222 protein-coding genes, 3 tRNA genes, 5 pseudogenes and 1 riboswitch (1 of these 231 cut by a window edge) are annotated in these 222,031 nt (G+C 63.0%); of the genes and pseudogenes, 103 read left to right on the forward strand and 127 right to left on the reverse strand.

The window, feature by feature from the left end; all coding sequences use genetic code 11:
• Positions 1–349: 349 nt before the first annotated feature.
• Positions 350–856: a methyltransferase family protein gene (locus tag AC1DYO_RS14305; RefSeq protein WP_477264188.1), complete on the reverse strand. Its 507-nt coding sequence runs from the start codon at positions 854–856 to the stop codon at positions 350–352.
• Positions 853–1,848: a heparan-alpha-glucosaminide N-acetyltransferase gene (locus tag AC1DYO_RS14310; RefSeq protein WP_477264190.1), complete on the reverse strand. Its 996-nt coding sequence runs from the start codon at positions 1,846–1,848 to the stop codon at positions 853–855. Before AC1DYO_RS14310 ends, AC1DYO_RS14305 begins: the two co-directional genes overlap by 4 nt.
• 207 nt (positions 1,849–2,055) lie before the next feature.
• On the opposite strand from AC1DYO_RS14310, the pseudogene AC1DYO_RS14315 reads away from it, so the two are divergent.
• Positions 2,056–3,255, forward strand: a pseudogene (locus tag AC1DYO_RS14315) (MFS transporter).
• On the opposite strand, the gene AC1DYO_RS14320 reads toward AC1DYO_RS14315, so the two are convergent.
• A complete protein-coding gene (locus tag AC1DYO_RS14320) occupies positions 3,256–4,419 on the reverse strand; it encodes an aromatic ring-hydroxylating oxygenase subunit alpha (RefSeq protein WP_477264192.1) in 1,164 nt (387 codons plus the stop codon). It abuts the pseudogene before it with no gap.
• Positions 4,420–4,538: 119 nt separating this feature from the next.
• On the opposite strand from AC1DYO_RS14320, the gene AC1DYO_RS14325 reads away from it, so the two are divergent.
• From AC1DYO_RS14325 to cobO, 5 genes are all read left to right on the forward strand, one after another.
• Entirely contained in the window at positions 4,539–5,231 is a 693-nt protein-coding gene (locus tag AC1DYO_RS14325) for a gamma-glutamylcyclotransferase (protein WP_477264194.1), read from the forward strand.
• A gap of 68 nt (positions 5,232–5,299) precedes the next feature.
• A riboswitch (cobalamin riboswitch) is annotated at positions 5,300–5,495 on the forward strand.
• Positions 5,496–5,531: 36 nt separating this feature from the next.
• Positions 5,532–5,711, forward strand: a complete 180-nt coding sequence (locus AC1DYO_RS14330; protein ID WP_112565177.1) for a CbtB domain-containing protein — start codon at positions 5,532–5,534, stop codon at positions 5,709–5,711.
• Positions 5,712–5,726: 15 nt separating this feature from the next.
• Positions 5,727–6,536: a CbtA family protein gene (locus AC1DYO_RS14335; protein ID WP_477264196.1), complete on the forward strand. Its 810-nt coding sequence runs from the start codon at positions 5,727–5,729 to the stop codon at positions 6,534–6,536.
• Positions 6,529–7,041 (forward strand): bifunctional adenosylcobinamide kinase/adenosylcobinamide-phosphate guanylyltransferase, encoded by a 513-nt coding sequence (gene cobU / locus AC1DYO_RS14340; RefSeq protein WP_477264198.1) that lies wholly within the window; start codon positions 6,529–6,531, stop codon positions 7,039–7,041. The genes AC1DYO_RS14335 and cobU overlap by 8 nt, the downstream gene beginning before the upstream one ends.
• Positions 7,041–7,655, forward strand: a complete 615-nt coding sequence (gene cobO, locus AC1DYO_RS14345) for a cob(I)yrinic acid a,c-diamide adenosyltransferase (protein WP_023714330.1) — start codon at positions 7,041–7,043, stop codon at positions 7,653–7,655. The genes cobU and cobO overlap by 1 nt, the downstream gene beginning before the upstream one ends.
• Positions 7,656–7,792: 137 nt before the next feature.
• Here cobO and cbiB read toward each other — a convergent pair whose 3' ends face one another.
• Positions 7,793–8,770, reverse strand: a complete 978-nt coding sequence (gene cbiB, locus AC1DYO_RS14350; protein ID WP_477264200.1) for an adenosylcobinamide-phosphate synthase CbiB — start codon at positions 8,768–8,770, stop codon at positions 7,793–7,795.
• Here cbiB and cobD point away from each other — a divergent pair.
• Both cobD and AC1DYO_RS14360 read left to right on the forward strand, forming a co-directional pair.
• Entirely contained in the window at positions 8,769–9,824 is a 1,056-nt protein-coding gene (gene cobD / locus AC1DYO_RS14355) for a threonine-phosphate decarboxylase CobD (protein ID WP_477264794.1), read from the forward strand. The two genes, cbiB and cobD, sit on opposite strands and share 2 nt — an antisense overlap.
• Positions 9,821–10,330 carry a tyrosine phosphatase family protein gene (locus AC1DYO_RS14360; RefSeq protein WP_477264202.1) on the forward strand — a complete coding sequence of 170 codons (510 nt, stop codon included), beginning with the start codon at positions 9,821–9,823 and terminating at the stop codon, positions 10,328–10,330. The genes cobD and AC1DYO_RS14360 overlap by 4 nt, the downstream gene beginning before the upstream one ends.
• 9 nt (positions 10,331–10,339) lie before the next feature.
• Here the strand turns inward: AC1DYO_RS14360 and AC1DYO_RS14365 are convergent, their stop codons facing one another.
• Together AC1DYO_RS14365 and AC1DYO_RS14370 are read right to left on the reverse strand one after the other, a co-directional pair.
• A complete protein-coding gene (locus tag AC1DYO_RS14365; RefSeq protein WP_477264204.1) occupies positions 10,340–11,143 on the reverse strand; it encodes a creatininase family protein in 804 nt (267 codons plus the stop codon).
• A gap of 56 nt (positions 11,144–11,199) precedes the next feature.
• Positions 11,200–11,583, reverse strand: a complete 384-nt coding sequence (locus AC1DYO_RS14370) for a RidA family protein (RefSeq protein ID WP_477264206.1) — start codon at positions 11,581–11,583, stop codon at positions 11,200–11,202.
• A 254-nt stretch (positions 11,584–11,837) separates the two neighbouring features.
• On the opposite strand from AC1DYO_RS14370, the gene AC1DYO_RS14375 reads away from it, so the two are divergent.
• From AC1DYO_RS14375 to AC1DYO_RS14405, 7 genes are all read left to right on the forward strand, one after another.
• On the forward strand, positions 11,838–12,842 hold the full coding sequence (locus AC1DYO_RS14375; RefSeq protein ID WP_181055924.1) for an ABC transporter substrate-binding protein: 1,005 nt from the start codon (positions 11,838–11,840) through the stop codon (positions 12,840–12,842).
• Between the two features lie 17 nt (positions 12,843–12,859).
• Positions 12,860–13,669, forward strand: a complete 810-nt coding sequence (locus tag AC1DYO_RS14380) for an ABC transporter ATP-binding protein (protein ID WP_477264208.1) — start codon at positions 12,860–12,862, stop codon at positions 13,667–13,669.
• Positions 13,656–14,507 (forward strand): ABC transporter permease, encoded by an 852-nt coding sequence (locus AC1DYO_RS14385; protein ID WP_477264210.1) that lies wholly within the window; start codon positions 13,656–13,658, stop codon positions 14,505–14,507. Before AC1DYO_RS14380 ends, AC1DYO_RS14385 begins: the two co-directional genes overlap by 14 nt.
• Before the next feature lie 180 nt (positions 14,508–14,687).
• Positions 14,688–15,989 carry a cytosine deaminase gene (locus tag AC1DYO_RS14390; RefSeq protein ID WP_477264212.1) on the forward strand — a complete coding sequence of 434 codons (1,302 nt, stop codon included), beginning with the start codon at positions 14,688–14,690 and terminating at the stop codon, positions 15,987–15,989.
• The gene (locus tag AC1DYO_RS14395; protein ID WP_477264214.1) at positions 15,989–17,392 is read left to right on the forward strand and encodes an FAD-binding oxidoreductase; all 1,404 of its coding nucleotides are present in this window, start codon (positions 15,989–15,991) and stop codon (positions 17,390–17,392) included. Before AC1DYO_RS14390 ends, AC1DYO_RS14395 begins: the two co-directional genes overlap by 1 nt.
• A gap of 205 nt (positions 17,393–17,597) precedes the next feature.
• On the forward strand, positions 17,598–18,179 hold the full coding sequence (locus AC1DYO_RS14400) for an NAD(P)H-dependent oxidoreductase (RefSeq protein WP_477264216.1): 582 nt from the start codon (positions 17,598–17,600) through the stop codon (positions 18,177–18,179).
• Positions 18,179–18,766, forward strand: coding sequence for an NAD(P)H-dependent oxidoreductase (locus tag AC1DYO_RS14405; RefSeq protein ID WP_477264218.1), 588 nt, complete (start codon positions 18,179–18,181; stop codon positions 18,764–18,766). Before AC1DYO_RS14400 ends, AC1DYO_RS14405 begins: the two co-directional genes overlap by 1 nt.
• Positions 18,767–18,927: 161 nt before the next feature.
• Here AC1DYO_RS14405 and AC1DYO_RS14410 read toward each other — a convergent pair whose 3' ends face one another.
• The 5 genes from AC1DYO_RS14410 to AC1DYO_RS14430 are packed head-to-tail and all read right to left on the reverse strand — an operon-like array spanning position 18,928 to position 26,520.
• Complete coding sequence (locus AC1DYO_RS14410) at positions 18,928–21,390, reverse strand: GcvT family protein (RefSeq protein WP_477264220.1); 2,463 nt, start codon at positions 21,388–21,390, stop codon at positions 18,928–18,930.
• Positions 21,387–22,568, reverse strand: coding sequence for a pyridoxal phosphate-dependent aminotransferase (locus AC1DYO_RS14415; RefSeq protein ID WP_477264222.1), 1,182 nt, complete (start codon positions 22,566–22,568; stop codon positions 21,387–21,389). The genes AC1DYO_RS14410 and AC1DYO_RS14415 overlap by 4 nt, the downstream gene beginning before the upstream one ends.
• Entirely contained in the window at positions 22,568–23,467 is a 900-nt protein-coding gene (locus AC1DYO_RS14420) for a homocysteine S-methyltransferase family protein (RefSeq protein WP_477264224.1), read from the reverse strand. The genes AC1DYO_RS14415 and AC1DYO_RS14420 overlap by 1 nt, the downstream gene beginning before the upstream one ends.
• Positions 23,464–25,917 carry a GcvT family protein gene (locus AC1DYO_RS14425; RefSeq protein WP_477264226.1) on the reverse strand — a complete coding sequence of 818 codons (2,454 nt, stop codon included), beginning with the start codon at positions 25,915–25,917 and terminating at the stop codon, positions 23,464–23,466. Before AC1DYO_RS14425 ends, AC1DYO_RS14420 begins: the two co-directional genes overlap by 4 nt.
• Before the next feature lie 15 nt (positions 25,918–25,932).
• Positions 25,933–26,520, reverse strand: coding sequence for a helix-turn-helix domain-containing protein (locus AC1DYO_RS14430; protein WP_477264228.1), 588 nt, complete (start codon positions 26,518–26,520; stop codon positions 25,933–25,935).
• A 237-nt stretch (positions 26,521–26,757) separates the two neighbouring features.
• Here AC1DYO_RS14430 and AC1DYO_RS14435 point away from each other — a divergent pair, with 237 nt between their 5' ends.
• Complete coding sequence (locus tag AC1DYO_RS14435; RefSeq protein ID WP_477264230.1) at positions 26,758–27,462, forward strand: nitroreductase; 705 nt, start codon at positions 26,758–26,760, stop codon at positions 27,460–27,462.
• A gap of 18 nt (positions 27,463–27,480) precedes the next feature.
• Here AC1DYO_RS14435 and AC1DYO_RS14440 read toward each other — a convergent pair whose 3' ends face one another.
• The 5 genes from AC1DYO_RS14440 to AC1DYO_RS14460 all read right to left on the reverse strand — a co-directional run bounded on the left by AC1DYO_RS14440 (position 27,481) and on the right by AC1DYO_RS14460 (position 34,255).
• Positions 27,481–28,923 carry an MFS transporter gene (locus AC1DYO_RS14440; protein ID WP_477264231.1) on the reverse strand — a complete coding sequence of 481 codons (1,443 nt, stop codon included), beginning with the start codon at positions 28,921–28,923 and terminating at the stop codon, positions 27,481–27,483.
• A gap of 176 nt (positions 28,924–29,099) precedes the next feature.
• Positions 29,100–29,702 carry a sarcosine oxidase subunit gamma gene (locus AC1DYO_RS14445; RefSeq protein ID WP_477264233.1) on the reverse strand — a complete coding sequence of 201 codons (603 nt, stop codon included), beginning with the start codon at positions 29,700–29,702 and terminating at the stop codon, positions 29,100–29,102.
• Complete coding sequence (locus tag AC1DYO_RS14450) at positions 29,695–32,691, reverse strand: sarcosine oxidase subunit alpha (RefSeq protein ID WP_477264235.1); 2,997 nt, start codon at positions 32,689–32,691, stop codon at positions 29,695–29,697. Before AC1DYO_RS14450 ends, AC1DYO_RS14445 begins: the two co-directional genes overlap by 8 nt.
• Entirely contained in the window at positions 32,688–32,984 is a 297-nt protein-coding gene (locus tag AC1DYO_RS14455) for a sarcosine oxidase subunit delta (protein WP_477264237.1), read from the reverse strand. The genes AC1DYO_RS14450 and AC1DYO_RS14455 overlap by 4 nt, the downstream gene beginning before the upstream one ends.
• Before the next feature lie 11 nt (positions 32,985–32,995).
• On the reverse strand, positions 32,996–34,255 hold the full coding sequence (locus AC1DYO_RS14460) for a sarcosine oxidase subunit beta family protein (protein ID WP_477264239.1): 1,260 nt from the start codon (positions 34,253–34,255) through the stop codon (positions 32,996–32,998).
• 205 nt (positions 34,256–34,460) lie between these two features.
• On the opposite strand from AC1DYO_RS14460, the gene AC1DYO_RS14465 reads away from it, so the two are divergent.
• The 15 genes from AC1DYO_RS14465 (at position 34,461) to AC1DYO_RS14535 (ending at position 52,732) form a co-directional block, all read left to right on the forward strand.
• Positions 34,461–36,950: a mechanosensitive ion channel family protein gene (locus AC1DYO_RS14465; protein ID WP_477264241.1), complete on the forward strand. Its 2,490-nt coding sequence runs from the start codon at positions 34,461–34,463 to the stop codon at positions 36,948–36,950.
• A gap of 144 nt (positions 36,951–37,094) precedes the next feature.
• Positions 37,095–37,358, forward strand: a complete 264-nt coding sequence (locus tag AC1DYO_RS14470) for a hypothetical protein (protein ID WP_112565226.1) — start codon at positions 37,095–37,097, stop codon at positions 37,356–37,358.
• 207 nt (positions 37,359–37,565) lie between these two features.
• Complete coding sequence (locus AC1DYO_RS14475; protein WP_477264243.1) at positions 37,566–38,999, forward strand: UbiA family prenyltransferase; 1,434 nt, start codon at positions 37,566–37,568, stop codon at positions 38,997–38,999.
• Positions 39,000–39,002: 3 nt separating this feature from the next.
• On the forward strand, positions 39,003–40,355 hold the full coding sequence (locus AC1DYO_RS14480) for an FAD-binding oxidoreductase (RefSeq protein WP_477264245.1): 1,353 nt from the start codon (positions 39,003–39,005) through the stop codon (positions 40,353–40,355).
• A gap of 124 nt (positions 40,356–40,479) precedes the next feature.
• Positions 40,480–40,914 carry an EamA family transporter gene (locus AC1DYO_RS14485; protein ID WP_112565444.1) on the forward strand — a complete coding sequence of 145 codons (435 nt, stop codon included), beginning with the start codon at positions 40,480–40,482 and terminating at the stop codon, positions 40,912–40,914.
• Entirely contained in the window at positions 40,911–41,918 is a 1,008-nt protein-coding gene (locus tag AC1DYO_RS14490) for an NAD-dependent epimerase/dehydratase family protein (protein WP_477264247.1), read from the forward strand. The genes AC1DYO_RS14485 and AC1DYO_RS14490 overlap by 4 nt, the downstream gene beginning before the upstream one ends.
• 68 nt (positions 41,919–41,986) lie before the next feature.
• The gene (locus AC1DYO_RS14495) at positions 41,987–43,417 is read left to right on the forward strand and encodes an aspartate aminotransferase family protein (RefSeq protein WP_477264796.1); all 1,431 of its coding nucleotides are present in this window, start codon (positions 41,987–41,989) and stop codon (positions 43,415–43,417) included.
• Positions 43,418–43,436: 19 nt separating this feature from the next.
• Positions 43,437–44,672, forward strand: coding sequence for a hypothetical protein (locus AC1DYO_RS14500; protein ID WP_477264249.1), 1,236 nt, complete (start codon positions 43,437–43,439; stop codon positions 44,670–44,672).
• Complete coding sequence (locus AC1DYO_RS14505) at positions 44,669–45,427, forward strand: FkbM family methyltransferase (RefSeq protein ID WP_477264251.1); 759 nt, start codon at positions 44,669–44,671, stop codon at positions 45,425–45,427. The genes AC1DYO_RS14500 and AC1DYO_RS14505 overlap by 4 nt, the downstream gene beginning before the upstream one ends.
• A 154-nt stretch (positions 45,428–45,581) precedes the next feature.
• On the forward strand, positions 45,582–48,143 hold the full coding sequence (locus AC1DYO_RS14510) for a GcvT family protein (protein ID WP_477264253.1): 2,562 nt from the start codon (positions 45,582–45,584) through the stop codon (positions 48,141–48,143).
• Positions 48,144–48,274: 131 nt separating this feature from the next.
• Positions 48,275–49,084 (forward strand): M50 family metallopeptidase, encoded by an 810-nt coding sequence (locus AC1DYO_RS14515; protein WP_477264255.1) that lies wholly within the window; start codon positions 48,275–48,277, stop codon positions 49,082–49,084.
• Positions 49,085–49,189: 105 nt separating this feature from the next.
• Positions 49,190–50,038 carry a DUF1194 domain-containing protein gene (locus tag AC1DYO_RS14520; protein WP_477264257.1) on the forward strand — a complete coding sequence of 283 codons (849 nt, stop codon included), beginning with the start codon at positions 49,190–49,192 and terminating at the stop codon, positions 50,036–50,038.
• A gap of 95 nt (positions 50,039–50,133) precedes the next feature.
• On the forward strand, positions 50,134–51,084 hold the full coding sequence (locus AC1DYO_RS14525; protein WP_477264259.1) for an ABC transporter substrate-binding protein: 951 nt from the start codon (positions 50,134–50,136) through the stop codon (positions 51,082–51,084).
• Between the two features lie 83 nt (positions 51,085–51,167).
• The gene (locus AC1DYO_RS14530; protein ID WP_477264261.1) at positions 51,168–51,941 is read left to right on the forward strand and encodes an ABC transporter permease; all 774 of its coding nucleotides are present in this window, start codon (positions 51,168–51,170) and stop codon (positions 51,939–51,941) included.
• Positions 51,938–52,732, forward strand: a complete 795-nt coding sequence (locus AC1DYO_RS14535) for an ABC transporter ATP-binding protein (protein WP_477264263.1) — start codon at positions 51,938–51,940, stop codon at positions 52,730–52,732. The genes AC1DYO_RS14530 and AC1DYO_RS14535 overlap by 4 nt, the downstream gene beginning before the upstream one ends.
• A 4-nt stretch (positions 52,733–52,736) precedes the next feature.
• On the opposite strand, the gene AC1DYO_RS14540 is transcribed toward AC1DYO_RS14535, so the two are convergent.
• The 5 genes from AC1DYO_RS14540 to AC1DYO_RS14560 all read right to left on the reverse strand — a co-directional run bounded on the left by AC1DYO_RS14540 (position 52,737) and on the right by AC1DYO_RS14560 (position 55,559).
• On the reverse strand, positions 52,737–53,228 hold the full coding sequence (locus AC1DYO_RS14540; protein WP_477264265.1) for a GNAT family N-acetyltransferase: 492 nt from the start codon (positions 53,226–53,228) through the stop codon (positions 52,737–52,739).
• On the reverse strand, positions 53,225–53,515 hold the full coding sequence (locus AC1DYO_RS14545) for a type II toxin-antitoxin system TacA family antitoxin (protein ID WP_181055953.1): 291 nt from the start codon (positions 53,513–53,515) through the stop codon (positions 53,225–53,227). The genes AC1DYO_RS14540 and AC1DYO_RS14545 overlap by 4 nt, the downstream gene beginning before the upstream one ends.
• Positions 53,516–53,588: 73 nt before the next feature.
• On the reverse strand, positions 53,589–54,527 hold the full coding sequence (locus AC1DYO_RS14550) for a GlxA family transcriptional regulator (protein ID WP_407941710.1): 939 nt from the start codon (positions 54,525–54,527) through the stop codon (positions 53,589–53,591).
• 348 nt (positions 54,528–54,875) lie between these two features.
• Entirely contained in the window at positions 54,876–55,010 is a 135-nt protein-coding gene (locus AC1DYO_RS14555; protein WP_023681787.1) for a hypothetical protein, read from the reverse strand.
• Positions 55,011–55,373: 363 nt separating this feature from the next.
• Entirely contained in the window at positions 55,374–55,559 is a 186-nt protein-coding gene (locus tag AC1DYO_RS14560; protein ID WP_023700331.1) for a hypothetical protein, read from the reverse strand.
• Positions 55,560–55,762: 203 nt separating this feature from the next.
• On the opposite strand from AC1DYO_RS14560, the gene AC1DYO_RS14565 reads away from it, so the two are divergent.
• Positions 55,763–56,662 carry a LysR substrate-binding domain-containing protein gene (locus tag AC1DYO_RS14565; RefSeq protein WP_181055955.1) on the forward strand — a complete coding sequence of 300 codons (900 nt, stop codon included), beginning with the start codon at positions 55,763–55,765 and terminating at the stop codon, positions 56,660–56,662.
• A gap of 1 nt (position 56,663) precedes the next feature.
• Here the strand turns inward: AC1DYO_RS14565 and AC1DYO_RS14570 are convergent, their stop codons facing one another.
• The 10 genes from AC1DYO_RS14570 to AC1DYO_RS14615 form a co-directional block, all read right to left on the reverse strand.
• Entirely contained in the window at positions 56,664–57,629 is a 966-nt protein-coding gene (locus AC1DYO_RS14570) for an alpha/beta hydrolase fold domain-containing protein (RefSeq protein WP_477264268.1), read from the reverse strand.
• Positions 57,630–57,877: 248 nt separating this feature from the next.
• Positions 57,878–58,051, reverse strand: coding sequence for a hypothetical protein (locus AC1DYO_RS14575; protein WP_477264270.1), 174 nt, complete (start codon positions 58,049–58,051; stop codon positions 57,878–57,880).
• Between the two features lie 187 nt (positions 58,052–58,238).
• Entirely contained in the window at positions 58,239–60,365 is a 2,127-nt protein-coding gene (locus AC1DYO_RS14580; protein WP_477264798.1) for an ASKHA domain-containing protein, read from the reverse strand.
• Entirely contained in the window at positions 60,319–61,293 is a 975-nt protein-coding gene (locus AC1DYO_RS14585) for a methyltetrahydrofolate cobalamin methyltransferase (RefSeq protein ID WP_477264272.1), read from the reverse strand. The genes AC1DYO_RS14580 and AC1DYO_RS14585 overlap by 47 nt, the downstream gene beginning before the upstream one ends.
• 179 nt (positions 61,294–61,472) lie before the next feature.
• On the reverse strand, positions 61,473–62,564 hold the full coding sequence (locus AC1DYO_RS14590; RefSeq protein WP_477264274.1) for a methylenetetrahydrofolate reductase: 1,092 nt from the start codon (positions 62,562–62,564) through the stop codon (positions 61,473–61,475).
• The gene (locus tag AC1DYO_RS14595) at positions 62,561–63,172 is read right to left on the reverse strand and encodes a methylenetetrahydrofolate reductase C-terminal domain-containing protein (RefSeq protein ID WP_181055961.1); all 612 of its coding nucleotides are present in this window, start codon (positions 63,170–63,172) and stop codon (positions 62,561–62,563) included. Before AC1DYO_RS14595 ends, AC1DYO_RS14590 begins: the two co-directional genes overlap by 4 nt.
• Positions 63,165–63,467 (reverse strand): virulence factor, encoded by a 303-nt coding sequence (locus AC1DYO_RS14600; protein ID WP_181055962.1) that lies wholly within the window; start codon positions 63,465–63,467, stop codon positions 63,165–63,167. Before AC1DYO_RS14600 ends, AC1DYO_RS14595 begins: the two co-directional genes overlap by 8 nt.
• Before the next feature lie 192 nt (positions 63,468–63,659).
• The gene (locus AC1DYO_RS14605) at positions 63,660–64,442 is read right to left on the reverse strand and encodes a formyl transferase (protein ID WP_477264277.1); all 783 of its coding nucleotides are present in this window, start codon (positions 64,440–64,442) and stop codon (positions 63,660–63,662) included.
• Positions 64,443–64,561: 119 nt separating this feature from the next.
• Entirely contained in the window at positions 64,562–65,137 is a 576-nt protein-coding gene (locus AC1DYO_RS14610; protein ID WP_477264279.1) for a DUF4893 domain-containing protein, read from the reverse strand.
• Positions 65,138–65,252: 115 nt separating this feature from the next.
• On the reverse strand, positions 65,253–65,882 hold the full coding sequence (locus AC1DYO_RS14615; RefSeq protein WP_477264281.1) for a DUF1638 domain-containing protein: 630 nt from the start codon (positions 65,880–65,882) through the stop codon (positions 65,253–65,255).
• A gap of 65 nt (positions 65,883–65,947) precedes the next feature.
• Here AC1DYO_RS14615 and AC1DYO_RS14620 point away from each other — a divergent pair, with 65 nt between their 5' ends.
• Positions 65,948–66,088: an entericidin A/B family lipoprotein gene (locus AC1DYO_RS14620; protein ID WP_112565267.1), complete on the forward strand. Its 141-nt coding sequence runs from the start codon at positions 65,948–65,950 to the stop codon at positions 66,086–66,088.
• Between the two features lie 91 nt (positions 66,089–66,179).
• Here AC1DYO_RS14620 and AC1DYO_RS14625 read toward each other — a convergent pair whose 3' ends face one another.
• Complete coding sequence (locus AC1DYO_RS14625; protein ID WP_023688118.1) at positions 66,180–66,878, reverse strand: corrinoid protein; 699 nt, start codon at positions 66,876–66,878, stop codon at positions 66,180–66,182.
• Positions 66,879–67,139: 261 nt separating this feature from the next.
• Here AC1DYO_RS14625 and AC1DYO_RS14630 point away from each other — a divergent pair, with 261 nt between their 5' ends.
• From AC1DYO_RS14630 to AC1DYO_RS14665, 8 genes are all read left to right on the forward strand, one after another.
• Positions 67,140–68,714, forward strand: a complete 1,575-nt coding sequence (locus AC1DYO_RS14630; RefSeq protein ID WP_181055966.1) for a trimethylamine methyltransferase family protein — start codon at positions 67,140–67,142, stop codon at positions 68,712–68,714.
• Between the two features lie 89 nt (positions 68,715–68,803).
• A complete protein-coding gene (locus AC1DYO_RS14635) occupies positions 68,804–69,487 on the forward strand; it encodes a hypothetical protein (RefSeq protein ID WP_477264283.1) in 684 nt (227 codons plus the stop codon).
• A gap of 116 nt (positions 69,488–69,603) precedes the next feature.
• Positions 69,604–70,335 (forward strand): dienelactone hydrolase family protein, encoded by a 732-nt coding sequence (locus tag AC1DYO_RS14640; RefSeq protein ID WP_477264285.1) that lies wholly within the window; start codon positions 69,604–69,606, stop codon positions 70,333–70,335.
• 85 nt (positions 70,336–70,420) lie between these two features.
• Positions 70,421–70,744: a hypothetical protein gene (locus AC1DYO_RS14645; protein WP_477264287.1), complete on the forward strand. Its 324-nt coding sequence runs from the start codon at positions 70,421–70,423 to the stop codon at positions 70,742–70,744.
• Between the two features lie 269 nt (positions 70,745–71,013).
• Entirely contained in the window at positions 71,014–72,192 is a 1,179-nt protein-coding gene (locus AC1DYO_RS14650) for a BaiN/RdsA family NAD(P)/FAD-dependent oxidoreductase (protein WP_477264289.1), read from the forward strand.
• Positions 72,193–72,409: 217 nt separating this feature from the next.
• Positions 72,410–72,970 (forward strand): RNA polymerase sigma factor, encoded by a 561-nt coding sequence (locus AC1DYO_RS14655; RefSeq protein WP_112565450.1) that lies wholly within the window; start codon positions 72,410–72,412, stop codon positions 72,968–72,970.
• Between the two features lie 2 nt (positions 72,971–72,972).
• Positions 72,973–75,081: a vWA domain-containing protein gene (locus tag AC1DYO_RS14660; protein ID WP_477264291.1), complete on the forward strand. Its 2,109-nt coding sequence runs from the start codon at positions 72,973–72,975 to the stop codon at positions 75,079–75,081.
• Positions 75,082–75,506: 425 nt separating this feature from the next.
• On the forward strand, positions 75,507–75,788 hold the full coding sequence (locus AC1DYO_RS14665) for a hypothetical protein (protein WP_477264293.1): 282 nt from the start codon (positions 75,507–75,509) through the stop codon (positions 75,786–75,788).
• A 1-nt stretch (position 75,789) separates the two neighbouring features.
• Here AC1DYO_RS14665 and bmt read toward each other — a convergent pair whose 3' ends face one another.
• Both bmt and AC1DYO_RS14675 read right to left on the reverse strand, forming a co-directional pair.
• Positions 75,790–76,812 (reverse strand): betaine--homocysteine S-methyltransferase, encoded by a 1,023-nt coding sequence (gene bmt / locus AC1DYO_RS14670; RefSeq protein ID WP_477264295.1) that lies wholly within the window; start codon positions 76,810–76,812, stop codon positions 75,790–75,792.
• Between the two features lie 116 nt (positions 76,813–76,928).
• A complete protein-coding gene (locus tag AC1DYO_RS14675; protein ID WP_477264297.1) occupies positions 76,929–77,786 on the reverse strand; it encodes a helix-turn-helix domain-containing protein in 858 nt (285 codons plus the stop codon).
• A gap of 230 nt (positions 77,787–78,016) precedes the next feature.
• Between AC1DYO_RS14675 and AC1DYO_RS14680 the strand changes: the two genes are divergently transcribed.
• The gene (locus AC1DYO_RS14680; protein WP_477264299.1) at positions 78,017–79,027 is read left to right on the forward strand and encodes a fatty acid desaturase; all 1,011 of its coding nucleotides are present in this window, start codon (positions 78,017–78,019) and stop codon (positions 79,025–79,027) included.
• A gap of 91 nt (positions 79,028–79,118) precedes the next feature.
• Positions 79,119–79,946 (forward strand): phosphate/phosphite/phosphonate ABC transporter substrate-binding protein, encoded by an 828-nt coding sequence (locus AC1DYO_RS14685; protein ID WP_477264301.1) that lies wholly within the window; start codon positions 79,119–79,121, stop codon positions 79,944–79,946.
• Here AC1DYO_RS14685 and AC1DYO_RS14690 read toward each other — a convergent pair.
• The 11 genes from AC1DYO_RS14690 to minC all read right to left on the reverse strand — a co-directional run bounded on the left by AC1DYO_RS14690 (position 79,911) and on the right by minC (position 90,777).
• Positions 79,911–81,218 carry a M24 family metallopeptidase gene (locus AC1DYO_RS14690; protein WP_477264800.1) on the reverse strand — a complete coding sequence of 436 codons (1,308 nt, stop codon included), beginning with the start codon at positions 81,216–81,218 and terminating at the stop codon, positions 79,911–79,913. The two genes, AC1DYO_RS14685 and AC1DYO_RS14690, sit on opposite strands and share 36 nt — an antisense overlap.
• A gap of 55 nt (positions 81,219–81,273) precedes the next feature.
• Positions 81,274–82,809 carry an ArnT family glycosyltransferase gene (locus AC1DYO_RS14695; protein ID WP_477264303.1) on the reverse strand — a complete coding sequence of 512 codons (1,536 nt, stop codon included), beginning with the start codon at positions 82,807–82,809 and terminating at the stop codon, positions 81,274–81,276.
• A 71-nt stretch (positions 82,810–82,880) separates the two neighbouring features.
• A complete protein-coding gene (locus AC1DYO_RS14700; RefSeq protein WP_477264305.1) occupies positions 82,881–85,451 on the reverse strand; it encodes a GcvT family protein in 2,571 nt (856 codons plus the stop codon).
• An 18-nt stretch (positions 85,452–85,469) separates the two neighbouring features.
• Entirely contained in the window at positions 85,470–85,910 is a 441-nt protein-coding gene (locus AC1DYO_RS14705) for an endonuclease domain-containing protein (RefSeq protein WP_477264802.1), read from the reverse strand.
• A 56-nt stretch (positions 85,911–85,966) separates the two neighbouring features.
• Positions 85,967–86,548 carry a dihydrofolate reductase family protein gene (locus AC1DYO_RS14710; RefSeq protein ID WP_477264307.1) on the reverse strand — a complete coding sequence of 194 codons (582 nt, stop codon included), beginning with the start codon at positions 86,546–86,548 and terminating at the stop codon, positions 85,967–85,969.
• A gap of 163 nt (positions 86,549–86,711) precedes the next feature.
• A complete protein-coding gene (locus tag AC1DYO_RS14715) occupies positions 86,712–87,473 on the reverse strand; it encodes a hypothetical protein (protein WP_477264309.1) in 762 nt (253 codons plus the stop codon).
• 84 nt (positions 87,474–87,557) lie between these two features.
• The gene (locus AC1DYO_RS14720) at positions 87,558–88,094 is read right to left on the reverse strand and encodes an SRPBCC family protein (protein WP_477264311.1); all 537 of its coding nucleotides are present in this window, start codon (positions 88,092–88,094) and stop codon (positions 87,558–87,560) included.
• The gene (locus AC1DYO_RS14725) at positions 88,091–88,543 is read right to left on the reverse strand and encodes an ArsR/SmtB family transcription factor (RefSeq protein WP_477264313.1); all 453 of its coding nucleotides are present in this window, start codon (positions 88,541–88,543) and stop codon (positions 88,091–88,093) included. Before AC1DYO_RS14725 ends, AC1DYO_RS14720 begins: the two co-directional genes overlap by 4 nt.
• Positions 88,544–88,767: 224 nt before the next feature.
• A complete protein-coding gene (minE, locus tag AC1DYO_RS14730; protein WP_477264315.1) occupies positions 88,768–89,067 on the reverse strand; it encodes a cell division topological specificity factor MinE in 300 nt (99 codons plus the stop codon).
• Entirely contained in the window at positions 89,064–89,879 is an 816-nt protein-coding gene (gene minD, locus AC1DYO_RS14735; RefSeq protein WP_477264317.1) for a septum site-determining protein MinD, read from the reverse strand. Before minD ends, minE begins: the two co-directional genes overlap by 4 nt.
• 61 nt (positions 89,880–89,940) lie before the next feature.
• Positions 89,941–90,777 (reverse strand): septum site-determining protein MinC, encoded by an 837-nt coding sequence (minC, locus tag AC1DYO_RS14740; RefSeq protein WP_477264319.1) that lies wholly within the window; start codon positions 90,775–90,777, stop codon positions 89,941–89,943.
• Positions 90,778–91,159: 382 nt separating this feature from the next.
• Between minC and AC1DYO_RS14745 the strand changes: the two genes are divergently transcribed.
• Positions 91,160–91,690, forward strand: coding sequence for a FecR domain-containing protein (locus tag AC1DYO_RS14745; RefSeq protein ID WP_477264321.1), 531 nt, complete (start codon positions 91,160–91,162; stop codon positions 91,688–91,690).
• 34 nt (positions 91,691–91,724) lie between these two features.
• Entirely contained in the window at positions 91,725–93,593 is a 1,869-nt protein-coding gene (locus AC1DYO_RS14750) for a CHASE2 domain-containing protein (protein WP_477264323.1), read from the forward strand.
• 34 nt (positions 93,594–93,627) lie between these two features.
• Here AC1DYO_RS14750 and hydA read toward each other — a convergent pair whose 3' ends face one another.
• From hydA to AC1DYO_RS14765, 3 genes and pseudogenes are all read right to left on the reverse strand, one after another.
• Positions 93,628–94,980 carry a dihydropyrimidinase gene (gene hydA, locus AC1DYO_RS14755; RefSeq protein ID WP_477264325.1) on the reverse strand — a complete coding sequence of 451 codons (1,353 nt, stop codon included), beginning with the start codon at positions 94,978–94,980 and terminating at the stop codon, positions 93,628–93,630.
• A 232-nt stretch (positions 94,981–95,212) separates the two neighbouring features.
• Complete coding sequence (locus tag AC1DYO_RS14760; protein WP_477264327.1) at positions 95,213–95,530, reverse strand: DUF2934 domain-containing protein; 318 nt, start codon at positions 95,528–95,530, stop codon at positions 95,213–95,215.
• 303 nt (positions 95,531–95,833) lie between these two features.
• Positions 95,834–96,046 (reverse strand): annotated as a pseudogene (locus tag AC1DYO_RS14765) (DoxX family protein); the annotation flags it as partial.
• A 206-nt stretch (positions 96,047–96,252) separates the two neighbouring features.
• On the opposite strand from AC1DYO_RS14765, the gene AC1DYO_RS14770 reads away from it, so the two are divergent.
• Complete coding sequence (locus AC1DYO_RS14770; RefSeq protein ID WP_477264329.1) at positions 96,253–96,756, forward strand: porin; 504 nt, start codon at positions 96,253–96,255, stop codon at positions 96,754–96,756.
• Positions 96,757–96,841: 85 nt separating this feature from the next.
• Here the strand turns inward: AC1DYO_RS14770 and AC1DYO_RS14775 are convergent, their stop codons facing one another.
• From AC1DYO_RS14775 to AC1DYO_RS14805, 7 genes are all read right to left on the reverse strand, one after another.
• The gene (locus AC1DYO_RS14775) at positions 96,842–97,357 is read right to left on the reverse strand and encodes a DoxX family protein (RefSeq protein ID WP_477264331.1); all 516 of its coding nucleotides are present in this window, start codon (positions 97,355–97,357) and stop codon (positions 96,842–96,844) included.
• Between the two features lie 250 nt (positions 97,358–97,607).
• Positions 97,608–98,087 carry a tetratricopeptide repeat protein gene (locus tag AC1DYO_RS14780; protein ID WP_477264333.1) on the reverse strand — a complete coding sequence of 160 codons (480 nt, stop codon included), beginning with the start codon at positions 98,085–98,087 and terminating at the stop codon, positions 97,608–97,610.
• A gap of 31 nt (positions 98,088–98,118) precedes the next feature.
• A complete protein-coding gene (locus AC1DYO_RS14785) occupies positions 98,119–99,090 on the reverse strand; it encodes an MBL fold metallo-hydrolase (protein ID WP_477264335.1) in 972 nt (323 codons plus the stop codon).
• A 115-nt stretch (positions 99,091–99,205) separates the two neighbouring features.
• On the reverse strand, positions 99,206–99,445 hold the full coding sequence (locus AC1DYO_RS14790; protein ID WP_477264337.1) for a DUF680 domain-containing protein: 240 nt from the start codon (positions 99,443–99,445) through the stop codon (positions 99,206–99,208).
• A 149-nt stretch (positions 99,446–99,594) separates the two neighbouring features.
• On the reverse strand, positions 99,595–99,780 hold the full coding sequence (locus AC1DYO_RS14795; protein ID WP_477264339.1) for a transcriptional regulator: 186 nt from the start codon (positions 99,778–99,780) through the stop codon (positions 99,595–99,597).
• Positions 99,781–99,860: 80 nt separating this feature from the next.
• Positions 99,861–103,670 carry a methionine synthase gene (metH, locus tag AC1DYO_RS14800; protein WP_477264341.1) on the reverse strand — a complete coding sequence of 1,270 codons (3,810 nt, stop codon included), beginning with the start codon at positions 103,668–103,670 and terminating at the stop codon, positions 99,861–99,863.
• 114 nt (positions 103,671–103,784) lie between these two features.
• Positions 103,785–104,888, reverse strand: coding sequence for a KamA family radical SAM protein (locus AC1DYO_RS14805; RefSeq protein ID WP_477264343.1), 1,104 nt, complete (start codon positions 104,886–104,888; stop codon positions 103,785–103,787).
• A 201-nt stretch (positions 104,889–105,089) separates the two neighbouring features.
• Between AC1DYO_RS14805 and AC1DYO_RS14810 the strand changes: the two genes are divergently transcribed.
• The 3 genes from AC1DYO_RS14810 to AC1DYO_RS14820 all read left to right on the forward strand — a co-directional run bounded on the left by AC1DYO_RS14810 (position 105,090) and on the right by AC1DYO_RS14820 (position 110,790).
• Positions 105,090–106,748, forward strand: coding sequence for an acyl-CoA synthetase (locus AC1DYO_RS14810; RefSeq protein ID WP_477264345.1), 1,659 nt, complete (start codon positions 105,090–105,092; stop codon positions 106,746–106,748).
• A 244-nt stretch (positions 106,749–106,992) separates the two neighbouring features.
• Positions 106,993–107,886 (forward strand): hypothetical protein, encoded by an 894-nt coding sequence (locus AC1DYO_RS14815; RefSeq protein ID WP_477264347.1) that lies wholly within the window; start codon positions 106,993–106,995, stop codon positions 107,884–107,886.
• A 300-nt stretch (positions 107,887–108,186) separates the two neighbouring features.
• Complete coding sequence (locus AC1DYO_RS14820; protein WP_477264349.1) at positions 108,187–110,790, forward strand: bifunctional diguanylate cyclase/phosphodiesterase; 2,604 nt, start codon at positions 108,187–108,189, stop codon at positions 110,788–110,790.
• 150 nt (positions 110,791–110,940) lie between these two features.
• Here AC1DYO_RS14820 and AC1DYO_RS14825 read toward each other — a convergent pair whose 3' ends face one another.
• Positions 110,941–111,237 (reverse strand): hypothetical protein, encoded by a 297-nt coding sequence (locus AC1DYO_RS14825; RefSeq protein ID WP_477264351.1) that lies wholly within the window; start codon positions 111,235–111,237, stop codon positions 110,941–110,943.
• On the opposite strand from AC1DYO_RS14825, the gene AC1DYO_RS14830 reads away from it, so the two are divergent.
• Entirely contained in the window at positions 111,237–112,760 is a 1,524-nt protein-coding gene (locus AC1DYO_RS14830) for a winged helix-turn-helix domain-containing tetratricopeptide repeat protein (protein WP_477264353.1), read from the forward strand. The genes AC1DYO_RS14825 and AC1DYO_RS14830 overlap by 1 nt on opposite strands.
• Positions 112,761–112,947: 187 nt before the next feature.
• Here AC1DYO_RS14830 and AC1DYO_RS14835 read toward each other — a convergent pair whose 3' ends face one another.
• Positions 112,948–114,570, reverse strand: a complete 1,623-nt coding sequence (locus AC1DYO_RS14835; RefSeq protein WP_477264355.1) for an ABC-F family ATP-binding cassette domain-containing protein — start codon at positions 114,568–114,570, stop codon at positions 112,948–112,950.
• Between the two features lie 228 nt (positions 114,571–114,798).
• On the opposite strand from AC1DYO_RS14835, the gene AC1DYO_RS14840 reads away from it, so the two are divergent.
• Positions 114,799–115,113: an EthD family reductase gene (locus tag AC1DYO_RS14840; RefSeq protein ID WP_477264357.1), complete on the forward strand. Its 315-nt coding sequence runs from the start codon at positions 114,799–114,801 to the stop codon at positions 115,111–115,113.
• A gap of 58 nt (positions 115,114–115,171) precedes the next feature.
• Here AC1DYO_RS14840 and AC1DYO_RS14845 read toward each other — a convergent pair.
• The 3 genes and pseudogenes from AC1DYO_RS14845 to AC1DYO_RS14855 all read right to left on the reverse strand — a co-directional run bounded on the left by AC1DYO_RS14845 (position 115,172) and on the right by AC1DYO_RS14855 (position 117,160).
• A pseudogene (locus tag AC1DYO_RS14845) lies at positions 115,172–115,915 on the reverse strand (2OG-Fe(II) oxygenase).
• A gap of 251 nt (positions 115,916–116,166) precedes the next feature.
• Positions 116,167–116,694: a carboxymuconolactone decarboxylase family protein gene (locus AC1DYO_RS14850; protein WP_477264358.1), complete on the reverse strand. Its 528-nt coding sequence runs from the start codon at positions 116,692–116,694 to the stop codon at positions 116,167–116,169.
• Positions 116,695–116,737: 43 nt separating this feature from the next.
• Positions 116,738–117,160: an OsmC family protein gene (locus AC1DYO_RS14855; RefSeq protein ID WP_477264360.1), complete on the reverse strand. Its 423-nt coding sequence runs from the start codon at positions 117,158–117,160 to the stop codon at positions 116,738–116,740.
• Positions 117,161–117,306: 146 nt separating this feature from the next.
• On the opposite strand from AC1DYO_RS14855, the gene AC1DYO_RS14860 reads away from it, so the two are divergent.
• Positions 117,307–117,969 carry a phytochelatin synthase family protein gene (locus AC1DYO_RS14860; RefSeq protein ID WP_477264362.1) on the forward strand — a complete coding sequence of 221 codons (663 nt, stop codon included), beginning with the start codon at positions 117,307–117,309 and terminating at the stop codon, positions 117,967–117,969.
• 42 nt (positions 117,970–118,011) lie between these two features.
• Here the strand turns inward: AC1DYO_RS14860 and AC1DYO_RS14865 are convergent, their stop codons facing one another.
• Both AC1DYO_RS14865 and AC1DYO_RS14870 read right to left on the reverse strand, forming a co-directional pair.
• Positions 118,012–119,514, reverse strand: coding sequence for an AMP-binding protein (locus AC1DYO_RS14865; RefSeq protein ID WP_477264364.1), 1,503 nt, complete (start codon positions 119,512–119,514; stop codon positions 118,012–118,014).
• Between the two features lie 27 nt (positions 119,515–119,541).
• Positions 119,542–120,357 (reverse strand): p-hydroxycinnamoyl CoA hydratase/lyase, encoded by an 816-nt coding sequence (locus AC1DYO_RS14870; protein ID WP_477264366.1) that lies wholly within the window; start codon positions 120,355–120,357, stop codon positions 119,542–119,544.
• Positions 120,358–120,509: 152 nt separating this feature from the next.
• Here AC1DYO_RS14870 and AC1DYO_RS14875 point away from each other — a divergent pair, with 152 nt between their 5' ends.
• The 8 genes from AC1DYO_RS14875 (at position 120,510) to AC1DYO_RS14910 (ending at position 126,908) form a co-directional block, all read left to right on the forward strand.
• Positions 120,510–120,989 carry a MarR family winged helix-turn-helix transcriptional regulator gene (locus AC1DYO_RS14875; protein ID WP_477264368.1) on the forward strand — a complete coding sequence of 160 codons (480 nt, stop codon included), beginning with the start codon at positions 120,510–120,512 and terminating at the stop codon, positions 120,987–120,989.
• A 169-nt stretch (positions 120,990–121,158) separates the two neighbouring features.
• Positions 121,159–121,890, forward strand: a complete 732-nt coding sequence (locus AC1DYO_RS14880; RefSeq protein WP_477264370.1) for a 3-keto-5-aminohexanoate cleavage protein — start codon at positions 121,159–121,161, stop codon at positions 121,888–121,890.
• A gap of 182 nt (positions 121,891–122,072) precedes the next feature.
• Complete coding sequence (locus AC1DYO_RS14885; protein ID WP_477264372.1) at positions 122,073–122,582, forward strand: Lrp/AsnC family transcriptional regulator; 510 nt, start codon at positions 122,073–122,075, stop codon at positions 122,580–122,582.
• Positions 122,579–123,742: a saccharopine dehydrogenase family protein gene (locus tag AC1DYO_RS14890; RefSeq protein ID WP_477264374.1), complete on the forward strand. Its 1,164-nt coding sequence runs from the start codon at positions 122,579–122,581 to the stop codon at positions 123,740–123,742. Before AC1DYO_RS14885 ends, AC1DYO_RS14890 begins: the two co-directional genes overlap by 4 nt.
• Positions 123,743–123,847: 105 nt before the next feature.
• The gene (locus tag AC1DYO_RS14895) at positions 123,848–124,636 is read left to right on the forward strand and encodes an ABC transporter substrate-binding protein (RefSeq protein ID WP_477264376.1); all 789 of its coding nucleotides are present in this window, start codon (positions 123,848–123,850) and stop codon (positions 124,634–124,636) included.
• A gap of 139 nt (positions 124,637–124,775) precedes the next feature.
• Positions 124,776–125,453: an amino acid ABC transporter permease gene (locus AC1DYO_RS14900; RefSeq protein WP_477264378.1), complete on the forward strand. Its 678-nt coding sequence runs from the start codon at positions 124,776–124,778 to the stop codon at positions 125,451–125,453.
• Positions 125,450–126,124: an amino acid ABC transporter permease gene (locus tag AC1DYO_RS14905; protein WP_477264380.1), complete on the forward strand. Its 675-nt coding sequence runs from the start codon at positions 125,450–125,452 to the stop codon at positions 126,122–126,124. The genes AC1DYO_RS14900 and AC1DYO_RS14905 overlap by 4 nt, the downstream gene beginning before the upstream one ends.
• Before the next feature lie 55 nt (positions 126,125–126,179).
• Positions 126,180–126,908 carry an amino acid ABC transporter ATP-binding protein gene (locus AC1DYO_RS14910; RefSeq protein ID WP_477264804.1) on the forward strand — a complete coding sequence of 243 codons (729 nt, stop codon included), beginning with the start codon at positions 126,180–126,182 and terminating at the stop codon, positions 126,906–126,908.
• A gap of 198 nt (positions 126,909–127,106) precedes the next feature.
• Here AC1DYO_RS14910 and AC1DYO_RS14915 read toward each other — a convergent pair whose 3' ends face one another.
• The 4 genes from AC1DYO_RS14915 to AC1DYO_RS14930 all read right to left on the reverse strand — a co-directional run bounded on the left by AC1DYO_RS14915 (position 127,107) and on the right by AC1DYO_RS14930 (position 132,933).
• Complete coding sequence (locus AC1DYO_RS14915) at positions 127,107–128,876, reverse strand: adenylate/guanylate cyclase domain-containing protein (RefSeq protein ID WP_477264382.1); 1,770 nt, start codon at positions 128,874–128,876, stop codon at positions 127,107–127,109.
• A gap of 323 nt (positions 128,877–129,199) precedes the next feature.
• Complete coding sequence (locus tag AC1DYO_RS14920) at positions 129,200–130,246, reverse strand: glutathione synthetase (protein WP_477264384.1); 1,047 nt, start codon at positions 130,244–130,246, stop codon at positions 129,200–129,202.
• A 12-nt stretch (positions 130,247–130,258) separates the two neighbouring features.
• Complete coding sequence (locus AC1DYO_RS14925) at positions 130,259–132,121, reverse strand: flavohemoglobin expression-modulating QEGLA motif protein (protein WP_477264386.1); 1,863 nt, start codon at positions 132,119–132,121, stop codon at positions 130,259–130,261.
• The gene (locus AC1DYO_RS14930; protein WP_477264388.1) at positions 132,118–132,933 is read right to left on the reverse strand and encodes an N-formylglutamate amidohydrolase; all 816 of its coding nucleotides are present in this window, start codon (positions 132,931–132,933) and stop codon (positions 132,118–132,120) included. The genes AC1DYO_RS14925 and AC1DYO_RS14930 overlap by 4 nt, the downstream gene beginning before the upstream one ends.
• Between AC1DYO_RS14930 and AC1DYO_RS14935 the strand changes: the two genes are divergently transcribed.
• The gene (locus tag AC1DYO_RS14935; RefSeq protein ID WP_477264390.1) at positions 132,926–133,468 is read left to right on the forward strand and encodes a hypothetical protein; all 543 of its coding nucleotides are present in this window, start codon (positions 132,926–132,928) and stop codon (positions 133,466–133,468) included. The two genes, AC1DYO_RS14930 and AC1DYO_RS14935, sit on opposite strands and share 8 nt — an antisense overlap.
• Before the next feature lie 12 nt (positions 133,469–133,480).
• Here the strand turns inward: AC1DYO_RS14935 and AC1DYO_RS14940 are convergent, their stop codons facing one another.
• The 4 genes from AC1DYO_RS14940 to AC1DYO_RS14955 form a co-directional block, all read right to left on the reverse strand.
• The gene (locus AC1DYO_RS14940; protein ID WP_477264392.1) at positions 133,481–133,882 is read right to left on the reverse strand and encodes a GFA family protein; all 402 of its coding nucleotides are present in this window, start codon (positions 133,880–133,882) and stop codon (positions 133,481–133,483) included.
• 27 nt (positions 133,883–133,909) lie between these two features.
• The gene (locus AC1DYO_RS14945) at positions 133,910–134,968 is read right to left on the reverse strand and encodes a Gfo/Idh/MocA family protein (protein WP_477264394.1); all 1,059 of its coding nucleotides are present in this window, start codon (positions 134,966–134,968) and stop codon (positions 133,910–133,912) included.
• 103 nt (positions 134,969–135,071) lie between these two features.
• Positions 135,072–135,857 carry a ThuA domain-containing protein gene (locus tag AC1DYO_RS14950; protein WP_477264396.1) on the reverse strand — a complete coding sequence of 262 codons (786 nt, stop codon included), beginning with the start codon at positions 135,855–135,857 and terminating at the stop codon, positions 135,072–135,074.
• Positions 135,858–136,062: 205 nt separating this feature from the next.
• Positions 136,063–137,580: a DUF2778 domain-containing protein gene (locus tag AC1DYO_RS14955; protein ID WP_477264398.1), complete on the reverse strand. Its 1,518-nt coding sequence runs from the start codon at positions 137,578–137,580 to the stop codon at positions 136,063–136,065.
• A 528-nt stretch (positions 137,581–138,108) separates the two neighbouring features.
• On the opposite strand from AC1DYO_RS14955, the gene AC1DYO_RS14960 reads away from it, so the two are divergent.
• A complete protein-coding gene (locus tag AC1DYO_RS14960) occupies positions 138,109–138,663 on the forward strand; it encodes a cytochrome c (protein ID WP_477264400.1) in 555 nt (184 codons plus the stop codon).
• A 9-nt stretch (positions 138,664–138,672) separates the two neighbouring features.
• Here AC1DYO_RS14960 and AC1DYO_RS14965 read toward each other — a convergent pair whose 3' ends face one another.
• From AC1DYO_RS14965 to AC1DYO_RS14985, 5 genes are all read right to left on the reverse strand, one after another.
• Entirely contained in the window at positions 138,673–139,569 is an 897-nt protein-coding gene (locus AC1DYO_RS14965) for a dihydrodipicolinate synthase family protein (protein ID WP_477264402.1), read from the reverse strand.
• Positions 139,570–139,698: 129 nt separating this feature from the next.
• A complete protein-coding gene (locus AC1DYO_RS14970) occupies positions 139,699–141,768 on the reverse strand; it encodes a dipeptide ABC transporter ATP-binding protein (protein WP_477264404.1) in 2,070 nt (689 codons plus the stop codon).
• The gene (opp4C, locus tag AC1DYO_RS14975; protein WP_477264406.1) at positions 141,765–142,667 is read right to left on the reverse strand and encodes an oligopeptide ABC transporter permease; all 903 of its coding nucleotides are present in this window, start codon (positions 142,665–142,667) and stop codon (positions 141,765–141,767) included. Before opp4C ends, AC1DYO_RS14970 begins: the two co-directional genes overlap by 4 nt.
• Positions 142,660–143,616: an ABC transporter permease gene (locus AC1DYO_RS14980; protein WP_477264408.1), complete on the reverse strand. Its 957-nt coding sequence runs from the start codon at positions 143,614–143,616 to the stop codon at positions 142,660–142,662. Before AC1DYO_RS14980 ends, opp4C begins: the two co-directional genes overlap by 8 nt.
• An 89-nt stretch (positions 143,617–143,705) precedes the next feature.
• Entirely contained in the window at positions 143,706–145,307 is a 1,602-nt protein-coding gene (locus AC1DYO_RS14985; RefSeq protein ID WP_477264410.1) for an ABC transporter substrate-binding protein, read from the reverse strand.
• Positions 145,308–145,503: 196 nt separating this feature from the next.
• Here AC1DYO_RS14985 and nanR point away from each other — a divergent pair, with 196 nt between their 5' ends.
• Entirely contained in the window at positions 145,504–146,205 is a 702-nt protein-coding gene (nanR, locus tag AC1DYO_RS14990) for a transcriptional regulator NanR (RefSeq protein WP_477264806.1), read from the forward strand.
• A 320-nt stretch (positions 146,206–146,525) separates the two neighbouring features.
• On the opposite strand, the gene AC1DYO_RS14995 is transcribed toward nanR, so the two are convergent.
• Positions 146,526–147,458, reverse strand: coding sequence for a dimethylarginine dimethylaminohydrolase family protein (locus AC1DYO_RS14995; RefSeq protein ID WP_477264411.1), 933 nt, complete (start codon positions 147,456–147,458; stop codon positions 146,526–146,528).
• Between the two features lie 19 nt (positions 147,459–147,477).
• Positions 147,478–149,079, reverse strand: coding sequence for a zinc-binding metallopeptidase family protein (locus AC1DYO_RS15000; protein WP_477264413.1), 1,602 nt, complete (start codon positions 149,077–149,079; stop codon positions 147,478–147,480).
• Between the two features lie 83 nt (positions 149,080–149,162).
• On the opposite strand from AC1DYO_RS15000, the gene AC1DYO_RS15005 reads away from it, so the two are divergent.
• The 5 genes from AC1DYO_RS15005 (at position 149,163) to AC1DYO_RS15025 (ending at position 154,126) form a co-directional block, all read left to right on the forward strand.
• Entirely contained in the window at positions 149,163–150,047 is an 885-nt protein-coding gene (locus AC1DYO_RS15005; RefSeq protein ID WP_477264415.1) for a LysR substrate-binding domain-containing protein, read from the forward strand.
• Positions 150,048–150,172: 125 nt separating this feature from the next.
• A complete protein-coding gene (locus AC1DYO_RS15010; RefSeq protein ID WP_477264417.1) occupies positions 150,173–151,264 on the forward strand; it encodes an ABC transporter ATP-binding protein in 1,092 nt (363 codons plus the stop codon).
• Between the two features lie 84 nt (positions 151,265–151,348).
• Entirely contained in the window at positions 151,349–152,464 is a 1,116-nt protein-coding gene (locus AC1DYO_RS15015) for an ABC transporter substrate-binding protein (RefSeq protein ID WP_477264419.1), read from the forward strand.
• A 22-nt stretch (positions 152,465–152,486) separates the two neighbouring features.
• On the forward strand, positions 152,487–153,320 hold the full coding sequence (locus AC1DYO_RS15020) for an ABC transporter permease (protein WP_477264421.1): 834 nt from the start codon (positions 152,487–152,489) through the stop codon (positions 153,318–153,320).
• Entirely contained in the window at positions 153,320–154,126 is an 807-nt protein-coding gene (locus AC1DYO_RS15025) for an ABC transporter permease (RefSeq protein WP_477264423.1), read from the forward strand. The genes AC1DYO_RS15020 and AC1DYO_RS15025 overlap by 1 nt, the downstream gene beginning before the upstream one ends.
• Before the next feature lie 16 nt (positions 154,127–154,142).
• Here AC1DYO_RS15025 and AC1DYO_RS15030 read toward each other — a convergent pair whose 3' ends face one another.
• Together AC1DYO_RS15030 and AC1DYO_RS15035 are read right to left on the reverse strand one after the other, a co-directional pair.
• Complete coding sequence (locus AC1DYO_RS15030) at positions 154,143–154,424, reverse strand: hypothetical protein (protein ID WP_477264425.1); 282 nt, start codon at positions 154,422–154,424, stop codon at positions 154,143–154,145.
• A 224-nt stretch (positions 154,425–154,648) separates the two neighbouring features.
• The gene (locus AC1DYO_RS15035; RefSeq protein ID WP_477264427.1) at positions 154,649–155,011 is read right to left on the reverse strand and encodes an antibiotic biosynthesis monooxygenase family protein; all 363 of its coding nucleotides are present in this window, start codon (positions 155,009–155,011) and stop codon (positions 154,649–154,651) included.
• A gap of 128 nt (positions 155,012–155,139) precedes the next feature.
• Here AC1DYO_RS15035 and AC1DYO_RS15040 point away from each other — a divergent pair.
• Positions 155,140–155,213: transfer RNA gene (locus tag AC1DYO_RS15040), tRNA-Cys, on the forward strand.
• Positions 155,214–155,723: 510 nt separating this feature from the next.
• On the opposite strand, the gene AC1DYO_RS15045 is transcribed toward AC1DYO_RS15040, so the two are convergent.
• The 4 genes from AC1DYO_RS15045 to AC1DYO_RS15060 all read right to left on the reverse strand — a co-directional run bounded on the left by AC1DYO_RS15045 (position 155,724) and on the right by AC1DYO_RS15060 (position 158,648).
• The gene (locus tag AC1DYO_RS15045) at positions 155,724–157,163 is read right to left on the reverse strand and encodes an FAD-binding oxidoreductase (protein WP_477264429.1); all 1,440 of its coding nucleotides are present in this window, start codon (positions 157,161–157,163) and stop codon (positions 155,724–155,726) included.
• Positions 157,164–157,451: 288 nt separating this feature from the next.
• On the reverse strand, positions 157,452–157,811 hold the full coding sequence (locus AC1DYO_RS15050; RefSeq protein WP_477264431.1) for an ArsR/SmtB family transcription factor: 360 nt from the start codon (positions 157,809–157,811) through the stop codon (positions 157,452–157,454).
• 372 nt (positions 157,812–158,183) lie between these two features.
• Positions 158,184–158,260: transfer RNA gene (locus tag AC1DYO_RS15055), tRNA-Arg, on the reverse strand.
• A gap of 82 nt (positions 158,261–158,342) precedes the next feature.
• The gene (locus AC1DYO_RS15060) at positions 158,343–158,648 is read right to left on the reverse strand and encodes an ETC complex I subunit (protein WP_477264433.1); all 306 of its coding nucleotides are present in this window, start codon (positions 158,646–158,648) and stop codon (positions 158,343–158,345) included.
• Positions 158,649–158,821: 173 nt separating this feature from the next.
• Here AC1DYO_RS15060 and AC1DYO_RS15065 point away from each other — a divergent pair, with 173 nt between their 5' ends.
• From AC1DYO_RS15065 to AC1DYO_RS15100, 8 genes are all read left to right on the forward strand, one after another.
• The gene (locus AC1DYO_RS15065; protein ID WP_477264808.1) at positions 158,822–160,006 is read left to right on the forward strand and encodes a flavin-containing monooxygenase; all 1,185 of its coding nucleotides are present in this window, start codon (positions 158,822–158,824) and stop codon (positions 160,004–160,006) included.
• A 51-nt stretch (positions 160,007–160,057) separates the two neighbouring features.
• Positions 160,058–160,134 (forward strand) — tRNA-Pro (locus AC1DYO_RS15070).
• A gap of 520 nt (positions 160,135–160,654) precedes the next feature.
• Entirely contained in the window at positions 160,655–160,876 is a 222-nt protein-coding gene (locus tag AC1DYO_RS15075) for a hypothetical protein (protein ID WP_477264435.1), read from the forward strand.
• A gap of 331 nt (positions 160,877–161,207) precedes the next feature.
• Positions 161,208–161,516 carry a hypothetical protein gene (locus AC1DYO_RS15080; protein WP_477264437.1) on the forward strand — a complete coding sequence of 103 codons (309 nt, stop codon included), beginning with the start codon at positions 161,208–161,210 and terminating at the stop codon, positions 161,514–161,516.
• 286 nt (positions 161,517–161,802) lie between these two features.
• Complete coding sequence (locus tag AC1DYO_RS15085) at positions 161,803–162,381, forward strand: TetR/AcrR family transcriptional regulator (protein ID WP_477264439.1); 579 nt, start codon at positions 161,803–161,805, stop codon at positions 162,379–162,381.
• A gap of 82 nt (positions 162,382–162,463) precedes the next feature.
• Positions 162,464–162,910, forward strand: a complete 447-nt coding sequence (locus AC1DYO_RS15090) for a hypothetical protein (protein ID WP_477264441.1) — start codon at positions 162,464–162,466, stop codon at positions 162,908–162,910.
• 104 nt (positions 162,911–163,014) lie between these two features.
• Positions 163,015–163,980 (forward strand): quinone oxidoreductase family protein, encoded by a 966-nt coding sequence (locus AC1DYO_RS15095; RefSeq protein WP_477264443.1) that lies wholly within the window; start codon positions 163,015–163,017, stop codon positions 163,978–163,980.
• 82 nt (positions 163,981–164,062) lie between these two features.
• Positions 164,063–164,323, forward strand: a complete 261-nt coding sequence (locus AC1DYO_RS15100) for a hypothetical protein (RefSeq protein WP_477264445.1) — start codon at positions 164,063–164,065, stop codon at positions 164,321–164,323.
• Positions 164,324–164,532: 209 nt separating this feature from the next.
• Here the strand turns inward: AC1DYO_RS15100 and hdaA are convergent, their stop codons facing one another.
• The 4 genes from hdaA to AC1DYO_RS15120 all read right to left on the reverse strand — a co-directional run bounded on the left by hdaA (position 164,533) and on the right by AC1DYO_RS15120 (position 168,156).
• Positions 164,533–165,237 (reverse strand): DnaA regulatory inactivator HdaA, encoded by a 705-nt coding sequence (hdaA, locus tag AC1DYO_RS15105; RefSeq protein ID WP_477264447.1) that lies wholly within the window; start codon positions 165,235–165,237, stop codon positions 164,533–164,535.
• A gap of 2 nt (positions 165,238–165,239) precedes the next feature.
• Entirely contained in the window at positions 165,240–166,445 is a 1,206-nt protein-coding gene (locus AC1DYO_RS15110; RefSeq protein WP_477264449.1) for an AI-2E family transporter, read from the reverse strand.
• Positions 166,417–166,974, reverse strand: a complete 558-nt coding sequence (locus AC1DYO_RS15115) for a CDP-alcohol phosphatidyltransferase family protein (protein WP_477264451.1) — start codon at positions 166,972–166,974, stop codon at positions 166,417–166,419. Before AC1DYO_RS15115 ends, AC1DYO_RS15110 begins: the two co-directional genes overlap by 29 nt.
• Before the next feature lie 192 nt (positions 166,975–167,166).
• Entirely contained in the window at positions 167,167–168,156 is a 990-nt protein-coding gene (locus AC1DYO_RS15120; RefSeq protein ID WP_477264453.1) for a methyltransferase, read from the reverse strand.
• A 250-nt stretch (positions 168,157–168,406) separates the two neighbouring features.
• On the opposite strand from AC1DYO_RS15120, the gene purM reads away from it, so the two are divergent.
• From purM to AC1DYO_RS15145, 5 genes are all read left to right on the forward strand, one after another.
• Positions 168,407–169,471, forward strand: a complete 1,065-nt coding sequence (gene purM, locus AC1DYO_RS15125) for a phosphoribosylformylglycinamidine cyclo-ligase (RefSeq protein WP_477264455.1) — start codon at positions 168,407–168,409, stop codon at positions 169,469–169,471.
• Entirely contained in the window at positions 169,468–170,175 is a 708-nt protein-coding gene (gene purN, locus AC1DYO_RS15130) for a phosphoribosylglycinamide formyltransferase (protein WP_477264457.1), read from the forward strand. Before purM ends, purN begins: the two co-directional genes overlap by 4 nt.
• Before the next feature lie 51 nt (positions 170,176–170,226).
• Complete coding sequence (locus AC1DYO_RS15135) at positions 170,227–170,559, forward strand: hypothetical protein (RefSeq protein WP_477264459.1); 333 nt, start codon at positions 170,227–170,229, stop codon at positions 170,557–170,559.
• Between the two features lie 94 nt (positions 170,560–170,653).
• A complete protein-coding gene (locus AC1DYO_RS15140; protein WP_477264810.1) occupies positions 170,654–170,995 on the forward strand; it encodes a type II toxin-antitoxin system HicB family antitoxin in 342 nt (113 codons plus the stop codon).
• A gap of 10 nt (positions 170,996–171,005) precedes the next feature.
• A complete protein-coding gene (locus AC1DYO_RS15145; RefSeq protein WP_477264461.1) occupies positions 171,006–171,521 on the forward strand; it encodes a SixA phosphatase family protein in 516 nt (171 codons plus the stop codon).
• A gap of 114 nt (positions 171,522–171,635) precedes the next feature.
• Here the strand turns inward: AC1DYO_RS15145 and AC1DYO_RS15150 are convergent.
• From AC1DYO_RS15150 to AC1DYO_RS15160, 3 genes and pseudogenes are all read right to left on the reverse strand, one after another.
• Positions 171,636–171,773 (reverse strand): annotated as a pseudogene (locus AC1DYO_RS15150) (hypothetical protein); the annotation flags it as partial.
• A 161-nt stretch (positions 171,774–171,934) separates the two neighbouring features.
• A complete protein-coding gene (locus AC1DYO_RS15155; protein ID WP_477264463.1) occupies positions 171,935–172,171 on the reverse strand; it encodes a DUF680 domain-containing protein in 237 nt (78 codons plus the stop codon).
• Between the two features lie 306 nt (positions 172,172–172,477).
• Positions 172,478–172,711, reverse strand: coding sequence for a DUF680 domain-containing protein (locus AC1DYO_RS15160; RefSeq protein ID WP_477264465.1), 234 nt, complete (start codon positions 172,709–172,711; stop codon positions 172,478–172,480).
• Between the two features lie 502 nt (positions 172,712–173,213).
• Between AC1DYO_RS15160 and AC1DYO_RS15165 the strand changes: the two genes are divergently transcribed.
• Positions 173,214–173,882: a response regulator gene (locus AC1DYO_RS15165; protein WP_477264467.1), complete on the forward strand. Its 669-nt coding sequence runs from the start codon at positions 173,214–173,216 to the stop codon at positions 173,880–173,882.
• A 21-nt stretch (positions 173,883–173,903) separates the two neighbouring features.
• On the forward strand, positions 173,904–175,262 hold the full coding sequence (locus AC1DYO_RS15170; RefSeq protein ID WP_477264469.1) for a sensor histidine kinase: 1,359 nt from the start codon (positions 173,904–173,906) through the stop codon (positions 175,260–175,262).
• Between the two features lie 6 nt (positions 175,263–175,268).
• Here AC1DYO_RS15170 and AC1DYO_RS15175 read toward each other — a convergent pair whose 3' ends face one another.
• The 8 genes from AC1DYO_RS15175 to AC1DYO_RS15210 all read right to left on the reverse strand — a co-directional run bounded on the left by AC1DYO_RS15175 (position 175,269) and on the right by AC1DYO_RS15210 (position 183,609).
• The gene (locus AC1DYO_RS15175) at positions 175,269–176,147 is read right to left on the reverse strand and encodes an ABC transporter permease (protein WP_477264471.1); all 879 of its coding nucleotides are present in this window, start codon (positions 176,145–176,147) and stop codon (positions 175,269–175,271) included.
• A gap of 11 nt (positions 176,148–176,158) precedes the next feature.
• On the reverse strand, positions 176,159–176,968 hold the full coding sequence (locus AC1DYO_RS15180; RefSeq protein WP_477264473.1) for an ABC transporter ATP-binding protein: 810 nt from the start codon (positions 176,966–176,968) through the stop codon (positions 176,159–176,161).
• A gap of 104 nt (positions 176,969–177,072) precedes the next feature.
• Positions 177,073–178,029, reverse strand: coding sequence for an ABC transporter substrate-binding protein (locus AC1DYO_RS15185; protein ID WP_477264812.1), 957 nt, complete (start codon positions 178,027–178,029; stop codon positions 177,073–177,075).
• A gap of 226 nt (positions 178,030–178,255) precedes the next feature.
• Positions 178,256–179,029 carry a 4-hydroxy-tetrahydrodipicolinate reductase gene (dapB, locus tag AC1DYO_RS15190; protein WP_477264475.1) on the reverse strand — a complete coding sequence of 258 codons (774 nt, stop codon included), beginning with the start codon at positions 179,027–179,029 and terminating at the stop codon, positions 178,256–178,258.
• 62 nt (positions 179,030–179,091) lie between these two features.
• Positions 179,092–179,895, reverse strand: coding sequence for an agmatinase family protein (locus AC1DYO_RS15195; protein ID WP_477264477.1), 804 nt, complete (start codon positions 179,893–179,895; stop codon positions 179,092–179,094).
• Between the two features lie 96 nt (positions 179,896–179,991).
• Positions 179,992–181,164, reverse strand: coding sequence for an amidohydrolase (locus AC1DYO_RS15200; protein WP_477264479.1), 1,173 nt, complete (start codon positions 181,162–181,164; stop codon positions 179,992–179,994).
• A gap of 13 nt (positions 181,165–181,177) precedes the next feature.
• Positions 181,178–182,404, reverse strand: coding sequence for an allantoate amidohydrolase (locus AC1DYO_RS15205; RefSeq protein ID WP_477264481.1), 1,227 nt, complete (start codon positions 182,402–182,404; stop codon positions 181,178–181,180).
• Positions 182,401–183,609 carry a diaminopropionate ammonia-lyase gene (locus AC1DYO_RS15210; protein WP_477264483.1) on the reverse strand — a complete coding sequence of 403 codons (1,209 nt, stop codon included), beginning with the start codon at positions 183,607–183,609 and terminating at the stop codon, positions 182,401–182,403. Before AC1DYO_RS15210 ends, AC1DYO_RS15205 begins: the two co-directional genes overlap by 4 nt.
• A gap of 102 nt (positions 183,610–183,711) precedes the next feature.
• On the opposite strand from AC1DYO_RS15210, the gene AC1DYO_RS15215 reads away from it, so the two are divergent.
• On the forward strand, positions 183,712–184,188 hold the full coding sequence (locus tag AC1DYO_RS15215; RefSeq protein WP_477264485.1) for an Lrp/AsnC family transcriptional regulator: 477 nt from the start codon (positions 183,712–183,714) through the stop codon (positions 184,186–184,188).
• Position 184,189: 1 nt separating this feature from the next.
• Here AC1DYO_RS15215 and AC1DYO_RS15220 read toward each other — a convergent pair whose 3' ends face one another.
• Both AC1DYO_RS15220 and AC1DYO_RS15225 read right to left on the reverse strand, forming a co-directional pair.
• Entirely contained in the window at positions 184,190–186,298 is a 2,109-nt protein-coding gene (locus AC1DYO_RS15220) for a molybdopterin-containing oxidoreductase family protein (protein WP_477264487.1), read from the reverse strand.
• A 241-nt stretch (positions 186,299–186,539) separates the two neighbouring features.
• Positions 186,540–188,417, reverse strand: coding sequence for an ABC-F family ATP-binding cassette domain-containing protein (locus AC1DYO_RS15225; RefSeq protein WP_477264489.1), 1,878 nt, complete (start codon positions 188,415–188,417; stop codon positions 186,540–186,542).
• A gap of 321 nt (positions 188,418–188,738) precedes the next feature.
• On the opposite strand from AC1DYO_RS15225, the gene AC1DYO_RS15230 reads away from it, so the two are divergent.
• Both AC1DYO_RS15230 and AC1DYO_RS15235 read left to right on the forward strand, forming a co-directional pair.
• Positions 188,739–188,930 (forward strand): hypothetical protein, encoded by a 192-nt coding sequence (locus AC1DYO_RS15230; protein ID WP_477264491.1) that lies wholly within the window; start codon positions 188,739–188,741, stop codon positions 188,928–188,930.
• A gap of 5 nt (positions 188,931–188,935) precedes the next feature.
• Positions 188,936–189,106 (forward strand): hypothetical protein, encoded by a 171-nt coding sequence (locus AC1DYO_RS15235; RefSeq protein ID WP_477264493.1) that lies wholly within the window; start codon positions 188,936–188,938, stop codon positions 189,104–189,106.
• 254 nt (positions 189,107–189,360) lie between these two features.
• On the opposite strand, the gene AC1DYO_RS15240 is transcribed toward AC1DYO_RS15235, so the two are convergent.
• The 4 genes from AC1DYO_RS15240 to AC1DYO_RS15255 form a co-directional block, all read right to left on the reverse strand.
• The gene (locus AC1DYO_RS15240) at positions 189,361–189,807 is read right to left on the reverse strand and encodes a Ros/MucR family transcriptional regulator (protein ID WP_477264495.1); all 447 of its coding nucleotides are present in this window, start codon (positions 189,805–189,807) and stop codon (positions 189,361–189,363) included.
• 169 nt (positions 189,808–189,976) lie between these two features.
• Positions 189,977–190,195: a hypothetical protein gene (locus AC1DYO_RS15245; RefSeq protein ID WP_477264497.1), complete on the reverse strand. Its 219-nt coding sequence runs from the start codon at positions 190,193–190,195 to the stop codon at positions 189,977–189,979.
• On the reverse strand, positions 190,188–191,114 hold the full coding sequence (locus AC1DYO_RS15250) for a DMT family transporter (protein WP_477264814.1): 927 nt from the start codon (positions 191,112–191,114) through the stop codon (positions 190,188–190,190). Before AC1DYO_RS15250 ends, AC1DYO_RS15245 begins: the two co-directional genes overlap by 8 nt.
• A 49-nt stretch (positions 191,115–191,163) precedes the next feature.
• On the reverse strand, positions 191,164–191,997 hold the full coding sequence (locus AC1DYO_RS15255) for a hypothetical protein (protein WP_477264501.1): 834 nt from the start codon (positions 191,995–191,997) through the stop codon (positions 191,164–191,166).
• Between the two features lie 111 nt (positions 191,998–192,108).
• Here AC1DYO_RS15255 and AC1DYO_RS15260 point away from each other — a divergent pair, with 111 nt between their 5' ends.
• The 3 genes from AC1DYO_RS15260 to AC1DYO_RS15270 all read left to right on the forward strand — a co-directional run bounded on the left by AC1DYO_RS15260 (position 192,109) and on the right by AC1DYO_RS15270 (position 195,093).
• A complete protein-coding gene (locus AC1DYO_RS15260) occupies positions 192,109–193,077 on the forward strand; it encodes a LysR substrate-binding domain-containing protein (RefSeq protein ID WP_477264503.1) in 969 nt (322 codons plus the stop codon).
• 234 nt (positions 193,078–193,311) lie between these two features.
• A complete protein-coding gene (locus AC1DYO_RS15265) occupies positions 193,312–193,575 on the forward strand; it encodes a hypothetical protein (protein ID WP_477264505.1) in 264 nt (87 codons plus the stop codon).
• 3 nt (positions 193,576–193,578) lie between these two features.
• On the forward strand, positions 193,579–195,093 hold the full coding sequence (locus tag AC1DYO_RS15270; RefSeq protein WP_477264507.1) for a cupin domain-containing protein: 1,515 nt from the start codon (positions 193,579–193,581) through the stop codon (positions 195,091–195,093).
• A gap of 28 nt (positions 195,094–195,121) precedes the next feature.
• Here the strand turns inward: AC1DYO_RS15270 and AC1DYO_RS15275 are convergent, their stop codons facing one another.
• Positions 195,122–195,274, reverse strand: a complete 153-nt coding sequence (locus AC1DYO_RS15275; protein ID WP_181059101.1) for a hypothetical protein — start codon at positions 195,272–195,274, stop codon at positions 195,122–195,124.
• A gap of 155 nt (positions 195,275–195,429) precedes the next feature.
• Between AC1DYO_RS15275 and AC1DYO_RS15280 the strand changes: the two genes are divergently transcribed.
• On the forward strand, positions 195,430–195,594 hold the full coding sequence (locus AC1DYO_RS15280) for a hypothetical protein (protein ID WP_477264509.1): 165 nt from the start codon (positions 195,430–195,432) through the stop codon (positions 195,592–195,594).
• 89 nt (positions 195,595–195,683) lie between these two features.
• A complete protein-coding gene (locus AC1DYO_RS15285) occupies positions 195,684–197,765 on the forward strand; it encodes an ATP-dependent helicase (protein ID WP_477264511.1) in 2,082 nt (693 codons plus the stop codon).
• Positions 197,766–197,855: 90 nt separating this feature from the next.
• Here AC1DYO_RS15285 and AC1DYO_RS15290 read toward each other — a convergent pair whose 3' ends face one another.
• The 4 genes from AC1DYO_RS15290 to AC1DYO_RS15305 form a co-directional block, all read right to left on the reverse strand.
• On the reverse strand, positions 197,856–198,683 hold the full coding sequence (locus tag AC1DYO_RS15290) for a sterol desaturase family protein (RefSeq protein ID WP_477264513.1): 828 nt from the start codon (positions 198,681–198,683) through the stop codon (positions 197,856–197,858).
• 223 nt (positions 198,684–198,906) lie between these two features.
• The gene (locus tag AC1DYO_RS15295; RefSeq protein ID WP_477264515.1) at positions 198,907–199,695 is read right to left on the reverse strand and encodes a GGDEF domain-containing protein; all 789 of its coding nucleotides are present in this window, start codon (positions 199,693–199,695) and stop codon (positions 198,907–198,909) included.
• Positions 199,696–199,969: 274 nt separating this feature from the next.
• A complete protein-coding gene (locus AC1DYO_RS15300; protein ID WP_477264517.1) occupies positions 199,970–200,299 on the reverse strand; it encodes a hypothetical protein in 330 nt (109 codons plus the stop codon).
• Between the two features lie 335 nt (positions 200,300–200,634).
• On the reverse strand, positions 200,635–201,147 hold the full coding sequence (locus tag AC1DYO_RS15305; protein WP_477264519.1) for a DinB family protein: 513 nt from the start codon (positions 201,145–201,147) through the stop codon (positions 200,635–200,637).
• Positions 201,148–201,217: 70 nt separating this feature from the next.
• On the opposite strand from AC1DYO_RS15305, the gene AC1DYO_RS15310 reads away from it, so the two are divergent.
• Positions 201,218–201,937 carry a glutathione S-transferase family protein gene (locus AC1DYO_RS15310; protein ID WP_477264520.1) on the forward strand — a complete coding sequence of 240 codons (720 nt, stop codon included), beginning with the start codon at positions 201,218–201,220 and terminating at the stop codon, positions 201,935–201,937.
• 69 nt (positions 201,938–202,006) lie between these two features.
• Positions 202,007–202,642 carry a 5,6-dimethylbenzimidazole synthase gene (gene bluB / locus AC1DYO_RS15315; RefSeq protein ID WP_181059091.1) on the forward strand — a complete coding sequence of 212 codons (636 nt, stop codon included), beginning with the start codon at positions 202,007–202,009 and terminating at the stop codon, positions 202,640–202,642.
• 43 nt (positions 202,643–202,685) lie between these two features.
• On the opposite strand, the gene AC1DYO_RS15320 is transcribed toward bluB, so the two are convergent.
• Both AC1DYO_RS15320 and AC1DYO_RS15325 read right to left on the reverse strand, forming a co-directional pair.
• Positions 202,686–202,892: a hypothetical protein gene (locus AC1DYO_RS15320; protein ID WP_477264522.1), complete on the reverse strand. Its 207-nt coding sequence runs from the start codon at positions 202,890–202,892 to the stop codon at positions 202,686–202,688.
• A 131-nt stretch (positions 202,893–203,023) separates the two neighbouring features.
• On the reverse strand, positions 203,024–203,602 hold the full coding sequence (locus AC1DYO_RS15325; protein ID WP_477264524.1) for a DNA-3-methyladenine glycosylase I: 579 nt from the start codon (positions 203,600–203,602) through the stop codon (positions 203,024–203,026).
• Between the two features lie 90 nt (positions 203,603–203,692).
• Between AC1DYO_RS15325 and AC1DYO_RS15330 the strand changes: the two are divergent.
• The 3 genes and pseudogenes from AC1DYO_RS15330 to AC1DYO_RS15340 form a co-directional block, all read left to right on the forward strand.
• Positions 203,693–203,797 (forward strand): annotated as a pseudogene (locus AC1DYO_RS15330) (AraC family transcriptional regulator); the annotation flags it as partial.
• A gap of 111 nt (positions 203,798–203,908) precedes the next feature.
• Positions 203,909–204,331 carry a nucleoside-diphosphate kinase gene (gene ndk, locus AC1DYO_RS15335; RefSeq protein ID WP_477264526.1) on the forward strand — a complete coding sequence of 141 codons (423 nt, stop codon included), beginning with the start codon at positions 203,909–203,911 and terminating at the stop codon, positions 204,329–204,331.
• A gap of 136 nt (positions 204,332–204,467) precedes the next feature.
• Positions 204,468–205,079: a class I SAM-dependent methyltransferase gene (locus AC1DYO_RS15340; protein WP_477264528.1), complete on the forward strand. Its 612-nt coding sequence runs from the start codon at positions 204,468–204,470 to the stop codon at positions 205,077–205,079.
• A gap of 2 nt (positions 205,080–205,081) precedes the next feature.
• Here AC1DYO_RS15340 and AC1DYO_RS15345 read toward each other — a convergent pair whose 3' ends face one another.
• Positions 205,082–205,537 carry a MarR family winged helix-turn-helix transcriptional regulator gene (locus AC1DYO_RS15345; protein WP_477264530.1) on the reverse strand — a complete coding sequence of 152 codons (456 nt, stop codon included), beginning with the start codon at positions 205,535–205,537 and terminating at the stop codon, positions 205,082–205,084.
• A gap of 64 nt (positions 205,538–205,601) precedes the next feature.
• On the opposite strand from AC1DYO_RS15345, the gene AC1DYO_RS15350 reads away from it, so the two are divergent.
• On the forward strand, positions 205,602–206,078 hold the full coding sequence (locus AC1DYO_RS15350) for a cupin domain-containing protein (protein WP_477264532.1): 477 nt from the start codon (positions 205,602–205,604) through the stop codon (positions 206,076–206,078).
• 79 nt (positions 206,079–206,157) lie between these two features.
• Here the strand turns inward: AC1DYO_RS15350 and AC1DYO_RS15355 are convergent, their stop codons facing one another.
• The 7 genes from AC1DYO_RS15355 to AC1DYO_RS15385 form a co-directional block, all read right to left on the reverse strand.
• A complete protein-coding gene (locus AC1DYO_RS15355) occupies positions 206,158–206,427 on the reverse strand; it encodes a hypothetical protein (RefSeq protein ID WP_477264534.1) in 270 nt (89 codons plus the stop codon).
• Between the two features lie 199 nt (positions 206,428–206,626).
• Positions 206,627–207,394 (reverse strand): YbaY family lipoprotein, encoded by a 768-nt coding sequence (locus AC1DYO_RS15360; RefSeq protein WP_477264536.1) that lies wholly within the window; start codon positions 207,392–207,394, stop codon positions 206,627–206,629.
• Positions 207,395–207,479: 85 nt separating this feature from the next.
• Positions 207,480–207,956, reverse strand: a complete 477-nt coding sequence (locus AC1DYO_RS15365) for a molybdenum cofactor biosynthesis protein MoaE (RefSeq protein WP_477264538.1) — start codon at positions 207,954–207,956, stop codon at positions 207,480–207,482.
• Between the two features lie 4 nt (positions 207,957–207,960).
• The gene (moaD, locus tag AC1DYO_RS15370) at positions 207,961–208,215 is read right to left on the reverse strand and encodes a molybdopterin converting factor subunit 1 (protein ID WP_477264540.1); all 255 of its coding nucleotides are present in this window, start codon (positions 208,213–208,215) and stop codon (positions 207,961–207,963) included.
• Between the two features lies 1 nt (position 208,216).
• On the reverse strand, positions 208,217–208,813 hold the full coding sequence (gene pgsA, locus AC1DYO_RS15375; protein ID WP_023673449.1) for a CDP-diacylglycerol--glycerol-3-phosphate 3-phosphatidyltransferase: 597 nt from the start codon (positions 208,811–208,813) through the stop codon (positions 208,217–208,219).
• Between the two features lie 157 nt (positions 208,814–208,970).
• The gene (uvrC, locus tag AC1DYO_RS15380; RefSeq protein ID WP_477264542.1) at positions 208,971–211,034 is read right to left on the reverse strand and encodes an excinuclease ABC subunit UvrC; all 2,064 of its coding nucleotides are present in this window, start codon (positions 211,032–211,034) and stop codon (positions 208,971–208,973) included.
• Complete coding sequence (locus AC1DYO_RS15385) at positions 211,031–211,795, reverse strand: SDR family oxidoreductase (protein WP_477264544.1); 765 nt, start codon at positions 211,793–211,795, stop codon at positions 211,031–211,033. Before AC1DYO_RS15385 ends, uvrC begins: the two co-directional genes overlap by 4 nt.
• Positions 211,796–212,208: 413 nt before the next feature.
• On the opposite strand from AC1DYO_RS15385, the gene AC1DYO_RS15390 reads away from it, so the two are divergent.
• Entirely contained in the window at positions 212,209–212,859 is a 651-nt protein-coding gene (locus AC1DYO_RS15390) for an outer membrane protein (protein WP_181059072.1), read from the forward strand.
• 205 nt (positions 212,860–213,064) lie between these two features.
• On the opposite strand, the gene AC1DYO_RS15395 is transcribed toward AC1DYO_RS15390, so the two are convergent.
• The 3 genes from AC1DYO_RS15395 to AC1DYO_RS15405 form a co-directional block, all read right to left on the reverse strand.
• Positions 213,065–213,490 carry a GFA family protein gene (locus AC1DYO_RS15395; protein ID WP_477264546.1) on the reverse strand — a complete coding sequence of 142 codons (426 nt, stop codon included), beginning with the start codon at positions 213,488–213,490 and terminating at the stop codon, positions 213,065–213,067.
• A gap of 76 nt (positions 213,491–213,566) precedes the next feature.
• Positions 213,567–213,950, reverse strand: coding sequence for a TfoX/Sxy family protein (locus tag AC1DYO_RS15400; protein ID WP_477264548.1), 384 nt, complete (start codon positions 213,948–213,950; stop codon positions 213,567–213,569).
• 255 nt (positions 213,951–214,205) lie between these two features.
• On the reverse strand, positions 214,206–214,802 hold the full coding sequence (locus AC1DYO_RS15405) for a glutathione S-transferase family protein (RefSeq protein WP_477264550.1): 597 nt from the start codon (positions 214,800–214,802) through the stop codon (positions 214,206–214,208).
• Here AC1DYO_RS15405 and AC1DYO_RS15410 point away from each other — a divergent pair.
• Positions 214,801–215,076 carry a hypothetical protein gene (locus AC1DYO_RS15410; RefSeq protein WP_477264552.1) on the forward strand — a complete coding sequence of 92 codons (276 nt, stop codon included), beginning with the start codon at positions 214,801–214,803 and terminating at the stop codon, positions 215,074–215,076. The two genes, AC1DYO_RS15405 and AC1DYO_RS15410, sit on opposite strands and share 2 nt — an antisense overlap.
• 77 nt (positions 215,077–215,153) lie before the next feature.
• Here the strand turns inward: AC1DYO_RS15410 and AC1DYO_RS15415 are convergent, their stop codons facing one another.
• A complete protein-coding gene (locus tag AC1DYO_RS15415) occupies positions 215,154–215,540 on the reverse strand; it encodes a hypothetical protein (protein WP_181059068.1) in 387 nt (128 codons plus the stop codon).
• Positions 215,541–216,119: 579 nt separating this feature from the next.
• On the reverse strand, positions 216,120–216,647 hold the full coding sequence (locus AC1DYO_RS15420) for a DinB family protein (protein ID WP_477264554.1): 528 nt from the start codon (positions 216,645–216,647) through the stop codon (positions 216,120–216,122).
• A gap of 62 nt (positions 216,648–216,709) precedes the next feature.
• Between AC1DYO_RS15420 and AC1DYO_RS15425 the strand changes: the two genes are divergently transcribed.
• A complete protein-coding gene (locus AC1DYO_RS15425; protein ID WP_477264556.1) occupies positions 216,710–217,333 on the forward strand; it encodes a TetR/AcrR family transcriptional regulator in 624 nt (207 codons plus the stop codon).
• A gap of 113 nt (positions 217,334–217,446) precedes the next feature.
• On the opposite strand, the gene AC1DYO_RS15430 is transcribed toward AC1DYO_RS15425, so the two are convergent.
• The 3 genes from AC1DYO_RS15430 to AC1DYO_RS15440 form a co-directional block, all read right to left on the reverse strand.
• The gene (locus tag AC1DYO_RS15430) at positions 217,447–217,899 is read right to left on the reverse strand and encodes a hypothetical protein (protein ID WP_477264558.1); all 453 of its coding nucleotides are present in this window, start codon (positions 217,897–217,899) and stop codon (positions 217,447–217,449) included.
• A 187-nt stretch (positions 217,900–218,086) separates the two neighbouring features.
• Entirely contained in the window at positions 218,087–218,935 is an 849-nt protein-coding gene (locus tag AC1DYO_RS15435; RefSeq protein WP_477264560.1) for a 23S rRNA (adenine(2030)-N(6))-methyltransferase RlmJ, read from the reverse strand.
• A gap of 7 nt (positions 218,936–218,942) precedes the next feature.
• Positions 218,943–219,557 (reverse strand): hypothetical protein, encoded by a 615-nt coding sequence (locus AC1DYO_RS15440; protein ID WP_477264562.1) that lies wholly within the window; start codon positions 219,555–219,557, stop codon positions 218,943–218,945.
• A gap of 878 nt (positions 219,558–220,435) precedes the next feature.
• On the opposite strand from AC1DYO_RS15440, the gene AC1DYO_RS15445 reads away from it, so the two are divergent.
• Together AC1DYO_RS15445 and galE are read left to right on the forward strand one after the other, a co-directional pair.
• Positions 220,436–221,473, forward strand: coding sequence for a UDP-glucuronic acid decarboxylase family protein (locus AC1DYO_RS15445; RefSeq protein ID WP_477264564.1), 1,038 nt, complete (start codon positions 220,436–220,438; stop codon positions 221,471–221,473).
• A protein-coding gene (galE, locus tag AC1DYO_RS15450) for a UDP-glucose 4-epimerase GalE (RefSeq protein WP_477264566.1) crosses the window boundary here: on the forward strand, positions 221,474–222,031 show its 5' portion. The gene runs 522 nt beyond the window's last position; the window shows 558 of its 1,080 coding nt (coding positions 1–558); its start codon is at positions 221,474–221,476; its stop codon lies beyond the right edge, outside the window.

The following is a 222,031-nucleotide window of genomic DNA, read 5'->3' on the forward strand; positions in this document are numbered from 1 at the left end:
TCTCTTGACTATTTTGTATTCTCTTGACTATTTTGTATTGCTCGACGGATTGCCTCTGTCGTTGTGGCGCGGCCGTGTAGAACCTGTCCCATAGCGCATCCTTCCATTCGGAAGAAAATATCGCACCATTAAAGCTCGGGATCAAACACCTAGGATCCATGCCGTGACATCGGCCGCGGAGTGCAGCGGTGCAGAATTCTGGAGCGTAGCAGCGCTTAGAAGTCGCGGCATGGATCCTCGGGTCTGCGCCGCGTCGCTGCGCTCCTTGCTCCGCCCGTGGATGACGAAGAGACGGGCGTTTCCGCCAACCGCCAAAGCATGCGGCCCCTGCCAGCGACCACGCGCCGACTCAGATCCAGCGCCGCACGCGCTTGGCGTAGTCGCGATATTTCTTGCCGAATTTGGCGGCCAGCACCTTCTCCTCGCTTTCGATCGCGACCTTCTGGGTGGCGAAGGCGGCGATCAGCGCCAGCGGCAGGAACCATACGATCCCCGAGACCAAGGCGGCACCGATCAACAGCAGCGTGTTGGCGAGATACATCGGATTGCGCGTGACGCCGAACGGGCCTGACGTCACCAGATGCTCCGGCACGCCGTTGGGGTTCATTGTCGTCTTGGCGCGCGTCATGGCGCGGATGGCGGTGAACCAGAGTGCGGCGACGGCAAACAGCATCACAAAGCCGGCCGCGAACAACAGGTCGCCCAGCAGATCGCCGATCCAGGGCAGGGGATAGAGTAAGCCAAGCACGATGCTGATGGCGATGGCGGCGCAGTAGATCAGCGGCGGCCAAGGGATCAGCCCAGCTTTCGGCAGCCCGGGTTTTGCCGGCCCGGCTTTTGGCAGCTTGTCGGTCATTGTTGCCCTCCCTGCGTCATCGGGCTCTCGTCCGTTTTGGCGGTGCAGATGCCGGCGAGTTCACCGAGATGCGCTTTGAACTCCGGGGTCTGGTCGCCATTGTAGAGCCGGTCGAATGCCGCCTCGCTTTGCAGCGTGTCCAGCATGCACACACAATAGCTGGCGCAGAACTCCGTGTCGCGTTGCTGTTCGCAGGATACCTGGCATTCCTTCAGGAAAACCACTTCCCTTGTTTCGACCGGCGCCGGCGCGATCTGCGAAAACAGCCAGACACAGCCGAACAGCAGTGGCTGGTGGATCAGGTAAAAAGCCAGGCTGTGGCGGCCGATGAAGGTGAATGGCTTGGCCCAGCTTCCTGATGTCAGCGTCGCCAGCCGCGCCAGCAGGCCGGTGGTGGACGCCAGCTTTGCCGCGGCGATGCCGACAAGCACGGCGCCGAACCATGGAAACAGTGGAACATAGTCGTTGGAGCGCGGGTTGATCGCCGACAGGCCGACCCACCACAGCGCCGGGTGGTCGAAGGCTTCGGATCGGAGGTAGATGGGCGCTGCGATCACCACCGCCGCCACGACCAGCGTCAGCAAGGACGGCAGCCGCAGGAACAAAAGGCCAAGCAGGCTGGCCAGCGCGATCTCGTGCAGGATGCCGAAGAAGATGAAGCTGTCCGGCGTGATGAAATACGTGACCGCCGAAATGGCGGCCGCCGCGACAGTGACCATGGCAAAGCGCCTCCAGAAGCCGTTCCAGCGGATCTGCCTGCCATGGGCGAGAAACAGGCTGACGCCGACCAGGAACAGGAAGGTCGAGGCGATGCAGCGGGCATAGATCTTCCACCAGCCGAAGGCGGTGAGGCCGGGGTCGGTGTAGTGGAAATTCTCGAGATCCCAGGTGAGGTGGTAGCTGGCCATGGCGATCAGCGCGATGCCGCGCGCGATGTCGATGGCCGTGATGCGCTTCGGTTGATCCTGAGGGGGTGCGGTATGGATGCTCATGGTCTCGCGATCTGATTCAGCCCCAAAGACGACTATCACGGTTGCACCGGACAAAAGAAGGCCGTGCGGCTGCATCAGGCGGTGCTTTAGGCCAGAGCCGGAAAGCCTTTGACCGAATTCGCTTTTTGCCGGGAAGGCGTCGGTTTCCTGTTACTGGCCAAGGAATTGCCAGCCCAGATTGATGCGCGAATCTGCTTTGGGGAAGCAATGTCCACCCATGTGCGCCATCCGATCTGGCTTCCGGCCTTGCGTCCGGCGGATGCGCGCACCTTTGCCTCGCTCTATGCTGTGGAATCCTTCGCCCGCGCCACGGTATCGAGCGTCATCCCGATCCAGGCCTACGAGATCCTCCACAACGAGCAGATCGTCTCGATCCTCTACACCATCGTGGCGCTGCTCGGCCTGTCGGTGACGCTGTTCATGCCGATGCTGATCCGCCGCTTTGCCCGGCGCTGAGTCTATACCGCCGGCGCCTGCCTGCTTGCCATAGGCTCGCTGTTCTTCGTCACCCACACGCTTGCCGGGCAGCTAGCCGGCATGCTGTGCCGCGTCATGGGGGCGAGCGCGCTGTCGATCACGCTCAACCTCTACATCATGGACCACATCCGCAAGACCGACTTCATGCAGGCCGAATCGCTGCGCATGGCATGGTCGATGCTGGCCTGGACCGGCGGGCCGACGCTCGGCATTTTCCTCTACACACGCTACGGCATCTATGCCGCGCAAGGCGCGGTGGCGGTGTTCGCGCTGGCCTTGCTGGCGTTGTTCTGGACCTACAGGCTGGGCGACAACCAGTCGATCCGGCCAGGCAGGACACGGCCGGCCAATCCGCTCGCCAATGTCGGCCGCTTCGTCGCCCAGCCGAGGCTCAGGCTTGCCTGGCTGATCGCCTTCGGCCGCTCCTGCTTCTGGACGACGTTCTTCGTCTACGGGCCGCTGTTCATGGTCATCACCGGCGAGGGCGAGCTGGCCGGCGGCCTCTTGGTTTCGGCCGGCAATGCGCTGCTGTTCATGGCGATCTTCTGGGGCAAGGCGGGAAAACATTTCGGCGGCCGGCGCACCATGACATTCGCCTATTTCGCCATGTCGGCGACGCTGCTGGCGGCGGGCGCGGTCGGCGCAACCGCGCCGCTGCTCACCGGCTTCTTCCTGCTCTGCGGCGCCTTCTTCACCATCGCGCTCGATGCGCTCGGCTCGACCGCCTTCATGCGCTCGGTCAGGCATTATGAGCGGTCGCAGATGGCTGCGGTCTACCGCACCTATCTCGACTTTTCCGAGCTGACGCCGCCGCTGGTCTATTCCGTGGTGCTGGCGTTTTTCGGCCTGGGTTCGGTTTTTGTCACCCTGGGCTTGCTGGCGGCCGTCTGCGGATTCGTCACGTGGCGCTATCTGCCGAAATCGCTTTGATCAGGATGCCGCATGGTGCTCGCGCACCCAGTTGTGGAAACGGTGCAGGTCGTACTCCTCCGGCATCAGCACACCGGCCTGGTGGCGCATCGAGCGCAGGCCTTTCTGGTTGACCTCGCAGATCGCCGCATCTTCTTCCAGTACCTGGGTGCCGAAGGCGACGACATTGTCGATGTCGGTCTCAGCCAGCGCCTCCGGTGCGAACAGCCATTCGGCGGTGAGCTCGGTTTGTTCGGGGCCGAGCGGCGTCAGCCGCACGGTGCGGACATAGTCGACATGGCCGACGATGAACATTGACGGCAGGCTGGTGGAATAGGTCTGGCCTGCTGCGCGTTCGGCCGGTGTCAGGCCGGAGAAGACCGGGCCATGCGCCTCTCCATCGCGCGACCAGGTCTCGGCACCGGTACGCAGTCCGCCGGAAAACTCCGGCGCGTCATTGTCGGCATGGCGGACCCAGTCGGGGTCGTCGCGCCGACTCATAAGGCCGCGGCCGTAGATCGGCACCAGTCGCGACAGGTCCTTGTGGACGCCGGGGCAGTGCAGGCACTCGTTGAAGTTTTCCCAAAAGATCTTCCAGTTGCAGTTCATCACCTTGCGCAGCACATGGCCTGACACCAGCGTTTCCAGCGGCCAGTTGGCGAGGTCGCCGGATGCCGGATCGAAGGATGCCTGCGCCGAGCCGGCCGCATCCTCCTGCAGGTTGACGAAGACAAAGCCGCGCCACACCGACAGCGCAACGCGGTAGAGCGGATGATCGGCCTTATCGAAACCCTCGGGCAGCGATTTCGAGGGAACGCGCACGAGATCGCCGCGCAGCGAATAGGACCAGGCGTGGTAGGGGCACGTGATGAGCCGCGCCTTCAGCCGGCCTTCGCTTTCCTGGCAAAGCTGCGAGCCGCGATGCCGACAGGTGTTGTGGAAGGCGCGCAGTTCGCCGGTGTCGTCGCGCAGCACGACGATTTCCTGCGTGCCGACGCGGAACGTCCTGAATGCCAAAGGCTGGGCAAGGTCGGTCTCGCGGCAGACGAGCAGCCAGCTTTTGTACCAGATGGCGTCGAGATCGCGCTGGTAAGCCTCGGTATCCCAATAGGCCGAGGACGGCAGCGTCGGCTCGGCCTTCGTCAAGCCGTTATAGGGGTCGTGCTGGCCCGGATTGGGTTGCATGGCTGGCTTCCTCTAGGGATACGTCAGCCGACACCCCGGCAAATCGTTTGTCAATCACGGCTGACATTGCCGGTTGCCGGTGCTGCGCATAATCATGTCCGGACATGGGGATTCGGAAATTGGCCGCACGACAGATGTCGCTTACGCCGGAACTGGTCGCGCGCTGCTGGCGCGAGATCAGGGACCCCGGGCCGGATCCGGACGCGATGCACCTCGATGACAGCGACTACGATTCGCTGCTGGATGAATTGCAGGCTGAGCTCCCCGATAGCGAACCGCTGTGGCTGTTCGGCTACGGCTCGCTGATCTGGAAACCGGAAATCGAGTATATCGAGGACCGCGTTGCGCTGGCACGCGGCTGGCACCGTTCCTTTTGTATGAACATGACGCGCTGGCGGGGCACCAAGGAAAGCCCCGGCTTGATGATGGCGCTCGACAGTGGCGGACAGTGCAAAGGCGTGGCCTTCCGGCTGGCCGACGACAACCGACGACAGCAGCTGGGCCGGCTCTTCCGGCGCGAAGTCACGCTGAAACCGACAAGCTACCGGCCACGCATGCTGAAGCTTGCAAGCGAGGCCGGTCCGCTCAGGGCGCTGGCCTTCGTCATCAACCGCAACGGCCTGACCTATTCCGGCCCGCTCGACGAGGCGAAGGTCGTCGACAGGCTGGCCACATCCTGCGGGCACTGGGGGTCGGGCGCCGACTACCTCTACAACACGGTGAAGAATCTGGAGGAGCGCGGCATTCACGACCGCCATCTGTGGCGGCTGCAGCGACTGGTTGCGGAGCGGATCACCGCCTTGAACCCCTGAGGCCTGAGTGGCGCATTCGCGCTGTTGGCTGCCGGAATTTGGTTTGCCGGATGCGGCTGTTTCAGCCTATAGTCATGCATGTCGTCGGTTCCGTTAGGGACCAAGAGGGAATGCGGTGAGGGCTGACTTGTTGCCCAATGCCGTGGCTGCCCCCGCAACTGTGTGCGGTAGTCCTCTCCAAGCCACTGAGGATTTTTTCTTCGGGAAGGTGGGGAAGGGCGCTGATCCGCGAGCCAGGAGACCTGCCGGCGACAGGGAACTGACTTCGATGCCCTCGGGTGGAGGGCGAAAGGACAAGATATGAATACCGCTTCCGTCTCCCTCGGCGCTTCCGTCTCCTCGCAGTCGCGCTTCATGCAGCTCGTGCTTAGCGCGTTTCTGGGCATTTTCGTCATCGGCGTTGTCGGCTTCTCGCATATCGATGCGGTCCACAATGCCGCGCATGACTATCGCCATTCGATGGCGTTTCCCTGCCACTGACGAGGATCTGACATCATGAACCTGTTTCGCAACGTCGTGTTCGTCGCGGCGATCGCCGGGCTCGTGGCCGGCGTCGTTCTCGCCTGCATGCAGGCCTATGCCACCGTGCCGCTCATCCTGAAGGCGGAAGTCTACGAACAGGCCGGTGGCGGCCATAAGCATGAGCATGCCGCAGCGCCCGCCGCCAACGCTACGGACACCAATGCCATGAGCACCGCCGCGCCGGCGGGAAATGCCATGAGCAGCGCAGCACCCGCACCGGCTGAAACGGCCGCGCCAGCGGAGGACGAAGGCTGGGCGCCGGCCGACGGCTTCGAGCGCTTCGCCTTCAGCGTGCTGGCCAATATCGTCACCGGCATCGGTTTCGCGCTGGTCCTGGTGGCGGTTTCCGAATTCGCCGGCGGCATCGGCAACTGGCGCCAGGGCGTATTCTGGGGTCTGGCCGGCTTTGCCGTGTTCACGCTGGCGCCGGGCCTCGGCCTGCCGCCGGAACTGCCGGCAATGCCGGCGGCCGATCTCATGCCGCGCCAGATCTGGTGGGTGGCAACGGTTGTGGCGACTGCTATTGGCCTTGCCTTGATCGCCTTCCGCACGTCGGCGCCGTTGACTGTCCTAGCCGTCGTCCTGATTGTCGCCCCGCATATTGTCGGCGCGCCGCAGCCGGACAGTTTCGAGACGCCGATCCCGGAAGGCCTGCATCATCAGTTCGTGGTGGCGGTGACGGTGACCAATCTGGTGTTCTGGCTGGTTCTCGGTGCGGTTGTCGGCGTGGTGCGCGGACGTTTCACCGGTACGGCGACCAGCCTGCGCGACAGCTTTGCCTGATCGCAGTTTAACCTTCATCATCGGCGGTGCGCRCTCCGGCAAGAGCGCGCATGCCGAAACCCTGGCGACGGCGCTGCCGCCGCCATGGGCCTATATCGCCACCGCTGAAGCCTATGACGATGAGATGCGTGAGCGTATCGCGCAACACAGGTCGCGGCGCGGCGAGGGGTGGGCGACCATCGATGCGCCACTCGATCTTGTCGGTGCACTGGAAGCCTTGCCCGACGACCAGCCGGCGCTTGTCGATTGCCTGACGCTGTGGCTGACCAATCATATGCTTTCCGACCATGATCTCGAGATGGAATGCCGGCGGCTGGCCGACGTGCTGTCGCGGCCGCGCGGACCGTGGTTCGTGGTCTCCAACGAAGTCGGGCAAGGCATCGTGCCGGACAATGCGCTCGCGCGCCGGTTCCGAGACGCCGCCGGCCGGCTCAACCAGCAGGTCGCGGCAATTGCCGATACGGTGCTACTGATGGTGGCGGGGCTGCCGCTCAAGGTGAAATGATGACCGACATCGACGCAAAGGACGAGGAACGCCACCGCGCCAAGATGGCCAAGCGCAAGGCGGTACAGGATGCCGAGGTCGCGGAAAAGACGGTCGAGAAGGGCCTGTTGATCGTCAACACCGGACCCGGCAAGGGCAAGACCACGGCTGCCTTCGGGCTGGCGCTGCGCATGCTCGGCTACGGCAAGCGCGTCGGCGTCGTCCAGTTCATCAAGGGCAAATGGCACACCGGCGAAAAGGATGCTTTCGCGGCGTTCGGCGACCGCGTCGTCTGGCACACAATGGGCGAGGGGTTCACCTGGGAGACGCAGGATTTGAAGCGCGACATTGCGGCGGCCGAAGCGGCCTGGGCCAAGGCGCTGGAGCTGATTGCCGATCCCTCCATCAGCCTTGTTGTGCTCGACGAACTCAACATTGCGCTGCGCTACGACTACCTCGATCTCGATAAGGTGGTGGCAGCGCTCAAGGCACGGCGCGAAGGCCTGCATGTCGTCGTCACCGGCCGCAATGCCAAGCCGGCGCTGGTCGAGGCGGCCGACCTCGTCACCGAAATGGGCGTGACCAAGCACCATTTTTCCGCGGGCGTGAAGGCGCAGCAGGGGATCGAGTTCTGAGAGTTTTTACCCTCCCCCTTGTGGGGAGGGTCGATCCGCAAAGCGGATCGGGGTGGGGGTTCTCGTAGGGCGCAGTCCCCCACCCCGGCGCTTCGCGCCGACCCTCCCCACAAGGGGGAGGGTGAGGGTGAGGGGGCTCAGAACGTCACCGCGATAAGCACCGCCGACAGGATCCCGAACAGCGCGATCAGCAGATAGTCGGCGACCTGATACAGTTTCAGCGCCCGCCTGATGTCGAGGCTCTCGGCTTCGCGGCGACCGCCTTCGCCCATGAACGCATCCTCGACGACAACGCCGCCATAGGTACGCGGGCCGGCGAGCGCCAGGCCGAGGGCGCCCGCCATCGCCGCCTCCGGCCAGCCGGCATTGGGCGAACGGTGTTTTTTGGCGTCGCGCCGCACCGCTTCCCAGGCGTTGCGGGGATCGGCGCCGTCAACAAGAAACGCGGCGGCAACGATCAGCAGCGCGGTCAGCCGGGAGGCCGGCAGGTTGATCCAGTCGTCGAAAAGCGCCGCCGCGCGGCCGAAGGCCTCATGGCGCGGGGTCCGGTGGCCGATCATCGAATCGGCGGTGTTGGCGGCTTTGTAGGCGACGCCGCCGGCCAGCCCGCAGACCCCGGTCCAGAAGGCGGGGGCGACGATGCCGTCGGAAAAATTCTCGGCCAGGCTTTCGATCGCGGCGCGGCTGACGCCAGCATGGTCGAGCTTTTCGGGATCGCGGCCGACGATGCGGGCAACCGCAATGCGGCCGAGCGCCAGCCCGCCTGTGTCCAGCGCATCGGCCACCGCTTCGACATGCTCGGTAAGGCTCTTCTGCGACAACAGCGACGAGGCCAGAATTGCCGTGACGATCATCCCGGCAGGAAAGAGCTGCCAGAGCAGGAGTTGCACGACAAAGGCAATTGCTGCCGGCACCAGCACGATGACCAGAAGCGCCTGTACGCCCCGGCGGCGACGCGAGGCGTCGGAATCAGTGGCGCGGTTGAGCCTGAGGTCGAGAAAGGATATCAGCCTGCCGAACCAGGTGACAGGATGGCCAACGGCACGAAACAGCCAATCCGGGTAGCCCAGGATGCGTTCGATGACCAGCGACAGGAAAGCGATCAGGATCGACATGAAGCTTTCTGATGGAGCGATTGCTGCGGTGGATCATGGTGGATCCCTTGGCCGGGCGAGCGCGCTCTTCCCTCACGCGCCACAGCCTTTCGTCGATCTCTCGACAGGTATCAATCCGCACTCCTACCCGCTTTTCGAGCTGCCCGCCACCGCTCTGTCACGATTGCCGGAAGCTGGGCGCCTGCATGAGCTGGCCAGGATCGCGGCAGGCGCCTATGGCGCGCCTTCGGCCGAGAATGTGGCGGTGGCCCCAGGTACGCAGATCCTGTTGCCGCGCGTCGCCTCGCTGGTGAGCCCCGGCCGTGCGCTGGTGTTGGGACCGACCTATGCCGAGCACGCCAGGGCCGCTGCGATCGCCGGCCATGCCGTGGCGGAGGTCGACGATGTCGAGGCGCTCGTCGCGGCCGACCTCGCCATCGTCGTCAATCCCAACAACCCCGACGGGCGCGTCGTGTCGCGGGAAAGGCTGCTGCGGCTTGCCGAGACAATGCGCGCCAAGGGCGGGCTGCTGGTCGTCGACGAAGCCTTCATGGATGTCGGCCCGCACGCCGAAAGCCTTGCCGGCGATGTCGGGCAGGGCGGCATCGTCGTGCTGCGCTCGTTCGGCAAGTTCTTCGGCCTTGCCGGCCTGCGGCTCGGCTTCGCGCTTTCCGATGCGTTGACGGTCGAAAGGCTGGAGACCCAATTCGGACCGTGGGCCGTCGCCGGTCCGGCATTGGAGTATGGCATTCGCGCGCTTGCCGACAGCGGCTGGCAGGCTGACATGCGACGCCGGCTGGTTTCGGATGCCGTGCGGCTCGACGCGCTGTTTGCGCGATTCGGCGTTGCTGTCGCCGGCGGCACGACGCTGTTTCGTTATCTTCAGATTCCGAACGCGGCCGGGCTGTTTTCGGCGCTCGGCGAGCGCGGCATCCTGCTCCGGCATTTTTCCGGCCGGCCGCGGGTGCTGCGTGCCGGGCTGCCTGGAAGTCAGGAGGAATGGCGGCGGCTCGAATCGGCGCTTGCCGACTGGCACGCGCGGCGCGACGATGAGCCGAAGGAGATCGCGCTATGATCCATGTCTGTTCGTTGGCCAAGCTCGAGGAGACGGTGGCGAGAAGCGGCGCCGAGCGCGTGCTGTCACTGCTCGCCGCCGGCACCGAGGTGACGCGTCCGGCCTCGATCTCGCGGGAAAACCACCTGCATCTGGTCATGCACGACATTGCGGTGGCGCAAGACGGCATGACCATGCCGGGCGAGGATCACGTGCGCAATCTGCTCGATTTCGCCCGCAAATGGGACCGTGCCAATCCGATGGTCGTGCATTGCTATGCCGGCATCAGTCGCTCGACCGCCTCGGCCTACATCATCGCCGCGGCGCTGGCGCCAAAGCGCGATGAGGCAGAATTGGCGCAGACATTGCGGATGCTTTCGCCCTCGGCGACGCCCAATCCGCGGCTGATCGCCGTCGCTGACACTCTGCTCTCGCGACAAGGCCGCATGATCGAAGCGATTGAGGCGATCGGGCGTGGCGCCGACGCTTTTGAGGGCACGCCTTTCGTTTTGAAGATCGGCGGCTAAGGCGGCCCGCTACGCCAGCCAGTCGGCGAGCTTCGCCTTGCGCACGTCTTTCAGCAGGGTGATGAAACCGTCGGCCTGATGCTCCGCGGTCAGCCGGCCTTTTTCGGCCGTTGCGATCGAGGCGCCGCCGACGACGCCGTTGGGGTTGAGGTCGCTGGCGATCCAGGCGAAGGCGTGCGTTCCGGTTTGGCGCAGCAGCGCAAATTCGGTCTCGGCGCGGGCGACCTTGGAGACGAAATTGTCGGCCTTGCCCATGTCGACCAACTCCGGGCGGAAATGCAGCATCAGCGAGGTCTCGACGTCGCCGCCGTGAATGCCGTGGCGGTCCTCCAGCTCAGTGTACATGCCGGCCGGGCGGCCAAAACGCTGCCAGCTGGTCTTCACCGCCAGCATCCTTTCACGCACGCGCAGCTCACGCGTGACGATGCCCATGATCTCTTCATTGCCGCCGTGCGAGTTGACGACGATCAGCTTTCTTACCCCGGCGCGGGCGATGGACAGGCCAAGCTCGGTCCAGGCATCGACCAGGGTCGTCGCCGGCAAGGTCAGCGTGCCCGGCGCATGCAGATGCTCGTTCGATTTGCCGACCGCCTGGACCGGCAGAATGCGGATGTCGAGATCGCCGGGCAGGCGGGCAATGACCGTCTCCAGCATACCGTTCATGATCGATGTGTCGGTCGACACCGGCAGATGCGGGCCGTGCTGCTCGATCGCTGCCACCGGCAACACAGCGATCGTCGCCTCCGGATCGATCGTGGCGTATTCGGTGGTCCGGTAATCGCCCCACCACATGCGTCTGTTTGCAACCGTCATGTCATGCCTCTTCAAGCGGATGAACCAGACCTAGCGCGGCAATCATTGGCTGTCGATCACCCGGCAGCGATCGCCTCGACCTCGACCTTGAATTCCGGTCGCGCAAAGCCTGACACGATCATCAGTGTCGAGGCGGGCGCGGGGCTGGTAAACAGGCGGTCGCGGACGTCCATATAGGGCCGCAGATGCGCGCGGTCGGTGACGTAGGCGTTGATGCGAACGATGTCCCCTAGTCCCAGGCCGGCCTCGCCGAGGATCGCCGCTATGTTCTGGAAGCACAGTTCGGCCTGTGCGCCGGCATCCTCCGGTATTTGATCATCCGCAGTGATGGCGACCTGACCGGAGCACAGCACCAGACGCTTCCCCGCCGGCACTTCGACACCGTGGCTGTAGCGGGCGAAAGGCGGCTTGATCGACTTCGGGGTGAGGAATCTGAACATGGCAATCTCCGGTTTTGCAGCTAGCCTAGGGCTGGACGGTTGCCCCCTCAAGATGCAGTGCATGTCGCTCGGGCGATTGTGGACAGCCGTCCAAAAAATAGGCACGATGCCTCCCGCACAGCATGACCCGTCCGGTCTTGGCAATGACGTCCGCGTGAAGCAGGCGGTCCGGGCGGTGGCATGTGTCTTGCTTCTTGGACCAATGGTGTCGAGCCCGGCGCGTGACGCTCCGGAGCCAACAAAGGGTGGTGTCGATGTACGGAAGACAGAAGATTTTGGCTGGCGCGCTCGCGCTGCTTGGGGCCAGCACGCTGGGTGCGGCCGCGAACGAGAAAGTCACCTTCGGCACCAACTGGCTGGCCGAGCCCGAGCATGGCGGCTACTATCAGGCTGTCGCCGACGGAACCTATGCCGCATGCGGCCTCGACGTGACGATCTCGCAGGGTGGTCCGCAGGTCAGCGGGCGGCCGCTGCTGCTGGCCGGCAAGCTCGATTTCTACATGGGCGGCAATCTCTTATCGGCCTTCGACGCCGTCCAGCAAGGCATTCCGATGCGCGTCGTCGCGGCCGATTTCCAGAAGGACCCGCAGGTCATCATGTCCCAGCCGGGGCAGGGGCTGGACAAATGGGAAGACCTGAAGAACGCCGACCAGTACATACTCGGCGACGAAGGCGCGCAGACCTTCTTCCAGTGGATGGTCACGGAGCTCGGCTTCGATGCCGCCAAGCGCGTGCCCTACACCTTCAATCCGGCGCCCTTCATCGCCAACAAGAAGTCGATCCAGCAGGGCTATGTCACCTCGGAGCCATTCGCGGTGCAGAAAGCCGGCGGCTTCCTGCCCAACCAGTTCCTGCTCGCCGACTATGGCTGGGAGACCTATGCGACCACCGTCGAGGTCATGCAGGACACGATCGACAAGCGGCCGGAGGTCGTACAGTGCTTCGTCGATGGCTCGGCCAAGGGCTGGTACAACTATCTCTACGGCGACAACAAGGCCGCAAACGACATGATCAAGAAGGACAATCCTGACATGACGGATGAGCAGATCGCCTTCTCGATCGAACAGCTGAAAAAATTCGGCGTGGTCGATTCCGGCGATTCGGAAAAGCTCGGCATCGGCGCCATGACCGACGCACGCATCCAGAGTTTCTACGACAAGATGGTCAAGGCCAAGGTCGCGCAGCCCGGCATCGACATCAAGAAGGCCTATACGCTGGCCTTCATCAACAAGGGCGTCGGGCTCGAGCTGAAGAAGTAATTGTGAGACTGGAGACAATGGCGAAGACTGCCAAAGCGGCATCGGGTGAAGGCCCGATGCTTCTGGCGCTGCGCCATGTCGGCAAAGTCTTTTCCAACGGCGTCACGGCGTTGAGCGATGTCGACCTGACCATCCGCGAAGGCGATTTCCTCAGCCTGCTCGGGCCGTCCGGCTGCGGCAAGTCGACGGCGCTCAGGCTGATCGCCGGCCTGTCGACGCCGACCTCAGGTGTGCTCGACTGGCGCGGTTCGATCGACCGCGCCAACATCGGCTTCGTCTTCCAGGAGCCGACGCTGCTGCCCTGGGCCAATGTCTTCGACAATGTCTGGCTGCCGCTGCGGCTGAAAGGCATCTCGCGGGCAAAGGCCGCTCCGGCGGTGACGGAAATGCTGGCGCGGGTGCATCTGACCGGTTTCGAGAACGCTGTGCCGCGCGAGCTCTCCGGCGGCATGAAGATGCGCGTCTCGATCGCTCGCGCCATGGTGACCAAGCCGCGCATCCTGCTGATGGACGAGCCGTTTGCCGCACTCGACGAGATCACCCGCTTCAAGCTCAACAACGACCTTCTGGAGCTGTGGCAGGACGAGCGCTTCACCGTCGTCTTCGTCACCCACAGCGTCTTCGAAAGCGTGTTTTTGTCCAACCGCGTCGTCGTCATGGCGGCACGGCCAGGCCGCGTCCACGCCGAGTTGGCAATCGATGCCGCCTATCCGCGCGACGAGGTGTTTCGCACCTCGCCCGACTATGCCGCGCTCTGCCGCCAGGCCTCGGATATTCTGGTCAACGCCATCAACACATCAGCCGGACCACACCATGACGGCCATTGAGCAAGCGGCGTTGACCCTTGATCCCGAGGAGGCCGGCCGCGTGCGCCAGGAGCGGCTGGAGCGCATCGGCCGATGGGTCTTGCCACTGGCGATCATGATCCTGGCAATCTGGCTGTGGGATCGCGTCTGCGTCTGGAACGAGATCCCGAAATACATCCTGCCGCGCCCGGGCGTGGTGCTGCAGACGCTCTATGACGATGCCGGGCTGCTGTTCTCCTCGCTGCTGGTGACGCTCAGGATCACCTTCCTCAGCCTGGTGCTTGCCGTCATCGGCGGCGTCGGGCTGGCGGTGCTGTTTGCGCAATCGAAATGGGTGGAGATGTCGTTTTTCCCCTTCGCCATCGTGCTGCAGGTGACGCCGATCGTGGCGATCTTCCCGCTGATCAACATCTATGTGAACAATCAGACGGTGAAACTGCTGCTCTGCGCCTGGATCGTCGCCTTCTTCCCGATCCTGTCCAACACCACGCTTGGCCTCAATTCGGTCGACGGCAACCTGCGCGACATGTTCAAGCTCAACGGCGCGACGCGCTGGCAGCAATTGCGCTATCTCAGGCTGCCGGCGGCGATGCCGTATTTCCTCGGCGGCCTGAAGATTGCCGGAGGCCTGTCGCTGATCGGCGCCGTGGTGGCCGAGTTCGTCGCCGGCGCGCAGGGGCAGTCGTCGGGATTAGCGTCGCGCATCATCGAGGCCGGCTACCGGCTCAACGCGCCAAGGCTGTTTGCGGCGCTGATCCTGATCTCGCTCACCGGCATATTGATCTTCCTGGTGCTGTCGCTGGTGTCGCATCTCATCCTGCGCCGCTGGCACGAGAGCGCGCTGAAGCAGGAGCGGTAGGGAAATGTCGGCGCGAAACACCCCCCTCTGTCCTGCCGGACATCTCCCCCTCAAGGGGGGAGATCGGCTGTGTATTTTGTTTTCGCCAATCGCTGATGTTGCAGAAGAGGCAGCTTGGTTGAAGCTGCCAATCTCCCCCCTTGAGGGGGAGATGCCCGGTAGGGCAGAGGGGGGCAGTTCTTGATTCCAACCTCTGGCTCCTACCATCTCGCCAACGTCCGTGTTCATCGATCGCTGACGCCAAGCCTCATTGCTACCTTCGATACTGACGGTTTCGCGCTGGCCGACATCACCGTCGCCGATGGCAAGATCTCAGCCATCACGGCGCATAAGAAAACAAAGCCGCCGGCTGACGCCATCGACCTCGCCGGCCGCATCGTGCTGCCGTGTTTCGTCGATTGCCATACCCATATCGACAAGGGCCATATCTGGCCGCGAAAGCCCAATCCGGACGGCAGCTTCATGGGCGCGCTCAACGCCACAGGCGCCGACCGTGCGGCCCGATGGAGCGCCGAGGACGTCGCGCGGCGCATGGATTTCTCGCTGCGCTCGGCCTATGCGCACGGCACCAAGGCGCTGCGCACGCATCTCGACAGCGTGCCGCCGCAAGAGGAGATTTCCTGGCCGGTGTTCGAGGCGATGCGCGACAAATGGAACGGCCGCATCGGGTTGCAGGCGGCCTGCCTGCTCGGCATCGAGGGCGTGCGCGACAAGAAATGGTTCGAGAAATTGGCCAAGCGCGTGGCCGCGGCCAAGGGCGTGCTCGGCGTCGTCACCTATATGGTGCCGGACCTCGAGGAGCTTCTCGACAAGGTGTTCGCCGAGGCGATCAAGCATGGGCTCGACCTCGATTTCCACGCCGATGAGACCGACGATGTCGCGGCGATCTCGCTGAAGAAGATTGCGGAAGCTGCCCTCTGGAACGGCTTTGAGGGTAACATCCTGGTGGGACATTGCTGCTCGCTGGCGCGCCAGCCGGACCTCGATGTGCTCGATACGCTGGACAAGGTGGCCAAGGCCGGGCTTGCCGTGGTGTCGCTGCCCATGTGCAATCTCTATCTGCAGGACCGGCGTGCCGACCAGACCACGCCACGCTGGCGCGGGGTGACGCTGGTGCACGAGATGAAGGCGAGGGGCATTGCGGTGGCGGTTGCTTCCGACAACACGCGCGACCCGTTCTATGCCTATGGCGATCTCGACATGTTGGAGGTCTATCGCATGGCGACGCGCATCCTGCATTTCGACCATCCGGTCGGCGACTGGCCGCAGGCGGTGGCCTCGACACCGGCTCGGGTGATGCGGCTCGATGGGGTCGGAACGCTCGCCGCCGGCGGCAGCGCGGATTTCATCGTCTTCAAGGGCCGGAGCTGGACGGAATTGCTGTCGCGGCCCGAATCGGATCGCATCGTCGTACGCGACGGCAAGGCGATCGAGCGCCTGCTGCCCGACTATGCCGAACTCGACGAACTGATGGTGGACTAATGGATGTTTCGGCGCTCAAACGCGATCTCGACGGGATAAAACTCGACGACAATCCGGCCATCGTCCAGCAGAAGAGCCGCGACTTCTACTGGTACAGCCCGGTGCTGAAACAGCAGCTCGACCATGTCACCGGCGACCTGATCGTGACGCCGAAGAACGAGGCCGAACTGATCCGCGTGCTCGCCGCTTGCCACCGTCATGACGTGCCGGTCACGCCGCGCGGCAGCGGCACCGGCAATTACGGCCAGGCGATGCCGCTGTCTGGCGGCGTGGTGCTCAACTTGGCCGAGATGAATGAGATCAAGGCCATCGCGCCGGGGCGCGTGGTGACCGGACCGGGCGCGATCCTTGCCGACATCGACAGAGCGACGCGGGCGCATTCTGGGCAGGAGCTCAGGCTATCGCCCTCGACCTACAACACCGCCTCGATCGGCGGTTTCATCGCCGGCGGCTCCGGCGGCGTCGGCTCGATCAATTTCGGCGGCTTGCGCGATTTCGGCAATGTGCTGCGCCTGCGCGTCGTCACAATGGAAGCCGAACCGAAGGCGCTCGAACTCACCGGCGAGGACCTGCACAAGGTGACCCACGCCTATGGCACCAATGGCATCATCACGGAAGTCGAGATGCCGCTGACGGCAGCCTATGAATGGATCGACGTCATCGTCGGTTTCGACAGCTTCATGCCGGCAGCCCGCTACGGCAATGCGCTGGCCTGCCAGGACGGCATCCTGACCAAACTGATCACGCCGATCGCCGCCCCCGTGCCGCAGCTCTATTTCAAGCGGCACCACAAGTTCCTCAAGGAGGGGCAGAGCATCTGCGTCGTCATGGTCGCGCAGCATGGGCTAGACGCATTCCTCGCTTTCACCCGCCGCGCCGGCGGCGAGGTGATCTTTAATGCGGCGACGGCGGCGGATGCGGACAAGAAGGGCCTGCCGCCGGGTTTCGAGCTGGCGTGGAACCACACGACGCTAAGGGCGCTGCGCGTCGATCCCTCGATCACCTATCTGCAATCGCTCTATCCGTTTCCCAACCAGCTCGCGCTGGTCGAGAAGATGGACGCGATGTTTCCAGGCGAGGTCTTTTCGCATCTCGAATTCGTGCGGCTCGACGGCAACATCACCTGTTTCGGCCTGCCGCTGGTCAAGTTCACCACAGAGGCGCGGCTTAACGAGATCATCCGGCTGCATGAGGAGAATGGCTGCCCGATCTTCAACCCGCACCGCTACACACTGGAAGAAGGCGGCATGAAGCAGACCGACGAAATCCAGCTCGCCTTCAAGCGCGAGACCGATCCGCAAGGCCTGCTCAATCCCGGCAAGATGATTGCCTGGGAAAATCCGGACTACGACTATCGCTCGGGCCGGACGTTCCTGTTCAAGGGATTGCAGAAGGCAAGCTGATGACGAGCGTCTGGCGCCGCACCCCCCTCTGGCCTGCCGGCCATCTCCCCCTCAAGGGGGGAGATCAGACTGCCGCGCTGCTTTCGCCAATCATCAGCGCCGCAGGTTCGCCGCAACGTAGACGCTGCCAATCTCCCCCCTTGAGGGGGAGATGCCCGGCAGGGCAGAGGGGGGTGCCTCGCACTGACCTCAGGGGTATTCTCCCGTGAAAGTCCTCGCCCTCTACGCGCATCCGGTGGAGACCAGCTTCAATGCCGGCTTGCATCGGATGATCGTCGAGCGGCTGACGGCGGCGGGCCATGAGGTCGATAACTGCGATCTCTATGCCGAGGATTTCGATCCCAGGCTGACGCGCGGAGAGAGGCTGGATTATCATAACCAGCGCAGCCCGGCGGACCCGGCAGCACCCTATGTCGAGCGCCTGCTGCGGGCCGAGGCGCTGGTGCTGTCATACCCCGTCTGGAATTACGGCTTTCCGGCCATTCTGAAAGGCTTTTTCGACCGCGTGTTTCTGCCCGGCGTGTCGTTCAAGCTGGTCGACGGCAAGGCGCAGCCGTCGCTGCACAACATCCGCAAGCTGACCGCCGTCACCACCTATGGCGGCAGCCGGTTCCGTGCCATGCTGATGGGCGATCCACCGCGCCGGCTGGTCAAGCGGATGCTGCGCGCAACGATCAAGCCCGGCGCCTCGGTATCCTACCTCGCGCATTATTCGATGAACCTGTCGACCGACGAGACGCGGGCGGCCTTCATGGCCAAGGTTGCCGCCGGAATGGACACCTTCTGATGCGCGTGCTGGTGGTCTATTGCCATCCCGTGCCCGAAAGTTTTTGCGCTGCCATCCGCGATACAGCAGTCGACGTGCTGAAAGCACGAGGCTGGGAGGTGCAGCTGCTCGACCTCTATGCGGAAAAATTCGACCCGGTGATGGGAAGCGACGAGCGGCGTGCCTACAATGATCGCGCGCCGGAGGATCCGGCGCTGAAGCCGCATTTCGATCACCTCGCCTGGGCTGAGGCGATCCTCTTCATTTACCCGACCTGGTGGTACGGGCTGCCGGCGATGCTGAAGGGATGGCTCGACCGGGTGTGGGCGACCGATGTCGCCTTCAAACTGCCGGCGGGTAAGGGGCGGATCCAGTCGCTGATGACACATGTCACCAAGGTTGGCGTCATCACCACCTGCGGGGCGCCGACCTGGTGGAGTGTCGTCGTCGGTCAGCCCGGCCGCAAGACGCTTCTGCGCGGCATGCGCGCGCTGTGCGCAACGCGCTGCCGGACCTTCTTCCTCGCGCATTATCTGATGGATGCCTCGACGCCGAAGAGCCGGGCGGCATTTCTGGTCAAAGTGCGGGCGAAGCTGGAGCGGTTTTGAGTTTTTCACCCTCCCCCTTGTGGGGAGGGTCGGCATGCGAACGCCGCGAAGCGGCGATCGCGTGCCGGGGTGGGGGTGCGACGGAACGAGAGTCTTGGCAGACCCCCACCCCGATCCGCTACGCGGATCGACCCTCCCCACAAGGGGGAGGGTAAGGAGCGCTACATCTTCGTCCGTTCCGCCTTCGGGTCGTACATCGGCTTCAGCGAGGCCTCGGCGGCAAAACGCTCGCCGGCGATCTCGATCTCGTAGGACGAGGACAGCACATCCGCCTCGCTTTCGCCCCGGCACGGCACATAACCCAAGCCGATGGCGCCGCCAAGATGATGGCCGTAATTGCCGGAGGTGATCGGGCCGACGATCTTGCCGTCACGCAGGATCGCCTCATTGTGGAAGAGCAAGGGTTGCGGGTCTTTCAGCCGGAACTGGACCAGCCGGCGCGACAGGCCGGCTTCCTTTTTCTTCAAGACCGCATCGCGGCCGACGAAGTCGCCCTTGGCCGTTTTGACGGCAAAACCAAGGCCAGCCTCCAGCACATTGTCCTCGTCGGTGATGTCGTGGCCGAAATGCCGAAAAGCTTTTTCGATGCGGCACGAATCCAGCGTGTGCAGGCCGCAGAGTTTCAGGCTGACATCCGCACCGGCCTCGTCGATCGCCTCGAAGACGTGCGCCGCCTGGTCGGTCGAGATATAGAGCTCCCAGCCGAGTTCACCGACATAGGTGACGCGGTGCGCACGCGCGAGGCCCATGCCGATCTCGATCTCCTGGAAGGTGCCGAACGGATTGTTCTCGTTGGAGAAATCGTTGGGGCTGACTTTCTGGATCAGCTTTCGTGCATCCGGACCCATCAGGCACAGCACCGCCTCGGCAGCTGTCACGTCGGTGACGACGACGAATTCCTCGCCGACATGCCGGCGCAGCCAGGCCAGATCGCGCTGCAGCGTCGCGCCCGGCACAACGAGGAAGTAGGCGGTGTCCGAAAGCCGCGACACAGTGAGATCACTCTCGATGCCGCCGCGTTGGTTGAGCATCTGGGTGTAGACGATCTTGCCCGGCGCCACGTCCATGTCGTTGGCGCAGAGTTTTTGCAGGAAGGCGCAGGCGTCGCGGCCCTCGACGCGGATCTTGCCGAACGAGGTCATGTCGAACAGGCCGACCTTGTTGCGGACCTCCAAATGTTCCTCGCGCTGGTTGTCAAACCAGTTCTGCCGCTTCCAGGAGTAGCGGTATTCACGCTCCTGTCCCTCGCGGGCGAACCAGTTGGCGCGCTCCCAGCCGGCGACCTCGCCGAAGACCGCGCCGCGTGCCTTCAGATGTTCATGCAAAGGCGAGCGCCTGACATTCCGCGATGTCGCCATCTGCCGGTAGGGGAAATGGTCGGCATAGAGCAGGCCGAGCGTCTCGGAGACCCGCTCCTTGAGATATCTGCGGTTCTTCTGGAATGGCTGGGCGCGGCGGATATCGACTTCCCAGAGGTCGAAGGGCGCTTCGCCATCATTGATCCACTGCGCCAGCGCCATGCCGGCGCCGCCGGACGAGACAATGCCGATCGAGTTGTAGCCGGTCGCCATCCAATAACCACGCAGCTCCGGCGCCTCACCGAGATAATAGCGGTCGTCGGGGGTGAAACTTTCGGGGCCGTTGAAGAAGGTGTGAATGCCGGCGGTGGCCAGCATCGGCATGCGGTTGACACCCATTTCGAGGATCGGTTCGAAATGCTCCATGTCCTCGGGCAACTGGTCGAAGCAGAAGTCCTCGCGGATGCCGTCCATGCCCCAGGGCTTTGCAACCGGCTCGAAGGCGCCGAGCATCATCTTGCCGGCATCTTCCTTGTAGTAGGCGCATTCGTCGGGAACGCGCAGCACCGGCAAGCGGCCGAGGCCGGGGATCGGCTCGGTGACGAGGTAAAAATGCTCGCAGGCATGCAGCGGGATGGTGACGCCGTTCTGCGCGCCGAGCTCGCGCGCCCACATGCCCGCGCAATTGACGACGATGTCGGCCTCGATCGTGCCTTGGTCTTCGCCCTGCGCCCATGACACACCGGTAACGCGACCGGCCTTGGAATGCACCTTGGTGACCTTCACATTCTCGACGATGGTGGCGCCGCGCTGGCGTGCACCCTTGGCCAGCGCCATGGCGATGTTGGCGGGGTCGCACTGGCCGTCGAGCGGCAGATGCACGGCGCCAACCACGTCGGACACGTTGAGATGCGGATACATCTCTTTGACTTCCCTAGGCGAAATCTCACGCACGTCGACGTCAAAGGCGCGGGCGAGCGAGGCCTGCCGGTAGATTTCGTGCTTGCGTTCCTCGGTCAGCGCCACGGTGATCGAGCCGACCTGGCGCATGCCGGTGCCGACTTCGGTTTCGGCTTCCAGCTTGACGTAAAGGTCGGCTGAATATTTCGCCAGCCGCGTCATGTTCTGCGAGCCGCGCAACTGGCCGATCAGGCCGGCGGCATGCCAGGTCGTTCCCGAGGTCAGCTGCTTGCGTTCGAGCAGCACGATGTCGGTCCAGCCGAGCTTGGCCAGATGATAGGCGACCGAACAGCCGGAGACGCCGCCGCCGATGATCACGGCCCTCGCTTTATTAGGAATGGCTTTGGTGGGAATCGTCTTGGTCATGCGGCCTCGCGGCGATAGCTGGATGCAAAACGGCGCAGGCGTTTTGCGGCTTCCTGAAGCACCGGTTCAGGCTGGCAGAGGCTGATGCGGATATGGCCGGCGGCGGCATGGCCGAAGCTGGAACCCGGCATGACGCCGACCTTTTCGGCGTCGAGCAGGGCCCAGGCGAATTTCTCGTCGTCGGGCTCGACGGCCGAGATGTCGAGCATGACATACATGCCGCCTTCCGAGCCATGCACGGTGACATTGTTCATGCCGCGCACGGCATCGAGCAGGACGGTGCGCCGGGCCGCATAGCGTTCGGCGATCTCCTTGACGCCGTAACGGTTCTCCAGCGCCTCGGCGCAAGCGATCGAGATGAAGGCCGGCAGGCCGTAGGTCGTCACCAGATTGAGGTTGGTCAAAAGCGTGATCATCTCAGTCGGGCCGGTCAGCCAGCCCATGCGCCAGCCAGTCATGCCGTGGCTCTTGGACATCGAATTGATGACCAGCGTACGCTCGGCCATGCCGGGCAGGCCGCGCGGCGAGATGTGCTCGCCGCCGCCGAGTGTCCAGTAGACCTCGTCCGACAACAGCCAGAGATCGTGCTCTTTGCAGATGTCGGCCAGCTCCTCCAGCCGCTCACGCGAATAGACAGCGCCGGTCGGGTTGTTCGGCGTGTTGATCAGGATGGCGCGCGTGTTGGGCTTGAGCGCCGCGCGGATCCTGTCGGCGCGAGGCTGGAAGCCGTCCTCGGCCGGGGTCTCGACCACGGTGAAACTGGCGCCGGCGGCGCTGAACGTGTTGGGGTAGGTGGCGTAGTAGGGCGCCACCACGATGGCATGGTCGCCCTGGTCGAGCACGGCTTGCACGGCAGCATAAAGGGCCGCCTGGCCGCCGGGCGTGGCGATAACCTGCTCGGGACCCGTCTCGATACCGGTGCAGGCGGTCGATGCCGCCGCCATCGCCCTGCGCAGGCGCGGAACGCCGGGAAGCGGGGTGTAATGGTGATTGCTGCCGCGCACCGCCGTCACGCAGGCTTCGATCGTCTGGCTCGGCGTGTCGAAGTCATGGTCGCCGACCGACAGCATGATGATGTCCTGTCCGGCCTCCTTGCGGGCCCAGGCCTCGGTGTGGACCTCCCAGCCATCCTTGCCCGAAGGCACGATGCCGGAAATGCGCTTTGACGGTCTGGGCATCAATGAACTCCTAAAATCTGGTAACCGGCCTCTTCGAGCCGGTCGCGCAAGGCAGCGATGTGGGCAGGGCCGACTTCGCAGCATCCGCCGACGATGGTGGCGCCGGCCTCGACCCAGCCGAGCGCCTGGTCGGCATAGGCATCCGGACCAAGGTCGTGGCGGGCGTGTAGCACATCGACGGTGCCGCCGTGCTTGAGCGCTTCGGTAGAGGTGAAACCGTTGGCATAGGCGCCGACCGGGCCGCCGAGATCGATCAGCTCGGGCAGTGCTGTGGCGATCGCTTCTGGCCGACAGCAATTGACCAGCCGTGCAGCGAGCGGCAGGCCGTCGAGTGCACGAGAGGCTGCGGCGATCGCTTCGCCGCTGCGCAGGCGCGGGGTGCCGTGGTCGGCCAGCGTCCACGACACCCAGACCGGCTTGCCGCTTTCCGATGCCGCTGTGACGGCCGCGCGCGCTTCATCGGCGGACGCCATGGTTTCGCACAGAAAGAGATCGACGCCGTCCGCCTGCTCGGCAACGATGCGGCGATAGATGTCGAGTGTGTCCTGATAGGAAATGGTGAGCGCCGGCGCATAGCTGCCGAACAGCGGCGACAGGCAGCCGGCGATGGTTGCCTCTCCGGCTTGCTCGCAAGCTTGCCTTGCAAGCTCGATGCCGCGCCTCTGCAGCGGCTTGAACAGCTCCTCCGCGCCCTCTCGCGCGAGCCGCTCCGGCGTGGCCGAATAGGTGTTGATGGTGATGACGCGGGCGCCGGCACGGATGAACTCCGCATGCAGGTCGCGCACCAGATCCGGTTCGTCGATCAGCACCCTGGCCGACCACAGCGGCGTCGGCTCGGATTCGCTGCGGCGGACCAGCTCCTGACCCATACCGCCATCGGTGAGGATAACTGTTTTCACGCGCGCAGCCTCTCGTTCCTGGGATCCCACAGCGGCTCGTCCTTCTGCACGACCGCCCGAAAGCGGTCGCCGAAGATTTCGATCTCAATGGCGGTATCGGGTTCAGCCAGATCGGCACGCAGCATGCCGAGCGCGATCGACTTGTCGATGCGATGACCCCAGCCGCCGGACGTGGTCTCGCCGACGATCTTGCCGTCATGCCACAGGGTCGACACGGAGGGCGCGTCGCAATCGCCGGGGTTTTCGACGACCAAGGTGACGAAGCGCTTCTTCACGCCTTGCTGCTTTTCGTTCTGCAGGGCGACCTTGCCGCGGAATTCCGGCTTGTCCCATTTGACGAAGCGTTCGAGCCCGCCCTGCAGGATCGTGTAATCGGTCGACAGGTCGCCCTTCCAGGTGCGGTAGCCTTTTTCCAGCCGCAGCGAATCCAGCGCATACATGCCGAACGGCTTCAGGCCGTGCTTTTGTCCCGCCGCCCAGACGGCGTCGAAGATGGCGCCGGTGTCCTCCACCTTGGTGTGGATTTCCCAGCCGAGTTCGCCGGCGAAGGAGACGCGCACCAATTGACACCAGTGCCCGGCGATCTGCGCCGACTGATGCGAAAGCCAGGGCAGCGACAGGTCGGCGTCGGTCAGTTCAGAGAGAATGTCGCGGGATTTCGGCCCGGACAGGATCTGGCAGCTGAAGGCCTCGGTGAGGTTTTGCAGCGTGAGCTCATTGGGTTGCGGCAGATGGTGCTGCAGCCACTCGAAATCGTGCTGCTCCGCCACCGAAGCGGTGATCAGGAAGAACAGATCCTCCGCCAGCGCCATGATCGACATTTCGGTGACAATGCGGCCCTTGTCGTCGGAGAAGTAGCCGAGACCGATGCGGCCGGGTTTCGGCACCAGGCCGGTGATCATCGTCGCCAGCCAGTCGCGCGCGCCGGGGCCTTGCAAGCGGAAGCGCGAGAAGCCGGGCAGGTCGAGAATGCCGGCGGCGTCACGCACCGCCAGGCACTCTTCGCGCACGCGGTGCTGCCATGGTCCATCGCGGCGGAAGGTCAGCGTCGCTTCCTCGGACGTGTCATCGCCCGGTTGCGCATACCAGGTGGCGCGCTCCCAGCCATTATAGGCATCGAACTGGGCGCCGAGCGCCTTGATGCGGTCGTGGATCGGCGACAGCTTGCGGTCGCGGCCGGCCGGCCAGGCATGACGCGGGAATTGGATGGCGTATTCGTTGCCGTAGATCTCCATACCCTTGGCGACGCTGTAGTCCGGTGCAGCGGCAAAGGCGGTGAAGCGGCGCGGGTCGCAGGACCACATGTCCCATTCGGTCTGGCCTTGCGTCACCCATTCGGCCAGCACCTTGCCGGCGCCGCCGCCTTGCGCGATGCCGAAGGTGAACACGCAGGCTTCGAAGGCGTTAGGCACGCCGGGCATCGGCCCGATCAGCGGGTTGCCGTCCGGCGCATAGGGGATCGGCCCGTTGATCACCTTGGACAGGCCGGCGGTGCCGAGGATCGGCACGCGGGCGACGGCGTCGGCCAGATAATGCTCGAGACGGTCGAGATCGTCGGGGAACAGCTGGAAGGAAAAATCCTCCGGCATCGGATCGTTGTGGGTCGCCCAATGCGCGCGGCAATTGCGCTCATAGGGGCCGAGATTCATGCCGTTCTTTTCCTGGCGCAGATAGTAGGAGGTGTCGACGTCGCGCAGCAGCGGCAGTTTTTTGCCCTGTGCCTTCGACCAGGCCATCAGTTCGGGGATTTCCTCGAACAATATGTACTGATGGCTCATCACCATCATCGGGACGTCGCGGCCGAACATTTTGCCGACTTCGGCGGCACGGTAGCCGGCGGCGTTGACGACGATCTCGCAGCGGATTTCGCCTTGCAGCGTTTCGACCACCCATTCGTCGTTCTCGCGGCGCACGCCGGACACCGGGCAGAAGCGGATGATTTTCGCGCCCATGTCGCGGGCGCCCTTGGCCAGCGCCTGCGTCAGCTGCGCCGAGTCGATGTCGCCGTCGCTCGGGTCGTAGAGCGCCCCTTTCAGCTCATGCGTCTCGATGAAGGGGTAGCGGCGCTTGATCTCGTCGGGACCGACAATGTCGATGTCCATGCCCTGGTAGCGGCCCATGCCTTTGGCGCGCTGGAACTCCTGCATGCGCTCCTGGGTGTGGGCGAGGCGGAGCGAGCCGGTGACATGGTAGTTCATGGGATAGTCGACCGCGTCGGCGAGACCGCGATAAAGCTCGGTCGAATAGCGCTGCATGTTCATCAGCGACCAGGACGACGAGAAGGTCGGCACGTTGCCGGCGGCATGCCAGGTCGAGCCAGACGTCAGCTCATTCTTTTCGAGCAGCACGCAATCGGTCCAGCCCGCCTTGCAAAGGTGATAGAGCGAGGAGGTGCCAACGACACCGCCTCCGATGATTACCACGCGTGCCGTGGTCGGCAAACCGGCCATATTAAAACCCCTCGTTCAATAAACAGGCGGTGAAACCACCCAGATGACCACGGCCGGCTCGGTGCCGGGATTGCGCCAGCGGTACGGCTTGCGCTCGAAGCGGAAGGAATCGCCTTCGACAAGACGGTGCCAGACACCCGCGATCTCGATCTCGAAAATACCCGAGGCGATGTAACCGGCTTCCTCGGTCGGCCGCAGCTGTTCTGTCTTCAGCTCCGCGCCCGGCGCGAAGATCGAACGCACCATCTCGAAACTACCGCCGAGATCGGGCGACAGAAGCTCCTCCACCAGGCCGGATTCGCTTGTGCCAAGCGTGCGCCGGCTGCCGGCGCGCACGACGACGCCGCGCTCCTTCTCGATCGGCACGTCGTGGCTGAAGAACAGGCTGAGCGGCACGCCGAACAGGTCGGCGAAGGCCCTGAGGTCGCCCAGCGAAGGGATCGACAGGCCGCGCTCGACCTGGCTGACCCAGCCGACGGAGCGGTCGAGCTTGAGCGCGATCTCGGCCAGCGTCAGCCCGCGCGCCTTGCGCAACGCACGGATATCGCTGGCCAGCAGGCGCTCGTCAGGTCCCTGCAATGTTCTGGCGGTAGCTGGGGTCAAAACGCTCACTTGATGAAAATTTGGAAGTGGATTTCATGAGAGCCCACGCCCGTGAAAAAATCAAGGGGATTTTCATGAGGCCGCAAGATTTGCTTGCGCGATTTTGACGGTTCATGCAAAGGCTCGGCCACGAACGGCGTGTGTGGGGACGTCCGGGCGGCGACCAAGGATTGGAATCTGCGCAAGGTCTTCTCCGAAAGCCGTTTCGGTCTTCGGGCACGCGCAAAAGGACGGCCCATGCTGGAAAAAAACGCCCTGAGAGCGCAGGACACGGCTGCTGTCGACGAGGCAATCCTGTCGCGTCGTTCGGTGCGCGCCTTCCTGCCCGACATGGTCGACGACGAGACGATCCGCGCCATTCTTGGCGTCGCCGCGCGCGCGCCTTCGGGCACCAACATGCAGCCCTGGCGGGTCTATGTAACCAAGGGTGAGGTCAAGCAGCAGATCACCGATGCCATTCTCAATTCCGGCATCCGCGCTGAAAAGGCCGATTGGGACGAGTATCGCTATTACCCCACCCAGTTCTTCGAACCGTATCTGACCCGCCGGCGCGCCAATGGTTTCGGGCTCTACGGCGCACTCGGCATCGGCCGCCGCGAAGTCGACAAGATGCGCGCCCAGCACGACCGCAATTTCGTCTTCTTCGATGCGCCGATCGGCATGATATTCACCATCGACCGGCGGCTGAACCAGGGCTCGTGGATCGACTACGGCATGTTCCTGCAGAACATCATGGTGGCGGCGCGGGGCAGGGGCCTGCACACCTGCCCGCAGGCAGCTTTCGCGCCCTATCACCGGCAGATCCGGCCGGTGCTCAACATTCCCGACGAGGAGATCGTCGTCTGCGGCATGGCGCTCGGCCTCGAGGACACGTCCAAGCCCGAAAACGACTTCCGCACCGACCGCGTGCCGCTGGAAGAGTGGGTTACGTTCAGCGAATAAGGCTCGGTTAGCGGTGCTTTATTCCACGCTCAATTGCGCGCCGTGGCCGCTGACATGGGCGCCGTCCTGTGGCGTCAGCTTGAGATAGGCGATCAGCGCGCACAGCGTGATGACGCCCTCGACCACGAACAGGATGCGGAAATCGTTGGTCACCGCCGGCCCGCCGCCGGCCAGGAACGACAGCAATGCTGCCGCCAGGCCGACGCTGATCGCCACCGCCAGCTGCCAAAGTATGTAGTAGAGCGCGCTGAAGCGGGCGAGCTGGTCGGGCGCGATGTCGGAATAGGCGAGATTGCCGGTCGACGCCCACTGGGCTGAGCGCAGGACACCGAAGGCGAAGATATAGGCAAGCACGATCCAGACCGGCGTGGTCGCCTCTATCATGGCGAAGCCCGCAACCATGGCGGCTACGATCGGCGTGTTGACGACCAGCACGCGGCGAAAGCCAAAGCGGTTGAGCAGGCGCGGCATGAACACACGCATGATCAGCGATCCGATCGCCGCAACGAAGGTCAGCGACCCCGCCTGCACCGCGCTCATGCCGAAGCCGAGCTGGAACATCAGCGGCAAAAGGAAAACGACGGAGCTTAAGCCGATCGTGTCCAGCCCGCCGCCGGTGAGGAAGGAGATGCGGAAGGTGCGGATGCGCAGGAGTTTCAGGTCAAGCAAAGGGTTGCGGGCACGCAGGCAATAGAAGGAGGCAAGTGTCAGGATGGCGATCGCCAGCGCCAGCTCTGCCGCGATCATGCTGGCGGCTGCATCTTTCGCCGCAAGCGAATCCATGCCGAAGACCAGCAGGACCATGCCACTTCCGACCAGCAGGAAGCCTGGAAAATCGAACGGTGTGCGCACCGGTTTGGTGACCGTCGGAAACAGCGAGGCGGCAAGCACGGCTGCCGCCAGCGCGAACGGCACGTTGATGAAGAAGATCCAGCGCCAGGAGATATAGGTGGTCAGCGCGCCGCCGACGAGCGGCCCGACGAGGGGGCCGGATTGGCCGGCCAGCGAGATATACATGTTGATCTTCAGCGTGCGGCTGCGCGGGAAGGTCGACAGGATGACGACCTGGCCGAGCGTCCCCATCAAGGCGCCGCCGAACCCTTGCAGCGCACGGGCGCCGACCAGCGTCCAGATGTCGTTGGACAGCCCGCACAGCGCCGATGATGCCGCGAACACCAGCAAGGCAAAGCAGTAGACATTGCGCAGGCCGAAGCGGTCGGCGGCCCAGCCGCCGAGAGGCATCGAAATGATCAGGCTGGCGACATAGACGGTGATCAACAGGCCAAGCTGGCTCGGCGGGCGGGCGAGGCTTTCGCTGATGCCAGGCAGGGCGGTGACCACGACATTTTGGTCGAGGCTGGTCATGAACACGCCGCAGGCTACCGTCAGCGGCAGCAGGAGCAAGGCTCTGGCCGACACATCGGCGCGATCCGTGGCGCCGGCGGATAGTTCTGCAGTCATGGGGATATTCGAACCAAACGACGATGCCGACTCTGAGACGGGATTTTTCAACCCCTTGGACCGGTTGGGCGGCCACGTTTCCCACCATGGGCTTCCACTGCAGGATTCTCTAGCGGCAGAACCGGCTGGCCTTGATGCCAGAAGCCGGATGGAAGAGGCCTTGTTTGCCGCGCCCTCTACTGCACCTCGTAGCCGACTTCGTCGCTGGCGTGGCAGAGCGCCTTCCAGAACGAGCGGGCGAAGGAGCGGAACACATAGATGTCGAACTGGTCGGCGCCGGTGCGCTGGATCTGCGCGAAGACGTCGTGATGGGTGGTCGAGCGGCCGGCGCCGATGGGGAAGGCGGGCAGGGCGAAGTCGATGGCGAAGAATTTCGCCAGCACCCATTCGGCCTTCGGGCCGGCGATGCGGATGGCGGTGCGGCCATGCGACAGGTCGGTGACGGTGCCGATGGCCGGGGTTATGACCTTGGCAAAGGCCGCCGCCAGGCCCTCGGCCTCGTCGACGACCGTGAATTTTCCCGGCGCGAAGCCGAACACAGCCTTGCCATCCTTGGCAACGCCGCCGCCGGCGCCATCGGGCAGAGCAAGGCCGGTGACCTTGCGGATCGCTTCGATCAGCTGCTTTTCCGCGCCCGGCCATGCGGCGAGCTGCAGGATCGAACCCGGCCTGGTCTCGGTCAGGATGACATCGACGCCATGCTCGAAATTGCCGTGCGAGCCCGGATGGAACACCGGCTCGAGCGGCGAGAGGCGTTCAGGTGATTGGCGCTCAGCCATGCATGCGGCTCCCGTCCGGGTCGTAGAAATGGTTGGAGACGATCTCAACCGGCCCGAACCGCTTGCGCAGCGGATCGGAGACAAAGGCGCGGCTGCCATGCCTCGCCTTGCCGCCCTCGACCAGGGCCAGCGCGATGTGCTTGCCCAGCGCCGGCGAATAGCAGCAGGCCGTGATGTGGCCGATGGAATCGTGCGGATTGGCCTCGTCCAGTTCCTCGACGATATGCGCGCCGCCATTGAACGGGCGATTGTCGAGCGAGACCAGGCCGACCAGCTGCAGCCGGTCGGGCGCGATCAGGCCTTCACGGTCCATCATCGCCGAACCGATGAAGGGTTTTTTCTTCGACAGCATCCAGTCGAGATGCAGGTCGCGCGCGGTGGTGCGGCCGTCGATCTCGGCGCCGGTGACATGGCCCTTCTCGATGCGCATCGTGCCCAGCGCCTCCAGGCCGTAGGTGACCAGGCCGAACGGCTTGCCGGCCTCAACCAAGGCCTCCCAGACATGGGTGCCGTAGCCGGCGCCGGAATAGACCTCGAAGGCCATTTCGCCGGAGAAGGACAGCCGGCAAATCATCACCGGCACGCCGGCGATCTGCCCATGTACGATACCCATGAAGGGCAGGGCCGTGTTGTCGACCGCGGTACCGGAAACGCAGGCGGCAAGGATGGCCCGCGCCTTCGGCCCGCCGATGGCGGCGCCCGCCCATTCGTCGGTCACCGAGGTGACGTGCACCTTCAGCTCCGGCCAGATGACGTCGAGGAAATATTCGAGATGCTGCATCACCTTGCCGGCATTGGCCGTGGTGGTGGTCATCAGGAAATCCTGTTCGCCGAGCCGCCAGGTGGTGCCATCGTCGAAGGCCAGCCCATCCTCGCGCAGCATCAGCCCGTAGCGGGCCTTGCCGACGGCAAGGGTGGAGAACATGTTGGTGTAGACGCGGTCGAGGAATTCCGCCGCATCCGGCCCCTGCACGGCGATCTTGCCTAGCGTCGAGACGTCGACGATGCCGGCGCTTTCGCGCGTCGCCTTGGCTTCGCGGACATAGGCCTGCTCGATCGTCTCACCGGCAAGGCCATAGATCATCGGCCGGAACCAGAGGCCGGCCGAATACATCGTGGCGCCATTGGCGAGGTGCCAGTCGTGCATCGGCGTCAGCCGCTCGGGCTTCAAATCGCCGAACCGTTCGGCGGCGAGCGAGCCGATCGACACCGCCGAATAGGGCGGGCGAAAGCGCGTCGTGCCGACTTCGGGGATCGGCTTGCCCAGCGCCTCGGCCATGATGGCGAGGCCCGGCACGTTGGAGTTCTTGCCTTGGTCGGTCGCCATGCCGAGCGTGGTGTAGCGCTTCAAATGCTCGACAGAGACAAAACCTTCGCGATGCGCCAACCGCACGTCCTCGGCGGTGACGTCATGCTGGAAGTCGACGAAGCTTTTTCCTTTCGCCTTGATCTCGAACACCGGCGCCGGATCAGGACTTCCCGGGGCTGCTTCGACATCCGGCAAGGCTGCTGGCGTGCCCGTTGCACCGGCGGCCGAAAGTCCAGCGGCGCGGCCTTCGGCAATGGCTTCGACGGTCGAAAAACTGCCGTTGAAGGCGCCGGCACCGACCCACCGCTGTTGCGTTGGCTTCGGCGGCAGGAAGGCCTGGCGGGCGGCGTTCCATTCGGCTCTCGCGCCGGCCTGGCTGGCGAGATGGATGGTCGGCGACCAGCCGCCCGACATCAGCAGGCAATCGGCATGGATGCTGCGGGCGTCACCGCTCAGTACGCCGGAGTTCATGTCGAAGCGCTGTACCTTGAGGCCGGAGAGCGCCTTGCTGCCCTCGGTGGCGACCACGGCATGGCCGGAGAGGATTTCGGCTTCGGCCTCGGTGGCCAGGCTCCGCATCTCGGCCGAAAGCTCGGGGCGCACATCGACGATGGCGACAATGGCCGCGCCGGCCTTTTTCAGCGCCAGCGCCGAGCGATAGGCGCTGTCATTGTTGGTGAACAGGGCGATCCTGTCGCCGGGCAGCACGCCATAGTCATTGGCGTAGCGCTCTCCGGCATGCGCCAGCATGACGCCCGGCCGGTCATTGCCGGGGAACACCAGCGGCCGCTCAAAAGAGCCGGTGGCCAGCACCACGGTCTTGGCGCGGATCGCCCAGTAGCGATGGCGCGGCTCGCCCTTCCCGGGCGTTTCCTTGTGATCGGTGACGCGTTCGAGTGCGGCCAGCGTGTTGCCGTCATAATAGCCCCACACCGTGGTGCGCGGCAGCAAGCGGACCGTGTCATGGCCTTCGAGTTGGCTGACGGTTCGCGCGGCCCAGTCCGCGGCCGGCGTGCCGTCGATCGTCTCGCCGGACCAGTTGGCCGAGCCGCCGAAACGCGGCTCAAGCTCGGCCAGGATGACACGCGCACCCTGATCGGCTGCCGTCTTTGCAGCAGATAGTCCGGCCGGGCCGGAGCCGACCACCAGCACGTCGCAGAACGCGTTCATGCGCTCGTAGCGCGAGGTGTCGGCGGCAATGCCGGCGCGGCCTAGGCCGGCGGCGCGGCGGATGAAATGCTCGCAGAACATCCAGAAGCGCGTACCTTTCAAGGGACCGAAGACCGGTCCCATGAAGGTCTTGTAGTAGAAGCCGGCCGCCAGGATCTTGCCGCCGAGCTGGTTGACGGCGTTGACGTCCCAGGCCAGCGAGGGAAAGCGGTTCTGGCTGACGGCCACCAGCCCGTCATAGATCTCGACCATGGTCGCGGCGACGTTCGGCTCGCGCACTTCGCCGCGCAGCACCGTCACCAGCGCATTCGGCTCCTCGACACCGGCGGAGAGCAGGCCGCGCGGACGGTGGTATTTGAACGAACGGCCGAACAGCGTGACGCCGTTGGCGAGCAGCGCCGAGGCCAGCGTGTCGCCGGCATGGCCGGTGTAGGGCGTGCCGTCAAAGGTGAAGCGGATGGTGCGCAGCCGGTCGATGCGGCCGCCAGTCTCGGTGCGGCGCGGGCTCACGACTTGCCCCCCGCCTTGTGCCGAGCAGCGGCATTATGGTCGCCGCGGGCGAACCCTGTGCTGGAAATCTCATGTGTGACCGTGTTGCGCACCATCCTGAGGTGGGTGCGGCAGCCGCCGGAATGCTGCCAGATCTCATTGTGGTCGCCGGCCGGGTTCAGCCGGTCGTAGACATAGGCGTTCCAGGCGTCGAGGTCCTGCGAGCCAGGCTGCGGGCGCTCGCGGTTGCCATCGCCCTGATAGGTGAACTCGATGACGTCGCGCGGGCCGCAATAGGGACAGGTAATAAGCATTTGTTTGAACCCTAATGCAGCCGGGGCGTCGCGCCCTGACCTTTGTCGTCGATCACCAGGCCGCGATAAAAACGGTCGAGCGTGAAGGGCGCGTTGAACGCGTGCGGCTCGTCCTTGGCGATGGTGTATGCGAAGCACCAGCCCGACGCCGGCGTCGCCTTGAAGCCGCCATAGCACCAGCCGCAGTTGAGATACATGCCCGGCAACGGCCCGGCGGTGATGATCGGCGAACCGTCCATCGACATGTCGCAGACGCCGCCCCAGGAGCGCAGCATGCGCACGCGGGCAAGGCCGGGGAACAGCGCCAGCATTTCGCTCATCACCTCGTCGACGATGGGCAGGTTGCCGCGCTGGGCGTAGCTGTTGTAGCCGTCGATGTCGCCGCCATAGACGAGGCCGCCCTTGTCGGACTGCGACATGTAGAAATGGCCCATGCCGAAGGTCAGCACCGTGTCGATGAAAGGCTTTAGCGATTCGGTGACAAAGGCCTGCAGCACATGGCTCTCGATCGGCATTTTGTCGACGCCGGCAAGTTGCATCACCCGTCCGGTGCTGCCTGCAACCGCGACCGCAACCTTCTTGCCGCGGATCTCGCCGCGCGTCGTCTGCACGCCGGTGATGCGGTCGCCGTCGCGCAGGAATCCGGTGACCTCGCAATTCTCGATGATGTCGACGCCGCGACGGTCGGCGCCGCGCGCATAGCCCCAGGCCACCGCATCGTGGCGGGCGGTGCCGGCGCGCGGTTGCATCAGGCCCCCGACGATGGGAAAGCGCGCCGAGGCCGACATGTCCAGCGCCGGCACCAGACGCGCGATCTCGGCGGTGCTCATCAGCTCGGCGTCGACGCCGAGATGGCGCATGGCGTTGCCGCGCCGTGCATAGTCGTCGAACTGGGCCGGCGTATGGGCCAGGTTCAGACAGCCGCGCTGCGAGAACATGACGTTGTAGTTGAGGTCGTGTGAGAGGTTCTCCCACATCTTCATCGAATGTTCGTAGAAGCGGGTGTTGGAGGGCAGGAGGTAGTTGGAGCGGACCGCCGTGGTGTTGCGGCCGACATTGCCGGAGCCCAGCCAGCCCTTCTCCAGCACCGCGACATTGGTGATGCCGTGCTCCTTGGCCAGATAATAGGCCGTCGACAGGCCATGGCCGCCGCCGCCGATGATGATGACATCATAGGAAGCCTTGGGGTCGGGCTTGCGCCAGGCCGGCTTCCAGTCCTGGTTTCCCTTGAGCGCGTTCGTAAGAAGCGAAAGGGCTGAATATTCCGCCATTCTTCATGCCATCCTTGGTGCGATGCGGCAGACTATAGAGCAGGCCGTCGCCGCAAAGCCAAGATTGCGCCATGGCTTTTCGACTGGCCGACTCCCGCAAGGCCGCCAACCGCCATGACTTGGCCACGACTTGCCCCTTGGGATGAGCGTCTTTATCAAGGACCGCTTTAGAAGCGGCCTTTGCCGCGATTGAGTCGTTAGCATTATGTTTTTTCGTTTCCTCCGCCTGCTCCTCGTCCTAGCGCTGGTTGTCTCGGCGCCGCATTCGTTCGGCGCGATGGCGCAGGGATTGGGCCAGGCGCCTGCCGGGCTGGTCGCCGACCAGCAGAAAATCCTCCAGGGCCTGATGACGAAAACCGACGCTCTGGAGAAGAAGGCCCAGGCCGACGGGGTCGACGACACCACGCTTGTCGATATCCGCCTGCAGCTTGAGGAGCTGTCGCGTGAGGCGCTGAACAGCGCGCTGGCGTTCCGTTCCCGGCTCTCGGAGATCAACCCAAGGCTGGAGCAGCTTGGCACGCCGCCGGCAGCCGGACAGCCCCCGGAACCGGATATCGTGACCGGCGAGCGCCAGGCGTTGGCATCCGAAAAGGCGGAGATCAATGCCGTCATCTCTAGCGCCCAGACCTTGGCTATCCGCATCAATGCGCTGATCGCGAAGATCGGCAACATGCGCAGCGAGCTGTTCCGCAACCTGCTCACCAAGCGCTACGTGCTGTCCGATGCGCTGAGCCCGCAGGTGTTCTCCGACGCCCAGGCGGAGTACACAAACTTCTACAGGGCTGTATCGTCGTGGCTGAGCTTTGCCTTCAAATTCAAGTTCCAGGCGATGCTTGCGGCGACCTTGATGTCGCTGGCGCTGGCAGCGGTGCTTCTGGTGGGCGGGCGCCGCCTGTTTGGGCGCATCTTCGAAGCCGATCCGTCGGTCGAGGATCCCACCTATCTCAGCCGCCTCTCGGTGGCGTTCTGGTCGACATTGCTGCCGTCGCTGGCGTTCAGCGCCTTCCTCGCTTCGACGGTCTTCCTGTTCAACTATTACAATGTGCTGCGCGGCGACATCGGCGTTTTCCTTAATACACTGGCCGCGGTCATCGCCGTGGTGTTCTGCGTCAACCGGCTGACCAATGCGGCGCTGGAACCACGGCAGCCGAACTGGCGCCTGATCCAGGTCGAGACCGGCCCGGCGCGCTGGCTGGTGCGGCTGACGACAGCGATGGCGGTTGTCATCGGCGTCAACAGTTTCCTGTCGGTGGTCAACGACAAGATGGGCTCGCCGCTGTCGCTGACCATCGCCAGAAGTTTTGTCTCGACCATCATCGTTGGCGTCATCCTGGTCCTGATGGCGCTGCTGAAGCCGTACAAAGGCTCCGACGGAAGCTGGCGCCCGTGGCCGGCATGGCTGCGCTACACCGCCATCGTGCTCGGCCTAGCCACTATTGTGGCAGCGCTGTTCGGCTACATCGGCCTGGCCATCTTCGTTTCGGTCCAGGTCGTGGTCACCGGCACCATCCTGGTCACCGCCTATATCGGCTTCCTGTCAGCGCGCGAGATCGGCGAGGAGGGCGGTTTCGCCGGCACCTCGGTCGGGCGCTGGCTGTCGGTAAATGCCAGCTACGAGGACACCGCGCTGGACCAGCTCGGCCTGGTGGTCAGCGTCGCCATCAACGTGATGATCGTGCTGGTGTTCCTGCCGCTGATCCTGTTCATGTGGGGGTTCCAGCCCGGCGACATCCAGGCCTGGGCCTACAAGCTGGCGACGGGCATCACGATCGGCTCGGTGACGATTTCGGTCACCGGCATCCTCAGCGGCATCGTCGTCTTCATCATCGGCTATTTCCTGACGCGCTGGTTCCAGGGTTGGCTCGACGGCTCGGTGATGGCGCGCGGCAAGGTCGATACCGGCGTGCGCAATTCGATCCGGCTGGCGGTCGGCTATGCCGGCGTCGCTGTTGCCGGCCTCGTCGGCATCTCGGCGGCGGGTATCGATCTCTCCAATCTGGCGCTTGTTGCCGGCGCACTTTCCCTCGGTATCGGCTTCGGCTTGCAGAATGTCGTGTCGAACTTCGTGTCCGGCCTGATCCTGCTCGCCGAGCGGCCGTTCAAGGTCGGCGACTGGATCGTCGCCGGCGACACCTCAGGCACGGTCAAGAAGATCAGCGTGCGCGCCACCGAGATCGAGACCTTCCAGCGGCAGTCGGTGATCCTGCCCAACTCGAACCTGATCAACAACGCGGTCGGCAACTGGACGCACCGCAACAAGCTCGGGCGTGTGGAGATCAAGGTCGGCGTCGCCTATGGCAGCGACGTCAAGCGGGTGCACGCCATCCTCTTGGAGATTGCGCGCGGCCATCCGCTGGTGCTGAAGAACCCGGAACCGTTCGTGCTGTTCACCAATTTCGGGCCGGCGGCACTCGAGTTCGAGATCCGCGTGTTCCTGGCCGACGTGCTGAACGGCGCCATCGTGCAGAACGATATCCGCTTTGCCGTGCTCGATGCGTTTGAGAGCGAGCATATCGAGATACCCTCGACACCCCGCGCCGAGGTCAAGGTCAAGCAGACCGAGGCATGGCCGCTCGACGACGACAAGATCGAAGTCGAGTTCGCCGAGAAGCAGCAGGCGGAAGCCACAGCCGCCGCGGAGAAAGCGCGCCTGGCCAAGTCAAGCCGCAAGGCGCGCAAACCCGATCCCAGCTAGGGGCTGGGCTCCTCCCAAACCAATTGCGGCATGAATGCGGCATTCAGTTGCGGTTCAGCTTGCATCTCATATAAGCTCACATGCAAAGGCGAGAATGCCTTGCGAAATGCAACAGAGGCGGTGTGGAAACACCGATATTGCAAAATGTGGAAGTCGCTCGTCGTCGCCATCGCTCTTACCGCAGCGAATGGCTCGGCCTTTGCCGCCAGCGCGGTCAACAAGGACGCGGAGACCCGTACGCTGATCGTGACGGAAGGCGGCGGCAAGACGGAGCTGGCGCTGGCCGCCGGTGAGACTGTGGAATTCTGCCCCAACGGCTGTTTCGTCACATTGCCCAATGGTGACCTCGAGGCGCTGACCGGCTCGGAAACGGTCGAAATCTCGGGCGGTGTTGCCCGCATCAAGTAAAGTCGGCAGGCAGCTCTTGCAAAGGCCGGGCAATGCCCGGCCTTTTATTGTTCGTGGTAGTGATTGCTTAACAATGACGCAGGAAATATCGTCGAGCCTACCGGCTGCAACCAGGCGTTTTAACGTTCACTACGCCGTTCCGCCGCTATACCCATACGAAGACGCCGAAACACGGCGCGATGGGTTTATGAGTAGGGCAGGACAGACATGGATGCGCGGTCGGACAAGAACGCAATCCCGCTTGCGGTCGACCTCGACGGCACGCTGATTGCGACCGACCTTCTTTGGGAAGGGCTGTTCATCCTTCTCAAGAAGAATCCGCTCTATGTTTTCCTGGTTCCGTTCTGGCTGGCCGGCGGGCCGGCGCGGCTGAAGCAAGCCATCGCCGACCGCATCGACATCGATCCGGCTTCGCTGCCCTATCGCGAAGTGCTGCTGCAGCGCCTGCGGGCTGACCATATGGACGGCCGCAAGATCGTGCTGGCGACAGGCACGCCACGCAAGTTCGCCGAAGCGATTGCCGCCCATTTGGGCATCTTCGACTACGTGCTGGCGACCGATGGTCCGCACAACATGACCTCAGGCCGCAAGCGCGACGCGCTCGTCGCCGCCTATGGCGATGGCGGTTTCGACTATGCCGGCAACAGCCGTCACGATCTCAAGGTTTTCGAAGCCTCGCGCGACGCCATCGTCGTGGCGCCCGACCGCCACGCGGCACGCTGGCAGGCCGCGCATAGCGCCGAAACGATGCCGGCCCCGAAAAGGACATTGAAGACACTCGTCAAGATGCTGCGGGTGCATCAGTGGCTGAAGAATTCGCTGATCGCTGTGCCGATGGTGCTGTCGCACGAATACTTCAACACCAACATGATCTGGCAATGCATGCTGGCGTTCGTCTCTTTCAGTGCGGTGGCTTCGGCCATCTACATCCTCAACGATTTCTTCGACCTTGCGCTCGACCGCAAGCACCCGACCAAACGCAACCGGCCGTTCGCCAGCGGCGCACTGTCGATCCCGTTCGGTCTCGGTGCGATGGCCGCGCTGCTGGCGACCGGTATTGCCGCCGGGCTTCTGCTGCCGATCGAGTTCCTGGGTGTGCTCGCCGGCTACATTGTGGTGACCACGGCCTATTCGCTGTCATTCAAGCGTATGCTTCTGGTCGACGTGCTGACGCTGGCCGGCCTCTACACGGTGCGCGTGCTGGCGGGTGCGGCGGCGACCGGCGTCGAGGTCTCGTTCTGGCTGCTCGCCTTCTCGATTTTCTTCTTCCTGTCACTGGCGCTGGTGAAGCGCTATGTCGAACTGCGCACCACCGCCATTCCGGTGGGCGAGCGCATTGCCGGCCGCGGCTACCGCATCGAAGATCAGGAGATCGTCGCCCAGGCGGGCATGGCGTCGGCCTTCTCCTCGGCGCTGGTGCTGGCGCTCTACATGGACAGCGTCTCCGTGCGCGAACTCTATCCGCATCCGTGGCTGGTCTGGCCGCTGGCGCCGATCGTGCTGTATTTGACCATGCGCGTCTGGATCCTGGCGCGCCGCGACGAGATGAACGACGATCCGGTCGTCTTCATCATCCGCGACTGGCGCAGCCAGATCATCGTGGCTATCGGCGCAGCACTGCTGGTCGCCGGAGGCTGGTAGGGCATGGCGGGCGAACGGTTCCAGAGTTTCGGCCGCGCCACGCCAGCCGCAAAGCGAACCATCGCGGCCGATACGGCTATCGAGCTGATGAAGAGCGGCAAGGCGAAGGCAAATGGCTTGCTCGCCTATGGCAACGGTCGCTCCTACGGTGATTCCTGCCAGAACGAGCCAGGTGCGATCGTCGACATGCGGTCGCTGAACCGTATCGGCGCATTCAACGCCGAGACCGGCCTGCTCGAGGCGGAAGCCGGCGTGTTGCTGTCCGACATCATAGCGCACGCCGCACCCTACGGCTTCTTTCCCGCGGTGGTTCCAGGCACCCAGTTCGTTACCCTTGGCGGCGCCATCGCCAACGACGTTCACGGCAAGAACCATCACCGGCGCGGCACCTTTGGCTGCCATGTCGAATCGCTGACGCTGCTGCGCTCGGACGGACGGACCTACACCTGCTCGGCAACGGACAATGCCCGGCTGTTTGCGGCAACGATCGGCGGCATGGGGCTGACCGGCCTGATCCTGTCGGCGTCGATCCGGCTGATGCGGGTGCCTTCGCTCGACATCGTCGAGACGGCGATGCGGTTTGCCGATCTCGGTGAATTCTTCGAACTGGCCGAGGCTGCCGACCAGGCCAATGAATATGCCGTCGCCTGGATCGACCAGCTGGCCGGCGGCCATGGCCGCGGGCGCGGCCTGTTGTTGTCAGGCAACCATGCCGAGCAAGGCTCGCACCAGGCGTCGCGCGCCGGCTCGCGCCTTTCGGTGCCGGTCCAGCCACCTTTCAATGTGCTCAACCGGCCGTTTCTCACGGCCTTCAATGCCGCCTATCGCTGGAAAAAGGGGCGCTCGGCGGAACCGCGCCAGACCGGCTATCAAGGCTTTTTCTTTCCGCTGGACGGCGTCAGTGACTGGAACCGGCTCTATGGCCCCAAAGGTCTCTATCAGCACCAGAGCGTGGTGCCGGAAAATGCCGCGCGCCAGACCGTGCCGGCGCTGCTCGACATGGCGCGGCGGGCAGGGCAAGGCTCTTTCCTCACCGTGCTGAAGCGCTTCGGGTCGATCCCCTCGCCGGGTCTGCTGTCGTTTCCGCGGCCGGGCTTCACGCTGACGCTGGATTTCCCCAATCGCGGCGACAAAACGCTGGCCCTGCTTGGCGAACTCGACCGCATCACGGTCGCGGCCGGCGGGGCGGTCAACCCGTACAAGGATGCGCGCATGAGCGCCGATGTTTTCGCGGCGTCCTTCCCGGATTGGCAGCGGCTGGAAGCGCTGCGCGACCCGGCGTTCATGTCCAGTTTCTGGCTGCGGACGGCGAAAAAACTGGAGATGCCACGGGGGCGCGTCGAGGCGGCAGAATAGATCCAATTTGAATAAATCATGGTAAATAGATGGTAAATTCCATGGCTTACTCAAAACATCGTCGTGACTTCACGAAATGTTTGCAGGTTAGTAGTAGGACCGTCGCAAGCGGCGGGTGGAAAATATGAAATATATCGTCTTCATTCTGTTCACAGTCATGACCAATGCCGCGGCGCAGCTGATGCTGAAACAAGGCATGATGTCGCTCGGCCCGATCTCGTTCGAGGGCACCAACCCGCTTCTGAAGCTGTTGCAAATCGTCTTCAGCCCGTGGGTGTTCCTCGGCCTGTGCACTTTCGTCATCTCGATGGCTTCGCACCTCTATGTGCTGTCCAAGGTCGAGCTCAGCTTTGCCTATCCGTTCCTCAGCCTTGCCTATGTCGCGGTCGCGATCTTCGCCTATTTCATCTTCCGCGAGGACCTCAACGCCTGGCGCATCGCCGGCATCGCCTTCATCTGCGTCGGCACGGTTCTGATTGCGCAAAGCGGGCGCGGGCATGACGACCAGACGGCTTCCATTGACCCCGACAAGATCCAGACAAACGAGATCGTTCGATGAGACATATAATTTTCGGCGGTGACGGCTTCGTCGGCCGTCATCTTGCCCCGAAGCTTGTGGCCGACGGTGAAGAGGTTGTCGTTGCCGACATCGTCAAGAGCGACCTGCCGCATTATCGTTCGGTCCGCTTCGTTACCTGCGATGTCACCGATCCGACCTCGGTGACCAAAGTCGGATTGAAGGCCGACGACATGGTCTACAATCTCTCGGCCAAGATGCTGTCGCCGATCCAGGTGCGCGCCAAGCGCCACGACTTCTTCTTCCCGGTGAATTTCCACGGCACCGAGCACATCATGCAGGCGATGGACAAAGCCGGCGCGCCCAAGCTCGTCCACTACACCACCGACATGATCTACGGCCATACGGTCACCCAGCCGATGACCGAGGAACACCCGGTCGCGCCGCTCGGCGAATATGGCTGGTCGAAGCAGAAGACCGAAGAGCTGGCCGCCGGATGGCGCAAGCGCGGCATGTCGATCTCGCTGTTTCGGCCGCGCCTGATCATCGGTCCCGGCCGGCTCGGCATTTTGGAAAAACTGTTCAAGCTGATCGACTGGAACCTTCCGGTGCCGATGATCGGCTCGGGCAAGAATCCCTATCAGTTCATCTCTGTTTTCGATTGTGCGGAAGCCGCGCGCGCGGCCTGGAAGGCCGGCGTGCCCAACGAGGCCTATAATCTGGGCTCGCTCAATCCGCCGCCGGTGAAGAAACTGCTCGGCGACCTGATCAAGCACGCCGGCTCCAAATCGCTGCTGATCCCGACGCCGGGCTGGGCGGTCAAGCGCACGCTCGACCTGCTCGATCTCATCAACATGCCGATCATGGATCCCGAACAATATCTGATTGCGGATGAGGAGTGCGTGCTCGACGTATCCAAGGCCGAGCGCCAGCTCGGCTGGGTGCCGCAATATCGCGACGAGGACATGCTGATCGCCGCCTACAGCGAGTACCGCGCCAAGAAGGATGGCCTTTCCGTCACCGCCAATCATGTCCCTGCCGAGTAAGATGGGACGACCAGGAGAACTCCGAGATGACCGTCATGGCCAAGCCTGAGCAGACGAACGCGCGCACCATGGTCAGCGCGCCGGCGCTGTCGCCCGCCACCATTGCCAAGCCCGATCTGATCAGCGTCGAGCAGGCGAAGGCGATGGATGTCGCGCGCATGACCGATCTGTTCAAGGCGCATCTCAACCCGGGCCAGCTGCATTTCATGAAGCTGCTCGGCTTCCACAAGATCAAGATCGAGCGCGCCGAAGGCATGTTCTACATCGACCAGAATGGCCGCAAGATTCTCGACTTCTTCGGCGGCTTCGGTTCGCTGGCCTTCGGCCACAACCATCCGCGCATCCTGGAGGCTCGCCGCAAATTCCAGGAAGAGAAGCGCCAGGAAATCGCCATCGCCTTCATGTCGCAATATGCAGCAGCGCTTGCGCACAACATCGCCAAATGCTCGCCCGGCGATCTCGACATGGTGTTTTTGGGCTCGTCCGGCTCGGAGGCCATGGAAGCGGCGGTGAAGCTCGCCGAGCGCGCCGCCGGCCCGAAGCGGCCGAAAATCGTCTATGCCGAGAATTCCTTCCACGGCAAGACCAAGGGCGTGCTCGGCATCACCGACGGCCAGCTCTACCGCGCCGATTTCAAGATGGCCGAGAACACGGTGCGTATTCCGTTCGCCGATATCGACGCGGTCGAGCGCTTGTTCCGCTCCGATCCGGAAGTCGGCGTCATCGTGCTCGAAACCATCCAGGGTGGCGGCGGCATTATCCAGGCGCCTGCCGAATACTGGCAGAAGCTGCGCGCGCTGTGCGACCAGTATGGCGTGCTGTGGGTGGCCGACGAAGTGCAGTGCGGCTATGGCCGTTCGGGCCGCTTCTATGCCTTCGAGCATTACGGCGTCGTGCCCGATGTGACGGCGCTGGCCAAGTCGCTCGGCGCCGGCAAGGCGGCGGTCGGCGCGATGATCGCCCGGCGCGAGGTCTATATGAAGGCCTATGGCACGCCGAAGACGGCGATGATCCACGCCATGGCGACCTTCGGAGGCATGGGCGAGGCCTGTATCACCGCGATCGAAGGCATCAACGTGCTCTATGACGAGGGGCTGATCGACAATGCCGCTTCGACCGGCGACTACCTGCTGCAGCGGCTGCAGGCGCTTAAGGAGAAATATCCCAAGATCATCAAGGATGTGCGCGGCAAAGGCTTCATGGTCGGGCTCGAGTTCCACGATTTTTCGCAAACCTTGCCGATGGTGCTGCGTCCTATCGTCAGCGTGCTCGACGACAAGCTGAAGGGCTCACTGTCGGGCTTTGTCGGCGCGCTCTTGTTGCGCGATTATGACGTGCTCGTCGCCTTCACCGAATACAACCGCAACGTCATCCGTCTCGAGCCGCCGCTGATCTGCCAGCGCGAGCATGTCGACCGTTTCGTCGATGCCTTCGACAGCCTGTTGTCGCGCGGCATCGTGTCGATCGTGAAGGATTTCGTCAAAAGCCAGGTACGTTGAGCGAGTCCCGAGTCCGACAATGCTGAGCAAGTCTCCCGCCCCGCAAAACACACTCGACCGGCTGACGGCGGCCGCTCTCGCGTGGGGCGAGGGGAATTATGCACGATGGGCGGCGCCGATCGGCGCGATCGCGTTTTCGCTCTACATCCTGCTGACGGCATTCACCGCCTGGACGATGCCCGACGCCAATTGGGACATGCTGCCCTATCTGGCGATTGCCGAAGAGGGCAGCTATCCCGATGTGCAGGCGCTGCATGACTATGCCTACAGCACCGTCCGGGCCGGCGTGTCGGCCGCCGACTACAAGACGCTGACCGACGATGGTGGCGGCTTCCGCAGCCACATGGCGCAAAATGCCGCCGACTTCCACTCGCTGCTTGGCATGTATCGGATCAAGTTCCTCTACGCCGAAATGCTGTCGATAATGAGCGCGGTGATGTCGCCGGTCGAGGCGATGCGGGTGCTGCAGGTGGTCTCGGTGCTGCTGTTCGGGATGATCACGCTGCTCTGGCTGCGAACCGACGGCGGGCTGGCGCTGGCGCCGGTGGTCGGCGCGGTGCTGATCATGGCCGATTTCGGCGACGCGGCACGCGCCTCGACGCCGGATCTGTTGTGTTCCGCGCTGTTCCTCGGCGGGCTGCTTGCCTATGTGCGCGGCCGCGAAGCGGCAACGGCCGTATTGCTCTTCCTCGCCTTCATGGCGCGGCCGGACAACATTGTTTTTCTTGCCATTTTCGCCGTGCTGCTGGTGGTGTTCCGGCAGCGAGCACGGGGCGCGCTAGCCGGCTTTGCCGCTTCCTTCGTCGCCTATTTCGCCATTTCGCACTGGGCGCACCATCCCGGCTGGTGGCCACATCTGTGGTTCTCCAGCATCGAGCAGCACTACAATATGGATGGCTTCGAGCCGCCGTTCTCGGTTGTCGCCTATCTCAAGGCGTTTGCGGCATCCTTCATTCGCGCCATCAGCATCAACAGCTGGGTCGGCGTCTGCGTGCTCGCGCTGGCAGGATGGTTTGCGCTTAGCCGCGCCGGTTTCCGGCTGGAGCGCCGCGCCGGCATCCTGCTTGCCGCACTTGTGCTCGGGGTGCTGGCGAAGTTCACCGTGTTCCCGATCCACGATACCCGCATCTACTTCCCCAACCTTCTGCCGCCGTTCCTGCTGCTGGTGGGGCCGATCATGGCGCTGTGGGCATCGGCAAGCCTGAATGGAAGGCGGCCCATCGCCTTGCAGGTCATACCAGGAGATAAGCCTTGAGTTCTGTATCCGGCCTGGCACGCATTGCCCTCTCACTCGGTCTGCCCGCCGGTCTGCTCGATCGCGGACCGGCGCTGCGCGGCACGAAGTTTCTGGCCAAGGCGGCGCTGAAGGCGCGCTTCGGCGGTGGCAAGCGACCGTTCCAGATGGTCAATGTCGGCGCCTGCGATGGTGCGCTTTTCGATGACGTCACACCGTGGTTGCATCGCATCCCGCGGGCGCGGGCAATGCTGGTCGAGCCGATCCCCTACAATCAGAAGCGGCTGCGCGCCAATTACCCCGACACGCAACGCTTCATCATCGAGCCGGTGGCGGTGACGAAGACCAAGGGCACGATCACCGTCCACACTTTCGATGCAGCAGCACTCGAGGCCGGCACGTTGCCGATCGAGTTCATCGGCTGCTCGTCGGTGACCGACACCAATCTGATGTCGGGCAAGAATGCCTGGGGTGAGGAGGACGCCAACTTCAACAAGTTCGCGCCGCACCTCAGGGATATCGAGGTGCGGTCGGAAACGCTGCAGACGCTGCTCGACCGCAACGGCATCACGCATATCGACGCCTTCCTGGTCGATTGCGAAGGCGCCGACTGGATCGTCTTCGAACAGCTCGACCTCAAGCGTTATCGTCCAGGCATGATCAAGGTCGAGGTCGGCGCACTGCAGGCCCCGGAAATCGGCCAGGTCGTGGTCAAGCTGAAGACTGCGGGCTACCAGGTCGGCTTCCAGGCCGAGGACATCTGGGCCTTCGCCTGAGATAGATTGCCACTGACGACACTCCGGCGCGCTGGTCGCGCCGCATCTGCGGCGTGTCGCAAACAGGCGGTAGCTCCATCCGTGTCCTCTGCATATTGTGCGCCATTCGAACGGGCGCGGACGCGCCCGCTTTATTCCTTTGGAGTCGCGGGCAATGGCAGAGTTTCCGAAAAAGGCGAAGGTCGTCATCGTCGGCCTGGGTGGTATTGTCGGCGCATCGATCGCCCATCATCTGATCGAACGCGGCTGGACCGACATTGTCGGCATCGACAAGTCGGGCATCCCGACCGATATCGGTTCGACCGCGCACGCCTCGGATTTCTGCTACACGACCAGCCATGATTTCCTGTCCTGCTGGACGACGCTCTATTCCATCGATTTCTACGAGAAGATGGGCCACTACGCCCGTATCGGCGGCCTCGAAGTGGCGCGCGTCGGCGATGACAGCCGCATGGACGAGATCAAGCGCAAGATCGCCTCGGCCAAATCCTTCGGCACCCGCGCCCGGCTGATCGAGCCGGCCGAGATCAAGGAAAAATTCCCGCTGATCGAAGAGTCAATGGTGCAGGGCGGTCTCTGGGATCCGGATGCCGGCCTGGTCATCCCGCGCTCGCAGACCGTCGCCGGCAAGCTGGTCGACCAGGCGGAAGCGTCGGGCAAGTTGAAATCCTTCGCCAACACGCCGGCCAAATCCTTCATCGTCGAAGACGGCCGCATCAAGGGCGTCGTCACCGACCGCGGCACCATCATGGCCGACTATGTCGTGGTCTGCGCCGGCATATGGGGCCGATTGATCGCCGAAATGGTCGGCGAGGATCTGCCGGTCATGCCGATCGACCATCCGCTGACCTTTTTCGGCCCGTACAATGAGTTTGCCGGCACTGGCAAGGAGATCGGCTGGCCGCTGCTGCGCGACCAGGGCAACTCCGCCTATATGCGAGACACCGGCGACCCCAAGACCGCCGAAGGCGGGCAGATCGAATGGGGCTATTACGAAGAGACCAATCCGCGCCTCTGCCACCCGCGCGACCTGCTGGAAAAGGACCAGGCGCGGCTGTCGCCGTCGCAGCGCGACCTCGACATGGAGCAGATCCTGGCGCCGCTGGAGCGCGCGATGGAGTTGACGCCGATCCTGGGCGAGCTCGGCTACAATGAAAGCCATTCCTTCAACGGCCTCTTGCAGGTGACCGCCGATGGCGGCCCGTCCATGGGCGAAAGCCAAAAGGTGAGGGGTCTCTGGTACGCCGTCGCCATCTGGGTCAAGGACGGCCCCGGCATGGGCAAGCTGATCGCCGACTGGATGACCGACGGCCGCACGGAAATCGACCATCACGCCATCGACTATGCGCGCTTCTATCCGCACCAGACCAAGGAACAGTTTATCTGGGATCGCTGCACCGAAACGGCGATGAAGGTCTACAACCCGGCGGTGCATCCGCGCGAACCCTTCTCCAAGGGCCGCAATATCAGGCGCTCGCCCTTCTGGGAGCGCGAGAAGGAGCTCGGCGGCTACTTCATGGAGCTGGGCGGCTGGGAGCGCGCGCATGGCTATGCCGCCAACGAGCACCTGCTGGAGAAGTATGGCAACAGGGTTCCCGTGCGTGAGAACGAGTGGGACAACCGCCATTTCTGGCGGGTGTCCAATGCCGAGCATCTGGCGATGAGCGAGGATTGCGGCATCGTCAATCTCTCGCATTTCTCCATGTACGACATCGAGGGACCCGACCATGTCGCGCTGCTGGAATGGCTGTGCGCGGCCAAGGTCGGCGGCGACAACAATATCGGCAAGGGCATCTACACCCACTTCCTCGACGAGGAAGGCATGGTGCGGGCCGACTTTACGGTGATCCGCATGGCCGATCGCTGCCGTCTGATCGACGGCGCCGACGCCGGCCCGCGCGACTTCCGTTACATGCAGCGCACCGCGCAGGACAAAGGCTTTGATGTCACCATCACCGACGTGACCGAAAAATACGTCACCATCGGCATCTGGGGTCCGAACGCCCGCGCGACGCTGCAAAAGGTTGTCGAGAATCCGGACGGTTTGTCGCTCGAGAATTTCCCGTTCGCGGCGATCAAGCCAGTCAGGATCGGCGGCAAGGATGTGACCGCCTTCCGCATCTCCTATGTCGGTGAGCAGGGCTGGGAACTGCACATGCGCTACGAGGACGGCCTCGCTGTCTGGGACGCGCTGCGCTCGACGGGCGTCATGCCGTTCGGCGTCGAGACCTATGCCAACACGCGCCGCATGGAAAAGAGCCTGCGGCTGCAGAACGCCGACCTCCTGACCGAGTACAACCTGCTTGAGGCCGATCTTGCCCGACCGAAGGTCAAGGAGAACGATTTCTGCGGCAAGGCCAAGCATGTCGAATACCGCGCCCGCGAGCACCAGCCGGCGATCCTGTGCACGCTGGTGATGACGGAAAACGTCGATAAGAAGGGCGTTGCCCGCTATCCCGTCGGCACCATGCCGGTGATGGACCCGAAGACCGGCGAAACGCTGGTCGACGAACTCGGCCGCCGGTCCTTCACGACGTCGATGGCCTATGGCCCGACCATCGGCAAGAACATCGGCCTCGCCTATCTGCCCTGGGCCCATGCTCAGGAAGGCCGCAAGTTCGCCATCGAATATTTCGGCGAGACCTACCCGGTCGAGGTCGCGGCCGTCGGCTACAAGCCGCTTTACGACCCGGAGAATCTGAAGCCGAGAAGTTAACCGCCAGCTCCTCGGCAGCCTGGCTGGCGTTGGCGTGGTGGCAAGCAAATGAATGAAGCCCGGCTCTGCCGGGCTTTTCTCTTTTTAAGCAGGTGATTTCCGCCTACCGTTGCGCAGGCGGAGTGAAGCACTTGCAGCAGTTTGGCTGGGACAGAAAGAACGATGCGCTGGTGTTCAGCCTGAATGGGAACATCCCCGTTCGCGTCAGCTGGACCTTTGCCATTCCGATTGTCCTGCCCTTTCTGCATGAATGGTCGACACGTCCCAAAACCGCGCTGATCCACACGTCGATCTTTGGCGCGCTGTTCTTCGCATCGGTATTCCTGCACGAACTGGCGCATGCATGGGCCGCTCGCCGGCAAGGTATCGGAACCGACAGGATAGAGCTCTATCTGTTTGGCGGGGTTGCCTACTTCAAGCGCGGCGCAACGTCTTCGTATGGCTGGGCGTGGATTGCGTTTGCCGGCCCCTTGGCCAACATCCTGTTGGCGGGGTTTTTCGCTGCGTCCTACTTTCTGATTGTCAGGCCTTTGACGCCTGTCGAGGCGAACAGCCTGTTCAGTGCGCCGCCACCAATGCCGATCGCCTATCTGGCGTGGGCGCTATGGATCGGCGCCTTGTTGAACGGCGTCCTGGCCATTCTCAACATTCTACCGGCTTATCCCCTTGATGGCGGGATGATCGCACGGCATTTGCTTGCGCGGCGTTTCGGCGAGGGGCGAGCCGCGCGTATCGTCGGATTCTGCGGTGTCGTGCTCTCTGTGTCGCGTTTCGCAGTGATCCTGCCGGCCGCCGTGGCGGGCATCCTGGTGTGGCTCCCGCCGTCATTCAGGCCGAACTGGAGAGCGTTGCGTGGCACCGGCAGAAAGAAGACCCGTCCGAGCCCGAATGCGGCAAAGGCCGGGGCCGACGACGTGGAATGGCGCGGCAAAGGTGGGTGACCCGTCAACAAAAAAGGCCGAACCGCGGCTGCCGTTCCGAGATTAGACGCAGAACCGGCACGCCTTTTCCCTTTGTCAGCAGATGATTCTCGCTTACCTTGGGGCATGTCTGCTTTTTCGTGTGCAGGACATTTCCTTTCAGGCAGCGCCGCGCTGGCGCTGGGGCTCTGGCTGACGCCGTCGGCTCATGCCGCCGAGCCTGTCGATGTCGAGCTGGTGCTGGCCGTCGACGTGTCGCTGTCGATGTCGCCGGACGAACTCGAAATCCAGCGCCATGGCTATGCCGCAGCGCTGACGCACGACAATGTGCTGCAGGCCATCGCCGACGGTGCTTATGGCAAGGTCGCCGTTACCTATGTCGAATGGGCGGGCGCGACCACGCAGCTGGTCGTCGTGCCGTGGACGGTGATCGCCAGCCGGGCCGACGCCGAGCGGGTGGCCGCGCAGCTTTCCGCCCATCCGCCGGCCAGCGCCCGGCGCACCTCGATTTCCGGTGCGCTGGAATTCGGCAGCGATCTCTTCGCCGAAAGCGGCTTCCTAGGGACAAAGCGCGTCATCGACATTTCCGGTGACGGGCCCAACAACCAGGGCGCGCCCGTCGACATCGCCCGCGACGCGGTGGTCAAGCAAGGCATAATCATCAACGGCCTGCCGCTGATGACGCGCGGCGGCGGATTTGGTGGCGCCTACGATGTCAACAATCTCGACCGCTACTACAGCGACTGCGTCATCGGCGGGCCTGGCGCCTTCATGATCCCGGTCAATGACTGGACGCAGTTTCCCGAAGCCATTCGCCGCAAGCTGGTGCTGGAGCTGGCCGGCCCCACTTCACCGCAATGGGCGAGGGAAGAGGCCGGGCATCCGCCGGTGGTGCTGGCGCAGGACCGGCCCACCGACTGCCAGGTCGGCGAAAAGATGTGGCGCGACCGCAGCTGGATGTTCGACGCGCGCTAGAGCTTTGGTCCATGCCGCAGTGCACCATCAGTTTCATTGACAAGCCTATGGGCGTCTGTGACACAATTCCCCATCAGAAAAAAAGGGGAACTGACATGAGAAAGACCATCGTTTTTGCTGCTGCATTGGCGCTTGGCGCGGGCTTATCCGCACCGGCCAAGGCCGCCACATCGGTGACCATCGGCATCAGCGGCTGGACCGGCTTTGCGCCGCTGACGCTTGCCAAGCAGGCCGGCATCTTCGAGAAGCATGGTCTCGATGTGACCTTGAAAAAGGTGCCGCAGGCCAGCCGGCCGCTCGCCATCGCCAGCGGCGACCTGCAATGCGCAGCCACCACAGTCGAGACATGGCTGGTGTGGAACGCCAGCGGCGTCACCACCAAGCAGATCTTCCAGCTCGACAAATCCTACGGCGCCGACGGCATTGTCGTGCGCAACGACATCAAGACCGTCGCCGACCTCAAGGGCAAGAATGTCGCGTCTTCGGCGCCGGGCACGTCGCCCTATTTCATGCTGGCCTGGGTGCTGAACAAGAACGGCCTGTCGACCAAGGATGTGACCGTCGTCAACCTGGAGCCGGATGCAGCGGCGCAAGCCTTCCTCGCCGGTCAGAACGATGCGGCGGTGACCTATGAGCCGTTCATTTCGGCGGTGCGCGACAAGTCCGACCAGGGCCATATATTGGCGACCACGCTCGACTACCCGATGGTGCTCGACACGGTCGGCTGCACGCCCGAATTCCTCAGCGCCAATCCCGACGCCGCGAAGGCGCTCGCCGACAGCTATTTCGAGGCGCTCGATCTGATCAAGAGCGACCCGCAGAAATCCTACGAGATCATGGGCGCCGACGTGAAACAGTCGGCCAAGGAGTTCGAGGGTTCGGCGAAGTACCTGAAATGGGCCAACAAGGCGGAGAACAAGCAGTTCTTCACCAAGGAGTTCCAGGATTTCTCCAAGACCGCCGGCGAGCTTCTCCTGCAGATGGGGCTGATCAAGGAAGCGCCTGATGTTGCCACGCTGGCCGACACCAGCGCGGTGGCGAACTGACGCCTTTGACCATCATGCGGCGGCGTCTGGCGCCGCCGCTTCTCCTGCAAAGGTGATCATTTGAAGATGCGGACGATCTGACGATGCGCCCCTTGCATCCGGTGTCGCCGGGCATTCGAACCGTGCTCGGCATTTCCTTCTTCGTGCTGTTCGTCGCCTTCTGGGCGTGGATCACGCTTGGCGGCCATGTCAACCGCATCTTCCTCGCCGATCCGCTGTCGATGCTCAAAGACGGCTGGCGGCTGCTGGTCGAGGACCGGTTCTGGCTCGACATATTGATCACCATCTGGCGCGTCTTCGGCGGGTTCCTGTTGGCGTCGCTCGTCGCCGTGCCGATCGGCATCGCCATGGGCGCCTGGAAGCCGGTGGAAGCGTTTCTGGAGCCCTTCGTCTCCTTCGCCCGCTATCTGCCGGCCTCTGCCTTTATCCCGCTGCTGATCCTGTGGGCGGGCATTGGCGAGCTGGAAAAACTACTGGTCATCTTCGTCGGTTCGGTGTTCCAGATCATCCTGATCATCGCGGTCAAGGTCGGGTCGACGCGGCGCGACCTGGTCGAGGCGGCGTACACTCTGGGCTCGACCAACAACGGCATCGTCAAACGGGTTATCATGCCGGCCAATGCGCCCGAGATCGCCGAGACGTTGCGTCTGGTGCTGGGCTGGGCCTGGACCTACGTCATCGTCGCCGAACTGATCGGTTCGTCGTCCGGCATCGGCTACATGATCATCAACAGCCAATCGCGGCTGGCGACGGGGCAAATTATCTTCGGCATCATCGTCATCGGCTTGATCGGGCTGTTGTCCGACTTCGCCTTCAGGGCGTTCAACCGCTGGCTCTTCCCCTGGAGTCTGGCATGAGCAAGCTTTTGATCGAAGGCGTCTCGCGCACCTTCGCCGGCGTGCGCGGCGGGCAGCCGGTCAAGGCGTTGATGCCGGTCGACCTCGCGGTCGCCGCCAACGACTTCATCACCATTCTGGGGCCGTCGGGCTGCGGCAAGTCCACGCTGCTCCGGATCGTTGCCGGCCTCGAGGCGCCGAGCGCGGGCCGCGTGCTGCTCGACGGCAAGGCGGTGACCCGGCCGGGGCCGGACCGCAGCATGGTCTTCCAATCCTACACGCTGTTTCCGTGGCTGACGGTGGCGCAGAATATCGCCTTCGGCCTGCGCGAACGCGGCATGGCGGAAAAGGAGCGTGACGGGATCGTCGCCTCCTACGTCGACCTCGTCGGGCTCAAAGGCTTCGAAAACCATTGGCCGAAGCAGCTGTCCGGCGGCATGCAGCAGCGTACGGCGATCGCCAGGGCGCTGGCCAACGACCCCGAGATTCTGTTGCTGGATGAGCCTTTCGGCGCGCTCGACAACCAGACCCGCGGACTGATGCAGGAGCTTTTGCTCGGCATCTGGGAGCGCCGTAAGAAGACGGTGCTATTCGTCACCCACGATATCGAGGAGGCGATCTTCATGGCCTCGCGGGTGATCGTGATGAGCGCACGGCCCGGCCGCATCAAGTCGGACGTCGCCATCGACCTGCCGCATCCGCGCCACTACACGCTGAAGACCAGCCCGGAATTCTCAGACCTGAAGGCGCGGCTGACCGAAGATATCCGTGTCGAGGCGATGCGGACGGCGCAGAACATGGCTGTCTCGTGACGCGTCAAGGTTTTTTGAGATCCTTAACAAGCACGTAGAGGTGTAGCGGATCGGTTGGGGATTGGATGAACCCGTAGCGCTCGTAAAAGGCGCGGGCACTATGATCCTTGGCATGCACGGTTACTGCGCGGATACCCGCAATGTCGGCCGCCTGTAAGCTGCGCAGAATAGCATCGCGCAACAGCCCGCCACCAACGCCTTTACCTTGCCAGTTCAGACTGACTGCGAGGCGCCCCAGCAGCATTATCGGAACCGGATAGCGTGCAAGGCCTTTCGTCAGTCGCTCAGGTGCACCGTCGTAAGCAACTTCGCCAACGACGAGCGTATAAAACCCGATCACGTCTTCACCGGAGAGACCAACATAGGTCTGCGAGGCGTTTGCCTGCTGATTTTGAAATGCGTAGCGGGCGAGAAACCGATTGAGGGGTTCCTCACCACAATCGAACATATCCACCAGATGGGTGCGAGCCAGCTTCTCGATACGAAACGGGTTCACGCTGGATCGTGATCGGAAAAGACGCTCGGCTCGGTCAGCAGGCGCTTGAGACGCGGCAATTCACGCGTCGGGGCGTCCAATGCCGCCATGAATGCCGCCCATTTGTCCGCGTCGAGGCCGAAGCTGCGCCTGTCGGCAAGTGTTTCCTCGGCGCGCCCTAGCGCGCTTTCGAGAACGAAGTCGCTCAGCGAGCGCCGCTCGACGGCAGCAGCCGTCGCGAGGATCCGCTTTGCATCGGGAGTAAGTCGCAAGTCCAGTTTCTCGGAGCGATTGGTTCTTGTCGTCATGGTGTACCTCTCGATAGAGAGATAACATGTCTGCCAGACAATGTCATGACAAATCTGCGACTCGCGTTTCGGGTCAAGCCGCCAGCAATTGCTTGCGGTCGACGCGCTCCTGCTGCGGCGAGCGGGCGTAGAGCTCGCGGTAGCATTTGGAGAAATGCGAGGCCGAGACGAAGCCGCAGGCGACCGCCACCTCGACCACCGGCATCGACGACTGGATCAGCAGATGCCGGGCGCGGTCGAGGCGGATTTCGAGATAGTAGCGGGCAGGGGAGCGTCCCATCTCGGTGCGGAACAGGCGCTCGATCTGGCGGCGCGAGAGGTCGACATGGTCGGCGATCTCGATCAGCGACAGTGGTTCAGACAGGTTGCCTTCCATCAATTCGATGATGGTCAGCACCTTGGAGTTCTGCACGCCGAGGCGGGCGCGCAGCGGCAGGCGCTGGCGGTCGGTCGGGCTGCGCACGCGGTCGGTCAGCACCTGCTCGCAGACCCGGTTGACCAGATTGTCGTCGAAATCGTCGCCGATCAGCTTCAGCATCATGTCGAGCGCGGCGGTGCCGCCGGCGCAGGTGTAGATGTTCTGGTCGATCTCGAAGAGATCGGCAAACACATTGGCCTTCGGGAAGGCCTCGGAGAAGCCCGGCAGGTTTTCCCAATGGATGGCGCAACGCTTGTTGGAGAGCAGACCGGCGGCAGCAAGGATATGCGCGCCGGTGCACAGGCCGCCGACGGCGACCCCTCTGTTATATTCTTCGCGCAGCCAGGCGAAGGCCGACCTGTTCTGGTAGCGCTCGACATTCATGCCGCTGCAGACAATGGCCATGTTCGGCCGATCCGGCCCGGCCATCTTCTTGCGCTCCTCCTCGAGCGAGGTATTGACCGCGCATTCTACGCCGTTGGAGGCGCGCACCGGCTTGCCGTCGATGCTGGCGAGACGCCAGCAATAGGCCTCATAGCCTAGCATGCGGTTGGCCGAGCGCAGCGGGTCGAGCGCCGTCGCAAAGGCGATCATGGTGAAGTCGGGGACGAGGAAGAATACAAACGATCGCTTGATCGGATGCTTTACGGCGTTCAAGGGAACCTCACGCAGCCATGGCGCGAACAGGATGTCGCGAACAGCATAGCGACATCAGGAAAAACCATTCCTGTCAATCGGCTAGGCGGCTAAGCGGCAACTAAATTTGCGACATGGGTCGCAAATGGGCAATGGTCTGGGACGACGGGCACGGGCTGCCGCCGGATTGAGCATCGCTATCCGGCAACATCGGCTTCAGAACGAAAAACGCCGCCTCGGTCAAACCGAAGCGGCGCTGTTATCGACGTTCGGCAGCGGCAGGAGCGTTGCGCAGTAGTCGTGACCTCAGGCGACGAAGCCGAGGCGCACCGCATTCATGGCGCCGGTCTGGCCGGGCATGGTGTTGGCAAGGCGCTGGCGCTCGAGGGCGGTCGTCAGGTTCATTTCGCGGCGGGCAAAGAGGCGGGCAAAAAGCTTCATCGTCATCTCCTATCGGTTGCTCAGACGGGTCGCCTTCGCTTGATGGAGTGGGGCAGCTCGTTTGCTGACGGTGATATAGGCTTGTGTGAGCGGAAACTAAATCGCAAATGCGAAGCGCTTGATATGAAAAGCGACATCAATTGCGACATTTTTGGGCAGGTTGCCCAGGATTTATGATTATTTACAAGGCGTTAAGCCAATATTTTAGCTGCTATGCAGCTTGCTCATATGCGCCATGCAAGGGCAGCATGGCTCTGAAATTCATTTGAATGCAAATAAGTTGGAGAAGGCAAGCGGGGGTAAAACAGAGAAGGCCTGCCGGGCTGGTGCGCGGCAGGCCTTCAGCACATGGTACACAATGGTTTACTTTGCTCCAGCCCAGGATCCGACGCCGTGGCGTGCACCGGTCTTGGTGTCGGCAGCTTCAGGCCAGCCGATGTCCTTCTGCAGTTCGATCGGCAGCGAGCGGATCGCACGTTCGGTCTGGAAGCGGGCGCGGGCGGCGCTGAACTCGGTCGCAAGCCGACCGATGGATGACAGGATAGACATTTCATTCTCCTTTGGTTGTGGCACGTCCCGCATGAACGCGTTTCGTCGCCGGGATATTCCGCATCGAATGCAATTTCGTGTCAGGAGCGTTTGGAGCCGTGGCGCGTCCTGCCTTCGATGGAGTTGACTATCCTCCCATTCTGATGTTCAATCAAACGAAATGGAATGATGCTTCACATCAGAAAAATTGAAGGTCGATCCCGATGAACGCCCCACTCAATCATCCCCTGCCGCTGCTCGATCTCGACGTTTTGCGCACGTTTGTGGCCATTGCCGAGACCGGTAGCTTCACCACCGCGGCCAATGCGGTGTTCCGCACGCCGTCGGCGGTCTCCATGCAGATCAAGAAGCTCGAGGACATTCTCGGCCGCTCGGTGTTCGCGCGCGATGCGCGCTCGGTGACGCTGACCACCGATGGCGAAATGCTGCTCGGCTATGCCCGCCGGCTGTTGTCGATCAACCGCGAGGTGGTGTCGAAGTTCATCATCCCCGAGATCGTCGGTGTGGTGCGGCTTGGCTCGCCGGATGATTATGGCGAGCGCGTGCTGCCGCATGTGCTGAAGCGTTTCGCGCAATCGCATCCGTCGATCGCCGTCGACGTCACCATCGACCAGAGCAGCAATCTGCGCCGCCGGATGGACGACCGGGCGCTCGACATCACGCTGTTGACCAATTCCTACAAGACCAGCGCGCTTGGCGCCGAGGTGCTGCTTACCGAGCCGATTGTCTGGGCTGGCGCAAAGGGCGGCAGCGCGCATCTACGCGAGCCTTTGCCTGTATCGCTATGGGAAGAGGGCTGCGCCTGGCGAGCCGGCGCGCTCGATGCGCTGAGCCGTGAGGGCCGCAACTACCGCATCGCCTATATGAGCGCGCATACGGCCGGCCAGCGCGCCGCCATCATGTCCGACCTTGCCGTGGCGCCGCTGCCGAAGTCGTTCCTCGGCAACGACATGGTCGAGCTCTGCCCGAAGGACGGCATGCCCGACATCGGCACCTACAATCTGGCAATGGTGGTGTCGCCGGATGCCAGCGCGCCGGTCAAGGCCGTCGCCGACCATATCCGCGCGACCTTTGAAGTGTTCAGGGAGACCGGGAAGTTCTGATTTATTCCGCTGCTTCGGCAGGGCGCGTCGCAAAGGCGGTTCGCGCTCTGCGCCGCGCGGTTGCGCGCCGCCTGGTAGGCTCACCTTCAAGGAAGCTGACGATGCTGTCCCTGGCGCGGCGCGTTTCCGGCATCTCGATCAGCGGCCAGGCGTGGAACATGCCTTCCTCGTAGACGACCTCGACCTCGACGCCGGCGGCACGCGCCTTCTCGGCGAAGATCAAATTGTCGGGGCTGAGCAGGTCGCGCGAGCCGGTCAGGAGCAGCGTCTTCGGCAAAACCGAGAGGTCGCCGTAGAGCGGGCTGATGTGCCAGTCGCTGCGATCAAAGCCGGCGCTGTAGAGTCGGACGGCCTCCATTCCGCCCGAAATGCCGAGCCAGGGATCATAGCGCTCGGCCTCGAACACTTCGGGGTTGGAGAGCGACATGTCGAGCCCGGGCGAGATCAGCACGTGGCGCGAGGGCAGGGGCAGGCCTTCTTCGGCTGCCATCATGGTCAGCACGACGGCCATGTTGCCGCCGGCGGAATCGCCCATGAAAACGATATCTTCGGCGCCCGTCTCGTCGAGCATGTGCCGGTAAACGTCGCCGACCATGCCGAACATGGCGTGAAAATCATGCTCGGGGGCTATCGGGTAGATCGGCACGGTGATGCCGAAACCCAGCCGTTCCGCCATCTCGGCGATCAGTCCCCAATGATAGGAGGTGATCTGGAAGACATAGGCGCCGCCATGCAAATAAAGGATGCGCCTGCGCTCGCCGGCCTTCGGCGCGATCTCGTAGACAGGGAAGCCATCGACGCTGCGCTCGGTGATATCGAGCCGCTCACGCAGCAGTGCCGGCGGATGGTGGTCCTCGGTCTTGCGTGCATAGGCGATCCAGCGCTGCAGATTTTCCGGGCTGGCAAACGCCTTCTTCCGGCTATGCCGGAGGATGAAGGAAACGAGATGGCTTTTGAAACTGGGCATTCGAATACACAAGCTCGGCCGCAGCCGACTAAGAGAATTTCCCCACTATCTCGAACATCGTGCCTCCAGCCGAAATGTCAAGAATTTGGCCCAATGCAACACGGTTGTTTGATCAACCAGGTCTGCGGTGCGCAAACGGGCTCAGCGCCGGGGCAGCAGCGCGGCGCGCAACTTGATGTCGGTGGTCGCCGGGACCACACGGCGGTCCCGGCGTTTGGCCAGCAATTTGCATTTGTCGGCGAAGGTCATCAGCGTCCCGAGTCCAGGATCAGACGCGACAGGTTGGCCTGAGCGTCGATGCGCGGCGACACGGGCCAGCCGATGTCCTTCTGCACTTCGGGCGGCAGGCTGTTCATGGCACGCACCGACTGGGCATTCTTGATGGCCGTGCGAAAACGACCGAGGCTGTCGAACATCGACATCTTCATTCTCCTTTTGAAGCGTTGTGACGGCGCAATAGTCCGGCCCGCCTTTCGGTGTCCGTTAAATGCTTCACGTCTGTATCGGATGGATTGCGCGAAAACAGCGCTTCGGTTTCCAGATCGGTGCGATCTGGAAACATTTGCATGCAAACGAAATTGAAAGAATTCGCCGGCCTTGGCGGCCGGCCTATTCGCGGCTGCGCCTGGCGGCGTGGCCTTCGCGCGAACGCCGACGTGGGGCGGCGCCGCCGGCGACGCCGTCCTCGCTGACGGTCTTGCGCGGTGGCAATTTCACCGCCGCCGACAGTTTCGGGAACGGGTCGACCTTGTTCGGCAGCGCCATGGCATAGACGAAATGCTCCTGGAATTTCGGCTCAAGTGCTGTCTCGATCTTCTCGATATGGCTGACCGTGTCCTCGATCTCGCGGCGATAGCCGCGATTGAGCAGGGCCATGCGGGCACCGGCGCCGGCGGCGTTGCCGACGGCCGACACCTTGTCGAGGTCGCAGTCGGGGATCAGTCCCAGCACCATGGCGTATTTCGGATCGATGAAGGAACCGAAGGCGCCGGCGAAGTGGATGCGGTCGACATGCTCGGTGTTCTGCTTTTCCATCAGAAGCTTAGTGCCGGCATAGAGTGCCGCCTTGGCAAGCTGGATGGCGCGCACGTCGGTCTGGGTGATGGTGATCTTTGGCTCGCCTTCTTTCAGCACATAGGAGAAGGTGCGGCCATTGGCGGTGACACGTGGCGAGCGCTCGGCCAGCGACCCGTCGACCACGCCATCCTCGGAAATGATGCCGGCGAGGTACATCTCGGCTACGATCTCGATGATGCCGGAGCCGCAAATGCCGGTGACGCCGGTCGCCTGCACGCTGTCGAGGAAGCCGGGTTCGTCGGACCACAGCTCCGAGCCGATGACGCGGTATTTCGGCTCCAGCGTGTCGGGATCGATGCGCACCCGCTCGATGGCGCCGGGCGCGGCGCGCTGGCCGCCGGAGATTTCTGCGCCCTCGAAGGCGGGGCCAGTGGGAGAAGAAGCAGCCACGACCCGCGCACGATTGCCGAGCACGATCTCGGCATTGGTGCCGACGTCGACGATCAACATCATCTCGTCCTGGCGGTGCGGGCCTTCCGACAGCGTCACAGCGGCCGCGTCGGCGCCGACATGACCGGCAATGCAAGGCAGCATATAGAGGCGCGCGCCCTGGTTGAGCTTCAGGCCGATGTCAGAGGCCTTGATGCGCACCGCGCCGGAGACAGCGAGCGCGAACGGCGCGCCTCCCAGCTCGGTCGGATCGATGCCGAGGAACAGATGGTGCATGATCGGATTGCCGACGAAGACCGAGTCCAGGATGTCGTTGCGCTGGACATTGCCTTCGGCGCAGACCTTGTCGACCAGTCCAGAGATCGCCTCGCGCACAGCGACGGTCATGCCTTCGCGGCCGTCCGGGTTCATCATCACATAGGAGACACGGCTCATCAGATCCTCGCCGAAGCGGATCTGCGGATTGGAGGTGCCCGAGGAAGCAGCGACGCGGCCTGACAGCAGCGACACCAGATGCATGGCAATGGTGGTCGAGCCGATATCGCAGGCCAGCCCATAGGCCTCGTTCTTGAGGCCGGGCCAAAGTGCGATGACGCGCGCAATGTCGCTCTCGGCATCCTTGTGGATGGCGGCGGTGGCGGTCCAGTTGCCCTTGCGCAGGATGCCTTGCACCTGCGGCATCAGGTAGAAGTCGAATTCGAGGTTTTTAAAGCCCCAATCCTTCATCAGCGCGATTTTCAGACGGTCGAGATCGCCGAGCGGCTTGTGCATGTCGGGTTCTTCGATCTCGACATAGCACATGCGGATTGCCGCATCGCGGGCGATGACGCGCGTGTCGGCATCCTTGCGGATGGTTTGTGCGTTGATGACCGTGTCCTGCGGCACGTCGATGACGAGGTCGCCGAGGATTTGCGCCGAGCAGGAGAGGCGGCGGCGTTCGGGCAGGCCGCGCACGCGCTCGTAGCGCTCTTCCTTGGCCCCCTTGGGCGAGATGTGGTCGTTGGAAGAGACGATCTTGTGCTTGGCGAAATTGCCTTCCTGCACCTCGATCTGGCAGCGCCCACAGGTGGCGCGGCCACCGCAGACGCTTTCGACATAGACGCCGAGCTGGCGCGCGGCATCGAGCACCGGTGTGCCGACAGGGAACCGCCCGCGCTTGCCTGACGGCATGAACAGCACGAGCGGATCGGTAATGTTTGCAGGCGAGTTCACGATTGCGCGCTTATCCCCTGGCCATGCGGGCTTCACGACCGCCACGGCGGCGGCCATTAGCGGCAGCGCCATCGCCCGGCGCGTTGACAGCCGTCGGTGCAGCAACCGCCTGGCCGCCTTCGGCCGGCTTGTAGTCCTTGTAGGTCCTGATCCAGTTGGTGCAGTTCTCATCGGTGCCGTTCAGCACATTGGCGCCGCGCACGGCTTCCATTTCCTGCGGACGCACCGGGTTCATGATCGCAGAGGTCATGCCGGCGCCGATCACCATCGGGATGAAGGCGGCGTTGATGCCGTGGCGGTGCGGCAGGCCAAACGAGATGTTGGAGAGGCCGCAAGTGGTGTTGACCTTGAGCTCCTCGCGCAAACGGCGCAGCAGCGCGAACACCTGGCGGCCGGCGTCGCCCAGCGCGCCGATCGGCATCACCAGCGGGTCGACAACGACGTCATGCGCCGGAATGCCGAAATCGGCGCAGCGCTCGACGATCTTCTTGGCGACGGCGAAGCGGACGTCCGGATCCATCGAAATGCCGGTCTCATCGTTGGAGATGGCAACGACCGGAACATTGTACTTCTTGACCAGCGGCAGGATGGCTTCGAGCTTTTCTTCCTCGCCGGTGACGGAGTTGACCAGCGGACGGCCCTTGGCGACCTTCAGTGCGGCTTCGATGGCGGCGGTGACGGAGCTATCGATCGACAGCGGCAGGTCGACCAGGCCCTGCACGATCTCCAGTGTCTGCACGAGAAGGCCCGGTTCAGTCTCGTTCGGATTGACCGAGGTGACGCCGGCATTGACGTCGAGCATGGTGGCGCCGCAGGCGGCCTGTTCCAGCGCGTCCTTGATGACGGTCTCGAAATTGCCGGCGATCATCTCGGCGGCCAGCTTCTTGCGGCCGGTAGGGTTGATGCGCTCGCCAATCACGCAAAAGGGCTGGTCGAAGCCGATGATGATCTCTCGTGTCGCCGAGGCGACAATGGTCCGGGTCATGAAGTCTCTCCGCCTTGATATAAAGGGCTTCTTTATATCGTGTCTGGTTTCGTTCCAGGTCTGGTGCTTGGCCGCTGTTAGAGCGGTTCACCGTTTCACGGAAACGGCGACCCGCTCTAACTCTTTGTTTTAACTCAATTCCGGACGGAAAACCGTTTTACACTTTTCCTGGAATTGCTCTAGTGCGCGGTCTTTACCATGTCCACCTGTGTTTCGGTAATCTCGTCATGCAATATGTGGTCGAGCCGGTCGGCGACCATCTGGTCGTCGTGGCGGATCTCACGCTTCCACGGCTGGCGGCCCTTCAGCACGCCTGATTCATCGACGATCTCGGCGACATATTCCTCCTGGCGGTAGGCCATCACGTGGACACCGGCGACGCCCGGGACTTCCTTCACCTCGTTGATGATGTCGATGCAGAGCTGCTTGCCTTCCTTCTTCTGGTCCTGGGCGCCTTCCAGCCGCTTGATGATCGAGTCCGGGATATGGATGCCGGGTACGTTGGAGCGGATCCACTTGGCCGTCTTGGCCGAAGCCAGCGGGCCGACGCCGCACAGGATGAAGACCTTTTCGGTGTGGCCGAGATCGCGCGCCTTCTGCATGAAGGTTTTGAACATCGGCACGTCGAAGCAGTACTGCGTCTGCACGAACTGCGCGCCGGCGGCGATCTTCTTGCCGAGATGGATCGGGCGGAAATCGAAGGGCGGCGCGAACGGGTTGACGGCGGCACCGAGGAAAATCTGCGGCGGCGTCGTCAGCTTGCGGCCGGACAGGAACTTGCCGTTGTCGCGCATGATGCGGCAGGTCTCGAGCAGCGACATGGAATCGAGGTCGAACACCGGCTTGGCGCCGGGCTGGTCGCCGGCCTGCACACCGTCGCCGGTGAGGCACAGCATGTTGGCGACGCCCATCGCAGCCCCGCCCAGCACATCGCCCTGGATGGCAATGCGGTTCTTGTCGCGGCAGGCGATCTGCATGATCGGGGCATAGCCCATGCGGGTCAAAAGCGCGCAAATGCCGACCGACGACATGTGGCAGTTGGCGCCGGAGGCATCGACGGCATTGATGGCGTCGACCCAGCCGTCGAAGATTTTCGCCCGGTTATAGACGTCTTCCGGATCGGCGCTGTCGGGTGGGTTGAGTTCGGTGGTGACGGCGAATTCGCCGCGCCGCAGCACGCGCTCCAGCCGGCCACGTGAGGAATGGCCGGGCAGGGGATCGAGCGGCAGATGGATGCCGGCCGGGTTTTCGTCGCGCTGGCGGCCGATCATGCGGCGGCTCCGGTGTTGGCCTTGGCCGCGGTTTCGCGGGCCGCTGCCGACTGCGCCGTTACCCGCAGCCAGGCCGAGGTTTCGCGCAGCGACTGGTCGACCGGCTTCTGCACGGTCAGGATCTTGTCGCCGTGCACCATGTTCTGCGAGCCTTCCCAGGCCTTTACCCAAACGCAGGGCATATCAGGTTCGACCTCGCAATTGCCGTTGGCGCGCACGCCGCCGCAAGGGCCGTTGCGCAGCTGCTTGGGGCAGTTCATCGGGCACGACATGCCGGTCGAGGACAGGATGCACTGGCCGCACATGCGGCAGTCGAACATGAAGCCTTTGACGCGCTTTTCGACGAACTTGACCGGGGCTTCGACGCGCCCGTAGCCAAGGCCTTTCCACAAAGGATGGAGAAGCAGGAACATGTCGGCGAATCTGGAGTAGAACCATTCGAGTAGGCGCGAATGGCGGATCGACCACAGCCTGACTGCAAACGAGCGCTGCACGCGCCGCTGCGGCGACACATCGGCCGGCTTGTAGTCGGATTTCGGCGCTGCCTTCTTGACCAGCGTGGCCTGGGTAACTGCCGGGCCCTCTTTGGCAGGAGTGGTTTCAGACATTTTCTTTTCCGCCCGCCTTGACCAGAGCGACCAGCCGCTCGCGGTCATATTTCGCGTCGATGTCGCTGAACGCCTTCTCGACCTCGGCTTCGAGATCGTCGCCGACCGGAACCGGTTCGGCCTTGCGCCATTCGGCGAGGTAGTCGTCTGTGCCGCCGGCGCCGGTGCGCATGGCGCACATGTCGATCGCCTCGGTGAAGCGCAGCGGCAGTTCGCGCTTGGCGTTCTGCCGGCCCTTCTTGACGATGACCTGGGCGGGGATGTCGCGCCAATAGACGACGATCAGATCGGCCATGAAATTCTCACTCCCTGTCGAGCGCCATGCGTCCACTTGGACGCACGAAGGACTCTCGACCACTTTATCCAGCAGCAGCGAGCATTGCCGGATGCGCAGTGGGGCTGCTTGTTATGGGACGACGCGCGCGCATTCAAAAGCGACGCTATTGGACGTCGCAAAAAGAAAGGCGAGATTCGCAGGCGAAACCGGCTACCAGACCCGCCTGGTGAGGCCGGTCCAGAGATAGAACCAGATCGTCGGGTGGTACCATTGTTTCGACGGCAGATCCGGCTGGACCGTCGCCAGCTTGCCGTCCAGCGCATCGCGGACCGCCTCGACGCAGATGCCGCGCGAGAACGCCGCCTGGCGCAGCGCGTAGCTCGAAATTGTGTCGCCGGGCTCAGGCTTGCCGCGCGCCTGTTTCAGCACACCGCCGGTGTCGACGCCGGCATCGACCAGATGCACGGTGGTGCCGAAGTTTCCCGCGTCACCAGAGGCCAGCGCCCAGTAGCCGCCATTCATGCCGCGATATTTCGGGGCGATGCCTGCGTGATAGTTGAGCACCGGGCAAGGCATTTTCGCCAGCGTCTGCCTGGACAGCAGGCGGCAGCCGGCGAGCAACACTACGCCCGGGCGGATGTCGGCGATCGCCTGCAGGCAATCGGCTGCGTTGGCAGAGGAGACGTGGATGATCTTTTGTCCCGGCCTCGGTTCGGTCTGCAATTTCTGTTCGGCAATCAGCCGCTCTGCATGCCCGGCGAAAAAGCGCTTGCCGAGCCTTGTCAGCACCATCGTGCCAAGCTGGCCGATGGCCGAAAACCAGCCTTGGCGGCGGGCGCGGCCGAGCAGCAATTGCTTTTTGGATTCAGGGCTTTCGAGGATGACGCTGACAGGGGCGAGCTGGTCGGCGATGGCGTTGACGATGGCCCAGATGTGCGGCCCGCCTTCGGTGACGACGACGATCGCAGCACTGTTTCTATCCGCTGAAGCCATGGCGCGCCTTCTTGCTGGCGCGCAACCATTTGCCGTGCGCTGCCCGGCTCAATTCTGTGCCGGGCAGGGTTAAATCTTGATGACCGCACCAGCCGCCCGGCCGGCGAAAGACCTGCGGATCAGCGCTTGAACTCGATGATGTCGAGATGCGATTCGTAATAGGGCGCCGGAAATTCGATGCGCCACTCATTGGCGCCGGTGCGGAAAGCATAGCCGACCTGGTCGCTTTCCGGGCCGCTGCCATAGGGTTTTGCCTTGTTATCGTTGACATAGCCGGAGCCGAGATAGATGGCGCGCTTCTCGCTATCATCGAAGAAGCGGCCTGTTGTGCGCTGTGAGCCGCTGATCTTTTCCAACCGCCAACCCGAACCGTCGTCAGTGACCTTGCATTTGAACCAGCCATAGATGACCAGCGGGCCGGTCAGGCCGACCTTGATGGTTCGGCATTGCCAGTTGCCGGTCAGGTCCTTGTCGGAAAAAGCCACCAGCGGCTTTGCCAGCAATGCGTCGAGTTGACTGACCTCTGCCGGGTCTCCCGCTTTTGCCTCGGCCAGGGCTGCCTTGCGGGTCTCGCCATATTTGTCGAGGCGCACCTTGTCGGCCGGCGTGATGATCTTCTGCACCGCGCCGTCGGCATAAGCGGGCAGGGCGAAACAGAGGAAGCAAAGGGCGGCTATCAGCAGGCGTGGGGTCATCGGGACGTTTCCGTGTTCGGATGGCTGAATCAGCCTGTTTGCTTGTGGCGCACAACTTACCCATTCGCGGCGGCGTGTCATCTGTTCTCGACGGCGTCGCGGCTCAAGAATTGCTTCAGGCGTGTGCGGCAGCCTGCGCCAGTCCCGTTGTCAGGTCACCATAGCCGGTCGAGCGGCGTTCATAGACAAGGCCAAGCAGTTTCGCGGCTTTCTCGGCGACCTTGTCGAGTTCGGGATCGTCGGTCTGCGCGATGTAGACCAGTTTCTCGTAGTTGCCGAAATAGTCCTTGATCAGTTCCGGATGCTTGTCGAGACCGAGCGGCTTCATGAAGAAGGCGTCGAACTGGCGGCACAGAAAGTCGGTCATGTAGAAGGACATCATGTCGTCGTCGGCGACCTTCGCATAGGCATCCATGCCCTGGTAGAAGGCAAAGCAGTGCGGACCGGCCATGCGCTCGACGCCGTGCTTCTCCAGCACCCGGTCGAGCAGGCCACCGGTGCCGCAATCGGCATAGCCGACGAAGATGTTCTGGTAACCGTCCGCCTTGGCCTTCTCGATCGCCTTGTCCATCGCCGGTGCGATGCGGTCGGGGTAGAAATGGAACTCAGCCGGCAGGCAAGTCAGGTCGAGATGGTCGAGCTTGAGCTGCTCCTTGACGGCCAAAACTTCGCGCGCAATCATTCCGCAGGCGATGACCAGCAGCCTGTCGTCTTGATTCGGTTTCGTTTTTTGTATTCTAGCCATGGAACCCGGTCGAAGCGGCCTTCGTTGCTGTGGGGCGAATCTATCGAGAGAGGGATAAACCGTCCATGAAACTGTTACGCGTTGCGCCGATCGCAATCCTTGCCTGCGCCCTGGCGCTTACGGCCTGCGCCAACACCGTGCGCGGCGTCGGTCGGGATCTCAAATCGACCGCGAAAGCCATCGACGACACCGTCACCAAACCCTGAGACGCGGCCGTCGTCGCCAACATCTGGGAACAAAAAAGCCGCGCTGCAAGGCGCGGCTTTCGATTGTTGGCCAAACGCCTTGCGGAACAAATCAGGCTGAAGCGCGCACGTTGTGCTTGCGCTTCATGAAGTCCTTGGCGGTCTCGACGGCCACCGCCGCGTCGCGGCAATAGGCGTCGGCGCCGACGGCCTTGCCGAATTCCTCGTTGAGCGGCGCGCCGCCGACCAGCACGACATAGTCGTCGCGAATGCCCTTTTCCTTCATCGTGTCGATGACGACCTTCATGTAGGGCATGGTCGTGGTCAAAAGCGCCGACATGCCGATGATGTCGGGCTGGTGCTGCTCGATGGCGTCGAGGTATTTTTCGACCGCATTGTTGATGCCGAGGTCGATGACGTCGAAGCCAGCACCCTCCATCATCATGCCGACGAGGTTCTTGCCGATGTCGTGAATGTCGCCTTTGACGGTGCCGATGACCATCTTGCCCTGCTTCGGAGCACCGGTGGCGGCGAGCAGCGGGCGCAGGATGAACATGCCGGCCTTCATGGCGTTGGCCGACAGCAGCACTTCAGGAACGAACAGGATGCCGTCGCGGAAATCCTCGCCGACGATGCGCATGCCTTCGACCAGAGCTTCGGTCAGCACCTTGTAGGGCACCCAGCCGCGCTCGAGCAGGATGTTGGTGCCTTCCTCGATCTCTTCCTTCAGCCCGTCATACAGATCGTCGTGCATCTGCTGCACCAGCTCGTCGTCGGAAAGCTCGGAGAGGATGATCTCGTCGTCGGCCATTTTTTCTCGGGCTCCTTGCCGCGGGGATGCGACCACGGCGGCTTAAAATAATCGCGTCAATACCTAACCCGGCAGGGGCAGGTATCCATAGCTGATTTGCGACTTCCCGCAAAAGGAAAGCGACCGCAAATCTATTGGAATTCTTGTCGATTTTGCGACAGGCGTTGGCGCTGGCGGGCCGTTTCGAATAGGGTGCATGGCTACGATCCGGGCGAGAAGCCGCGATGCGCGGCCGCAAACGGTTTTTAGGGAAAAACGATCATGAGTGAGAACGCGTCAGTCGACCAGGAAGCGTCCAATGCTCGACGTGGGCGCGCTGCCAGCGGCGGTGCGGCAGCCAGGCGCGCGGCCCGCTCGGGTGGCGGGCCGGGCACCCAGCTCACCTACATCAAGCGCAAGATCAACATCTATGAGGTCCTCAACGAGGAGGGCCTGGCGATTATCGAAAACAACACCGACACGGTGCTGGAAGAGATCGGCATCATCTTCCGTGACGACGCCGAGGCGCTGCAGCTGTGGAAAGAGGCGGGCGCCGACGTCAAGGGCGAGCGCGTGCATTTCCCCAAGGGGCTGTGCCGCTCGCTGCTGAAGACCGCACCGCCCATCTACACCCAGCATGCGCGCAATGCCGAGCGTTCGGTGCAGATCGGCGGCAACGCCACCGTCTTTGCGCCGGTCTACGGCCCGCCCTTCGTGCGCGATCTCGATGGCGTCAGGCGCTACGCGACGATCGAGGATTTCCAGAATTTCGTGAAGCTCGCCTATATGGCGCCGTCGATCCACCATTCGGGCGGCACCGTATGCGAGCCGGTCGACGTGCCGGTCAACAAGCGCCATCTCGACATGGTCTACAGCCACATCAAATATTCGGACAAGCCGTTCATGGGTTCGGTGACGGCGCCGGAGCGGGCCGAAGATACGGTCGCGATGGCCAAGATCGTGTTCGGCGACGATTTCGTCGAAAACAACACGGTGCTGACCAGCCTGATCAACGCCAATTCGCCGATGGTGTTCGACGAAACCATGCTGGGGGCGCTGAAGGTCTATTCGCGCCACAACCAGGCCTGCATCGTCACGCCGTTCATCCTCGCCGGCGCGATGAGCCCGGTGACCGTCGCCGGCACGCTGACGCAAGTTCTGGCTGAAGTGCTCGCCGGCGCGTCGTTCACGCAGCTGATCCGGCCCGGTGCGCCGGTGCTGTTCGGCACCTTCGCCTCGTCGATTTCGATGCAGTCGGGTGCGCCGACCTTCGGCACGCCGGAACCGTCGCTGGTTTCCTATGGTGCAGCACAGCTAGCCCGCCGGCTCGGCCTGCCATTCCGCACCGGCGGCTCGCTCTGCGCGTCCAAGGTTCCGGACGCACAAGCAGCCTATGAAAGCGCCAACACACTGAACTCGACCATCCTGGCCGGCACCAATTTCGTGCTGCATTCGGCCGGCTGGCTCGAAGGCGGGCTCGCCTCCTGCTACGAAAAGTTCATGATGGACATCGACCAGCTCGGCATGCAGCAGAAGTTTGCTGAAGGCGTCGACCTGTCGGAAAATGGCCAGGCGATGGACGCCATCCGCCAGGTCGGCCCAGGCAGCCACTATCTCGGCTGCGACCACACGCAGGCCAATTTCCAGACCGCCTTCTACCGCTCCAGCATTGCTGACAACAATTCCTACGAGCAGTGGCTGGCCGAAGGCGAAAAGACAGCACCGCAGCGCGCCAACGATCTGGCACGCCGCTGGCTGGAGGCTTACGAGGCGCCGTATCTCGATCCGGGCATTGACGACGGCCTGAAGGACTACATCGCCACCAAGAAGGCGTCGATGGCTGACGCCTTCACTTGAAAGGAGCCCGAGTCAGGCGGGGCTAAAGTCGCCAACATCATCCACAAGGAAGTCTGGCGGAGCGCTTTTTCCGACCCGGACCAGAAGGGATGATTGTGCGCGGCACCGCTGACGCGATAGCGGCCGCGCTTTCCGCCAACGGCCTCATTTTGCGCGGCCGCGTCATGTTCGCCGAAGGCGAGGAGGCGCCCTCTGGCTTGTCCGGCAATCCCGTTGGGTCCGCCCTTTTGGTCGGGCAGGCGGGCGCGGCACCCTGGCCGCATTTCCTGCGCTGGCGCGAACGGCGACCGCAAACCATCGCCAATCCGCTCGACACCTGGTCACGCCAGGTGATCGGCGCGGTGGCGGAAAAATTTGGCGCGCGCGCCGTGTCTCCATCCGACAGGCCGTATCTGCCGTTCCAGCAATGGGCGATGCGGGCGGAGGGATTGAAACCGTCGCCGCTTGGCATTCTCATGCATCCACAATATGGGCTCTGGCATGCCTATCGTGGCGCGCTGCTGTTCGAAGATCAGATCGCGGTCGACGCGTCTCAGGCATCGATTCACCTTTGCGATGCATGTGTCGAAAAACCCTGTATGAAATCCTGTCCGGTCGACGCCTATTCGAGGGAAGGCTTTGCCTATCAGTCCTGCCTCGCGCATGTGCGCGGTGCGAACGGTTCGCCTTGCCGGACCGGCGGCTGCCTGGACCGCAATGCCTGTCCGTATGGCACGGCCTATCGCTATCCCTCAGATGTGCAGGCCTTTCACATGGCGGCATTCGCGCGCTGAGCCATTCGCGACTAGGCTGCCGACGATACGCATTTGTGAACGCGGCGGGTCCTTGATTGACTTGCCCAGCCGCTTGTCACGGATATGTATCGCGCGACACTTAAGTGGAGCGGGCCATGGCCAAGCAGGATATCGAGATCAAGACCGCGGATGGCGTGGCCAAGGCAGGGCTGTTTCGCCCGACGGCAGCGGCCAAGGCCGGCATCATTCTCTACATGGACGCTTTCGGGCCACGACCGGCGCTCGACCAGATGGCGGAAAGGCTTGCGAGTGAGGGCTATGCGGTGCTGGTGCCGGATCTGTTCTACCGGAATGCGCCCTATGGCCCGTTCGATGCCAAGACCGCTTTTGTCGTGGAGGAGACCAAGGCTGCGCTGATGGCGTTGGTGCACGGCACGACGCAGGACATGACCGTCCGCGACAGCGGCGCTTTCCTCGATGCGCTCGTTGCGGAAGGTGTCACCGGATCGGTCGGCACCGTCGGCTACTGCATGGGCGGGGCGCGGGCGCTGAATGCCGCCGCAACCCATCCCGATCGCATCGTGGCGGCCGCCAGCTTCCACGGCGGCAATCTGGCTGGCGACAATGCCGACAGCCCGCACCGCAAGGCAGCCTCTATCAAGGCGCGTGTCTATGTCGGCGTTGCCGGCGTCGATCGCAGCTTTCCGCCGGAGCAGTCGGCGCGGTTGGCCGAGGCGCTGCGCGTGGCCGAAGTCGACCACGCCATCGAGAACTATGCCGGCATGGCGCATGGCTGGTGCGTGTCGGACCATAGTGTCTTCAACGCGACCGGCGCCGAACGCCACTGGAAGCGATTGACGACGCTGTTTGCCGAAACGCTGGGCTAAACACTGATCGAGACGTTGGGTAGTGTCTCAGTTTGAAATTTGATACGGCTGTCGACCACGCTGAGCTATTGCAAGCGGGGTTAAGATGAAAAACTTCTTGTTGGCAATCCTTGTGGCTGTTCCGACTGTGGTAGCGCTTTTGTTGTTTATCCGAGGCCTCGATCCGGCCTTGGAAATCGACAACCTGAAGGAACAAATTGGGTTGCAACGGAGAGAAATGCGCTTCTTGAGTAAGATGGCGAACATGGGTTTCACTTCTTGCCATTTGACAGTTACGGACTTTGAAAAGTTCGCCAAGGAAAATGACCATCCCTTTTTGTGGAAAGGAGATGATGGGCTGGTTGGTGCATTCAAAGTGCAGAGAAAGGATTCCTGTATTGTGAGCGTTACAGTTCCTGATTGGCTTTGATACGTATGCCTACGTCGCCGTGCAAAGGGATGCCCTTGCATCCGTCGGACGAGAAGGACGACGCGAACCGATTTGTATCAAGCTCCCGAACGCAAAGCCCACGCGCCCGCAAGTCACAGTCGATCACTGACAGTCTGCTTTCCACCCGTAGCGGAAATTCAAACTGAGACACTACCAGGCGTTGCCTGCAGTCGCACCGAACGGGTAGAGACTGCACGATTGGCGCGGCCTGCTAAATCGGCGCCGGTCGAGCGGGAACGAATGGCCTGATGCAATCCTATGATGTGGTGGTGATCGGGGCGGGCGCGGCCGGAATGATGTGCGCTATCGAGGCTGGCAAGCGCGGCCGTTCGGTTCTGGTGCTCGATCACGCGGCAAAGCCCGGTGAAAAAATCCGCATCTCCGGCGGCGGCCGGTGCAATTTCACCAACATCCACACGAGCCCGAAGAACTTTCTCTCGGGCAATCCGCATTTCTGCATCTCGGCGCTCAGCCGCTACACACAGCGCGACTTCATCGCGCTCGTGGAACGGCATGGCATTGCCTATCACGAGAAGACGCTGGGACAGCTGTTTTGCGATGGCTCGGCGCTGCAGATCATCGGCATGCTGGTTGCGGAGATGCGTGACCGGAGTGCAGAGCTGGCATTGTCGACCGAGGCCAGGGATGTCACCAAGACTGCCGAAGGGTTTGAGCTTTCTCTCTCCAGCGGAACCATCGCCTGCCAATCGCTGGTCGTCGCCTGTGGCGGCAAGTCGATCCCCAAGATGGGCGCGTCGGGTTTCGGCTACGAGCTTGCGACGCAATTCGGTCTCGCCGTGATGGAGACGCGGCCGGCGCTGGTGCCGCTCACCTTCGATGCAAGAACGCTCGAGCGGCTGGCGCCCTTGGCCGGCAATGCCGTCGACGCCGAAGTTGCCTGCGGCAAGACGCGGTTTTCGGAGGCGATGCTGTTCACGCATCGCGGCCTGAGCGGGCCTGCCATCCTGCAAATATCGTCCTACTGGCGCGAGGGCGACGAGATTCGCATCGCCATGCTGCCGGGAGTGGATGTCGCCGAGCTGCTGCGCGCCGCCCGGCGCGTCAACGGCAGGCAGGCAGTGCAGACAGTGCTGGCAAACCATCTGCCCAAGCGCCTTGCACAGGCGGTTGCCGAGCGTACCGGGATCGACGGCAATCTCGCCGATTTGACGGACTTGCGGATGAGAACCGTAGAGGCCGCCGTCAACGATTGGCGCATCAAGCCGGCCGGCTCGGAGGGCTATCGCACGGCGGAAGTGACGCTTGGCGGCGTCGATACCAACGGGCTCGACCAGAAGACGATGCAGGCGAAATCCGTGCCGGGCCTGTTTTTCATCGGCGAAGTTGTCGATGTCACGGGCTGGCTCGGCGGTTATAATTTTCAGTGGGCGTGGTCGTCCGGCTGGGTAGCCGGCCAGGTGTGCTGATATTCAGGTGAGGCCGGCCTGCGAGCCATGGTCTCCTGCGCTTCAGGTGCTCACGTACTTAAGTACGCTCCGCTCCGGTTCTCTGAGACCATAGCTCTCGGCTGGGCCTGACCTGAATCTCAACACACCTGTTGCGCATCCCGAATCCGTTGCTCCCGAAAAAATTCTTTCCATAACCCCAAGGATTGGCCATTAGCCTTCGTCCAACAGGCAAATGATGGCGATGATGCTGGATGAGAGCGAAGCCTCCGACGCCGAATTGATCGGGCGGGCGAAGGGCGGAGACAGGGGTGCCTTCGGCAAATTGCTGGAGCGGCACTACGACTTCGTCTATCGCGCCGCCTATCGCTGGTGCGGAAAAAAGGCCGATGCAGAAGACATCGCCCAGGAAGTCTGCGTCCGTCTCGGCAAGGCAATCCGCGACTATCGCGGCGGCGGTGCGTTCACGACATGGCTATACTCCGTGACGATGAACGCGGCGCGCGACATGATGCGCAAGACCACGCGCGAAAACGTCAAGACCGAGGCCTATGGCGCCTACAGCATGATTTCGGGAGAGGCCTCGGCCGAGCCCGAAGATCCCACTGAGGCGCTCTGGGCAGCGGTGCGGCAATTGCCGGACAAGCAGCGCGATGCGGTGCTTCTGGTCTATGGCGAAGGCTTGAGCCATGCGGCCGCCGCCGAGGCGATGGCAATCTCGGAAACGACGGTTTCCTGGCACATCCATGAAGCGAAGAAACGGCTGAAGACGTTGATGCGTTCAGCCGGGGAAGTGTGACCATGGTCGACGACAACGAACTCAACAGGCTGCGCGATGCAGCAGTACCGGCGCCGGGCGAAAGCGCGAAGGCACGCGCCTTCGAAGCCGCCATGCGCGCCTTTGATCAGGAAAATATTTCGGCCGCCACCCAAGGATCGGTTGGCGGGCTTCGTCTCACAGAGCGAGCACAAAAGCTCTGGAGCGAGATCATGCAAAAGAAACTCATTGCCACGCCAGCCATTGCCGGGCTCGTCGCCCTGCCGATCGCCGGATACGCCACCTTCCACATGCTGAGGGAACAGCCGTCGCCGTTCGGCGGCGACGAGAAGATCACCGAAACGCTGGCCGACAAACCGGCAACCAACGCGCCGCTGAAAGAAAAGCAGGCGCCCGAAGGCGACCTGAAGAAGGCCGACGCTGACGCCGAAGTGCGAAGCCGCGACGCCATTCCGGCGCTTCAGACGCCGCCGGCGGCGCCGAAGTCCGAATCGACAGTTGCCGTCGCCCCGGCGCAGCAGGATGCGCTGGGGCGCGGCCTGCCGGCCGAGCCTGCGCCGGTTGAGAGCCGCGAGTTCTCACTTGACGGCACAGCTGCCCCGGCCGACACCGGGCGGGTCGACCGCATGGCGGGTGCCGCCGAGTCCAAGTACCTGGCGCAGCCCTCTACACCGCCGGCCGACCAGATTGCGCCGCAGGAGCCAAACCGCGACCGCGTCGAGGATTTCAAGACCAATCCGGTGCATGCAGCCCTTCAGGATCCCGTCTCGACCTTCTCGATCGATGTCGATACCGCTTCCTATTCCTTCGTGCGCAGCTCGCTGAAGCAGGGCTACCTGCCGCAGGCCGATACGGTGCGCGTCGAGGAGATGGTCAATTACTTCCCCTATGATTGGAAGGGGCCGGAATCCGCGTCGACGCCGTTCAACTCGACCGTCAGCGTCATGCCGACGCCGTGGAACGGGCACACCAAGCTGATGCACGTCGCCATCAAGGGTTTCGACATCAAGCCGGTCGAGCAGCCCAAGGCCAATCTGGTGTTCCTGATCGACGTGTCGGGTTCGATGGACGAGCCGGACAAGCTGCCGCTGCTCAAGTCGGCTTTCCGGCTGCTGGTCAGCAAGCTCAAGGCGGACGACACCATTTCGATCGTCACCTATGCCGGTGATGCCGGCACCGTGCTGATGCCGACCAAGGTCACCGAGAAGGACAAGATCCTCAACGCCATCGACAATCTGCAGCCTGGCGGCTCGACGGCCGGCGAGGCGGGCATCAAGGAGGCCTACAAGCTTGCCCAGCAGTCCTTCGTCAAGGACGGCATCAACCGTGTGATGCTGGCCACGGACGGCGATTTCAATGTCGGCCAGACTGACGACGAGGACCTGAAGCGGCTGATCGAGCAGGAACGCAAGACGGGTGTGTTCCTGTCGGTGTTTGGCTTCGGCCGCGGCAATCTGAACGACCAGATGATGCAAACCATCGCCCAGAACGGCAACGGCACCGCCGCCTATATCGACACGCTGGCCGAGGCCGAGAAGGTTCTGGTCGAGGATGCCTCCTCGACGCTGTTCACTATCGCCAAGGACGTCAAGATCCAGGTCGAGTTCAATCCGGACAAGGTCTCGGAATACCGGCTGATCGGTTACGAAACCCGCGCCTTGAACCGTGAGGATTTCAACAATGACCGCGTCGATGCCGGCGATATCGGCTCCGGCCATTCGGTCACCGCCATCTATGAGATCACGCCGAAGGGCAGTGGCGGCGAGCAGATGGATCCGCTGCGCTACGGCCAGGCAACGGTCAACAATGGCGGTGTCGCCAATGCCGACGAATATGCCTTCGTCAAGATCCGCTACAAGCTGCCCAACGAGGACGTCTCGAAGCTGATCACCACGCCGGTGACGTCGGCCAACGAGGTCAAGTCCTTCGACGAGGCCAGCACCGACCAGCGTTTCTCCGTCGCTGTCGCCGCCTTCGGCCAGAAGCTGCGCGACGAGGATGCGACCGCGAAGTTCGGCTACGACAAGATCATGGAGATTGCCACCGCCGCCCGAGGAGCCGACCCGTTTGGGTACAGGTCCGAGTTCCTTTCGCTTGTGCGCCTTGCCTCGGCGCTGGGCGGTAACCGGTAGTGGCAATAACGCCGGTTCCTTTCAGACGGGGGTCGTTCTGATACGGGGGAACCGGCTACGGGCGGGTGAGGCAGGCCGGCGAGGGAAACCTTGCCGGCCTTTTTTCCGGATCTATCGATATTCAGGTGAGGCCGGCCTGCAAACGACGGCTCGCTGTGCTTCCGGCCTTCGCCGGCCGAAGCACTCATGAGGGATCGTGGCAGCTATGGCTACGGCCGGCGTAGGCGGTGCTCAGGTACCCAAAAGTACGCTCCGCTCCGGTTCTCGCGAGCCATCGTTTTCGGCTCGGCCTGACCTGAATCTCAACAGATCCTGGGTGACGAGTTGATCTGCGGAATCGTTAAATTGCGTGGCTTTTCAGGAACGTCATTGCAATGCCCCGCTGCTATCCAGTGTGCCGGGATTGGGCTTGAGGGGGCCGGGAATTGCAGATCACGAATATCGGAAACACGCTGCCGGCGGTAAGACACACGCAGGTGTCGGGGTCGACCGCGCTTTCGCCGGAATCGAGACGCATCATGGACGACGTCGACGCGGCCCGGAATACCGCCATGTCGGCGCTGACCAACGACCGCTTTCGCGTCATGCTGGAGCAGATCGGCAATCCGCAGTCATCGGGTGACCTGGTGACGATGGGCAATGGCCAGAATGCCGCCGGCACCGACGTCAAGACGGCGCAATCGCGCTACACCGAAAACAGCGAATAGATCAGGCGCGGCTGCGACGGCGTTCGCGGCGGGCTTCGCTGGTCTCGGCGGTGTTTTCGGTCGCCACCTTGTTGCGCATCGGACCGATGCGTTCGACGATCGTGGCGACAGTCGGACGATCCGCTTTGGTGTGCGCGTCGAGCGCCTTGCGCATCGCGGCAAGGTGCTGGAACGAGGTGCCGCAGCAACCGCCAATGATTTTCGCTCCGCCGTCGACCGCAAGACGGACATAGTCCGCCATCAGTTCCGGCGTGCCGGAATAGTGGATTTCGGTGCCGCGGAATTCCGGGATGCCGCAATTGCCTTTGACGATCACTGTCGCCTCGGGCTTGGCCTCGGTCATGTCGAGCAGCGAGGCCAGGATGTCGGAAGCGCCGACACCACAATTGGCGCCGACGCCGAGCGGTGTCTCGGAAAGTCCGTCGACAACGCCGTGGATATCCTTGGGCAGCAGGCCCATCATGGTGCGGCCGGCGGTGTCGAACGAACCGGTATAGGTGTAGGGCAGGCCGACACGGATGGCGGCTTCCGCCGCGGCGCGGATTTCGTCCGGCGCCGACATGGTCTCGATCCAGGCGACTTCAGCGCCACCTTCCTTCAGACCCTCGATCTGTTCGGCGAAGGCCTCGACCGCTTCGTCGTAGGTCATGGCGCCGAGCGGCACCAGCAACTCGCCCGTCGGGCCAACCGAACCGGCGACGATGACTTTTCTCCCGGCCTTGTCGGCAACGGCGCGGGCGATCTCGGCGGCGCGCTTGTTCAGCGCGTGCACGCGGTCCTGCGCATGATGCAGCTTCAGCCGGTGGCGGGTGCCGCCAAACGAGTTGGTGAGAATGATGTCGGCGCCGGCATCGACAAAATTCTGGTGCAGGCTGGTGATGGTGTCAGGCGCCGTTTCGTTGAGCAGCTCGGGCGCTTCGCCGGCCTCCAGACCCATCGCGAACAGGTTGGTGCCGGTGGCGCCGTCGGCGAGCAGCACACCCTTTTCGGCCAACAGTGCGTCGATGGGATTGGTCGCGGTCATCGGATCGGCTTTCAAATTTTCGAATGGAATAAGGATATAAAGAAGTCTTTATGTCCAGTCAATGTGCTTGCGGCCCGCGGATGCCGCGCGGCGCGCCTTTCCGGGGGCGTCGGCGCTCAGGCAGAACCCGACGGGAATGACGCGCCGGCCAGATTGCGCGCGAAGGCGGCTGCCTCGTGCGGGTTGATATCAGCGGCGCGGATCAAATTGTCGAAATGCTGGGTCAGCGCCTGGACCGGCTGGGTGGCGTTCAGCACAACATACATATCGCCGACATAGATGGCGGCGCGATAGGGGCCGAAGATGGTCAGCGGGATAGAGTAGCGCATGCGGCCGTCATAGAGAAACAGCCGGAAGGTCGGATAGAGATCGTCAAGCAGCGTCGCCATATGGGCGAGTTGCTGCCGCCGGTCGGCCTCGGGAAAACGGTCCCAGACGCCGAGGCCACGCGCAAAAATCTCCAGCGTGTGGCGCGGCATGCAGACCTCCATGTCGGTCTCCGGGCGCCTGTTGTACTCGATGCGGTACTGTGTCTCGCTGGCTTGAGCGAGGCGGCTGCGGTTGGTGATGTTGGCTTCATAGTCGACCAGCTGGCGCGTGCGCAGAAGGTCCGGAATGCCGGCCGGCACGTAGCGGATCTTGGTGCCGGCAGCTTCGGCGAACCATTTGGCGAGCAGCGTGCGGTCGAAGCCGTCGGGCGCTTCCTCGATCTCCAGGCTTTCGCGGATCTCGCCGGTGACGCCTTCGTCCTGGGAGAGGCCAAGCAGCCAGTCCAGCGAGATCTTGAATTCGGCGGCGATGTTGAGCAGCGTTTCGGCGCGCGGCAGCCGCGTCGAGGCGCCGGACATCAGTTGCGACAGCGCCGACCGATCGATGCCGACTGCTGACGCGAAGGCCGACTGGTTGAGATCGGACCTTGTCAGGAGCAGCTTCAGACGCTCCCGAAAGATGGCTGACAGATCCCGTTTGTCCACTGTTCGTTCTCCGCGTTCTTTGAGGAAAAATTTGCGCCAGAGCCGCCGAATCAGCACTCAAGGCGTAAATGAATCCCTAAGCTTGTTTACAATGTGTAACATGTGCGGTCAAAAATGCGCAAATGCAACATTTTGTACACTTTGTCTCGTTGAGTGGAATCGCTTCTCCTGACACTATGCTGTCAGGAACCAATTGGGGTTCCGGCGACTGAGGGACAGTGGTCGATAGCATGACAGGCAAGAGCATCAAGCGACGCAACGCAGCGGCCATCGAGTGGCCGACCGTGGTCCTCGCTTTCTTCTGTTACGGAATGTGGCTCGCCACCGGGCTCCTGCTCTGGCCCTCTTATCCGATCCTGACTCTCGTTCTCCTCGGCTTCATCCTGGCATTGCAGTCGTCGATCATGCACGAAGTGCTGCATGGCCATCCGACGCGCAGCGCGCTGATCAACGAAGCCTTCGTCTTCCTGCCGATCGGCCTGGTCTGGCCTTTCCGTCGCTTCAAGACGCTTCATCTGCGCCACCACGCCGACGAGCGTCTGACCGATCCGCTCGACGATCCCGAGAGCTATTACCAGGCGCTGTGGATGCATGACGATCTGCCGCCGACGATGAAATTCCTGCTCAAGATCAACAACACCATGGTCGGCCGTTTCTTCCTCGGCCCCTGGCTGTCCTGCATCGGCTTCTTCATCGACGACGCCAAGCACATGATTGCCGGCGACAAGGTGATCGGCAAGGCATGGCTGCTGCATGCGATCGGCCTCGCCATCGTGCTGCCGATCGTGCAGTTCGGCTTCGGCATCCCCGTATGGCTCTACATTCTGGTGCCGGTGTGGCTCGGTCAGTCGCTGATTGCTGTCCGCACTTTCGCCGAGCATCAGTGGTCGGAGCATCCGGAAGGTCGCACGGTGATCATCGAGCGCTCGCCGCTGTCGTTCCTGTTCCTCAACAACAATCTGCACTTCGTCCACCACAAGACCCCGACGGTGGCCTGGTACAGGCTGCCGAAGCTGTTTGCCGACCGCCGCGACGAGTGGCTGCGGATGAACAATGGCTATGCCTATCCGAACTATTTCGCACTGATCAAAGCTTACGCCTTCAAGGCCAAGGAGCCGATCGTGCACCCGGTGCTGCGCCGCCAGTCCGAGTCGGGCAGGGCATTCAAGCCGCGCATCAGGGCGCGCAGCGTCAGCGGGCTTGGCAGCGCGCCGGTTCCCGCCGAGCCGCCCAAGGAATAATCCGGGCCGCACCGGGGCGCGTGTCGGCCAATTCTGATTGGGCACCGCGTTTTTGCGATCCTTTCCTGAGACATGATGATTGAGTGTCGGCATGAGTGAATTGATTGCGGCTTTGCCGATGTATGACTGGCCCGAAGTGCGCGACGAGGTCGACGCGCAATGGGCACGGCTGCGCGAGGCCTTTCGGCAAAAGGGCATCGATGCACCGCAAACCATCGTGCGCCGCAATGGCGACCTGCCGTCGGTGCCAGGCGGTATCCACGATGCCGAGGGCAAGCTGATCGCGCCGGATCCAGCGACGCTGCCGCCGAACGAACTCGACTATCACAAGCTTTGGCTGCATCCGGCGCTGCTGTTCGCCCAGACCTGCTGGGGGCCGATGGAGCTTGGCTTGTCCAAGCAGGTGCAGGTGGTCGGCCAGCCGAGCTACGACGCCTATGAAGGCGGGCAGGGCGAACTCTATTCGAGCGCGCTGGTGATGCGCATAGGCGAGGGGCCACAGGTTCACTCGCCCGCGGACGGCAAGGCCGTATTGCCGCTCGATCTGATGCGCGGGAAGCGCTTCACCTTCAACAGCCCCGATTCAATGTCGGGCAGCATTGGGCTGACGCGCGACCTTCAAGCGGTCGGCGAAAGTCTCGACATCTTTTCCTCGCGCAGCGAGAGCGGCGGCCATCGCAGCTCGATCGTTACTGTGGCCGAGGGCAAGGCGGATATCGCCGCGATCGACTGCGAGAGCTGGGCGCTGGCGCAGCGTTTCGAGCCTGTGGCACGCAAGGTCGCTGTTGTCGGCTGGACGGCGCGGCGCAAAGGCCTGCCCTACATCACTGCCAGGACGACGCCGGAAAAGACGGTCAGGGCCTTGCGCGAGGCGCTTGCCGGCCTAGCCGAGCAACCTCGCATCCAAAGGGTAGGTTGAAAGCTGCTCGTTGCCGGTGTTGGTGATCAGGATCTGCTCCTCGATCTTCACGCCCTCGTGCCCGCCTAGCCTGCCGATATAGCTTTCCACGCACAGCACCATGCCCGGCTCAAGCACACCGTCGGGTGTGTCCGGCGTCCAGTCGCTGGCATGCGGCAGGGTCGGGTACTCATCCGCCAGACCGACGCCGTGATAGAGCACGCCGTAGCGGGTCGGAAAGCAGTCTCCCGGCGGCACCACCGAGCGCTCGACGAGATCGCGGAACGATATGCCGGGCTGCATCAGTTCTGTATTGTGCGCGATCTGGTCGGCGGCGATGCGGAACAGGTCGCGCTGCTCGTTCGACGGCCTGGCGTCACCGCACAGCCAGGTGCGCGAGAGATCGGCGCAGAAGCCGTAGGGGCCGATCAGGTCGGTGTCGAAGGCGACGAGGTCGCCTTCCTCGATGACCCGCGACGAGCATTCCTGAAACCACGGATTGGTGCGCGGTCCCGATGCGAGCAGTCGGGTTTCGATCCATTCGCCGCCGCGCGCAATGTTGCCGCGGTGGAGTTCGGCCCACAGCTCGTTTTCGGAAATGCCCGGTGTCAGCGCCTTCTCCATTTCGCCCATCGCCGCTTCGCAAGCGACGATGGCGCGGCGCATGGCAAGGATCTCGTCGGGCGATTTGATAAGCCGCGCATTTTCCATCACCGCTTCGCCATTGCCGATGGCAATGCCGAGCCTGGCGAGTTCCTCGACGCCTTCGGGATTGATGTGGTCGACGGCGATGCGGCTGTTGCCGCCGCCATGTTCGCTGACCAGATCGGCGATGCCGGCGGCCCAGCGCCGGACTTTCTGGTCGGTCAGTTCGCCGCCATAGAGATAGATCCACGACACCGCCGGCCGCACCTCGTCGACGACGCCGGAATGGTCGGACAGGTGCTCGCAGGAGAAATAGTCGAACAGCACCACCGGGCCTTCGGCAGCGACGAAGCAGTGGCGGGTCGAGTTGTGCGCGACCCAGAGCTGCATGTTGGTCGAATCGGTGGCGTAGCGGATGTTGACGGGGTCGTAGAGCAGGGCGCCGGCATAGCCGCGGCGCTTCAGCTCGGCGCGGATGCGCTCGAGCCGGTATTGGCGCATCGCGGCAAGGTTGGGCGCGGCGATGCCTGCCGCTTGCCATTCGGACTCGGCCAGCGCGCCGTAGCCCAGCACATGCTGGTTCAGCGACGCCGCCTTCTGGCGCGAGGCGTCGCGCAAGGCTTCGACCGAGCCCGGCTCGAACGGCATGATCTTGCGGTGACGACCAAACCCTTGCTTCTCCACCTGAGGCCTCCTGCCGATGCTATTGTGGTGCCGCGCTGGCCGCGGCCGCCACCTTCTTCAGACGCGTGACCGTCACTATGCGGGTGGGCGGGTCGCTGCCGAACAGCATGGGCACGGCCAGCTGCTGCGGCGGGCCATCCGCTGCGTAGCCGGCCTGATCCAGCAGTTTGAGGATAGTTTCGACCCCCACCCTGTCGTCTGCCGTGACGAACACCGCCGGCTCCCTCAGCAATTGGCCGAAGTCTGGCAATTCTCCATCAAGGACGACAAGATCGGGATCGACCAGGCGCAGATTTCCCAACCAGTGCCAGCTCGATACGGTGGTGCGTATCGGTCCGTTTGCCGTCAACTGGTTGTAGAGCGAATTGTAGTCAACACGCGCGATGCTGCCGCGGCTGTCGCCACCTTTGAGGTGGGCGTACCATGTCACCGGCAGTACCAGGATGGCGAGCGTCGCGCCGACAAAGACGGCGATGTCCTGGACCTTCCGGCCCCTGTCTCCCCTGGCGTCCATGCGAAGGGCAAGTGCGACGGGCAGCAACACAAGGATGGGGAGCATCCAGCGGTCGCGGAATTGCGTTGCCCCGGTCGCCAGGACGAGCACGATGGTGATGGCAAGAGCAAAAGCGATGGTGCGCCACACCAGTTTCTCGGTCCATGGCGCTGGTTGCAGGGCCGGCGCCGGCCTGTTCCTCGCGATGAGAAAAGCCGCCGCGAATATCCCGGCCGGCAACAGTGCGAAATTCAGCATCGCCTTGCCCAACCCCCACACTCCGGAGAACGCGTTCAGGATCACGCCGCTTTCCCTGGCCATGCCGAAACCGCCTGCATGCGATAGCACCTGTTCGGTGTGTGTCAGGCTCCAGTAGAGCGTCGGCAGGCAAAGCAGTATGGCCAGCGCCACGCTGATCAAAAACTGGCGGTTGAGGATGACGCCGCGCGTTTCGTGCAGCGACAGGGTGGACAGCACCAGCGCGCCGAGAAAAATCAAATTGTTGTATTTTGACAGTATCGCGGCTGCTATCGCCACGCCGAACAACACATAGGCGGTCAGCGATCGCCGCTGCACCAGTTCGACGAGCGCGAGAAACAGCACCGCCGAAAAACAGAAGGCGGCGATGGAGTGGGTAAGGGCATGCTGCATTTCCCACACCATCTGCGGAAACAACAACAGGCCGAACATCGCGGCGGCGCCAGCCCGGCTGGAATAGCCGAGACGGCGGACAGCGATGAAAGCCGACGCCAACGCCACTCCGATCAGAAGGTACTTCACGATCTTGAGCGCGAGGATGTTCGTCCCGACCACGGCGGCGACGAGACGGGCAAGCCATGTGTAAAGCGGTGGCTGCGACCCGCCGTAGCCGGCCCAGAGATAGCGCATGTACATCAGCTGTTCGGAATCATCGACGCCGACACCGGTTCCGACGATATGAGACGACAGCGTCATCACCACGATCTGGACGAGGCAGTAGACCGCGAGACAAAAGAGCGCGGCGTTGAAGGGACCGACCTTGCCTTCGCAGAGCCAGTCGGTCCATTTCTCTAGATACTGCAAGGGGATCGTCTTCTCATCGAGGGAAAGCTGCCGAAGGCCCCTTACACGATCTCACTTGCTCTGTCGCCTTTCTAGGTCCGCATCTTCTCGCCGCTCGGATCGAAGGGCGCCTCGACATTGATGCGGGCCGGGCGTCGGTGGCCGAGGATTTCGATCTCGAACAGGCCGGCACTTTCGTCCTCGGCGAGCGCCGCCGGCACATAGCCTTGCGCCATCGACTTCTGCACATGATGCGCATAGCCGCCCGAGGTGACCCAGCCGACCACGCGCCAGTCGCCATCGACGATGCCGCGTACGGCCGAAGCCCCTTCCGCGGCCTTCGAACCGCGGAGTTCCTTGCCCGTCGTGTCGAAGCGCGGCGCGCCATAGCCATGCGGCTTTTCTACCGTGCCATAATCCTTGCTGACCTTGGCCCAGATCGGCTCGTCGCCCATCACATCGGCATCGGTCGCATCGACGATGAAGGAGACACGACGCAGTTTTGGCCCTTCCGCCTGTTCCTTGGCGGCGGCTTCACGGCCGATGAAGTCGTTCTTCTCCAGCTTGATGAAGCGGTCCATCGAGCCTTCGAACGGGCCGTAGATCGGCCGCAGCTCGCGGAACCAGGTCGGGAAATTCTTTTCCAGACGCATGGAGAGCAGCGCGCGCATGCCGAAATCGACCAGGCCGAACTCCTCGCCGGCGTCCTTGATCGCCTTGTAGACCAGGCGCTGATAGGCGGGCGCCATCCAGATCTCGTAGCCGAGATCGCCGGTATAGGTGATGCGGTTGACCATGCAGGGCGCGCCGCCGACCGCCATCTCGCGGAAATCCATGAAGCGGAAGGCCTTGGTTGAGATGTCGACATCGACCAGCTTCTGCAGGAGATCGCGCGATTTCGGACCGGCGATGGAGAGACCGACAAGCGTCTGATCGAAGCGGTGAATGCGCACCGAACCATCCTTCGGCAAATGCTTTTCGAACCAGCGCATGTGATATTTCTGCGCGGCGGAAGACCCCCAGATCATGAAGCGGTCCTCACCGGCCTTGGCGATGGTGAAGTCGCCGATCAGCTTGCCGAATTCGTTGATCATCGGCGTCAGCACAATGCGGCCGATCTTGGGCATCCGGTTGGTCATCAGCCGGTTGAGGAAATCCTCCGCCGCAGGCCCCGAAACTTCGTATTTGGCGAAGTTGGCGATCTCGGTGACGCCAACCTTCTCGCGGGTAGCGCGCACTTCCTCGCCGATCGGGCCGAAATCGTTGGAACGGTGGAAGGAGACGACGTCCTTCGGCTCCTTGCCCTTCGGCGCGAACCACAGCGGGGTTTCGAGACCCCAGCTGTCGCCCATGACGGCGTTGCTGGCGAGCATGGTGTCGTAGAGCGGCGTCGTCTGCGCCGGGCGCGCTGCCGGCAGTTCCTCGTTGGGGAAGCGGATGGAGAAGCGGCGCGAATAGTTTTCGCGCACCTTGGCGTTGGTGTAGCGCAGGCCGGCCCATTCGCCGAAGCGGGCGACATCCATGCCCCAGACGTCGAAGCCCGGGTCGCCATGTACCATCCAGTTGGACAGTGCGAGGCCGACGCCACCGCCCTGGCTGAAGCCGGCCATGACCGCGCAGGCGCACCAGAAATTGGTCAGGCCCTGCACCGGGCCGACCAGCGGGTTGCCGTCGAGGGCGAAAGTGAAGGGGCCGTTGATGATCTGCTTGATGCCGGCCTTTTCAATGCCGGGGAAATGCTTGAAGCCGATTTCCAGCGACGGCGCGATACGGTCGAGATCCGGCGGCAGCAGTTCGTGGCCGAAATCCCACGGCGTGTTGACCGGCGACCACGGCTTGCAGGCCTTTTCATAGGTGCCGAGCAGGATGCCGTTGCGCTCCTGGCGGGTGTAGATTTCGCCCTTGAAGTCGAGCACGCCGATCATCTCGCGGCCGGTCGACTTGTTGAACTCCTCGACCTCCGGCATCGGTTCGGTGAGCAGGTACATATGCTCCATCGCCAGCACCGGCAGTTCGACGCCGACCATGCGGCCGATCTCGCGCGCCCACAGGCCACCGCAATTGACGACATGCTCGGCATGGACCGTGCCCTGTTCGGTGACGACGTTCCAGGTGCCGTCGGGCTGCTGCGTCAGGTCGACGACGCGGTTGCGCAGCACGATCTCGGCGCCGAGTTTCTTGGCCGCCTTGGAGTAGGCGATGGTGGTGCCGGAGGGATCGAGATGGCCTTCGACCGGATCCCACATGGCGCCGACGAAATTGGTCTCGTCCATCAGCGGGAACATCGCCTTGGCTTCGGACGGCGTGATCAGCTCGGTGTCCATGCCGAGATAGCGGCCCTTGGCGTGGGCCAGGCGCAGGAAGTCCATGCGTTCGGGCGTATCGGCCATCATCACACCGCCGGTCAAATGCAGCGAGCAGGACTGGCCGGAGATCTCCTCGATCTCCTTGTAAAGCTGGACTGTGTAGGCCTGCAGCTTGGCGACGTTGGGGTCGCCATTCAGCGTGTGGAAGCCGCCGGCCGCATGCCAGGACGAGCCGGAGGTGAGCTCCGAACGCTCGATCAGCATGACGTCGGTCCAGCCGGCCTTGGCTAGGTGGTAGAGAACCGAGCAGCCAACGACGCCGCCGCCGATGACAACCGCTTTTACATGGGATTTCATGAGAGATAGGTCCGTTTTTTAAGAGATTGAATCGAATGAGCGGGGCGTGAAAACAAAGCGGAGATCAGTTGCAGCGACGTTCTCGGCCAGCCTGCCATCAAGCGCGGCAAGGATGGTTTCACAAACGGACGTACGATGTGTCAGGACGTCATGGTTCCAAACACGCAGGATCGAATAGCCTTCGGTGCGCATGAAATCGTCGCGGCGGCGATCATATGAACTGTCAGCGTGTTGGTGTCCGTCGACTTCCACGACAAGCCATTTTTCGCGGCAAGCGAAGTCGGCAAAGAAAGGGCCAATGGAAAACTGACGCGTAAAGCGATGGCCGCCGAGCTTGCGGGCCTTAAGTTCGAGCCACAGCAATGCTTCCGCTTGATTCCCTGACTGCCGGAGTGYYCGCGCYCGCTTCGTTRTTCCYGTTYTKCGGCGACYGCGGGTTTCATGAGCGCCTTCCCCCACTCCGTCGCCGCTTCGCGGCGCCACCTCTCCCCCCTCCGGAGGGAGAGGAAAAGAGGCTAGTTGGCCAGCCCATACACCAGGCTCACCCGCCCATCCGAAAGCGCCTCGACCTTGCGCAATTCCAGCCCATGACGCTTGTGCACGGTGCCAAACAGCGCCTTGCCGTCGCCGGCGAGCAGCGGATAGACGATGAGCCTCATTTCATCGACAAGCCCGGCCTCGATCAGGCTGGCGGTGATGCGGGCGCCGCCCATGAGGTAGATGTCCTTGCCGGGCTCGCGCTTCAGCGCCGCGATGTCGTCGATGCTGCGCAGGAAGCGTGTCGAGGCCCAGGCTGCCGAAGTCATCGTGTTCGACAGCACATAGTGTGGGGTTTTGGCGGCAAAGCGCGCCCATTCGAGTTCGGCCGGGTCGACCAGCTTGCCGGTCATCGGCAGCGGCTGGTCCGGCTCGTTCTGCTGGATCGCGCTCCAGTAGCGCTCGTAGCCGGCATACATGACGCCGCCGAGCAGGCAGGCATCGATCTCAGGCATCAGGCCGTATTCCTCCGACCAGTTGTCGACCCAGTCGGCGAAGCCCTCTGGTCCTTCCATCTTGCCGTCGATGGAGATCTTCATTCCGGTGATCAATTTACGCATGACTTCCTCCTTCAGGCTTGCGGGATGCAAGCACGTTGCTTCGTTTCATCTGGTGGTGAATGCGAGCCTCCATGGTCGAATGCCGGAGGCTGCGCGGTCGTTCAGGGATGGCCGATTCGCCACCATCCCGTTGTATTGTCCCCGTGGCGTGGGGACGTGGCGGTCAGTGGTGGTCCATATCCATCTGGCCGGTCAGGCAAAGGACATCGCGATAGGCGCAGAGATCGTCGAGAAGCGGCTTTTCGTCGGCCAGTATTTTCGCCTTCTCCGTCTCGCCAACCATCTGGATCATGTAGCTCTGCTCGGCGTTCCCCTGCCTGTCGATGAACGGGTTGAGAAGGCTGGACGGATTGGCGAGGTCGGGAGCCGCTCCAATGTCCTCATTGGTGATGCCGGCGGCGTAGAACATCAGATGCGGCATCGGCATGGTGTGGACCTGCATGTCAGGCGGCCCGATCGTGCGCATGACGGGACCGACCATGTAGGACAGGCCCGCTTTGTCAGGCGTCTTGTAGGTCTTGTCGTCGTAGCGCTTCTGGATTTCGGCCTTCAGCGCGGCGGCGTCCATGCCTTCGGCGCGAAGCTTCGCCGCATCCATGATAACCCTAAGGTAGGTGCTGGTGCCGGCGGCGTCGTAGCAGAGCGGAAAATAGATGTCGTTGCGGAAGCCGCCCAATTCCCAGGCGGTGCGCTCGACGATACAGGTCAATGCACTCGTGCCCTGCCGGGCAAGCTGGTAGCCCTTCGCGGGGTCGAGCAGATAGACGGTCGCCTTGTCGCGCAAGGCCGGCGGCAAGGCGCTGAGCGCATAACGGGTTTCGAGCTGGGGCGGCATCTGGTCGATGGTCGTGTCCGCCGCCCGGGCTGCCGACAGGCCGACAAAACCGACGGCCATGGCCAGGGCGATTTTTCTGAATGCAAGCATTGTCTCTCTCCAAAGTTGGGACGTGTCTTCCCGGCCCTCGCGCCGCCATGCGGCGCTAGGTCGGGTAGAAATGCGTACGTTGTGTCAGGCCGGCAGGCGCCGGTCGTAGTCCGTCATGAGACGGCTCCAGCCGTCCCAGAACGGTTCCGGCTTTTCGCCCGTCACGCGGGCGGCCAGGACGTCGAGATGCATGTGCCAGCCGGCGGCATGCATCAACAGGCTCGAGCGGTCGGCCAGGCGGCGGTGGACCAAGGTGAGCAGGACGTCGTCGCCGCGCTGCGCCAATTCGAACGTGACATTGCCGCTGCCGTTCCAGGAGATGGTGAGCTTGCGCGGTGGATCGCATTCGACGATCTGGTTGTGCATCCGCTGCTCGCCGCCACTGAAGCTGGCCGGCCTCTGACCGGGCGGGTCAGTGAGTTCGTCGTTGCGCCAGACCAGCTCGAAGGAAGAGCCTTCCTCCAGATCCATGTCGCCGGCCGCCAGCCACTGGCGACGCAGGTCGCTCTGCGTCAGATATTCCCAGACGCGCTCCCTGGTTCCCGGCAACAGCCGTTCGATCCTCAAGGTGGCCGGCTGGATCAGCTGGGCGTAGCCGTCGAAGCTGGTCATCTGGTTCATTGGTCGTCTCCTTCGGATGGTGTTGGCCTAGGTGATTCTGGCTGGGGTGATGGCTTGGACGGTTCCGGCTTGGCTGGATTTGCCGGTTCCGGCGTTGACTGCGTTGTCGACGTTTTGCGCCCCGCCTCGTCGCGCAAAAGCTGTTCGAGGACGTCGAGGCGGCTGTTCCAGAAACGCGCGTAGGAGCCGAGCCACTCATAGGCGGTGGCCAGCGGGCGGGCCTCGAGGCGGCAGACATGGGTGCGGCCGCGCACTTCGCGATGGATCAGCCCGGCATGCTCCAGCGCCTTGATGTGCTTGGAGGCCGCGGCCAGCGACATGGCGAACGGTTCGGCCAGCTGACTCACCGTGCGCTCGCCGCCGGCGAGGCTATGAAGCATGTGCCGGCGCGTGGTGTCGCTAAGGGCGTGAAAAACCTGGTCCATCTGGGGCGTCTCTAATTCAACCATGTAGTTGAATATAGACGCGCGCTTTTGGATAGTCAACTGTTTGGTTGAATGTTTTTTTGGGAGTGGTGCTGCCGCCCTACCTCCCCCTTGTGGGGAGGTCGGACCGCAGGTCCGGGTGGGGGTGCTTGGCGCAGGCGTTGCAGGATAGCGGTTTTCCTCTCCCTCACGAAGGTGGGGGAGAGGTGGCGTGGCRAAGCCGCGACGGAGTGGGGGAATGGCTCGGCTTAAATGAAATTCAGTGGGAACCCACAGGCGTCGCAGCCCCCCACTCGCACTGCGCTCTTGTTGGGGATCTGGATGTCGATCTCCAGTGTCGACATGGTCTCGCCGCGATCCATCGAGACCTGGAGATAATCCTGGTCGATCTGCACATGCTTGGCGATGACCGCCATGATCTCCTCGCGCAGGATGGAGACCAGGTCGGGCTGGCTGCGGTTGCGGCGCTCATAGGCGAGCAGCACTTGCAGCCGTTCGCGCGCCACCGGCGCGCTGGAGCGCCGCTTGAAGATGTCGAGCAGGTTCATGCCGCCCTCCTTCCCAACAGACGATCGAGGAAGCCCTTGCGCTCGAAGGGCACAATGACCGGCAGCTGCTCTCCCTCGAGCCGCCTTGCCGCGTCGATATAGGCCTTGGCAGCGGCATTGAGCGGATCCGACAGCGTCACCGGCGAACCGAGGTTGGAGGCGCGCAGCACATCCTGGCTTTCCGGAATGATGCCGAGCAGCGGCGTCGACAGGATTTCCAGCACGTCGTCGATCGACAGCATTTCGCCGCGCGCGGCACGCGCCGCATCGTAGCGGGTGACCAGCACATGCTTGGCGATCTGCTCGCCCTGTTCGGCGCGCAAGGTGCGGGCGTCGAGCAGGCCGATGATGCGATCGGAATCGCGCACCGACGACACCTCGGGATTGGTGACGATGACCGCCTCATCGGCAAAGCGCATGGCGAGCTGGGCGCCGCGCTCGATGCCGGCCGGGCTGTCACAGAAAACATAGTCGAAGACCGAGCGCAGCTTGCCGATGACCTCGGCCACGCCATCCTCGGTCAGCGCATCCTTGTCACGTGTCTGCGAGGCCGGCAGCAGGAACAGCGTCTCGACCCGCTTGTCGCGGATCAGCGCCTGCGACAGCTTTGCCGAGCCCTGGATGACGTTGACGAGGTCGAACACAACGCGCCGTTCGGCGCCCATGATCAAATCGAGGTTGCGCAAGCCGACGTCGAAATCGACCAGCGCCACCTTCTTGCCGGTCTTGGCGACCGCCGCCCCCAGAGCCGCGGTCGAGGTCGTCTTGCCGACGCCCCCCTTGCCCGAGGTGACCACCACTACCTTGCCCATCAATAAAGCCTCCGTTGTTGTTCGTTATGTCGTTGGTCGGGCGCGAGCCGCGCCCGCCGCATTAGCTGAAAGGGGCGATGCGCAGCATGCCGTTGTCGAGAAATGCCTGCACAGGCTTGCCCCGGACTGACGGGTCCATCTCCTCGGCGGTGCAATACCAGCCATCGACCGAGAGAAGTTCGGCCTCGTTGCGGCGGCAGAAGACGCGGGCAGCGGTGTTGCCCTGCGCGCCTGCCGAAGCGCGGCCACGCAGCGTGCCATAGACATGGATCGAGCCGGTAGCGACGATCTCGGAGCCGGAAGCGACGGAGCCGAGCACGATGACATCGCCATGCGGATGGAAGATGAGCTGCCCCGAGCGGATCGGCGAGCGGATCATCAACGTGCCGGCGTCCGGTGCGCCGGACTTGGCGTCCTGAGGCAGCGGCTTGGCATCGCCCGCCGACTTCAAATCACCCGGCTTCAAATCCGCCTTCAAATCACTTGCTACCTTGAGCTCAGCGGCCGGCTTGTCGCCTGACGCAGTAGCATCCTCCGCCCTGCCCGCCTTGCGGCTCGGCTGCAGCAGCCCGTCGGTGGTCGCCTCCTTGGCGCCGACCAGCACCGGCGGCAGATGCACGCCAAGCTCGGCGCCGCCATCGAGTTCGATGGCATAGACGCGGATGCCGCGCTGGCCGAGCACATCGATCAGCGCTTCGATGGCGACGACATCTGGCTTCAGCGTGTTCAGATCGAGCACCACCGGGCGCCCGGCAAAATAGCCCGGCGAGTTGCCGACCCAGCGATCCAGGCTCTCCAGCCAAACATCCAAAGGCGCCTCCGGCGTCAGCGTGAAAGCGACGAAGGAGCGGGCGCGAAAGCGAATGGATTTGGCCTCGAGGGGAGCGGCAAAGGTCACGGCGGGCGATTCCTTACTGAGAGGTAAACGCTAGGCCGGGCATGGTTAATGAAAGGTTAATGGTGACGCGTTCGCGAACTGCGGGAGCGCCTTTCCTGACAGCCCGCGCCACGCTTTCTGCCAGCCTTGCAAGGGCACGATAGCGGCCGAGCAGCCTCCAGAACCTGGTTCAAGGGGCGCCTCCCTCCCCTTGCCTGCCCGGCGAACGCGATCCGCCATGCCGCACATGCTTAACGCCGGAGCAGCTTGTCGTGTTACGATTGCCGGTCGGCATCCCTCAACCCAACGCGGCTGCAAGTGCCGGCTCGTGAACCAAACATGCGGGCAAGCTGACGGCCGAAGATTTTCCTGCCGCAGAGTTTCGCAAAGCGAGGAAACGTTGATGAGCGCAAGGGGCCGATTTTTCCGTAGCCTGGTGGCTGTCCTGTTTGCCGGTGTCTTCTGCGTGGATGCCGCCCATGCGCAGGATGCAGGGTGTACGTTCGAGCCGGTGGCCGGTACGTCCCGACAGATTCTGAGATGTCGGGAAGGCCTTGCCGTCATTGTGGAAGGTGGCGCTCGTTTTACACTGGAGGATCGCGATCGAAACGGCAGTCCCGACGCGGTCAGGTTGCGGCGCAAAGCGCTGCTGCTCGATGCTCCGGCCGGCGCGGTCCAGGGTGGCTTCGCGGTTGTCACCCCGCAGGCGATCGCCGCGGTGCGAGGCACAAAATGGGTAGTCGACGTTGGCAATGGCAAGACGTCTGTTTTCGTCCTGAGAGGTCGCGTCGCAGTGCAAAGACCGGCATCCACCGCCGTCGTGGTCCTCGCACCGGGCGATGGCGTGGACGTCGAGGCCGGGACAGGCAAACTCATCGTCAAGCGCTGGCCCGCCAAGCGCGTTTCCGCATTGCTGGCCCGTTTCGGCCAGTGAGCTTGCCCCGTGAGCTTTGCCCAGTGAGCTTGCAATGAGCCGACGAGGGCTTCCGACGCTGATCGCGCTCATTCTGGCGGGTCTTTGGGGCGCCGGCCTGGGCTTCGCGCACTGGCACGGCAATTTGTGGTTTCTCGATCGCGTCGAGGCAACGATGACCGACCTTCGAACGCTTGTTCGAGGAACGGCAAAGCCGCCGGAGCTGATCACCATTGTCGCGATAGACGATGAAACGGTGCGGCGCGAGGGCAGCTATCCCCTCAGCCGCGCCACGCTTGCCCGAATCATCGATACGATAGAGCCGCTTGGGCCGAAAGCCATTGCGCTCGACCTGCTGCTGGTCGACCCAGGGGCAAAAGACACTGACGAGGCGCTCGCGCATTCGCTGAGGAGGAGTAGAAGCGTCATCGCTGCAGCGGCGATCTACCCCGGAGGCAAACAATGGACGCTGGCCGAGGGCGAAGGACCCCTCGCCCGCGTGCCGAATGCCGAACGGTTTCTGTGGCCCCTGAAAGCGTTTTCGGACGCCGCAGCTGTCGGCGTCGTGAACGTGGTCACCGACAAAACTGGAACGCCCCGGTTCGTGCCGTTGCTGTTTCGGGCCGGAGATCAGTTGCAAGCGTCCTTCTCCTTGCGTGTCGCCGCCATGGCGGCGGGAAAGGACCCTGGAATTGCGCCTGATGATCTATCGCTGGACGGACGGTCGATCCGCACGGACATTGGTCACATCCTGCCTCTGACCTTCTATGGCCCGCGCGGCACGATCCGCACGATCAGCGCCGCGACGGTGCTGGCGGGCCAATTCGATCCCGGCGCTATCCGGGGTCGAATTGTCTTGATAGGAGCGACCGCAACCGGCACCGGCGATGTCTTCCCGACACCGTTCGATCCCATACTGCCGGGCGTCGAGGTCATGTCGACGGCGATTGCCCATCTGATGACCGGCGACGGAATCGTGCGCGACCAGAACGTTCGCCTTGCAGACGCGGGCTTTGCAGTGGCGCTGCCCATGCTTCTTGTCGGCCTGTTGGCGTGGCGCCGAAACGCCATCGGCCTCGCGGCGGTCGCCGGCGTGGTCCTGATCTGGTTCGTGATCAACATGACCGCTTTCCTGCACCATATCTGGCTGAGCGCCGCGCTGCCGATGACCGCTGCCGTTCCGCCGGCAATCCTGTTTGGGGCCGCGCAGCTTTGGCTGGGCAGGAGCCGGGCCCAATATTTCGCCACGCAGAGCCAATTGCTTCAACGCGTTGAAGCCCCAGGACTGGGGGCATGGCTCGCCAAGCATGGCGACTTCCTCTCGGAACCCGTGCGGACAGAAGCCGCCATCCTGTTCATCGACCTGTCCGGCTTCACCGGACTGAGTGAAACATTGGGACCGAGCGCCACACGCGAACTCCTGAACAATTTTCATGCGTTGGTGGACGAAGAAGTGACAAGCTGCGGTGGCGTTGTCACGAGTTTCATGGGTGACGGCGCCATGATCCTGTTCGGCCTACCGGAACCGGCGACAGACGACGCCTTCAATGCTGCCCGCTGTTGTGTCGGGCTCTCCAGCCGCACCAACGATTGGCATGCCTCGTTGCCTGCGTCGACCGCATCCCGGATCGGCTTCAAGATTGGAGCGCATCATGGAACAATCGTGGCCTCTCGACTCGGCGGCGAAGGGCGTCAGCACATCGCGGCCATCGGCGACACCGTCAACGTTGCAAGTCGCTTGATGGAGATCGCCGCCGACCAGAATGCCGAAGTGGCGGTGAGTTACGAAATGCTTGAGGTCGCCGGTCGCGACTGCGCGTTGTTCAAATCCGGTGCTTTAAGAGGACCTGTGGAGACACAGATCCGTGGGCGATCCGGCTCGCTCGCAATCTGGCTTTGGCAGAGTGCGCGGGCGCCGCAGTAGATCCGGCCCCGTGATCAATGGCGTCGATGCCGGCTTACGACAAGCGTCCCCTCGCAATAAACCGGCCGTGGCCTTGCTTGCCAATGATTTCGCCGTCCTCGGCAATGACTTCACCACGGCTGATTGTCAGGCATGGGAAGCCGGTGACGGTGATGCCGTCATACGAGCAGTAGTCGATGTCTGAATGCATCGTCGATGGCGAAAACGCGAAACTCTTTTTCGGATCGAAGACAACGATGTCGGCGTCATAGCCGGGAAGAAGCTGGCCCTTGCGTGGAAGCCCGAAGACTTTGGCCGGATTGGTGCAGCACACCTCGACCCATCTGTTCAGGCTCAAGCGGCCGGCACTCACGCCAAAATGGTGCACCAAAGCCAGCCGCGCCTCGATGCTCGAGATGCCGCGGCCGGGTTCACCCGGTACGCGCTTATGAGGGCCATGATCCGTGGAGACGATATCGAGCGTGCCGTCCGCCAGGGCTTGCCAAAGCGCGTCCTGGTGGCGCCGTTCGCGAATAGGCGGGCTGGTCTGAATGGAGAAGCCTTTCTCCAGTGTCCGCGCATAGTCCTCGCTGGTGTAGACCAGATAGGCCACGCACACCTCGCCATAGAGTTCCTGCCCGCGCTCCTTGGCCAGCCGGATCTCGCGTACACCTTCCTCACAGGTCTGGTGATAGAGGAGCAGGCGCGCGCCGGCGTGCTTTGCGAATGCTATCATTCGGTGCACCGCCTCGCCTTCCGTGGCAGAGGGCAGACCTGAGAGGTACCATTCAGGCCCGGTCTTGCCCTCGTCCACCATGCGGGCCTTCAGCATCCTTATGATGTCGTAGTTTTCGGCGTGGATCACAGCCAACCCTTTGCGCGCCGCCACGACCTCCATCGCGCGGAAAATGGTGGCGTCGTCCAGCCGATAGCCGTCATAGGCCATGAACATTTTGACGGAGGTTACGCCGCGATCAAAAATCGCCTCCAGCTCACCGACCCGTTGCGGATCGGTGTCGCGCAAAGTCAGGTTGAGTGCGTAGTCGATGACCACCTGGCCGTCAGCTTCCCGCTGGCGGCGATCCAGCTCCTCGACCAGCGGTACGCTGGCGGCCGGGGCCGCAAAATCGACAAACGCCGTGACGCCGCCGATTGCCGCCGCCCGGCTCCCGACCGCGAAGGAATCGGCGTTGGGCGTGTACAGCGGCGCATACCGCGGATCCGTCAGATGCACGTGCGGGTCGATCGCGCCGGGAATGACATAACGACCGGCTGCGTCGATCTCGCGCTCGCCATGAAAGTCATGCCCCAAGGCTGCGATCCGACCATCCGCTACTGCAACGTCCGCCACGAACGTATCGTGGGGCGTAACCAGCGTGCCGTTCTTGATGACAAGGTCAAAGGTCATTTGTCGGCACCCCCTGCCATTTCGCGTGCGGTTGCTGAAACCTGTGTCGGCTTCGCCTGCACAGCTTTGATACACCGCGCGCAGGAGCGGCTCAACGAGTGGGCGCGGCGACACCGGACGCCGCATGAATCCTGAAGCTCAATGCGTTCCGGCGCGCCGTCTCTGCCAGGCCGAAAAACTTACGCTCACACCGCGCTGACGGAAGTGCTTGCGGCCGGCACGTAGGCCCCAATCAAGACTTCGCCTGCCGGTTCGCCTTGATCCCTCGCGAAGCCTGCTCAATGGCAGCACGGTCGGTGCCCAGGCGGTCGATCAGCTCCTGCGCTTCGTCGCCCGACATGCCGGTGCGCACGGCCAGTTCCTCGACGGTCAGGACATCGGTGCTGGCGATCTCGCGCGGCAGGGCGTCGTCGGCGGTCAGCGGCACGGCCGCCTCGCGGTCGATCTCGGCCTCGGCCCGATGCCAGTGATGCTCGGGATCGCCGCCGCCTTCGCGCTCCCAGATCTGGTATGCGCGTTTCTGGATCTTCTCATGCCGGTCGTCACCCATCGTCGTTCCTCCTTGGTGTCAGGGATGAACGCCGCGATGATGAGATTGATCCAAAAAATTTGTGTGATCGGGGTGGAGTGACCTGCAAGGTTGGCGCTCTACGGCGCCCCCCTCTGCCCTGCCGGGCATCTCCCCCACAAGGAGGGAGATTGGCCGGCACATCGGCTTTCGCCAATCTTCAACGTCGCAAGGAAAGAGCAGGCGCCGAAGCCGCCAATCTCCCCACAAGTGGGGGAGATGTCCGGCAGGACAGAGGGGGGCGCCGTAGGGCTCGACGTCGGAGGACTTCCAAACCGTCGCCTCTCAAACCCGCAGCGTCACCCGCATGTCCCTCTCCGCTGCCAGCAGCGCCACCACCATTTCCTTGTCGCGCTGGCGCTGCTGCAGATAGAGCACCACTAGCCGGTCCAGCGAGAAAGCACCCGCCCCTGCAATGGCCAGCACGAACATGCCGCCGGCGACCGCCTTTTCGAAATGCAGCAGTTCGTTCTGGCTGGCGAAGTTGGTGTGAAACAGCGTTACCAGGACAGCGGCCGGCGGAAACGCCCGTTGGTTAAGGGGAATGCCTTGTTACAGCCATCTCGTTTTGTTGCGCGGGAGCAACAGGCTCCGGATTTCGGAGAACCGTACAGAATCCGGATTACTTCACGTTGACAGGCAGAGCTTGTCCATGCGCCAGTGCGTTAAGGGTTTGCTAACACTTGCCAGCGGGGAGAAGTTACATGTTCAGGATCAATCATTATATTTTGCTTGCGGTACTGTCGGGAACGGTTGGCGCCGTAACGCCCGGCGCCGCAGCACAGCCAGTCGAATACGTGAAAGTCTGTTCGTCTTACGGCGCGCAATACTACTACAGCCCTGGTACGGATACCTGCATTAACGCCGACACCGGGGTGACCAAGAAGCAAACCGAGGACGGCGTGGTGACGTCCAAGACCGCGCTGGCACAGAGCCTCGAAGACATCGACAACCGTGTCGCCCGCGCCTTCGAAAATTCCTCGATCGCCGCGGCGTTGACCAGTCCTGACCTGGTCGCCGGCGAGCATTTTGGCGTGCGCGTCAACTGGGGTAACGCCGGCATGTCTAATGCGATGGGCCTCACGGGTGCAGCAGTTCTTGGCGAGGGTCTTTTTGCGGGCGGCGGTGGCCGGCTGACAGGAACGGCCGGCGTCGCATTCTCTGGTCACAGCGTTGGCGGAAATGCAGGCTTGCAGCTCACCTGGTAGGCGTCGCGAAGATCGTGGCCGGCACCAGGGAGTTGGCGCCGCGACGGCGGAGGTGGTTCCACCCCTCCGCCTCAGCTGGCACTGCTCAAACCGGCAACCGCACATCCACCGAAAACTGGTTCTCCACCGCCAGCAGCGCCTTGACCATCTCCCTGTCATGCTGGCGCTGCTGCAGATAGCAAGCCACCAGCCGGTCCAGCGAGAACCTGCCGGCGCCAGCGACCGCCAGCACGAACATGCCGCCTGATATGGCCAGATCCTTTTCGAAATTCAGCAGTTCGTTCTGGCTGGCGAGATTGGTGTGGAACAGCGTGGCTGTCGCCAGGCAGAACAGGCCGAGGCCGATGGCGCCGAGGCGGGTGAGCAGGCCCGATGCGATCGAGAGCCCTGCCCCGAGCTGTAGCGCGAGCGTGGCGACGAACAGCGGCAGACCGATGCCTTGGGCCGCCATCGCCTTGGCGGCGGCGTCGAAATGGGTGGCGAGCGTCAGGCCTTCGTGCAGGAAGAGCACGGACAGCAGCAGGCGGCCGGTCAGCAGGGCAGTGTCCTTGAGGTGGTATTTCGCGGCGGGCAGCTTCGCGGCGTGGTCGGTCAGGGTCATGGTCTGGCTCCGGAATTTGGGTGCAGGCAGGCGCGCGCSGGGGGCGCGCGCAGGAACTGCGCTGGAGGTGGGTGATGTCTGAGGGGCCGGAGCCGGCCKGAGGGAAGCATGCCGGCTCCGGCCTTTTGGGCGCCGGCCACGGTCGCCCAAAAGTGTGGTGGTGGGTCGGCGCCAAGCCCCCCACTCCGTCTCGGCTTCGCCGAGCCACCTCTCCCCCCGCTTTGCGGAGGGAGAGGAAAGGCGCCGAGCCTTACTGCGTCACTTTGGTGGCGATGGCCTTTTGCAGGTCTTCGAGTTCCTCGCAGCCGGCCGGGCACAGCTTCTGCAGCGAGGCCAGTTGCTCGTTGGCCTTGGCCATGTCGCCGGTCTCGACATAGAGCTCGCCCAGATATTCGCGGGCGGCCTTGTGGTCGGGTTTCAGCTCCAGCGCCTTGTTGTAGTAGGTCAGCGCGGTGGTGAAGTCGCCGGTCTTGCGCAGCGTGAAGCCGAGCAGGTTGTAGACGTCGGCCTGCTGGTTGTCCTGCGCGAGATCACGCAGGTCGGCCAATGCGCCCTTGTAGTCCTTGACCGCGATCTTGGCCTGGACGGCGGTGAGGTCGGGGGCATCCGTGCCCTCGATGTCGTCGACCGCATAGGCCGGCATGATTGTGGCCACGGGAACCACGGTCAGCACGGCAATGGCGCCGAGCAGGCCGAACAGGGCGTTTCTGCCCAAATAGGATTGTCTCATTGTCTTTCTCGCTTGGGTTGGGAGCTCGCGCTCAGATTTGCACGGGAGAGAAGCCGTAGGCATTGCCGTCCTTGACGAAGACGCCGGTGCCGGGGAACGGGAAGTGCGACCCGGAAATGCGGATGTTGTCCGCAATCACCCGGTCGATGATCTTGTGGCGCGTGGCGATCGCCGTCGGTCCGTCCTGGTCGTAGCTGCCCTGCCACTCCGGATGCGGCGCCAGAAGGGCGGGCACATACATGGTGTCGGCCGAGATCATCAGCTGCTCCTTGCCGGAATTGGCGAGGTAAACCGAATGTCCCGGCGTGTGGCCGGGCGCGGCGATGATCTGGATGCCGGGCACGACTTCGGCGCCGTCATTGACCAGCTTCCAGTTCTTCCATTTCGGAAAATTCTCGGCGATGCGCTTACCCGCCGGCTTGCGTCCTTCGGGCAGTTTTGCCAACCGGCTCGGGTCGGTCCACCAATTGTATTCGGTGGCGTTGACGATCAGCTCGGCATTGGGGAACACCGGCGCGTTGGTGCCCTTTTCCATCAGGCCCCAGACATGGTCGGGGTGGAAATGCGAGATCATGATGGTGTCGATCGCCTTGTAGTCGATGCCGGCGGCAGCCATGTTGGCCGGCAGATGCGTGGCGTTGGTCTGCCACTGGCCGACGCCCGAGCCGGCATCCATCATGATCAGCTTGCCGTTCATCTTGAGCACGACGACGGTGAGCGGGATGGGCATGAACTCGGTGGTCAGCCCCGCCTTGGCGAGCGCGGCCTTGGTGTCGTCGACCGAGACATCCTTGATGAAGGCCGGGTCGTGCGGCTTGCGCCAAATGCCGTCATAGATGGCGGTGACCTCGATATCGCCGACCTTGTATTTGTAGAAGCCGACCGACGGCTCGACCGGCGTTTCGGCAAACGCGGCTTTCGTGAATTCCAGCTTGCCGGCAAGGCCGAAAGCAGTGGCGGCGAGCGTGGTTCCAAGCAATGTGCGACGTGTCATGCTGAACATGGTGATTTCCTCTTGTGAGTGGTGTCTGAAGTCGCGGAAGAGATGACGGAGAGCGCTGGCTCTCCGTCCTGATGCGGTTGAGACGGCGCCGCGGGATCCAGCGCGCGCCATGAACTCAGCGGCCCCAGATGCTGTCGCGGTTGTGCTGGTCAATGATGTCCTGCACCGAGCCCTGGTTCGGCCCGGTCGTCACCTTGTTGTCGACGCCGTCCTGGGGTGCTGTGTACGGAATTGACGCTGTGGCGTCGGTGTCGACGGCAGGCTGGTTGGCCGTGTTGGTGAAGTGGTCACTGCCGGCAAAGGCAGCGCTTGAGGCAAGCAACATCGCAGCCACGCTGAAAGCGAGCTTGGTCATGTCCAAAATCCTTGTTTCGTTTCCTTGGGTCGCGGGCTGGAATGGCCCCGCTGATAACAAGACCCGGAAGGGTCGTGCTTTATTCCCCGGTGCGGTGAGATTTTTTTGGGAGGGCAGAAATCAGGGGGAGCGGCAGACGCTGGAGCAGATCAAGCGCGCTTACGCGCTTCAATTGAATAGTGCTTGTCCTCATACGCCTCGATCAGAGTTGCGAGAACGTCGAAGCGGTCACCGTCTGCAGAGCCCACCTCGGGCTCGTTCTCAAAATACTTGGTGATCTCGCCAATCGCCCAATCGTAATCGGCTTCGGTTTTAATGGGTCGAATGTTTTCCATCACACCTTCTCCGGATCGATCCGGTCGTCAGCCTTGTGCGTCCGGCGGTTGGTTTCGTCAAGCCGCCAGACCGCTAGGGGCTATTCCGCCGCCTCGGCATAGTGCTGAGGAACATAGTTGAGGATCGGGCCGAGCCAGCGTTCGACCTCGGCCAGCGGCATGTCCTTGCGGCGGGCATAGTCCTCGACCTGGTCGCGTTCGACCTTGGCAACACCGAAATAATAGCTTTCGGGATGCGCCAAATAGATGCCGGACACCGACGAGCCCGGCCACATCGCATAGCTTTCGGTCAGGCTGACGCCGGCATTGCCTTCGCCATCGAGCAGCCGGAACAGCGTCGCCTTTTCAGTATGGTCGGGCTGTGCGGGATAGCCGGGTGCGGGGCGGATGCCGCGATAGGGTTCGCCGATCAACTCATCCGGCGCCAGCTTCTCATCGGCGGCATAGCCCCAGAATTCCGTGCGCACCTTCTCGTGCATACGCTCGGCGAAAGCTTCGGCGAAACGGTCGGCCAGTGCCTTGACCATGATCGAGGAATAGTCGTCATTGGCGCGCTCGAAACGCTCGGCGATCGCGACTTCTTCGATCCCCGCGGTGACGATGAAGCCGCCGATATAGTCCGGCTTGCCGCTGTCCGCCGGCGCGACGAAATCCGACAGCGCGACATTGGCCTTGCCGTCGCGCTTGGTCAGTTGCTGGCGCAGCGTGAAGAAGGTCGCCAGCTCCTGTGAACGCCCCTCATCCGTGAACAGCCTGATGTCGTCGCCGACGGCATTGGCTGGCCAGAAGCCGATGACGCCGCGCGGCGCGAACCATTTTTCGTCGATGATTTTTTTCAGCATCGCCTGCGCATCCTCGAACAGCTGACGCGCCGCCGGTCCTTGCGCTTCATCCTCGAGGATCTTGGGATAGCGGCCCTTCAGCTCCCAGGTCTGGAAGAACGGCGTCCAGTCGATGTAGCGCGCCAGCTCCGTCAGGTCCCAGTTCTCGAACACTTTCACGCCCGTGAAGGACGGCTTCGGCGGCTCATAGGCAGACCAGTCGACCTTGTGCGCATTGGCCCTCGCTCTGGCCAGCGGCAACCGCTGCTTGTCGGCCTCGGAGCGGGCATGCGCGTCGGCGACCTTCTTGTACTCGGCCCGCACCGTGTCGACATAGTCGGCCTTGCCGTCATTGGACAGCAGCGCCGACACCACGCCGACGGCGCGGCTGGCATCGTTGACATAGACCGTCTGTCCCCTGGCGTAGCGCGGGTGGATCTTCACCGCCGTGTGCACGCGGCTGGTGGTGGCGCCGCCGATCAGCAGCGGAATATCAAACCCCTCGCGCTCCATTTCGGCGGCCATGTGCACCATTTCGTCCAGCGACGGCGTGATCAGGCCGGACAGGCCGATGATGTCGACATTTTGCTCGCGTGCCGTCTGCAGGATCTTCGCCGCCGGCACCATGACGCCGAGATCGATGATCTCGTAATTGTTGCAGGCGAGCACGACGCCGACGATGTTCTTGCCGATGTCGTGGACATCGCCCTTCACCGTCGCCATCAGAATTTTTCCCGCCGTCTGGCGCTCGCCATTGTCGATGCCATTGGCGGCGTTGGTCAGTTTTTCCGCTTCCATATGCGGCAACAGCCCGGCCACCGCCTGCTTCATCACGCGCGCCGACTTCACCACTTGCGGCAGGAACATTTTTCCCGCGCCAAAGAGGTCGCCGACGACATTCATGCCGGCCATCAATGGGCCTTCGATGACATGCAGCGGGCGCTCCGCCGCGAGCCGTGCCTCGTCCGTGTCGGCGTCAATGAATTCGGTGATGCCATTGACCAACGCATGGCTGATCCGCTGCTCGACCGGCCAGTCACGCCAGGCGAGGTCACGCTCCTTGCCCTCCTTGCCGGACGTGCCCTTGAAGCGTTCGGCGATCTCCAGCATGCGCTCGGTGGCGGTGCCGCCGGCCTTCGGCACGCGGTTGAGCACGACATCCTCGCAGGCCTCACGCAGCTCCGGCTCGATCGTGTCGTAGACGGCAAGCTGGCCGGCATTGACGATGCCCATATCCATGCCGCGCTGGATGGCGTGGTAGAGGAACACGGCGTGCATCGCCTGGCGCACCGGCTCGTTGCCGCGGAACGAGAAGGACAGGTTCGACACGCCGCCCGAGATATGGACATGCGGCAGCGTTGAGGTGATCTCGCCCGTGGCCTCGATGAAGTCGACGCCGTAATTGTCGTGCTCCTCGATGCCTGTGGCGACCGCGAAGACGTTGGGGTCGAAGACGATGTCCTCGGGCGGAAAGCCGGCCTGTTCGGTCAGGAGCTTGTAGGCGCGGGTGCATATCTCGACCTTGCGCGCCTTGGTGTCGGCCTGGCCGGCCTCGTCGAAGGCCATGACGACCACGGCCGCGCCATAGGCGCGCACCAACTTCGCGTGATGCAGGAAGGCTTCCTCGCCTTCCTTCATCGATATGGAATTGACCAGCGGCTTGCCCTGCACGCATTTCAGGCCGGCCTCGATGATCTCCCATTTCGAGGAGTCGACCATGACCGGAACACGGGCGATATCCGGCTCGGCGGCGATCAGGTTGAGATACTCGACCATCGCTTTCTTCGAATCGATCAGGCCCTCGTCCATGTTGATATCGATGATCTGCGCGCCATTGGCGACCTGGTCGCGCGCCACGTCGAGCGCCGGGACATAGTCGCCCGCCGTGATCAACTTCCTGAATTTGGCCGAGCCGGTAACGTTGGTGCGTTCGCCGACATTGACGAAGGGAATCTCGTCGGTCAGCGTGAACGGCTCCAACCCGGACAGGCGCATCTTGCGCTCGATCTCGGGAATGGCGCGCGGCGGGTATTTCTTCACCGCTTCGGCGATGGCCCGGATATGATCCGGCGTCGAGCCGCAACAGCCGCCGACGACATTGACCAGCCCTTCCCTGGCGAAATCCTCGATCTGCGCGGCCATGAATTCCGGGCTCTCGTCATAGCGGCCGAATTCATTGGGCAGGCCGGCATTCGGATAGGCGCAGACGAAGGTGTCGGCGGCACCTGAAATTTCGGCCAGATGCGCGCGCATGGCGTTGGCGCCGAGCGCGCAGTTGAGGCCGATGGTAAAGGGGCTGGCATGACGCACCGAATGCCAGAAAGCGGTCGGCGTCTGGCCCGACAGCGTGCGGCCGGAGAGATCGGTGATGGTGCCGGAAATCATCACCGGCAGGTGCACGCCCTTTTCGAGAAAAATCTCGTTGCAGGCGAAGATCGCCGCCTTGGCGTTCAGGGTGTCGAAGATGGTTTCGATCAGGATGATGTCGGCGCCGCCGTCGATCAGCCCGCGCAGCTGCTCGCCATAGGCCAGGCGCAAATCGTCGAAGGTCACGGCGCGGTAGCCGGGATTGTTAACATCAGGCGACATCGAGGCGGTGCGGTTGGTCGGCCCGAGCGCACCGGCGACGAAACGGCGCTTGCCGTCTTCCTGCTCGGCGCGAATGGCGGCGCGCCGCACCAGCCGCGCACCGTCTCGGTTCAGCGCATAGACCGCGTCCTCCATGCCGTAATCGGCCTGGGCGATCGAGGTCGAGGAGAAGGTGTTGGTCTCAAGAATGTCGGCGCCGGCGATGGCGTATTGGTAGTGGATTTCTTCGATCGCAGCCGGCTGGGTCAGGATCAAGAGGTCGTTGTTGCCTTGCTGGTGGCAGGCGCAGCCGGCGAAAGCCTCGCCGCGGAAATGCTCCTCGTCGAACCCAAGGCTCTGGATCTGCGTGCCCATGGCACCATCGAGGATGAGGATGCGCTCGCGCGCGGCCGCGGTGAGCGCCGCAAGCACTTCGGAGCCGTCGGGCTTTGCCGCGACGGGGCCGAACAATGCGTCCAGCGATGCAGAATTCTGCGACATTTTTTATCCTTGGGGCGACAACAATCACATAAGGATATCTTTATGTCAATATACGGATGCAGCCAAGCATGTCACAGCCTGACGGCGTCGACAGCAAACTAGGGTTCCGTCTTTCTATTCCCCCACAACGTCGCGATATACTCTCACCTCGCCATCCTGGCCGCGAATGCGCCAGTCCTGTCCGTCTCGGGCCTCGATATGACACGGCCCAAGCGGCACCTTGCCGCCGCCTTCCGGCAGGTCCAGCACATAGACCGGATTGCAGATGCCCGACAGGCGGGCGTGCAGCGCGCCGACCAGCGCCTGTCCCTGGGCGATGGTGGTGCGCCGATGCGCCATGCCAAGCGCGAGGTCGCCATGATGCAGGTAATAGGGTTTGACACCGAGCCGGTACATCAGCTCGCGGCAAAGTTCTTCCAGCACCTCGACCGTGTCGTTGACGCCCTTGAGCAGGACGCTCTGGTTGAGCAGCACGAAGCCCGCCTGGCGCAAGGTGCGGCAGGCCTGTTCGGTGTCCGGCGTGATCTCGCGTGCGTGGTTGAAATGGGTGACGATTGTGACCATCAGCCGGCCCTGCAAGGCCTCGACCAACCCTTGGGTGATCCGCGTCGGCAGCACGACAGGCACCCTCGTGTGGATGCGCAACAGCCTGACATGCGCGATCGTCTCGATACGGGTGCGGATTTCGGCCAGCGCCTTGTCCGGCAGCGACAGCGGGTCGCCGCCGGTCAGGATCACTTCACGGATTTCAGTATGGGCTTCGATATAGGCAAAAGCCTCTTCCAGAGCCTCTCGCGTGTAACCGCGGCCGATCGACGTCAGGGACTCCTTGCGGAAGCAGAAGCGGCAATAGACCGCGCATTGATAGGTCGGGAACAGCAGCACGCGGTCGGCATGGCGGTGTGTCAGTCGCGGCACCGGACTGAAGCGGTGGTCGGCGATCGGATCGTCAAGCTCGCCCTCCGTTTCCACCAGCTCATCCGGCGACGGGATGATTTGCGCGCGGATGGGATCGGCGGGATCGCTCCAGTCGATCAGGTCGAGATAGGCTTTGGGAGCACGCACCTTGTGCCGCGTAGCCGCCTCTTGCGCCGCCGAGCGTTCAGCAGGCGACAGCGGCAGCGAGGCGAGATCGCGGACGTGGCGGACACCGGCGCGGACGTCGTCTTGCCAGGCGGTGCCGGCATTGGCGGCTTTGAGATTGGTGTCTGTGGTCATCGGAGGTCTCGGGGCAGCAATTTGGGTGGAGCTATCAAGCGTATGGCCGGTGAGGTCAATGGGCGGTGGTTGTCGCAGACTTGTTCTCCGTCGCATTCCCGCCCCATCGACTTTCGCCGCAATCGACCAGAGCATCGATTTGAGGCATTCTGCCGCCGGCTGCACCATGGGGAGATGGAGCGGCGGCAAGGGAGGACTGCCATGACCGAGACGCCGGCCGATCTGCCGCGTTACGACGACGCCTTCGCGCAATTCCGCATCGAGGATGAGATCGCCCGGTTGCATGGTAACCCTACAACCGGAATCAATGCCTATGTCGAATGCTGCGGCCGCTACACCGGTGAAAACCGGCTGGCGTTGCGCGCCATCTCGGCCAGCGGGACCTTGAGTGAATTCAGTTTCGACGATCTCGCCGACATGTCGGGTCGCGCCGCCAATGTGCTCAAGGCCGCCGGCGTCGGTGCCGGCGATGTCGTCGCCGGCATGCTGCCGCGTATCCCTGAACTGGTGGCGCTGATCCTCGGCACATGGCGCATTGGCGCGGTCTACCAGCCGCTGTTCACCGCCTTCGGCCCGAAGGCCATCGAGCATCGTCTCGGCTATAGCGGCGCCAAGATCGTCGTGACCAACCCGGCCAATCGCGGCAAGCTCGACGAGGTCGAAACGCGAGCGCAAATCGCGACCATTCTTGGCCCCGGCGAGGCGCTGCCGGAAGGCGATATCGATTTCCGCGCCGCGCTTGCCGCCACCTCGCCCGACTGCGGACCAGTGATGCGCAAGGGCGACGACCTGTTCATGATGATGTCGACGTCAGGCACGACAGGCCTGCCCAAGGGCGTGCCGGTGCCGCTCCGCGCCCTGCTCGCCTTCGGCGCCTATATGCGCGAGGCGATCGGATTGCGAGCCGACGACATCTTCTGGAACATCGCCGATCCCGGCTGGGCTTACGGCCTCTATTACGCCATCACCGGTCCGTTGCAGCTCGGCATCGCGACCACCTTCTATGAAGGCGCCTTCAACGCCAAAAGCACCTACGACATCATCGAACGGCTCGGCGTCACCAGCCTCGCCGGCTCGCCGACCGCCTATCGCTTGCTGATGGCGGAAGGCGCGGAAGCTGCCGCTCGTGTCAAAGGCAGACTGCGCGTGGTGAGCAGCGCCGGTGAACCGCTCAATCCGGAAGTGATCCGCTGGTTCGACGCCAATCTCGCCGCCCCGATCAACGACCATTACGGCCAGACCGAAAACGGTATGATGGTGAACAACCATCATGGCCTGGCGCATGTCGTGCGCGCAGGCTCGGCCGGCTTCGCCATGCCCGGCTACCGCATGGTGGTGCTGGACGAGGCGGGCCGCGAGCTCGGCCCCAACCAGCCCGGCATTCTCGCCGTCGACATCGCCAGATCGCCGCTGCGCTGGTTCGAGGGTTATCATCAGGCCGAGACGCCGGCGATATCAGGCGGCTATTACCGCACCGGCGACACGGTGGAGTACGAACCGGACGGCTCGGTGTCCTTCATCGGCCGCGCCGACGACGTCATCACCTCGGCCGGCTACCGCATCGGCCCGTTCGACGTTGAAAGCGCGCTGATCGAGCATCCGGCGGTTAACGAGGCGGCGGTAGTCGGCGTGCCCGATCCTCAGCGCACCGAGATCGTCAAGGCCTTCGTCGTGCTGGCGCCGGCCTACAAGGGCAACCCGGAGCTCGCCGAAGAACTTGCCCAGCATGTGAAGAGGCGGCTCTCGGCGCACGCCTACCCGCGCGAGGTCGAGTTCGTCACCGAACTGCCGAAGACCCCGAGCGGCAAGATCCAGCGCTTCCTGCTGAGGAAGGCGGAGGTGGAGAAGCGCAAGGAGTGACTAGGCGCCAATCTCCCCCCTTGAGGGGGAGATGTCGCCGAAGGCGACAGAGGGGGTCGTTGCGCGTGAATCGCTAACGTCGTCTCGCGCAGCAAAGGGAGTCAGCGCTTCACGCGCGGCAACCCCCTCTGGCCTGCCGGCCATCTCCCCCTCAAGGGGGGAGATCTGCAGCTCCGACGCCGTCTTTTTTCAGCCCAATGTTGTCATGTATCCTTGGAATCGAACATAGAGCGGGGTTTAAATCATGCGGTTGGTCTGGATGTTTCTGTTCGCGCTCGTGAGCAGCGTGGCTTTCGCGGCCTCGCCGGAAGATGACTACATCGTCGCGCGCGACAAGGCGATTGCGGCCATCGCGGCGCTGAACGACGCGAACACGGCAACCGAAACGATCGACGCCCAGAACGAGAAGGCGCTGGCCGACCTGCAACAACGTCTTTCCGGCATCATCGGCCCGCTGGCGGTCAAGGATTTTCCGGCAACCGGCACAATCAATATCGAAAGCCTCAGCGACTCCGACATCGGCTATGGCATGCTCGACGGCTTGCGATACATAAAAGGCGATGATGGCCCCAGCCTGGTGGCGACGACGCGAGGGCTGCTGGAGCGCTGGCTCCAGACCAAAGCCGCCGAGACCGACGAGAGTTTCAAACTGCCTGCCAGCATCGATGAGGCGCTGAAGCTCGATGCTTTCTATACCCAGGCGATCAACAGCGACGCCGCCTTTGAGGGAACGCTCGACTTCCCACTGAAGACGCCTGAGGGCACCGACATTGCCTTCGCACGGCTGGGCGGCTGGACGCAGGATGTCGGACCGATCTACGAGCAGGAGGTCATCGTTGCGCTCGTCAAAGGCAACAGCGTGAGGATCATGGTGGCGCCGGCGGCACCCGCCGTTCCGAAGATCGCCGCCTGCGATACGGTGTGGGCTGCTGCCGATGCCGCCGCGCAGAAATTCCAGGAGGCGTACCAGGCGTCGGACCTCAAGGACGAAAAGGCGTTCGAGTCCTCCAATGCCGCCTGGGACAAGGGCGATAGCGCCTATCGCGCCTGCATGGGCCAGCATCTGCCGGGAGACCCGGCCTTCCCGGCGCTGCTCGCCCAGGCGCAGGCGCTGGCCGATCAGATGGCAGGAAAGTAAGCTCCCGGACGGGCCCTGCGCAGCAAGATCAGGCGGCTTTTTGCGACTTCAGATGTGAAAGTTGCGAGCGGCCGCCCGATGCTGCTTGCGCAATTCATTGTTCAGGAAACCGCTCTGGACCTTTGTTTTCGTCGCATGGCACTCAGCTTTCGCCCCCTATGCTGACAACCAAGATCTCAACGTATAGTCTCAGGAGCGCCTTGAAGTTCAAATTTAAACTTTAGCTACTATGGTCGACGGACGGACTACTGGAAAGGTACCCAAATCGAATTGGCAGGAGCGAGGTTCAATCCCGGCCGGTTGAAACGGGCCATTTTTTCTTCCGCCAACTTGCCGGCGGCGATTGCCTTTGTTGTGCTTCTCGTCTGTGCCCTGGTTGCCGACCAGAGGAACAGGGAGGTCTCCGATCAGCTGGCGCGCGCTGACGTCCTGGCCAAGGTCAACATCATACGTGCCAAGCTCGAAGGCAACATAACCGGCAATCTCCAGCTGGTTCAGGGTCTCGTTTCAGCGGTCGTTACCGAGCCCTATATGGGCCAGCAGAGATTTGCGGCGCTCGCCCGTAATTTGTTCGAGCAAAAATCGCAACTGCGCGATATCGCCGGCGCGCCCGACCTCGTCATCACGCTGATATACCCGCTGGAAGGCAATGAGAAAGCCATCGGGCTGGACTACCGCAAGACCGAGGCGCAACGCATGGCGGCGCTTCGCGCCCGCGACCAGCGCGCACTGGTGCTCGCCGGGCCGGTCAAATTGGCACAGGGCGGACGTGGCTTCATCGGCCGTATCCCCGTCTTCGTGTCGACGGCGGGTGGCGGCGACCGGTTTTGGGGGATTGTCTCGGCCGTGATCGATATCGATCGGCTCTACAGCGCGAGCGGACTGACCGACCCTGAGCTCGATATCGATGTCGCGCTCATCGGCAAGGATGCACTTGGGGGCGGTGGCGAACTGTTCTTCGGCGGCGACAATGTCGTGGCCAGCAATCCGGTGACGGCAGAGGTGCAACTGCCTTCAGGCTCCTGGCAAATTTCGGCCATACCGAAGGGCGGCTGGCCGGCTGCTCCGAAAAATGAGTGGCTGCTGCGGACGCTCATGGCGCTCGCCGGCGCGCTGGTGGTGCTGCCGATCCTCGTGGCAGGACGTCTTTTCGGTGAGCGACAGAAAAATGACGCCGAGTTGAGGCGCCTGTCCCGGCGGCTGGAGCTGGCATTGGAAGCCTCAGGGATAGGCGTGTGGGAGCACGACATCGTCAGCAACGAGCTCGTATGGGACGACCGCATCAACGAAATCTATGGCAAACCCGCCGACGGAAAGACCCGCGGCTATAACGACTGGGCGCTGTCGATCCACCCTGAAGACTTCGAGCGGGCGAAAGCGGACTTCGATTCGGCTGCCGCGACACAGGGGCCCTACTCTTCGCAGTATCGGCTCCTGCGACCGGACGGCACCATTCGCCATGTCCGCACACGCGCCAGTTTCTTCCAGGACATCAACGGCGCGTCGAAAATGATCGGCGCTGAATGGGACGTGACCTGGGACGTGCTGCTCAACGAGAATCTCGTGCGCGAACGTCGCCTTTCCGAATCGAAAAATGCCGAACTGAACATGGCCAAGGCCCGCATCGAGCATGTCGCGCTGCACGATTCGCTGACCGGTCTGCCCAACCGTCGGTATCTGGACGAGATGCTTGCCGAAAACCGCGAAGCCGAGGGCCGCGCAGCGTTGCTGCATCTCGACCTTGATCGCTTCAAGCAGATCAACGACACCCTCGGCCACGCGGCGGGCGATGCATTGCTGGTGCATGCTTCGAAAGTCATCAAGGCCGGCGTCGGTCCGGCCGATTTCGTTGCGCGCATCGGCGGCGACGAGTTTTTCGTGTTAAGCCATGGACGCGACGACAAGGAGCTTGCCGCGCTTGCCGACCACATCATCGATGCGATGCGCCAGCCGATCGACTATCTGGGTCACCAGTGCCGGTTCGGCGTAAGCATCGGCATTGCGGCCAACAGCGGCGTCGATGCCAAGCAGCTGCTCGTCAATGCCGATCTCGCGCTGTATCGGGCGAAAGGCCGTGGCCGCAACCGTTACGAGTTTTTCAACGAAGAGCTGCAGAGCGAGATCGTGCGGACCAAGCAAACCGCCGACGAAATTCTGGGCGGTCTCGAGCGGAACGAGTTCGTCGTCTACTACCAGCCGCAGTTCGACGCCAAGACGCTGGAGATCGTCGGCGTCGAGGCGCTGTCGCGTTGGGATCATCCACAACGCGGCATGCTGACCCCCGACGCCTACATCAAGGTGGCTGAAGAACTCAATGTCGTGGCGCTTATCGACCGCACTGTCCTGGAGCAGGCGCTTGATAATTTCGAGCGTTGGTCGCACAGCCACCTCAACATCCCGCGCGTGTCGGTCAACGTTTCCGCCAGGCGCCTGGAAGACAGGGACCTGATCAAGGGTTTGCGCAAGCTTCCCATCAGGCAAGGAACCGTGTCGTTCGAACTGGTGGAGTCGATTTTCCTCGACGAAAACGACGAACTGGTCAGCTGGAACATCGAACACATCAAGGGGCTCGGCATCGACATCGAGATCGACGATTTCGGCACCGGGCATGCCTCGATCGTCTCGCTCTTGAAGTTGCGGCCGCGGCGCCTCAAGATCGATCGCCAATTGGTCACACCCATCACCAGCTCAACCGCGCAGCGGCAGCTGGTGTCTTCCATCATCGACATCGGCAAGTCGCTCGGTATCGAAGTGATCGCCGAGGGCGTTGAGACGATGGAGCACGCGCAGATCCTGAAAGAGCTGGGCTGCGATATCCTGCAAGGCTTCCTTTTCGGCTACCCGATGGACGCAAAAGCCTTCAAGACATTCGCCCAGTCACGCAAATGGCTGGCGGCGAGTTGACAGACTCTGCTTGTGCAATTGCGGACGGAAGAACCGTTTCCTGAAATGGCTCTACCTCCGCAGCCGGCGCTTCCTGTCCCCTGCGCTCGACATATGGATCGACAGAAAGATTCAGCAGAATTTCAGAAATCATCCGGTACGCGCCCGTTCTTAGGCTTCACTGTTCTCAAGGACGAACCGGAGGAGGTCGAACATGTCACCGAATGAGAACACGCGCCAAGCCGCCCGGCAGGAACTCCTGGAATTTGCATCCAGCGTCATGGCTGGGTCCCCTTGTGCGCCCATGCCTGGAACAATGTTCGAAATGCTCGAGATCATCGCCGTGGAGAGGCGCATGACTTCCAGCCAAGGTGAAGTCGGATCAAATTCTTCTGATCCCTTGACGTCCGCGCCGATTGAGACCCCAATCAGGCAGCGTTTGGTCGAGCTGGTCAGATCGGCATTCAATGTCGCGAGAAAACCCCGGGCACATACCACTGGCACTTGGCAGTTGCGAGCTTGATCTTGCCCGCGGGCTGCTGTTGTGCGACGGGAAACCTGTCGCTCTGCGCTCCAAGGCATTTGACCTGTTGACCTACCTCAGCAGGAATGTCGGGCGTGTCGCGACCAAGTCTGAACTGATGTCGGCGGTGTGGCCTGATGTCTTCGTGACCGAGGACTCACTGACGCAGGCGGTCAGGGAGTTGCGAAAGGCGCTGCAGGACGAAAGCCAAACCATTATCCGCACGGTCGCCAAGCGCGGCTACGTCTTCTCTCCTCCCGACGCGCCAAAGCAGGAGCGCTCCGCGCAGCCGCGCGTTGCGGTGCTGCGTTTCAGCAATGAAGGTGCGCCGGAAGACACCCCCTTGGTCGACGGTTTCGCCGAGGACATTGTCAATGCGTTGGCTCGCTTCGGAACGGTCGTCGTGCTGGCGCGCAATTCCGGATTTGCCTTTGTCTCGGATTCCGCGTCCGATTGGCGTGCCGTTGGCGACAGCCTTGGCGCAACCTATCTGGTTCGCGGCAGGGCGACGACTCGCGCAGACGGTATGCGGGTCACCGTCAGTCTCATTACTGCCTCGACGGGTGAAGTCCTCTGGAGCGATACCTTTTCCGCGTCTGGCGGCCAGATCTTTGACATGCAGGAAGAAATCGCCCGCCGTGTGGTGAACCGGCTGGTCGCTCGCCTTGACGACGCAGGTGTCAAGCAGGCAACCCCGAAGCCTCCGGGCAGCCTGGCCGCATACGAGCTTCTCCTGCGTGGACTGGCCCGGCTGCGTGGTTACGGCGATGATGACAATGAGGCTGCGCGCGATCTTTTCCAGGCTGCGGTCGAAAAGGACCCGACCTATGCCTTGGCGCATTCCTACATCGCGCTCGCCGATCTCATTATCGGTGGCTATGCCGAGGCATCCCCCGCATTGCTTGGTTCACTGATCGATCGCGCGGAGTGTGCTGTGACCTTGGCGCCGGAAGAGCCGCGCTGCCATCGCGTGCTCGCCCAGGCTTTGATCTCTGCCCGTCAGTTCGAAGCGGCTGAACATCACCTTCAGCGCGCGCGCGACCTCAATCCCTATGACGCCGATACGATCGCGCAAATGGGGTTCTTGCTCTCGATGAGAGGCAGGCCTCTTGAAGCACTCGCGGCAATTGACAGTGCAATACGGATCAACCCGATCCATCCTGATTGGTACCACTATGATCGCTCCATCGCGCTATACTCAGCTGGAGATTACAAGGCCGCGATTGTCAGCATGTCCAAGGTCCCCTCGAAGTCCCCCTGGCGACTGACAAGGCTGGCGGGGTGCCACGCGCAACTCGGCGAACTGAAGGAAGCTCAGCGCATTATGGCAGAGGTCAAGCGGATAGCGCCTGACTTTTCGCCGATGCAGTTTGCGCAAACCGGGATTGCGTACGAACATGCAAGTGATGTTGAACATCTCGTTGCCGGCGTCGCCAAAGCACTTGCCGCGTGTGAGGAGCAACCCTAGGCGGAGCAGTCCTGGCCTCGGAATGCAGCTTCTCGCCAGAGCATTTCACCGTTTCACGGAAACGGCGAGATGCTCTATCTCTTTGGTTTGACGCAATTTCGGGCGGAAAACCGCTTCACACTTTTCCTGAAATTGCTTTAGGCGCGCTGACCCAAGGTACCCGATCAAGTAACGAGCAACGCGTGGGTTACCCGCGCAGGCCCGGCGCTTCCTGCCCTGTGCGCTCGACATATTCGGTGTAGCCGCCGCCATAGGTGTGGATGCCTTCCGGCGTCAGTTCCAGCACGCGATTGGAGAGTGCGGCCAGGAAATGGCGGTCGTGCGAGACGAACAACATGGTGCCTTCGTACTGGGAGAGCGCCGTGATCAGCATCTCCTTGGTGGCGATGTCGAGATGGTTGGTCGGCTCGTCCAGCACCAGAAGATTGGGCGGATCGAACAGCATCAGCGCCATCACCAGCCGCGCCTTCTCGCCGCCCGACAGCACCCGGCATTTCTTCTCGATCTCGTCGCCGGAAAAGCCGAAGCAGCCGGCGAGCGCCCGCAGCGGCGCCTGGCCGGCCTGCGGAAATGCGTCCTCCAGCGTCTGGAACACGGTGCGCTCGCCCTCCAGTACTTCCATGGCGTGCTGGGCAAAATAACCCATCTTGACGCTTGGACCTCGAGCGACGGTGCCAGTGTCGGGGTCGGAGGCGCCGGCAACCAGCTTCAACAGAGTCGACTTGCCGGCGCCATTGACGCCCATGATGCACCAGCGCTCGCGGCGGCGGACCTGGAAGTCGAGCCCCTCATAGATGGTGCGGCTGCCGTAGCCCTTGTGGACATTCTTCAGCGTGACGACATCCTCGCCGCAACGCGGCGCCGGCTGGAACTCGAAATTCACGATCTGGCGGCGCTTGGGCGGCTCGACGCGGTCGATCTTGTCCAGCTTCTTCACCCGGCTCTGCACCTGGGCGGCATGGGAGGCGCGGGCCTTGAAGCGCTCGATGAAGGCGATCTCCTTGGCCAGCATCGCCAGCTGGCGCTCGAACTGCGCCTGCTGCTGCTTGTCGGCGATCGCCCGCTGCTGCTGGTAGAATTCGTAGTTGCCGGAATAGGCGGTGAGCGAACCGGCGTCGATCTCGACGATCTTGTTGACGATGCGGTTCATGAACTCGCGGTCGTGCGAGGTCATCAGCAGCGCGCCGTCATAACCCTTCAGGAACTGCTCCAGCCAGATCAGGCTTTCGAGATCGAGATGGTTCGACGGTTCGTCGAGCAGCATGACGTCGGGCCGCATCAAAAGGATGCGGGCCAGCGCTACGCGCATCTTCCAGCCGCCCGAGAGCTTGCCGACATCGCCGTCCATCATCTCCTGCGAAAAGCCGAGACCGTCGAGCACTTCGCGGGCGCGGCCGTCGAGCGCATAACCGTCGAGCTCCTCGAAACGGTGCTGCGCCTCGCCATATTGTTCGATGATCTCGTCCATGCGGTCGGCCTGGTCGGGATCGGCCATGGCCGCCTCGAGTTCGGCCATTTCGGCCGCTACGTCGCTGACCGGCCCGGCGCCGTTCATCACCTCAGCCACAGCACTGTGGCCTGCCATGTCGCCGACGTCCTGGCTGAAATAGCCGATGGTGACGCCGCGATCGACCTGCACCTGGCCCTCGTCGGGCTGCTCCTCACCGTTGATCATGCGAAACAAGGTTGTCTTGCCGGCGCCGTTCGGCCCGACAAGGCCAACCTTCTCGCCCTTCTGCAAGGCGGCCGAGGCCTCGATGAAGACGATCTGGCGGCCGTTCTGCTTGCCGATGCTTTCGAGTCTGATCATGCGGTTTCCGGGAGGCTGATGCGAAATTGAGGGATTTGCCCGGGGCCATACGCGAACGAGGGTCGCGGGGGAAGAGGCACAAGCGCCGCAGATGGTGGCGCGGACCCCGTCGCCCGTCACGAAAACAATAATCCAGGGATCGTCGAAATCCGCCCTCGCGAAACGACATTGGCGCGGCGGCCTGCATGGCCCCGCAACCGGCAACACCAACAGGACAGGAATACGAAGATGGCCAAGATGCTCGTGATCTACAAAACCCCGGCCGATCCTGAGGCTTTCGACCGGCACTATTTCGAGATTCATGTGCCGCTGGCCAAGAAGCTTCCCGGCCTGCGGCGCTACGACATCAGCAGGCGGCCTATCATCAAGCGCTCAGCGGGCGAGATGCCGTATCTGGTCGGGACGCTGTATTTCGACAGCCTCGCCGATATGCAGAGCGCATTTGCTACCGAAATCGGCATCGCCTGCGCCGCTGACCGGCGGATACTCGCGCCAGGAGACGACGACCTGACGATGCTGCTGTTCGACGTCGACGAAGTGTGAGCCTGCGCCAATCTCGAACAGCCAGCGGGACGACGGAACCGCGCAGAAGCGGGTGACATTACTTTGCGTCGTGGAAGATAATGCCAACGGTATGCCGTTTGCCTGAGCGTAGACGGCTGACACCGTGCCGGAGGTTGACTCGGTAGTGGCCTTTCGTGCCTTGAACGGGGCGGTTGTGCACGGCAAAGATCACCGCGTCGCCCTGGGTCAGCGGCACCACTTCGGCACGGCTTTGCATGCGCGGGCGCTGTTCGGTCAGCACGAATTCGCCGCCGCTGAAATCCTCACCCGGCTGCGACAGCAGGATCGCCACCTGCAAGGGAAAGGCGAGATCGCCATAGAAATCCTGGTGCAGGCAGTTGAAGTCGCCAGGGCCATACTGGAGCAAAAGCGGCGTCGGCCGCGTCTGGCCCTGGTCGTGGCAGCGCTCGAGAAACGCCGCGTGGTCATCGGGTTAGCGCTGTGGTGCGCCCATGCGCTCGTTCCAGTCATTGGCGACGCCGGCGAGCGGCGGATAGAGCGCGGTGCGCAGCTCGTCGACCAGATCCGGCAGCGGGTAGCGGAAATAGCGATACTCGCCCTTGCCGAAGCCATGGCGGGCCATCACCACATGGCTGCGAAAATGTTCCTCATGCGGATAGAGCGCGGCGATTTCGACGCACTCCTCGGGTGACAGCAGCGCCGGCATGACGGCGCTGCCATGGCTGTTCAGCTCGCCGATCAGTGCGCTCCAGTCCTGCGCCGCCACGCGCGCTTCGGCTGAACGGGCTGCGCGTTTGGTGCTTATCGAATGGATGGTCATGGATGCCTCCTTTGCTTGTGGGCAAAGTGGGGCGAACGGCGGACGTGAACCACCCGTTTCCTGCGGAGACGGGGGAAGCTGCTGATCTCCCCCCTCGTGGGGGAGATGGCCGGCAGGCCAGAGGGGGGCTGTCCCGCCGACCTGTCAGCCAATAGCGATCGTACCTTGGGCAAGCAGCAGAAGTTTGCGATCCTTCGCGCCCCCCTCTGCCCTGCCGGGCATCTCCCCCACGAGGGGGGAGATTGGCAGCTTCACGCCTTGCGGCGATACCCCTCCAACTCCGGATCGAGGTCGACCCTCACCGCGTTGGTGAACACGCAGGTCGCCACCATGATGCCGGCGAAGGCGACGAGGTTGACCAGCAGCGTGTCGTCGTAGCGGGCTTTGAGTGCTGCCCAGACATCGTCGGGAACCGCATTGGCATTGGCAGTGACTGCCTTCCCAAAATCGATCAGCAACGCTTCGTCGGCGCTGGGCTCGATCGCCTCGGGATCGAGGCCGCTATCGATTAGCGCGCGGCGGAAGAAGGTGACGGGAATCTCGGCCCGGCAGACTTGCGAGATCGCCAGCGACAACAGCCAGATGGCGCGGTCGTCGAGCGTGGGTTTCAACAGATCGCGCAGAGTGAACCATTCGGCATAGATGCGGTGCGCCGCGGGCGAATGCAGCAGGATCCGCTTCATGTTGGTCATGCGCCGGCGCAGGCCAAGCTCCCTGTCGTGCTCGGCGCGGATGTCTTGCGATGCCGAGGCGTAGTCGATCGGGGGAATCATGGCCATAACTGGTGGTCCTTGGTTGGCGGCGGCGCGAGGCGTTCTGCGCTCACCCAAGCGTCGCATGCAGTTCCGGCGCGGCGCGCAGGGTGTTGGACACCGTGCAGATCGCCTCGGCGTCCTCGACGATTCGCTGCTTCGTCGCAGCGTCGAGATCTCCTGAAATGTCGAGCCTGATGTTGAATTTTTCGACACGCGACGGTTCGTCCTTGGCCTTCTCGCCGCTGACCTCGGCGCGTACTTCGCCAAGCTCGGCGGCAACGCCGAGGCGGGAGGCGGCGATGCGGGCGCTCAGCACCATGCAGGCGGCGAGCGAGGCATAGAGCAGGTCGAGCGGATTGAAGCCCGGCGCGCTGACGCCGGTTACGACATCGACCGCGCCTCCGGTCGGCGTCGTGATGGAAGGCAAGCCGCCTGGCAGCAGTGTTGCCGTCGCGCCGGTGACGCGCGTCCTGACCTTCAACTCAGCCATCGCAAAATCCTTTCGGGGCCGGGCAAAATGCAAGGCGCAGACGCCCTGGCGGCGCGCTCTGCCACGCAATGCCGGTATATGGTAGTCTCGGGGCCGACATCGCAACATCGACCGACGGACAAAATCGTCTGCTTCGAGGTTCAGCAATGAAGCGCAGTTTCATTTCAGCTGTGATTGCCGGCGTCGGCCTGCTCTGCGGTGCCGCATTTTTGATTGTCGGTCCGTCCCAAGTCTCGCCAGACGCCATCCAGTCGTCGGTTGTTCGTACCCCGGCATTGATCGACAGCGCCTGGAAGTTGCCCGTGGCTGCTACCTTCAATGCCAACCTTGACTGGCAATCGAACGGGTCACGCTGCGGTCCGGCAAGTGTTGCAAACACATTCCGCTCGATCGGCGAAGAGGAGACGACCGAAGCCGAAGTGCTCGCGGGAACCGGAAAGTGCTGGACCGGCTTTTGCATCGTCGGTCTGACGCTGGACGAGCTTGCCGACGTCGCTCAGGCGAAAACCGGGCGTAAAGTCTCCGTGCTTCGGAATCTGAGCGCCGACGAGTTCCGCGAGCACATGAAGCACGCCAACGACCCAGGCCGCCGCTACATCATCAACTTTACCCGAGAGACGATATTTGGCGCCGGCAGTGGTCATTTTTCACCGATCGGCGGCTATCTGGAGGCCAAGGACTTGGTTTTCGTTCTCGACGTCAACGAGCGCTACAAGCCTTGGCTGATCGAGCGTGAACGCCTGTTCTCGGCCATGGACACAATCGACAGCGATGGCGACAAGAAGCGCGGCTTGCTGCTGATCGAGTAGCTGGGTCCCAAGCGGTTTCGCAGCAACGATACACCCGCTACCTCAACCCGGCGCTGGCCACCCGCGCAAGACGTGTTTCTGGATCTTGCCGGAGGCGGTGCGCGGCAGCGCCTCGATGGGTAGAAACTCCTTCGGCACCTTGTAGCGGGCGATACGGGCGGCGCAGTGAGCGGCGAGCGTTGCTAGGTCGGGAACGCGGCCGGGCTTTGCGACGACGAACGCCCGACCCACCTCGCCCCAGCGCTCGTCGGCGATGCCGATGACGGCTGCTTCGGCAATGTCGGGATGATCGAGCAGCGCCATCTCGACCTCGGCCGGATAGACGTTCTCGCCGCCCGAAATGAACATGTCCTTGCGGCGGTCGACCAGCGTGACGAAGCCGTCTTCGTCGCGGCGGGCGATGTCGCCGGTGCGGAACCAGCCATCGGATGTGAAGGCCTGCGCGGTCTCGTCCGGCCGGTTCCAGTAGCCCGGAGTCACGTTGGGGCCGCTGAGCCAGATCTCGCCCGCCTCGCCGGCTGCGATGTCGTGGCCATCTTCATCGACGATGCGCAAGGACAGCGACGGCCCCGCAAGGCCGGCGGAGCCCGCCTTGCGGGCGATCTGGTCGGCCTCGACCGGCATGCCGAGCACGGTGCCGGCCTCGGTCATGCCGAAGCCGTCGACCATGCGCACGCCCTGCTCCAGCCACCAGAGAATGTCGGCTGCAGGATTTGGGGCACCGCCGGTGAAAATGGCGGTCAGCGTGGTCCAGTTTGCCGGCGCGAAAGCCGCGTCTTCGCGTAGCATTTTTGCCATTTGCGGGACGCAGAAATAATGGGTGACGCCGAGATCCGGGTCGGCCAGCCGGCGATTGGTGAGGCCGGCCTCGAAGCCAGGCGAGATCAGCACGGTGCCGCCTTGCAGCAAGGGCGGACGCAGACTGGTGATGAGGCCTATGACATGGAACATCGGCGCGTCGCAAAGGAAGATGCTTGCATTGCCGACCCGCCCCAGCACGCCGAAATTGACCGCGGTGGCGAAGGCGTTGGCCTCGGTGATGATCACCCCCTTCGGCCGGCCGGACGTGCCCGAGGTGTAGAGGATGATCGATGGCTGATCGGCCGGCGGCAAAGGCCGGCGCGGCGCCGGCGCCTGCGCTGCCACCGCCGCCGCGAAATCAACGACCTCGACCGTCATGCAGTCCTTGGGCGGCGCCATATCAAACGCGGCATCGTGCACCAGCAGCGCGGGACCGCAATCGGCGAGGATCGCCTGTTGCTCCGGCGCAGCGAGGCGCCAGTTCACCGGCACAAAGACGGCGCCGAGGCGCATGGCGGCCTGCTGCAGGATGAGGAGATCGGCGCTGTTGCGGGCGACAGTGGCGATGCGCTGACCCGGCCCGATGCCGTAGCCGCTTTCGAGCACGGCGGCAGAGCGCTGGATGGCTTCATCGAGCCTGCTGTATGTCCAGCGCCGCCCGGAAGCGAGGTCGACGCAAGCGAGGCGCTCGGGCTGCGTCGCGGCATGCAAAGCCACGGGATCGGGCGTCGTCCAGGCCGGCATCTCGCATCTCCTCCCCGATCGAATGTCTCACCTTGCCTTGTCGTAGGCGCCGAGGCCTGGCTTGTAGCTCTTTTCGTCGATGAACTGGCGGATGCCTTCCTTGCGGCCGTCATTGTCGTAGGAATTGGCCGCCTCCTGGGCGCGCACCAGATAGTCCTCGGCATTGTCGTAGGTCATTTCGGCAACGCGGCGGATGGCGTCCTTGGTCGCCTTCAGCGCGACCGGGTTTTTCTTCAGCAGAATGTTCGCCACTTCGGTGACACGTGCCTTCAGCTTTTCCAGCGGCAGACTTTCATTGACCAGCTTCCAGGCCGCCGCCTTCCTGCCGTCGATGAGCTCGCCGGTCAGCGCGTGGTACATGGCGTCGCGCATCGACAGCAGGTCGACCACCACCTTGGTTGCGCCGCCGCCGGGCAGGATGCCCCAATTGATTTCGGACAAAGCAAACTGCGCCTCGTCGGCGGCGAAAGCGAGGTCGCAGGCAAACAGCGGACCGTAGCCGCCGCCAAAGCACCAGCCATTGACCATGGCGATGGTCGGCTTGCGGTACCAGCGCAGCCGCCGCCACCAGCCATAGGCTTCGCCTTGCGCCTTGCGAACGGCGCCCAGCCCCTTGGCCTCGGTCTCGCGAAAATACTCCTTCAGGTCCATGCCCGCCGACCAAGCATTGCCCTCGCCTGACAACACCAGCACCCCGAAATCGTCGCGGTATTCCAGTTGGTCGAGCACTTCCATCATGCGCTGGTTGAGCGCCGGGTTCATGCAGTTGCGTTTTTCAGGCCGGTTGAAGCGCACCCAGGCGATGCCGTTCTCGACGTCGAAGGCTACGGTCTCTTCGGTCATGGAAAGTCTCCTCCTGCTTGCGGTCTTGCATGGCAAGCGAAGAGCCGTGCTCCTCCTTGCATTAATCGCTATGCTACATAGCTTTTATAATCGCTATGTTGCATAGTCTTTTTTGCTTGACAAGGGTTTTGATCACGGCGATCGATTGCAGCATGAACGAGACTGCAAATCGCACCGGTTCCGGCAAGATGACCAAGATCGCCCCCGAAGACAGGCTCGACGCGCAGGTCGGCTACAATCTGCGGCGCGCCTCGGCCCTGGCGCTCAATGATTTCACGGTCGAACTGGCCGACGCAGCGCTGCGTCCCGTCACCTATGGCATGCTGGCGTTGATCGACGAGCGACCCGGTATCAGCGCCGCCGAGCTCTGCCGCCTGCTCGGCATGAAAAGCGCCAACATGGCGCCGCTGCTTGCCGAACTCGAAGAGCGCGGACTGGTCGAACGTGACGAGCATGCGCAGGACAGACGCATGCAGGTGCTCGCTTTGACCAGGGCAGCCAAAAAGGCCATGCCGGCATGGCGGAGGCAGGTGCGCCGGCATGAGGACCGGTTCCTGCAGCGGCTGACAAAAAAAGAGCGCGCAACGCTGCTGCGCCTGCTGCGTCTGATCTGGGCTGAGGAAATCGACTGAAGACAGTCCGAGCCGCGGCATTGAAACTGCCGATCTCCCCCCTCGTGGGGGAGATGTCCGGCAGGACAAAGGGGGGCGCGACGGATCGCGGCCTGTCAGGAGACTTCGCTAACGCGATTCCGGTTTTCTCCGCCCTGCGTTAGGCTCGTCGCAAACAGGAACCATCACCATGATCGTCCAGGCCTGCATCAATGGCGCGCGCTCCGCCGATTTTCATCCCACGCTGCCGCTCGACGCCGAAGCCATGGCGCGCGATGGCGCGGCCTGTGTCGCCGCCGGTGCCGCGGAGCTGCATGTCCATGCCCGCGGAGCCGACAAGCGAGAGAGCCTTTCGCCGGCGGCGATGGATCCGACCATTGCGGCGCTGCGCCGCGCCTGCCCCGGCACGCTGATCGGCGTCTCCACCGGCGCCTGGATCGAGAACGACGATGTCCGCACGCTGGTCGCCATCGCCGGCTGGCGCGAATTGCCGGACTATGCGTCGGTCAATCTCAGCGAGGCGGCGGCGCCCATCGTCATGGAGAGCCTGCGCCAACGCGGCATCGGCATCGAGGCGGGCCTCGCGTCAGTCGCCGACGCCGAGCGCCTTGTCAGCCTAGACCACGGCGGACGCGTGCTGCGTATCCTGATCGAAATCTCCGAGCAGACGCTGGACGAGGCCTTTGCCGTGTCGGACGGCATCGAAAAGGTGCTTGAGCGCGCCGGCATCCGGCGCGCCATCCTTTTGCATGGCGCCGACGCCACGGTCTGGCCGTTCGTGCGCCGGGCGGCGGAGCGCAACTGGTCGACGCGCGTCGGGCTGGAGGACGGCAAGGAGCTGCCGGATGGCACGGTGGCCTCCGGCAATGCGGCGCTGACGGCGGCTGCTGTGGCGATCTTTCGGGCCAGCCGATCGGCGTAGCGACTGACGAATGCGTCGATGATAGGTGATCTCGCCCTCGCGGGGGGATCGCCGTCTTCCCGAAGCTGGCACAACAGCGAGCGATAATTCCGCTCTTGCTGTTATTAAAAATTTCTCATAGGCTATTTTCATATCAGGAAGAAATTCCCCCGCATTTTTCTCCTTTATGAAAGCCTTACCCTTTGCGTGAGCATCTCGATCAAACCGATCGACGGCTGGTGAAGCTGTTGTCGCAGGATGCCCAACCCGGCATCAACCGGCTCGCCGAGACGATGGCGATCTCGGTGCCGACGGTGCGCTCAAGGCTGCGCAATCTGCTCGACCGCAACCTCTTGAAGATCGTCGGGCTGCTTAATTTGACCGAACGCCCGGAGCTGATCTCGGCCATTGTCGGCATCAACGCGCAAGGGCGAGGCCGCGCCCGCGAACTGGCGCAGCGCATTGCCGAACTGCCTTTCGTCAACTCAGCCTCCGTGGTCACCGGACGCTTCGACATCATCGTGGACGTGACCGTGGCCGGCGATGTCGCCGACCTCTACCGCATCACCAGCGAGTTGATCCCGGGCGCTGGCATTCCCGGCGAAGTGGTGCGCAGCGAGACCTTCGTCGTCATGGCGTCGTGCAACAAATGGGTCAGCCTGCCAGAAGGCTGCTGGTCGGAAGACACACCGGCCCGCAAGGAGCCGGCATGAGAGTGGCGGTTCTCGGCGGTCTCGGCCTGCAGGGCCGGGCGGCCATCGCCGATCTCGTCGCCAGCGCCGGCGTCGAGGAAATCGTCTGCGTCGATACCGCAGCTGACGGCCCTGCCCGGCTTGCCGGACTGACCGATCTTTCTCGCGTGCGTTTCGTCGTGCCCGAAGGCGCCATCGGTCCGGCATTGGCGACCACGCTGGCCGATGTCGACTCCGTCATAGATCTGTTGCCGCAGCCATTGATGCGCGAGGCGGTGCAGGCTGCGATCGCAACGCGCACGCCGCTGGTCACCACCAATTACGGCAAGGCGATTGCCGATCTGGCGCCGGAGGCTGAACAGGCCGGTGTTTCGATCATGACCGAATGCGGGCTCGACCCCGGCATCGACCTTGTGCTCTACGCGCGCGCCGCAAAGCAGTTCTCTTCAATCTCCTCGATCGATTCCTATTGTGGCGGCATCCCCGAGCCGAAGGCGATGGCCAAGCCGCTTTGCTACAAGGTGAGCTGGAATTTCGACATGGTTCTGGTCAGCCAGAACCGCGACAGCGTGATGATCGAGGATGGCAAGCGCGTCGAAGTGTCGGCGGGCCGACAGCACGACAACCGCTTCATCCACGAGATCGAGGTCGCCGGCCTCGGCCGGCTGGAAGCCTTCCCCAATGGCGACGCGCTGCACTATGTCGAGATGCTGGCTGCCGCCAAGGGGCTGCAGCGCTCGGGCCGCTATACGCTGCGCTGGCCGGGCTGGTCGGCGTTCTGGGCGCCGCTGAAGGAGCTCGGCTTCCTCTCCGAAGACAAGGTGCCCGGCACAAGCGCCAGCCCGCGCGAATTTCTCGGCCGGCTGCTCGGCCCGCAACTGCAATATGGCGCCGACGAGAAGGACCTTTGCGTGATGCGCAATGTCTTTTCCGGTCTCGAAGGCGGCCGCCGCAAGACGGTGACGTCGGACCTCATCATCGAACGCGACCTGGCCTCGGGCCTGTTCGGCATGAGCCTCGGCGTCGGCTATCCCGCCAGCATCGTGGCGCAGATGCTGGCGCGGCGCGAGATCACCCAACCAGGCCTTTTGAACCCGCTGCAGCATGTGCCCGATGGACCCTTTTTCGACGAACTGGCCAGGCGTGGCATCAAGGTGACCGAAACGGTGGCCTGGGACTGAGGATTTTCGAACGGTGGCTGCCGCCGGCAAACGGCGCTGCCGCTCAAAAAGGAGCCCACGGGAATCCGCGGGCAAAACAACAGCTACAACAGGGAGGAATGCCACATGAAGATTGCCAGACTTTTCATCGCCGGACTTGCGCTTGCGGGCCTTACGACGGCTGCCAGTGCCGGAACGCTCGACGAGATCACCAAGCGCGGTGAACTGCGCGTCGCGGTGCAGACGCAAGGGCCGCCCTTCTCGCTGGTCGGCGCCAATGGCGAACGCACCGGCAGTTCGGTCGAACTCGCCGAGCTGATGGCCAAGGAAATGGGCGTCAAGATCACCTTCCTCGACTATGACTGGGACGGGCTGATCCCGGCGCTGCTTTCCGGCAAGGCCGACCTGCTCGTCGCCGACATGACGCCGACGCTGGCGCGCGGCATGAAGGTCGCCTTCACGACGCCCTACATGTACACTGGCAGCACCGTCTTCACCAAGGCCGACAGCAAGTTCAAGACCACCGAGGACTGCAAGGCCAAGGGCACCAAGATCGCCGTGCTGTTGGGCGCCACCGGCGAAAAGGAAGCCAAGAACGCCTTCCCCGATGCCGACATCAAGAGCTACAAGGGCGGCGGTCCGCTGCTGCTCGACGCCGTCAACAACGGCCAGGCCGATTGCGGCGTCAACGACGTCTCGGCGGTCACGGGTCAGTCGACCGCTTATCCCGCCGGCACCTTCACCATCATGCCGGACCTGTTGTCGAAGGAGCCGCTTGCCTTCGCCACCCGCTATGACGAGCCCGACCTGTTGATCTGGATGAACCTGTTTCTCAATCAGGTCACCATCGACGGCCGCCTGCAGAAGAACCTCGACTACTGGGTCAATTCCGACGCCTGGAAGAAGGATCACTAAGGAATTAGCGAGTAGCGAATAGGGAGTAGCGAATAGGGAATGGCCGTTCCGGCCAGGCTTTGCTGCTCCCGACTTCCCTACTCCCTATTCGCTATTCGCTATTCGCTATTCGCCCTTCCCTTTTCACCGCCGTGCGCCCATGCTCGAAAACTTCAGCTTCCGCACCATCATCGAATATCTGCCGCTGTTCGGGCAGGGTCTGATCACGACCGTGTGGCTGTCGGCGCTGTCCTTTGCCGGCGCGCTCGCGGTCGGCATCGTGCTCGCCGCCATGAACCTGCAGCGCGGCCAGCTGTTTCGCCTGCCGGCCAAGGCCTATATCGACGCCGTGCGCGCCACGCCGTTGCTGGCGCAGCTCTATTTCCTCTATTTCGGCCTGCCGCGTCTCGGCTTCGTTTTGCCCGAGCTCGTCGTCGGCATCCTCGCTCTGTCACTGAACAGCGGCGCCTATGTCGCTGAAATCATTCGTGCCGGCATCCTGTCGATCCCGCGCGGCCAGGTCGAGGCCGGTGTTGCCTCGGGGATGACCTATGTCCAGCGCATGCGCCTGGTCATCCTGCCGCAGGCGTTCAAGGTGACGATCCCGCCGCTGCTCGGCCAGGCGATCGTGCTGGTCAAGGATTCGGCACTCTTGTCGCTGATCTCGGTTTCCGAACTGACGCGCGCCGGCCAGTTGCTGGCGTCCGACCGCTTCATGCCGGCGGAAGGTTTCATCACCATCGCCGCCTTCTACCTGCTGCTCTACTATTGCCTCAAAGGACTGGCGGGGCTGTCCAGTCGCTGGCTCGGCTTGCAGCCGGCAAGGAGCAGCACATGATCTGGCAGCAGCTGCAAAGCCTCGTCGGCAGCTATCCCCTCGCCTTGCGCGGCCTCGGCATGACGGTGATGCTGTCGCTAATCAGCCTGGTGCTGGGCACGGCTCTCGGCTTCGGCCTCGGCATTTTACGCACCGGCGGCAACCGGCTGATCTCGAGCGTGATCGGCGCCTGGGTCGACCTGATCCGCGGCACGCCGTTCCTGGTGCAGATCTTCCTGATCTTCTTCATCCTGCCGGAATTCGGCATCGAGCTCGATGCCTTCACCGCCGGCATCATCGCGCTCACCAACCTCGCCGCCTGCTTCATCTGCGAGATCGTCGCCGCCGGCATCCGATCGGTGCCGACCGGCCAGGTCGAGGCAGCGCTGGCGTCCGGCCTGTCGCGCTGGCAGCGCATGCGTCAGGTGGTGCTGCCGCAAGCGATGCGCATCGTGCTGCCGCCGCTGGTCGGGCAGTATGTGCTGCTGATCAAGGATTCCTCCGTCGTCTCGGCGATCGGGCTGACCGACCTCACAAGAGTCGGCTGGCTGGTGGTGCAGCGCGTGCCCAACGGCCTGCTGGTCTTCTTCCTCGTCGGCGTCGGCTACTTCATCGTCTGCTATCCCTTGATCATGCTGGCCCGCCGGCTCGAACGCCGCATGGGCGCGGCGCATGGCGAGGTGCAGCTGTGACATCGAACAAAAAGGGCGCACGAATATGAGCACGCCAAGCCAGGCCAAAACCGGCATGATCGACTTTCGCGGCGTCAACAAATGGTTCGGCGCGCTCAACGTGCTGAAGGACATTACGCTGAGCGTTGAGCCGCGCGAGGTGGTCGTCGTCTGCGGCCCGAGCGGCTCGGGCAAGAGCACGCTGATCCGCTGCATCAACGGCCTGGAGGCAATCAAGGACGGCGACCTCATCGTCGACGGCCAGCGGCTCGGCGACCCCACCACCAACATGACGCAGTTGCGCACCGAAATCGGCTTCGTCTTCCAATCGTTCAACCTCTATCCGCACAAGACAGCGCTGGAAAACGTCACGCTGGCGCCGATCCATGTGCGCAAGATCCCTCGCGCCGAGGCCGAGCAGGCCGGGCGCGACTTGCTGGCCAAGGTCGGCCTGGCCGACAAGGTCAACGCCTATCCCTCACAGCTGTCCGGCGGCCAGCAGCAGCGCGTGGCGATCGCGCGCTGCCTCGGCATGCGGCCCAAGATCATGCTGTTCGACGAGCCGACCTCGGCGCTCGACCCCGAGATGATTTCCGAAGTGCTCGACGTGATGGTCGCGGTGGCCGAGGAAGGCATGACCATGATGGTGGTGACGCACGAGATGGGCTTTGCCCGCAAGGTGGCGCAGCGCGTGGTGTTCATGGATGCCGGCGCCATCGTCGAAAGCGGCACGCCGGAGGAATTTTTCTCCGATCCGAAGACCGACCGCAGCCGCGCTTTTCTGAGCAAGATTCTGCGGCATTGAGGTCAAAGCTCAATCAGTTGGCTGCCGCCGGCGGCCGAGATGGTGGGAAACGCACATTCGACGCGGCGCGTCCGAAAGGCTGTTGCACGCCAACTGCCGACGCTCAGAGCCAGACAAGGAGCGTCCAGTTTTGGCCGGAAGCAGTAGGTCCGCTTGTGGTGCAGGGAAGAACGATTGCGGACGTCGATGCAGAGGAGCCTAGTCCTTTTCCCTGGCGTCATTCTCAGCAGAATCTAAATTCGGCCGCTCAATCCTTTGCGTCTCAACATTGTAGACGCGAACGGGCCCTTCGAGGCCTTTGAACTGGCGAGTACCGAGGTCAACGATCGGCGTGTTGCCAAGCAAATGGCGTGCCACGGAATAATCTATAAGGATTTGTCCATCTTCAGCGGACGAACACAGCCTCGATGCCAGGTTCACGACATTACCAATTGCGGTGTAGTCAGCGCGGGCCTCATAGCCAATTCGACCCACCGTTGCCCACCCCATAGCGAGCCCCATGCCGAAGCCAATCTTATAACCACGTTGCCGCCACCCAGATATGAGCTCTTGTGTGGAATCCTGCATGTCGACAGCCATTTTTACGGCATGAAGCGCCGGCCCTTCACATGGAACCGGGGCGTTGACGAGAATCATCAATCCATCCGCCGAAAAACTGGTCAGCGTTGCTTCATACTTGGTGATGATCGCGCCGAGCGCCTCATAGTACTCACGCAGGACCTGCATGAGGTTCTCAGGCTCAGCGTGCGCTGAAAATGCAGTAAAGCCACGTAAGTCGCTAAAAACAGCGACTACTTCTGCGCGCTGTCCAGCGAGCATTCGCTCGTCACCGGCCTTCTCTACAAGTTCCGCAACCTGTGGTGCAAGGAAGCGCTTCAACCGCGTCAGTCGCTCCGCGCGGTCCCGCGATGTGGCAAGTTCCTGCGCCATTTGGTTGAATCGAGCAGCCAACCGCTCAAGTTCGTCTCCAGTGGAGATGTTGATCCGGTGATCGAACTGTCCAGCACCGATCTTGAGAGCGCCTTCCTCCATCAGGAGGATAGGCCCGCTCATCCGTCTGGCAAGCCAATATGCGAGTACCGCCGCAAGAACGGTGGCGAGGAGCAACAACCCGCCAGTCCGCCATAATGAAGCGTACAGGGGTGCAAAAGCCTCTGCCTGCGACTGCGCGACAATTACCGTCCAGCCGGCCGCGGTAACCGGCGCGCCAGCGGTCACAACGCGTTCATTCTCGGCGTTGCGGCTTGCAATCGCACTGCCCCCTGCGGCATCGATCGCATCCCGCACTTCGCGCAGGGCCAACGCTGCTTTCTCGTCGGCGCCCTGCATCACTTTGCTGATCGTGGGGTGCGCGATGAGGCGGCCGGCCTGGTCGATGACAAATCCCTGGCCGCTGCGGCCGACGCGGATTTCGGAAACGATGAGCCAGATAGGCTTCAGACTGATTTCGGCGATGACGGAGTTGGCGACGACTAAATTGTCGTAACTGGCCATTGCCATGGTTATGGAGGGTTCGGAATCCGGGCGATAAATGACTGGGCCGTACCAGACCTTCGCCGTCCTGACGCCCACGACAGCGGGATCGCCTGAGCGATCCGCCCCGCTTTCTGTCCTGTTTTTGCCAGTGCGAGAAATGTGCAGCCGCTCCGCGCCAGTACCGTCGACAATACTGATGCTGAGGATTCCCGGGACCTGGTGCATCGCTCGTACGGCAAGAAGCCGAAGCTGTTTTACGCTGGCCATATTCCCTTCCGGGGAGATCGTCGAGCCGAGCGTAAGCTGGATGCTGTCAAGAAAGCTCTCAATTTTGTCGGCCGCGGATGTTGCCTCGGACCGCAGCAGGGCACTGAGGATCGCATGCTGGTCGACATAGCTGAACCACGTGTTGCTGATGCCAGCGGCAGCCATCGGAAAAATAGCCGCCGCGAACAAGACTAAGAAATACTTCTGAAATAGCGATCGACGCATGGATGCGGCTTTGAGATTGGAGGAAGGTCTCCCACGTGATGCGACCCGACCATAGGTCGCGACAGCTCAGTCCCAGAAAGGTAACCTAAATCATTGCGTCTTGGTATGGGCTGAGCCGTTCCCACTCGGGGTCGCGTCTCGTGCCTTCCACGGGTTGGATAAAGGAATGTTTCCCGGATCCGTGACGTCACCATGCAACACCTCCTCATCCTCTCAGATTAAGAGTGTTGCGGCGACCTATTGAACCCACCGGCGCAAAGCAGTCATGCACGCCTTCACCTGTGGATGTCTGCTTCGGCTCAGATCCCGGCTGCCACCACTCCTCAAAGCGTCGCCAACCGCGAATTGGTCATGGCCTTTCCATAGGCGTGCCGCAGCGTTTGCTTCTCCTCCAGGGCAGCGATGACGCTTGCGGCAAAGTCTGTCGTGTACATGTCGGCGAGCCGGGTCAGCCCGCCCGGCGTGAAGACGTTGATCTCCAGAAGTTTGTCGCCGACGATGTCGAGGCCGACCATGAACATGCCGTCGCCGATCAATTTGGGGCGGACCATCTCGGCGATGCCCAGCATCGTGGCCGTTACCTTGACCTTGCGGGCCGTTCCGGCGGCATGGATGTTGGAGCGGACGTCGCCCTTGGCTGGCACGCGACGGAAGGCTGCGTATTTGCCGTCGCGCACCAGCGGCAGGCCGTTCATCAGGAACAGGCGCACATCACCGGCCTTGGCTTCCGGCAGGTAGACCTGCGCGATGAGATAGCCGTCACCGCTGGCCGCCTCGAAGATCTGGTTGAGGTTGGAATCGGTGGGCTTGGCAATATGAAAGACGTTCTTGCCGCCCGACCCTTGCAGGGGTTTGACGATGCAGCCCTTCGGCTGTTTGTCGATAAATGCGCGGATCTCGGCAATGCTGCGCGATATCAGGCTCGCCGGCCTGACCGCCTCGGGAAAAGACTGCAAATAGAGCTTGCTCTGGGCCTGCGCCAGACCGTCCGGATCGTTGACGACGATCGTGCCGCGGTCGGCTGCGAGCCGGCCGAACATGATGCCTGCATTGGCCGCCCATGGCCGACCGGTGCCATCCAGCGACGGGTCGTTGCGCAGAAACAGAATGTCCATGTCGCTCATGGCAACAGTCTTCTTCTGCTTCGCGGCATCCTGCAGGGCAGCATGCAGCTTGCCTGATGTCTTGTAGGGAGCATCGGGCAAAACCGCGACGCTGACAGCCAGACCGTCGTCCGGACGCAGGATGAAATCGCCCGGCTCGACATAGACGACAGAATGGCCGCGCTGGACGGCAGCCAGCGCCAACGCTGTCGTCGTGTAGCCCGGCGTCTCGGTTTCAATGGAATTGACGAAGAACGCAATGCGCATTTTAGAGCCCCCTCAGCTTTCAGCCATATCGATCGGATCGATTCCCGCCATCGCTTTCCTGAGGCGCGGACGCGCCGCGTCGGAAGAGAGAAATGCAGGTTCGAGGCGCGGCGCCCGCAGCAGGCCGCGCGCGTTGAGTTCCTGGATCGCGCCGAAATGCGCGGCGGAGATCTTGCCGATCCAGAACGGTGTCAGGCTGCCGCCATTCCTCAGATGATCGAGGATCTGCAACAGGCCGCGCAGATAGATGGCGTCTTTGGCAAGGCCGCCGCCTCTGTAAACGCGCAGAACGACGTTGAAGGCCTCGCGATCATCGAGATCCCTGCGAAGAATGCGGAAGGCTTCCCCGAAATTTGCGCCGTCGAGCATCGCCTGACAGGCGATCACTCTCGCCGCGATCAGCCGCAAACGCGCCGTGGTCATGCCGCCGACCAGATATTCCGCCAGCACGGCCAGTCCCTCCTGCATGCCTTCATAACCGGCGAGCCCGCTGCAAAAGATGCCGAGCCCCTGCGCGGCACCATTGAAATAGGTCAGCAGGTGAACACCGATCTCGTGGCTGAGCAGCGCCGTCAGACGTTCCGGTGGAAGGTTGGTATCGCGCGACACCAGCAGCCGGTTTCGCGAGACCAGCAGGCCGGCCGGCAGGTCGCCGCGAATCTCGACGGAAGCGTCGAAATCGGGATAGGCGGCCCGGTATCCGGCGATCATGTCTCGCGCGGCTGCAGCAACGGCGTTGGCATCCAGGCCCGTCTGACGGGTGGCTGAGGCAACACGCGGCAGCCTTTCGAGAATAGTGCGCGCCCTCGCCGCCAGGCTCGGTTCGACGCTGCCATAAAGGGCTCGTCCGAGTTCGACGAAGCGGGGCGTTTCGCGGGCTGCGAGCATCGACAGCTGGAGATCGAGTTCCTGCTGCTTTTCGGAAAGCAGCCTGGTCAGCAGCGTATCTTCCAGATGATCGAGCGAGATCGAATAGAGCTTGCGTTTCTGGTCGGCGACCTCAAGCTCGAGCGGCCGGTAAAGCAGTACGGGCACACGGTCGAAAGCGCCGGCCTGGAATTCCTGCCATGCGGGCTCGGCATTGATCGGTGTGACGGCAAGCAGAAAATCGAAAGTCGACGCGACATTGTCGATCGCACGGTCGGCGCGCACGACAGCGTCGATATAGGCGCGACGGCCCAGCGAACGATGGGTCGCCGGTTGTTCCAGGCTCGATGCCTTCAAGAAGGCGCTGACGGACTGCAGGGCGGAATCGACCATGTTGGCGACGACGAGGTCGTGGAGTTCGGGGTAGACGCGCTTGGTGCCCGGCACCCTGTAGATCGGTGCGAAGCGTACCGTCAGGCATGCCACATCAGCGGGATCATCCCAGAGCCGTGCTTCGGCACGTATGGTGGGACTGAGCTCGTCGACGCGGGGCGTGCGGTATTTGGCTTCGCGCGCGGATGCAGCATCAGCGAAGCGCTTGAGTGCCACCTTCTCCGCCGCGGTGTTGCCGCAGGCCAGCGCAATCTCGAAAGGCGGCAGGAACGGAACATCCTCCGTCAGGAACCGGTCTTCGGCCAACTCGCCAATGTCCAGCAGGAGGAATGCGCCGCAGCAATCGTGTAGCCGGCGCGCTACCAGCCGCGCGACCTCGCCGGCGAGGCCAATGTCGGCGGCGATCAAATAGGACGCGTTGGCGGAGACGGCATGGAATGCCGCATCCTGATGCGACCCGACATGGACGCACAGAAAGGGCAGCGGCCGATCGATGTGCAAACGGTTGCCGTTGCCGAACTCGCGGCGGATCGGCTTGCCGTCGTGGAAAAGCGCGTCAAGGTCCGCTTCGATTTGCACCAGTGGAGACGTGGGCTCGACGAGCTTCGGCTTCATCGCATGGCCCGCAGCGCCTCGACCAGGACGGGCACCGTCGACGCCAGAGCGGCGCGCAGCTGCTCGATTGCTGCCCAGTCGGGTTCGCCGCTCCATTCGTCCATGAAAATCTTCTTGAACTCCACCGCGATCGCACAGCCGGTCTCTGGAAAATTGGTGTGGACGAAACGCGTCTGTTCTCCCTTGCCCTGGAAGGACACGTTTTCGCGCACATCGATCGGCTCGCCGTTGAGATGGTGGCCGCGAAGCGTCTCGATGAACGCGTCGACGACCGGCGCCCAGCGCTCGCGGTCCATCGAAGACGTCCCTATGTTGATGTCGGGCGCAGCGTCGCTGGATGTCGGCACAGCCTGCGGTCCGTCGCGCCGGTGATTGTAGCTGTGGACGTCGATCAGAACGAACCTGCCGTAGCGCTTCTCGATATCGGCAAGGACACGCTTCAACTCGCTGTAGAAAGCGTCGTGAAAGGCGAGAGACCCCTCCACGATGGCCTCTCCCGGCTGCTCTCGCCAAACTTTCAGACCCCAGGACTGATCCGGGGACAGGTAGATCGCAGCGTCGCGCGCACGGTTCAGATCGACCTGGAAGCGCGATCGATGAACGATGATTTGGATCGGAAAATCGGCGATGAAGCGCTCGGTAAACGGGTCCTCTTCTCGACGCCGGTCGGGGTCGGAGAGGCACATGTGCGCCTGGCAAGCGCTGTCCACATCGGTGCCGCTGTGGATGGCTGTCCCGACGATAGGACCGTCTCCGCGCTTGATCGTCCAGCCTGACACGCCCTGGTCGTTGTCGGAAATCATCTTGTTCATGCTCCGAAATGCGCGGAACGTGCGGACGGTTCCGATTCATGTCGAAAGCGGCATGCCGGATGATTCTTTGCGCGGCCGAAGACCGCAGCCGCGCCCTGCTCCGGCACTCTTTCCGACAATTCGCTTGAAGTCGCTAACGGTTTTGCAAACGGCGCCGTCTATGCATGCGGCTGCGGAGCCGCGCGCAAAGGAAAGCCGTCTCGTGTTGATGATTGTCGTCCTTGGATTGTTCAACGTGCTGGCCTACCGCGGCTATCCGTGGTCGACACTTTTCCTGGCAATCCCCCTGGCCTTGTTGGCCGGCCTGCTCGACAGCCCGCCCTATCTGGAAGAATTGCGGATTTTCGCAAGCGACTTCATGAAGGTGCTGACGAAGGCGATCATCGTCGGTACCTCCGGCTTTGCACTGTCCAAACTTGTTGGTTACTTGCTTCGAAAGTGGCTCAAACCAGCCCGGCAAGAAATCGCCTTGCCGGCAGCCAATACGCCGCGCCGCAGCGGCGGAAGCCTGCTTGATTTGGCGGATCGCCCGTAAAAACCGCAGCGGTCAGCCGAACGTCGCCAGGGGCTCGGCTTTGATCTCGACCCACTCGCAGCGCCGGCTGTCGTGGTAGAAGGATTGGAAGGGCGGCGGGAAGGACGGGTCGGCGAAGGCGCCGACGGGAATGGCGATCACTCCAGGCTGCGTGTCGATCCGGTAGTGAACGCTGGCGCCACAATCCGGGCAGAAACTGTAGGCGACGCGGCCGCCCTGGTCGCCAATACGGGTGAAATGCGCCTCCCGTCCTTCGATCGACACATCGCCTTCCGCAAACCGGACATTGTAGCTGAAGGCACTGCCGGTGCGCCGTTTGCAGTCCAGGCAATGGCATACCGAGATGCGCACCGGCTCGCCCGAACAGACGGCTGACAGCTGGCCGCAGAGACATTGCGCGCGGCGCGTGACCATAACGGGCTCCTCCCCTTTCGAGACACGTTACTGCGTGTCGGCGCTGGCCCTCAACTCGGTACGCTTCTCGTCCGACACGACAGCCAGATCCAGGACCTTTTGCAGCTCGGCGGCATGGTGGAACGACGGTTCGGCCTGCACGCCGCTTGCGACCGCATCGACGAAGCGCTGGTAGTTGGTCGGTACCGTGCCGGCGTCGATCGCCTGCCATTTGGCGGTTTCGATGTTCTCGCCCAGGCACGCCTTCAGCTCCGAGCCTTCGAGATTGTGCACGACCTCAATGCCGCCCTTGTCGCCATAGATACGCAGGCGCAGTTCGTTCATGTGGCCCGTCGCCCAGCGGCTGGCATGCACCACGCCAAAAGCGCCGTTGGAAAAATCCATCGTCATGGCGAAACTGTCATTGGCGTCGAGGTCATACTCGCCGATGCGATTGCCCGGCGCCTTGTCGAAGGCGCGCAGCCGGCAGAACACATGGTCGATGTCGAGGGCCGCACCATAGCTGGCGAAATCGAGGATGTGGACGCCGACATCGCCGAGCACGCCGTTGGAGCCGTGGCCGCGCGACAGCCGCCACAGCCATTTCGGATCGGTGCGCCAGTCGCCCCAGAATTTCGACACCAGCCAGCTCTGCAGATAGGACGCCTCGACATGGCGCACGGTGCCGATTTCGCCCGCCAGCACCATCTGCCGTGCCTTCTGCAGGGGAGCGACGTTGCGATAGGTAAGGTTGACCATGTTGACGATGCCAGCGGCTTGCGCCGCGTCAGCCATCTCGCTCGCCTTGCCGAAGTTTTCGGCCAGCGGCTTTTCGCACAGCACCGGCTTGCCCGCCGCAATCAGCGCCATGGTCGTCGGATGGTGGATACGGTCGGGCGTGACGTTGGCCACCGCATCGAAGCCGCCCCAGTCGAGCGCTGCCTCCAGCGATGTGAAGCGCTTCGGGATCTTGAAGCCGTCGGCGAATTCGGCAACGCGCTTTTCATCGACATCGACAGCGCCAACGATCTCAACGCCATCAATGGCGCCAAAGCGGCGGGCATGCTCCTGCGCCATCCAGCCGGTACCCAATATCAAAAGCCGCATTTTCTGCACTCCGAGCGAAATTGGTTCGATTCAACCATATGGGACGAATGCGGTCTAGGCGACTCCGTGGGGAAGCCGCCACGCCTTTTTCTTGGATTTTGTTTTAGCGGAAACCCGCCTCGCCCGAGGCGTGCAACTTGCCGCCGCGCTCGACGATCGGCTCCAACGCCTTGTCGACCGGCACATTCGGCGCATCAAGAATGGCTGACTTCGTGCCTTGCGGGTTGTGCGCCCACTTCACCGCATTGCGCAGCACCTTGTGCACATTGGCGTCGTGATAGGTCGGATAGGTTTCATGGCCCGGGCGGAAGTAGAAGACGTTGCCGGCGCCGCGCCGATAGGTCAGCCCGGAGCGGAACACCTCGCCGCCCTGGAACCAGGAGATGAACACCGTCTCCAGCGGCTCCGGCACAGCGAACTGCTCGCCATACATTTCTTCGTTCTCGAGCTCGAAAAACTCACTGATGCCTTCGGCGATCGGATGGCTGGGGCTGGTCACCCAGAGCCGCTCGCGCTCGCCTGCCTCGCGCCATTTCAGCGTGCAGGGCGTGCCCATCAGCCGCTTGAAGATTTTCGAGAAATGGCCCGAATGCAGAACGATCAGCCCCATGCCTTCAAAGACGCGGCGAGCGACGCGCTCGACGACTTCGTCGGCAACGGCGCCATGGTCCTTGTGGCCCCACCAGACCAGCACGTCGGTTTCGGCCAGACGGTCGGCCGACAGGCCATGCTCCGGCTGTTCCAGTGTGGCGGTCGACGCGGAGATCGCCTTGTCGGTGTTCAGCGCCTTGGCGATGGTCGTGTGCATGCCCTCGGGATAGAGGGTGGCGACCACCTCATTGGTCCGCTCATGGATGTTCTCGCCCCAAACGACAGCGCGTATTGTCATGATGTCCTCGTGGTGAATTCAGAGCCGACCGCCCGTCTCAGTCATAGGCTGCCCGAGGGGGGAAAGGGAATAGGCAGTGGGGAATAGGCAATAGGGGCAGAAACAAGGAACAAGGCAGATGAGGCTTCCAGCCCCTACTGCCTACTGCCTACTGCCTACTGCCTACTGCCTACTGCCTACTGCCTACTGCCTACTGCCTACTGCCCTACGCTCCCCGCCCATCCTGGGCGACCTGCGTCAGCGGCTTCGAGAGTCGCGGCACGACGACGAGGCGCTTGATCTTGCCCTTCTTGTAGGCGGCGAGGAAGCGGGCGTAGTCCTTGAAGACGACGCAGCCATTGGATTCCGCACGGCCGCCGCGCAGCATGTAGGTATGCGCGAGCAGGCCGTCGCGGCCATATTTGTTGCTGCCGCTGACCGGGGTGAGACGGATCGCCTCGACGCCGTGGAAGCGGGATTCGCGCAGCCTCAGATCATAGGTGTCGGGCGGCGTCGGGCCGACATTCTTCTTGTGGACGAAGCGCGGCTGATCGACCATCGAGCCCAGCCCCGAATGCGCCTCGAGCCGCGAACCATCCGGCATGTAGACGGTCTTGGCCGAGATATCGTAAACGGCGACGCCGCCGCCCATTCCGGGCGTGGCGAACAGATCCTTGAAGGCCCGGCCGACACCGCCAGCTGGGACATCCGGCTTGGCGTAGGCCATCATCTCGCCGGCTTGCGCCTTGGTCCGCCTGCCCGGCTTGGTGCGGATGGTCTGGCTGCCTGGCACGCCCGGCAGTGCGGCGACGTCCGAACTACTGCGCGGCGAGCGCGGCGACACAATGCCCGGCGACTGGGGTGCGACGGTCTCGGCCGCCCTGTCTGTCTGTGGCTTGGCCGCTTGCGCCTTGGGCTTGCTGGGCGCCTCGGCAGGCTGAGCGGTTTCGGCGCGCGGACGCCGACCCGGCAGTGCAATGTTGTCGGGCAGATCATCCTGCGGCGGCAGCGAGGCGACCTGAACCTCGGCCTGCTCAGGATTTTGCGCTCCGACAATTGCCGCGACAGCCGGCGGCGGCGCCAGCATGTCTGCGCCCTGATCCGGCAAGGTGTTGGCCAGCGCCAGCGCTAGGCGGGACGAGCGTTCGATCTCAGCCACTTCCGGCCCAAAGCGCTCCGAGGCCGGGCCATGCTGGTCGGGCATGCGGACTTCAGCAAAACGGGCAGCGGCCGGAAGGCTGGCAAGCATGAAGGGCGCATTCGAGGCCTTGGCGAAGGCGGCAGCCAGCTTTTGCGGCGACAGCTTTGCCTTGGCCACCACGCCGTCGAAGCGCGCATCGCGCGGGGTGACAAGTGCAATGCTGGTGTTGGGCCCAGCATGAGTGTTTGCGGCGACTGCGTTCGGTGCGATGGAATGCGCGGCCGGCTTCAGCCGCGCCATCTTGCCGTCATGCGCGAAGCTCGCGGCGGCATGCGCGCAGCCGGCGTCGCATTGGCTGAGCAGCGAGGCCTGTGATTTTTGCGCCGAAAGCCGCGGCGCCCATGAATTGGCAAGGCTGCGGCGCGAATCGGCAAGCGTGATGGTGCGTGGCAGAAGCAGGCTTTGCGGCAAGGTGTTGGAAGCGGCGGTGAGCGAAGTCCCCAGCGAATAGAGGCCGGCCATGGTCGCCACCGACCACAGCGCAAGGGCCGCGCCGACAACCGGCACCACGACCCAGCGCTGGCCGGATCTCTTCGAAGTCAAATCCCGTTCAGGATTGTCGCCCCGGTCTTTCAAACGCAAAAACGCCATACAACCACTCTCAATCGGCATGCAGGCTTGCGACCCTCGCATCCGTGACATCCACAGTTCGCTGGTGCCCCCTGCACCTTTCGCGTCTGTTGCCGATTGAATCAAAAGATGGACAAAGTTGGTTAACCAATCCCTCCATCAGCCACCGATTATACGGTGCCCGATACGAAAAAAGAGCCCTCCATGGTCTGCGCCACGGTAGAAATGCTCTCCCTCACCCTCGCCTTGCTGCCCGTTTTTGCGATCCAAGTCAAGGAAACGCTGCGTCAGCTTGCTGCAAGCCCAAGCCGACTGCCCGTTGATCGGCTGCTTTATTCCGTTGACCTTCCGGTGGCTGGAAGGCCTACGCGTTGCAAAGTAAACAGCTTCAATGATGGACATCGGCCCCATGAGCAGCGGCATCGCGACCGAAGAATCCGACCTGCCGGCGACGTCCCGCTGCCTGCTCATCGACGGATTGGCCGGCATGGACGTGGCGCCGTGAGATGGACGGCGGGAGCGGCGCTGCTGTTGCTGGTCTGTGCCTTCGCAGTGGCCGCCTCTGCCGGCGACGGACCGATCGTGACGGCACGGCAGGCATCGATGAAGGAGATGGCGGCGGCGGCTAAAACCATCGCCGGCATGTTCGACGGCAGGCAAGCCTATGACGCCGCGACCTTCAAGGCGGCGGCGCAGACCCTTCGCACACGCACCGGCCCTGCGCTGATTGCCGAATTTCCGAGCGCATCGCTGGGGCCACCTTCGCAGGCCAGGCTGGAGATCGATCCGGCGCGAGCTGAGTTCGAGGCGCTGGCAAATCACATCGGGACGCTGGCCGGTACGCTGGCCGCCAAGGCCGAGCACGCGCCTGACAGCAGCATTACCGACGACATGCGCATGGGCACCGGTCTGGCAATGGGCGGCGGCAGCCTGCTCGGCAAGCGCCTGGTCCCGGCAGAAGCCGATCCGGCCAAACTGCCGGCGGAGCATATCCTGCATCTCATCTTGCAGGATTGCTCGAACTGTCATTCGAAGTTCAGGCAGAGGACCGAGTGAGGCTGCCTGTCACGCCAGCCACGCCTTGATCGCCGGGCTGGCGAGAACGGTGCGCATCCGATCCTCGGCATCGGCGACAGCAGGCGCCATCGGCGCACGGGTCGGGCCGCAATCGACGCCGATGACCCGGAAGGCCGCTTTCATGCCCGGCAGCACGCCGGTTTCCAGCAGCACTTCGACGAAATCCTGCGACACCATCTGCAGGGTTTTCGCCCGGGCCAAGTCCCCGGCACGGACCGCCTGGTCGATCGCGACATAGAGCCGACCGAGCAGATTGTAGGTCGTGCCGATGCCGCCCTCGGTGCCGAGCATGCCGGCGGCGGCGTAGATCTCGTCGAAGCCGTAGAAGAACAGTTTTTGCGGCTGCCGCTTGCGCAGCAGCGAATATTTGAACAGGTCGGTGGAGGTGTATTTGATGCCGACGACATTGCCGAGATCGAGGAGCCTGACCAACAGGGGAAGCGGCAAGGGGCGGCCGGTGCGCAAGGGGATTTCGTAGACGATCAGCGGCAGGTCGGTCGCCGCCGCGAGCGCCTGGTAATAGCCGAATACCTCCTCGTCGGAGAACGGATAGGAATGCGGCGGCAGCGCCGACAGCGCGTGATAGCCAAGCTTTTTCGCCTGCCGCGCGAGGCGGATGGAATCACGCAGGTTCGGCATGCCGACATGGGCGATCAGATTGACGCCCGACCCCGCAGCACCGGCGAACACCACCTCCTGCTGCGCCAACAATTCGTCCACCGTCAGCAGGCCGGACTCGCCGCTGCTGCCGCCGACATAGAGTCCGGCCAGGCCCTGGCGCAACACGTAGTCGTTGATGTTGCGCTGGCGCTCGGGGTCGAACTCGCCGGCATCGCTGAGGCCGGTCATCAAGGCGGCATACATGCCCGCTAGTTCTCTGGTCATTGCTTAAGCCTTCGGTGCTGTCAGGATTGTCTCGGGGAAATCGGTGCCTGAACCAGTGATTCCGGTTCCGGCGCTATGGCTTTGTTTCGGCATCTTTTTCGGTAGCCGGCTGGAAATCGGAGGCATCGGTCAGACCTCCCCGGCATGGTGACAGGCAACGAGGTGCTGGCCCGAAGCGGACGAGCCGAAATCGCGCGATTGCGGATCGACCTTGCCACAGATGTCGGTCGCCTTCGGGCAGCGGGGATGGAAATGACAGCCGGGGGGCGGCTTCGACGGGTCGGGCACGCCGCCGCCGAGCACGATGCGCCGGCGCGTGCCGCCGGCCTTCGGGTCGGGCACGGGAATGGCCGACAGCAGCGCCCGCGTATAGGGATGCAGCGGGGTGCCGAACACCGCCGCCGTGGCGCCGATCTCGACGATGCGGCCGAGATACATTACCGCGACGCGGTCGCTGAGGTAGCGGATCATCGACAGATCGTGGCCGACGAACAGATAGGTCAGGCCGAGGCGTGTCTTCAGGTCATCAAGCAGGTTGACGATCTGCGCCTGGATCGAGACGTCGAGCGCCGAGATCGGCTCGTCGGCAATGATGAATTTCGGATTGGTGGCAATCGCGCGGGCAATGCCCACGCGCTGGCGCTGGCCGCCGGAAAGCTCGAACGGGTAGCGGTTGCGCAGCGCTTCCCTCAAGCCGACCAGCGCCAGCAACTCGCTGACCCTGATATCGCGTGTGGCGCGGGTGCCGATCTTCTGGGCGCGTAGGCCTTCGCCGATAATGCGGCCGACGGTCATGCGCGGATTGAGCGAGCCGAACGGGTTCTGGAACACCATCTGCATGTCCCGGCGGCGCTGGTTCAGCTCTTCGCCGGTTGCGCCGGCATAGTCCCTGCCCTCGAACACAATGCTGCCGGCGCTCGGCCGCTCCAGGCCAAGCACGGCGCGGCCGGTCGTCGACTTGCCGCAGCCGCTTTCGCCGACCAGCGCCAGTGTTTCGCCGCGCAGCACCTCGAAGCTGACGCCGTCGACGGCATGCACCGCGCCGACCTGCCGCCGCAAAACGCCGCGCCGGATCGGGAAATGCACTTTGAGATCGGTGACAGTGAGCAGCGCCTCCTGCCCGGCCGCACCAGGCGGCTTCGCTGCCGATGCCGCGGCCGGCGAGCGTGGCAAATGGTCGACCTCCCGCCAGCGCCAGCAAGCGGTGGTGTGGCCGGCGCCAACCGCTTCCAGCGGCGGCTTCGCCTCACGGCAGCGCGCCTCGGCGTAATCGCAGCGCGGCGCGAAGGCGCAGAAGGTCGGCGGCAAGGTGACGTTGGGCGGCGCGCCCTTGATCGGCACCAGCCTGGTGTTGTCAGCCGTCAGCGACGGGATCGAGTTCAACAGGCCGATCGTGTAGGGGTGCGTCGTTGCCGAAAACAACGCATCGACCGGCGCGCTTTCGACGATCGAGCCGGCATACATCACCGCGACGCGGTCGACGAAGCCGGCGACCAGGCTGAGGTCATGGCTGATCCAGATGATCGCCATGCCGAGCTGCTTCTGCAGGCTGCCGACCAGTTCTACGATCTGCGCCTGGATGGTGACGTCGAGCGCCGTCGTCGGTTCGTCGGCGATCAGGATCGACGGCTTGCAGACCAGCGCCATGGCGATGCCGATGCGCTGCAACTGGCCGCCCGAAAATTGGTGCGGAAAGGCGCGCATGCGCTGCGGCCCGTTGGCGATGCCAACCAGTTCCAGCATGTCGAGCGCCTGGCGTTCGGCCTCGGCTTCGCTCAAGCCCTGGTGCTCGCGCAGCGCCTCGGTCAGTTGCAGGCCGATGGTCAGCACCGGGTTCAGCGACGACATCGGGTCCTGGAAGATCATGGCGATGTCGCGGCCGCGTATCTGGCGCAGTTCGCCGTCGGGCATGGCCAGGAGGTCGCGGCCGCGAAACAGCGCCCGGCCAGCGGTGACGCGGCCGGGCGGTTTGCGGATCAGGCCCATCAGCGTCTGCACGGTGACCGATTTTCCCGAGCCACTCTCGCCGACAATGGCCAGCGACTCGCCTTCGGCAAGTTCGAAGGAGACGTCGTTGACGGCATAGACGGAATTGCCACGCGGACCGAACTCGACGCTCAGTCCTTGCACGGAAAGCACCGGTGCCTGCCCCGGCAGTTCGGCAGGTTGATCATGGGCGAGCGTGTCCGGCCGCATCATTTGCCGCCCATAATGTGCTGCGGGTCAAGCGCATCGCGCAGGCCGTCGCCGACGAAGTTGATGCTGAGCACGGCCATGGCGATCATAGCGCCGGGCGGGATCCACATCCACGGCTGGCTCTCCAGGATCGACAGCGTGCGGGCATCGCGCAGCATGTTGCCCCAACTGGCAGCCGGCGCCTGCGCGCCGAGGCCAAGGAAGGAGAGCGACGCCTCAAGCAGAATGACGGTGGCCACGTCGAGCGTGATCGCGACCAGGATCGGGCTCAGCACATTGGGCAGGATGTGTTCAAGGATGATGACCGATGGCGAGGTGCCGAGCGAACGCGCCGCATGGATGAATTCCTGGTTGCGCAGCGCCAGGATCTCGCCACGCGTCAGCCGCGCGATGGACGGCCAGCTGAGCAGGCCGATCACCACCATGGTGTTGAAGATGCTGGGTCCGACGACGGCGACGAAAGCGATGATGATGACCAGGCGCGGAAAGGTCAGCACCATGTCGATGAGGCCCATCAGCAGAAGGTCGACCTTGCCGCCGAAATAGCCGGCAACGCAGCCGATGAAGATGCCGATCGCCGCCGAGATCGCCACGGCAACGAAGCCGACGGTCAGCGAGATGCGGCCGCCATAGAGGATACGGGCAAAGATGTCGCGGCCGGTGCCGTCGGTGCCCAGCCAATGCATGCTGCCAGGCGGCTGGTTGCGGCCTCTGAGATCGATATCGTTCGGCCCGTACTGCGCAATCAGCGGCGCCAAAACGCAGGCGAGCACGATGATGGCGAGCATGATCAGGCCAAGCGTCGCCAGCCGGTGCTGCAGGAAGCGGCGCGCTGCCTCGCCCCACAGGCCGCGCGAGGCGCCGGCGGCAATCGTCATGTCGGCGGCGGTGGCGTCAGTCATAGCTCACCCTGGGGTCGAGCACGCTGTAGGCAAGGTCGGTAGCAAGGTTGGCCAGCATGACGATGATGGCGGTGATCAGCACATAGCCCATGATGACGGGGCTATCCCGGTTCACGACGGAATCGATGAACATCAGGCCGATGCCCGGCCACTGGAAGATGGTCTCGATCACCACCGAGCCGCCGAACAAAGTCGGCAGTGCGAGGCCGAAGACCGTGACCAGCGGGATCAGCGCATTGCGCAGGCCATGGCGCAGCGTGATCGTGCTGGGGCGCAGGCCCTTGGCCTTGGCGGTGCGCATATAGCTCTGGTTCAGCACTTCGAGCATGCCGGCGCGGGCATAGCGCATGAAGATGGCGGCGCGGAACAAAGCGAGCGCCGCCGCGGGCAGGATCAGGTGCTTGAGATTGTCGAGCAGCGAAAAACTGTCGCCGGCGGTCGAGATGCCCGACGACGGCAGCCAGCGCAGCTCCAGCGCAAAGACATAGACCAGCAGCAGGCCCATGAAGAAATCCGGGATCGAAACGCCGACAAAACCAGAGAGTGTCAGCGAATAGTCGGTGAGCTTGTATTGCCGCAGCGCCGAGATCACGCCGAGCGCGGTGCCGATGATGAAGGCAGCAAGCAGCGCCACGCCCATCAGCTCCAGAGTCATCGGTAGCCGCTCGGCGATAATGTCGCCGACGCCGCGGCCATTGACGAAGGAGCGGCCGAGATTGCCGTGCAGGATCTGGCCGATCCAGTTGAGGTACTGGATGTAGAGCGGCTGGTCGAGGCCGAGCTCGCCGCGCCGCATGGCGATCAGCTCTTCGCTCGACGGCGCCTCCGCCGTAATCATCGCCAGCACCGCGTCGCCAGGCATGGCATGGGCGATGGCGAAGACGATCACGGTAACGCCGAACAGCACCGGAATGCTGAACAGCAGTTTTCGCAGGAGATAGCTGAGCACCGGCCTCTCCTATGGCTGAAGGCGGCTCTGAGACATCGGATCGTGAGGCTCCAGCGGAGCCCCACGACCGGCAAGGGTATCGGCAGTGGCTATTTCGCCACTTCCCACTTCTCGACTTCGTTGTAGACCGGGTGATTGAAGATCACGAGCGGCTGCTCCTTGAAGTGCTGGGCAAGGCCGACGATGCGGTTGTTGAAGGCCAGCGGCCGCACCTCGTTCCACAGCCAGGCTTTTGGCAGGTCCTGGTTGAGGATGCGCGAGGCCTCCTGATAGCTCGCGGCGCGCACCGCGCGGTCGTTGGATTCCAGTCCCTTGTTGAAGAGTTCGTCGACCTTCGGGTTGCAGTAGCCCATGGCAAGCGGCTTGGCGCCACAGACCACCAGCGGCGAGCCGAGCGAGGGATCGAGCCCCATGCCGTTGGCGAAAAAGCCCATCTGGAAGCTGCCGTCGGCGTAGACCTGGTTGATCGCCGCCGGATCGAGCAGGCGCGGCTGGATGTTGACACCGACGGCGGCCAGATAGCTCTGGATGGCGGTGACGGTGTCGACGTTCATCTGATCGGAATAGTAGTAGATGAAATCGACCGGCTGGCTGGCGTCCCAGCCGGCGTCGGTCAGCAGTTGCTTGGCCTTGTCGGGATTGTAGTCGTAGGGTTCGAGGTCCTTGGCGCGCGCCCAGTCTTGCGGGAACAGCGTGTTCAACAGTTCACCGGCGCCCTGCTTGACCGTCTCGATGATGGCCTTGCGGTCGATGGCGTAGAGCATCGCCTGGCGCACACGCACATCGGCGAAGCGCTTGTTCTCCAGGTTGAACTGCAAATAGGTCGGCAGGCCGGCGGAGAATTTCGGCAGCACCGTCAGATAGTCGAGCTTCTGCAGGCGCGGCAGTTCGGAGATCGGCACGCCGCCGCCTTCATAGGACATGGCGTCGACTTCCTGCGTCTCCAGTGCTGCGATGATCGGCGGCACGTCCTTGTAGATCTGGTAAATGATGCGGTCGAGCTTCGGCGCGCCGAGGAAATAGTCGGGGTTGCGGTCGACCTCGACATATTGGTCGCTCTCGTATTTCTTCCAGATGAACGGGCCGGTGCCGACGCGGTTGACCCAGAAGGCGTTGCCCTTGATGTCGGCGGGTGCGACCTTGCCGAGAATGTGTTCGGGAAAGATGCTGATGGCGATAAGCTGCAGCTCGACCCAGAGCGGCTTGGCGCTGTCGAGCTCGATCTGGACGGTCATGTCATCGAGTGCTTTCACTCCGGCAAGCGAGGAGGCCGAGCCATCCTGGAAAGCCTTGTATCCTGCGACCGCGCCAAGCTTCTGCGCCCAGGGCGAGCCGACCTTGGGGTTGGCGTAGAGGTTGAGGCTGAACACCACGTCCTTGGCGGTGAAGGGCGTGCCGTCATGCCATTTGACGCCGTGGCGCAAGTTGAAGATGTAAGTCTTGCCGCCGTCGGGCGTCTTCCAGGCCTCGGCCAGCATCGGCTGCACGCCGTCGCCCGTCCATTTGATGTGGACGAGACCCTGCAGAACCGTCTCGTCGAGCCTGTGGCCGCACGTGGTGTGCAGCGTGCCCATCTCGATGCAGCCGGTGCGCATCGCCGAGCGGAACGTGCCGCCATCCGTGGCCTTCGCGGCGCCGACAGCAAACGTCAGCGCCAGCGCCGACAGAAAGCTCATCAACAGTCTTCTCATGGAATTTTCCTCCCGTTGCTTTCGCCGGCCGAAATCGAGGCCATGCCCCTGCTCCAGGCCGATTTCGCGCCAGATCCTCGTCTGTCGCGCGACCGCCGCGCCCATCGGCAAAACGGCGACCTCCATCCCTTCGATTGCGCAAGATCCTCGCTTGCGGCGACTGGTCTAATAGCTTAAAAGGTAGACCATGCACAATATGCCAGTTCGAAAAAAATTGTCGGATGAAGTTCGCCTTCGCCTGGAGGCGATGATCCGCGACGAGGTCTATCCGGTCGGCGCCTCGCTGCCGTCCGAGCGCGACCTGATGTCGATGTTCGACGTCGGCCGCCCCTCGGTGCGCGAGGCGTTGTTTGCGTTGGAAAAGATGGGGCTGGTGCGCATCAACAGCGGCGAGCGGCCGAAAGTGACGCGGCCGACGCCCAAAAACATGCTGGAGCAACTGACCGGAACGGCGCATCTTTTGATGGATCAGCCCGACGGCATTGGCCATTTCGAGCAATTGCGGCTGTTTCTCGAGGTCTCAATCGCGCGCCATGCCGCCGAGGTGGCGACACGCGAACAGATCGACGCGCTGGCCGCCGCGCTGGCCGAAAACGAGCGTGCCATCGCCCGGGCGCGGGCCTTCGCTGTCACCGACGTCGCGTTTCACCGCGCCTTGACCGTCATCCCCGGCAATCCGATCTTCCTCGCCGCGCATGAGGCGCTGGTCGAATGGCTGATCAATCAGCGCATCCACATGGCCAACACCGAAATCGAGAATCGCAAGAGTTTCGCCGGCCACCAGGCGGTGTTCGAGGCGATCGAGCGCCATGACCCGGAAGCCGCCGGGCAAGCGATGCGCGCGCATCTGGAAAACGCCAGACGCAAATTCAATTCAGGTTCGGACAGACCGGACTAGCCAGTTGATACGCGGCGAGTGGCTCACGCGACAGCGCTCTGGTCCAACGCAAAAAACCCGCCGCTCAAAAGCCGGCGGGCTGACATCAAATCATGCAATTCGATCCGGTTGTCGCTAGCCAGGACAGCCTAATTTCGGCCTGCAACGGCCGCAGACGCTCAGGGAGCGGGCTTCGACGAGATTGAAGCGACCACCGATCCGAGCTTGCCTGCCTTGGCCAGGCTCGGCTTTTCATAAGATTTCTTCACAGAATCCCCCTCTATTGATCGAATCAATTTCCCCTCTCAGGCCTGTTTTGTCAAATGCGACAACCCGTGCCCTTACGCCGGCTCGCGCTTGAGCGCTTGCGCCATGCAGTGGATGCCGCCGCCGGTCTTGGAGATCTCGCTCATGTCGACGGCCGCGACCTCGAAACCGCGCGCCTTGAGCTGGCCGATCAACGACTGGCTCGAGGTCGGCGCGATGACCCTGTCCTTGCCGAGCGACATGAAGTTGCAGCCGAGCGCCATCGTATCCTGGAAGGGTACGTCGATGATCTCGTGGCCCTTGCCCTTCAGCCAGTCGACAATGCCGGGCTCGGTGCAGGCAAGGCAGACGGCGGTGAGCTTTTCGGCGATCGGCACCACCATCAGGTCGATATGGACATAGTATTCGTCGATGAAGGCGATGCGGGTTTCCCAGCCCTCCTTGTCGAACCAGGCCTGCACCTGGCGGGCGCCCTCTTCCTGGGTGCGGGCGCCGCCGCAGCCGATCAGCACCACCCCCTCCTCGATGACGTTGAAGTCGCCGCCCTCGAAGGTACCTGCGGTGACCATGTCGTAGATCGGGATGCCGAGCTTTTCATAGGTGCGGATGGCGGCATAGTTTTCCCCGCGCCGCCACCAGTTGGCCATGGCGGTGATGAAGGCGCCATAGGGCGTCATGACGCTGGAATCGCGGGAATAGACCTGCATCGGCAGTTCCGGCGTCGGCTCATGCCAGTGGATGTTGACACCGAAATGCTCGTAGGCGGCGACGAGGTCCTTGTGCTGCGCCTGCGCGATCTGGACGTTGCAGGGCGCCTCGCGCAGGTGCTTGCGCGACAGCGAGCTGGTCGAAAGGTGGCGCAGGAAGTTGGGCGAACCGAGCAGCACGTCGGTCAGCACGTCGGTCTCGTTGGCAAAACCCCATGATGTCAGCGGCTTGGTGCCGCCGGCGGGATTGCGGCGCTGCAGTGAAAACGGCTCGGCGACGATGCGGTCATGGACGGTCATGGGGTTCTCCTCGATTTGACTATGCAGCTTGATTGGATTGACTGCTCGGAATCCACCAGTCGCGCCCGCGCGCTGTGGTGACATATTCCGGCCAGCGGAAATTGATCGGCGGGTCATAATCGCAAAGCGGCGCGATCCACTTCGAGCCGCCGATGCCGCCGCCGGTGCGGGTGACGAATTCGTCCATCGCCGCATCGCGCACGGTCTTGTCGTCGAGCAGGCGGAGTGCCGCCAGCGCTACCGTCTTGGCAGCACAAATGACCATCGGATCGATGGTGGCCGAGATGCCACCCAGCGCATTCATCGCCCAGGACGGATAGGCGTGGCCGTTCGCGGAACGCAGCGCCGGGCGGGCGACATAGAAGCGCGCCGTCGGGGCGTGCCAGCTCATATCGGTATAGTCGTCGGAGGTCGAGTTGATCTGCGACGGCGGCAGGTCGCGGCGCAGGATCGCCTCGGCCTCTTGCGGCGCGATCAGCCGCTCCATCTCGTCGATGAACGGGTTTTCGGTGGCGGTGCCGCCGGCATTGACCTGGACTTCGCGGGCGATCGCCTTCGCCGCCTCATCCCAGTGCGGCGGGCCGACCGCGGACAGCGCTTCAAAAGTAATCCCTGCCATGGCGTGGTTAGCGAGACCCGGCCGCGACTTCGACACCCAATGGCGCTCGTAGCGGCAGCCGCTGATCGCGGCGGCCGCGGCCGCATTGCGGTCGAGCACTGATGTGACCTGCTCGGCCATGGCAATGGTTGGCACGCGGATCATGTACTGGATCTCGGAGAGCCCCGCCGGCAGATTGTCGGCGGTCGCCTGCCCTGCCGTCAGGATCGCCTCACTGATCGACCAGCCGCCTTGGTGCGGCAGCATGGAATCGCGCAGCGCCTTGGAGGCCATGTACATGGTCATCAGTGCATCGTTGGCGCCGGGCGCGCGCACCGCCGAATGCGCCTGCGGGATCGGCGCGCCATCGCCGGCGCGCACCCAATGTTCGGGTTCGTCGCAGACAAAGCGGTAGATCATTGCATAGGCCGCGCCGCAATGCGTGTCCCAGCGCACGGTGTTGCAGAGCGGCAGCATGTAGAAGGGATGGAAGGAGATCATGCCGGCAAGGCCGTCATAGTAGCCTTTTGCCGCGTGGATCGGCTTCGAGCCCCGCACCTTCTCCGCCGGCTCGCCGGTGAAGCGCAACGTGCCCTCGATACCGTGGCGCTGCATCGCCGCCTTGGTGGCCAGAAGCCCGCCGAGGCTGGCGACGCCAAGTCCGGAATGCGGATCGGTGTGGCCGCCGGCCTCGCTGCCGAGGCCCGGGCGCGGCCGCCTCACCGTCGCCGCATCCTGGCAGTTGCCGGGCACGGCGTCATATTCGGCGTACATGCCGATGGTCGGACCGGGACCGTTCGTCCAGTGGGCGCAGAAGGCGGTCGGCATGCCGGCCGAGCCTTCTTCGACGGAAAAACCCTCATGCTTCAGCCGCGCGACATACCAGGCCGCCGACTGGTATTCGCGCCATGCGGTCTCGCCGAAATCGAAAATGGTGCGCGTCCACGCCGACAGCGACGGCTGGATGCCATCGAGACAGGCAAGCGCGGTGGCTTGTGCCGAGGTCGTCACCGGTTTCTCCATGCGGCCCAAGAAAGCAGTGAAGCGGCTTTCCAAAAAGTGATATGTTTTCCCGGTTCGTGCAAATTCGGTTCACCTGAGGCTTCTTGCGAATACCCTCCACACAGGCGCTGCGCGCCCTTGATAGCTTTGCCCGCCACGGCAGCGTCTGGCGCGCCGCCGACGAACTGCACCTCACCCGCAGCGCCGTCAGCCATCAGCTGCGGCTGCTTGAACGCGATCTCGGCTTCGATCTGCTTGAGCGCATTGGCAAGGGCGTGGCGCTCACCCCGCGCGGCCAGCGTTATGCGGCCGATGTGAGGAAGGCGCTGACCGTGCTTGGCGACGCGGTAACGCGGCAGGCCGGCACCGGCGTTGGCGGCTCGTTCGCCGTCTCCTGCACGCCGGGCTTCGCCTCGCTGTTTTTGTGCACGCATATTGGCGAGTTCCGGCAGATGTATCCGGATGTGGCGCTGTCGATCCTGACACCGAGGCGCCTGGACGATGTCAGCAATCCGGACGCCGACGCCTTCATCGCCTTTGGCGTCGGCAACTGGCCGAACCGGGCGGTCGATTTGCTGTGCGAAATCTCGTTCACGCCGCTCTGCAGTCCGACCTTGCTCAACAAGGTCGGCGGCTTTTCCAAACCGTCCGACGTGCTGCGCGCCAACCTTCTGCACCTCGGCGATACCGAGGACTGGGCGCGCTGGCTGGCGCTGTCCAAGGTGGAAAACCCCGACACCGAAGGCGGCATCTTCTTCTCGGACATGAACCTCGTCTTCTCGGCGGCGATCGCCGGCCAGGGCATTGCCCTGGGCGACGAACTGACCAGCCGCCGGGCACTGAGCGAAGGCCGTCTGGTGCGCCCCTTCGACATCGCGATCCCCTCGCCGCGTTCGTATTTCCTGGTGTCCGAGCATGCCAAGGCGAGCCATCCAGTGCTGGAGGCGTTTGCGGGGTGGCTAAGAGCGAAACTGTCGGAAGTTAGCTAATCTCCCCCTTGAGGGAGATCAGGCGCCACCCGTGAATCAAATTTGCCGATCCGGCGAAAACTATTCGGTTGCGGTGAGCCGGCGCCCTGCCCTACGCTCAGGCCACGATCAAAGGAAGAGGCAGGATGCAGCAACCCGGCCGGGCCGCAGAGATCAAGGCAATCGGGATCGGCAAGAGCTTCGGCTCGTTCCGTGCGCTGGACGATCTGTCGCTCAATATCGGCCGCGGTGAGTTTTTGACGCTGCTCGGTCCCTCCGGCTCGGGCAAAACCACCTTCCTGATGATCCTGGCCGGCTTCGTGCAGCCGACTGTCGGCAAGCTTTTCAGCGACGGCGTCGACGTCACCGAGCGGCCGGCGGAGCAGCGCGCCGCCGGCATGGTGTTCCAGGGCTATGCGCTGTTTCCGCACATGTCGGTCGAAGCCAACATCGCCTTCCCGCTCAAGGTTCGCAAAAAGTCCGCAGCCGAGGTCAAGCGCCGCGTCGCCGAGATGATCGAGCGCGTCGGCCTGAAGGGCCATGAGACCAAGCTGCCGGCGCAGCTTTCCGGCGGCCAGCAGCAGCGCGTGGCGCTGGCCCGCGCGCTGGTGTTCGAGCCAGGCGTGCTGCTTCTCGACGAGCCGTTCTCGGCGCTGGACAAGAGCCTGCGCGGCCAGATGCAGGCCGAGATGAAGCGGCTGCACCAGGAGACCGGCACCACTTTCGTCTTCGTCACCCACGATCAGAGCGAGGCGCTGGCGCTGTCGTCGCGCGTCGCCATCTTCAACCATGGCAAATTGCTGCAGGTCGGTGCGCCGGACGAGGTCTACGACCGCCCCGCCAACCGCTTCGTCGCCGAGTTTTTGGGCGAGATCAACATGCTGCCGCTGAAGGGTGTGAAGCGCGTCGACAATGGCTCCACCGCGCTCTGCGAGGACCGCGCGATCACGCTGCGCGGCAATGCCGAAGCGGTCAACGGCAATGCCATATTGGCGATCCGCCCCGAGCATATGTCGATCGCGCGCGAGGCAGCCGCCGGCGAGAACGGCATTGCCGCAACGGCCGTCGGCTCGACCTATCTGGGAGCGGCGACCAAGCTCGACCTGACGACGCGCCAAGGCGCCAAGGTTACCGTATCGGTGCCGAACGAGGTTGCGGCCGCGGCGCTGAGCAAAGGCAATTCCGTCTGGCTGACCTGGCCGGCGGAAAAAGGTTTCCTCCTTCCGGACGGAGGATGACGACCAAACCGGCGAAGTCTTCCAGCAAAGAATCTGGAGCGCGCCACAACCACCTGAACGACCAACGAAAAAAGGGGAACTGACATGAAAAACGAAACCAAAAAACAAGCCATGGACGGTCTGTACGCCAGGACAGCGCGCGGCGAGATTTCGCGCCGGCAATTCACGCAGCTTGCCGCCCTTCTGCTGGCCGGCACGCCGATGCTGCTGCGCTCGACCGGGGCCTTTGCGCAGGCCAAGGAGCTGGTGCTGGTCAACTGGGGCGGCGATGCCCTCACCGCTTATGACGCCGCCTACGGCCAGGCCTTCACCAAGGACACCGGCATCACCGTCAAGATGGACGGCTCGGGCCCGACCGAAGGCGCGATTGCCGCGCAGTTCAAGAGCGGCGCGCCGACCTGGGATCTCGTCGACGTCGACCCGTTCTCCGCCATCACGCTCGGCGCCCAGGGCGCGCTCGAGCCGATCGACTACACCATCGTCGACAAGAAGAAGATGCGCGAAGGTTTTGGCTGGGAGTACGCCGCCTCGACCTATTTCTTCTCCTATGTCATCGCCTATGACTCGGAGAAATACGGCAAGGACGCGCCGACCGGCATGGCCGATTTCTTCGACGTGAAGAAATTTCCGGGCAAGCGCTCGCTCTACAAATGGGGCGTGTCGAGCTGGGAAGCCGCACTTCTCGCCGATGGCATCGCGCCGGCCTCGCTCTACCCGCTCGACCTCAAGCGCGCGCATGACAAGATCGCCGCCTTCAAGGAAAACGTCGTGGCCTATTGGGGCGGCGGCGCCGAGAGCCAGAGCGTGCTGCTCAACGGCGAAGCCTCGATGGCCATCGTCTGGTCGACACGCGCCTCGCTGATCGAGCAGGACTCCGGCGGCAAGATCAAGTTCATCTGGGACCAGGGCCTGATCTCGCCCGGCGCGCTGGCCGTGCTCAAAGGCAACCCCGGCGGCAAGGACGCAGCGATGAAGTTCATCGCCAGCGCCCAGGATCCGCAAAAGCAGCTGGTGATGTTCGACAAGCTGGGACAGGGTCCGGCCAATCCGGCCACCGACGCGCTGATCCCCGCCGACAAGAAGCGCATCAACCCGGTCGATCCTGAAAACATGAAGAAGCAAATCGCGCTCGATATGGACTGGTACGCCAAGAATTACGGGCCGGCGCTCGACGAATACACCAAGATCATCTCGGCCTGACCAGGCCGAGTGCGACGCTTCGATGAGAGGCACCCTCTCCGACAGGATGGGCGCGGCGCTGTTGATGGCGCCGCTGCTCCTGTTTCTTGTGCTGGCGTACGCTTGGCCGTTCCTCGGCGTCGTCAAATGGAGCGTCACGCTGCCGACGCCTGGGCTCAGCCAGTATGGCGCCCTCGCCACCGACGCGCTGGTGCAGTCGGTGTTCATTCGCACGCTGCGCATTGCGCTGATCGTCACCGTGGTTTCGGTGGCGGCAGCCTACGCGATCACCATGGTATGGGTGCGCGGCAGCCCGGCGCAGCGCATAATCGCTGAGTTCTGCATTCTCGTCCCGTTCTGGATCTCGGTGCTGACCCGCGCCTTCGGCTGGGTGGCCCTGCTCTCCAACCGCGGCTTGATCAACACCTGGCTGCAATCGATAGGCTTCATCTCCGAGCCGCTGGCGCTGGTGCGCAACGAATTCGGCGTCATCGTCGGCATGACGCATTTCCTCATTCCCTTCGCGGTGTTTCCGCTGGCATCGGCCATGCGCAGCCTTGACGAGCGCGTGCTGCTGGCGGCGCGCGGGCTCGGCTCCAGCCGCATGCGCACCTTCTGGACCGTGTTAGTGCCGATGACGCGCTCCGGCATCATCGGCTCGGCGATGATCGTCTTTGTCTTTTCGCTCGGCTTCTTCGTCACCCCGGCGATCCTCGGCGGCGGCCGCAGCGTGATGATCGCCGAGCTGATCTATCTCAGGATCTTCCAGAGCCCCGACTGGGGATTGGGTGCGGCGATCAGCGTCGTGCTGGTGTTGTTCGTCGGCGCGCTGATGGCGCTGCTGTTCCGCTATGTCAGACCGAAGCAGCTGATCTGATGCCGACCTATCGCCCCGGTCCCGTCTCGCTGATCCTCGCCGTGCTGGTGGCGCTGTTCCTGCTCTTGCCGCTGCTGGCCGTCATTCCGGTATCGCTGACGCCGAGTCGCATGCTGGCGATGCCGACGGGCGAATTGTCGCTGCGCCACTACCGCTCGCTGATCGAGGATCCGCGCTGGCTCGACGCCATCCTGCTGTCGATCCGCATCGGCATCGTCAGCAGCGTCATCTCCACCGTGCTGTCGCTCTGCTTCAGCCTGGGTGTGTGGATGTTCCAGCCGCGCTTTACCGCAGCCTTGGTCGGCTTCGTGCTGTTGCCGATGGTGGTGCCGCCGGTGGTCTCGGCGATCACGCTCTACTTCCTGCTGACGTCGATCTCCGGCATGAGCTCGTTCTTCGGCTATGACACCTGGCTCGGCGTCGCCATGGCGCATTCTGTGATGACGGTGCCTTTCGCCACGGTGCTGATCCTGGTCTCGCTCAGCCAGCTCGACCGCCGCATCGATTTGGCCGCGCGCGGCTTAGGAGCCAGCGTGTGGGAGCGCGCGACGCGCATCATCATGCCCAACATCAAGTTCGGCATCGTCACAGCTGCGCTGCTGTCCTTCGTGCTGTCCTGGGAAGAGATCGGCGTCACGCTGTTCATCACCTCGGTCAACGCCATCACGCTGCCCCGGCTGATGTGGATGGGCCTGCGCGACAACATCGACCCGGCGATCGCAGCCCTTTCGGTGATCCTGATCATCATCACCGTGCTGGTGCTGGCGGTGAGGAGCGTGGTGGTCAAGGTGCGCGGCGGGCAGTAGGCCGGCGACCGAACTCCTACGCGCTGGCGAGGTCGCCATAGACGACGACGTGATGCTCGACGAATTCCGGCTTGTTGATCAGGTAGTGATCGTCCTCGGGATAGTAGTGGGCCCGCTCAGGTTGTTCGCCCGCATACGCCTTTACCGCTTCCATATCGGTCCACCAACTCAGAGCGCAAATCTCCGTAACGCCGTCGCCAAGGTCGCGCAGCGTGATCTGGTGACCGAGATTGCCCTTGGTCGTGCTAAGCTCGTCGCCACCAGTCCCTGCCACGTAACGCGAGTATTCGGCAGCCATCTGAGTGCGCACCGTCCCACACCACCTTCGAAGAATTACCTGCTCGACCATACGCGGCTCATATCGGGATTGAACAATTTGGCCATGTTGGCATCTAGCGGGGACAAGGTCCAGACTAAGGATATCCGAAGCTGAAGAAGCGCTAGTGGCGGCCCGCAGCGCCTTGCCGATGTCTCTCCGCTTGCACGATTCTGGCGTTAAAACCGGCCAACATCCAGTGCCCCTCAGTCCTGCGGCCCGATCGTGCCATGGCTGTCGCCGCCGACCATACCGTGGCTGGAACGGATGCGCAGCACCTGAACGCTCTTCTGCAATTCGATCAGGAACTCCTTGTCGCGGTCGAGATGGTGGATGCTTTTAGGATCGCCGCCGGTGAAGGCCGCCATCGCCGCGACGCTCTCCCAATAGGAGATGGTGATGAATTCCGAATGCGTCGGCGTGTCGTCGCGAAAGGTCTGCACGCCAAGCGCTTTCTCGATCAACGGCTTGATGCCGGCCTCGTAGTTGTAGCGCTCATATGCGTCGGCCTTGTCGGGCAAGGTCTTGCCGCGCCAGATACGCGCGATGGTCGGGGTTTTCGCTGCCATCTCCCATAAACACCTGAAGGTGAGCCGCGTTCCGAACATCCGGCGGCGGCAGCCGGATCCGATTCGAAACCTGCGAGCGGGGGCCGGCCAAGTTGACTATGTGTCGCGGTCCATGCAGGAGGCGTCATGGTCTGAGGGCGGGACGGTGACGCATCGGTCTGCAAAACCGACGTAGTGGGTTCAATTCCCACTCAGGCCTCCATACTACCGCTTTGAAATTATTGGCGATCCCGACAGGAAGGCCAGCGCTCTAATCTGCTACCGGACCGTTGGCCTGTTGCCTGAACAGGCCGACAATTTATCGCAGCGCTTTAGGCAGCGTGCAGCGTCGGGATGGCACTGACGTCGACTTGGCGCTTCAGGGGCATTGAGACCCGGGCCTTGAGGCCGGCCACCCGGCCAGACCGGCGCCAATCGGTGCCCATTGTCAGGCTGCTCGCGCCCGGCGCAGCTTTTCGGCGATGTAATGCAGGCCCGGCCCCGTGAGCGGTCTTTCGGTCGCCAGGAAGTCATCCAGCATGGCAAGCAGTTCGCGCGAACGATGGTCGCCTCATATGCCAATCATAGGCGACAACCAGAAGCCACGGCCAGAGGGTGCGAGTGGACTATCCGATGCCGGCCTCAACCCGCTCCGAACCGAAGGTCAATGCAGCAAAATCGATTCCGATATTCGCACGCACGAATCTTCGGTTCGGGATCACGCTCTGCCGCCTCAAGCGGCGCGCTGGTTTTCTTTCGGCCGCAGATTCTGGTTCATGCGGAACAGGTTCAGCGGGTCGTAGCGCTGCTTGATTTCCAGAAGCCGGCGATAGTTGCCGCCATAGGCCGCTTCGACCCGGTCGACCTCGTCCTCCGGCATGAAGTTCACGTAAGCCGTGCCGGCGGCATAGGGCTTGGTCGCCTCGTAGATACCACGAGCCCAATCGATGCAGGCCTTGTCCATTGTCGGTTCGCGCCAACGGGCGTGGACATTCATGACGAAATGCGAGTTGCGCTGCGGAAACGCCGTTGCATCCGCCGCCACACGGCCCGCCACGCCACCGACATGACCGATGAAAATTTCACATTCGGGGCCTGGAAGCCTGGTAATCGCCGCAGTGGTGGCCCCAATCGCGCCGTCCGAAAGCTCGGTCAGGTCATGGCTCTTCCAATAGTTGCGGGCGCCGGGCGTCAGCAGCGGGTCGAAGGCCTGCTGCCAGCCGGTGAACGGGTTGGGGCCGACGACATCGGCAATCGGCGTGCCGATGGCACGAAGCTTCTGCGTCGCCTTTTCGCCCGCCTGGATGTCGCCGCAATAGCACATGGCCAAAACCAGCACCTCCTTGCCATGCCATTCGGTCGGCAGGAACGGTAGCGGCGGTGCCTGCCGCATAACCACCCAGCAGGTCAGTTCGTCGGGCGCGGTTTCGAGCGCCTTGCGATAGTCCCGCAGCACCGTTTCGGCATCGGCGAAGGGATGGACGACGAGCCCCGACAGAACCTGCGGACCCATCTGGTGGAGTTGGAACTCGAACGCCGTGACGACGCCGAAATTACCGCCGCCGCCACGCAGCGCCCAGAACAGGTCCGGATTGTCCTTCTGGCTGGCGCGCAGCAACTTGCCATCGGCGGTGACCACATCGGCTGAAACAAGATTGTCGATGGTCAAGCCGAATTTGCGGGTGATCCAGCCGAAGCCGCCACCCAGCGTCAAGCCTGATATGCCGGTGGTCGAGTTGATTCCCGTCGGCACCACCAGGCCAAAAGCCTGCGTTTCCCGGTCGACATTGACGAGCGTGGCGCCGGGCCCGACCCATGCCCGTCGCGCCACGACATCGACCCGCACCGACTTCATCGCCGACAGATTGATCATCAGGCCGCCATCGCAGACGGCACTGCCAGCAATGTTGTGGCCGCCGCCGCGCACGGAGACGAGAAGCCTGTTTTCCCGGGCGAAATTCACGGCACTGATGACGTCGGAGGCGCCGACGCAACACACAATGAGACCGGGGCGCCTGTCAACCGTCGCATTCCAGACGGTGCGTGCTTCGTCGTAGGCGGCGTCGCCCGCCTGAAGCAGTGTGCCGCGCAATTGTGCCGAAAGCGCTTCAAGGACCGCAGCGTCGACGGTCGTCTTGCCGCGTTCAAGCGTGGTGAGGCTCATGCTGTTCATGGTTTCCTCCCGATTTTTGTTTGTGAGCCGTTCTCCCCCAACGCTTCGAACTGTGCTCTTATATTAGAAATCGCGCAAGTTTGGCGCGGACCGGCGCTGCGCCCATGTTGGCGCCCAACGACGTGCGGTCTGGCCGGCATGGACGACCCAACGCTGGAGGGCGCAAAATCGTCGAAAATGTCGAAAATACTGGCGATCAGCGCCGGGATGGCGCCGCCATCGACTTCGCGCGTTAGCGGCAATGAAGCCCGGCCATAAGGGTCAACCAATCCAGGCCGATGCCTGTTCTCAGGCTGCTCGTGCCCGGCGCAGTCTTTCGGCGACGTAATGCGGCCCCGGCCCCGTGAGCGGTCTTTCGGTCACCAGGAAGCCATCCAGCATGGCAAGCAGTTCGCGCGCCGCACCGGACGAGCAGAAATAGTAGACCATCTGGCCGTCGCGACGGGTGTCGACAAGGCCGAAGGCGCGGAGTTTGGCAAGATGCTGCGACAGGGCCGATTGGCTGAGCAGAACTTTCTCGGCAAGAACACCGACCGAAAGTTCGCCGCCGGCCAAGTGGTTCATGATCAAAAGCCGCTTCTCATTTCCCATCAAGTTGAGAAAGGCGGCGGCGGTTTCGACATTGACGGCAAGTTTTTTCGAAATCATCGATTCCACATACTTTCACGTTCATCCGGCGCCAGGGGCAATGGCGCCAGCAGACCTGTGGATGCACCGTTGCGATGACTTTCCTCGCGTCTCGCCCACTCAACCGAGGCGACCTACGGCGAAAACCAGCGCCAAGTTCCAGCTGGCATAAGCCAAAAATCCAGTCAGAATCGTCGGACTAAAGTCTTAGCCAATGTCAGACCAAAGCCTACCAGCGATGCGCTCATTCTACAAGACCATAACGATATATGCCGGCGACCTGCTTTTCAGGCAGCATGCAGGGATGGCGCTGACGTCTACTTCGCGCTCCGCGAAAACAGGGCGAGATGTTGGAACTTTTAGAGCGGCGCCTGAGCTAAACCATTGAATTATTGGCGATCCCGACAGGATTCGAACCTGTGACCATCGGCTTAGAAGGCCGGTGCTCTATCCAGCTGAGCTACGGGACCGCTGGCCGGCCAAGCCGTTTGATATCTTGGCCGTTTGATATCTTGGCCGGCTGATGTCTTTGCGACGGACGCTGCCCGCCGGTCAATGCGTCCAGGGTATCCTGCGGTCATAGCGGAAATTTTCCGCATAGGAAATCTGCCGGCGCTTGGTCTCCTTCGGCTCCTCGACGCGGAAGGCCAGCCCCTGCTTTTCGGCATAGGCCACCGCCTCTTCCCTGGTGTCGAAGGTGAGCCGGATCTGGCTCAGCATGTCGCCCGATGTGGTGTAGCCCATCAGCGGGTCGATCTTCTTGCGCTGCGCGGGATCGAATTCCAGCACCCAATAGCCGGTCTTGGCCTTGCCGGACTGCATCGCGGTTTTGGCTGGGCTGAAAATACGCGCGGACATGGGCACCTCGTGGCTGCGTTGGCGGCAGCGCCGCCTTATTTCAGTCAATACTGTGCAACACTGCCGACGGCAAGGCCGAAGCGGCCTGCAACCGGGCCGCTTGGCGAGCGGCATAGGCCCGATACACTGGCGTGGCATCAAAAGTCATGGTCATCATGGCGACACAGAGAGGCATGGACGCAGGGATTTTGCACGCTGAGGCCGGCCAACAAGAGATTTTCGACGGCGTGATCGTCATCGGCGCCGGCGGGGCCGGGCTGACCACAGCCCATGCGCTGCTCAAGGCCGGCGTACAAGTGATGGTGTTGGAAAAGGAAGCCCGGCTGGCCGAGCCATGGCACCGGCGCCACGCACAGCTTCATCTCAACACGCATCGCGATCTCTCGGTACTTCCGGGCGTCAGCTTTCCGCCCGGCACCCCTGCCTTTCCGCATCGAAGTGCCGTCATTCGCCATCTGAACGAATTCAGCGCCAGACACCGGCTGCCGGTCGAGTTCGGCGTCGCGGTCGACGAGATCGCCTTCGACGGCGACCACTGGCTGGTGCGTACAAGCGCCGGACCGCGATTGGCGCGCCATGTCGTCATCGCTACAGGACGCGACCGTCAGCCCTTCATTCCAGCCTGGAAGGGCATGAAGACCTTTGCCGGGCGGATCATCCACTCGGCCGAGTTCGGTGACGCCAACGACTATGCCGGCCGAAAAATACTGGTCGTGGGCGCTGGCAATTCCGGCTTCGACGCGCTCAACCATCTGGTGCGGGCCGACACTGGGCAGATCTGGCTGTCGGCGCGCAACGGCCCGGCGCTGCTGCCCAAGCGCATCGGCCAGATCGCTGTCCACCGGTTTTCGCCGATGCTGGCGCGGCTGCCGTTCAGGCTCGCCGATGCGGTGATGGCGGCGACGCAGCGGCTGGTGTTCGGTGACCTCGCCGCCTTCGGCCTGCCGCCGACGCCTTCGGGCGGGGCAAGCCGGCTGGCGTCGGATTACACCGCTATCGCCACCGATGACGGCGCCGTCGACGCCATCAAGGGCGGCCGGATCATCGTGGTGCCGACCGTGCGGGAACTCACCCGCGACACGGTCATTTTCGACAATGGCATGACGATCCAGACCGATATCGTCATCGCGGCGACCGGCTACCGCACCGGGCTCGAGACCATGTTAGGCAAGCTCGGCGTGCTCGACGAAAAGGGCGTGCCGCTGTTCAACGGCGCCGACCACGACCCGAAACTGCCGGGCCTATGGTTCACCGGCATGCGGCCGAGCATCCGCGGCTGCTTCGCCAACGCCCGCATCCAGGCCGAGGCGATCGCTGCCAGGATTGCGGGGGAGCGCAGACCGCCAAGTCCGGTTTGACGTTTTAGGGGTTGCGCGGCAGGGCCCGGAACCTTATACGCCGCAGGGCCTCGGAGTGTAGCGCAGCCTGGTAGCGCATCTGGTTTGGGACCAGAGGGTCGGGAGTTCGAATCTCTCCACTCCGACCATTCCACATCCCTTTGGCGTCAATATCTTAGCGTTTTCATAGGCTTCCATCTGGTGGACTGCTTAGAAAAGGTGCTAAGAAAATGGCGGGCAGGAAGTGGCGCTGATTATGGATTGGGACTCGGAGCGGTCTCAGGATTACGTGACGGGGAGGAGCATCAAGGGCTCCGCCAAGGGCTATACCCTAATGAACTGACATAGCGAGCGGGCCGGAAAGGCAGGAGCGGACGGATAGGCGGCGTGTAGGCGGACATCGAGCCCCCACCACATGAGCCTGCCTTCCGCCGTTCACCAATTACAACACTATGAAACAATTCTGGCGCAACCGCGAGATAGGAGTATAATTAGGTGTTGTTTAGCTCAGGCTCGGCAACAGGTAGGAGGAGTAGGCTTACCGTACGCCCCCCCCGTGCGGGCCTGTCCGTCGCCCTCCCCTCCGCGACGCTCCTCCTACTGGCCCTCCGAGCCGGGCCTTGAGGACAGGGCTGGCCGTCCTCAGCCTAGGTTGTGGAGGACTGAGCGATGTCCGTTACCGACCAAGCTTTAAAATTCGGCATCCTGAGCGCCAAGGAGTTGGCTCTATTGAGTGGTGCGTTCGACATGGCATGTCGTCAACGTCTGGTAGACGACCATTCGTTGGAGGCGCAAATCGTAGCGGAGGAAATCGTTGCAGCTTACCGACATGGGGTGAGGGACAAGGACGAACTGATCAAGGCCGCTGGAGCCTCATCACACATCGGGTAGATCGCGCCGCCCTCGGCCACGCGTGCATCTTGGTATGCCCGGTAAGGCCGCCCCGGTTGAAACTGCTTAGAAATATTGCTAAGAGATTGCGGGCGGCCTTTTTACTAATGCTAACGATATCAGTACGTTAGAGGGACATACGGAAGCTGAGAGGCGTTTTCGAATCTCTCCACTCCGACCATTTTTCTTCACCCGCAAAATTCGTCTTGCCCAACGTCGCCACGGCTTCCCTGCCGCTGGCGTATGGCGATGCTTCGGCTGAACGCTGTATTTGTATTGGAACGCGAACCCGTCCTGCGAGTTGAGTATTATTCAACCCAGGGAGCCAATAATGAAAACGCTGCTCATCGCCTCCATGATCGCGTTCGCCGGAACGGCAGCCTTTATCGCGCCGACACAAGCCGCCAGTCTGATCATCCAGTCCGATGACGGCGACCAATATTCGTCCGACGATGGCGATATACAGATCCGCCGTCATCACGATCGCCAAAGAATCTACGACGACGATGAATATAGCGACAACCAGGACAATGACGGCCAGTGGCGCCGACACCACCGCCATCACCGCTGCCATATCGAACTGGTCAAGCATTGGCGCCATCACCACAGGGTCGTCGAAGAGGTCAGGGTCTGCGGTTGATCTGATCGTTGCAGACATGCTCCGGCCGGGGTTACCGGCCGGAGCACCAGGCTGACCTAGGCACCCGCCCACCTCCGCCAGGCTGGTGGCGCGCCCTTGACCGTCCGCCCGCCCTTTGCCAGGCAACGCGATCCAGCCTTCGTTTAGCCGTACCGGTAGACGGTTTCTCATGCCTTGAGAACGAAGGGGCGCCTATATCGCCCAGTCTCGTGGTGAAGAACGACCTTGGCTGAGGCAATCGAAAATCAGTATTGACTCATTTAAGACGACCGGTCATATTCAGCTCATGGCTAGACCGAGCACCAGAGAACAGATCATCGCCGCCGCCGTGGACACCCTGCATCGGAAGGGGTTCAACGGCACCAGCGTTCAGGACATCACCGAAGCGGCGCAGGTGCCGAAGGGATCGTTCTACAACCATTTTGAAAGCAAGGAGCTCCTCGCCGTCGAAGCCCTGGAGCGCTACTGGCAAAAGGTGCTCAATGGGTTGAGCGGGCTCGGCGATGAGAAGACGCCTGCCGTCGACCGGCTGCGCCGGTATTTTCAGTATCTCAACGAGGTCGCCCGCGAAGGGGACTACCGGACCGGCTGCATGATCGGCAATATGAGCGCGGAAATGCCGGACCAAAGCCGCCCGGTACGGGAACGCCTGGCTATGCTGCTGGCGGCGTGGAGCCGAGCGATCGAATCCTGCGTCAAGGAAGCACAGGCCGACGGCGCGTTGCGGCGCGACATGGATGCCAGGACGATCGCGGCCTTCCTGCTCAACTCCTGGGAAGGTGCGATGATGCGCGCCAAGGTCGACAAGGACGCTACGGCGCTGACGGCGTTCGAGACCGTCGCGTTCGGTACCCTGCTGACATAGGCCTCTATTTTTTTGCTCAAGCTCAAGATGACTGGTCATATTGAGCAACCAACCCTACCCCTTCCCGCAAGGAGCATCGATCATGAAATTCAACGACACAGGTCCCCTTCTTCCCAAACACAGCGGTCCGCCGCCATGGCTGGCCATTCTTGCCGAGGACGCCACGCTCGAGGCCACCGTGCTGAGGCGGCCGATTCAGGGAAAGCAGACCATACTGGCGCTGCTGAAGCATGCCGCACCGCTCTACGACTTCCGGGACTTCACCTATCGCGGCGACTTCGGCAGCGACTTCTTCATGGAATCCTACCGGGCCGAGGTTCGCGGCACGCCGATCGAATGCTCGGTGCTGGTGCATAAGAATGCCGACGGAGAAGCGGATTCGATCGTCATCAATCACCGCCCGCTCGACGCCGCTTTGCTGTTCTCGCGCCTGATGTGGGAACAGGTCGGCGACGAATTTGGCGATCTCTATCTGACGGGACCGCAGGCCGAGGCCATGGAGAAGGCCGCCGCCGATCCGAAGGCCTGAGCACCAACACTCTACCTCAAATCAACAGAAGGCCGGCCTGCCAGGCTGGCGACGGCGATTTGCGGCCAAGCCGATGCCCTATTCAACACGGAAGGAATACAATCATGCGTGCAATGAGAGCTGACCGCTTTAGCGGTTACCATGATCTGAAACTGGCCGACGTCCCCAAGCCGATCCCCGAAGGGCGGCTGCTGGTGCGGATGCGGGCCGCCGGCGTAACGCCGCTCGATCATACGATCCTGAGCGGGCAGTTCCCACGCTCGACGGCGCCGCTGGTGCTCGGCAATGAAGGCGCCGGCATCATCGAGGGCGGCGACGCCGATTTTCCCGATGGCACGCGGGTGGCATTCCTCGGCCCCTTCGGCGTGTTCGAGAACGGCACCTATTCGGACTATGTCGCCGTTCCCAAGGACTTGCTGCTTCGCGTCCCCGATGCGATCGACGACACCACGGCCGCAAGCCTGCCGGTGGCCTATCTCACGGCCTATATCGCGCTGATGAATGCCGGCTTCGCCGCCGGCAAGGTCGTGCTGGCGCCGGCCATCGGTGGTTCTGTCGGCAACGCCGTGACGCAGCTGGCGCGTGCGCTCGGCGCCAAACACGCCATTTCCTCAACCACCAGCCACGCCAAAGCCGAAGAGGCGAAGGCGCTCGGCTTTTCCGAAGTCATCGATCTCACCAGCGAAGACCTGGCCGACGGCGTCAACCGCCTCAGCGAAGGCCACGGCGCCGACATCGTCATCGACGGCATCGGCGGCAAGATCCTGAGCGCCGCACTGCCGGCCCTGGCGCCGGGCGCATCGGTGATTACGCTCGGTTATTCCGCTGGACGCGAAAGCACGATCAACGTCACAGACCTGATCTGGAAAGCTGCAAGCATCAAGGGGTTTTTGCTGCTCACCGAAAGCGCGTCGGCCTGGCAAGCAGCCTGGTCGATCATTTCGGACCTGCTTGTATCGGGCAAGGTCAAGCCGGTCGTGGCGAAGGTCTTTGCGCTGGAGGATGCCGCCGACGGCCTGCGGTATCTCATCGAGGAGCGCCCGTTCGGCCGGGTGGTGCTGAAGATTTGACGCAAAGCGCTCCGCTCGGATAATTCCCTCGCCTGCACCTGTGTCGACAGTCTAGACTTTGGGGTGAGAGGGGAGATTCCGGATGCTTGGTCTCGAGGCATGGCTGTCGCTGATAGGCCCTGCCTACTTCGCTTATCTCGGCATCGCGATCCCGTTCGTGGTCGTCTGGGCCATTATTTGTGCTGCCCTGTGGATCTGGAACAACCGGCCGAGCAAGAGGCAGGGCCCACCCCGGTCGTGGCCCGCCAGCCTGGCGTTCTTTGTCGTCGTCGCCGCCTGCTACGTGGCTGCGCATACGGCGGTCTACCTGCTGGTCCGCTATCTGGCCCCGTTGTGGGCGTGACAGGGACGCACCCTTCTACTGGGCACTCTGGCCGCCATTCTGCCTGAAGGTAAGCTCGCCGGGCGAGAACCCCAACATCACTCCCGGCGAGCCTACAACCCGATCAGGAACGCGATCAGGACCGGGGTCAGCCGGCAGGCGCAGTGTTGCAAGATGGATGCCAGCATATGTTTCCCGAAATGGGACAGCACCGGAGTCTCCCCCACGACCTAAACCTCGAATTCGCCCTGCCCTTCATCCATGGCGCTGACGATCTCGGCGGCGAGCGCGCGAGTGATCGGCGTCTTGCGCTCGAGCGCGGTGCGGTCGAGCCGTTCGACCACACGCATGGCGGTGGCAAGCGAACGTTCGATGCGGCGCACCAGATATTGCACGACGTGCGGCTCGACCTCGACCTGGCGGTCGGCGAACAGTTTGGTGATGACGCCGGCCAGAAGCAGGTCGTCCGGTTCGTGGATCTCGACGGTTGCCGCCGCCTTCAGCCGCGAGGCGAGATCGGGCAACGTCACCCCCCAGGCGGCGGGGAAGCGCCGCGCCGTCAACAGCAAGGTGGACCCGGCTCCGCGCACTTCATTGATGAGATGGAACAGGCCCGCCTCGTCGATGGCTGTCTTGTCGACATCGTCGATCAGCGCCGGCCTGCCGCCAAGCCCGGTGATGGCATTGCCGATGCGCTGGGCATCGACCGCCACAGCGTTGGCCCGCGCCTGCCAGATCGACCCCAGATGTGTCTTGCCGGAACCGGCCGGGCCGGCCAGCACGATCACCGGCGATGGCCAGTCCGGCCAGCGGTCGACAAGGGCCGCCGCCTCGCGGTTGGTGGCCGACACCACCAGCTCGTCGCGCGAATAGCCGGTGCCGTGGCCGAGATCGAGCGGCAGTTGGCGCGGCGGTTCGGTCTTTTGATCCGCCACGTTCAGCCGCGCGGCGAGCGGTGGCTGCCGCCGCGATCGGCGGGGAGCGGCGGGACGGGCTCGGTGGAGTGGCCCTTGTAGAGCGGCGATTCGAGATAGCGCGCAATGGCAAAGCGCACCAGCACGGCAACCGCCGCCGAAGCAGGAACGGCGATCAGCAGGCCGACGAAGCCGAACAGGGCGCCGAAGGCAAACAGCGCAAACATCAGCCAGACCGGATGCAGGCCGACGCTCTTGCCGACCAGCCTGGGTTGCAGGATGTTGCCTTCGATGAACTGGCCGATGAAGAACACGCCGGCGACCGCCGCCACCATGGTCCAATCCGGCCAGAACTGGACGAAGGCAACGCCGACGGCCAGCACCAGGCCGGTCAGCGAACCGACATAGGGAATGAAGGAGATCAGCCCGGCGAACAGGCCGATGAGGATCGCGAAATTCAAACCGGTCAGCGTCAGACCGGTGGCGTACATGGCGCCGAGCACCAGGCACAGCGTACCCTGGCCACGCACGAACCCGGCGGTCGCCGTGTTGATGTCCCTGGAGATCGCCCTGACCGTCCCGACATAATCGCGCGGAACCCAGCTGTCGACGACGGCCACCATGCGATCCCAGTCGAGCAGCATGTAGAAGGCAACGACCGGGGTGACCACGAACAGGCTGACCACCGAGACTAGCGCAACGCCGGAACTCCAGATCGAGGTGAAAACGGTGCTCAGCAGACCGAAGCCGGAGGTGAGCAGCGAATTCAGACCGTCGCGCAGGCCATTGGCGTTGACGCCGAATTTCTGCTCCAGCCATTTCGGGTCGAAGCTGGTGATCAGCGACTGCAGCCGGGTCAGATATTCCGGCAACTTGCCGGCGAAATCAGCCATCTGCGTCGCCAGCACCGGAACCAGGATGACGAAGGCCAGCACCAGCAGGATGATGAAGGCAATGAGGATGACCACCGTCGCCATCAACCGGGAGAGGCCGAGGCGCTGCAACCGGTCTGCGACCGGGTCGAGGAAATAGGCCAGCACCATGCCGGCGACAAACGGCAGCAGGATGCTGGAGAAGATGTAGAGGAACAGCGCCAGGAAGACGGCCGTGCCCAGCCAGAAGAAGATCTGGCGTCGGAATGCCACGGACGCAGCTTCGCCTGCCGCCGCGGCCTCGGCCGCCGCTTCGATGGATCCTTGGTCAGGTGCCCGGTGTGGAGCCTTCGCCATAGCCGCTCATATGCCTCAGCCAGCCCACGAGATAGGCCGCGGCCGAAGCCACGGTCAAGACCCCGGACAGCAATATGAGCGCGGGCCGCAACGGGTCGAGGTGGAGGCCAAGGGCAAGTTCGCCCAGCACCACCGCTGCCAGCACGATCTGGACGGCGGTGTTGGCCTTCGACACATAGAGCGGCTTCATCTCGACCGGATGCGCCATGACGGTGGACAAAAGCACGGCGCAGATGATCAGCGCATCGCGCGAGACCATGGTGACCACCAGCCACAACGGCAATTGCCCGATGAAGCCCATGACCACGAACACCGAGACCAGAAGCACCTTGTCGGCCATCGGATCGAGATAGGCGCCGAGCCTGGATTGCTGGTTGAAACGGCGGGCGATGAAGCCGTCGACGCCATCGGAGATGCCGGCAACAAGAAAGCCGGCAAAGGCCCAGTCCCAGCGCATGTTCAGCATCGCCAGCACCACGGCCGGCACCAGCAGAAAGCGCATGATGGTGATCAGGTTGGGAATGGTCAACCGCATGTCCCGTCGCTTTATGTCTTGTTGATACATGATGGAGACGGAGGGCGGGTGCAAGGGTTAGACGCGTAGCGGACGGAAAGCCAAGCAATTGGCTTTCCGTCCGACGAACACCCGGAGCGACAGCGAAGGGCCAGGTCTTGCAAGACGAAGTTACCGCGACCTGGCTCACTGCGAGAGCTTCGTTGGTTAGGCCGCAGACGCCTCAATCATGGAAATGGGTCCCCGGGTCTGAATCACTCGTTCAAGGTGTAGACCAGCGGCGTCGAACAAGCCTGCATATTGGGCCTGCGTTCTCTCATGGCCGCCGGTGACTGCGAGCATGACCACGTCGATACCCTTGATCTGGTTCGGTTCGTCACCCGGCGGCACAAGCGTCTCGGCCACAAGAACCTTCCCGTTCGGCGGCATTGCCTTGCGGCAATTCCGCAGGATCGTCGCGGCAGGCGCATCATCCCAGTCGTGAATGACCTTCTTGATGACATACACGTCACCAGCGGGAACGCTCTCAAAGAAATCACCGGCGACAAATTCGGTGCGCGGCAGGTCGCCTCCGGCACCCTGGCGTGCTGCCGCGACGCCCGAAGGCAGGTCGAAAAGCACGCCGCTCAAATGAGGGTTGTGGGCCAGGATTGCCGAGAGAAGCTGACCATGTCCGCCGCCAACGTCGACGATCCGTGTGAACGGCTTGAAGTCATAAGCTTCGGCAATGGCCTCGTTGGCGCCTTGGCCCAAGGCGACCATGGCACGCTGAAACAAGGCAGCCTGCTCCGGATGTTCCGACAGCCAGTCAAACCTTGGGCTCCCGAACACCTTGTCGAAGGCTGGCTTCCCGGTGCGGACAGAATACGGGAGCTGCCCGAAGGCAAGATAGGCCTCGCTGTTGATCATTCGGACGAAGTCGCCCGGACCCGGCCGATCGGAGCGCAGCACGGCGCCAACCTCCGTCAACTCGAAATGACGGGGCAGTACTTCCCTGAAGACACCCTCAGGCGCGAGAAGTCGCATTACACGATAGAGCGCGTCAGCATCCGACTGAGTGGCAGCCGCCAGCTCATCCACCGATTGCTCGCCGACGGCGAGGAGATCGGGGATGCCGAGTTCGACAATGACGCGCAGCGCCTGTGACACGGCAAATCCAAGTCCTAGCCTCATGATCTGTTGCGACGGATTGAGCATGGCTTGTCCCCGGATGCCTGATGCGTGGCAACTGAGCACCAACAGCGGCAGGACACAAGGATGCAAAGGGGTGAAGGCGAAGATGGAGGCACGGGTTTTGCCTCTCCAGAGAGGCTGCGCAAAGGACGCGCGACCGCAGATGAAAGGCGCTGTCCACGGTTTTGTCGAGCGGAAAAGCCAATCATCCCAGCCCTTATCCTTGCGAGGCGCAGCCGTTCATGCGAAGAGCCCGGGAAAGCAGGGAAAGAGTATGAGCAAGCGCAAGAACGGGCTCACCTATGCCGAGGCGGGTGTCGACATCGATGCCGGTAACCTGATGGTCGAGAAGATCAAGCCGCTGGTGCGCGCAACGCGCCGGCCGGGCGCCGATGGCGAGATCGGCGGTTTTGGCGGCCTGTTCGATCTCAAGGCGGCGGGCTTCACCGACCCGGTACTGGTTGCCGCCAATGATGGCGTCGGCACCAAGCTGAAGATCGCCATCGATGCCGGCAAGCATGACACGATCGGCATCGACCTCGTCGCCATGTGCGTCAACGACATCGTCGTCCAAGGCGCCGAGCCGCTGTTCTTCCTCGACTATTTCGCCACCGGCAAGCTCGACCCCGACCAGGGGGCGGCAATCGTCGGCGGCATCGCGATGGGCTGCCGTCAGGCCGGCTGCGCCCTGATCGGCGGCGAGACGGCCGAAATGCCCGGCATGTATCACGACAAGGACTATGACCTTGCCGGTTTTGCCGTCGGTGCGGCCGAACGCGGCCAGTTGCTGCCGACCGACGATATCGTCGAGGGCGACGTGCTGCTGGGTCTGGCTTCCTCGGGCCTGCATTCCAACGGCTTTTCGCTGGTGCGCCGCATCGTTGGCGTCAGCGGGCTTGCCTGGAGCGATCCGGCGCCGTTCAACGACGAGGCGACGCTGGCCGAGGCGCTGCTGGAACCGACGCGCATCTACGTGAAGTCGATCCTGAAGGCGATCCGCAACACGCATGGCATCAAGGCGCTCGCCCACATTACTGGCGGCGGCTTTCCCGAAAACATCCCGCGCGTCTTGCCGAAGGACTTTTCCGCCGAGCTCGACCTCGAGGCGATCGACGTGCCGGCCGTCTTTTCCTGGCTGGCGAAGACCGGCGGCGTGGCGCCGGAAGAAATGATGCGCACCTTCAACTGCGGCATTGGCATGATCCTCGTCGTTGCCTCGGGCCAAGCCGCGCAGGTCGCCGCCGTGCTGCAGGAAGCCGGCGAGACGGTGACGCCGATCGGCCGCATCGTGCCGCGCCGTGATGCCGGCGTCATCTATCGGGGCTCGATCGGTCTATGAGCAGGAAACGCACGGTTGTCTTGATTTCGGGACGCGGCTCCAACATGACGGCGCTGATCGCGGCGGCCAGCGATCCGGCCTATCCCGCCGAGATCGTCGGCGTCATTTCCGACCGGGTGAACGCTGCCGGCCTCGGCATCGCAGCCGCGCGTGGCATCCCGACCAAGGTCATCGTGCGCGCCGACCATGCCAGCAAGGAAGCTCACGACGCGGCGATCGACGCCGCGCTGATTGCGTTCAACGCCGAGATCGTGGCGCTGGCCGGTTATCTGCGCATCCTTTCGCGCGGCCTGGTCGAGAAATGGCAGGGGCGCATGCTCAACATCCACCCTGCCCTGCTGCCCGCCTTCAAAGGGCTGGACACACACGCACGCGCCCTGCGCGCCGGCATGCGCATCCATGGCTGCACGGTGCATTTCGTCACGCCAGAGATGGATGACGGCCCGATTATCGCACAGGCCGCGGTGCCGGTGATGGTCGGCGACAATGAGGACACGCTGGCCGCCCGCGTGCTGAAGGCCGAGCACCGGCTCTATGCACTGGCGCTCGGGCTGGTCGCCGACGGCAAGGCGCGCATGGAAGGCGGCCGCACCGTGCTGGCACATTTCGCCGACGACGCCGAAAACGGAACTTCGGTGGTGATGGCGCCCGACCCGCTGCGCGAGGAACGCGATCTCGAACATCTGGCGCGGATCACGCCCTGAGGCCGCTCCAGGGTCACCAATATATCGTTGCGCGTGGTAGAAAACATAGCCATGGACGTTTTCGATAGCGCAATCCGGACAACAGGCGATCTGGCCGGCGTGTTCGAGTATGACGAGGCAGGTGACCCGCAAAATGCCACGGCGTATTTCTACCTTTACCGAATCCAAGACGGACATGCAGATGCGGTGATTGATGCAATTCACATTCGATCGGGCGTCTGGGCCATCACCGCGAACGACATAGCGGTGAGATGGGATAGGGACGGAAGGCGTGCAGGCGTTTTCATCTTCGGCATGCTCTGGGCAGCCTTCGACACGGCAACTGGTACGAAGTATGGTGGCCCATACGGCACAGACTTCCAGCCTGACATCCCGTGGTCGTGAATTGAGACTGATGAGGCAGTTGCTCCTGCTGCTTCATGCAAATCGGCTCGCCGATTTCGATCGGCCAATTCCTGTCGAGGATCGGAGTGAAACCATGAATGCGATGACCTACAAGGGCTATTCCGCCCGTGTCGACTATGACGATGACGACGAGATTTTTTTCGGCCGGATTGCTGGAATTCGCGACGGTGTATCGTTCCATTCGGAAACCGTCGCCGGGCTGCAAGCAGCCTTCCATGAAGCTGTGGACGACTATGTCGAAACCTGCGCAAAAATCGGCAAATCGCCGCAAAAACCTTATTCCGGAAATCTCATGCTGCGCGTCGATCCGTCAGTTCATTCGAAAGTCGCGCTGGCTGCGGAAGTCGCGGGCAAGAGCCTGAACCAGTGGGGAGAAGAGGTCTTGCGTGAGGCGGCCGACAAGCAGATCGCTTGAGGCGGAACCGATGAAACAGCTGCTCCTGCTGCGCCACGCCAAGTCGAGCTGGGACGATCCGGCGCTTGCCGATTTCGACCGGCCGCTTGCCCCGCGCGGGCTGAAGGCCGCACCATTGATGGGCCGCGAATTGGCCAGGCGCGACTGGCTGCCGGACCTGGCGCTGGTGTCCCCAGCGCAGCGCACGCGCGAGACATGGCGGCTGGTCGCGGCCGAACTGCCGGCGAGAGTGCCGGTGGAGTTCGCCGAGGCGCTCTTCGAAGCCACGGCCGCAGGCATTCTCGCCGAGGTGCAACAGGCAATCGCGTCGGCTGGCTGTCTCCTGGTGCTTGGCCACAATCCCGGCCTGGAGGATCTTGCGCGCCGGCTCGCCGGTCCGCGATCGGATGCCGGAGCTCTGAGGAAGCTTGAAGAGAAATTCCCGACCGGCGCCCTTGCCTGTTTTGTCATCGACGGCAACTGGGCAGATCTCGCCTTCGGCACAGCCCGGCTGACGCATTGCATCAGGCCGAAGGATTTGGGCTGACAGTGACGCTGCCCAAAAAAGCGGCGGGCTCAGCCCGGTTGCCGTCGTGTCGACGTTGGGCGCGGGCTTGGTCATCCCGTGCTTGCGGATCGAGGCGGTGAAGCCGCGATCGACGCCAGCGGTCGGCTGGTTGGCGTTGTCGGCGCCATAGTGGTCGCTGCCGGCAGAGGCGCCGCCCATGGCAGCGACGAGCATCGCGGCCGCGACGAATGCAATCCTGGTCATTTCAGTGTTCCTTGTCTGTCGTTTCATCGCGCGGGCGCGCCTTGGGAGGATGGTCCCGCTGTCAACAAGACCCGGAAAGGCCAAGTTTTATTCCCGGGCGAAACGGAATCCTCGCGGTCAATGCCGTCGCTGCTGCGCAAAGGAAAGGCGGCGGCCAAGATCGCCGCTCGTTGGTTTGGAGAACGCGCTCAGCGGTTGCCGAAGCGGTGCCGGTCACTTCCCGGCCTGACCGGTTCCTGAACCGGCTGAACCGGTTGGACCGGCTTCTGGATCGACGCCGTGGTCGTCGTGGATTTGACAACCGGCTGCTGCCAATCGTCCGAACCATAGTGGTTGCTGCCGCCACCGTCGTAGTGGTCGCTGCCGGCAAAGGCTGCGCCTGTCGCCATCAGGAGGGCAACGGCCGCGAGAGTGATCTCGCTCATGTCATTGTTCCTTGTCTGTCGGTCAAACGGTGCCTTGGGAGGATGGCCCCGCTCCCGCCACAAACCTCCAGCGGCGAGGCTTTATTCCCGGACGTCGCGATTTTTCCTCGAATTTCAGGAGACCGATCGGGCCGGTCGCGAACGAAAATCGCGAAGCTTGGCCTAAAAAGATGACGTGCAAACAAGAAGATGGAATAGATTGCTGCCGAATTGATTCAGACCTCGCGGAACGCAAGCCGGCTGTGCAAAAAACAAGAGCGGCGGGCCAAGCCCACCGCTCTTTGTCGTCGACGATTTCTAAGGAAATCAACGGCCCCAGATGCCCTGGCCGGATTGCGGCTGGTTCGAGTCCGGCTTGATCGTGAAGCCGCCGAAGGTGGCCGGCTTGCGGATCGAGGCCGTATAGCTGTGGTCGATGTTGCCGGCAGGCGCGGTCACGGCGGGCTGATTGGCGTTGTCGGAACCATAATGGTCGCTGCCTGCGAAAGCGGTGCCGGTGGCAACGAGGATGGCAGCAGCGGTAAGAGCGATCTTGGTCATTTTGGGTAATCCAGATTTTCAGTTCTGTCCGTCAAGTGGCGTGCCCTTGGGAGGAATTCGCGTCGCTCGGACCACCCCGAGATGGGTCTGCCTTGTGGCCATTACCAATCACGAAAATTTGTGAACCGAACCGTTCGGTTCGATCTTGAAAGATAGAAACCCGACATCGGTATTTATTTTTATATAATAAATTCAGATAGTTATACTCTAGCGCCAGCTATATGGATGACTTGCCATCGATTCGGTGTTCACTGACTGTGATACAGTCCGTCAATGTAAATCGAACCGAACGGTTCGGTTATTTTGAGAAGCCAGCCGTACGGTCCCAATTTGGCTGACCACATCTACCGGAGTCTGGCTCCGGACGGGAACTCGGCACGCTTATTTGCCTTGCGATTGGTTCGAGATTATCACTTGGACGATCGCCAATCAGGCGCGACCAGCCGGTCGGAGAAACGGACGGAATTCCGGGTGACCCGCATCCAAAGACAGCAATAAAAGAATGCGGCTGCTGCTAGTCGAAGACAATCGCGAACTGGCCGATTGGCTGAGCAAGACCTTGCGCCAGGCGAGCTATGTCGTGGATGTGGTCCATGACGGCGAGGATGTCGAGCACGCGCTGGCGGCAGGCGACCACGCGCTCATCATTCTCGACCTAGCGCTGCCGGGCATGGGCGGGATGGAGGTGCTGCGCAAGCTCAGGGCGCGCGGCAATCGTGTGCCGGTAATCGTGTTGACGGCCAACGCCAGCCTCGACGGCCGCGTCAAGGGTCTCAATGAAGGCGCCGACGATTACCTAGCCAAGCCTTTCCAGATCGAGGAGCTCGAGGCTCGCATCCGCGTGCAGCTACGCCGCGCCAATGACCGTACCGCGCCTGTCGTTGCCTGTGGCGATCTGAGCTTCGACACCAACACGCGGCTGTTTTCTCTTGCCGGCGAAACGCTGGCGCTAACGCCGCGCGAGCATGCGGTGCTCGAACAATTGACGGTCAAGGCCGGGCGCACGGTGAGCAAGGCGGCGCTGTCGGCGGCGATCTACGATTTCGAGACCGATGCCGACCCAAGCGCCATCGAGATTTATGTGCACCGCGTGCGCAAGAAACTGGAAGGGTCGCGGGTTCGCATCGTCACCCTGCGCGGCCTCGGCTATCTCCTACGCCATGAAGATTAGGCGCCATGAGGATTAGGCGCCATGAGGATTAGAAGCCTCCGCCTGCAGCTTCTAGCCTGGGTGGTGCTGCCGCTGGCCGGGCTTGCCACCATCAATTTGTGGACCAGCCACGGCAACGCGCTTGCCACCGCCGATCTTGTTACCGACAGGATGCTGTTGGGCTCGGCGCGGACCATTGCCGAGCAGGTGGCCATGAAGGACGGCGTGCTCGATGCCACCATACCGCCTGCGGCTATCGAGATGTTCGATACCGGCGATCGCGACAGCGTCTATTATCATGTCAAGGCTGCCGGGGGCCGGCTGCTGACCGGCTATCCCGACCTGCCTGAGCCACCGAGCCCACCCGGCACCGAGGCAAATTTTCGTGACCATCGGCTGCGCCTGCTTACCTTCAGCCACGCGGTGATCGGCGCCGGCGCGGATTCACCCATTACAGTCACTGTCGGCGTCACGCTTGGCGGGCACGATGCAATGGTGAAACGCCTGTGGTTCAGTGCTTTTGCCCAGCAGCTGGCGCTGGTTGCCATCGCCAGCGTGTTCGTGCTGCTCGGCCTGCATCGCGGTCTGGCGCCGCTGATCCGGCTGCGCGACGCAGTGCGTTCGCCGAGCCGCAGCGACCTCGACCCGGTCGACGTAGCGGGCGCGCAAAGCGAGATCCGCCCGTTGATCGATGCGCTCAATGCCTATATGGAGCGCGTGCGCGCACAAATGGCGGCGCAGCGCCGCTTCATCGCCAATGCCGCGCATCAGCTGCGGACGCCGCTGGCTCTGCTCTCGACGCAGGCAAGCTATGCGTTGCGCGAAAGCGCCGTCGATGCGCGCCGGGAAGCGCTGGTGGCGCTGCAGGCGAGCGCCGGAAAGCTGGCCCGGTTGGCCGAACAGCTCTTGACGCTGTCGCGTGCCGAGCCGGGCAGCCGGCGGCCGCGCGCAGACTGTATCGACCTGACCGAAGCGGCGCGACGGGTGCTGGAGACACAGGCGCCGGCGGCGATCGATCGCAACATTGATCTCGGCCTCGAGGAGACCGGGCCCGTGCCGGTCATTGGCGACGGCACGATGTTGCGCGAGATGATCGTTAACCTAGTCGACAACGCGCTGCGCTATTCGACGGCTGGTGGCTGCGTCACGGTAAAGCTGGCGGCATCCGATGGAGACGCCGTGCTGACGGTTGCCGACGGCGGCCCAGGCATCCCCGTGGACGAGCGCGAGCATGTGTTCGAGCGCTTCTACCGCATTGCCGGCTCCATCGAGGGCGGCAGCGGACTGGGGCTCGCCATCGTGCGCGAGGTCGTCGAAAATGCCGGCGGCCGCGTCAGCCTTGGGGACGGCGCGGCCGGCGGTCTGGTCGTCGAGGTGCGGCTGCCGCTGGCCGGCGGCTGACGCCGCTCACTGCGTCTCATGCAAAGGCTGGGGGCGCCATTTTGCCAGGCGGTTCTCGACCATGGTCATCAGGTACTCGGCGCCGAGCGCAACCACCATGACGATGACGATCGCGGCATACATGCCGGCGGCATCGAAGGATCCCTTGGCGATGTTGATCAGCAGGCCGATGCCGTAGCGCGAACCGACGAATTCACCGACGATCGCGCCGATGATGGCAAAGCCGAAGCTGACATGGAGGCTGGCGAAGATCCAGCTCATGGCCGAGGGGACGATCACCGAACGCGTCAACTGCCAGTTGGACGCGCCGAGGATGCGGGCGTTGGCGATCATTGCCCTGTCGGCTTCCCGCACGCCCTGGAAGGCGTTGTGGAAGACGACGAAGAAAACCATCACGAAGGCAAGCGCCACTTTCGAGGCGAGGCCGAGACCGAGGATCATGATGAAGATCGGCGCCAGAACCACGCGCGGAATGGAATTGATCACCTTGATGTAGATCGAGAAGATATCGGCAGCCATGCGGTTGCGGCCGAGCGCGACGCCGATGATGATGCCGGCAACGGAACCCGTGACGAAGCCGATGACGGACTCCTCCATGGTGACGTAGAGATGGTACCAGAGCGGCCCTTCGGACGTTCCTTCCGTCGTCCATTCGTAAAGCCGCTGCGCGATCGCGCTCGGCATTGCGTAGAAGAACGGATCGATCCAGGCCAGGCGCGCGGCGACCTCCCAAAGGCCGAGAAAGGCAATGAGGATGCCGAATCGCCAAAACATCACGGCGCGGCGGCGATGTTGAGAAGCCTTCGCCGCGGCCGCTTCGATTTCCGCGTCGGAAGTGCCAGGCTTGAAAGCCCCTGCTCTGATGTCGATGGCCGCATCGGTCATGGCGTTCCTCCTCAGGCTGCCGCGCGCGCATAGCTGGTCTCGACCTCTTCCTTGAGGTCGGCCCAGATGGTGCGCGAATAGTCGATGAAACTCTGTTCGTAGCGGATGTCGGCGACGACGCGCGGGCGCGGCAGATCGATGGTGTAGACCGACTTCACCGTCGCCGGCCCGGCGGTCAGGACATAGACCTTGTCAGCGAGCGCAATCGCCTCTTCCAGATCATGCGTAACGAACACCACCGAGGCCTTGGTCTGCGACCACAGGCGCAACAATTCCTCATGCATCAACACGCGCGTCTGGACATCGAGGGCGGAAAACGGTTCATCCATGAGCAGGATTTCCGGTCCGTTGATGAAGGTCTGGGCGAGCGCCACACGCTTGCGCATGCCGCCTGAAAGCTGGTGCGGATAATGGTGCTCGAAGCGCGACAGCCCGACGCGCGCCAGCCAGTCGCGCGCCGCGACCGTGGCATTCGCCTTCGCCTTGCCGCGAAACAGCGGACCCGCCATCACGTTGTCGATCACGGTTTTCCAGGGAAACAAGGCATCGCTCTGGAAAACAAAGCCGATGCGCGGATCGATGCCCTTGACCGGAGCGCCCATGACGCGAACCTCGCCGGCGCTTGGGCTTGCCAGCCCCGTGACCAAATTGAGCGTGGTGGATTTTCCACAGCCGGTCGGGCCAACCACGGCGACGAATTCGCCTCGCTCGACGGTCATGGTGAAATCGCGCAGCGCCGTCAGTGATTTGCCAGTGGGCGAGAGGAAGCGACGGCTGACATTGATCAGCTCGATCGCTGGGGTGGTCTTGTCATGGATCATGGTGAACTCCGGGTTCGAGCGGACGCCTGCCGGCGGCCAGGGCCGCCGGACGTCGAGAACTGACTAGCGCCGGCGCGATACCTTCATCACGCCGGCAGGGTCGGCTACTTGGCGTTCTTGACGAATTCCGTGGTGTAGGTCTTGGAAAGGTCGATCTGCTTGCCTTGCAGTTCCTTCTTGAAGGCCGACAGCACGGTCAAAACCGTTTCCGGTCCGCCCTGGGGCATCACGCCATCGGGGGTGAACATCGCCTTGCCAGCGTCGAGCGCCTTCACATAGCCCTCCTTGTCGCCGACATAGTAGTCCTTCGGCATCTTTTCGGCGATTTCGGCGCCGCTGTGCGTGCTGATGAACTTCAGCGTCTTGACGAAAGCGTTGGTGAGTTTCTGCGCAGTGTCCTTGTGTGCCTCGACCCATTCGGTCTGCATATAGAGCGAGGCTGCCGGATAGGTGCCGCCGAGCGCCGCCTTGGTGCCTTCCATCGTTCGCATGTCGATGAGAACGGACGCCTCGCCGGTCTTCAGCAGCCGGGTGATCGTCGGCTCTGTCGTCATGCCTGCCTGGATCTTGTCCTGCTGCATGGCGGCGATGAAGGTGTTGCCGGCGCCGACCGGCACCGAGGTGAACTCGCCAAGCTTCAAGCCGTTCTTCACCGCGAGGTACTCGGTCAGGAAGTTCGTCGAGGAGCCGAGGCCAGTCACCCCAAGGCTCATGCCCTTGAAATCGACGGGCGACTTGATCTCGGGATGCTTGCTCGAAACAAGTTCGACCTCGCCCGGTGCCTGGCTGAACTGGACGACGGATTCGACGAACTTGCCCTTGGCCTGGAGGTCGATGCAATGATCGTAAAAGCCGACCACGCCCTGCACGGCGCCCGCCAGCATCTCGTTTTCGGCATCGACGCCGGCCGGCTCGTTGAGCAATTCGACGTCGAGGCCCTCATCCTTGAAATAGCCGAGCGCCTCGGCAAGCTTGGCGGGCAGATAGATCTGTTTCTCGTAACCGCCGACCATGATGGAGACTTTGTCGTCGGCGCGAGCGGACGGCGCGGACAAGGCCATGGTGGCGACAAGTGCGGTTGTGGCGGCTGAATCAAGCAGAATTCGCGCGAGCGACATGGCCTCTTCCCTTTGTTCGTTTCCCGCGCCCCACTCTCTCCCATCGCTTTGCGCGACAATGTGGGGGCGCTCCTCAACAGTTAGGGCACCAAGCTTTCATCCACCTTTCAAAGCAACCCGGAAAATCACCGCAGACCTTACGGATTGGTAAGCTGGCATGGCCTGCCGCTTACCTTGCGCCAAGCCCGAGCACGTCGCGCATGTCGTACTCGCCGGGCGGCCTCCCCGCGACCCAAAGTGCCGCCGCAATGGCGCCGCGCGCGAACATCGAGCGGTCGCCGGCTGAATGGGAAAGCGTGAGTGTCTCGCCTTCGCTGAGGAAGCTCGCACTGTGCTCGCCGACGATGCTACCGCCGCGCAGCACGGCAAAGCCGATCTCACCGGCAGGGCGCGGACCGGTGACGCCGTCGCGGGTGCGCTTTGCCACATCGTCGAGGCTGATACCGTGTCCGCGAGCGGCCGCCTCGCCCAGCATCAGCGCCGTGCCCGACGGTGCGTCGACCTTCATGCGGTGATGCGCTTCCAGGATTTCGATATCGGCGTCGGGACCAAGCGCACGCGCCGCCTGTTCGACCAGCCCAGCCAGCATGTTGAGGCCGAGCGAGTAGCTGCCCGAGCGCACAATGGCGACGGACTTCGAAGCAGTAGCGATGGCGGCGAATTCGGCCGGCTCGAAGCCGGTCGAGCCGATGACCAGCGCCGGGCCGCCGCGCGCGGCGCAAGCCTTTGCCAGTTCGACGGAGGCCGAAGGCGTGGTGAAGTCGATGACGACATCGGCAAGCGCCAGCGCCTTGTCACGATCGACCAGACCCTCACCGGCGCTGCCCGGCCTGTGAAAGCGGGCGACGAGCGCCAACCTGGGATCGGCCTCGACGACCAGCACCATCTCCCTGCCCATGCGACCGAGCGCCCCGGCTATGGCTATCTTCAATGGATGCGGCATGGCGGTTTCGTCAGAAATCAGAGTCCGAACAATCGTCTAGCATGCCCCCTTGCCAGATTGATTCAAGCTGCGCCATGCGTCTTCAGCATCATGCCGGCGATCTCTTTCACCAGCTTGGCGGCGACAAGCGCGGTCAGATTGGAGACATCCTGGTTCGGATTGTACTCGACGACATCGGCTGCGACGATGGGCTGGTCGATCCGCTGAATCAGGCCGATCACTTGCCGGGTTGTATGACCACCGGGTTCGCGGTGCGACACGCCGGGCGCACAGGCCGGATCGAGACCGTCGAGATCGACCGAGAGGTAGACCGGCGTCTTGAGGTCGAGCCGCAGATCCTCGCTGAAATGGCGCGCCTCGATCACCTCGACGCCGAAGCGCCCGAGCTGATCGCGAAGCTCGTCGTTCAGGGTACGCAAACCGATCTGGATCAGCCGGTCGGCCAGTCCCTCCTCCAGGACACGCGCGAAGGACGAGGTGTGCGAGCGCTTGTTGCCCTGATAGGCATCGTAGACATCGGGGTGGGCGTCGATCTGGACGATCGTCAGCCTGGGGTGGCGGCGGCGCACCGCGCGAAGAACCGGCCAGGCGATGGCGTGGTCGCCGCCGAGGCTGATCAGCGGATGGCCTGCATCCAGCGCTTGACCGACCTCGACCTCGATCCGCTCCCACGGGTCGCCGGCGCCTGAAAAGTCGATGTCGCCATGGTCGAGAAAACTGTCCGCCACATCGAAGCCTGTCTCACTCCAGGAGCTGTGGGCGTCGCTTTTGAGCTCGCGCCGGATCAGGGCCGGCGCTGCAGCCGCGCCTTTGAGATAGGACGAGTTCTCGTCATGCGGTATTCCCAGAAGCGAAACCCTGGCCATCGGCGTGCGATCTCCGGCAACAGGCAATCTCCCTAAACCCGGGAGCTGGCTGGCGATAGCGCCGCCGCTTGGGCCAGCAGCGCGGTCAGGCCGGGGTCATTTCCTGGCCGCACCGCCAAGCCTTTGCCTGACGATCGCGGCGTGGAAATTCGTGCCGTGCAAAAGCCCGTCATCGTTGAAGTCGTAGCTGGAATTGTGCAGCGGCACTGACGCCTCGCCATTGCCGAGGAAGACAAAGCAGCCCGGCACGTGATCGAGGAAGCGGGCGAAATCCTCCGAGGCGGTCATCGGCTCCGCCGCCACACCGACTGCGTCATTGGTCAGCACGTGTCTTGCCGCAGCAAAGGCCTCATCGACCAGGTCGGCATCATTTTGCAGCGGCACGAACTCCCTGGTGTAGGTGACCTCGACGGCGACATTGTAGGCGGCGGCCGTGCCTTGCGCGATGATGCGCATCTGGCGCTCGATCTCGGCGCTGACTTCGGGGCGGAAACTGCGGGCATCGCCGAGGATGCGGGCGAGACCAGGCAGTGCGTTGCGGGTGCCATCGGTGATCAGCTCGGTCACCGAAACCACTGATATATCGGCCGGACTCAGCCGGCGCGAGACGATGGTCTGCAGATTGGTGACCAGCGCGCAGGCGGCGACCAGCGTTTCACTTCCAGAATGCGGCCGCGCCGCGTGGCCGCCGATCCCCTTGAGCACGATCTCGAAGTTGTCCTCGGCCGACATGAACGGGCCGGCACGGGTTTCGAAATGGCCGATGGGTAGCCCCGGCATGTTGTGCAGGCCGAAAATCTCGTCGAACGGAAAGCGCTGCATCAGCCCGTCGTCGAGCATGGCCAGTGCGCCCTTGCCCCACTCCTCGGCCGGCTGGAAGATGAAGCGCACAGTGCCGTCGAAACCGCCCTCGGCGGCCAGCAGCTTTGCCGCGCCGAGCAGCATGGTGGTGTGGCCATCATGGCCACAGGCATGCATGATGCCGGGATTCTGCGAGCGATAGGCCGCCGTCGACTGCTCGGTGATGCGCAGCGCGTCCATGTCGGCCCTGAGCGCAATCGCCCGGTTGCCGCTGCCGCGCTTTAGCGAGCCGACCACACCGGTGCCGCCGACGCCTTCGGTGACATCGTCCAGCCCGAATTCGCGCAACTTGGCAGCAACGAAGGCCGCCGTGCGCTTTTCCTCGAAACCGAACTCGGGATGCGCGTGCAAATCGCGCCGCCAGCCGGTCATCTCCCGCCTCAGCGCATCGCGATCGAACTCAGCCATTTTCTCCCCCGACCTATTTTGCAAGCTGGGTGGCGATATCAAGCAGGATGTTGGCGCCGGCGACAAGCTCGGCGTCGTCGGTATGTTCGCGCGGGCTGTGGCTGATGCCGCCGGCGCTGGGCACGAAGATCATCGCCGCCGGCGTGATGCGGGCCATCATCTGCGCATCATGGCCGGCGCCGGAGGTCATGCGCCTCACAGCGAGACCACGGTTTTTAGCTGCCGCCTCGATCCGCTCGACGATGCCGATGTCGAACAGCACCGGCTCGAACCGCGCCAGCCCTTCGACCGAGATCGATACGTTCTCCGAAACGGCAAGGTCTTCGAGATAGGCGGCAAGGGCTGCCTCATGCGCCTGCAAGCGCTGTTCGTCGGGATCGCGCAAATCGATGGTGAAGATAGCGCGCGAAGGGATGACGTTGATGGCATTCGGCTCGAAGCGCATCGTGCCGACAGTAACCACGGTCGGCCCGTTGGAAGCCGTGGCCCGGTCGTGCATGAAGGTGATGATGCGGGCGGCGGCGTGGCCGGCATCGCTGCGCATCGACATCGGCGTGGTGCCTGCATGGTTGGCGGCGCCGTCGATGATGATGCGCTGCCAGGAAATGCCTTGCAGATTCTCGACCGCGCCGATCGGCACACCTTCGCGCTCCAGCACCGGCCCCTGCTCGATATGCAGTTCGAGATAGGCGTGCGGCTTGAGGAAGCCGGGTTCGCGGTCACCGGCATAACCGATGCGGGCGAGTTCCTGGCCAAGCACGCTGCCATCCGTGCCGATGGCGGCCAACATCGCGTCCGCGTCCGCGCCACCGGCATGGATCAGCGACCCCATCATGTCAGGCGTGTAGCGCACGCCTTCCTCATTGGTGAACGCGGCAACCGCGACCGGACGCGATGGCGAAAAGCCCGAGGCCTTCAGAGTCTCGATCACCTCCAGCCCGGCAAGCACGCCATAGCAGCCGTCATAGATGCCGGCATCGATGACGGTGTCGATGTGCGAGCCGATCAGCAGCGGCGCCTGCCCGGCATTGTCAGGGCTTTGCCAGATGCCGAAAATATTGCCGACCCGGTCGATGGCGACATCGAGCCCCGCATGCCGCAGCCATCCGACGAAGAGATCGCGGCCCTGCCTGTCAGTGTCGGAGGCGGCGAGCCGGATCAGCCTGCCCTCCCCGTCGCGACCGACAGCGCCGAGTTCACGGATGCGACCAAGCAGGCGTTGCGCGTCGACCGCGATCATGAGGCCACCTCGGCCAGCACCTTGCCAGCCAGCACATCGGAGGAGCTTTGCCCAACCAGTTCGGCATAGCGATGCGGGTCGGTCGCGCCTTCGGTGTTGATCAGCAGCACGCGCGATTTTCCGTCGAGGCCAAGCTCGGCTTTGTTGTCGGTCACGGCGCGGATCAGTCCGGCAAGGCCGACACCGCCGCTCTCGCCGGCGACGATCACCGGGTCACCGCCGGCCGGCCGGGCAAGCCGCCGCATCACCGCGACGGCCTCGTCCTCGTCTACCGTCATGAAGGCATCGGCAGCCCGCGCCAGCACGCGCCAGGCGACTGGCGATGCCTCATAGCATTCGAGCATGGCCATGACCGTCGGCTGGTCGTGCGCGACCTTGACTACGCGGCCGGCCTGGGCGGCCGCGACAACGCAGGCGGCGCGGGCCGGCTCGACCACGATGAATGTCGGCCTGTCCTCGCCGAGCACGATGGCCAAATGGCCGGCCAGCGCGGCGGCGATGCCGCCGACACCGGCCTGGACGAAGACGTGGGTTGGCGGCTGCGGCAACTGACGCAGCGCTTCGCGCACGATCGCTGTGTAGCCCTGCATCACCAGACCGGGGATGCGCTCATAACCCGGCCAGGAGGTGTCGGACACCACGGTCCAGCCCTTCTCGGCGGACACTTCGGCAGCTTGCCTCACCGAGTCGTCATAATTGCCGTCGACGCGGATCATCTCGGCGCCATAGCGGGCGATGGCTGCGATGCGCTCCTCGCTGACGCCGGCGTGAACGAAGATCGCCGCCTTGGCGCCGACAAGCTGCGCCCCTTGGGCAACCGAGCGGCCGTGATTGCCGTCGGTGGCGCAAGCCACCGTCATGCCGGCAGCGACCGCCCGGACGTCGGGCTGGTCGAGATCGGCCACATCGACGGGCCGGCCGAGCGACTTACTCGCCTCCTCCAGCACCAGGTGGAAGACGGCATAGGCGCCGCCCAGCGCCTTGAAGCTGCCGAGGCCGAGGCGAAAGCCTTCATCCTTGATGTGGATGGCGCCGAGGCCGAGTTCGCCGGCCAGCGCCGGCAACCCATGCAGCGGGGTTGCCAGGTGATTGTCGCGCTGCGCCAGAAAACGCTCAACCGTATCAGCGCCGGCAATCCCAAGCGTTTCGGCATCGGCCGGATCGAGCGGCTGGCGGTGCAAGACATTGCTGTTGAGCAGGAACACGGGCGGCCTCCTTGGGTGTGACGAAATCATATTGCAGCGGAGACGCAAAGAGCGCTGTAATTGCACCTTCGGAATGCACGTTTGTTTCGCCGGGATAGCGCTTTGCCTCAATCGCCCTCACTCGACAGTTTCGACCTCGCCATCCTTGCCATCCTGCAACGGGACAACACGACGCCGCAGCGACTGATCGGCGAAGCCGTCAACCTGTCGGCGCCAGCGGTGCAGCGGCGCATCAAGCGCATGGAACAGTCCGGCGTCATTGCCGGCAATGTCGCTGTCGTCGAGCCGGCGGCGGTCGGCCAGCCCATCACCATCTTCGTCGAGGTGGAACTGGAGAGCGAACGCTCAGACCTGATCGACGCGGCCAAGCGGCAATTCTCGGCGGCGCCCGAAGTGCAACAATGCTACTACGTCACCGGCGAGGCCGACTTCATCCTGGTCATCACCGTGGCCGACATGGGCGCCTATGAGGCGCTGACGCGCAAACTGTTCTTCGACAGCAAGAATGTCAGAAAATTCCGCACCTTCGTTGCCATGGACCGCGTCAAGGTCGGCCTGACGGTGCCTTTGCCCGGATAGGTCAGCCCGCTGGTCGCAGCCAGACCTTGTTGTCGTGAAAGGCCGCACCGCCATACGGTGCTGGCGCGTCGGCGCCGGTCAGCACATTGATGCCTTCGCCGCGCTCATGGGCGCTGTTTGGCCAGATGCCCTCGGCGATCACCACGCCGCGCTTGAGGCCATCGAACAGTTTTGCGTGCAGCACCACCTCGCCGCGCCGGTTGCCGACCTCGATGCGGTCGCCGTCGGAGAGCCCGAGGGCTGCGGCATCGTCAGGATGCAGGAGAAGTTCAGGGCGGCCCTCCTTGGCCTTCGACACCGGCGTTTCCGAGAATGTCGAATTGAGGAAGTTGCGCGCCGGCGATGTCGTCAGCCGGAACGGATGCTCGGCGTCGGCAACCTCGATCAGGTCGACATGGTCGGGGAATTCCGGCAGATCCGCCACCGGCCCGAACAGGCCCATGCTTTTCGGCGGCCGGTTGGGCGCCGGCTGCCCGCTCCAGTTGGCGCGGAAGTGGAATTTCTTGTCGGCATGGCCGAAGCCATTGACGAAATGTGCCGCCTCGAAATCCGGCTGTAGGTCGACCCATTTGTCTTCCTTCAGGCTGGCGAAGCTGCCCAGACCGCGCTTGCCGAGGATGATGTCGATATGCTGCTGCTCGGTCAGGCCGAAGCCTGGCCGGTCGGCGACACCAAGACGCTCGGCCAGCTCCTCGATGACGACATGGTTGGTGCGCGGCCCTTCCGGTGGTTCGATCAGCTTGGGACCAAGCGTGATGTGCTGGTTGCCGCCGCCCTTGTAGACGTCGTCATGCTCGAGGAACATTGTCGCCGGCAGCACGACATCGGCGAGCTTTGCAGTGTCGGTCATGAACTGCTCGTGCACGCAGGTGAACAGGTCGTCGCGCAGGAAACCCTGTTTCACCAGCCGCTGTTCGGGCGCGACATTTACCGGGTTGGTGTTCTGGATCAGCATCGCCGTCACCGGCGGGCCGCCATAGAGCGCGTCCGCCGCACCTGTCAGCACCGGACCGGTGCGAGACTGGTCGAGGTAGCGGATATTGGGATCGCGCATCGCCGTGCCTTCGAGCACATCCTGATTGAGCTTGAAGATGCCGGAATTGGAATGGAAGGCGCCGCCGCCCTCATATTGCCAGGCGCCGGTGACGGCGGCGATGCAGGACGCCGCATGCATGTTGACCGATCCGTTGCGCTGGCGGGCAAAGCCATAGCCGAGGCGGAAATAGGTTTTCTTCGTCGTGCCAACCAATCGTGCGAAGGCCTCGATCTCGGCAACGGCAAGGCCGGTGATGGCGGAGGCCCATTCCGGCGTGCGCGTCTCAAGATGAGCCTCCAGCCCCTTCGGGTCGTCAGTGTATTTTTCGAGATAGGCGCGGTCTGCCATGCCTTCCCTGAACAAAACATGCATGACCGCGCAGGCCAGCGCGCCATCGGTGCCGGGCTTCAGCACCAGGCCCATATCGGCCTGCTTCATCGTCGCGTTCTCATAGACATCGATGACGACGATCTTCGCCCCGCGCTCCTTTCGCGCCTTGATGGCGTGGGTCATGACATTGACCTGCGTGACCACGGCATTGGTGCCCCAGATCACCACGCAGTCGGACTTGGCCATTTCGCGCGGATCGGGACCGCGCAAGGCGCCCGCCCCCATCATCCAACCGGTCCAGGCCAGATTGGTGCAGATCGAACCGAAGAAGCCGGAGTATTTTTTCGCATGGCGCAGCCGGTCGATACCGTCGCGCTGCACCAGCCCCATCGTGCCGGCGTAGTAGTAAGGCCAGACGGTCTCCGAGCCGTATTTTTCCTCAGCGGCGATGAATTTTTCGGCGACGAGATCGAGCGCCGCTTCCCAGCTGGATTCCTTCCAGATGCCGTCGCCCTTGGCACCTGCCCGGACCATTGGCTTCAGCAGCCGGTCGGGGTGCTGGACGCGGTCGGCGTAGCGCGCGACCTTGGCGCAGACGACGCCCGATGTGTAGGTGTTGGCCTTGGCGCCATGGACGCGGCCGATGCGGTTGCCGTCGAGCAGCTCGACCTCGAGCGCGCAGGTCGACGGGCAATCATGCGGACAGGCCGAATGGCCGATGCGGAGCTTGGCGTGCTGGTTCATGGGGCGTGTTTAGCGGGTTTCAAAGGGCGCGTGTAGGGCCAGATGATTAGCCGATCTCCCCCCAAGTGGGGGAGATGTCCGGCAGGACAGAGGGGGGCGCGAAGGATCGCTAGCCCTATGTAGCAACTCGTTGGAACGAACGACTGACGCGGGCCGCCCGGCTGCGAATGGCCGACAGGTTGGCGGGACAGCGCCCCCTCTGCCCTGCCGGGCATCTCCCCCACGAGGGGGGAGATTACGCTCACTCCGCCGTGCCTTCCTCATACTCGGCCGACATGGTCAGCCACTTTTCCTCGTGGCCGGCGAGTTGCTGTGCCAGTTGCGAGCGCTCCTTGGCGAGCCTCGTCGCCGTCGATGGATCCTTCTCGTAGACGGCCGGATTGGCGAGTTCGTCCTCGATCAGGTCGATGCGCTTGCGGATGCGGTCCATCAGCGCCTCGGTGGCGCGGATTTCCTTGGCCAGCGGTTCGAAGGCGGCGCGGCGCGCGGCCGCATCGCGGCGGCGATCGGCCTTTGATGCCTTCTCGGCCTCGCGCTTGCCGCGGCGGTCGCCCGACACGCCGGTGACCAGCGTCTTGTAGTCCTCCAGGTCGCCGTCATACGGGTTGACCGCACCGTCCTTCACCAGCCACAGCCGGTCGGCGGTCGCCTCCAGAAGATGGCGGTCGTGCGAGATCAGGATGACGGCGCCGGGAAACTCGTTCAGCGCGTGGATCAGGGATTCGCGGCTGTCGATGTCGAGATGGTTGGTCGGTTCGTCGAGGATGAACAGGTTCGGTCCTTCGAAGGCCGACAGCCCCATCAAAAGCCTCGCCTTCTCGCCACCGGACAGGTCCTTGGCGGCGGTGTTCATTTTTTCGGTGGTGAGACCAAACTGGGCAACGCGGCCGCGCACCTTGGATTCCGGCGCTTCCGGCATCAGCCGGCGGACATGCTCGTAGGCGTTTTCGTCCGGCCTCAGATCATCCAGCTGGTGCTGGGCGAAGATCGCCACTTTCAGGCCCGGCGCCACCGTCATGGTGCCGGTCTCCTGCTTCAGCCGGCCCGACAAAAGCTTGGCGAAGGTCGACTTGCCATTGCCGTTGGCGCCAAGCAGCGCGATGCGGTCGTCGGCATCGATGCGCAGCGTCATCTTCTTCAGGATCGGCTGGCCCTCGGTGTAGCCGACATTGACGTTATTGAGCGCCACAATCGGCGAGGCCACGGTCTTCACCGGCTCCGGGAAAGAGAACGGCCGCACCGTGTCATTCACGATCGCGGCGATCGGCTTCATCTTCTCCAGCGCCTTGATGCGCGACTGCGCCTGCCTCGCCTTCGAGGCCTTGGCGCGGAAGCGCTCGACGAAGGATTCCATATGCTTGCGCGCGGCTTCCTGCTTGACGCGACCCTTCTCCTGCAACTCCTTCTGCTCGGTATACTGGCGCTCGAACTGGTCATAGCCGCCGCGCCAGAAGGTCAGCTTCTTCTGGTCGAGATGGACGATGGAATTGACGGCGCGGTTGAGCAGGTCGCGATCGTGCGAGATCAGAAGCACGGTGTGCGGGTATTTCGATACATAGTTCTCCAGCCACAGTGTGCCTTCAAGATCGAGATAGTTGGTCGGCTCGTCGAGCAGCAGAAGGTCGGGCTCGGAAAACAGCACGGCGGCGAGCGCCACACGCATGCGCCAGCCGCCGGAAAACGACGAGGCCGGGCGGCGCTGCGCGGCGTCGTCAAAGCCAAGGCCGGCAAGGATGGTGGCCGCGCGCGACTCGGCCGAGTGCGCGTCGATGTCGGCCAGCCGCATGTGGATGTCGGCGATGCGGTGCGCGTCGGTGGCGGTCTTTTCCTCTTCAAGCAGCGCGGTTCGCTCGAGGTCGGCCTTGAGCACGATCTCGATCAGCGGCTCCTCGGTGCCCGGCGCTTCCTGCGCCACCTGGCCGATGCGGGTGTTCTTGGGCAGGCTGATCGAGCCGGTCTCGGAGGGGAAATCGCCGGTGATTGCCTTGAACAAGGTCGTCTTGCCGGTGCCGTTGCGGCCGACGAGGCCGGCCTTGGTGCCGGCTGGCAAGGTCAGCGAGGCATGATCGAGAAGCAAGCGTCCGGCCATGCGGAGCGAAAGATCGTTGATGATAAGCATGGCCGCGCTTTTGCACGGGACACCGGCGCTTCGCAAGGGCTTGGGGGGTCGGCTGGCACGATCTGACGCGAAAACCGCACGAGGTGGCGCACCATCGCAGGCTATAGTGCGGGCACGGACAGCGCTCTTTCGCGCCGATCCGGCAGCGTAGCCGAAGGAGGGTCCCGGCGGAGGCATAAACAATGCGTTATATCGCTTAGTCCAAGCATCACGCTGTCAGAAAATTGACTTCAATTTTCTTATCAATGCTGTGAACATGTAATCGCGCCGTGAGTCGACTTTGAGGGGCGCCAAAAACAATTTGACGGTCAGGAGTTCACGATGGAAAGGGTCGAAAACGATCTACGCGTCCTAAGATATGTCGCCGAAATTACGCGGAAATTGGCGAGGATGCTTTCGCAGACGCGTTATCACATGTTGGTCTATTTTCTGGAAATGACGGCCATCGAAGCCGACAATCTGGCCGCCGAGCAGGATGCAGGACGGGCGGAAAGTCAGACGCCGCCGGAGTGATCCGGTTGAACGTGTTGCAGAAGGCGGTCGAGCGCGTCCAGACAGTTGAGCCGAAGCGCTTCGACGGTGAGCCGGTCGTGGCTTTCGACGATTGCGCGCTCGAAGACATTCAACATGTCGAGCGCAGCCAAGATTATGGCGTCCAGCCTGCCTGGAACCTGTCCTATCCCGGTTGAACCGGGATGAAACTGTATCACATTGGACCGAGCGGGACCTTTTGTGAAAGCCTGCCCCCTTTGTTCGCAATCGTGCTTCAGGGACAACAGGGCGTGGCGTGCCTCGACGCCCTGGCGCGGGTCAACAACGGTCTGGCCGAGAACTCGCTCCCGCAACCAGCCGAGCGCGACAAGATGATGGCGCGCAGGAAGGGTTGCGGAAGCATTTTCGCCAGGGATCAATGGCCGGTCCCTCGGTGGAACCGCCCCTGCGGTCAGGCCTTTGGCTTGCGCTTCGCCACCTTGGCTGCGGCGGCCGGAACGGCCGGCTTGCGGCCGAGGCCGGAGGATTTGGCCAATGCCGAACGGGTCGCGGAATAGTTCGGCGCCACCATCGGATAATCCGACGGCAGGCTCCATTTGGTGCGATACTCGTCCGGGCTGAGACCATGGTCGGTCATCAAGTGGCGCTTCAGCGACTTGAATTTCTTGCCATCCTCGAGGCAGATGATGTGGTCGGGAAACACCGAACGCTTCGGATTGACGGCCGGGTTAAGCACAGGGCTCTCCACGGCAGCAGCATTGCCCAACTTGCGAACCGATGCGCTGACGCTTGCGATCAAATCCGGTAGACTAGAAGCTGGCAGTGGATTGTTACCGACATAGGCAGATACAATGTCGGCGGTCAGTTCAATAGCAGTCTTGTTGTCGAGAGTTTGCAATTTGTTTTTCTCCCGCCGGTGATGCAGTTGCCGGCTTTTTTTGAAGAGTGTTCCCGATGTATCCACTTAACAGCACCTCCCCAGTGGGTCGTTAAGCGTCAGTAAATCATCAAGAATCGGTGCAGGAGGATGTTTCCACATAAGGTTGCAACGTTGCAAATTAGAAAATCTAATACTTCGAAGCGGCCGATTTCGCCCTTGCGGAGCTAACGGGTCTGGAGTCGGCCAATATCTCTAGAATACGTTTCCAGCGGGCGCACCGCCCGAAATCCTTCTGCTCTATCGCCTTCTCCGCCTTCATGGCGGCATAGAGCGGCGCCTCGGCGCCGAACTCCTTGAGCAGCCAGAATGCTTCCTGTCTGGCGAGGCGTTCATCGTCGTCAAGCATGGTTTTCAGCCTCCGAGCGTTCTATGCCCACCGCAATGCAACTACCGATGACGAGTACCGCACCGGCAATCGCGGTCAGCGTCAGCGTTTCACCGGACATCGTCAGCAGCAGCGTCGAGGCGATCGGCGTCAGATAGGCGACAACCGCAACCTTGCCGCCGCCTTCGAGCTTCAAGGCGCGCGACCAGAAATAATAGCCCAGACCCATCGGACCGGCGCCGAGATAGAGGCCAAGCAGGAGGTCGGCGCCAGCTGGCCAGGTCGCGCCGTCGTGAACACACCAGAGCAAGGTCAGGCCGACGCCAACCAGTGCCGAAGGCAAAAGCAAACGCTCCGACGGTGTGGCCAGGCGAGCGACCGCGATCGAATAGAACGCCATGCACAATGCTGAGCCGAAGGCGGCGAGATAGCCGACGATGCTGCCCTGGAGAAAAGGCTGGCCGCGGCCACCCGAGATCACCAGCGCCACGCCGACAAAGCCGAGTACGGCAGTCAAGCCGAGAAGCACGGGGCGTTGCGGCTTGCCCAGCACGATGACCGCCGCCGCGACCATCAGCGGCCAGGTGTAGGCGACGAGATTGGCCTCGATCACCGGCATTGAGGCAAAGGCGATGTATTGCAGCACCATGGTGCCGACCAGGCCGATGATGCCGACCGCAATCGCCCGGGCGCCCGTGGCTGCGTTTTCCGGCGTCGCGTTCTTGCGGCTCGCCAGATGGATGACGGCGAACACCAGTGCCGCTCCGCAAAACTGCAGCAACTGCACCAGCGACACCGGGTGGCTGGCCAGCAGGGACTTACCGACCAGCGCGTTGGTCGACCACAGGGCGACCGCGCCGGCGGCGAAGATCAGCGCCGATGGCGAGCCCGACCCATCCCGGAACCGCCGGGATGGTGCCCTGTCTCCATTGCCGACCATGATTTCTTCCGAACCGACGGTCAAACCGGTGTCCACTTCTATGCTCTGGCTACCATGATTCCCTTGATCCGCCCGGGAACGGCGCATCGGCAGCCGCCGCAACCGGACGCTCTTCCTCGAAGCGGCGATAGGCCGGCAGCTGGTTTGTCCACACGTCTTCGGCCAACTCGTTGACCCATTCGCGGTCATGATCATTGTCGGCTGCGAGATAAAACATGCGGTTGTCATCGACATAGGGCTTGGCCACCGAGCGCTGGTTGAGCACCAGCGTGACGCGCTCACCGAACTGGATCGGTGCCGTCCGGTGCAGAACGCCAAGAAACTGCCCGAGCGTCGCGTAGTTCATCTTGTGGTCGATGCGCATGATGCGGTTGCGCGGGATCTCGCGGCCGGATTCGAGAATAGCGCGGCCGGTCTCGGAATCGTCGCAGTAGATTTCGAGATGGCCGCCGACAAGCGGATTGCTGATCGACAGCGGAATGAGTTCGGTGACCGGAACGCCGTCGCAATGCCAATCGACGGCGCCGTCCTTGGGATTCATGAAGGTGACGGTCGAACCGACGATCGACAGCGGGTACGGCTCGAGCTTGGTGCCCATCATGTCGGACAGACGTTCCAGGCGCAGCTTGTCATGCAGCAGTTCCTTGATCTCCGGAATGAAGCGATCGGCGCCGGTGATGAAGGTCAGATCGAGATGCTTGTGCACGGCGTGGCTGGACTTGAGCTTCAAAGCCGCCTCCTCGATCGCCGCCAGCAACGCCGGGTCGTAGCCGTGCAGATACTGCGCAACGCCAAAACTCGACACTTTCCAGGCTGTCTCGTGACCGATAATGGCTTCACGGCTCATCGCACAGCGCAAATCGGGAATGGTATGGGCGTTCATTCTACTTCTCCAGGGTGGGGGCATCACTTGGTAAACAGTCGATTAATTTCCCCACCCCTGTAAAATTAGGAATGCTGGTGCTAGTGTAAGCCCAGCTTAAGGTCGAAACCCGTGCGTCTGCTCAGTCAGGTCAACCTCAATTCGCTGAAGATTGTGGAAAGTGCCGCCCGGCACCGTAACTTTACGCGCGCCGGCGAAGAGCAGTTCATTACTGCTTCCGCGGTCAGCCAGCGTGTCAAAAGCCTCGAGGACCAGCTGCGTTTCAAGATCTTCCAGCGTGGCGGCAATGCGGTTTCGCTGACGCCCGAGGGCGAGACCTATGTGTCGCGCGTTCGCGAGGCGCTGGAGCGGATCGTGGCAGCCAGCATGGAAGCGACCGGACAGTCGCAGGCGCACGTGCTGAAGATTTCGGTGCTGCCGACTTTCGCCGCGCGCTGGCTGTTTCCGCGCCTGCCGCTGTTCCAGCGGCAATATCCCGAAATCGAGATGCGGGTCTCGACCTCCTACGCCACCAATGAGTTCGCCACCTCCGAGTTCGACCTGGAGATCCGCTACGGAGACGGCAGTTTTCCAGACCTGGCGGCACACCTGTTGTTCAAGGAGGATTTGACGCCGGTCTGCAGCAGGAAGCTGTTCCACGAGATTCTCGGCGACAAGCCGCTGTCAAAGGTGACGCCGGACGACCTCAGGTATTTCACGCTGCTGCATTCCGACACCTGCACGCAGAACTGGCAGTCGTGGCTGGGTTTCGCCGGTGCGAGTTCGGTGCTCGGCGAGGCCAAGAGCATCTATTTCGATTCCTGCATGATGTCCTACGAGGCGGCCAATGCCGGCATGGGCTTTGCAGTTGCCAACCGCGCCTATATGGCGAGCGACATCCGCGCCGAGCGGCTGGTGGCGCCGTTCGCGGTGCATCACACCAACACCGCCGGCTGGTATTTCGTCAGCCCGGTCACCGCGCTCTACGCGCGCAAGGTGGACCTGTTCAAGCAGTGGATCATGGCCGAGGCAGCGCTGACGCAGTGCCAACTGGACGCCGAGATCGCCAGCGGCCCGGTGCTGCGGCAGGCAATGGCCTGAGGTCGTTCCCGCCGAGGGCTCTGTCCTCAGCGCTGCGATCTCTGGCACTTCACCATAATTGCCTACCAACCGCTATCGCGGTGAGCTGACGGTCGCTCAGTCGTTCCCGATAATTGTAGGCCACAGTCCATTTGGCCAGCGCCGCGATTGTGATCGAGGCGAATATGAGGGCACCGAACAGAACCGTTTTCATCTTTCGGAAGTACCCGTGCAGAGCGGACCAGTCGTGGCTAGATGCTGCAGGATTTCAGGGTTTTTCTGTTGAATTTTGTGCAGGAGCGCCGTCATGAAGCAGTCGATGCGGCCCACCTCATGACGCAGAGGAAAGACTCAGCTATCTTCGGTCGCGCGGCGGGCCTGTTTTCCCGCTTGGCCGGCGCTTTCAGCTTCCTCCCAAGCGGCGCCGGCCTTCTTCCCCGCTCTTGTTTCGAGATGCGCGCCTGTCGTACGCTCGGCTCAGGCAATCGGTTCCGATTGGGTTCACCTGAAGCGAGCTGATTGATGATCGACGACATTGAGCGCGACGGTTTCGCTGGCCCGTTTCCGGTTCTAAGCCGAAAGGAACGTGGCCGCCTTCTGCCCAGGCTGATCAAGGAACGCCAGAAAAAGAAGGTATGGAGCAAGGCGTCCGCTGTCGCCAATCGTCACTATTACAAGATCGCCAGCGACCCGCGCATCCTCGAGCTGGTACGTCCGGTCCTCGGCGAAGACATCATTCTGTGGGCCGCGCATCTCGTCATCAGGCGTCCGGACACGGAGCATCCGTTTCACTGCGATGTCGAATCGTCATCGGCCGATGGCGGCTTCCTGACCGTGTGGCTGGGCCTGGAGAACACAAATTCCGCGTCGGGCCTCAAATTCGTCAGGGGTTCGCACCGCTATGGCGCCACGATTCAGGAGATCAAAGCCAGGCTTGGAATGAATGCGTCGGAAAATTCCGATGCGGCTGTGCTGGATACAGCGCGGACTTTTGCTCAAGACGCGACAATCGTTCAGCCCGACGTTTCCGACGGTGCCGCGCTGGTCTTCGACGGCAGGGCCTGGCACGGTTCGCACAATCCATCGCCGACCACACGCGTCGCCTTGCTGCTTCAATATGCCCGCGCCGACCGCCCGGTCTTCATTCCTGAAGCCTTCGAATGGCCGTTTCGTTTCAAGACGGAGCCAAGGCCGCCGGTACTGGTCGTTTCCGGCCGCTCGCCGATCGGTGTCAACCAGATCGCCAGACCGCCCGGCGCGCGCCGGCTTGCCGCGATAGCGAACGCCGCGTTCGATCTGCCCGAACTGCCGGCCAAGCCGGTGGCACATTTCGCCTCGATGCCACACTTTCGCGGCCGCACGGCCAAGATCGAATTCATGGACGCGCACTCATCGGTACTGGCGCCCGGCGCCACGCCACATCCACTGCACGCCCATGTGGAAGAAGAGATCCTCATTGTCGTTTTGGGGCAAGCAGCGTTGATAACCGCCGACGATGTCGGGTCTGAGAGCGTTCGACGCGAGACGATGAACGCAGGCGATTTCGCCTATTACCCCGCCTTCCAGCCGCACACGCTGGTCAATGCCAGCGACAAACCAGTGCTCTACACGATGCTGAAATGGCGCAACGAGCGAGGCCATGCGCCGGGCGAAGCGTCGAAGCTGGCCTTCGTGCGGGGCTCAGACACGCTGTTTGCCGCGGCGGATCTCGGCAAGCGCAATCGGGGAACCATCCTCAACGCGAGGACCAGATGGCTCGATCGACTGCACTGTCATGTCTCGATAGCGATGCCTGGCGTCGGCTACGCGCCCCATGCCGACCGTTATGACGTGGCCATTGTCCTGTTTTCCGGTGCGATTGAGACGCTGGGCAAGCGGGTCTCGGCTCCGGCGCTACTTTATCACCCTGCCGGTGCAATGCACGGGCTGAAGTCCGTCGGCGCCGAACCCGCGCGCTATCTCGTCTTCGAACTGGACAAGGCCGTATCGCGTTGGTCCACCCTGCTTCACGCCGCCCGAAATCTGCTGGGGCGGTAAAGATTCATCTTGCCGCGATGACCCCGATCTATTGCGCCGGTGGCAGTTGATCGCCGCCGGTGGGCGACTTCGGCGTCGGCTGCGGGACTTGATCTACCACGGGCGCCTTGGTCGGCTGGATGTTGTTGTCGCAGGCCGCGAGCGCCAAGCCAACGGCAAACAGGATCAGAAGCCTCTTCATGGCTACCTCCTTCGTCCGCCCTCTCCGTTGCTCTCCTTCCCCATTTGTAAAGCAACGAGGCGGCTCCACTTTGGTTGCATATCCGCAAGGGATGCCTAGCCGGCGCGGGAACAAAACGCCGCCTCTGCGGTTGGTTGAGCAAAGGAGAGCGCGCCATGATCCGTCTGCTCATAACCGGCCTTGTCGCCTATGCCGCCTATCGCGCCGCCAGAAAAGTCATCGACGAGGTGCCCGACGATTTCGAACCGCTGCCGATGCCCGGCGACAAACGCGCCTTGCGGCGCCAATCGGCGGCGATGGGCGTGGCTCCGCGAAGATAGGCCAGCCATCCCCACAGAGATAAAGGCCTGGTAGAGGCCGGGCCGCCTTGGCCCGTTGCGAACAAAGCGGAAACGATGCTTGATGAGCGATGACCATCGCCATCAATGATTCGAACTTGCAGCCCGCCTATCTCGCGAAGCTCAACACCGAGCAGCGGCTGGCCGTCGAGCATGGTGACGGCCAGATCGCCGGGCCGTTGCTGGTGATCGCGGGCGCAGGCTCCGGCAAGACCAATACGCTCGCCCACCGGGTCGCGCATCTGATCGTCAAGGGCGCCGATCCGAGGCGCATCCTGCTGATGACGTTCTCGCGCCGCGCCGCCACCGAAATGGCCCGGCGGGTGGAACGCATTGCCGGCGAGGTGCTGGGCCGCGATGCGTCCGTCATCGCTGACGCGCTGAGCTGGGCCGGCACGTTTCATGGCATCGGCGCCAGGCTGCTGCGTGACTATGCGCTGACCATCGGTCTCGACCCCGCCTTTACCATCCACGACCGAGAGGATTCCGCCGACCTGATGAACCTCGCCCGCCACGAGCTCGGCTTTTCGAAGACCGAAAGCCGGTTTCCGACCAAGGGCACGTGCCTGGCGATCTATTCGCGCACTGTCAACGCGCAGGCGCCGCTCGGCGAGGTGTTGGGTTCGGCCTTCCCCTGGTGCGCGGGGTGGGCAGAACAGCTGAAGACGCTGTTTGCCGGATATGTCGAGGCCAAGCAGGCGCAGAACGTTCTCGATTACGACGACCTCCTGCTCTACTGGGCGCAGATGGCGGCCGAGCCTGAAATCGCCGCGCATCTTTCCTCCCGTTTCGACCATGTGCTGGTCGACGAATACCAGGACACCAACAGGCTGCAGGCCTCGATCCTTTCGGCGCTGAAGCCGGACGGCGCCGGGCTGACCGTGGTCGGCGACGACGCGCAGTCGATCTATTCGTTCCGTGCCGCGGAAGTGCGCAACATCCTCGACTTCCCCCAACAATTCGCGCGCGCCGCAGACGTCATCATGCTGGAGCGCAACTACCGCTCGACCGAGACCATTTTGGCGGCGGCCAATGCGGTGATTTCCGAGGCGCCTGAGCGCTTCACCAAGAACCTATGGTCGGAGCGCAAATCCTCGCAAAAGCCGAAACTGGTCAGCGTGCGCGATGAGGCCGAACAGGCGAACTACGTCTGCCAGGCCATCCTGGCCGAGCGCGAAGCCGGCACGGTGCTGAAATCGCAGGCGGTGCTGTTTCGCGCCTCGCACCACAGCGGGCCATTGGAGATCGAACTGACGCGTCGCAACATCCCGTTCGTCAAGTTCGGTGGGCTGAAATTCCTCGACGCCGCCCATGTCAAGGACGTGCTGGCGGTGCTGCGCTTTGCCGAGAACCCGCGCGACCGCGTCGCCGGCTTTCGCGTGCTGCAGCTCCTGCCCGGCATCGGCCCTTCGGCAGCCAGCGCCGTCGTCGAGACCATGGCGACGTCACTCGACGAAGCGATGGGGCTGGCCCGCTACCGGCCGCCGCAGCGCGCGGTGGAAGACTGGCCGGCATTCGTCGCGCTATTTTCCGGCCTGCGCGCCCGGTCGGGGAAATGGCCAGCCGACCTCGAACAGGTCAGGCTGTGGTACGAGCCGCATCTCGAGCGCATGCACGAAGACGCAACGACGCGGCGAGCCGACCTTATGCAGCTCGAGCAGATCGCCTCCGGCTACGCCTCGCGCGAGCGCTTCCTGACCGAGCTGACGCTAGATCCGCCGGATGCGACCAGCGACCAGGCCGGGCCGCCACATCGCGACGAGGACTATCTGATCCTGTCGACCATCCATTCGGCCAAGGGCCAGGAGTGGAAGAATGTCTTCGTGCTCAACACCGTCGACGGCTGCATCCCGGCCGATCTCGGCGTCGGCACCAAGGAAGACATCGAGGAAGAACGCCGGCTGCTTTACGTCGCGATGACGCGCGCCAAGGACGGCCTGCACCTGGTGACGCCGCAGCGTTTTTACCCGCACAACCAGCCGGCGCGCGGCGACCGCAATGTCTATGCCTCGCGCAGCCGCTTCATCCCGGCCTCGATCCTCGGCGCCTTCGAGCAGACCTCGTGGGTGAGCGTCCACGCAAAGGACGATCCGCGCCACAGACCTGAAGTCAGGATCGACCTCGGCGCCCGCATGCGCGGCATGTGGAAATAGCCGCCGGCCGCAGCCGTGGATGCCGCGCGCGTGGCTACGGCGGCTATGCCGCCTGAGACGGCGGCTGGACCAGGCCTGGCCAGAGAAAGATCAATCGGACTTGCCGGCCGGCGTCGATGAGGCTTCGGCCAGCCTCGCCGGCTGCGCGAGCTGTTCCGCGCTGCCGACAAACGGGTAGGCAAGCTGCTGATGATAGAGCGGCGGGACCGGGTCATCGGTGCCGTATTTCTGCGGCATCCTGTCGGGCATGAACAAGGTGCCTCCCAGCATGTCGAGCAATGGCAACTGCCCGGCGAAATTCTTGTCCCAGGCTTCGCGCTCATTGGCGTGATGCCAATGATGAAATTGCGGTGACGCCAACAGCCATTTCAACGGTCCGACCCTGATACGCGTGTTCGAATGGATGAACAGCGACTGCCACTGATAGATCAGAGTAAAGATCAGTATGGCGGTGGTCGAAAAGCCGAGGGCGAAGATTGGCAGGAACGACGCCGATTTGGTCAGGATCTGGTCGACAGGATGAACACGGTGCGCTGCCAGCCAGTCCATCTCCTCGATGCTGTGGTGGATCGAATGGAAGCGCCAGAGGAACGGGATGGCGTGAAAGGCGCGATGCGCCAGGTAGAAGCCGGTATCGGCCAGCACCAGAACCTCCACCGCCTGCAGCCAGACCGGTTGCGACTGCACCGCCTGCGTAAGCCCGGCCGGAACAAACTGGTCAAGCACCAGCATGGCTGTGCCGATCACGAGGAGCAGGCCGATCTTGGTGATGATGCCGTTGAACAGCAGGTAGACGACATCGTTCAGCCAATGCCGGCGCGTCGATGATTGCTCCGCATGCAGCGGCAACAGCCGCTCCAGCGGAATGAAGATAAGCGCGATGACCAGCACCGCCTTGAGGTCTACGAGATCGGACACTCTGCCCTCGTTTTGAGGCCGAAGATCGGTTCGGCGGAGATTAATGGCCAAGGGATGAACGGATTGTTGACGGCCGCGCCGTGAACCGGCGGATCCAGGCGCTCACGACAAGGAACGATGCCTGCTGCAGTCCACATCGTGGAAGGTAGCTCCACTGCGCTGTATCAGGTCGGCGTTACCGCGACCCGCCTGACCAGGCCCGCTCCGACCCTATTGCCCAGTCTCAATGGAACGTTGCCGGGTCGCCGGCCAGCAAGCCGCGCGGCCCTGTCGTCTCAAAACTGACCTGGTCACGCCCGTTCGACTTGGCCTTGTAGAGGTGCCGGTCGGCCGTCACGAACATGTCGGCATAGGTGGTGGGTCCGCTGAAGGCGACGCCGCCGATGCTCACCGAGAGCGGACAAGGTCGTCCACCCGGGGAAAAATCGACCTCGCGGATGCGCCGCCGGATCCCCTCGGCGACCAGCCAGGACTGCGACGGGTCGGCGCCGGGCAGGAAAACGGCGAACTCCTCGCCGCCGATGCGCCCGACAATGTCGGCGCCGCGCAGCTGGGCCTTGATCGTCTCGGCGATCAGCTTCAACGCCTGATCGCCGCAATCGTGGCCCAGTCGATCGTTGATGGTCTTGAAATGGTCGGCGTCGACGATCAGCAAGGCGCCGGCATTGACGACGGTTTGGCTGCGCGCCTGGTCGAGATACGCTTCGACCAGCATTGAAAACGCCCCGCGGTTGAACACCGCCGTCAGGCTGTCGGTCGCCGCGACGATGCTCAGCTCTTTCTGGGCGATCGCCAGCTGACGCATTTTGTACATCAGGAAAGAGAAGAACGACCCACCCAGCACAAGCGGCAGCAAAAGGTCGGTGAGCTTCGCCCAGCGCAACGCATCAGGCGACAGCGACGGAAAATTGTAGGAATCGACAAAGAAAGCAGCCGCGATGCAGATCGCCGTGCCGACAACTGTGACCGCTATGACCCTGCCCCAGCTCGTGGGCGACAGATCTATCCGCATGCCATTCTCCCACCGTGTCCGCCATTTTGCAGTGGGAACACAAATGAAACCCTAAAACCTTGCCTTCAATTGTAATGTGGTTAACAGCCCATCGATAGCACGGGTGATCGCCATGACGATGCCGGCGGTCACAAAAGCCCGCCACTTGCGTGGCGGGCTTTCCGACTGACCGGAGGCTTCTCGTCAGCGCATGTCCCTCGGGAAGTCCCGGGCATGCGGTAGGAGAGTGCCGTAAAGCCTCACAGCTGGTTCGACACTCCCGGCGAAACCCGTCTCAGCGATGGGAGATCATCAGGCAAAGCTGCCGCAGGTCGCTGTCGTAGGTGCCCTCGCTGCTGAGCACATCGATGCAGCGCTTCTTCATGCGTGTCAGCTGGCTGCTCGACATGCTGGCGACGACCGCCGGCGGGTTGTTCGGATTGTTGGGGTTGTTCGGATTGCTCGGATTGCCAATGCCGACGCCGACACCAACCTTGATGCCACCACTGCCGCCGACAGAGGCGCCAGCACCGGCATTGATACCGCCAGCACCGCCAATAGAAGCGCCGACACCGACGCCAATTCCGCCTCCTGCATTCGCGGGAACTTTGTTGAATTTTCTCAACAAAAAACTCCACTGTAAGTTGGAGCTGCTTGTATCTGCGGCCGGCCGGGCGCCGAAGCGGCACAGGGAGAAGCCAGCCGCCGCGCAGCCCAGATACTGGCAGCGTGCGGCGATAGGGTCTTCCAACCCGCTTGGGGATTCACAGCCTGACGTTATTCGCAACCGGGGCATCGACGGCCGGCGCCAAAGTGCTACCCACAGGGCGGTGCCTTTCCAGAACAGTCCAGGAAAAATATGAAACGGTTTTTGCGTTTAACAGAGAAGGGAGCGGTTCGGCGTTTCCGTGAAACGGTGAACCACTCCAGTGTCTTCAAACGCGAAATGCGGCCAGGAGATCAGGCGTAGGCGCGGCCTTCGTCTGTGCGCTGGAAAAACGCCAGGTCGAGCGATACCGAGGGCCGGCCGAGAATGGTCAGGATGGTGTGCGCCTGGCCGCGGTGATGGGTCTGGTGGTTGAAGACGTGGCCCAGGGCCGGCGCCAACCGCTGCGAGACGGTGCGCATGTCGGAAACGGTCATGTAGGAGAAACGGCCGGACAAGGCCTTTTCGCTCAAGGTCCCGACCCAGTCGACGATCCGCCTGTCCTCGGCCTCGCGCGCCAGCCGGAGGCCAGGCAAAGCGCGGTGCAGGATGGCGTCGAGCTTGGCCGGCGCGTCACCCTCGCCGGTGAAGCGTTTCATCCAGATGCGGTCGGTAGCCAGCAGATGATTGAGCGTGCCCATCATCGATCCGAAAAACGCGCCGACATCCCTGTTGAACTCTTCTTCGTCAAGCGCAGCGACGGCATCGTAGATGCGGCCATTGGCCCATTGATTGTAGGCCGCAAACATCATGAAATGCTGTTTCATCTTTTCTTCCCGCCGACGAGTTCCGCTTCAACCGCAGGCGCCTAATTAGACCGCGAGGACGCAGCCGCCAATGACCATTCTGTTCTATGAACTCGTCGGACGCGACACGTCCCGTCCGTTCAGCCCGCATTGCTGGAAGATTGCCATGGCGCTTGCGCACAAAGGGCTGGACAGATCCAGCCTGCCGACGCGCTTCCTCGACGTGCCGAAGGTCGAAGGCGGCATTTCGAAGACCGTGCCGGTGATCCGCGACGGCGATCGTGTGGTGGCCGATTCCTTCGCCATCGCGCTCTATCTGGACGAGGCCTATCCCAAGCGGCCGACGCTGTTTGCCGGCGACGGCGGCAAGGCGATGGCGCGTTTCATCGAGCGCTGGTCGCAGCTCACTATTCATCCCTATGTCACCACGGCCGCACTGCTCGACATCCACGCCATGCAGGACGACGAAAATGCCGCCTATTTCCGCGCCAGCCGTGAGCAGCGCTTCGGCAAGCCGCTGGGAGCGGTGACAGCCACCCGCGATGCCGGGCTCGCCGGCTTCCGTGCCGCGCTGGAGCCGCTGCGTTCGATGCTCGGCTATCAGCCATTTATCGGCGGCCCCTCGCCGCTCTATGCCGACTACATCGTCTTTGGCGCGCTGCAATGGGCACGCATTACCTCGCCCTATCGCTTGCTCGATGACAGCGACCTCGTTGCGCAATGGTTCGAGCGCTGCCTCGACCTTTATGATGGCCTTGGCCGTACGGTGGAGGCGGCGGCAGCCGCCCAGGGATTTGGGAATAGGCAGTAGGCAATAGGGTCTCCGCGCTGTATTCCCTACTGCCTACTGCCTATTCCCAACAAAAGCCTCCCGATCGCCATGCCACTACCCCCCGATTTTACCGACGATTTTCGCGCCGGGCTGGTCGCGCTGCTGCGCTGGCGCCGGGATGTGCGGCGCTTCGAGCGGACGGCTTTGCCGGAGGGCACGCTGGAGCGGCTGCTGGAGCTTGCGTGCATCGCGCCGTCGGTCGGGCTCAGCCAGCCGTGGCGCTTCGTCGTGGTCGAGAGCGCCGAACGGCGCGCGGCCGTGAGAGACTCTTTCGAGCGCTGCAATGCCGAGGCGCTGGCATGCTTTTCGGGCGAGCGCGCCGCGCTCTATGCCCGGCTGAAGCTTGCCGGTCTCAATGAGGCCCCTTGTCAGTTCGCGGTCTTCGCCGACCGCACAACGGAACAGGGCCACGGGCTCGGACGCAAGACCATGCCGGCGACCATCGACTACTCGGCCGTGATGGCGGTGCATACGCTGTGGCTGGCGGCGCGGGCGGAAGGCATCGGCATGGGCTGGGTGTCGATCCTCGACGCGGCCGAGATGGCTAAAATCCTCGACACGCCGCCCGAATGGACGCTGATCGGCTATTTCTGCCTCGGCTATGCCAGCGAGGAGCATGATGTGCCGACGCTGGAACGCGAGGGCTGGGAGCAGCGGCGGCGGCCCGTGGTGATCAAGCGGTAGTGCCGGTCACTTTCTGGCGACAAGTCACATTCTTGGCAATAAGTTACTTGGTCTCATCCTTGGCAATGAGCTTGACGCAGATCGGGTCGCCCTTCGCCATCGAGGTGCATTGCCATTCCGGACCGAAGCCGAAATTCGTGTTCTTGCCGAGGCCGGGAAAGAGCGCCAAGACAAATGCAACGGCAGCGAAGATGGCAACCATCAACAGGATGCCCTTGATATCCCTGGGTCTCCGATCGTGCCAGTTCATCTCGTCAAAGCTTCCTCAGCGCCCGGCTCGCCGTTCAACTGACTTCCCCGAGATAATATCCCCGCCTATGCGAACCGTCCATCTTCGCCCCAGGAACTGGGTGTTCCGCCGCCCTCCATGGTGGCTGCGCGCTAAGACGCGAGACGCTCGACTTCAGGCCGCCGGAAGCAGCCGGCGGCGTGGTCGTTGACGATGCCGACCGCCTGCATCCAGGCATAGACGATGGTCGGACCGACGAACTTGAAGCCGCGCCGTTTCATCTCCTTGGAGATCCGCTCGGACAGAGGCGACGACGCGACCCAGCTGTGGCCATCGCTCTTCACCACCTTGCCATCGGTGAAGGACCAGCAGAAATCGGTGAAATTCTCGCCGCGCTGCGCCATCTCGCAGAAGATCTGGGCGCCGCGGATGGTCGCTTCGATCTTGGCACGGGCGCGGACGATGCCGGGATCGGCCATCAGCCGCTCGATGTCGGCCGCGCCGAACCGCGCGACCGTCTCCGGCTCGAAGCCGGCGAAGGCGGCGCGAAAGGCCTCGCGCTTTCTGAGCACGATGATCCACGCCAATCCTGCCTGGAACCCTTCCAGCATCAGCATTTCCCACAGCATGCGGGGGTCGCGCTGCGGCACACCCCACTCTGCATCGTGATAGGCGCGCATCAGTGGATCGCTCTGCGCCCACCCGCAACGATGGTTTGCATGATCGTCCATCGCGAAGCTCCCTCTCACGGGTCCTGTGGCGAACCGGCGCCACTCTCCAATCCACACTATCCCGATCGATCATCGCATGCACCGGCGAATGGCCTTCAGAGCCCATCGCAGTTCAGCCGCGAATACAGCCGGCTCTACGGCCTGCCGCCGCTGCGCGACGTCGGCGCCGCCAGGGCTCCGGTCGCGGCGCAATAGCGCGGGCCAAGCGCCTCCCCTTGGCAATGGGCCGGGCGGCTTGTATAGAGCCCGCCACTCCCAATTCCACTCTTCATCACCCAATTCCTCTCTTCATCACAAGGACGACCAATGGCGATCGAACGCACCTTTTCCATGATCAAGCCGGACGCGACGCGGCGCAACCTCACCGGCGCCATCACCAGGATGCTGGAAGAGGCCGGCCTGCGCGTCATCGCCTCGCGCCGTGTATGGATGAGCCGCCGTGAGGCCGAGGGCTTTTACGCCGTCCACAAGGATCGCCCGTTCTTCGGCGAACTGGTGGAATTCATGTCGTCGGCGCCGACCATCGTGCAGGTTCTGGAAGGCGAAAACGCCATTGCCCGGAACCGCGAAGTGATGGGCGCCACCAACCCGGCCAACGCCGCCGAAGGCACCATCCGCAAGGCCCATGCGCTGTCGATCGGCGAGAATTCGGTGCACGGCTCCGACGCGCCGGAGACCGCCGCCGAAGAGATCAAGTACTGGTTCTCGGATACCGAAATCGTCGGCTGAGCCGACGCGAACGGAATGCATGCAAAAGGCCGGCCTTTCGCCGGCCTTTTTCTTTGGCATCGGACCTTTCCCCGCACTCCCCCCGAAGGTCGGCCTGCGCTAGGGTCGGACCAGGCACAGCGGATCCGACCCGACCATGACCAGCGCCATCCCCGGTTTCTTCCAGGGCACCGAGATGCCGTCGAGCACCTGGTGGGAAGCGCTGTGGCCGGATCCCGCCGGCGTGCTTGCGGCAACCGGGCTGAAGCCAGGCATGGAGGTGGTCGACCTCTGCTGCGGCGACGGCTGGTTCACGCTGCCGATCGCCACGGTCGCCCGCCATGTCATCGCCATCGACATCGACGCCGACCAGCTGGAGGCCGCGCAACGCCGGCTGACCGGCGCCGGCGTGGCCAATTGCGAATTCGTCGCCGGCGACGCCTACGAGCTCGCGGACCTTGTGTCCCGGCCCGTCGACTTCGTCTTCATGGCCAACGCCTTCCACGGCGTGCCCGACCGGCCGCGGCTGGCGCGTGCGGTGCACGAAGCGCTCGCCCCCGGCGGACACTTTGCCATCGTCAACTGGCACCAGCAGCCGCGCGAGACGACGACAGTGCTGGGCGAGCCGCGCGGCCCGCGAACCGAACTCAGGTTGTCACCGCAACAGACCATCGCGGATGCCGAAGCCGGCGGCCTGAAGCTTATTGGTCTGGTCGAGGTGCCGCCTTATCACTATGGGGCGATGTTCGAGAAGGCGAAATCGGTTTGAGCTCAACGAATGAGCGGCGTGTCCCAGAGGTCGCCGAGCAGCGTTTTCAGCTCGGTGAAGCGCTTCTCGCCAAGCTCCTCGGCCCATTCCCGCTCGACGTCGAGCAGGATGTCGGCCATCTTCTGGTAGGCGGCGCGGCCCCGATCGGTGAAGTGGACGATGGTCCCGCCGCTCTCATCAGGTGCCGCCGAGCGGGTGATGTAGCCCATCGCTTCCAACGTCTTGAGCAGCTGGTTCATGGCCTGCTTGCTCATCACCGCGCGCTCGGCAAGCGCGCTCGGCCGAAGGCCATCCGGGCCAGGATATTGTATGACCGCCATATGCGGCGGGCTGAGGTCCTCGAAACCCGATGCCCTGAGTTCCCTGATCAGCTTGCGGTGAATGGCCAGCGCCGGCACGCGCAGCAGCGCACCGATCAGCGGCGGCTTCTTCGGCGGATCTTCGATGAATTGCGGCATTGACACCATGGTAAATTGAGTTTACCCATATCGGTAAATTCGATTTACCACATAGGAGGATGGAATGCTAGACAAAGCCGGCCAGGTTCGCGTCAGTCCCGCCGAAGAGACAATCAGCCATGGCGGCCTTGCCGTGCGCTTCCTGCTGACCGGCGACCAATCGAACGGCAGCATCGCCGCCTTCGAACTGACGGTCGCCGGCTCGCATCGCCTGCCCGCCCCGGCACACAGCCACGACCACTATGAGGAGACGATGTACGGGATCGAAGGCGTGCTGACGCTGACCGTCGACGGACACCGGCACGATATCGGACCCGGCCAGGCGCTGTGCATTCCGCGTGGCGCGGTCCACCGCTTCGATAACGACACCGCCGAGACCGCCAAGGTGCTGTGCGTGGTGACGCCGGCGGCGATCGGTCCGGACTATTTTCGCGAGGCCTTCGCCATTTTCAGCACCGGCGGCCCGCCAGATCGCGCCAGGCTGATGGACCTGATGCGCCGGTTCGGCCTGACGCCGGCACCGCCGCCACCGCAGGTCTGATGCTCTCCAGGGCGGTCAACCCGCGGCGCGGCATATCGGACAACGAGAATTCCCGCCGCTTCTCGCGGCGGGCTTCTTGTCACTTTGCTTGGCGCTCTTTCACATTCGCATGATCATTCGCCGCTTCGGTGTCGGTGGCCGGTGTCTTGGTGTCGGCGCCGACAAACGGACTGCCCTGCCCAGGCGCGAGGTCGCCACCATGGCCGGCCTTGTTGGTCTGGAAGGGTTGGCTGTCAGGACTGAGACCATGCTGAAGTGCATTGAACAAATGGTCGTCGGCCCTGGCAAAGCCGGCGAAGGTAATCAGCGATACGCCTGTGGCAGCAAGGATGCGCGCGTGCTTTTTCATATCTGGACTCCTTTTTGAGTGGCCAGATCGACCCGCATTCGGTCTGGCGGCTTCAGTGAAGGGACATGTCCCTTTTGCCTACCCGCCATATGGGAAGTTAACGCTTCGCGCGGCCGGACTATTCCCGGCAGTCGCGAAATCCGGGCATGAACGTCGCGAAGACGATTCCCGCACCGCCGCTACGCCCGGTCCGTCGACATCAGCTTGCCGCGTTGAAGCGCAATATGTTCTTGCCGTTCTTGTCGGCGATGGTGAGCTTGCCGCCGTCGACGCGATATGACGCCGCCTTGGCCAGCGCCTCGAACAACGCCTTCTCCTCGGCCATCACCTCCGGCGCGCAGGCCTTGTAGGTCGAGCCGATGTCGCTGATGGCGATCGTCGAGCCGTCGACCCTGGCGGTGGCAAAATAGGTGTTGCAAGGGCCGCTGCCGCCGGCCTTGCCGGCTTCGCTGACCCGGAACGTCGCCTGCGGTTGCGCGATCACGCCGATGCCGTCGATATATTCGACCAGCCAGCTCTGATCGAACAGCGAGGCCGAGGTCGGCTTGTCGCTCGGCGCCACCATTTTCAGCACGATGGTCTGCGGCGCATCGCTCAGCGGATCGACGAGATAGCTCACGTCGGTGACGAACAGCAGTCTGTCGTCGGCGGTGATGCGCGCCCGCAACGCATAGATCATGCCAGGCCTTATCGCCTGCGGATCGAAGCTAATCTCGAACCTGATCGGCACCTGGCCGGCCGGCGCCACCTTGCGTTCGCCGACAATGGCGGCCGGCGCATCGGCCAGCGACACATCGGCAAGCTGTACCGACAGCACGGCGTTGGGCGGCAACGCTATGCGCTCACGGTACATCACCTCGCCCCTCAGGGTTCTCTCGGCGGCGACGGAAAGTTCGGGAACGGCCAGCATGCCAACGACCAGCGGCACAAAACCGAAGACGAAGAATTCAGCGATCCTGTCCAGCATGCCCTTGCTCCCTTTGCCGAATGCGATTTGGCCAAGGGATTGCGGTCAATGGAAGGCGGCTGCATGGCAATATTCCGGCTGCAGATCAGTCCGCCGGCGACTGTGTCCAGCGAGCCGCAGCCTGGTCGTCGGCGTCCTTGGCCTCGACCCAGCCGCCATCGGTGCCGTCGGCGCGGTGTTCCTTCTTCCAGAAGGGGGCGCGTGATTTCAGGAAATCCATCAGGAAATTCGCTGCCTCGAACGCCGCCTGCCGGTGCGCGGAAGCCGCCACCACCAGCACGATGTTTTCGCCGGGCGTTATCTTGCCGTGGCGATGGATAACGGTCAGCCCTTGCAGCGGCCAGCGCTGAACCGCCTCGGCGGCGATGCGGCCGATTTCGGCTTCGGCCATGCCGGGATAATGTTCGAGCTCGAGCGCCGACAACTGGCCCTGCTCGTCGCGGCAGAGGCCGGAGAAGGACACCACGGCGCCGATATCGGCGCGGCCTTCGGTCAGCCTGGCGATCTCGGCGGCGACGTCGAAATCCTCGCGCTGAATGCGCACCGTCGGCCCGCCGGACATGGTGTCAGCCCCCGGTCATCGGCGGAAACAGCGCGATCTCGCGCGCGCCGGATATCTTCTCGCGATGCTCGACATGTTCCTGGTTGATGGCGACGCGGATAACATCGGGATATTGCAGCGCGTGCTCGTACTCCTCGCCGCGCGACTTCAGCCAGCGCAGGAGATCGGCCACCGTCTCGATGCCGGCGGGCAGTTCGACGTCCTCTTCCGGCTTTCCGATCCGTTCGCGCACCCAGGCAAAATAGATGAGCTTCGTCATCTCACTCGTCCATGATGTGCTTGAGGCCGGCGCGGAAATAATCGTAGCCGGTGTAGAGCGTGACCAGTGCGGCGATCCACAGCAGCACCAGCCCGGTCTGCGTGGTCAGCGGGAAGATCTTGTCGCCGGCGGGTCCAGCCAGCAGGAAGGCGATGGCGACCATCTGGATGGCGGTCTTCCATTTGGCCAGCTGCGTAACCGGCACCGAGACCTTGAGTGCCGCCAGATACTCGCGCAGGCCCGAAACCAGGATCTCGCGGCACAGGATGATGATCGCCGCCCATAGCGACCAGCCGGCAATGCCGGCGTGGCGGTCGGTGTCTGCCGCGAGCAGCAAGAGGCAGGTGGCGACCAGCAGTTTGTCGGCTATCGGATCGAGCATCTTGCCGATGTTGGAGGTCTGCTGCCAGGCCCGCGCCAGATAGCCGTCGAGATAATCGGTGATCGAGGCCAGCAGGAAGATGATCAGCGCCGACCAGCGGGCGAAGTCGCTCGATTTCAGATGCCCTTCAAGAAAAAAGCACAGCACCACCAGCGGCACCGCGACGATGCGGGCGTAGGTGAGCATATTGGGCAGGTTGAACGCGCGCTTGGCCATATCTCAGGGACTCTTTCTGCCTGCGTACTCAAATCAGAACCGGATGTAGGGGGTCAACAGCCGAGATTCGATTGGCCAGACGAAAATAGCCTTGTCTCTCTTAGAGGTGACGCATGTCGTTGTCCCAAAACCGCTCCACACTTTTGGGCGACATGCGTCAGCTCTCGTGGAAATGGTTGTAGACCAGTTTTGCCACCTGCTCGGAAATGCCGTCGACCTTGACCAGATCCTCGACTGCCGCGCGGCTGACCGCCTTGGCGGTGCCGAAGGCCAGCAGCAGGGCGCGCTTGCGGCCGGGACCGATGCCGGCGATCTCGTCGAGCGGGCTCTTGACTAGTTCCTTCTTGCGCCGCGCGCGGTGCGAACCGATGGCGAAGCGATGGACCTCGTCGCGCAGCCGCTGGACGAAATAGAGCACGGGATCGCGGACCGGGAGCGAAAACGAGTCCCTGCCCCTGACGAAGAAGCGCTCGCGGCCGGCATCGCGGTCCTGCCCTTTGGCGATGCCGATCGCCACGACGCGGTCCTCGATGCCGAGATCGGCGAGAATTTTGCGCACCGCACTCATCTGGCCCTGGCCACCATCGATCAGGATGACGTCGGGCCAGGCCGGGAAACTGCCGGAGATGTCTTCCTCGATGTCGTCGCCCGCCGCCGCATCGTCGGCAACGGCGACATCGCCATGTTCCTTGAGCAGCCTTGAAAAGCGCCGCTCCATCACCTCGCGCATCATGCCGAAATCGTCGCCGGGGGTGATCTCGGTCGAGCGGATGTTGAATTTCCGGTACTGGTTTTTCACAAAGCCTTCCGGCCCGGCGACGACCATGGCGCCGACGGCGTTGGTGCCCATGATGTGCGAATTGTCGTAGACCTCGATGCGCACGGGCGGCTTCGGCAAGCCGAAGGTCTCGGCAAAACCGGCGAGCAGCCTGCCTTGCGTCGAGGTTTCAGCCAGCCGCCGGCCCAGCGCCTCACGCGCGTTCTGCAGCGCATTGTCGGTCAGATCCTTCTTCTCGCCGCGCTGCGGCACCGAGATCGACACTTTGCGGCCGGCGCGGGTGGACAGCGCCTCGGCCAGCAGATCCTGGTCCTGGACCCCTCGCGACAGAAGAATGTTCCTTGGCGTCGGCTTGTCGTCATAGAACTGCGCCAGGAACGAGCCCAGCACCTCCGACCCCTCCAGTGCCGGATCGGCCTTGGGGAAATAGGCGCGATTGCCCCAGTTCTGGCCGGTGCGGAAGAAGAACACCTGGATGCAGACCTGGCCGCCCTCCTGATGGATGGCGAAGACATCGGCCTCGTCGACCGTCGCCGGGTTGATGCCCTGATGGCTCTGCACATGCGACAGTGCGGCCAGCCGGTCGCGATAGATGGCGGCGCGCTCGAAATCGAGCTCCCGCGACGCCTGCTGCATGGCTTCAGAGATTTCGGTTTTCACCTTCTGGCTGCGGCCCGACAGAAAATCCTTCGCTTCGGTGACCAGTTCGGCATAGTCACTATGCGAGATTTCGCCGGTGCACGGGCCAGCGCAGCGCTTGATCTGGTAGAGCAGGCACGGCCGGGTGCGGTTTTCGTAAAAGGAGTTGGTGCAGCTCCGGAGCAGGAAGGCGCGCTGCAGCGAATTGATGGTGCGGCCGACCGCGCCGGCAGAGGCAAACGGGCCGAAATAGTCGCCCTTGCGCGACCGCGCCCCGCGATGCTTGTAGATGCCGGGCGAGACATGATCGCCGGTCAACAGAATGTAGGGGAACGACTTGTCGTCCCGCATCAACACATTGAAACGCGGCCGCAAGCGCTTGATAAGATTGGCTTCAAGCAGAAGCGCCTCGATCTCGGTGCGGGTGACGACGAACTCCATCGTCGACGTCTCGCGCACCATGCGGCCGATGCGGGCGGTGTGGAAACGGCCTTGCGCGTAGTTGGTCACCCGCTTCTTCAGGCTGCGCGCCTTGCCGACATAAAGCACGTCGCCGGCAGCGTTCATCATGCGGTAGACGCCGGGCGCATTGGGCAGCCGCTTGACCAATGTCTGGATAACCTCGGCGCCGACCATGCCGTCGGCGTCGCCGGCATGCGGCGCCCAGTCGATCGCGGTGAAGGCGACATCGGGGCCGGCGGCCTCGGGCTCGACGATCTCCTCGGCTGCCTCATCCTCGAGGTCGATTTCGGGCGGCAGATCGTCGGCGGCGCCGCGCTTGTGTTTCTGGTCTGCGGGACTCATTCCACCATGCCTGTCACATCCGGCGTCTGCCATGCAAGATGCTGGCCGCCGTCGAGCGCGATCATCTGGCCGGTCACCGAGCGCGCATCCCAGAGATAGCGGATGGTGGCGCCGAATTCGGCCAATTGCGGGCCGCGCTTCAAAATCAGGCCATCGACCTGCTTTTGGAAATCATGATCTTCCTGGCGCGCATTCTTCAGCGTCGGACCGGGACCGATGGCGTTGACGCGAATGCGCGGACCGAGCGCCTGCGCCAGCATTTGCGTCTGCGTCCACAAGGCCGACTTCGACAGCGCGTAGGAGAAATAACGCGGCGTCGGCCGCCAGACGCGCTGGTCGATGATGTTGACGATCAGCCCCTTCTGCCCTTGCGGCAAGGCGCGGGCGAAGTTTTGCGCCAACAGCGCCGGCGTCTTCACATGGATGGCGAAGTGACGGTCCCAGGCTGCCCAGTCGAAGTCCTCGACGCTGTCGTCGACGAACAGCGAGGCATTGTTGACCAGAAGCGTGACCGGGCCGAGCGCAGCCTCGGCGCGGCCGACGAGATCGCCGACGGCGGCCATGTCGGTCAGATCGGCGGCGACCACGGCGGCGCGGCCGCCCTCGCCCCTGATGCGCGCGGCCAGCGCGTCGGCCTCGGCGCCCGAGCGGTTGGCGTGGATGGCGACAGCAAAACCATGCGCGGCCAGATCCTCGACGATTGCCTTGCCGATCCGCTTTGCCCCGCCCGTCACCAGCGCCGTTCCGGCGGCTTCGATCATCTGTCAATCCTCAATCTGCGCCTCAAATCCGCTAGCCGGCACATTGTGACGCGTCCAGGGGTTAAATGCCGTTTCCACCTGGGGCAGGAATGTGGCGAAACGGCTTTTTTAGCACTGTGACCCGTCCCGGATTCGGGCCGGCAGGACCGCAATATAGGACGCTGGACTCCTTGCACCAAGCCGAGTGCAGTGCAGCATCACATGCGTACTGACATTTCGCTGTTGCGAAGATGCAACGTCAAGCTTCGGCCTCATTCGCGCCGGGGAATGACCCAGTTTCAGGTTCGCTGCCGCCGCATTTTGACACGACATTCGGAACCGTTGAGTGCCAGATCCGTTTCATCCCCCGGACGGGTTGATGGCGCTCAAGACAAACAAGCCTACGTGTCTTGTGGCTTAAGGAGTAAACAACAATGCAAGCCAATCTCAAATTCGCGCCAATCGCGGTTGCGCTCGGGCTCTTCGCCCTCAGCGGTACCGCCTTTGCTGCCGATGTCGTCTCGGAAGAGCCCCCGGCGCCTGCCCCGATCGCCGAACTTCCCGTCGCTTCCTGGGCCGGCCCCTATGCCGGTATCAGCGCCGGCTACGGTTTCAGCGGTCATGCCAAAGTCCACGACGGCGGCCCCGACATCAAGACCAAGGGCTTCGTCGGCGGCGTTTTCGGCGGCTACCAGTGGCAGCAGGAGAACTTCGTGTACGGTGCTGAAGCCGATCTCGGCTACAACGGCGTCAAGGGTGACAGCGGCGGTGTCAATTCCAAGGGCGGCTTCGAAGGCTCGCTGCGCGCCCGTCTCGGCTACGCTGTGACCCCGGAGATCCTGCTCTACGGTACTGGCGGTGGCGCCTTGAAGAACCAGAAGGTCTCGGTCCCCGGCGACAGCGACAGCAGCACCATGCTCGGCTGGACGGCCGGTGTCGGCACCGACATCAAGATCACCGACAATGTGTTCGGCCGTGTCGAGTACCGCTACACCGACTTCGGTTCCAAGAGCTTCGACAGCGTCGGCACCAAGGTCAAGGAAAGCGACAACCGCGTCACCTTCGGCGTCGGTATGAAGTTCTAACTGTCGTTCAAGCCACGACACAAGAAAGCCGGGCCTCGCGCCCGGCTTTTTTTGTGCCCGGCGGGAGGCAATTTTACCCGTTGCGCGCCCTTTCCCGGCTTACCGGTTTTGAGAATTTTGTACGAGAAGGCAACAAACTCACCGAAAACTGCGAGCCGGCCGCCGTGCCCGCGCCCCGACGTGGCTGCCGTCCAGGCGCCAGACCTCAAACTGTCTCGGCAGGCGGGTGAATCATCGGCTCTTGATGGAAACCATCATGGGCCGGGATCGACGGCAGCCGGTCGAGCCATCCCGCCTTCGACGGCATGAAGACCTGCGCATCCGGCCGGTATTCGCCCGGGTTGCTCATTGTGGCGGCATGGACATGAACCTCGGTGGGCCATCTGTCGGAGCGGAAATAGAGCCTTGTGCCGCAAGTCGGGCAAAATCCGCGAAACGTCCCGGGGCTGCTCTCATAGTGCACGATCTCGCCGGTCCAGCTCAGCTGTTCCGGCTTCATCCCCAGGAAGGCCGTGAGGGGAGAAGACGTGGCACGCTGACAATCGGCGCAGTGACAGACCAGGTTGCGCGTCAAGTCTCCGGAGTAGGTCCAGGCAACCGCTCCGCACATGCAAATTCCCGTAAGGACCATCGCACCCTCCCCTCGCCGTGCGCCCCAACTCGGCAAAACTCACTCGGCGAAGCTTAGAATGCGCCGCGCCACGCGCTCAGGCGCGCCTCTTTGCGACCTTGGCAGATTTCGATTTTGCTGGAAGCGTGCCGACAAAGGCAAGCGCGAGATCGAGCCAGCGGCCAAGGTCGGCGTCGGTCGCGGTGCCTTCCGGCGCGACATGGACATAGCCTTCCATGGTGCGTCCGCCCATCTCCATCGGGCGCGCGTGCGGACGGGCAGCGGCGGCGCTGTGCGCGGCCTTGCCGACGCGAACCAGCAACCCGCGCTTCGATGTGCCGACCAGCATGTTGCCGTCGATGAGGAAGCAGGTACCGCCGAACATCTTCTGCTCGGTCAAGGCGCGGTTGCCAAGGGCAGTGCGCAGGCGCTCGACCATCGGGTCGGCCGCGCTGCCGGTTGAGGTGGATGACTTCGCCATGTTCACCGCCTGCGTGCGATTTACCGGGCGCCAAGCAAGCACGAATCCGAGCGGCGGTTCAATATGGAAAGTGGAGCGCGGCAGTGAGGCGCCAATCTCCCGGCAGGACAGAGGGGGGCGCGAAGGATCGCCGACGTTGAAGCTTGTTCGAACAAACTCGGTGATGGCTCCGGCTGCCACTCGATGACAGGCTGGCGGGACAGCGCCCCTCTGCCTTGCCAGGCATCTCCCCCACAAGGGGGAGATCGGCAGTTCTCACCCCGGCACGCAGCCTTTCAGTTCCGGGAACTTCTCGTCGAAACGCGCTGCCCAACGGGTCAGCCGGCCGCGGCCCTTTTCCCATTTGCCGGCGAAGCGCAGCGAGAGGTAGCCAAGGCAGGCGCGCAGCGCCAACTGGCCGAGCGTGATCTTCTTCGGCAGTTTCGGCGGATTGGCGTTGAGGAGGTCGAGTGCGGCGGTGATCTTCGTCCACTGGCGATCGAGCCAGGGCTGATAGACCATCTCCTCGGGCCGCGTGCGCCGCTCATAGACCATCGACAGCGCACAGTCGCAGATGCCGTCGGCCAATGCCTCCAGCACTTCGGCCTCGAGACGCTTGTCGGAATTGCGCGGCAACAGCAGATTCTTCGACGCACGGTTGAGATGCTGGGTGATGGCACGGCTGTCGTGGATCGAGCGGCCGTCGTCGAGCACGAGCACCGGGATCTTGCCTAGTGGATTGGCCACTATCAGTTCGGCCGGCTTGTCCTCGGTCTTGACCGGCACCAGGTCGACGGCGATGCCGGCATAGAGTGCCGCCATGCGTACCTTGGAGCTGTAAGGGGATGAGGACGCGTAGAGCAGCTTCGGCATGATCGGTTCCCTGTTTGCAGACGGCCATCGTATGTCGCTCAAAAAAGTGGTTCCGGTCTTTGAGAGAACGACGCGCGTAAAACAAAGGCCTAGAGCGCGTCGCCCGAACCCGCTCGAATGCGACCGCTTTAGTGTTGGCCGATCTTCTCTGAGGGAGCAACTGCCAGAAGGGCAAAACCAGGCGGCCAATCCGCCGACAATGAAGTCGCCAATGCATGTCGCACAGAAGCGGCGTCGATTTCGAGAGAACGACATGCATCAAAACAAGACCTAAGGCGCAACAAAAAAGCTCCCGGGAATCTGCCAGTCGGCAAAGTTCCCGGGAGCTTTGAGATGGAACGTCGTCAGCTGTTACTTCTTCTTGGCGGCTGGCTTCTTGGCCGGTGCTGCCTTCTTCACAGCTGCCGTCGACTTGGCGGCGGCGGCCTTCATCGGAGCCTTGGCGGCGGGCTTTGCCGCTGCCTTGGCTGCCGGCTTCTTGGCGGCGGGCTTGGCTGCTGCCTTCGCAGCAGGCTTCGCCGCTGCCTTGGCGGCCGGCTTCTTGGCGGCGGGTTTCGCTGCTGCCTTGGCGGCGGGTTTTGCCACTGCCTTAGCTGCCGGCTTCGCCGCTGCCTTGGCTGCCGGCTTTGCCGCTGCCTTCGGTGCTGCCTTCTTTACTGCAGGTTTCGCGGCAGCTTTCGGTGCCGCTTTCTTTGCCGGCGCTTTCGCCGCCGGCGCCTTCGTCGTGGTCTTTGCCATGCGATGCCCCTTGCGTTTGTGCCGATGGCCGTTAGTGACCCGGCGAGCTAATGCATATCTGACTCGCTCGTATCTAGCCAGCGAAGCATTACATTGAATTTCGTAGATTAAATTTCGGTTACGCTGAGAGCATGATCGCGATGATCGGCACAGAAATCGGCAAAGAATCTTCTCGCTTCGCGGCGAACTGTTGCGAGAGAAATCTCGAGCATCGCGACTCACGCGATCTTCTCGTCAAGCTCACATTCTCTTGAAACGCCGTCGATCTCATGCGGTCATCGGCGGCTTATCGGATGGCAAAAATCATTGCACCGCAGAGGCTGATCTTGCTTCATTCCGGCGGTTACGGAAACAGCAGCAAACTAAATGCGAGCTTTTTACTCGTATATTGAAAGCGGTTGACGAAGCTATGAAAGACAGCATTTGAGGGGACGCCCTGTTGTGCTGCACATCTTCCAGACGAAAGGGGAGATCGCCAACTTCGGCGCCGCAGATGCCCAATGGACAATGAGAGGTGAAGGATCGGGCGATCCTCCTCCCGGGAAGCCGCGATCCCTTGGAAACCAAGGGGTGTAGGCCCTAAGCTCCAACCCGCTCACGCACCTGCAGCCGGCGCGCAGGCTCGGTCTGGTGGAGGTGAACGGCAAACGTATCCCACGGCGGCGTGACACCAATCTGCACCAGGATGCGGCCGATCTCGCCACGATGGTAGCCGCCATGCGTGACGACATGGGTCAGCATTTCCTGGCGCGACATCATCGCCTTGTCGCCGTCGGTGAAGACAAAGGGCACAGGCTGCGACAGAAGTTTTGTCGGCACAGCGTCCAGATAATCGAGATACCAGCGGTCCATCGCAGCGACGTCTGCGCTGAGCTCATCGAGCGTCGGCGTGTCCTCGGTATTGTCTGACGCGTAGCCGTGATGCGTGCCGGAAAGATGCGCGGCGAATATCCTCGACACGATGAGGTTGTGGTTGAGCAAACGGACCGCAGTGTGACGCTGATCCACATGCATCCGCGGGTCGAGGCTCGCGAGCTTTTCCAGCAATTCGCCATTGGCCCGGGCTTGATAGACGAAGAGACTGCGAAGCAGATCCAGCGCGCTCATGGTCTGTATCCTTTGCGAAAAATGTGAGTATGTTGTCTATATTCTTGGCTGATGGAGCAGACATGTCTACTCGCATTGCAAAACCGCGCTCGCGCATGCGCAAGCAGCCGCGCCAGGCGCGTTCGCGAGCAACCGTCGAGGCGATCATCGAAGCCGGTGCTCATGTTCTGAGCGCGCTCGGCTGGGCCGGCTTCACCACCAACAAGGTGGCCGATGCCGCCGGCGTCAGCATCGGCTCGCTCTATCAATATTTTCCCGACAAGCTGTCATTGGTCGAGGCAATCCGGCGGCGACATTTCGATCAGGTGCTGTCGGTGATCGCCGAGTCAGCCGAAGGCGACAAGCCGCTCAAGCGATTCGCGCAGGAGCTGGTGCGCGGTATGATCGAAGCGCACAGCATCCATCCGACCCTGCACCAGGTGCTGCTCGACGAGGCGCCGGGCGATCGCGGCTCACGCGCCGCCCATGCCTCGTTCCAGTCACGCTATCTCGACCACTACACGGCGGCGGTGACGCAATATCGCAGGCGCAGGAAAGACAATGAGACCGTGGCCCGGGTGCTGTCCTCGGCGGTCGAGGGAGTCATCCACAATGCCGCACGGCGAGACATGCTCGATGCGCCGGAACTGCAAAAGCAACTCGTCGAGCTGATCTGCGCTTATGTGTCGGGTGGGAAGGCGGTGTGAGGACGTCCTGAACAACTTCAGTCGTAAGCCAGAGATTGGCGAGAAGCGAGGCGACATCCGATCTTCCCCCTGGCGGGGAGATTGGCAGCCTTCAGCGAAGCCGCTTCCCTGCCTCAGCGCAGGACGCGGCAGCGGCCGTTGTAGACCATCCAGCGGTCGAAGCCCGAGACGCAGAATTCGACATTGTCGCCGATCGAGGCAAAACCCTGACCTTCCTCGATCAGGTACCAAATGGTGCGGGCACGGCCATCGGAGAGGCTGACGGTGGCGCCGCAATAACGGCGGCCGATCGGCCATTCTTCGTTGGCCGGCAGATAGCGATGCTGATGAATGCGCTGGAAATCGGTGATCGAAACATCAGGCAGATGCGGCACGTGATGCACCTGATAGGAGAAGCGGCTGGAGATCTTGTTCAGCACCCAGGCCTCACCGCAGACGCCGCTGTCCTCGTCGGAATAAACGGAAAGATCGGCGGCCTGCGCCGCCTGGGTGATGCCAAGGGGTCCGGCCAGCGGCGTGCAAAGCGAAATCAGGGCAGCAAGAGCGGATTTGGCAAAGCGAGTCATGGCAGCCTCTCGAAGGTCGACTGCGCGCACTGTGCGGATTCGGCGGCGCGCGGTCAAGCGGTCGCGCCGACGATGGTTTCCGGCTTCGCAACCGGTTTTGCCGGTGCGGAGCCGTGAAACCACGTCCTGAGCCTTTGAAAAGCTCGCTTCCCTATGTCTGGGGAAAGTCACCCGCTGCGAAGCGGCGCTACTCCCCGGCCAGCCATTCCAGCGACCAGTGCGCCGGTTTTTCGACCGCCAGCAATCTGTGCAGAGCCGGCAGCACGATGCGCAGGTCGCGCTCCAGCGTGAAGGGCGGGTTGACCACCACCATGCCGCTGCCGTCGAGGCTGGGTTCGCGCGACGCAGGCCGGATCTCGAACTCGATGTCGAGCAACTTGGGGACGCCGGATTGCTTGAGCGCCTTGCGGAAGGCGATGATCGCCTTGCGGTCCTTGATCGGATACCACAACGCATAGATGCCGCCCGGCCAGCGCTTGTGCGCTCTCTGCATCCCGTCGACGAGGCGGTCGAATTCGCCGGCTTCCTCGAAGGGCGGATCGATAAGAACCAGTCCACGCTTTTCCTTTGGCGGCAAATGCGCGCCGAGCGCCAGCCAGCCGTCGAGCTCGATCACCCTCGTCTGGAAATCGCCGGCGAACAGCGTCTTCAGCCTGGCGGCATCCTCGCCATGCAGTTCGATCGCCGACAGCCGATCCTGCTTGCGCATGAGATGGCGGGCGATGAGTGGCGAGCCCGGATATTTCTTCACGCCGCCATCGGGATTGAGCGAACGCACGGCTTCGAGATAGGGGGCAAGCAGCGCAGCCGCCGATTTGTCCAACGAAGCGTCGATCAGGCGGCCGATGCCGCCCTGCCATTCGCCGGTCTTTTGCGCTTCCGTCGACGACAGATCATAGCGGCCGATGCCGGCATGGGTGTCGATGACACGGAACGCCTTGTCCTTCTGCTTGAGATAGTCGAGCAGAAGGCTGAGCACGACATGCTTGACGACGTCGGCGAAATTTCCGGCGTGATAGGCGTGACGGTAGTTCATGCCGCCCTCATGTCGATGAGCCCCTGCCCCAGCGCGGCGGTGGCGGCTTCGAGTTCGGGTTCTCCGGCCGGCTGCCGCCGAAACGCAAGGAGAGCAGGAAGCCGATCAGGCCGACGGCCATCAGCCCATAGCCGACCGGCCGGGCGCGGCTGTCGATCTCGCCGGCGCCGGAGCGCAGCACCAGGTCCACCGCCCGCATCGGGATATCATCGGCATCGCCCGGGCCGACGGTGAAGAGATAGGCGCCGGGGCTGACAGTCGTGATCACGCCCGCCTCGTCGCGAAAGATCTTGTCGGGCAGTTGCGGGCTGACCTGGCGCGGATTGTCTGAGTGGTTGAACTGCAGCGTCGAGGCGAGCACCGTGCGGCTACCGGCGGCAGCGGTCAGTGTCAGGACAGTGCGCTGCTGCGAGACGATGCGTTCGGCCCGGGCGGTCAGATCAACCAGTACCCTGACCGGCGCATCGCCTGCCGAGAGCGTCACCGTCACCGGCTTGAAGCGGCCCTGCTCGTAGACCCTGTAGCTGCCGATCTCATGACCGGAGAAATTCGTCATCGCCCAGGGATAGACGATGCCGACGGCGATACCGGCGAGCAGGATCAGGAAGAATAGAAAGCGCATTGAGGATCCCCCGAGTATTCGACCAGCTTGCCAATAGCGCTCCAAGGATCAAAAGGCGATGGCCTGCGCGGCGGGCCTCGTCTGTCCAAGACAAAGGATAATAGCCAAATGAATGTTTGTGCGGATTTGGCCAAAGCGAGCTGCCCGCCGTCCAACCGCATCAGCGTCATGTCTGCGTCGCAATGCTGCCGGATTTCTACCTATACGCTCAAAAGCCATCGCTAAATTAGGGAAGTCTAAATAACTTAATAGACGCAACGACCATTCCGATCGCATCGTTTTCTAAGAATTTATTTAAGAACCGTGATGTTCCTATATTTTCGATATTCTATAAATGAAAACAACATCAAATACATCTAAAAACACACAGTAACAGTATTGGTTTTAACCAGCGTTTCTGATTCCATTCTGAAATTATCCTGCCACATCGTTGCCCTACGTCAGCGAAAATTCCCGTAAATATTTATGTTTTTTGTTGGTATATTTCCAATTTCGGCTCGACCCTCGGAACGCTGCCGCAGACGCTGCCGACCTCATGATTAACCACTCCCGAACGATCACGGTTAACGATTCGCTAATTTAGTTGACTATGTTGTCCACAGGTATATTTTTGGCACGTTGGGATGTGCAATTTGGGCGAGTAGTGGGCGATGGTGGCACCAGACGCGTAACAGCGATTTCGGGGCGTTTCGAATGCTGAACGGCAGCCAATAGCCGTATAGCGTCGCCCAGCGAACTCAGAAAGCAATCAACAGACAGCAGGAGTGACGATTCCGCCGAAGCGGAAGGTTTGTGACGTTCTCAGGAACGTCGCCCGGCAACGCTATGTCCCGGTTCGGCGGTAGCGCGAGTAGTGCGTAAGGGCGAAGGGGTAGAGTATGGGTAGATCTGTCAACGTTCTGAAACTCGAGTCCGGGAACAGCCGGAGGGGCGCCAAATCCAATCGGGGCCGCGCCCTGGTTGCCGGTGGGGCAGGATTTCTGGGTTCGCATCTGTGCGAGCGTCTTTTGCTGGATGGATACGAAGTTGTCGCCTTGGACAATTTCCACACCGGCAAAAGATACAATCTCAATGCCCTCCTGCGCGATCCGCGATTTACGTGCATCGAGCACGACATTGTCGACGCACTGCCTTTGGATCTTCAGGTCGATGAAATCTACAACCTCGCCTGCCCGGCCTCCCCGCCGCATTACCAGGCAGATCCGATCCATACGTTCAAGACAAGCGTGCTTGGTTCGCTGAACCTGCTCGAACTGGCGCGGCGGAACAATGCCAAGATATTCCAGGCTTCGACGTCCGAGGTCTATGGCGACCCCCTGGTGCATCCGCAGCCGGAGGGCTACTTCGGCAACGTCAACCCGCATGGTCCGCGATCCTGCTATGACGAGGGCAAGCGTTCGGCCGAGACGCTGTTCTTCGACTATTCGAGAACGTATGGCCTCGATGTCCGCGTCGCGCGGATCTTCAACACCTATGGCCGCCGCATGCAACCAGACGATGGCCGCGTCGTGTCGAACTTCATCGTCCAGGCTTTGCACGGTGACGACCTGACCGTCTACGGCAGCGGCCAGCAGACACGTTCATTCTGCTACGCGGACGACCTGATCGAAGGCTTCATCCGGCTGATGAACGCACCGAGCGCTCCGAAGCACCCGGTCAATCTCGGCAACCCTACCGAATTCACCATTCTGGAGCTGGCGACACAGGTGATAGAATACACCAACTCGCGGTCGAAGATCGTGCATCGGCCGCTGCCCGTCGACGATCCCAAACAGCGCAAGCCGGACATCTCCTTTGCCAGGGACAATCTCGGTTGGGAGCCAAAAATCAGCTTGAGCCAGGGGCTCGCGCATACCACGGCGTATTTTGACGCCCTGCTCTACTCGAGCCGGCCCGTCAAAGAAGCTGCGATGTAAATGAGCCGGCCCGCAATCCTGGTGACGGGTGGGGCCGGTTACATCGGCAGTCACACCTGCAAGCTGTTGTCAGCTGCCGGCTACCTGCCCGTCGTTTTCGACAATCTGAGCCGCGGCAACGAGAGATCCGTTGCCTGGGGGCCGCTTGTCGTCGGCGATATCCGGGACCGGAATGCGCTGCAGCAGGCGATCGGGACGTATCAGCCGAAAGCGATAATCCACTTTGCAGCGCTGGCCTATGTCGGCGAGTCCGTTCATGAGCCCGCGGAATATTATTCGACCAATGTGTCGGGTACCATCGCGGTGCTCGATGCGGCGCGCGCGAGCTCGATCGAAAACATCATCTTCTCAAGCAGCTGCGCGACATATGGTGTGCCCGAAACACTGCCCATTCGAGAGACCTCGTCACAAAATCCGATTAGCCCCTATGGGCGCACCAAGCTGATGGGCGAGCAGATCATCGGGGACTATGCCTCTGCCTACGGAATGAAATATGCGATCCTGCGTTATTTCAACGCCTGCGGCGCCGATCCCGACGGAGAGCTCGGCGAATGGCAC

It is taken from the genome of Mesorhizobium sp. P2_F5 (genome assembly GCF_056403715.1).

Bases quoted from the DNA above. Each gene is read 5' to 3' on its own strand.
- AC1DYO_RS14305 (WP_477264188.1), bottom strand. From the start codon at position 856: ATGACCGACAAGCTGCCAAAAGCCGGGCCGGCAAAACCCGGGCTGCCG.
- AC1DYO_RS14310 (WP_477264190.1), bottom strand. From the start codon at position 1,848: ATGAGCATCCATACCGCACCCCCTCAGGATCAACCGAAGCGCATCACG.
- AC1DYO_RS14320 (WP_477264192.1), bottom strand. From the start codon at position 4,419: ATGCAACCCAATCCGGGCCAGCACGACCCCTATAACGGCTTGACGAAG.
- AC1DYO_RS14330 (WP_112565177.1), top strand. From the start codon at position 5,532: ATGAATACCGCTTCCGTCTCCCTCGGCGCTTCCGTCTCCTCGCAGTCG.
- AC1DYO_RS14335 (WP_477264196.1), top strand. From the start codon at position 5,727: ATGAACCTGTTTCGCAACGTCGTGTTCGTCGCGGCGATCGCCGGGCTC.
- cobO (WP_023714330.1), top strand. From the start codon at position 7,041: ATGACCGACATCGACGCAAAGGACGAGGAACGCCACCGCGCCAAGATG.
- cobD (WP_477264794.1), top strand. From the start codon at position 8,769: ATGAAGCTTTCTGATGGAGCGATTGCTGCGGTGGATCATGGTGGATCC.
- cbiB (WP_477264200.1), bottom strand. From the start codon at position 8,770: ATGTCGATCCTGATCGCTTTCCTGTCGCTGGTCATCGAACGCATCCTG.
- AC1DYO_RS14360 (WP_477264202.1), top strand. From the start codon at position 9,821: ATGATCCATGTCTGTTCGTTGGCCAAGCTCGAGGAGACGGTGGCGAGA.
- AC1DYO_RS14365 (WP_477264204.1), bottom strand. From the start codon at position 11,143: ATGACGGTTGCAAACAGACGCATGTGGTGGGGCGATTACCGGACCACC.
- AC1DYO_RS14370 (WP_477264206.1), bottom strand. From the start codon at position 11,583: ATGTTCAGATTCCTCACCCCGAAGTCGATCAAGCCGCCTTTCGCCCGC.
- AC1DYO_RS14375 (WP_181055924.1), top strand. From the start codon at position 11,838: ATGTACGGAAGACAGAAGATTTTGGCTGGCGCGCTCGCGCTGCTTGGG.
- AC1DYO_RS14380 (WP_477264208.1), top strand. From the start codon at position 12,860: ATGGCGAAGACTGCCAAAGCGGCATCGGGTGAAGGCCCGATGCTTCTG.
- AC1DYO_RS14385 (WP_477264210.1), top strand. From the start codon at position 13,656: ATGACGGCCATTGAGCAAGCGGCGTTGACCCTTGATCCCGAGGAGGCC.
- AC1DYO_RS14395 (WP_477264214.1), top strand. From the start codon at position 15,989: ATGGATGTTTCGGCGCTCAAACGCGATCTCGACGGGATAAAACTCGAC.
- AC1DYO_RS14405 (WP_477264218.1), top strand. From the start codon at position 18,179: ATGCGCGTGCTGGTGGTCTATTGCCATCCCGTGCCCGAAAGTTTTTGC.
- AC1DYO_RS14410 (WP_477264220.1), bottom strand. From the start codon at position 21,390: ATGACCAAGACGATTCCCACCAAAGCCATTCCTAATAAAGCGAGGGCC.
- AC1DYO_RS14415 (WP_477264222.1), bottom strand. From the start codon at position 22,568: ATGCCCAGACCGTCAAAGCGCATTTCCGGCATCGTGCCTTCGGGCAAG.
- AC1DYO_RS14425 (WP_477264226.1), bottom strand. From the start codon at position 25,917: ATGGCCGGTTTGCCGACCACGGCACGCGTGGTAATCATCGGAGGCGGT.
- AC1DYO_RS14435 (WP_477264230.1), top strand. From the start codon at position 26,758: ATGCTGGAAAAAAACGCCCTGAGAGCGCAGGACACGGCTGCTGTCGAC.
- AC1DYO_RS14440 (WP_477264231.1), bottom strand. From the start codon at position 28,923: ATGACTGCAGAACTATCCGCCGGCGCCACGGATCGCGCCGATGTGTCG.
- AC1DYO_RS14445 (WP_477264233.1), bottom strand. From the start codon at position 29,702: ATGGCTGAGCGCCAATCACCTGAACGCCTCTCGCCGCTCGAGCCGGTG.
- AC1DYO_RS14455 (WP_477264237.1), bottom strand. From the start codon at position 32,984: ATGCTTATTACCTGTCCCTATTGCGGCCCGCGCGACGTCATCGAGTTC.
- AC1DYO_RS14460 (WP_477264239.1), bottom strand. From the start codon at position 34,255: ATGGCGGAATATTCAGCCCTTTCGCTTCTTACGAACGCGCTCAAGGGA.
- AC1DYO_RS14465 (WP_477264241.1), top strand. From the start codon at position 34,461: ATGTTTTTTCGTTTCCTCCGCCTGCTCCTCGTCCTAGCGCTGGTTGTC.
- AC1DYO_RS14470 (WP_112565226.1), top strand. From the start codon at position 37,095: ATGTGGAAGTCGCTCGTCGTCGCCATCGCTCTTACCGCAGCGAATGGC.
- AC1DYO_RS14475 (WP_477264243.1), top strand. From the start codon at position 37,566: ATGGATGCGCGGTCGGACAAGAACGCAATCCCGCTTGCGGTCGACCTC.
- AC1DYO_RS14480 (WP_477264245.1), top strand. From the start codon at position 39,003: ATGGCGGGCGAACGGTTCCAGAGTTTCGGCCGCGCCACGCCAGCCGCA.
- AC1DYO_RS14485 (WP_112565444.1), top strand. From the start codon at position 40,480: ATGAAATATATCGTCTTCATTCTGTTCACAGTCATGACCAATGCCGCG.
- AC1DYO_RS14490 (WP_477264247.1), top strand. From the start codon at position 40,911: ATGAGACATATAATTTTCGGCGGTGACGGCTTCGTCGGCCGTCATCTT.
- AC1DYO_RS14495 (WP_477264796.1), top strand. From the start codon at position 41,987: ATGGTCAGCGCGCCGGCGCTGTCGCCCGCCACCATTGCCAAGCCCGAT.
- AC1DYO_RS14500 (WP_477264249.1), top strand. From the start codon at position 43,437: ATGCTGAGCAAGTCTCCCGCCCCGCAAAACACACTCGACCGGCTGACG.
- AC1DYO_RS14510 (WP_477264253.1), top strand. From the start codon at position 45,582: ATGGCAGAGTTTCCGAAAAAGGCGAAGGTCGTCATCGTCGGCCTGGGT.
- AC1DYO_RS14520 (WP_477264257.1), top strand. From the start codon at position 49,190: ATGTCTGCTTTTTCGTGTGCAGGACATTTCCTTTCAGGCAGCGCCGCG.
- AC1DYO_RS14525 (WP_477264259.1), top strand. From the start codon at position 50,134: ATGAGAAAGACCATCGTTTTTGCTGCTGCATTGGCGCTTGGCGCGGGC.
- AC1DYO_RS14530 (WP_477264261.1), top strand. From the start codon at position 51,168: ATGCGCCCCTTGCATCCGGTGTCGCCGGGCATTCGAACCGTGCTCGGC.
- AC1DYO_RS14535 (WP_477264263.1), top strand. From the start codon at position 51,938: ATGAGCAAGCTTTTGATCGAAGGCGTCTCGCGCACCTTCGCCGGCGTG.
- AC1DYO_RS14545 (WP_181055953.1), bottom strand. From the start codon at position 53,515: ATGACGACAAGAACCAATCGCTCCGAGAAACTGGACTTGCGACTTACT.
- AC1DYO_RS14550 (WP_407941710.1), bottom strand. From the start codon at position 54,527: ATGATCGCCTTTGCGACGGCGCTCGACCCGCTGCGCTCGGCCAACCGC.
- AC1DYO_RS14555 (WP_023681787.1), bottom strand. From the start codon at position 55,010: ATGAAGCTTTTTGCCCGCCTCTTTGCCCGCCGCGAAATGAACCTGACG.
- AC1DYO_RS14560 (WP_023700331.1), bottom strand. From the start codon at position 55,559: ATGTCTATCCTGTCATCCATCGGTCGGCTTGCGACCGAGTTCAGCGCC.
- AC1DYO_RS14565 (WP_181055955.1), top strand. From the start codon at position 55,763: ATGAACGCCCCACTCAATCATCCCCTGCCGCTGCTCGATCTCGACGTT.
- AC1DYO_RS14570 (WP_477264268.1), bottom strand. From the start codon at position 57,629: ATGCCCAGTTTCAAAAGCCATCTCGTTTCCTTCATCCTCCGGCATAGC.
- AC1DYO_RS14575 (WP_477264270.1), bottom strand. From the start codon at position 58,051: ATGTCGATGTTCGACAGCCTCGGTCGTTTTCGCACGGCCATCAAGAAT.
- AC1DYO_RS14580 (WP_477264798.1), bottom strand. From the start codon at position 60,365: ATGGCCGCCGCCGTGGCGGTCGTGAAGCCCGCATGGCCAGGGGATAAG.
- AC1DYO_RS14585 (WP_477264272.1), bottom strand. From the start codon at position 61,293: ATGACCCGGACCATTGTCGCCTCGGCGACACGAGAGATCATCATCGGC.
- AC1DYO_RS14590 (WP_477264274.1), bottom strand. From the start codon at position 62,564: ATGATCGGCCGCCAGCGCGACGAAAACCCGGCCGGCATCCATCTGCCG.
- AC1DYO_RS14595 (WP_181055961.1), bottom strand. From the start codon at position 63,172: ATGTCTGAAACCACTCCTGCCAAAGAGGGCCCGGCAGTTACCCAGGCC.
- AC1DYO_RS14600 (WP_181055962.1), bottom strand. From the start codon at position 63,467: ATGGCCGATCTGATCGTCGTCTATTGGCGCGACATCCCCGCCCAGGTC.
- AC1DYO_RS14605 (WP_477264277.1), bottom strand. From the start codon at position 64,442: ATGGCTTCAGCGGATAGAAACAGTGCTGCGATCGTCGTCGTCACCGAA.
- AC1DYO_RS14610 (WP_477264279.1), bottom strand. From the start codon at position 65,137: ATGACCCCACGCCTGCTGATAGCCGCCCTTTGCTTCCTCTGTTTCGCC.
- AC1DYO_RS14615 (WP_477264281.1), bottom strand. From the start codon at position 65,882: ATGGCTAGAATACAAAAAACGAAACCGAATCAAGACGACAGGCTGCTG.
- AC1DYO_RS14620 (WP_112565267.1), top strand. From the start codon at position 65,948: ATGAAACTGTTACGCGTTGCGCCGATCGCAATCCTTGCCTGCGCCCTG.
- AC1DYO_RS14625 (WP_023688118.1), bottom strand. From the start codon at position 66,878: ATGGCCGACGACGAGATCATCCTCTCCGAGCTTTCCGACGACGAGCTG.
- AC1DYO_RS14630 (WP_181055966.1), top strand. From the start codon at position 67,140: ATGAGTGAGAACGCGTCAGTCGACCAGGAAGCGTCCAATGCTCGACGT.
- AC1DYO_RS14635 (WP_477264283.1), top strand. From the start codon at position 68,804: ATGATTGTGCGCGGCACCGCTGACGCGATAGCGGCCGCGCTTTCCGCC.
- AC1DYO_RS14640 (WP_477264285.1), top strand. From the start codon at position 69,604: ATGGCCAAGCAGGATATCGAGATCAAGACCGCGGATGGCGTGGCCAAG.
- AC1DYO_RS14645 (WP_477264287.1), top strand. From the start codon at position 70,421: ATGAAAAACTTCTTGTTGGCAATCCTTGTGGCTGTTCCGACTGTGGTA.
- AC1DYO_RS14650 (WP_477264289.1), top strand. From the start codon at position 71,014: ATGCAATCCTATGATGTGGTGGTGATCGGGGCGGGCGCGGCCGGAATG.
- AC1DYO_RS14655 (WP_112565450.1), top strand. From the start codon at position 72,410: ATGGCGATGATGCTGGATGAGAGCGAAGCCTCCGACGCCGAATTGATC.
- AC1DYO_RS14660 (WP_477264291.1), top strand. From the start codon at position 72,973: ATGGTCGACGACAACGAACTCAACAGGCTGCGCGATGCAGCAGTACCG.
- bmt (WP_477264295.1), bottom strand. From the start codon at position 76,812: ATGACCGCGACCAATCCCATCGACGCACTGTTGGCCGAAAAGGGTGTG.
- AC1DYO_RS14680 (WP_477264299.1), top strand. From the start codon at position 78,017: ATGACAGGCAAGAGCATCAAGCGACGCAACGCAGCGGCCATCGAGTGG.
- AC1DYO_RS14685 (WP_477264301.1), top strand. From the start codon at position 79,119: ATGAGTGAATTGATTGCGGCTTTGCCGATGTATGACTGGCCCGAAGTG.
- AC1DYO_RS14690 (WP_477264800.1), bottom strand. From the start codon at position 81,218: ATGCCGTTCGAGCCGGGCTCGGTCGAAGCCTTGCGCGACGCCTCGCGC.
- AC1DYO_RS14700 (WP_477264305.1), bottom strand. From the start codon at position 85,451: ATGAAATCCCATGTAAAAGCGGTTGTCATCGGCGGCGGCGTCGTTGGC.
- AC1DYO_RS14710 (WP_477264307.1), bottom strand. From the start codon at position 86,548: ATGCGTAAATTGATCACCGGAATGAAGATCTCCATCGACGGCAAGATG.
- AC1DYO_RS14715 (WP_477264309.1), bottom strand. From the start codon at position 87,473: ATGCTTGCATTCAGAAAAATCGCCCTGGCCATGGCCGTCGGTTTTGTC.
- AC1DYO_RS14720 (WP_477264311.1), bottom strand. From the start codon at position 88,094: ATGAACCAGATGACCAGCTTCGACGGCTACGCCCAGCTGATCCAGCCG.
- AC1DYO_RS14725 (WP_477264313.1), bottom strand. From the start codon at position 88,543: ATGGTTGAATTAGAGACGCCCCAGATGGACCAGGTTTTTCACGCCCTT.
- minE (WP_477264315.1), bottom strand. From the start codon at position 89,067: ATGAACCTGCTCGACATCTTCAAGCGGCGCTCCAGCGCGCCGGTGGCG.
- minD (WP_477264317.1), bottom strand. From the start codon at position 89,879: ATGGGCAAGGTAGTGGTGGTCACCTCGGGCAAGGGGGGCGTCGGCAAG.
- AC1DYO_RS14745 (WP_477264321.1), top strand. From the start codon at position 91,160: ATGAGCGCAAGGGGCCGATTTTTCCGTAGCCTGGTGGCTGTCCTGTTT.
- AC1DYO_RS14750 (WP_477264323.1), top strand. From the start codon at position 91,725: ATGAGCCGACGAGGGCTTCCGACGCTGATCGCGCTCATTCTGGCGGGT.
- hydA (WP_477264325.1), bottom strand. From the start codon at position 94,980: ATGACCTTTGACCTTGTCATCAAGAACGGCACGCTGGTTACGCCCCAC.
- AC1DYO_RS14760 (WP_477264327.1), bottom strand. From the start codon at position 95,530: ATGGGTGACGACCGGCATGAGAAGATCCAGAAACGCGCATACCAGATC.
- AC1DYO_RS14770 (WP_477264329.1), top strand. From the start codon at position 96,253: ATGTTCAGGATCAATCATTATATTTTGCTTGCGGTACTGTCGGGAACG.
- AC1DYO_RS14775 (WP_477264331.1), bottom strand. From the start codon at position 97,357: ATGACCCTGACCGACCACGCCGCGAAGCTGCCCGCCGCGAAATACCAC.
- AC1DYO_RS14780 (WP_477264333.1), bottom strand. From the start codon at position 98,087: ATGAGACAATCCTATTTGGGCAGAAACGCCCTGTTCGGCCTGCTCGGC.
- AC1DYO_RS14785 (WP_477264335.1), bottom strand. From the start codon at position 99,090: ATGTTCAGCATGACACGTCGCACATTGCTTGGAACCACGCTCGCCGCC.
- AC1DYO_RS14790 (WP_477264337.1), bottom strand. From the start codon at position 99,445: ATGACCAAGCTCGCTTTCAGCGTGGCTGCGATGTTGCTTGCCTCAAGC.
- AC1DYO_RS14795 (WP_477264339.1), bottom strand. From the start codon at position 99,780: ATGGAAAACATTCGACCCATTAAAACCGAAGCCGATTACGATTGGGCG.
- metH (WP_477264341.1), bottom strand. From the start codon at position 103,670: ATGTCGCAGAATTCTGCATCGCTGGACGCATTGTTCGGCCCCGTCGCG.
- AC1DYO_RS14805 (WP_477264343.1), bottom strand. From the start codon at position 104,888: ATGACCACAGACACCAATCTCAAAGCCGCCAATGCCGGCACCGCCTGG.
- AC1DYO_RS14810 (WP_477264345.1), top strand. From the start codon at position 105,090: ATGACCGAGACGCCGGCCGATCTGCCGCGTTACGACGACGCCTTCGCG.
- AC1DYO_RS14815 (WP_477264347.1), top strand. From the start codon at position 106,993: ATGCGGTTGGTCTGGATGTTTCTGTTCGCGCTCGTGAGCAGCGTGGCT.
- AC1DYO_RS14830 (WP_477264353.1), top strand. From the start codon at position 111,237: ATGTCGCGAGAAAACCCCGGGCACATACCACTGGCACTTGGCAGTTGC.
- AC1DYO_RS14835 (WP_477264355.1), bottom strand. From the start codon at position 114,570: ATGATCAGACTCGAAAGCATCGGCAAGCAGAACGGCCGCCAGATCGTC.
- AC1DYO_RS14840 (WP_477264357.1), top strand. From the start codon at position 114,799: ATGGCCAAGATGCTCGTGATCTACAAAACCCCGGCCGATCCTGAGGCT.
- AC1DYO_RS14850 (WP_477264358.1), bottom strand. From the start codon at position 116,694: ATGGCCATGATTCCCCCGATCGACTACGCCTCGGCATCGCAAGACATC.
- AC1DYO_RS14855 (WP_477264360.1), bottom strand. From the start codon at position 117,160: ATGGCTGAGTTGAAGGTCAGGACGCGCGTCACCGGCGCGACGGCAACA.
- AC1DYO_RS14860 (WP_477264362.1), top strand. From the start codon at position 117,307: ATGAAGCGCAGTTTCATTTCAGCTGTGATTGCCGGCGTCGGCCTGCTC.
- AC1DYO_RS14865 (WP_477264364.1), bottom strand. From the start codon at position 119,514: ATGCCGGCCTGGACGACGCCCGATCCCGTGGCTTTGCATGCCGCGACG.
- AC1DYO_RS14870 (WP_477264366.1), bottom strand. From the start codon at position 120,357: ATGACCGAAGAGACCGTAGCCTTCGACGTCGAGAACGGCATCGCCTGG.
- AC1DYO_RS14875 (WP_477264368.1), top strand. From the start codon at position 120,510: ATGAACGAGACTGCAAATCGCACCGGTTCCGGCAAGATGACCAAGATC.
- AC1DYO_RS14880 (WP_477264370.1), top strand. From the start codon at position 121,159: ATGATCGTCCAGGCCTGCATCAATGGCGCGCGCTCCGCCGATTTTCAT.
- AC1DYO_RS14890 (WP_477264374.1), top strand. From the start codon at position 122,579: ATGAGAGTGGCGGTTCTCGGCGGTCTCGGCCTGCAGGGCCGGGCGGCC.
- AC1DYO_RS14895 (WP_477264376.1), top strand. From the start codon at position 123,848: ATGAAGATTGCCAGACTTTTCATCGCCGGACTTGCGCTTGCGGGCCTT.
- AC1DYO_RS14900 (WP_477264378.1), top strand. From the start codon at position 124,776: ATGCTCGAAAACTTCAGCTTCCGCACCATCATCGAATATCTGCCGCTG.
- AC1DYO_RS14905 (WP_477264380.1), top strand. From the start codon at position 125,450: ATGATCTGGCAGCAGCTGCAAAGCCTCGTCGGCAGCTATCCCCTCGCC.
- AC1DYO_RS14910 (WP_477264804.1), top strand. From the start codon at position 126,180: ATGATCGACTTTCGCGGCGTCAACAAATGGTTCGGCGCGCTCAACGTG.
- AC1DYO_RS14915 (WP_477264382.1), bottom strand. From the start codon at position 128,876: ATGCGTCGATCGCTATTTCAGAAGTATTTCTTAGTCTTGTTCGCGGCG.
- AC1DYO_RS14920 (WP_477264384.1), bottom strand. From the start codon at position 130,246: ATGCGCATTGCGTTCTTCGTCAATTCCATTGAAACCGAGACGCCGGGC.
- AC1DYO_RS14925 (WP_477264386.1), bottom strand. From the start codon at position 132,121: ATGAAGCCGAAGCTCGTCGAGCCCACGTCTCCACTGGTGCAAATCGAA.
- AC1DYO_RS14930 (WP_477264388.1), bottom strand. From the start codon at position 132,933: ATGAACAAGATGATTTCCGACAACGACCAGGGCGTGTCAGGCTGGACG.
- AC1DYO_RS14940 (WP_477264392.1), bottom strand. From the start codon at position 133,882: ATGGTCACGCGCCGCGCGCAATGTCTCTGCGGCCAGCTGTCAGCCGTC.
- AC1DYO_RS14945 (WP_477264394.1), bottom strand. From the start codon at position 134,968: ATGCGGCTTTTGATATTGGGTACCGGCTGGATGGCGCAGGAGCATGCC.
- AC1DYO_RS14950 (WP_477264396.1), bottom strand. From the start codon at position 135,857: ATGACAATACGCGCTGTCGTTTGGGGCGAGAACATCCATGAGCGGACC.
- AC1DYO_RS14965 (WP_477264402.1), bottom strand. From the start codon at position 139,569: ATGACCAGAGAACTAGCGGGCATGTATGCCGCCTTGATGACCGGCCTC.
- AC1DYO_RS14970 (WP_477264404.1), bottom strand. From the start codon at position 141,768: ATGATGCGGCCGGACACGCTCGCCCATGATCAACCTGCCGAACTGCCG.
- opp4C (WP_477264406.1), bottom strand. From the start codon at position 142,667: ATGACTGACGCCACCGCCGCCGACATGACGATTGCCGCCGGCGCCTCG.
- AC1DYO_RS14985 (WP_477264410.1), bottom strand. From the start codon at position 145,307: ATGAGAAGACTGTTGATGAGCTTTCTGTCGGCGCTGGCGCTGACGTTT.
- nanR (WP_477264806.1), top strand. From the start codon at position 145,504: ATGCCAGTTCGAAAAAAATTGTCGGATGAAGTTCGCCTTCGCCTGGAG.
- AC1DYO_RS14995 (WP_477264411.1), bottom strand. From the start codon at position 147,458: ATGACCGTCCATGACCGCATCGTCGCCGAGCCGTTTTCACTGCAGCGC.
- AC1DYO_RS15000 (WP_477264413.1), bottom strand. From the start codon at position 149,079: ATGGAGAAACCGGTGACGACCTCGGCACAAGCCACCGCGCTTGCCTGT.
- AC1DYO_RS15010 (WP_477264417.1), top strand. From the start codon at position 150,173: ATGCAGCAACCCGGCCGGGCCGCAGAGATCAAGGCAATCGGGATCGGC.
- AC1DYO_RS15015 (WP_477264419.1), top strand. From the start codon at position 151,349: ATGAAAAACGAAACCAAAAAACAAGCCATGGACGGTCTGTACGCCAGG.
- AC1DYO_RS15020 (WP_477264421.1), top strand. From the start codon at position 152,487: ATGAGAGGCACCCTCTCCGACAGGATGGGCGCGGCGCTGTTGATGGCG.
- AC1DYO_RS15025 (WP_477264423.1), top strand. From the start codon at position 153,320: ATGCCGACCTATCGCCCCGGTCCCGTCTCGCTGATCCTCGCCGTGCTG.
- AC1DYO_RS15030 (WP_477264425.1), bottom strand. From the start codon at position 154,424: ATGGCTGCCGAATACTCGCGTTACGTGGCAGGGACTGGTGGCGACGAG.
- AC1DYO_RS15035 (WP_477264427.1), bottom strand. From the start codon at position 155,011: ATGGCAGCGAAAACCCCGACCATCGCGCGTATCTGGCGCGGCAAGACC.
- AC1DYO_RS15045 (WP_477264429.1), bottom strand. From the start codon at position 157,163: ATGAACAGCATGAGCCTCACCACGCTTGAACGCGGCAAGACGACCGTC.
- AC1DYO_RS15050 (WP_477264431.1), bottom strand. From the start codon at position 157,811: ATGATTTCGAAAAAACTTGCCGTCAATGTCGAAACCGCCGCCGCCTTT.
- AC1DYO_RS15060 (WP_477264433.1), bottom strand. From the start codon at position 158,648: ATGTCCGCGCGTATTTTCAGCCCAGCCAAAACCGCGATGCAGTCCGGC.
- AC1DYO_RS15065 (WP_477264808.1), top strand. From the start codon at position 158,822: ATGGACGCAGGGATTTTGCACGCTGAGGCCGGCCAACAAGAGATTTTC.
- AC1DYO_RS15075 (WP_477264435.1), top strand. From the start codon at position 160,655: ATGTCCGTTACCGACCAAGCTTTAAAATTCGGCATCCTGAGCGCCAAG.
- AC1DYO_RS15080 (WP_477264437.1), top strand. From the start codon at position 161,208: ATGAAAACGCTGCTCATCGCCTCCATGATCGCGTTCGCCGGAACGGCA.
- AC1DYO_RS15085 (WP_477264439.1), top strand. From the start codon at position 161,803: ATGGCTAGACCGAGCACCAGAGAACAGATCATCGCCGCCGCCGTGGAC.
- AC1DYO_RS15090 (WP_477264441.1), top strand. From the start codon at position 162,464: ATGAAATTCAACGACACAGGTCCCCTTCTTCCCAAACACAGCGGTCCG.
- AC1DYO_RS15095 (WP_477264443.1), top strand. From the start codon at position 163,015: ATGCGTGCAATGAGAGCTGACCGCTTTAGCGGTTACCATGATCTGAAA.
- AC1DYO_RS15100 (WP_477264445.1), top strand. From the start codon at position 164,063: ATGCTTGGTCTCGAGGCATGGCTGTCGCTGATAGGCCCTGCCTACTTC.
- AC1DYO_RS15110 (WP_477264449.1), bottom strand. From the start codon at position 166,445: ATGGCGAAGGCTCCACACCGGGCACCTGACCAAGGATCCATCGAAGCG.
- AC1DYO_RS15120 (WP_477264453.1), bottom strand. From the start codon at position 168,156: ATGCTCAATCCGTCGCAACAGATCATGAGGCTAGGACTTGGATTTGCC.
- purM (WP_477264455.1), top strand. From the start codon at position 168,407: ATGAGCAAGCGCAAGAACGGGCTCACCTATGCCGAGGCGGGTGTCGAC.
- purN (WP_477264457.1), top strand. From the start codon at position 169,468: ATGAGCAGGAAACGCACGGTTGTCTTGATTTCGGGACGCGGCTCCAAC.
- AC1DYO_RS15135 (WP_477264459.1), top strand. From the start codon at position 170,227: ATGGACGTTTTCGATAGCGCAATCCGGACAACAGGCGATCTGGCCGGC.
- AC1DYO_RS15140 (WP_477264810.1), top strand. From the start codon at position 170,654: ATGAATGCGATGACCTACAAGGGCTATTCCGCCCGTGTCGACTATGAC.
- AC1DYO_RS15145 (WP_477264461.1), top strand. From the start codon at position 171,006: ATGAAACAGCTGCTCCTGCTGCGCCACGCCAAGTCGAGCTGGGACGAT.
- AC1DYO_RS15155 (WP_477264463.1), bottom strand. From the start codon at position 172,171: ATGAGCGAGATCACTCTCGCGGCCGTTGCCCTCCTGATGGCGACAGGC.
- AC1DYO_RS15160 (WP_477264465.1), bottom strand. From the start codon at position 172,711: ATGACCAAGATCGCTCTTACCGCTGCTGCCATCCTCGTTGCCACCGGC.
- AC1DYO_RS15165 (WP_477264467.1), top strand. From the start codon at position 173,214: ATGCGGCTGCTGCTAGTCGAAGACAATCGCGAACTGGCCGATTGGCTG.
- AC1DYO_RS15170 (WP_477264469.1), top strand. From the start codon at position 173,904: ATGAGGATTAGAAGCCTCCGCCTGCAGCTTCTAGCCTGGGTGGTGCTG.
- AC1DYO_RS15175 (WP_477264471.1), bottom strand. From the start codon at position 176,147: ATGACCGATGCGGCCATCGACATCAGAGCAGGGGCTTTCAAGCCTGGC.
- AC1DYO_RS15180 (WP_477264473.1), bottom strand. From the start codon at position 176,968: ATGATCCATGACAAGACCACCCCAGCGATCGAGCTGATCAATGTCAGC.
- AC1DYO_RS15185 (WP_477264812.1), bottom strand. From the start codon at position 178,029: ATGGCCTTGTCCGCGCCGTCCGCTCGCGCCGACGACAAAGTCTCCATC.
- dapB (WP_477264475.1), bottom strand. From the start codon at position 179,029: ATGCCGCATCCATTGAAGATAGCCATAGCCGGGGCGCTCGGTCGCATG.
- AC1DYO_RS15195 (WP_477264477.1), bottom strand. From the start codon at position 179,895: ATGGCCAGGGTTTCGCTTCTGGGAATACCGCATGACGAGAACTCGTCC.
- AC1DYO_RS15200 (WP_477264479.1), bottom strand. From the start codon at position 181,164: ATGGCTGAGTTCGATCGCGATGCGCTGAGGCGGGAGATGACCGGCTGG.
- AC1DYO_RS15205 (WP_477264481.1), bottom strand. From the start codon at position 182,404: ATGATCGCGGTCGACGCGCAACGCCTGCTTGGTCGCATCCGTGAACTC.
- AC1DYO_RS15220 (WP_477264487.1), bottom strand. From the start codon at position 186,298: ATGAACCAGCACGCCAAGCTCCGCATCGGCCATTCGGCCTGTCCGCAT.
- AC1DYO_RS15225 (WP_477264489.1), bottom strand. From the start codon at position 188,417: ATGCTTATCATCAACGATCTTTCGCTCCGCATGGCCGGACGCTTGCTT.
- AC1DYO_RS15230 (WP_477264491.1), top strand. From the start codon at position 188,739: ATGGAAAGGGTCGAAAACGATCTACGCGTCCTAAGATATGTCGCCGAA.
- AC1DYO_RS15245 (WP_477264497.1), bottom strand. From the start codon at position 190,195: ATGCTTGACGACGATGAACGCCTCGCCAGACAGGAAGCATTCTGGCTG.
- AC1DYO_RS15250 (WP_477264814.1), bottom strand. From the start codon at position 191,114: ATGGTCGGCAATGGAGACAGGGCACCATCCCGGCGGTTCCGGGATGGG.
- AC1DYO_RS15255 (WP_477264501.1), bottom strand. From the start codon at position 191,997: ATGAACGCCCATACCATTCCCGATTTGCGCTGTGCGATGAGCCGTGAA.
- AC1DYO_RS15265 (WP_477264505.1), top strand. From the start codon at position 193,312: ATGCTGCAGGATTTCAGGGTTTTTCTGTTGAATTTTGTGCAGGAGCGC.
- AC1DYO_RS15270 (WP_477264507.1), top strand. From the start codon at position 193,579: ATGATCGACGACATTGAGCGCGACGGTTTCGCTGGCCCGTTTCCGGTT.
- AC1DYO_RS15275 (WP_181059101.1), bottom strand. From the start codon at position 195,274: ATGAAGAGGCTTCTGATCCTGTTTGCCGTTGGCTTGGCGCTCGCGGCC.
- AC1DYO_RS15280 (WP_477264509.1), top strand. From the start codon at position 195,430: ATGATCCGTCTGCTCATAACCGGCCTTGTCGCCTATGCCGCCTATCGC.
- AC1DYO_RS15285 (WP_477264511.1), top strand. From the start codon at position 195,684: ATGACCATCGCCATCAATGATTCGAACTTGCAGCCCGCCTATCTCGCG.
- AC1DYO_RS15295 (WP_477264515.1), bottom strand. From the start codon at position 199,695: ATGCGGATAGATCTGTCGCCCACGAGCTGGGGCAGGGTCATAGCGGTC.
- AC1DYO_RS15305 (WP_477264519.1), bottom strand. From the start codon at position 201,147: ATGAAACAGCATTTCATGATGTTTGCGGCCTACAATCAATGGGCCAAT.
- AC1DYO_RS15310 (WP_477264520.1), top strand. From the start codon at position 201,218: ATGACCATTCTGTTCTATGAACTCGTCGGACGCGACACGTCCCGTCCG.
- bluB (WP_181059091.1), top strand. From the start codon at position 202,007: ATGCCACTACCCCCCGATTTTACCGACGATTTTCGCGCCGGGCTGGTC.
- AC1DYO_RS15320 (WP_477264522.1), bottom strand. From the start codon at position 202,892: ATGAACTGGCACGATCGGAGACCCAGGGATATCAAGGGCATCCTGTTG.
- AC1DYO_RS15325 (WP_477264524.1), bottom strand. From the start codon at position 203,602: ATGGACGATCATGCAAACCATCGTTGCGGGTGGGCGCAGAGCGATCCA.
- ndk (WP_477264526.1), top strand. From the start codon at position 203,909: ATGGCGATCGAACGCACCTTTTCCATGATCAAGCCGGACGCGACGCGG.
- AC1DYO_RS15340 (WP_477264528.1), top strand. From the start codon at position 204,468: ATGACCAGCGCCATCCCCGGTTTCTTCCAGGGCACCGAGATGCCGTCG.
- AC1DYO_RS15345 (WP_477264530.1), bottom strand. From the start codon at position 205,537: ATGCCGCAATTCATCGAAGATCCGCCGAAGAAGCCGCCGCTGATCGGT.
- AC1DYO_RS15350 (WP_477264532.1), top strand. From the start codon at position 205,602: ATGCTAGACAAAGCCGGCCAGGTTCGCGTCAGTCCCGCCGAAGAGACA.
- AC1DYO_RS15355 (WP_477264534.1), bottom strand. From the start codon at position 206,427: ATGAAAAAGCACGCGCGCATCCTTGCTGCCACAGGCGTATCGCTGATT.
- AC1DYO_RS15360 (WP_477264536.1), bottom strand. From the start codon at position 207,394: ATGCTGGACAGGATCGCTGAATTCTTCGTCTTCGGTTTTGTGCCGCTG.
- AC1DYO_RS15365 (WP_477264538.1), bottom strand. From the start codon at position 207,956: ATGTCCGGCGGGCCGACGGTGCGCATTCAGCGCGAGGATTTCGACGTC.
- moaD (WP_477264540.1), bottom strand. From the start codon at position 208,215: ATGACGAAGCTCATCTATTTTGCCTGGGTGCGCGAACGGATCGGAAAG.
- pgsA (WP_023673449.1), bottom strand. From the start codon at position 208,813: ATGGCCAAGCGCGCGTTCAACCTGCCCAATATGCTCACCTACGCCCGC.
- uvrC (WP_477264542.1), bottom strand. From the start codon at position 211,034: ATGAGTCCCGCAGACCAGAAACACAAGCGCGGCGCCGCCGACGATCTG.
- AC1DYO_RS15385 (WP_477264544.1), bottom strand. From the start codon at position 211,795: ATGATCGAAGCCGCCGGAACGGCGCTGGTGACGGGCGGGGCAAAGCGG.
- AC1DYO_RS15390 (WP_181059072.1), top strand. From the start codon at position 212,209: ATGCAAGCCAATCTCAAATTCGCGCCAATCGCGGTTGCGCTCGGGCTC.
- AC1DYO_RS15395 (WP_477264546.1), bottom strand. From the start codon at position 213,490: ATGGTCCTTACGGGAATTTGCATGTGCGGAGCGGTTGCCTGGACCTAC.
- AC1DYO_RS15400 (WP_477264548.1), bottom strand. From the start codon at position 213,950: ATGGCGAAGTCATCCACCTCAACCGGCAGCGCGGCCGACCCGATGGTC.
- AC1DYO_RS15410 (WP_477264552.1), top strand. From the start codon at position 214,801: ATGATCGGTTCCCTGTTTGCAGACGGCCATCGTATGTCGCTCAAAAAA.
- AC1DYO_RS15405 (WP_477264550.1), bottom strand. From the start codon at position 214,802: ATGCCGAAGCTGCTCTACGCGTCCTCATCCCCTTACAGCTCCAAGGTA.
- AC1DYO_RS15415 (WP_181059068.1), bottom strand. From the start codon at position 215,540: ATGGCAAAGACCACGACGAAGGCGCCGGCGGCGAAAGCGCCGGCAAAG.
- AC1DYO_RS15420 (WP_477264554.1), bottom strand. From the start codon at position 216,647: ATGAGCGCGCTGGATCTGCTTCGCAGTCTCTTCGTCTATCAAGCCCGG.
- AC1DYO_RS15425 (WP_477264556.1), top strand. From the start codon at position 216,710: ATGTCTACTCGCATTGCAAAACCGCGCTCGCGCATGCGCAAGCAGCCG.
- AC1DYO_RS15430 (WP_477264558.1), bottom strand. From the start codon at position 217,899: ATGACTCGCTTTGCCAAATCCGCTCTTGCTGCCCTGATTTCGCTTTGC.
- AC1DYO_RS15435 (WP_477264560.1), bottom strand. From the start codon at position 218,935: ATGAACTACCGTCACGCCTATCACGCCGGAAATTTCGCCGACGTCGTC.
- AC1DYO_RS15440 (WP_477264562.1), bottom strand. From the start codon at position 219,557: ATGCGCTTTCTATTCTTCCTGATCCTGCTCGCCGGTATCGCCGTCGGC.
- AC1DYO_RS15445 (WP_477264564.1), top strand. From the start codon at position 220,436: ATGGGTAGATCTGTCAACGTTCTGAAACTCGAGTCCGGGAACAGCCGG.